The 230,686-nt window shown below is 49.2% G+C and carries 223 protein-coding genes, 16 tRNA genes, 1 other RNA gene and 1 other annotated feature (2 of these 241 only partly in view); of the genes, 102 read left to right on the top strand and 138 right to left on the bottom strand.

The genetic code is table 11. From position 1 onward, the window contains the following. The 7 genes in view from AB8S08_RS04850 to AB8S08_RS04820 are tightly spaced (at most 1 nt apart) and all read right to left on the bottom strand, a layout consistent with a single transcriptional unit that may run on beyond the window. Positions 1–1,297, bottom strand: partial view of a histidine kinase dimerization/phospho-acceptor domain-containing protein gene (locus tag AB8S08_RS04850; RefSeq protein WP_369743912.1) — the 5' portion only. 62 nt of this gene lie to the left of the window's left edge; only the first 1,297 of its 1,359 coding nucleotides appear in the window; the start codon lies at positions 1,295–1,297; its stop codon lies beyond the left edge, outside the window. Continuing rightward, positions 1,298–1,975, bottom strand: a complete 678-nt coding sequence (locus tag AB8S08_RS04845) for a response regulator (RefSeq protein ID WP_369743911.1) — start codon at positions 1,973–1,975, stop codon at positions 1,298–1,300. A gap of 1 nt (position 1,976) precedes the next feature. Continuing rightward, positions 1,977–2,660: a hypothetical protein gene (locus AB8S08_RS04840; protein ID WP_369743909.1), complete on the bottom strand. Its 684-nt coding sequence runs from the start codon at positions 2,658–2,660 to the stop codon at positions 1,977–1,979. Further along, positions 2,657–3,463 carry an SDR family oxidoreductase gene (locus AB8S08_RS04835; RefSeq protein ID WP_369743907.1) on the bottom strand — a complete coding sequence of 269 codons (807 nt, stop codon included), beginning with the start codon at positions 3,461–3,463 and terminating at the stop codon, positions 2,657–2,659. Before AB8S08_RS04835 ends, AB8S08_RS04840 begins: the two co-directional genes overlap by 4 nt. Beyond that, positions 3,464–4,129: a TenA family transcriptional regulator gene (locus tag AB8S08_RS04830; protein WP_369743906.1), complete on the bottom strand. Its 666-nt coding sequence runs from the start codon at positions 4,127–4,129 to the stop codon at positions 3,464–3,466. Next, positions 4,126–5,592, bottom strand: a complete 1,467-nt coding sequence (locus AB8S08_RS04825) for an AMP-binding protein (protein WP_369743904.1) — start codon at positions 5,590–5,592, stop codon at positions 4,126–4,128. The genes AB8S08_RS04830 and AB8S08_RS04825 overlap by 4 nt, the downstream gene beginning before the upstream one ends. Then, on the bottom strand, positions 5,586–6,185 hold the full coding sequence (locus AB8S08_RS04820) for a thermostable hemolysin (RefSeq protein ID WP_369743903.1): 600 nt from the start codon (positions 6,183–6,185) through the stop codon (positions 5,586–5,588). Before AB8S08_RS04820 ends, AB8S08_RS04825 begins: the two co-directional genes overlap by 7 nt. Positions 6,186–6,387: 202 nt before the next feature. Between AB8S08_RS04820 and AB8S08_RS04815 the strand changes: the two genes are divergently transcribed. Further along, positions 6,388–6,774, top strand: coding sequence for a thiol-disulfide oxidoreductase DCC family protein (locus AB8S08_RS04815; protein WP_369743901.1), 387 nt, complete (start codon positions 6,388–6,390; stop codon positions 6,772–6,774). A 126-nt stretch (positions 6,775–6,900) separates the two neighbouring features. After that, positions 6,901–8,364 (top strand): fibronectin type III domain-containing protein, encoded by a 1,464-nt coding sequence (locus tag AB8S08_RS04810; RefSeq protein WP_369743900.1) that lies wholly within the window; start codon positions 6,901–6,903, stop codon positions 8,362–8,364. Positions 8,365–8,453: 89 nt separating this feature from the next. Here AB8S08_RS04810 and AB8S08_RS04805 read toward each other — a convergent pair whose 3' ends face one another. Together AB8S08_RS04805 and AB8S08_RS04800 are read right to left on the bottom strand one after the other, a co-directional pair. Further along, positions 8,454–10,205, bottom strand: coding sequence for a phytase (locus tag AB8S08_RS04805; RefSeq protein ID WP_369743898.1), 1,752 nt, complete (start codon positions 10,203–10,205; stop codon positions 8,454–8,456). A 17-nt stretch (positions 10,206–10,222) separates the two neighbouring features. After that, a complete protein-coding gene (locus AB8S08_RS04800) occupies positions 10,223–12,778 on the bottom strand; it encodes a TonB-dependent receptor (protein WP_369743896.1) in 2,556 nt (851 codons plus the stop codon). 237 nt (positions 12,779–13,015) lie between these two features. Here AB8S08_RS04800 and AB8S08_RS04795 point away from each other — a divergent pair, with 237 nt between their 5' ends. Then, the gene (locus tag AB8S08_RS04795; protein WP_369743894.1) at positions 13,016–13,933 is read left to right on the top strand and encodes a GGDEF domain-containing protein; all 918 of its coding nucleotides are present in this window, start codon (positions 13,016–13,018) and stop codon (positions 13,931–13,933) included. Next, positions 13,914–14,966 carry a helix-turn-helix domain-containing protein gene (locus AB8S08_RS04790; RefSeq protein WP_369743893.1) on the top strand — a complete coding sequence of 351 codons (1,053 nt, stop codon included), beginning with the start codon at positions 13,914–13,916 and terminating at the stop codon, positions 14,964–14,966. The genes AB8S08_RS04795 and AB8S08_RS04790 overlap by 20 nt, the downstream gene beginning before the upstream one ends. A 3-nt stretch (positions 14,967–14,969) precedes the next feature. Here AB8S08_RS04790 and AB8S08_RS04785 read toward each other — a convergent pair whose 3' ends face one another. Then, a complete protein-coding gene (locus AB8S08_RS04785) occupies positions 14,970–16,520 on the bottom strand; it encodes a hypothetical protein (RefSeq protein WP_369743891.1) in 1,551 nt (516 codons plus the stop codon). 258 nt (positions 16,521–16,778) lie between these two features. Here AB8S08_RS04785 and AB8S08_RS04780 point away from each other — a divergent pair, with 258 nt between their 5' ends. The 3 genes from AB8S08_RS04780 to AB8S08_RS04770 all read left to right on the top strand — a co-directional run bounded on the left by AB8S08_RS04780 (position 16,779) and on the right by AB8S08_RS04770 (position 20,712). Continuing rightward, the gene (locus tag AB8S08_RS04780; RefSeq protein ID WP_369743889.1) at positions 16,779–17,009 is read left to right on the top strand and encodes a hypothetical protein; all 231 of its coding nucleotides are present in this window, start codon (positions 16,779–16,781) and stop codon (positions 17,007–17,009) included. 154 nt (positions 17,010–17,163) lie between these two features. Next, entirely contained in the window at positions 17,164–18,411 is a 1,248-nt protein-coding gene (locus AB8S08_RS04775) for a hypothetical protein (RefSeq protein ID WP_369743888.1), read from the top strand. Positions 18,412–18,534: 123 nt separating this feature from the next. Continuing rightward, complete coding sequence (locus AB8S08_RS04770; RefSeq protein WP_369743886.1) at positions 18,535–20,712, top strand: hypothetical protein; 2,178 nt, start codon at positions 18,535–18,537, stop codon at positions 20,710–20,712. Here AB8S08_RS04770 and AB8S08_RS04765 read toward each other — a convergent pair. From AB8S08_RS04765 to gpt, 5 genes are all read right to left on the bottom strand, one after another. Then, positions 20,698–21,384, bottom strand: coding sequence for a tellurite resistance TerB family protein (locus tag AB8S08_RS04765; RefSeq protein WP_369743884.1), 687 nt, complete (start codon positions 21,382–21,384; stop codon positions 20,698–20,700). The genes AB8S08_RS04770 and AB8S08_RS04765 overlap by 15 nt on opposite strands. Positions 21,385–21,449: 65 nt before the next feature. Continuing rightward, on the bottom strand, positions 21,450–22,364 hold the full coding sequence (locus AB8S08_RS04760) for a metallophosphoesterase (RefSeq protein WP_369743883.1): 915 nt from the start codon (positions 22,362–22,364) through the stop codon (positions 21,450–21,452). Between the two features lie 44 nt (positions 22,365–22,408). Beyond that, positions 22,409–23,455 carry a PepSY-associated TM helix domain-containing protein gene (locus AB8S08_RS04755; RefSeq protein ID WP_369743881.1) on the bottom strand — a complete coding sequence of 349 codons (1,047 nt, stop codon included), beginning with the start codon at positions 23,453–23,455 and terminating at the stop codon, positions 22,409–22,411. Then, positions 23,437–25,536: a TonB-dependent receptor gene (locus AB8S08_RS04750; protein ID WP_369743879.1), complete on the bottom strand. Its 2,100-nt coding sequence runs from the start codon at positions 25,534–25,536 to the stop codon at positions 23,437–23,439. Before AB8S08_RS04750 ends, AB8S08_RS04755 begins: the two co-directional genes overlap by 19 nt. A 76-nt stretch (positions 25,537–25,612) precedes the next feature. Further along, positions 25,613–26,098, bottom strand: coding sequence for a xanthine phosphoribosyltransferase (gene gpt / locus AB8S08_RS04745; RefSeq protein ID WP_110076310.1), 486 nt, complete (start codon positions 26,096–26,098; stop codon positions 25,613–25,615). A 129-nt stretch (positions 26,099–26,227) separates the two neighbouring features. Between gpt and AB8S08_RS04740 the strand changes: the two genes are divergently transcribed. Then, positions 26,228–26,548 (top strand): 2Fe-2S iron-sulfur cluster-binding protein, encoded by a 321-nt coding sequence (locus AB8S08_RS04740; RefSeq protein ID WP_369743878.1) that lies wholly within the window; start codon positions 26,228–26,230, stop codon positions 26,546–26,548. 6 nt (positions 26,549–26,554) lie between these two features. On the opposite strand, the gene AB8S08_RS04735 is transcribed toward AB8S08_RS04740, so the two are convergent. The 4 genes from AB8S08_RS04735 to prmB are packed head-to-tail and all read right to left on the bottom strand — an operon-like array spanning position 26,555 to position 30,320. Next, a complete protein-coding gene (locus AB8S08_RS04735; protein WP_369743876.1) occupies positions 26,555–27,697 on the bottom strand; it encodes an ATP-NAD kinase family protein in 1,143 nt (380 codons plus the stop codon). A 3-nt stretch (positions 27,698–27,700) separates the two neighbouring features. Further along, positions 27,701–28,288 carry an elongation factor P hydroxylase gene (locus AB8S08_RS04730; protein ID WP_369743874.1) on the bottom strand — a complete coding sequence of 196 codons (588 nt, stop codon included), beginning with the start codon at positions 28,286–28,288 and terminating at the stop codon, positions 27,701–27,703. A gap of 13 nt (positions 28,289–28,301) precedes the next feature. Then, positions 28,302–29,402 carry a chorismate synthase gene (gene aroC, locus AB8S08_RS04725; RefSeq protein ID WP_313932624.1) on the bottom strand — a complete coding sequence of 367 codons (1,101 nt, stop codon included), beginning with the start codon at positions 29,400–29,402 and terminating at the stop codon, positions 28,302–28,304. A gap of 45 nt (positions 29,403–29,447) precedes the next feature. Next, entirely contained in the window at positions 29,448–30,320 is an 873-nt protein-coding gene (gene prmB / locus AB8S08_RS04720) for a 50S ribosomal protein L3 N(5)-glutamine methyltransferase (protein WP_369744187.1), read from the bottom strand. A gap of 164 nt (positions 30,321–30,484) precedes the next feature. On the opposite strand from prmB, the gene smrB reads away from it, so the two are divergent. Further along, positions 30,485–31,048 (top strand): endonuclease SmrB, encoded by a 564-nt coding sequence (gene smrB, locus AB8S08_RS04715; RefSeq protein ID WP_369743873.1) that lies wholly within the window; start codon positions 30,485–30,487, stop codon positions 31,046–31,048. Here smrB and sixA read toward each other — a convergent pair. The 3 genes from sixA to AB8S08_RS04700 are packed head-to-tail and all read right to left on the bottom strand — an operon-like array spanning position 31,008 to position 32,364. Beyond that, the gene (gene sixA / locus AB8S08_RS04710) at positions 31,008–31,514 is read right to left on the bottom strand and encodes a phosphohistidine phosphatase SixA (protein ID WP_369743871.1); all 507 of its coding nucleotides are present in this window, start codon (positions 31,512–31,514) and stop codon (positions 31,008–31,010) included. The genes smrB and sixA overlap by 41 nt on opposite strands. Before the next feature lie 3 nt (positions 31,515–31,517). Beyond that, positions 31,518–31,901, bottom strand: coding sequence for an RnfH family protein (locus AB8S08_RS04705; protein ID WP_369744186.1), 384 nt, complete (start codon positions 31,899–31,901; stop codon positions 31,518–31,520). A gap of 19 nt (positions 31,902–31,920) precedes the next feature. Continuing rightward, complete coding sequence (locus AB8S08_RS04700; protein ID WP_110076303.1) at positions 31,921–32,364, bottom strand: type II toxin-antitoxin system RatA family toxin; 444 nt, start codon at positions 32,362–32,364, stop codon at positions 31,921–31,923. Between the two features lie 165 nt (positions 32,365–32,529). On the opposite strand from AB8S08_RS04700, the gene smpB reads away from it, so the two are divergent. From smpB to trpA, 7 genes are all read left to right on the top strand, one after another. Next, positions 32,530–33,009, top strand: coding sequence for an SsrA-binding protein SmpB (gene smpB / locus AB8S08_RS04695; RefSeq protein ID WP_110076302.1), 480 nt, complete (start codon positions 32,530–32,532; stop codon positions 33,007–33,009). Between the two features lie 113 nt (positions 33,010–33,122). After that, positions 33,123–33,225: a sequence feature (Trp leader region), on the top strand. Between the two features lie 63 nt (positions 33,226–33,288). Next, positions 33,289–34,908: an anthranilate synthase component 1 gene (locus AB8S08_RS04690; RefSeq protein WP_369743870.1), complete on the top strand. Its 1,620-nt coding sequence runs from the start codon at positions 33,289–33,291 to the stop codon at positions 34,906–34,908. Next, positions 34,905–35,552, top strand: a complete 648-nt coding sequence (locus AB8S08_RS04685) for an aminodeoxychorismate/anthranilate synthase component II (protein ID WP_369743869.1) — start codon at positions 34,905–34,907, stop codon at positions 35,550–35,552. Before AB8S08_RS04690 ends, AB8S08_RS04685 begins: the two co-directional genes overlap by 4 nt. Then, a complete protein-coding gene (trpD, locus tag AB8S08_RS04680) occupies positions 35,540–36,550 on the top strand; it encodes an anthranilate phosphoribosyltransferase (protein ID WP_369743868.1) in 1,011 nt (336 codons plus the stop codon). Before AB8S08_RS04685 ends, trpD begins: the two co-directional genes overlap by 13 nt. After that, positions 36,537–37,940 (top strand): bifunctional indole-3-glycerol-phosphate synthase TrpC/phosphoribosylanthranilate isomerase TrpF, encoded by a 1,404-nt coding sequence (gene trpCF / locus AB8S08_RS04675; protein ID WP_369743866.1) that lies wholly within the window; start codon positions 36,537–36,539, stop codon positions 37,938–37,940. The genes trpD and trpCF overlap by 14 nt, the downstream gene beginning before the upstream one ends. Next, positions 37,933–39,147: a tryptophan synthase subunit beta gene (gene trpB, locus AB8S08_RS04670; RefSeq protein WP_369743865.1), complete on the top strand. Its 1,215-nt coding sequence runs from the start codon at positions 37,933–37,935 to the stop codon at positions 39,145–39,147. Before trpCF ends, trpB begins: the two co-directional genes overlap by 8 nt. A 2-nt stretch (positions 39,148–39,149) precedes the next feature. Beyond that, positions 39,150–39,959, top strand: a complete 810-nt coding sequence (trpA, locus tag AB8S08_RS04665; RefSeq protein ID WP_369743863.1) for a tryptophan synthase subunit alpha — start codon at positions 39,150–39,152, stop codon at positions 39,957–39,959. On the opposite strand, the gene AB8S08_RS04660 is transcribed toward trpA, so the two are convergent. Beyond that, positions 39,922–40,839, bottom strand: a complete 918-nt coding sequence (locus tag AB8S08_RS04660; RefSeq protein WP_369743861.1) for a TIGR01777 family oxidoreductase — start codon at positions 40,837–40,839, stop codon at positions 39,922–39,924. The genes trpA and AB8S08_RS04660 overlap by 38 nt on opposite strands. Before the next feature lie 151 nt (positions 40,840–40,990). Between AB8S08_RS04660 and AB8S08_RS04655 the strand changes: the two genes are divergently transcribed. From AB8S08_RS04655 to AB8S08_RS04645, 3 genes are read left to right on the top strand one after another with little or no spacing between them, the layout of a single operon-like run. Next, positions 40,991–41,545, top strand: a complete 555-nt coding sequence (locus AB8S08_RS04655) for an inner membrane-spanning protein YciB (protein WP_369743859.1) — start codon at positions 40,991–40,993, stop codon at positions 41,543–41,545. After that, positions 41,545–41,844 carry a YciI family protein gene (locus AB8S08_RS04650; protein ID WP_369743857.1) on the top strand — a complete coding sequence of 100 codons (300 nt, stop codon included), beginning with the start codon at positions 41,545–41,547 and terminating at the stop codon, positions 41,842–41,844. Before AB8S08_RS04655 ends, AB8S08_RS04650 begins: the two co-directional genes overlap by 1 nt. After that, positions 41,844–42,722, top strand: a complete 879-nt coding sequence (locus AB8S08_RS04645; RefSeq protein WP_369743856.1) for an alpha/beta fold hydrolase — start codon at positions 41,844–41,846, stop codon at positions 42,720–42,722. The genes AB8S08_RS04650 and AB8S08_RS04645 overlap by 1 nt, the downstream gene beginning before the upstream one ends. Here AB8S08_RS04645 and AB8S08_RS04640 read toward each other — a convergent pair. Then, positions 42,714–45,236 carry an ABC transporter permease gene (locus tag AB8S08_RS04640; protein ID WP_369743854.1) on the bottom strand — a complete coding sequence of 841 codons (2,523 nt, stop codon included), beginning with the start codon at positions 45,234–45,236 and terminating at the stop codon, positions 42,714–42,716. The genes AB8S08_RS04645 and AB8S08_RS04640 overlap by 9 nt on opposite strands. Beyond that, positions 45,226–45,942 carry an ABC transporter ATP-binding protein gene (locus tag AB8S08_RS04635; RefSeq protein ID WP_369743852.1) on the bottom strand — a complete coding sequence of 239 codons (717 nt, stop codon included), beginning with the start codon at positions 45,940–45,942 and terminating at the stop codon, positions 45,226–45,228. The genes AB8S08_RS04640 and AB8S08_RS04635 overlap by 11 nt, the downstream gene beginning before the upstream one ends. Positions 45,943–45,944: 2 nt before the next feature. Between AB8S08_RS04635 and AB8S08_RS04630 the strand changes: the two genes are divergently transcribed. Then, on the top strand, positions 45,945–46,595 hold the full coding sequence (locus AB8S08_RS04630; RefSeq protein WP_369743851.1) for an arylesterase: 651 nt from the start codon (positions 45,945–45,947) through the stop codon (positions 46,593–46,595). Between the two features lie 23 nt (positions 46,596–46,618). Here the strand turns inward: AB8S08_RS04630 and AB8S08_RS04625 are convergent. The 7 genes from AB8S08_RS04625 to gltX form a co-directional block, all read right to left on the bottom strand. Continuing rightward, positions 46,619–46,694: transfer RNA gene (locus AB8S08_RS04625), tRNA-Glu, on the bottom strand. 26 nt (positions 46,695–46,720) lie between these two features. Beyond that, positions 46,721–46,796, bottom strand: a tRNA-Glu gene (locus AB8S08_RS04620). Between the two features lie 32 nt (positions 46,797–46,828). Next, positions 46,829–46,904: transfer RNA gene (locus AB8S08_RS04615), tRNA-Glu, on the bottom strand. Positions 46,905–46,959: 55 nt separating this feature from the next. After that, positions 46,960–47,035 (bottom strand) — tRNA-Ala (locus AB8S08_RS04610). Positions 47,036–47,171: 136 nt separating this feature from the next. Then, on the bottom strand, positions 47,172–47,450 hold the full coding sequence (locus tag AB8S08_RS04605; protein WP_369743849.1) for a diguanylate cyclase domain-containing protein: 279 nt from the start codon (positions 47,448–47,450) through the stop codon (positions 47,172–47,174). A gap of 51 nt (positions 47,451–47,501) precedes the next feature. Beyond that, positions 47,502–48,134 (bottom strand): carbonate dehydratase, encoded by a 633-nt coding sequence (can, locus tag AB8S08_RS04600; protein WP_369743847.1) that lies wholly within the window; start codon positions 48,132–48,134, stop codon positions 47,502–47,504. A gap of 54 nt (positions 48,135–48,188) precedes the next feature. After that, complete coding sequence (gene gltX, locus AB8S08_RS04595) at positions 48,189–49,598, bottom strand: glutamate--tRNA ligase (protein WP_110074668.1); 1,410 nt, start codon at positions 49,596–49,598, stop codon at positions 48,189–48,191. Positions 49,599–49,810: 212 nt separating this feature from the next. On the opposite strand from gltX, the gene AB8S08_RS04590 reads away from it, so the two are divergent. Both AB8S08_RS04590 and AB8S08_RS04585 read left to right on the top strand, forming a co-directional pair. Continuing rightward, positions 49,811–49,886: transfer RNA gene (locus AB8S08_RS04590), tRNA-Val, on the top strand. Positions 49,887–49,912: 26 nt separating this feature from the next. After that, positions 49,913–49,988: transfer RNA gene (locus AB8S08_RS04585), tRNA-Val, on the top strand. A 120-nt stretch (positions 49,989–50,108) separates the two neighbouring features. On the opposite strand, the gene AB8S08_RS04580 is transcribed toward AB8S08_RS04585, so the two are convergent. The 4 genes from AB8S08_RS04580 to AB8S08_RS04565 all read right to left on the bottom strand — a co-directional run bounded on the left by AB8S08_RS04580 (position 50,109) and on the right by AB8S08_RS04565 (position 54,265). Further along, positions 50,109–50,588 carry a DUF2919 family protein gene (locus AB8S08_RS04580; RefSeq protein ID WP_369743845.1) on the bottom strand — a complete coding sequence of 160 codons (480 nt, stop codon included), beginning with the start codon at positions 50,586–50,588 and terminating at the stop codon, positions 50,109–50,111. Further along, positions 50,569–50,757 carry a DUF2061 domain-containing protein gene (locus tag AB8S08_RS04575; RefSeq protein WP_110074670.1) on the bottom strand — a complete coding sequence of 63 codons (189 nt, stop codon included), beginning with the start codon at positions 50,755–50,757 and terminating at the stop codon, positions 50,569–50,571. The genes AB8S08_RS04580 and AB8S08_RS04575 overlap by 20 nt, the downstream gene beginning before the upstream one ends. A gap of 112 nt (positions 50,758–50,869) precedes the next feature. After that, positions 50,870–52,891 carry an excinuclease ABC subunit UvrB gene (gene uvrB / locus AB8S08_RS04570; RefSeq protein ID WP_369743843.1) on the bottom strand — a complete coding sequence of 674 codons (2,022 nt, stop codon included), beginning with the start codon at positions 52,889–52,891 and terminating at the stop codon, positions 50,870–50,872. Between the two features lie 3 nt (positions 52,892–52,894). After that, a complete protein-coding gene (locus tag AB8S08_RS04565) occupies positions 52,895–54,265 on the bottom strand; it encodes an MATE family efflux transporter (RefSeq protein ID WP_369743841.1) in 1,371 nt (456 codons plus the stop codon). 255 nt (positions 54,266–54,520) lie between these two features. Between AB8S08_RS04565 and AB8S08_RS04560 the strand changes: the two genes are divergently transcribed. The 3 genes from AB8S08_RS04560 to AB8S08_RS04550 all read left to right on the top strand — a co-directional run bounded on the left by AB8S08_RS04560 (position 54,521) and on the right by AB8S08_RS04550 (position 56,498). Next, entirely contained in the window at positions 54,521–55,705 is a 1,185-nt protein-coding gene (locus tag AB8S08_RS04560; RefSeq protein WP_110074673.1) for a pyridoxal phosphate-dependent aminotransferase, read from the top strand. A 609-nt stretch (positions 55,706–56,314) separates the two neighbouring features. After that, positions 56,315–56,391 (top strand) — tRNA-Asn (locus AB8S08_RS04555). Positions 56,392–56,421: 30 nt separating this feature from the next. Continuing rightward, positions 56,422–56,498: transfer RNA gene (locus tag AB8S08_RS04550), tRNA-Asn, on the top strand. A gap of 43 nt (positions 56,499–56,541) precedes the next feature. Here the strand turns inward: AB8S08_RS04550 and AB8S08_RS04545 are convergent. Next, complete coding sequence (locus tag AB8S08_RS04545; protein WP_369743840.1) at positions 56,542–57,600, bottom strand: glycosyltransferase family protein; 1,059 nt, start codon at positions 57,598–57,600, stop codon at positions 56,542–56,544. Then, a complete protein-coding gene (locus AB8S08_RS04540; protein ID WP_369743838.1) occupies positions 57,588–58,109 on the bottom strand; it encodes a phosphatase PAP2 family protein in 522 nt (173 codons plus the stop codon). The genes AB8S08_RS04545 and AB8S08_RS04540 overlap by 13 nt, the downstream gene beginning before the upstream one ends. A 175-nt stretch (positions 58,110–58,284) precedes the next feature. Here AB8S08_RS04540 and rsxA point away from each other — a divergent pair, with 175 nt between their 5' ends. The 10 genes from rsxA to AB8S08_RS04490 are packed head-to-tail and all read left to right on the top strand — an operon-like array spanning position 58,285 to position 65,807. Beyond that, entirely contained in the window at positions 58,285–58,869 is a 585-nt protein-coding gene (gene rsxA, locus AB8S08_RS04535; RefSeq protein WP_110074676.1) for an electron transport complex subunit RsxA, read from the top strand. Next, entirely contained in the window at positions 58,866–59,429 is a 564-nt protein-coding gene (gene rsxB, locus AB8S08_RS04530; RefSeq protein ID WP_110074677.1) for an electron transport complex subunit RsxB, read from the top strand. The genes rsxA and rsxB overlap by 4 nt, the downstream gene beginning before the upstream one ends. Beyond that, positions 59,429–61,057: an electron transport complex subunit RsxC gene (gene rsxC / locus AB8S08_RS04525; RefSeq protein ID WP_369743836.1), complete on the top strand. Its 1,629-nt coding sequence runs from the start codon at positions 59,429–59,431 to the stop codon at positions 61,055–61,057. Before rsxB ends, rsxC begins: the two co-directional genes overlap by 1 nt. Continuing rightward, positions 61,054–62,112, top strand: a complete 1,059-nt coding sequence (rsxD, locus tag AB8S08_RS04520) for an electron transport complex subunit RsxD (RefSeq protein ID WP_369743834.1) — start codon at positions 61,054–61,056, stop codon at positions 62,110–62,112. Before rsxC ends, rsxD begins: the two co-directional genes overlap by 4 nt. Beyond that, complete coding sequence (gene rsxG, locus AB8S08_RS04515; protein ID WP_369744185.1) at positions 62,112–62,744, top strand: electron transport complex subunit RsxG; 633 nt, start codon at positions 62,112–62,114, stop codon at positions 62,742–62,744. Before rsxD ends, rsxG begins: the two co-directional genes overlap by 1 nt. Beyond that, a complete protein-coding gene (locus AB8S08_RS04510) occupies positions 62,741–63,430 on the top strand; it encodes an electron transport complex subunit E (protein WP_110074681.1) in 690 nt (229 codons plus the stop codon). Before rsxG ends, AB8S08_RS04510 begins: the two co-directional genes overlap by 4 nt. 5 nt (positions 63,431–63,435) lie before the next feature. Further along, positions 63,436–64,077 (top strand): endonuclease III, encoded by a 642-nt coding sequence (gene nth / locus AB8S08_RS04505; RefSeq protein WP_369743833.1) that lies wholly within the window; start codon positions 63,436–63,438, stop codon positions 64,075–64,077. Between the two features lies 1 nt (position 64,078). After that, entirely contained in the window at positions 64,079–64,483 is a 405-nt protein-coding gene (gloA, locus tag AB8S08_RS04500; protein WP_110074682.1) for a lactoylglutathione lyase, read from the top strand. Then, the gene (rnt, locus tag AB8S08_RS04495) at positions 64,480–65,151 is read left to right on the top strand and encodes a ribonuclease T (protein ID WP_110074683.1); all 672 of its coding nucleotides are present in this window, start codon (positions 64,480–64,482) and stop codon (positions 65,149–65,151) included. Before gloA ends, rnt begins: the two co-directional genes overlap by 4 nt. Before the next feature lie 53 nt (positions 65,152–65,204). Further along, the gene (locus tag AB8S08_RS04490; protein WP_110074684.1) at positions 65,205–65,807 is read left to right on the top strand and encodes a DUF2238 domain-containing protein; all 603 of its coding nucleotides are present in this window, start codon (positions 65,205–65,207) and stop codon (positions 65,805–65,807) included. Here the strand turns inward: AB8S08_RS04490 and AB8S08_RS04485 are convergent. Further along, on the bottom strand, positions 65,804–66,241 hold the full coding sequence (locus AB8S08_RS04485; protein ID WP_110074685.1) for a nucleoside deaminase: 438 nt from the start codon (positions 66,239–66,241) through the stop codon (positions 65,804–65,806). The two genes, AB8S08_RS04490 and AB8S08_RS04485, sit on opposite strands and share 4 nt — an antisense overlap. A gap of 118 nt (positions 66,242–66,359) precedes the next feature. Here AB8S08_RS04485 and dbpA point away from each other — a divergent pair, with 118 nt between their 5' ends. Then, positions 66,360–67,763 carry an ATP-dependent RNA helicase DbpA gene (gene dbpA / locus AB8S08_RS04480; RefSeq protein ID WP_369743830.1) on the top strand — a complete coding sequence of 468 codons (1,404 nt, stop codon included), beginning with the start codon at positions 66,360–66,362 and terminating at the stop codon, positions 67,761–67,763. Positions 67,764–67,868: 105 nt separating this feature from the next. On the opposite strand, the gene AB8S08_RS04475 is transcribed toward dbpA, so the two are convergent. Together AB8S08_RS04475 and AB8S08_RS04470 are read right to left on the bottom strand one after the other, a co-directional pair. Continuing rightward, the gene (locus AB8S08_RS04475; RefSeq protein ID WP_110074687.1) at positions 67,869–68,474 is read right to left on the bottom strand and encodes a peroxiredoxin; all 606 of its coding nucleotides are present in this window, start codon (positions 68,472–68,474) and stop codon (positions 67,869–67,871) included. Between the two features lie 26 nt (positions 68,475–68,500). Beyond that, positions 68,501–68,836 (bottom strand): Grx4 family monothiol glutaredoxin, encoded by a 336-nt coding sequence (locus tag AB8S08_RS04470; protein WP_153826675.1) that lies wholly within the window; start codon positions 68,834–68,836, stop codon positions 68,501–68,503. A 242-nt stretch (positions 68,837–69,078) separates the two neighbouring features. Between AB8S08_RS04470 and sodB the strand changes: the two genes are divergently transcribed. Then, positions 69,079–69,660, top strand: a complete 582-nt coding sequence (sodB, locus tag AB8S08_RS04465) for a superoxide dismutase [Fe] (RefSeq protein WP_110074689.1) — start codon at positions 69,079–69,081, stop codon at positions 69,658–69,660. A gap of 117 nt (positions 69,661–69,777) precedes the next feature. Here sodB and fadR read toward each other — a convergent pair whose 3' ends face one another. Further along, positions 69,778–70,488 (bottom strand): fatty acid metabolism transcriptional regulator FadR, encoded by a 711-nt coding sequence (fadR, locus tag AB8S08_RS04460; protein ID WP_110074690.1) that lies wholly within the window; start codon positions 70,486–70,488, stop codon positions 69,778–69,780. Between the two features lie 212 nt (positions 70,489–70,700). Here fadR and dsbB point away from each other — a divergent pair, with 212 nt between their 5' ends. Continuing rightward, positions 70,701–71,222 carry a disulfide bond formation protein DsbB gene (dsbB, locus tag AB8S08_RS04455; RefSeq protein ID WP_369743828.1) on the top strand — a complete coding sequence of 174 codons (522 nt, stop codon included), beginning with the start codon at positions 70,701–70,703 and terminating at the stop codon, positions 71,220–71,222. Between the two features lie 23 nt (positions 71,223–71,245). Here the strand turns inward: dsbB and AB8S08_RS04450 are convergent, their stop codons facing one another. From AB8S08_RS04450 to AB8S08_RS04405, 10 genes are all read right to left on the bottom strand, one after another. Then, entirely contained in the window at positions 71,246–71,698 is a 453-nt protein-coding gene (locus AB8S08_RS04450) for a YcgN family cysteine cluster protein (RefSeq protein ID WP_162014539.1), read from the bottom strand. Continuing rightward, on the bottom strand, positions 71,691–72,365 hold the full coding sequence (locus AB8S08_RS04445) for a fumarylacetoacetate hydrolase family protein (RefSeq protein WP_369743827.1): 675 nt from the start codon (positions 72,363–72,365) through the stop codon (positions 71,691–71,693). Before AB8S08_RS04445 ends, AB8S08_RS04450 begins: the two co-directional genes overlap by 8 nt. Before the next feature lie 5 nt (positions 72,366–72,370). Continuing rightward, positions 72,371–73,366 carry a lytic transglycosylase domain-containing protein gene (locus AB8S08_RS04440; protein ID WP_369743825.1) on the bottom strand — a complete coding sequence of 332 codons (996 nt, stop codon included), beginning with the start codon at positions 73,364–73,366 and terminating at the stop codon, positions 72,371–72,373. Continuing rightward, positions 73,359–73,637, bottom strand: coding sequence for a YcgL domain-containing protein (locus AB8S08_RS04435; protein ID WP_110074695.1), 279 nt, complete (start codon positions 73,635–73,637; stop codon positions 73,359–73,361). The genes AB8S08_RS04440 and AB8S08_RS04435 overlap by 8 nt, the downstream gene beginning before the upstream one ends. 22 nt (positions 73,638–73,659) lie before the next feature. Further along, positions 73,660–74,793 carry a ribonuclease D gene (rnd, locus tag AB8S08_RS04430; protein WP_369743823.1) on the bottom strand — a complete coding sequence of 378 codons (1,134 nt, stop codon included), beginning with the start codon at positions 74,791–74,793 and terminating at the stop codon, positions 73,660–73,662. Between the two features lie 3 nt (positions 74,794–74,796). After that, positions 74,797–76,473 (bottom strand): long-chain-fatty-acid--CoA ligase FadD, encoded by a 1,677-nt coding sequence (gene fadD, locus AB8S08_RS04425; RefSeq protein WP_369743822.1) that lies wholly within the window; start codon positions 76,471–76,473, stop codon positions 74,797–74,799. Positions 76,474–76,546: 73 nt separating this feature from the next. After that, on the bottom strand, positions 76,547–77,476 hold the full coding sequence (locus AB8S08_RS04420) for an alpha/beta fold hydrolase (protein ID WP_369743820.1): 930 nt from the start codon (positions 77,474–77,476) through the stop codon (positions 76,547–76,549). Between the two features lie 2 nt (positions 77,477–77,478). Next, positions 77,479–78,066: a Slp family lipoprotein gene (locus AB8S08_RS04415; protein WP_369743818.1), complete on the bottom strand. Its 588-nt coding sequence runs from the start codon at positions 78,064–78,066 to the stop codon at positions 77,479–77,481. A gap of 120 nt (positions 78,067–78,186) precedes the next feature. Beyond that, positions 78,187–78,876 carry a tRNA (adenosine(37)-N6)-threonylcarbamoyltransferase complex dimerization subunit type 1 TsaB gene (gene tsaB / locus AB8S08_RS04410; protein ID WP_369743817.1) on the bottom strand — a complete coding sequence of 230 codons (690 nt, stop codon included), beginning with the start codon at positions 78,874–78,876 and terminating at the stop codon, positions 78,187–78,189. Next, positions 78,876–80,798, bottom strand: a complete 1,923-nt coding sequence (locus AB8S08_RS04405; RefSeq protein ID WP_153826682.1) for an ATP-dependent DNA helicase — start codon at positions 80,796–80,798, stop codon at positions 78,876–78,878. The genes tsaB and AB8S08_RS04405 overlap by 1 nt, the downstream gene beginning before the upstream one ends. A 539-nt stretch (positions 80,799–81,337) precedes the next feature. Here AB8S08_RS04405 and hisG point away from each other — a divergent pair. Genes hisG through hisIE form a run of 8 tightly spaced genes read left to right on the top strand, consistent with a single transcriptional unit; the run spans position 81,338 to position 88,487 of the window. Then, complete coding sequence (gene hisG / locus AB8S08_RS04400) at positions 81,338–82,246, top strand: ATP phosphoribosyltransferase (protein WP_153826683.1); 909 nt, start codon at positions 81,338–81,340, stop codon at positions 82,244–82,246. A gap of 3 nt (positions 82,247–82,249) precedes the next feature. Then, positions 82,250–83,557 (top strand): histidinol dehydrogenase, encoded by a 1,308-nt coding sequence (gene hisD / locus AB8S08_RS04395; protein ID WP_369743816.1) that lies wholly within the window; start codon positions 82,250–82,252, stop codon positions 83,555–83,557. Beyond that, positions 83,554–84,648 carry a histidinol-phosphate transaminase gene (hisC, locus tag AB8S08_RS04390; RefSeq protein ID WP_369743814.1) on the top strand — a complete coding sequence of 365 codons (1,095 nt, stop codon included), beginning with the start codon at positions 83,554–83,556 and terminating at the stop codon, positions 84,646–84,648. The genes hisD and hisC overlap by 4 nt, the downstream gene beginning before the upstream one ends. Continuing rightward, the gene (gene hisB, locus AB8S08_RS04385) at positions 84,645–85,727 is read left to right on the top strand and encodes a bifunctional histidinol-phosphatase/imidazoleglycerol-phosphate dehydratase HisB (protein WP_369743812.1); all 1,083 of its coding nucleotides are present in this window, start codon (positions 84,645–84,647) and stop codon (positions 85,725–85,727) included. The genes hisC and hisB overlap by 4 nt, the downstream gene beginning before the upstream one ends. Beyond that, positions 85,724–86,341, top strand: a complete 618-nt coding sequence (hisH, locus tag AB8S08_RS04380) for an imidazole glycerol phosphate synthase subunit HisH (RefSeq protein ID WP_369743810.1) — start codon at positions 85,724–85,726, stop codon at positions 86,339–86,341. The genes hisB and hisH overlap by 4 nt, the downstream gene beginning before the upstream one ends. Beyond that, positions 86,322–87,071: a 1-(5-phosphoribosyl)-5-[(5-phosphoribosylamino)methylideneamino]imidazole-4-carboxamide isomerase gene (hisA, locus tag AB8S08_RS04375; protein ID WP_110074706.1), complete on the top strand. Its 750-nt coding sequence runs from the start codon at positions 86,322–86,324 to the stop codon at positions 87,069–87,071. Before hisH ends, hisA begins: the two co-directional genes overlap by 20 nt. Beyond that, positions 87,041–87,814 carry an imidazole glycerol phosphate synthase subunit HisF gene (gene hisF / locus AB8S08_RS04370; RefSeq protein WP_110074707.1) on the top strand — a complete coding sequence of 258 codons (774 nt, stop codon included), beginning with the start codon at positions 87,041–87,043 and terminating at the stop codon, positions 87,812–87,814. The genes hisA and hisF overlap by 31 nt, the downstream gene beginning before the upstream one ends. Positions 87,815–87,854: 40 nt before the next feature. Further along, on the top strand, positions 87,855–88,487 hold the full coding sequence (gene hisIE, locus AB8S08_RS04365) for a bifunctional phosphoribosyl-AMP cyclohydrolase/phosphoribosyl-ATP diphosphatase HisIE (protein WP_369743808.1): 633 nt from the start codon (positions 87,855–87,857) through the stop codon (positions 88,485–88,487). Between the two features lie 61 nt (positions 88,488–88,548). Here the strand turns inward: hisIE and AB8S08_RS04360 are convergent, their stop codons facing one another. From AB8S08_RS04360 to AB8S08_RS04260, 21 genes are all read right to left on the bottom strand, one after another. Next, the gene (locus tag AB8S08_RS04360; protein ID WP_258306499.1) at positions 88,549–89,955 is read right to left on the bottom strand and encodes an MATE family efflux transporter; all 1,407 of its coding nucleotides are present in this window, start codon (positions 89,953–89,955) and stop codon (positions 88,549–88,551) included. A 66-nt stretch (positions 89,956–90,021) separates the two neighbouring features. Then, a complete protein-coding gene (locus tag AB8S08_RS04355) occupies positions 90,022–91,221 on the bottom strand; it encodes an aminotransferase class V-fold PLP-dependent enzyme (RefSeq protein WP_369743805.1) in 1,200 nt (399 codons plus the stop codon). Positions 91,222–91,227: 6 nt separating this feature from the next. Further along, positions 91,228–92,022 (bottom strand): alpha/beta fold hydrolase, encoded by a 795-nt coding sequence (locus tag AB8S08_RS04350; RefSeq protein ID WP_369743804.1) that lies wholly within the window; start codon positions 92,020–92,022, stop codon positions 91,228–91,230. Then, positions 92,019–92,417, bottom strand: a complete 399-nt coding sequence (locus AB8S08_RS04345; protein WP_369743803.1) for an MAPEG family protein — start codon at positions 92,415–92,417, stop codon at positions 92,019–92,021. The genes AB8S08_RS04350 and AB8S08_RS04345 overlap by 4 nt, the downstream gene beginning before the upstream one ends. A gap of 79 nt (positions 92,418–92,496) precedes the next feature. After that, complete coding sequence (gene adk, locus AB8S08_RS04340) at positions 92,497–93,141, bottom strand: adenylate kinase (protein ID WP_110074712.1); 645 nt, start codon at positions 93,139–93,141, stop codon at positions 92,497–92,499. A 125-nt stretch (positions 93,142–93,266) separates the two neighbouring features. Further along, the gene (gene htpG / locus AB8S08_RS04335) at positions 93,267–95,156 is read right to left on the bottom strand and encodes a molecular chaperone HtpG (RefSeq protein WP_313932670.1); all 1,890 of its coding nucleotides are present in this window, start codon (positions 95,154–95,156) and stop codon (positions 93,267–93,269) included. A gap of 77 nt (positions 95,157–95,233) precedes the next feature. Further along, a complete protein-coding gene (gene recR, locus AB8S08_RS04330) occupies positions 95,234–95,842 on the bottom strand; it encodes a recombination mediator RecR (protein WP_110074714.1) in 609 nt (202 codons plus the stop codon). A gap of 15 nt (positions 95,843–95,857) precedes the next feature. Then, the gene (locus AB8S08_RS04325) at positions 95,858–96,190 is read right to left on the bottom strand and encodes a YbaB/EbfC family nucleoid-associated protein (protein WP_153826693.1); all 333 of its coding nucleotides are present in this window, start codon (positions 96,188–96,190) and stop codon (positions 95,858–95,860) included. Positions 96,191–96,208: 18 nt separating this feature from the next. Further along, entirely contained in the window at positions 96,209–98,554 is a 2,346-nt protein-coding gene (gene dnaX, locus AB8S08_RS04320) for a DNA polymerase III subunit gamma/tau (RefSeq protein ID WP_369743802.1), read from the bottom strand. A gap of 57 nt (positions 98,555–98,611) precedes the next feature. Continuing rightward, on the bottom strand, positions 98,612–99,130 hold the full coding sequence (gene apt / locus AB8S08_RS04315) for an adenine phosphoribosyltransferase (protein ID WP_369743800.1): 519 nt from the start codon (positions 99,128–99,130) through the stop codon (positions 98,612–98,614). Positions 99,131–99,187: 57 nt separating this feature from the next. Beyond that, positions 99,188–99,583 (bottom strand): response regulator, encoded by a 396-nt coding sequence (locus AB8S08_RS04310; protein ID WP_369743798.1) that lies wholly within the window; start codon positions 99,581–99,583, stop codon positions 99,188–99,190. A 24-nt stretch (positions 99,584–99,607) separates the two neighbouring features. Further along, the gene (locus AB8S08_RS04305) at positions 99,608–99,733 is read right to left on the bottom strand and encodes a hypothetical protein (protein WP_313932674.1); all 126 of its coding nucleotides are present in this window, start codon (positions 99,731–99,733) and stop codon (positions 99,608–99,610) included. Positions 99,734–99,778: 45 nt separating this feature from the next. Continuing rightward, the gene (locus AB8S08_RS04300) at positions 99,779–100,582 is read right to left on the bottom strand and encodes a DUF2063 domain-containing protein (protein ID WP_369743796.1); all 804 of its coding nucleotides are present in this window, start codon (positions 100,580–100,582) and stop codon (positions 99,779–99,781) included. After that, positions 100,572–101,423: a DUF692 domain-containing protein gene (locus AB8S08_RS04295; protein ID WP_369743794.1), complete on the bottom strand. Its 852-nt coding sequence runs from the start codon at positions 101,421–101,423 to the stop codon at positions 100,572–100,574. Before AB8S08_RS04295 ends, AB8S08_RS04300 begins: the two co-directional genes overlap by 11 nt. After that, a complete protein-coding gene (locus AB8S08_RS04290; RefSeq protein WP_110074721.1) occupies positions 101,405–101,806 on the bottom strand; it encodes a hypothetical protein in 402 nt (133 codons plus the stop codon). Before AB8S08_RS04290 ends, AB8S08_RS04295 begins: the two co-directional genes overlap by 19 nt. A 158-nt stretch (positions 101,807–101,964) precedes the next feature. After that, positions 101,965–103,260 (bottom strand): hypothetical protein, encoded by a 1,296-nt coding sequence (locus AB8S08_RS04285; protein ID WP_258306500.1) that lies wholly within the window; start codon positions 103,258–103,260, stop codon positions 101,965–101,967. A 2-nt stretch (positions 103,261–103,262) separates the two neighbouring features. Beyond that, positions 103,263–103,877, bottom strand: coding sequence for an energy transducer TonB (locus AB8S08_RS04280; RefSeq protein WP_110074722.1), 615 nt, complete (start codon positions 103,875–103,877; stop codon positions 103,263–103,265). A gap of 2 nt (positions 103,878–103,879) precedes the next feature. Next, a complete protein-coding gene (locus tag AB8S08_RS04275) occupies positions 103,880–104,281 on the bottom strand; it encodes a biopolymer transporter ExbD (RefSeq protein ID WP_092855554.1) in 402 nt (133 codons plus the stop codon). A 12-nt stretch (positions 104,282–104,293) separates the two neighbouring features. Further along, positions 104,294–104,818 (bottom strand): MotA/TolQ/ExbB proton channel family protein, encoded by a 525-nt coding sequence (locus tag AB8S08_RS04270; protein ID WP_110074724.1) that lies wholly within the window; start codon positions 104,816–104,818, stop codon positions 104,294–104,296. A gap of 4 nt (positions 104,819–104,822) precedes the next feature. After that, on the bottom strand, positions 104,823–106,184 hold the full coding sequence (locus tag AB8S08_RS04265) for a MotA/TolQ/ExbB proton channel family protein (protein ID WP_110074725.1): 1,362 nt from the start codon (positions 106,182–106,184) through the stop codon (positions 104,823–104,825). Continuing rightward, positions 106,181–106,963: a DUF3450 domain-containing protein gene (locus tag AB8S08_RS04260; protein ID WP_110074726.1), complete on the bottom strand. Its 783-nt coding sequence runs from the start codon at positions 106,961–106,963 to the stop codon at positions 106,181–106,183. The genes AB8S08_RS04265 and AB8S08_RS04260 overlap by 4 nt, the downstream gene beginning before the upstream one ends. A 361-nt stretch (positions 106,964–107,324) precedes the next feature. Between AB8S08_RS04260 and priC the strand changes: the two genes are divergently transcribed. Beyond that, the gene (priC, locus tag AB8S08_RS04255) at positions 107,325–107,645 is read left to right on the top strand and encodes a primosomal replication protein PriC (protein WP_162014544.1); all 321 of its coding nucleotides are present in this window, start codon (positions 107,325–107,327) and stop codon (positions 107,643–107,645) included. On the opposite strand, the gene AB8S08_RS04250 is transcribed toward priC, so the two are convergent. The 4 genes from AB8S08_RS04250 to AB8S08_RS04235 form a co-directional block, all read right to left on the bottom strand. Next, positions 107,615–108,718, bottom strand: a complete 1,104-nt coding sequence (locus AB8S08_RS04250; RefSeq protein WP_110074946.1) for a tryptophan 2,3-dioxygenase family protein — start codon at positions 108,716–108,718, stop codon at positions 107,615–107,617. The two genes, priC and AB8S08_RS04250, sit on opposite strands and share 31 nt — an antisense overlap. 92 nt (positions 108,719–108,810) lie before the next feature. Next, an RNA gene (ffs, locus tag AB8S08_RS04245) (signal recognition particle sRNA small type) lies at positions 108,811–108,908 on the bottom strand. Positions 108,909–108,996: 88 nt separating this feature from the next. Continuing rightward, on the bottom strand, positions 108,997–109,755 hold the full coding sequence (locus tag AB8S08_RS04240) for an enoyl-CoA hydratase (RefSeq protein WP_110074728.1): 759 nt from the start codon (positions 109,753–109,755) through the stop codon (positions 108,997–108,999). After that, entirely contained in the window at positions 109,748–110,839 is a 1,092-nt protein-coding gene (locus AB8S08_RS04235; RefSeq protein WP_110074729.1) for a ketoacyl-ACP synthase III, read from the bottom strand. The genes AB8S08_RS04240 and AB8S08_RS04235 overlap by 8 nt, the downstream gene beginning before the upstream one ends. Positions 110,840–110,925: 86 nt before the next feature. Here AB8S08_RS04235 and AB8S08_RS04230 point away from each other — a divergent pair, with 86 nt between their 5' ends. The 4 genes from AB8S08_RS04230 to AB8S08_RS04215 are packed head-to-tail and all read left to right on the top strand — an operon-like array spanning position 110,926 to position 114,959. After that, a complete protein-coding gene (locus AB8S08_RS04230) occupies positions 110,926–112,113 on the top strand; it encodes a methyltransferase (RefSeq protein ID WP_110074730.1) in 1,188 nt (395 codons plus the stop codon). A gap of 2 nt (positions 112,114–112,115) precedes the next feature. Next, positions 112,116–112,718: a peptidylprolyl isomerase gene (locus tag AB8S08_RS04225; protein WP_369743789.1), complete on the top strand. Its 603-nt coding sequence runs from the start codon at positions 112,116–112,118 to the stop codon at positions 112,716–112,718. Then, positions 112,718–114,043, top strand: a complete 1,326-nt coding sequence (locus AB8S08_RS04220; RefSeq protein WP_369743787.1) for an MFS transporter — start codon at positions 112,718–112,720, stop codon at positions 114,041–114,043. Before AB8S08_RS04225 ends, AB8S08_RS04220 begins: the two co-directional genes overlap by 1 nt. A gap of 1 nt (position 114,044) precedes the next feature. Beyond that, positions 114,045–114,959, top strand: a complete 915-nt coding sequence (locus AB8S08_RS04215; RefSeq protein WP_369743785.1) for a ketopantoate reductase family protein — start codon at positions 114,045–114,047, stop codon at positions 114,957–114,959. On the opposite strand, the gene ribBA is transcribed toward AB8S08_RS04215, so the two are convergent. The 4 genes from ribBA to glyA form a co-directional block, all read right to left on the bottom strand. Then, the gene (ribBA, locus tag AB8S08_RS04210; RefSeq protein ID WP_369744184.1) at positions 114,931–116,004 is read right to left on the bottom strand and encodes a bifunctional 3,4-dihydroxy-2-butanone-4-phosphate synthase/GTP cyclohydrolase II; all 1,074 of its coding nucleotides are present in this window, start codon (positions 116,002–116,004) and stop codon (positions 114,931–114,933) included. The two genes, AB8S08_RS04215 and ribBA, sit on opposite strands and share 29 nt — an antisense overlap. Positions 116,005–116,075: 71 nt before the next feature. After that, a complete protein-coding gene (gene ribD, locus AB8S08_RS04205) occupies positions 116,076–117,209 on the bottom strand; it encodes a bifunctional diaminohydroxyphosphoribosylaminopyrimidine deaminase/5-amino-6-(5-phosphoribosylamino)uracil reductase RibD (protein WP_369743784.1) in 1,134 nt (377 codons plus the stop codon). After that, on the bottom strand, positions 117,202–117,651 hold the full coding sequence (nrdR, locus tag AB8S08_RS04200) for a transcriptional regulator NrdR (protein ID WP_110074736.1): 450 nt from the start codon (positions 117,649–117,651) through the stop codon (positions 117,202–117,204). Before nrdR ends, ribD begins: the two co-directional genes overlap by 8 nt. 60 nt (positions 117,652–117,711) lie before the next feature. Next, entirely contained in the window at positions 117,712–118,968 is a 1,257-nt protein-coding gene (gene glyA, locus AB8S08_RS04195; RefSeq protein ID WP_369743782.1) for a serine hydroxymethyltransferase, read from the bottom strand. Between the two features lie 148 nt (positions 118,969–119,116). On the opposite strand from glyA, the gene ettA reads away from it, so the two are divergent. Continuing rightward, positions 119,117–120,784 (top strand): energy-dependent translational throttle protein EttA, encoded by a 1,668-nt coding sequence (ettA, locus tag AB8S08_RS04190; RefSeq protein WP_110074738.1) that lies wholly within the window; start codon positions 119,117–119,119, stop codon positions 120,782–120,784. An 82-nt stretch (positions 120,785–120,866) separates the two neighbouring features. On the opposite strand, the gene rsuA is transcribed toward ettA, so the two are convergent. From rsuA to AB8S08_RS04175, 3 genes are all read right to left on the bottom strand, one after another. Continuing rightward, complete coding sequence (gene rsuA / locus AB8S08_RS04185) at positions 120,867–121,553, bottom strand: 16S rRNA pseudouridine(516) synthase RsuA (protein ID WP_110074739.1); 687 nt, start codon at positions 121,551–121,553, stop codon at positions 120,867–120,869. Between the two features lie 127 nt (positions 121,554–121,680). Next, the gene (locus AB8S08_RS04180; protein ID WP_369743780.1) at positions 121,681–123,981 is read right to left on the bottom strand and encodes an acyl-CoA dehydrogenase; all 2,301 of its coding nucleotides are present in this window, start codon (positions 123,979–123,981) and stop codon (positions 121,681–121,683) included. A 51-nt stretch (positions 123,982–124,032) separates the two neighbouring features. Further along, positions 124,033–124,665, bottom strand: coding sequence for a TetR/AcrR family transcriptional regulator (locus tag AB8S08_RS04175; RefSeq protein ID WP_110074741.1), 633 nt, complete (start codon positions 124,663–124,665; stop codon positions 124,033–124,035). A gap of 199 nt (positions 124,666–124,864) precedes the next feature. On the opposite strand from AB8S08_RS04175, the gene AB8S08_RS04170 reads away from it, so the two are divergent. Beyond that, complete coding sequence (locus tag AB8S08_RS04170; protein ID WP_369743778.1) at positions 124,865–125,578, top strand: hypothetical protein; 714 nt, start codon at positions 124,865–124,867, stop codon at positions 125,576–125,578. Positions 125,579–125,623: 45 nt separating this feature from the next. Here AB8S08_RS04170 and kdsA read toward each other — a convergent pair whose 3' ends face one another. The 8 genes from kdsA to hemA are packed head-to-tail and all read right to left on the bottom strand — an operon-like array spanning position 125,624 to position 132,914. Continuing rightward, the gene (kdsA, locus tag AB8S08_RS04165) at positions 125,624–126,472 is read right to left on the bottom strand and encodes a 3-deoxy-8-phosphooctulonate synthase (protein WP_369744183.1); all 849 of its coding nucleotides are present in this window, start codon (positions 126,470–126,472) and stop codon (positions 125,624–125,626) included. 54 nt (positions 126,473–126,526) lie between these two features. Beyond that, positions 126,527–127,777 (bottom strand): DUF819 domain-containing protein, encoded by a 1,251-nt coding sequence (locus AB8S08_RS04160; protein ID WP_110074743.1) that lies wholly within the window; start codon positions 127,775–127,777, stop codon positions 126,527–126,529. Between the two features lie 60 nt (positions 127,778–127,837). Further along, complete coding sequence (locus AB8S08_RS04155; protein ID WP_153825742.1) at positions 127,838–128,641, bottom strand: tetratricopeptide repeat protein; 804 nt, start codon at positions 128,639–128,641, stop codon at positions 127,838–127,840. Positions 128,642–128,661: 20 nt separating this feature from the next. After that, a complete protein-coding gene (locus AB8S08_RS04150; RefSeq protein WP_110074745.1) occupies positions 128,662–129,024 on the bottom strand; it encodes a SirB2 family protein in 363 nt (120 codons plus the stop codon). 35 nt (positions 129,025–129,059) lie between these two features. Continuing rightward, complete coding sequence (locus tag AB8S08_RS04145; protein ID WP_110074746.1) at positions 129,060–129,656, bottom strand: response regulator; 597 nt, start codon at positions 129,654–129,656, stop codon at positions 129,060–129,062. Continuing rightward, positions 129,649–130,533 carry a peptide chain release factor N(5)-glutamine methyltransferase gene (prmC, locus tag AB8S08_RS04140; protein ID WP_369743776.1) on the bottom strand — a complete coding sequence of 295 codons (885 nt, stop codon included), beginning with the start codon at positions 130,531–130,533 and terminating at the stop codon, positions 129,649–129,651. The genes AB8S08_RS04145 and prmC overlap by 8 nt, the downstream gene beginning before the upstream one ends. 26 nt (positions 130,534–130,559) lie before the next feature. After that, positions 130,560–131,648, bottom strand: a complete 1,089-nt coding sequence (gene prfA, locus AB8S08_RS04135; protein ID WP_110074948.1) for a peptide chain release factor 1 — start codon at positions 131,646–131,648, stop codon at positions 130,560–130,562. 15 nt (positions 131,649–131,663) lie between these two features. Further along, positions 131,664–132,914, bottom strand: coding sequence for a glutamyl-tRNA reductase (hemA, locus tag AB8S08_RS04130; RefSeq protein ID WP_369744182.1), 1,251 nt, complete (start codon positions 132,912–132,914; stop codon positions 131,664–131,666). Positions 132,915–133,014: 100 nt separating this feature from the next. Between hemA and lolB the strand changes: the two genes are divergently transcribed. The 6 genes from lolB to ychF all read left to right on the top strand — a co-directional run bounded on the left by lolB (position 133,015) and on the right by ychF (position 137,947). Continuing rightward, positions 133,015–133,647 carry a lipoprotein insertase outer membrane protein LolB gene (gene lolB, locus AB8S08_RS04125; RefSeq protein WP_181394866.1) on the top strand — a complete coding sequence of 211 codons (633 nt, stop codon included), beginning with the start codon at positions 133,015–133,017 and terminating at the stop codon, positions 133,645–133,647. Next, on the top strand, positions 133,635–134,492 hold the full coding sequence (ispE, locus tag AB8S08_RS04120) for a 4-(cytidine 5'-diphospho)-2-C-methyl-D-erythritol kinase (protein WP_369743775.1): 858 nt from the start codon (positions 133,635–133,637) through the stop codon (positions 134,490–134,492). Before lolB ends, ispE begins: the two co-directional genes overlap by 13 nt. Positions 134,493–134,514: 22 nt before the next feature. After that, the gene (locus AB8S08_RS04115) at positions 134,515–135,462 is read left to right on the top strand and encodes a ribose-phosphate pyrophosphokinase (protein WP_110074751.1); all 948 of its coding nucleotides are present in this window, start codon (positions 134,515–134,517) and stop codon (positions 135,460–135,462) included. A gap of 125 nt (positions 135,463–135,587) precedes the next feature. Then, positions 135,588–136,253, top strand: coding sequence for a 50S ribosomal protein L25/general stress protein Ctc (locus AB8S08_RS04110; RefSeq protein ID WP_110074752.1), 666 nt, complete (start codon positions 135,588–135,590; stop codon positions 136,251–136,253). A gap of 6 nt (positions 136,254–136,259) precedes the next feature. Further along, complete coding sequence (gene pth, locus AB8S08_RS04105; protein ID WP_219968221.1) at positions 136,260–136,853, top strand: aminoacyl-tRNA hydrolase; 594 nt, start codon at positions 136,260–136,262, stop codon at positions 136,851–136,853. Positions 136,854–136,855: 2 nt separating this feature from the next. Then, positions 136,856–137,947, top strand: coding sequence for a redox-regulated ATPase YchF (gene ychF, locus AB8S08_RS04100; RefSeq protein ID WP_110074754.1), 1,092 nt, complete (start codon positions 136,856–136,858; stop codon positions 137,945–137,947). A gap of 63 nt (positions 137,948–138,010) precedes the next feature. Here ychF and AB8S08_RS04095 read toward each other — a convergent pair whose 3' ends face one another. From AB8S08_RS04095 to AB8S08_RS04070, 6 genes are read right to left on the bottom strand one after another with little or no spacing between them, the layout of a single operon-like run. Further along, positions 138,011–138,856 carry a sulfurtransferase gene (locus AB8S08_RS04095; RefSeq protein ID WP_369743773.1) on the bottom strand — a complete coding sequence of 282 codons (846 nt, stop codon included), beginning with the start codon at positions 138,854–138,856 and terminating at the stop codon, positions 138,011–138,013. Positions 138,857–138,895: 39 nt separating this feature from the next. Next, positions 138,896–140,272 (bottom strand): YfcC family protein, encoded by a 1,377-nt coding sequence (locus AB8S08_RS04090; RefSeq protein WP_110074756.1) that lies wholly within the window; start codon positions 140,270–140,272, stop codon positions 138,896–138,898. A 12-nt stretch (positions 140,273–140,284) separates the two neighbouring features. Beyond that, positions 140,285–140,791, bottom strand: a complete 507-nt coding sequence (locus AB8S08_RS04085) for a group 1 truncated hemoglobin (RefSeq protein ID WP_369743771.1) — start codon at positions 140,789–140,791, stop codon at positions 140,285–140,287. Positions 140,792–140,801: 10 nt separating this feature from the next. Further along, positions 140,802–141,671: a DUF3034 family protein gene (locus AB8S08_RS04080; protein WP_369743769.1), complete on the bottom strand. Its 870-nt coding sequence runs from the start codon at positions 141,669–141,671 to the stop codon at positions 140,802–140,804. Positions 141,672–141,673: 2 nt separating this feature from the next. Continuing rightward, positions 141,674–143,965 (bottom strand): putative bifunctional diguanylate cyclase/phosphodiesterase, encoded by a 2,292-nt coding sequence (locus AB8S08_RS04075; RefSeq protein ID WP_369743768.1) that lies wholly within the window; start codon positions 143,963–143,965, stop codon positions 141,674–141,676. Continuing rightward, positions 143,966–144,691 carry a methylamine utilization protein gene (locus tag AB8S08_RS04070; protein WP_369743766.1) on the bottom strand — a complete coding sequence of 242 codons (726 nt, stop codon included), beginning with the start codon at positions 144,689–144,691 and terminating at the stop codon, positions 143,966–143,968. It abuts the gene before it with no gap. A 113-nt stretch (positions 144,692–144,804) separates the two neighbouring features. On the opposite strand from AB8S08_RS04070, the gene AB8S08_RS04065 reads away from it, so the two are divergent. From AB8S08_RS04065 to AB8S08_RS04030, 8 genes are all read left to right on the top strand, one after another. Continuing rightward, the gene (locus AB8S08_RS04065) at positions 144,805–146,169 is read left to right on the top strand and encodes a lyase family protein (protein WP_369743764.1); all 1,365 of its coding nucleotides are present in this window, start codon (positions 144,805–144,807) and stop codon (positions 146,167–146,169) included. Between the two features lie 25 nt (positions 146,170–146,194). Continuing rightward, positions 146,195–146,863, top strand: a complete 669-nt coding sequence (locus AB8S08_RS04060; RefSeq protein WP_110074761.1) for an SDR family oxidoreductase — start codon at positions 146,195–146,197, stop codon at positions 146,861–146,863. Positions 146,864–146,891: 28 nt separating this feature from the next. Further along, positions 146,892–147,617 (top strand): SIMPL domain-containing protein, encoded by a 726-nt coding sequence (locus tag AB8S08_RS04055; RefSeq protein ID WP_369743763.1) that lies wholly within the window; start codon positions 146,892–146,894, stop codon positions 147,615–147,617. Positions 147,618–147,776: 159 nt separating this feature from the next. Continuing rightward, positions 147,777–147,853: transfer RNA gene (locus AB8S08_RS04050), tRNA-Met, on the top strand. 18 nt (positions 147,854–147,871) lie between these two features. Next, a tRNA-Leu gene (locus tag AB8S08_RS04045) sits at positions 147,872–147,956 on the top strand. A 28-nt stretch (positions 147,957–147,984) separates the two neighbouring features. Beyond that, positions 147,985–148,059 (top strand) — tRNA-Gln (locus AB8S08_RS04040). A 31-nt stretch (positions 148,060–148,090) separates the two neighbouring features. Then, positions 148,091–148,165 (top strand) — tRNA-Gln (locus AB8S08_RS04035). Between the two features lie 23 nt (positions 148,166–148,188). Then, a tRNA-Leu gene (locus tag AB8S08_RS04030) sits at positions 148,189–148,275 on the top strand. A gap of 120 nt (positions 148,276–148,395) precedes the next feature. On the opposite strand, the gene AB8S08_RS04025 is transcribed toward AB8S08_RS04030, so the two are convergent. Then, complete coding sequence (locus AB8S08_RS04025; protein WP_369743762.1) at positions 148,396–149,520, bottom strand: FAD-dependent monooxygenase; 1,125 nt, start codon at positions 149,518–149,520, stop codon at positions 148,396–148,398. Between the two features lie 11 nt (positions 149,521–149,531). Further along, positions 149,532–149,885, bottom strand: a complete 354-nt coding sequence (locus AB8S08_RS04020) for a DMT family protein (protein ID WP_110074764.1) — start codon at positions 149,883–149,885, stop codon at positions 149,532–149,534. Positions 149,886–149,928: 43 nt separating this feature from the next. Here AB8S08_RS04020 and AB8S08_RS04015 point away from each other — a divergent pair, with 43 nt between their 5' ends. The 22 genes from AB8S08_RS04015 (at position 149,929) to AB8S08_RS03910 (ending at position 171,043) form a co-directional block, all read left to right on the top strand. Further along, positions 149,929–150,789: a DMT family transporter gene (locus AB8S08_RS04015; RefSeq protein ID WP_369743760.1), complete on the top strand. Its 861-nt coding sequence runs from the start codon at positions 149,929–149,931 to the stop codon at positions 150,787–150,789. Between the two features lie 150 nt (positions 150,790–150,939). Next, a complete protein-coding gene (miaB, locus tag AB8S08_RS04010; RefSeq protein WP_110074766.1) occupies positions 150,940–152,382 on the top strand; it encodes a tRNA (N6-isopentenyl adenosine(37)-C2)-methylthiotransferase MiaB in 1,443 nt (480 codons plus the stop codon). A 39-nt stretch (positions 152,383–152,421) separates the two neighbouring features. Next, positions 152,422–153,426: a PhoH family protein gene (locus tag AB8S08_RS04005; protein WP_369743758.1), complete on the top strand. Its 1,005-nt coding sequence runs from the start codon at positions 152,422–152,424 to the stop codon at positions 153,424–153,426. Next, complete coding sequence (gene ybeY / locus AB8S08_RS04000; RefSeq protein WP_369743756.1) at positions 153,423–153,893, top strand: rRNA maturation RNase YbeY; 471 nt, start codon at positions 153,423–153,425, stop codon at positions 153,891–153,893. The genes AB8S08_RS04005 and ybeY overlap by 4 nt, the downstream gene beginning before the upstream one ends. A 101-nt stretch (positions 153,894–153,994) precedes the next feature. Continuing rightward, positions 153,995–154,873 (top strand): CNNM family magnesium/cobalt transport protein CorC, encoded by an 879-nt coding sequence (gene corC, locus AB8S08_RS03995; protein WP_369743754.1) that lies wholly within the window; start codon positions 153,995–153,997, stop codon positions 154,871–154,873. After that, complete coding sequence (gene lnt, locus AB8S08_RS03990; protein ID WP_369743752.1) at positions 154,874–156,385, top strand: apolipoprotein N-acyltransferase; 1,512 nt, start codon at positions 154,874–154,876, stop codon at positions 156,383–156,385. It begins immediately after the preceding gene. A 71-nt stretch (positions 156,386–156,456) separates the two neighbouring features. Next, positions 156,457–156,651 (top strand): hypothetical protein, encoded by a 195-nt coding sequence (locus AB8S08_RS03985; RefSeq protein ID WP_110074771.1) that lies wholly within the window; start codon positions 156,457–156,459, stop codon positions 156,649–156,651. An 88-nt stretch (positions 156,652–156,739) separates the two neighbouring features. Then, complete coding sequence (leuS, locus tag AB8S08_RS03980) at positions 156,740–159,325, top strand: leucine--tRNA ligase (RefSeq protein WP_369744181.1); 2,586 nt, start codon at positions 156,740–156,742, stop codon at positions 159,323–159,325. Between the two features lie 2 nt (positions 159,326–159,327). Then, positions 159,328–159,816 (top strand): LPS assembly lipoprotein LptE, encoded by a 489-nt coding sequence (lptE, locus tag AB8S08_RS03975; protein WP_110074772.1) that lies wholly within the window; start codon positions 159,328–159,330, stop codon positions 159,814–159,816. Positions 159,817–159,818: 2 nt separating this feature from the next. After that, positions 159,819–160,850, top strand: coding sequence for a DNA polymerase III subunit delta (gene holA, locus AB8S08_RS03970; protein ID WP_369743750.1), 1,032 nt, complete (start codon positions 159,819–159,821; stop codon positions 160,848–160,850). After that, entirely contained in the window at positions 160,847–161,473 is a 627-nt protein-coding gene (gene nadD, locus AB8S08_RS03965; protein ID WP_369743748.1) for a nicotinate-nucleotide adenylyltransferase, read from the top strand. The genes holA and nadD overlap by 4 nt, the downstream gene beginning before the upstream one ends. Positions 161,474–161,579: 106 nt before the next feature. Continuing rightward, complete coding sequence (gene rsfS, locus AB8S08_RS03960; RefSeq protein WP_110074775.1) at positions 161,580–161,903, top strand: ribosome silencing factor; 324 nt, start codon at positions 161,580–161,582, stop codon at positions 161,901–161,903. Further along, entirely contained in the window at positions 161,903–162,373 is a 471-nt protein-coding gene (rlmH, locus tag AB8S08_RS03955; RefSeq protein ID WP_369743746.1) for a 23S rRNA (pseudouridine(1915)-N(3))-methyltransferase RlmH, read from the top strand. The genes rsfS and rlmH overlap by 1 nt, the downstream gene beginning before the upstream one ends. Positions 162,374–162,375: 2 nt before the next feature. Then, positions 162,376–164,289: a penicillin-binding protein 2 gene (gene mrdA, locus AB8S08_RS03950; protein ID WP_369743744.1), complete on the top strand. Its 1,914-nt coding sequence runs from the start codon at positions 162,376–162,378 to the stop codon at positions 164,287–164,289. Then, positions 164,279–165,394, top strand: coding sequence for a rod shape-determining protein RodA (rodA, locus tag AB8S08_RS03945; RefSeq protein WP_110074778.1), 1,116 nt, complete (start codon positions 164,279–164,281; stop codon positions 165,392–165,394). The genes mrdA and rodA overlap by 11 nt, the downstream gene beginning before the upstream one ends. 39 nt (positions 165,395–165,433) lie before the next feature. Then, positions 165,434–166,450 carry a lytic murein transglycosylase B gene (gene mltB / locus AB8S08_RS03940; protein WP_369743742.1) on the top strand — a complete coding sequence of 339 codons (1,017 nt, stop codon included), beginning with the start codon at positions 165,434–165,436 and terminating at the stop codon, positions 166,448–166,450. A 4-nt stretch (positions 166,451–166,454) separates the two neighbouring features. Next, positions 166,455–167,261: a septal ring lytic transglycosylase RlpA family protein gene (locus AB8S08_RS03935; protein WP_369743741.1), complete on the top strand. Its 807-nt coding sequence runs from the start codon at positions 166,455–166,457 to the stop codon at positions 167,259–167,261. A gap of 73 nt (positions 167,262–167,334) precedes the next feature. Beyond that, positions 167,335–168,498, top strand: coding sequence for a serine hydrolase (locus AB8S08_RS03930; protein WP_369743739.1), 1,164 nt, complete (start codon positions 167,335–167,337; stop codon positions 168,496–168,498). Between the two features lie 250 nt (positions 168,499–168,748). Further along, the gene (ybeD, locus tag AB8S08_RS03925; RefSeq protein WP_153825772.1) at positions 168,749–169,015 is read left to right on the top strand and encodes a DUF493 family protein YbeD; all 267 of its coding nucleotides are present in this window, start codon (positions 168,749–168,751) and stop codon (positions 169,013–169,015) included. Next, a complete protein-coding gene (gene lipB, locus AB8S08_RS03920; RefSeq protein ID WP_110074783.1) occupies positions 169,005–169,676 on the top strand; it encodes a lipoyl(octanoyl) transferase LipB in 672 nt (223 codons plus the stop codon). The genes ybeD and lipB overlap by 11 nt, the downstream gene beginning before the upstream one ends. A gap of 3 nt (positions 169,677–169,679) precedes the next feature. Beyond that, positions 169,680–170,645: a lipoyl synthase gene (lipA, locus tag AB8S08_RS03915; protein WP_110074784.1), complete on the top strand. Its 966-nt coding sequence runs from the start codon at positions 169,680–169,682 to the stop codon at positions 170,643–170,645. Next, a complete protein-coding gene (locus AB8S08_RS03910) occupies positions 170,642–171,043 on the top strand; it encodes an MAPEG family protein (RefSeq protein WP_369743737.1) in 402 nt (133 codons plus the stop codon). Before lipA ends, AB8S08_RS03910 begins: the two co-directional genes overlap by 4 nt. 47 nt (positions 171,044–171,090) lie before the next feature. On the opposite strand, the gene AB8S08_RS03905 is transcribed toward AB8S08_RS03910, so the two are convergent. From AB8S08_RS03905 to rlmE, 17 genes are all read right to left on the bottom strand, one after another. Further along, positions 171,091–172,167 carry a hypothetical protein gene (locus AB8S08_RS03905; protein ID WP_369743735.1) on the bottom strand — a complete coding sequence of 359 codons (1,077 nt, stop codon included), beginning with the start codon at positions 172,165–172,167 and terminating at the stop codon, positions 171,091–171,093. Continuing rightward, positions 172,154–173,062: a lipoprotein NlpI gene (nlpI, locus tag AB8S08_RS03900; protein WP_369743734.1), complete on the bottom strand. Its 909-nt coding sequence runs from the start codon at positions 173,060–173,062 to the stop codon at positions 172,154–172,156. Before nlpI ends, AB8S08_RS03905 begins: the two co-directional genes overlap by 14 nt. A 233-nt stretch (positions 173,063–173,295) precedes the next feature. Then, on the bottom strand, positions 173,296–175,425 hold the full coding sequence (pnp, locus tag AB8S08_RS03895) for a polyribonucleotide nucleotidyltransferase (protein ID WP_110074788.1): 2,130 nt from the start codon (positions 175,423–175,425) through the stop codon (positions 173,296–173,298). Between the two features lie 182 nt (positions 175,426–175,607). Further along, positions 175,608–175,877, bottom strand: a complete 270-nt coding sequence (gene rpsO / locus AB8S08_RS03890) for a 30S ribosomal protein S15 (protein ID WP_110074789.1) — start codon at positions 175,875–175,877, stop codon at positions 175,608–175,610. A 97-nt stretch (positions 175,878–175,974) separates the two neighbouring features. After that, positions 175,975–176,955, bottom strand: a complete 981-nt coding sequence (gene truB, locus AB8S08_RS03885) for a tRNA pseudouridine(55) synthase TruB (protein WP_369743731.1) — start codon at positions 176,953–176,955, stop codon at positions 175,975–175,977. Next, the gene (gene rbfA, locus AB8S08_RS03880) at positions 176,955–177,383 is read right to left on the bottom strand and encodes a 30S ribosome-binding factor RbfA (RefSeq protein ID WP_110074791.1); all 429 of its coding nucleotides are present in this window, start codon (positions 177,381–177,383) and stop codon (positions 176,955–176,957) included. The genes truB and rbfA overlap by 1 nt, the downstream gene beginning before the upstream one ends. A 6-nt stretch (positions 177,384–177,389) precedes the next feature. After that, positions 177,390–180,065 carry a translation initiation factor IF-2 gene (infB, locus tag AB8S08_RS03875; RefSeq protein ID WP_369743728.1) on the bottom strand — a complete coding sequence of 892 codons (2,676 nt, stop codon included), beginning with the start codon at positions 180,063–180,065 and terminating at the stop codon, positions 177,390–177,392. Between the two features lie 23 nt (positions 180,066–180,088). Continuing rightward, positions 180,089–181,588, bottom strand: coding sequence for a transcription termination factor NusA (gene nusA, locus AB8S08_RS03870; protein ID WP_369743726.1), 1,500 nt, complete (start codon positions 181,586–181,588; stop codon positions 180,089–180,091). Between the two features lie 24 nt (positions 181,589–181,612). Further along, the gene (rimP, locus tag AB8S08_RS03865) at positions 181,613–182,071 is read right to left on the bottom strand and encodes a ribosome maturation factor RimP (protein WP_369743724.1); all 459 of its coding nucleotides are present in this window, start codon (positions 182,069–182,071) and stop codon (positions 181,613–181,615) included. Positions 182,072–182,253: 182 nt separating this feature from the next. After that, a tRNA-Met gene (locus AB8S08_RS03860) sits at positions 182,254–182,330 on the bottom strand. Between the two features lie 63 nt (positions 182,331–182,393). Continuing rightward, a tRNA-Leu gene (locus tag AB8S08_RS03855) sits at positions 182,394–182,478 on the bottom strand. A gap of 47 nt (positions 182,479–182,525) precedes the next feature. Then, positions 182,526–182,852, bottom strand: coding sequence for a preprotein translocase subunit SecG (gene secG, locus AB8S08_RS03850; RefSeq protein ID WP_369743723.1), 327 nt, complete (start codon positions 182,850–182,852; stop codon positions 182,526–182,528). A gap of 3 nt (positions 182,853–182,855) precedes the next feature. Continuing rightward, positions 182,856–183,614: a triose-phosphate isomerase gene (tpiA, locus tag AB8S08_RS03845; protein WP_369744180.1), complete on the bottom strand. Its 759-nt coding sequence runs from the start codon at positions 183,612–183,614 to the stop codon at positions 182,856–182,858. A 90-nt stretch (positions 183,615–183,704) separates the two neighbouring features. Next, complete coding sequence (glmM, locus tag AB8S08_RS03840) at positions 183,705–185,045, bottom strand: phosphoglucosamine mutase (protein WP_369743721.1); 1,341 nt, start codon at positions 185,043–185,045, stop codon at positions 183,705–183,707. Beyond that, entirely contained in the window at positions 185,042–185,851 is an 810-nt protein-coding gene (folP, locus tag AB8S08_RS03835) for a dihydropteroate synthase (RefSeq protein WP_369743719.1), read from the bottom strand. Before folP ends, glmM begins: the two co-directional genes overlap by 4 nt. 75 nt (positions 185,852–185,926) lie before the next feature. Then, complete coding sequence (ftsH, locus tag AB8S08_RS03830; RefSeq protein WP_369743717.1) at positions 185,927–187,849, bottom strand: ATP-dependent zinc metalloprotease FtsH; 1,923 nt, start codon at positions 187,847–187,849, stop codon at positions 185,927–185,929. Positions 187,850–187,894: 45 nt separating this feature from the next. Continuing rightward, complete coding sequence (gene rlmE / locus AB8S08_RS03825; protein ID WP_110074799.1) at positions 187,895–188,521, bottom strand: 23S rRNA (uridine(2552)-2'-O)-methyltransferase RlmE; 627 nt, start codon at positions 188,519–188,521, stop codon at positions 187,895–187,897. A gap of 82 nt (positions 188,522–188,603) precedes the next feature. Here rlmE and yhbY point away from each other — a divergent pair, with 82 nt between their 5' ends. Next, positions 188,604–188,912 (top strand): ribosome assembly RNA-binding protein YhbY, encoded by a 309-nt coding sequence (gene yhbY / locus AB8S08_RS03820; protein WP_110074800.1) that lies wholly within the window; start codon positions 188,604–188,606, stop codon positions 188,910–188,912. On the opposite strand, the gene AB8S08_RS03815 is transcribed toward yhbY, so the two are convergent. Further along, on the bottom strand, positions 188,909–189,445 hold the full coding sequence (locus tag AB8S08_RS03815) for a hypothetical protein (protein WP_369743715.1): 537 nt from the start codon (positions 189,443–189,445) through the stop codon (positions 188,909–188,911). The genes yhbY and AB8S08_RS03815 overlap by 4 nt on opposite strands. Before the next feature lie 109 nt (positions 189,446–189,554). On the opposite strand from AB8S08_RS03815, the gene AB8S08_RS03810 reads away from it, so the two are divergent. Beyond that, positions 189,555–189,824, top strand: coding sequence for a helix-turn-helix domain-containing protein (locus AB8S08_RS03810; RefSeq protein WP_181394870.1), 270 nt, complete (start codon positions 189,555–189,557; stop codon positions 189,822–189,824). A gap of 82 nt (positions 189,825–189,906) precedes the next feature. On the opposite strand, the gene greA is transcribed toward AB8S08_RS03810, so the two are convergent. From greA to grpE, 9 genes are all read right to left on the bottom strand, one after another. Continuing rightward, positions 189,907–190,383 carry a transcription elongation factor GreA gene (gene greA / locus AB8S08_RS03805; protein ID WP_110074803.1) on the bottom strand — a complete coding sequence of 159 codons (477 nt, stop codon included), beginning with the start codon at positions 190,381–190,383 and terminating at the stop codon, positions 189,907–189,909. Continuing rightward, positions 190,380–193,604 (bottom strand): carbamoyl-phosphate synthase large subunit, encoded by a 3,225-nt coding sequence (carB, locus tag AB8S08_RS03800; protein WP_369743713.1) that lies wholly within the window; start codon positions 193,602–193,604, stop codon positions 190,380–190,382. The genes greA and carB overlap by 4 nt, the downstream gene beginning before the upstream one ends. A gap of 2 nt (positions 193,605–193,606) precedes the next feature. Further along, positions 193,607–194,746, bottom strand: coding sequence for a glutamine-hydrolyzing carbamoyl-phosphate synthase small subunit (carA, locus tag AB8S08_RS03795; protein ID WP_110074805.1), 1,140 nt, complete (start codon positions 194,744–194,746; stop codon positions 193,607–193,609). 209 nt (positions 194,747–194,955) lie between these two features. After that, a complete protein-coding gene (dapB, locus tag AB8S08_RS03790; RefSeq protein WP_369743711.1) occupies positions 194,956–195,765 on the bottom strand; it encodes a 4-hydroxy-tetrahydrodipicolinate reductase in 810 nt (269 codons plus the stop codon). A gap of 123 nt (positions 195,766–195,888) precedes the next feature. Further along, on the bottom strand, positions 195,889–197,115 hold the full coding sequence (locus tag AB8S08_RS03785) for a dicarboxylate/amino acid:cation symporter (protein WP_110074807.1): 1,227 nt from the start codon (positions 197,113–197,115) through the stop codon (positions 195,889–195,891). A gap of 200 nt (positions 197,116–197,315) precedes the next feature. Further along, a complete protein-coding gene (locus tag AB8S08_RS03780) occupies positions 197,316–198,113 on the bottom strand; it encodes a M48 family metallopeptidase (RefSeq protein ID WP_369743710.1) in 798 nt (265 codons plus the stop codon). 70 nt (positions 198,114–198,183) lie between these two features. Further along, the gene (dnaJ, locus tag AB8S08_RS03775) at positions 198,184–199,320 is read right to left on the bottom strand and encodes a molecular chaperone DnaJ (protein ID WP_369743708.1); all 1,137 of its coding nucleotides are present in this window, start codon (positions 199,318–199,320) and stop codon (positions 198,184–198,186) included. A gap of 111 nt (positions 199,321–199,431) precedes the next feature. Further along, the gene (gene dnaK, locus AB8S08_RS03770; protein ID WP_369743706.1) at positions 199,432–201,348 is read right to left on the bottom strand and encodes a molecular chaperone DnaK; all 1,917 of its coding nucleotides are present in this window, start codon (positions 201,346–201,348) and stop codon (positions 199,432–199,434) included. Positions 201,349–201,442: 94 nt separating this feature from the next. Further along, positions 201,443–202,054 (bottom strand): nucleotide exchange factor GrpE, encoded by a 612-nt coding sequence (gene grpE / locus AB8S08_RS03765; protein ID WP_369743704.1) that lies wholly within the window; start codon positions 202,052–202,054, stop codon positions 201,443–201,445. Positions 202,055–202,228: 174 nt separating this feature from the next. On the opposite strand from grpE, the gene nadK reads away from it, so the two are divergent. The 5 genes from nadK to AB8S08_RS03740 all read left to right on the top strand — a co-directional run bounded on the left by nadK (position 202,229) and on the right by AB8S08_RS03740 (position 210,887). Next, entirely contained in the window at positions 202,229–203,119 is an 891-nt protein-coding gene (nadK, locus tag AB8S08_RS03760; RefSeq protein WP_369743702.1) for an NAD(+) kinase, read from the top strand. Between the two features lie 102 nt (positions 203,120–203,221). After that, the gene (recN, locus tag AB8S08_RS03755) at positions 203,222–204,916 is read left to right on the top strand and encodes a DNA repair protein RecN (RefSeq protein WP_369743700.1); all 1,695 of its coding nucleotides are present in this window, start codon (positions 203,222–203,224) and stop codon (positions 204,914–204,916) included. Between the two features lie 45 nt (positions 204,917–204,961). Continuing rightward, on the top strand, positions 204,962–205,309 hold the full coding sequence (locus tag AB8S08_RS03750; RefSeq protein WP_110074814.1) for an outer membrane protein assembly factor BamE: 348 nt from the start codon (positions 204,962–204,964) through the stop codon (positions 205,307–205,309). Positions 205,310–205,366: 57 nt separating this feature from the next. Further along, positions 205,367–208,153 carry an insulinase family protein gene (locus AB8S08_RS03745; RefSeq protein WP_369743698.1) on the top strand — a complete coding sequence of 929 codons (2,787 nt, stop codon included), beginning with the start codon at positions 205,367–205,369 and terminating at the stop codon, positions 208,151–208,153. Positions 208,154–208,226: 73 nt separating this feature from the next. Then, a complete protein-coding gene (locus AB8S08_RS03740) occupies positions 208,227–210,887 on the top strand; it encodes an EAL domain-containing protein (protein WP_369743697.1) in 2,661 nt (886 codons plus the stop codon). Here AB8S08_RS03740 and AB8S08_RS03735 read toward each other — a convergent pair. The 3 genes from AB8S08_RS03735 to fadI are packed head-to-tail and all read right to left on the bottom strand — an operon-like array spanning position 210,862 to position 214,529. Further along, on the bottom strand, positions 210,862–211,059 hold the full coding sequence (locus AB8S08_RS03735; RefSeq protein ID WP_110074817.1) for a hypothetical protein: 198 nt from the start codon (positions 211,057–211,059) through the stop codon (positions 210,862–210,864). The genes AB8S08_RS03740 and AB8S08_RS03735 overlap by 26 nt on opposite strands. A gap of 30 nt (positions 211,060–211,089) precedes the next feature. Then, positions 211,090–213,219 carry a fatty acid oxidation complex subunit alpha FadJ gene (fadJ, locus tag AB8S08_RS03730; protein WP_369743695.1) on the bottom strand — a complete coding sequence of 710 codons (2,130 nt, stop codon included), beginning with the start codon at positions 213,217–213,219 and terminating at the stop codon, positions 211,090–211,092. Continuing rightward, on the bottom strand, positions 213,219–214,529 hold the full coding sequence (gene fadI / locus AB8S08_RS03725; RefSeq protein ID WP_369743693.1) for an acetyl-CoA C-acyltransferase FadI: 1,311 nt from the start codon (positions 214,527–214,529) through the stop codon (positions 213,219–213,221). The genes fadJ and fadI overlap by 1 nt, the downstream gene beginning before the upstream one ends. A 237-nt stretch (positions 214,530–214,766) precedes the next feature. Between fadI and AB8S08_RS03720 the strand changes: the two genes are divergently transcribed. The 6 genes from AB8S08_RS03720 to AB8S08_RS03695 are packed head-to-tail and all read left to right on the top strand — an operon-like array spanning position 214,767 to position 221,998. Continuing rightward, positions 214,767–215,723: a MoxR family ATPase gene (locus tag AB8S08_RS03720; RefSeq protein WP_110074820.1), complete on the top strand. Its 957-nt coding sequence runs from the start codon at positions 214,767–214,769 to the stop codon at positions 215,721–215,723. An 11-nt stretch (positions 215,724–215,734) separates the two neighbouring features. Beyond that, positions 215,735–216,742: a DUF58 domain-containing protein gene (locus tag AB8S08_RS03715; protein ID WP_369743691.1), complete on the top strand. Its 1,008-nt coding sequence runs from the start codon at positions 215,735–215,737 to the stop codon at positions 216,740–216,742. Continuing rightward, complete coding sequence (locus tag AB8S08_RS03710; protein ID WP_369743690.1) at positions 216,739–217,257, top strand: DUF4381 domain-containing protein; 519 nt, start codon at positions 216,739–216,741, stop codon at positions 217,255–217,257. Before AB8S08_RS03715 ends, AB8S08_RS03710 begins: the two co-directional genes overlap by 4 nt. Further along, positions 217,250–218,257 carry a VWA domain-containing protein gene (locus tag AB8S08_RS03705; RefSeq protein WP_369743688.1) on the top strand — a complete coding sequence of 336 codons (1,008 nt, stop codon included), beginning with the start codon at positions 217,250–217,252 and terminating at the stop codon, positions 218,255–218,257. Before AB8S08_RS03710 ends, AB8S08_RS03705 begins: the two co-directional genes overlap by 8 nt. Next, the gene (locus AB8S08_RS03700) at positions 218,250–220,202 is read left to right on the top strand and encodes a VWA domain-containing protein (RefSeq protein ID WP_369743686.1); all 1,953 of its coding nucleotides are present in this window, start codon (positions 218,250–218,252) and stop codon (positions 220,200–220,202) included. Before AB8S08_RS03705 ends, AB8S08_RS03700 begins: the two co-directional genes overlap by 8 nt. Beyond that, a complete protein-coding gene (locus AB8S08_RS03695) occupies positions 220,196–221,998 on the top strand; it encodes a BatD family protein (RefSeq protein WP_369743685.1) in 1,803 nt (600 codons plus the stop codon). The genes AB8S08_RS03700 and AB8S08_RS03695 overlap by 7 nt, the downstream gene beginning before the upstream one ends. 87 nt (positions 221,999–222,085) lie before the next feature. Here AB8S08_RS03695 and ppiD read toward each other — a convergent pair whose 3' ends face one another. The 8 genes from ppiD to AB8S08_RS03655 form a co-directional block, all read right to left on the bottom strand. Continuing rightward, entirely contained in the window at positions 222,086–223,963 is a 1,878-nt protein-coding gene (gene ppiD, locus AB8S08_RS03690; RefSeq protein WP_369743684.1) for a peptidylprolyl isomerase, read from the bottom strand. 106 nt (positions 223,964–224,069) lie between these two features. Further along, positions 224,070–224,146 (bottom strand) — tRNA-Asp (locus AB8S08_RS03685). Between the two features lie 7 nt (positions 224,147–224,153). Next, positions 224,154–224,426 carry a nucleoid-associated protein HU-beta gene (gene hupB / locus AB8S08_RS03680; RefSeq protein WP_110074826.1) on the bottom strand — a complete coding sequence of 91 codons (273 nt, stop codon included), beginning with the start codon at positions 224,424–224,426 and terminating at the stop codon, positions 224,154–224,156. Between the two features lie 339 nt (positions 224,427–224,765). Continuing rightward, on the bottom strand, positions 224,766–227,102 hold the full coding sequence (gene lon, locus AB8S08_RS03675) for an endopeptidase La (RefSeq protein WP_369743682.1): 2,337 nt from the start codon (positions 227,100–227,102) through the stop codon (positions 224,766–224,768). 142 nt (positions 227,103–227,244) lie between these two features. Then, the gene (gene clpX, locus AB8S08_RS03670; RefSeq protein ID WP_110074828.1) at positions 227,245–228,528 is read right to left on the bottom strand and encodes an ATP-dependent protease ATP-binding subunit ClpX; all 1,284 of its coding nucleotides are present in this window, start codon (positions 228,526–228,528) and stop codon (positions 227,245–227,247) included. Between the two features lies 1 nt (position 228,529). Then, a complete protein-coding gene (gene clpP, locus AB8S08_RS03665; protein ID WP_092855810.1) occupies positions 228,530–229,147 on the bottom strand; it encodes an ATP-dependent Clp endopeptidase proteolytic subunit ClpP in 618 nt (205 codons plus the stop codon). A gap of 110 nt (positions 229,148–229,257) precedes the next feature. Next, positions 229,258–230,556: a trigger factor gene (tig, locus tag AB8S08_RS03660; RefSeq protein WP_369743680.1), complete on the bottom strand. Its 1,299-nt coding sequence runs from the start codon at positions 230,554–230,556 to the stop codon at positions 229,258–229,260. A 112-nt stretch (positions 230,557–230,668) separates the two neighbouring features. Continuing rightward, positions 230,669–230,686, bottom strand: the 3' end of a protein-coding gene (locus tag AB8S08_RS03655; RefSeq protein WP_369743678.1) for a diguanylate cyclase. The gene runs 1,107 nt beyond the window's last position; 18 of the gene's 1,125 nt are visible here — the last part of the coding sequence; its start codon lies off the right edge, out of view; the stop codon is at positions 230,669–230,671.

Raw genomic sequence — 230,686 nt, 5'->3', positions numbered from 1 at the left:
GCAATTGCGTGGCTAAATGAGCCACGATACTTAAGCCTAAGCCAGCCCCTTGTACATGCAGTTGTTTGCCACGATAAAAACGTTCGGTTAATCGCGTTATATCAAGCTGGTGCTGGCTGTCTACTGGGTTACAAAGAAGCATCTGGTGCTGCTCTAGGGTTAACTGGATGCTGCTTTGGGCAGGTGCATACTTTATCGCGTTATCTAGCAGGTTGTTGCACAACAGGTACCAATAACTCGCCGCTCCGGCACGCTTGCAAGATGCCACTAAATTGAGCTCTGTGTTCAGCTGTTTTGCCTCAATACGGGCATAATTATCAGCCAAGACTTGGCGCCAAACTTTGGCCAGATCACAGGTGTCGGTGAGCTCCAACTGCCCTTCGACTTTGGCTAAGGTCAGCAAGCTTTCTACTAAATTAATGATGCGATTAGTGCTTTCTAGCAGCTCGGTGATCTCTTGTTGGAAATTGCTTGGCGGGCGCTCTTGTAGGCGTTGTAAGCGCACTTTGAGGGCCGCTAGCGGGGTTCTTAGTTCATGCGCTGCATCAGCAGAAAACCGCTTTTCGCGAGCAAAGCTTTGCTCAATGCGCGCTAAGTAATGGTTTAAAGAGCGCTTCACCAGATCCACTTCTTCGCCTTCATCGGCTAACGGAAATGGCGCATAATTATTATTACTACGGAGCCTGAGTTGCTGCGCTAAGCGGGCAAAGCTTTTAAAGCCCCGATGAATCGCAAGCCAACCCAGCCACAGCATGAGTGGTAACAGCAACAGCACCGGGAAAATCGTGTCGATGGCTAAATCACTGCGTAATTCGGCTCTGAACTCATCCTCTTGCAGTAGCAGAATTCGACTTTGGCCATCCGCGGTTAACATCCCAAACACATGCCAAAACTGCTCACCTTGATAGGTGGTAAAGCCGGTCTGAAATGGCACTGCGGCTGCATCGGGTACCCCTTCGGTTAGCACCTGCCAACTGCCATCAAGCGCCTCAATGCGATAAGCGATTCGGTCTTCATAACTGTGCTGCTGTAACGAAGGAACTACCAGGCTCTGCGCTTTGCTCGTGGTTAGTTGCAAGCGGGCTGGTTCGGCCACAATCACCGCAAGGGTTTTAGCTTGTTGAATCATTTCGGCGTCAAACAATTCGTCTACTTCGTGCCGTACTTCAAGGTAAATCCAGCTAACTGTGATGCCCGAGCAGAGCAAGTAAACGGCGGATACGGCAATGAGGATACGCCGCCGAATGGATGTTGATTTACCTAACAGGCTGGTCAAAGCATCGGTAAATGAACGCATTTATTGAGCCCCCTGGCCCGGCTGTTTTAGTCGGTATCCAATGCCGCGAATTGTTTCTATCCACTCTTTATTACCGAGCTTTTTGCGTAGATTTGACACATGAACCTCAAGCGCATTACTTTCGATATCTGTGTCTTGGTCAAACAGCGAGGCTTCTAGTTGGTCACGACTGTGAACCCGACCTGGCTGTAAAATCAGCGCTTTTAACAGCTCAAACTCGCGCCGCGATAAACTAATCGGTTGTTGCTGTAGCTGCACCACTCGGGTTTCGGTGTTGAGTTGCAGCTCGCCTAGGCTGAGTGTGGCCGACGTATGCCCTTGTTGGCGTCGGATCAAAGCACGTAAACGCGCTCCTAATTCATTGAGATCAAAGGGCTTGGTGAGATAATCATCAGCGCCGTTGTCCAGCTGCTGGACAATTTCATGACTGTTATCGCGTGCGGTTAAGATCAGAATCGGTAACCGTAGTCCACGTTTGCGACAATTGATCAGCACGCGCGAGCCTTCCAGATCAGGTAAACCTAAATCGAGAATCATCGCCTGATAGGCATGGTGTTGTAGCGCACTAATAGCGGCTGCTCCCGTTTGCACCCAAGCCACATTAAAGCCACGATCGTTAAGGCCAAGCGCTACCGCTTGGCCTAACATCGCATCATCTTCTACCAGTAGAATGTGCATCCTATCTCACTTTTTCTTGAATCCGCTGGCGTAATGCCTGCACCTCTTTACGGCGTTCGGCATCGGCTAAAGGACGTTCTGGGCGCGGTGCTGCCGCTAAAGCCAGCTCGGTGTACCTAAGCGCCTGTTGATAGTCCTCTTGGTCAAACAAATAATCAGCGTAAAAATAGTTAGGGTCAATCCCATCTGGGTTTAATTCTAACGCTTTTTCAAGTAATTGCTTGGCCTTATCGTCATCGCCAAAGCCTAGTGGCCAGCCCGGTACTTTAAAGTAGAGCGTGCCTAAACTAGCATAAGCCGAACCTTGCAGGGCATCGGGTTGTAGCGCTAACGCTTGCTCTAGGCTGTTGCGAGCGGCTTTGGCCAGGCTCAGAGCACCTAACCCACCTTTGGCTCCAGCATAAGTGCTTTGCACAATACCTTGCCAAATATGGGCTTCAGCGCTTTGTGGCTGAGCCGCTACCCAGGCTTGTACATCAGCTAGTAGTTGCTCAAAACCCTGCTGCTGGGCTTCGTCTGTAAGGCGGTAATTAACTTCGGCCCAGCGTTGTTGAATGTCACTTAAACGACTTTGTTGACTAGGCGCCACCATGGTCGACGCCGGTGTCTCCGTATTCGTGGCGATGGCTGCTGCTGGTAGTGCTAACAGGGTCAGGGCAACAACTGAGTAAGTAGATAGTTTCATTTCGATAACTCCTTCGTTAACCGATAAAGATGTTGTCTTGGTGAGCGCATGGATTTCGCCACCAAACTTGGGATAAAGCCATTAAGCCAGGCAAAAAATCGCTCGGGCCAGCCCAGCACCTGCTTCGATTTACCGCGGGCAATTTGTTGCAGGACTTTGCGAGCCACCCATTCCGGCGCATCCGCGGTGCTACCGCAGGCTTGGTTCATCGCCACCGTAAGCGGGCTGTTGAAGTTGGTATCGATAGCCCGTGGAGCGCAGTACATCACCGTTATTTGCTGCGTGGGTAGTTCGCGTTGCAGTGCTTCGGTGAAGCCACGCAAGCCAAACTTGCTCGCACAATAGAGGGTTTGCCCAGGAAAGCCGATGCTGCCAAACACCGAACCTAGGTTCATTAGCCAGCCCCGCTGATGGGGCAGATACGGCAGTATCAGCGCACTTAATTGCATGGGTGCCATCAGATTGGTTTGTATCACCTCAGCGATAGCTGTCGTCGATTGCTGGCTGAACAAGCCCGCGTGATTGATCCCGGCATTGTTGATCAGGCCAGTAACAGGCATCTGCGTGGTGCGCCAATGCAACACGTAATCAAGTAATGCTTGTTGTCCTGCCGAGGTGGTGATGTCTGCTTGCAAATAAGATTGCTGTAGCTGCTGCGCCAAGGCTTCGAGGCTGCTGCTATTGCGCCCCACCAACAATACCTTGGCTCCGGCCGCGGTAAGTTGTTGCGCGATACAACGCCCTAACCCACCGGCGGCACCAGTCAACAGCACATGCTGGTTAGTCCACGAAAACGTCGCCATCTACACACTCCTCTGCGCCAGCTCAGGCAGAGCACGGAACATATCGCCGTACAATCGATACACTTGCTTGGCGGTGGTGATAATGGCCGCTTGCGCTACAGGATCAGTCACTTTATCCATCAATTGGGCAAAGAACTGCACATGTTCGAGATCTAACGAACCATGTGAATTTAAGTAACTAAAAGCACGATCAGGTAAGGCCAATTGCTGTTGAATGGTACCTGCTGCTTGGCTTGCTAGTTTTACACTAGTGCCTTCAAGTACATGGGCCATGCCAAAAAAGGCAGTCGGATGGAGCAAATCAATATTGCCATGCACCACCGCCACCATAGCCGCAGTACTGGCATGAGGTTGGCTGTTCTGCACCGACTCTGGGTCGACACCGGTCGCTGCTAAGTCGTTGAGGATCCATTGCTCGTGACCGTATTCTTCGTTGATGTAATCGATCAGCGCTTGTCGCAGCCATTCTTGTTGATGGCTGATGGCGCTACCCGCCCGCATCAGCAGTGGCGTGGTGTATTTCACGTGATGGTAGGCTTGCTGCAAAAAGGCTTGATACAGCGGTAAGCTGATCTCACCCTGCAGTGCTTGTGTGATCACCGGGGCGCTGAGTAAATAGTTTTGCTCGTCTGCTGTAGCCGTTACTAAGGTATTGAAAAAACTCATACGAATAACCTCTCTGAGGATAAGTAGTGGGCGTAGACCTTGGCAATTTCAGCCCGGCGTAGACGTCCGGTACCGGTCAACTGCGCATTGTTGATTGAGAATGCTGAGTCTGCTCGGTGCCAAGCATGCAGCCGAGCATAGTCAGGTAAACTTTGATTCACTTTAGCGATGGCGGCATTGATGGCGCTATCACTGACCTCGGCTGCTGCCACGATAATGCCGGTTAGGGGTAAGGTTTCACTGCCAAACACGGCGGCTTGATAAATTTCCGGCTGCTCGGTCAGCTCTGCTTCTACCCATTCAGGGTCGAGATTTCGACCAAACTCGGTAACAATGATGTGCTTTTTGCGACCTTTTATCAGCAGCCGGCCGTGCTCATCAAACTCGCCCCAATCGCCGGTGCGAATGCTGGTTGGATACCAACTACTGGGATCATGGAGATACCCCAACATGGCGTTGCCAGAAACCACCACTTCGCCTTGCTCTAACCAGACTGTGGCATGATCTAAGGGCTTGCCCACGGTGCCGACTTGGTCCGTAGCTGTGCTTGTTGTGGGGTCGTTAAAACACACCACCGAACCAAATTCTGATAGCCCATAGCCTTGCACCAAGGGGATTTTCAGAGCTAACGCTTGCCGTTCTAACTCGGGTAGCAAGCGCGCTCCGCCCACCGCAACCAGTTGCAAGTTAGGCAATTTGAGGTACTGCTGCTGCACCCCATAAACCAGCGCTTTGACTAACCCCGGGGTGACGATCAGACTATGAGGTTGTAGCTGATTCAACGCTTGAAAAAATGAGCTAAGCTGCAGTTCATGTGCACCATGCAAACCAAGCTTTGCCCCGGGTTGTAACTGCACTTGATAGCCGCGCCATAAACTTAGATACACACCCGCAAGGTTTTCCAACAGCACCGCCAGTGGCATTAAACTTAGATGCTTACGCACAGCTAGCTCTCCTAAGCGCTGATCTAACGCCACCAACGTGGTCTGAATATTTTGGGCGCTCAAACAGACCCCTTTGGGGGTGCCTGTGCTACCTGAGGTATAGGTGACCTTGACGGTGCCTAGCGGTAACGGCGGTGCGGGCTGCGCTACCGGTAACTGCTGCATACCAGCAGCATCAATCAACAGGTTAGCGCCACTATCAAGCAAAACTTGTTGCTGCTGTTGGGCGCTGAAAAAGCTTGGGATAGGAATAGCCACGGTCGGCTGCACCGCATTGGCGGCCAAGATGGCCAGATCCGTCACCACCCATTGCACCGAGTTATCAAGCTGTATAGCAATCCGCGGTGATGTCATTTGACAGAATTGCAGACTAAGCTGGCTTACCTCATGATACAACTCAGCGTAGGTAAGACTGCGCTGGTGGTCTTGCAGGGCAAGCTGATGTGGCTGTTGTTGCGCATGCTGTTGCAAGCGTACCATCAAAGGTATCAGGTTCAGCAATTGCGGTTGCATTAGCATGATATTGCCTCGCTACTGTGCGGCGCGGTGGCCAGCACTTGAGTTGCTAGCGGCCAGCCTTGGTTTACAGCCACTAAAATCACCTGCGGTTGCTGTTGGTAATAGTTACCCCAGAGGCCCTGTAATGTGCTCGGCAGTTGCTGCTCATGAGCTAAACCTAGCGGCTGGGTTTGGATACCCAGGCGCTGTAACTTAAGCTGCAAAAACCGCGTTACGGTAAACAGTAGGTAGCTTTTGTTAAGCGCTGTAGCAGCTTGATAAACCGCAGAGAAAAGTGGCGTAAGATAACGGCCATCAGCCACTGCTAAAGAGCCTATCTCTGCGAGTTGTTGTCGCGAGACTGTGGCTGCAACCCTTGTCGTTACGCAATTTTGTGCGGCTGTTGGTAAATAATATTCAGAGAACATCGGGCCCTGTTCTGCTAACTGAATAGCACAGGCCGCAACCACCTCTTCGTCTTCAAACAAAGCTAGCAACAGGGGTGGTAGCCGTTCTAAACAGGCCTGAAAGTGAAGCCAATAGCGGTCGCAAATAAACCGTTCGACCTGGTTGCGTTTAGGGTGGTTAGGTAAAATAAATTGAGACAACATCATCGATCTCCATTGCTTGTAGCAGCTGATGGCTAGATTAGTTGGTGAAGCTTAAGAAAGGCTTAAGATGCTCAGCAGCAATGTGTCATAAAGGTGCGCAATAAAGTTCAGTGCAAGGCCCCAAAAAACGATCTTTTAACGCTTATTTACGTAACTTATTTAACGGACGTAACCTATAGCCCAATGATAAAGCGGAGTAGTCAGTATGGCTTTGATCTTATTTTATGATGGCGGTTGCCCACTGTGTGTGAACGAAATGCGCCACCTTAAACGCAAAGATAAACAGCAACGATTGCAGTTTGAAAATATTTGGGCCACAGATTTCGCCGAGCGCTTTCCTCATATCGAAGTAGCTGAAGCTAACCGCATTTTGCACGGTCAACAATCTGATGGCACCATGTTGTACGGTTTGGATGTGACTCATGCCGCGTGGTCGGCGGTGGGTCGTGGTTGGCTGACAGCCGCATTACGCTGGCCGTTGATCCGCTGGCTGGCAGATCGTGGCTACTTATTTTTTGCTCGTAATCGCAATGGTATTTCGCGTTTAATTACGGGACGTGAGCGCTGCTTGCAATGTTCTTTAGATGAATAAACCAAGAACTGCTAGTTAACCCACTCTTTTCAGCTCATTCATGAGGCTTTCTGTCAGCCGCTAGTAACCCATCGTTGTTATCTTGTAGTGATACACCTGTCACTAACATCACTACAAGGACCTCTTATGTTGCCATCTCAATTTCTGTTGTCGCCTGTGGCTTGGGCTAGCGGCTTAGTACTTGCTGGGAGTGCGCTACTTGGCTGCAGTGCTGGGCCAAATTCGGTTGCTGCCGAAGCATCGCCAGCGCAAGCAGTGACTGCAGCGAACACGCTGGTGTTAAGCGACCAGCCGCGTTACCAAGTGAGCCCTTATCCTGAGCGTATTACCTTATTGCCGGGCGCTGCTGCTAGTAGTTCAGCTCAAGTAACTTGGCGTACCAACAGTTCAGTTACCGAATCTTTGTTGCAACTCGCTGTGGCAACGCCGTCACCAGGATTGCATACGCAGGCCAAGCAACTGATAGGCCGCTCAATAAAGCTCAATAGCCCCAATGGCGAGGCCCATCATCATCGGGTGCAACTCAGCCAGTTGCAGCCTGATACCCTCTATGCTTATCGGGTTAAGGGACTGAACACTTGGAGTAGTTGGCATCAGTTTAAAACCCCAGCGGCAGACTTTAAGCCTTATACCGCACTCTATTTTGGTGATGCTCAAAATGCGGTGCTTTCCCATTACGCAAGAACCGTACGCGAAGCACTGTTAACCGCACCACGGGCTAAAGTGATGCTGTACGCAGGTGATTTGGTCAATTCGCGCGATGGAGTTCATGATGATGAATGGGCCGAATGGTTTGCTGCCACCAGTTGGATGGCGGGTTCGATTTATCAATTACCAGCGGCCGGTAATCATGAGTTCAGTAGTGACGATGATCAACCTATCCGTTATTTGCTGCCGCATTGGGTGGCGCATTATGAGGTTGCCGGAAATGGTCCAGAAGCTTTGTCCGACACCGTTTACTACAGTGATGTGCAGGGCGTTCGCTATATCGCGCTAGACTCTACCGAGGCGTTGCAATCAGAGCAATTGGCACAAGTGCAAGCACAATGGCTAGAGCAGGTGTTAGCCAATAACCCAAACCGCTGGACGGTGGTTTTTCATCATCATCCGATGCATTCAGTCTCGATGGGCCGTGACAATCCACCCCTGCGTAAGTATTGGCAGCCTCTTTATGATAAATACCAAGTTGATCTGGTCCTGCAAGGCCATGATCATACCTACGGCCGTGACCATCAAGCTGCCTCAGCTACCGCTACGGATAGCCAAGGGCCGGTTTATGCTGTGTCTGTAGCTGGGCCGAAAATGTATTTGGTGAGTGAGCAGGCGCAGGCCACAATGGACCGTCTAGGCGAAGATACCCAGCTATTTCAAACCTTAGAATTTCATCAAGACCGGGTGAAATATCAAGCCTTTACTGCTACTGGTGAGCTCTATGATGCGTTTGTCTTACATAAAACCGCTGCGGGTAAACAGGTTGAAGACCTTCAGCCAGCCACGGCTGAGCGTCGTTGTAGCAACCCAAACAAACCTAAACCTCATCGCTGTTGGAATGGCACAGATTTAATTCACGCCCCAGCAGCAGCTCAATAACCGTGAAATAAAAACCCCAGCCCTGCATGAAACGCAAAGCTGGGGTTTTCGGCGCCAGTAACTTAAGGACAGTAACTTAAGGACATACCTTAAGGTTGCGTCACTAATTTCAGGATCTCTTGAAGCGGCACTAACTTGAGGTTTTGTCCCGCTTCTGGCTGCCAATTACGCCCGTCTTGAACTAAAAAGGCGCCCTCTTTAAAGCCCTCGCCAAGGGATAACGAGGTCACTTCAATACCATCCGTTTCAGAGGCTCCATCGATACCGAGTTCTACGTTGGCGCGGATCCGAAATTGGCTTAACATGCGCCATGGCGCCTGCCCTTCAAATACCAGATAGCTATCATTGCCTTGGCTAGACACAAACAACAGCGGCTGCCCATCATGATAGGTGAAGGCGAGCCCCTCAATATCATCGACCAGCTCGGGATGTTGGTCTACTTGGATAATCCTTTGCCCCGTTGTGCCAGCTGTTGCAGCAGCGTCAAACAGCCATACGGCGTGGTCTTCTTCGCCGACAAAAAGACGCTGGGTTTGGTCATCCACCACACAGCCCTCTGGTTGGGTGGGCACCTGCATGGTTCGCACCAAGCTGGCACGCCAACCTTGCTGATGTGGCTGCACTTGGTAGTGCTGAATTCGGCCAGACTTGCTATTAACGTACACCGAAGTAGTGTTATCAGCCGCGTTATAGCCCATGCATAAACCATAAATCTCATTCAGATCGGTGGCGATGTTAGCTGCGACACTAAACTCACCGTCATCTGAGATATCAAACAGTTGAATGCTATTGTCGTTGCGTAACGAGGCGGCCGCGAGCTGCCCACGAAGGTCGACATTATTCAAACGCCCCACCAGTAACTCTTGCACCAGTTGCCCCTGCATATCGTACACCATCAAGCCGATCCGCTTATCTGTGGCCACAATTCGACTCAGTTGTGGCTGCAGCGGATGCACCCATACTGCTGGATCATCAATCGCATCGCCGCGGCGACTCGCTGGTGTGGTTTGTAACCCTGCCGCGACCTGGGCAATCTGCGCTTTAGTTGCTCGCGGTGGTTGCGCTTGGGCAGGCTTGGTCAAGCTCAGTTGGGTACTAGCACCCGTGTCTTCATTGCTTACCAACAGTTTACCGTTAGCTAGAACCCGAATATCCTGTAACTCCTCAAACTTATCTATGGGATAAGTTTGCGTGAGCTGATACCCGGTTTCTGTAACTCGGTATTCAAGCAATCGCGGTGGTGCTTCTTCTAGCGCTAGCAAGCGACCGTCGGCCAGTACTTCCAGTGCTTTTAGCTCGCCCTTAATAGCGCCAAAAGGATATTTGGCGGCAATTAAATCGCGTCCTTGATCCGCCTCTGGCTCTGCATGATAGGCCCAGATAGCTTGATCGCCTTCTGCTATTAAGAGCTGATTCTCATGCAAGGCGCACGCAGTGGCATCATAGGGCACACTAAATTCACGCAGCACCATGGGCGTTGATAACCAGTGTTGATCTTGCCGCAACAGCCATTGTTCAGCGCCACCACGCCCCCCTATCAAGAAAACTGAAAGTTGCCCATTTTGTTCGCTTTGATAGAAGCAGATATCCTCAACCACGCGGGTGGTCACCTCGCCTTGCCACACCAGTTGCGCGTCTGCTGGTGAGCGTGCCGCAGGGGTTTGTCGCCACAAGTGCAATTGTTGGGTATCGCCATCCATGGCGCCCCACAACTGTTGCTCTGAGCCTAGTGCATGGCTACGTTTTAAGGGTAATTGTGATACCTGCTCTGGCAAGGCTTGTGCCTGGAGTCCGCTGCTACCGGCCAGCCATAGGGTCAAAGCTAAGGTTAATTTGTTCATCGTATAAGACATCGTTATCACCAGTTTGTAATCTGCAGGCCAAGGGTAAAGCTACGTCCGTAGGTTTCGTATTGGGCGTTGTAACGGCGTTGTCCGGTGTACACGTAATAGCTTTCGTTGGTGATATTATTTGCCGCGAACGACAAACTCACATGCTCATTAACGAGATACTTAGCGGAGAAGTCGACGGTAACGTTGTCGTCTTCATAAATATCGTAGCGGCTGTCTTCGATGTCACCTAGCTCTAATAAGTACTTAGATTTGTAGTTGGCTGCTAAGCGTAAGCTAAGGTCCATGGTTTCATAGCCCAGCGCAATGTTGGCGGTGGTATCCGATTGGCTAGGTAGCGGGATATCGCGCGTCATCAAGCTGCCGTCAGCCAACCAATCTACGGTTGCTTCTGAGTCGGTGAAGGTTAAGTTGGTATTGATTAAAAAGTTATCAAGCCAGTTTTGATAGCCCGAGAACTGATGCACTAAGTTGAGTTCCAACCCGTAAACCCAGGCATCATCACCATTGATATAAGTGATCGCTTCGTCAAAGTTTTCAAATCCTGGGCGCCCCGCCACATCGGCCTCGTAGACGAAGTTTTTGATATCTTTGTAGAACAAAATAGCTGACATCACACCGAGATTTTCATCGTAATGCTCAATGCCTAAATCAAGGTTAGCCGAGGTTAAAGGCTCTAGATCTGGGTTACCAAATTCAGCTTTTAAGTCGCCATCATCATTTTCTAAGTAGTAGCTTGGGCGTATTTGCTCAAAGCTTGGGCGCACCATACCACTGCTGTAGGCAAACCGAGCAACGGTGGCATCACTTAGATCATAGCGAGTGACTAAGCTAGGTAGCCAGCGGGCATTGCTGTAGCTTGCGGTTAAGGCATCAAATTCACCCGACTCATCGTTGTAACTGTTGCCGCGTGCAACCCGCTCATCGTATTCATAGCGCGAACCGACAATCACTTGCCATGCATCGCCCTGAATATCTGCCATCAGGTAACCGGCGGAGATATCTTCATCAATGGCGTAGCTAGAAATCGCAGATTCTACGTCGTCTCTAAAGTCTTGCATGGCAAGTGGCTCTAGCATCTGCCACAGTGCTGCTGCACTAATGCCTGGGCCAAAATTATCTAGCCCGTAATCAACGTCAGCACCAGCATAGTCAGCTAGGCTTAGGCCGCTTACTCCTAAATCAGCAAAGTCTTCAAAGATAAAAATATCTTCACGCGCAGTTTTTTCGCGCTGACTCAGCTTAACTCCGCCCTTAAAGGTCACTTGATAGCTGGGTTGCAACCAGTTGTAAGCCACATCAAGTTTGACATTGTTTTCGGTTTCTTCGGTGTCAGCATCGCTTACTTCAACTTCATCTAACTCATAGCCGGCCGTTGCATTAATAGCTGCCGGGCCTTGTAGAGAGAGTCGTTCACTGCCTTGATAGCTGAGGCCATCGGCAAATTCTTGTTTGAACTGAGCGCCACCGATAGCAAAGGGTTGCACTTCGCTGGCTTTGCTGGTGCCGCCTTCAAGTTGCAGGGTCCAATCGCCAACACGTTGTTCCGTACCCACCACCACAGCAGTGATCTCTTGGGTTTCTTTACGATCTTTCAGCTCTCGTACTATTTCACCGGCGCCAGCAACACCCGCTTGCATTGGGTCTGCAAATTCAACGATACGTCCTTGGCGAATCTCGGTGTCAGCAAACTCGCTGTATAAACTACGCAAGTAATAGTCACCATCTGCTGTAGGCCGAAAATCTAAATTCAACGCTAAGCCGGTGCGCTCTCTATTGACCGCATAGGCACGTTGCTCAAACTCTTCTAAACCAGCTTCATCGAGGTCCCAGTTTCCGCCAGTTTCAACGTTATCGGTGGTAAATGAACGGTCATGGTAACTGGCCGCTAACGCAACCCCAAACACCTTGTCTTGTTGGCCTAAACCAAAGGTATTACTCCAAACACCAGAAACCTTCGGATTGGTCTCACTGGCTTGCTGGTTGTAGCCAAGATCTGTGGTGACAGAGTAGAAAGCACCGTCACGATCAAAAGCTGTCATACTTTTTAGCTCGATGTTACCGCCCAAACTGCCAGCAGCCATGTCGGGGGTGAGAGTTTTATTCACCTCAATCGATTCTAACAAGTCACTCGGTATAACATCGAGGGCAACGGCTCGACGTCCTGCTTCAGGTGCTGCTAGCTGGGTGCCGTTGTAAGAAACTGAGTTTAAATCTGGAGCTAAACCACGGATCCGAATAAAACGTCCCTCACCTTGGTCGCGCTCTACCGACAAACCAGGAATACGTTGCAAGGCATCACTAACGCTATCATCCTGCAGCTTACCCATATCGTCTTTTTTCACGACGTTGATGATACCGCCTGCATCGCGCTGCTGCTGCACAGCTTTTTGCAACGCCTCGCGACTACCTATCGTTAACACCTCTTCGATGTCGTCGGTAGCTTCAGGTGCGGTTTGTTCGGTGCTGGTGGTCGTGACCGGAGTTTGCTGTGCCAACACAGGTGCTGCGACTGGTAGACCGCAGGCTGCAGCGATCAGCCAAGCTAGATAAGATGGTTTCATAGCAGTAACTTTCCTTATGGTTAATTCCTAGGGTGAGTGACTGGTGAACAGTCGTAACTGCCGGTTACTATAAGTGGCTGCTATGACAAACTGATGCGCTTAGCAAGGATGGAATGAGCTGTTTGGATGGGGTCTTTTTGGGTCAGTAGCCGCAGCGCTTGTCACATCTATGTAAACAAGGCTGGTTAAGCTTGGCCACATTAGCTCACCGGCAAGCCAACCTTTAGGTTATCAACCATGCTGCAATTTATGTCGCAATCCTTGGCACCAACATCCATTCAATCCAGCCTACAACGCTATCGGCTGTTTGCTTGGTTAGCCTTGACCAATCTCCTCTGTTTGTTGTTGGCAAGCTCTTTAGGTGACTTAAAAGGGCTAGCTAGGGTCGACCTGATTGATTTACTCGGTGAGGGCTCAAGCCTGCTGATTATCCTGATGGTGCTTACCTTAGTGCTTAGCGCACGACCGTCTGGGCGAGTAACTCAATTGATTTTCATCGGCGGGTTATTACTCACGGCTTCCATGAGTTTAGATGTGCTAGACGAGTTCTTTGCTTATCCCGAAGAGCTACGATTAATGAGCTGGCTCGAGTCGTTGCCCATGCCGCTCGGCTTTGTAGTGATTGGCCTAGCCGCTATCAATTGGTTTCGCGAAAGTCAGATTATCCAACGCCAACTGCACTTGCGTGAACATCATTTACGCGAACATAACTGGCTCGACCCGCTCACCCTGCTTTATACCCGGCCTTATTTTCAGGTAGCTTTACAGCGTGAACTGGCATTAGCTGAGCTTCAGCGCCATCCTTTGTGTTTAGTTGAGTTAAATATTGTCGGATTTGCGCGCTTAAATCACCAATACGGAGCGGCACGCGGCGATCTCATTTTACGTGAGCTTGCTGACCTCTTATTATTGTTTAGTCGTCCGCAAGACACTGTGTGCCGGGACAATAATGACAGGTTTATGTTGATCTTACCTCACTTCAACACAACTGCGGCACGACGTTGGTTGGACACCACCCTGCCCCATTTACACCGTGAATTGAACAAAAGCCTGCCCCTACTTAAAGTGCAGTTAGCGGCCAAAGTGATACCGCAAGCCGCAGCTGCCAAATTAAGCGTCACCAACGAGTATTGTCATGGTATGGCACGCAGTTAATCAACCTCGATTATTAGTTAATCCGCTGCTGCACAGCTTGCTGCCATTAGCGCAACGACGTGGCGTTTTACCACCCCAGTTGGTACGCAAAACGTCGCTCGCTAAACAGACTCTACCGGCCAGTAATTTACGCGTAAGCCCACTAGATTGGTGGCAATTGTTACAGAACGCACAACACGCACTACCCAATTCAGAACTATGGCAGTTGTTAAGCGAAGACCTTATTCAACAAAGTTACAGCCCGCTGGTGACGGCCGTCACCAATGCTCCTACTTGGGGGCAGGCTTTATACTGGCTAAAACGTTATCAGAGTTTGCTGCTACCGCTTGAGTTTGCCTTAACCGAGCGCCATGGCGACTACCTCAAGCTAACGCTATTACCGCGACTAGGAGAGCGACTGTTACCGCGCCTAGGAGGGCTGGCGGCGCCGCAACTATTAGCTGTTGGGGTGTTGATTAATTTGGCCAGAGCCCACCAAGTGGCGGTGGCCGAATGGCACATGAGTTGGCCCTTGGCAGCCGAGGTGGCACTCCCCAGCGCTTGGCATAAATGGTTGGGATCGATTCATGCGGGGCCACTGCTAACGTTGCACCTACCCTGGCAGCAGCTATCCCAAGCTCAGCCCCGTGTAGCTGAGCTGCAGCCAGCACTAGCACAAGCCCTATCTTTCTGCCAGCTGCAACATCAGCACGCCCGTTACCAGTCGCTGTTAGAACAGGTGTTGCGCTGGCTGTTAGTTCGTATCAGTCAACAACAGGTGGTTTCTATTGAGCTGTTAGCGCAGCACTGCAATCTCAGTGTATCCTCGTTAAAACGAGCTTTAGCGCACCATGGTAGTCATTACCAAAGCTGCGTTGATAGTATCCGCCAATTACGCTTGTTGCAGTTGCTGCAGCAACACCCCTATAACAATACCGAGCTAGCCCAGTTGCTTGGCTACGCTAACCCCAATAATTTCAGGCGTGCTTGCAAGCGCTGGCTGGGCGTCTGTCCCGATCATATCCGGGCCAATTTACAGCCGCTTTTTACCTGACGACTAAGGCACCATCATCCAGCGCAGCATGTTAGCGCTTTGGTCGCTTGGTAACCGGGTTAAGATTGACTCATATAATTGGATGGTCGCCTGACAATGGTTGGCGTACCCCACTCTATCGCTACCTAAGTTCTGTAGGTACGGCAGCCAGTCGTCAAGGCCTTCGAGCACTAGCGGCAAATCGTTTTCGGCGCCTTCGTGGTTGATGGCCACGGGCTCTTGGTTTAAGCCGTGGCTGAGCAATGAGCTGACGGCTTGATATTGATTATTAAGAAATTGCTGATCAAAATGATTGGTAAAGACGATGTTGCCAAAGCTATCGGGATAAAGCACCTTCATACACAAAATCGGCTCTTGCTCAACCAAGGCGCGGTAAATATCCAATTCGGCTTGCATATATTCAATCACTACCTTATCAGGGACCGCCAGCAGAGCATTAAACTTCAGTTCATTCACGTAGTTGGCAACCTGCAGCTGAATCTCAGAAAAATCCGCGCCAACTTGGTACAAGCTCACAAACTCGTTTAAGATCTCTTGATACACCTCGGGAGCTTGCTCGGCGATGGTGATAAAGGGCGGCAATTGACTAAAAGCTTCATCGGCGAGCTGATAGGCATCCGTTACCTGACCGGCGTGTTGATTGCTGAGCTTCAGCACCAGTTGGCGTAGCGGCGCGACCGCGGTGACGACGCCATGCTCAATCAGTTCATCGATGGTGGGATACCAAAGATCGTCAGCAGCTACCAGAAACATCGACTGGACAAAGTTTTCACTGGCGCCGGCTAGCCGAAATAACTGCATGTCATCGTATTGTTGAAGCTTTAAATCAGCTTCTTGCGCCGCCGTAGGGTTTTCCATCGAGTATTGATGAAAAGCTAAGTTAGCACCGGGGGCAAGGTACCGAGCATAGCCGCCAATAAAAGCCAAGGTGCAAGCCGAAGCACAATACTCGCTAACATAGGTATTTAGACCGTAATTGCTGATAACTTCGCCTAACTTGCGCCCTTCTGCAACTAAACCACCCTCGCTATTTAAGGCTACCACTTGCACTAGCGGAGCTTGTGCTAATTGCTTATCCACGTAGTTGGCAAGCCCGCGGTCCAAATATCCGTTAACAAAGAGCACATGCCCAGCGTCATCCAAACGTACTTGTTCAGTATCAAACGACTCAAACCAATCGCCGTCTTCGGCCGTAAACGCCATCAGCACCGCGAGCAATACAAACAACAGCGAACACCAACCCAGAAAAACTAAAATTTTGGTGACTATGGCCCAGCCATAACGACCCGTTTGTTGAATATGCCGGCGAGCTGAGCGCCAAGTACCCACAAGTTGCCACACACTAAGTAGGATGTAGGCCAGCACCAACACCAACATCCCCACCATGATGGCGCTATCGCTTGGGAAATAACCTGCAACTTCTGCCAATGCAACCAGCACCACCAAGCCCACCGAGGACAGGATATTGAGCACAATATTAACCACCACCAGGTTAATCCAGAACGCGACTGCCAAGGATAATTCACCGCGCCAATGCTTTGCTATGTAGGTCATCAAGCTGCTCCGTGAGCCGTTATTAGAGGGTCGAATGCATCGATATTCTGTTAGCAGTTTGCTAACTATGCAATCTTTTTTAAACAAAAGTGTTAAAAAACCTAGGCTTGCGATTGTGTTTTTGAGCCTATAAAAATTCCCATCGATTATTTGCAAATGATAATAATTCGCATTAAGATCCGGCCAGTCTAATAATCACGTAACTCGAGCGTTCATCGCGAACGCTCTCCGGCCGCGCCTTTTGGTTTGGAGTAAACTATGCCTGGCACTAATTATCAATCTGAGCTAAAACAGCCGCCTCAACCCACCGCTCGGTTAGCCCTGTGGAGTCTTGTTTTATTACTCTGTTTACCTATTCTGATGCCGCTGCTACTGGCACTAGTGAGTGTCCTCATGAGTTTGGTATGGAGCACCGATGCGCATGCCCAAGCCTTAATTGCCATGGGTACAGCCCTACCCGGTAACCAGCGATTTGGTGATTCCATTTAGCTTATCTTCCGCAGAAGAAGATGCCATTATCGCCTTTTTACATATGTTATAAAGTTGATTTCTGTCTAGTTTTTTTAACAAATAGGCTGGCAAAACTAGTCTTGATGACGTACTATGCCCGCCCCTATAAAAACAAAAAACGAGATGTAACATCATGAAAAAGTTCACTATTGCAGCAGTTTCTGCGGTTATAGCTAGCACTCTTTTAGCTGGCTGCGGCAGCACCTCGAAGCCTTACCAACCTACCCCCGAGCAACAGGCGCAAGCCCTCAAAGCACAACAAGCCTTTAAAGAGCGCTTGATGGCCGGTATGTTGGGCATGAAACAAGCCGCTCAGGCAGCTCCTGAACCAGCACCAGCGGCACCAGCAGTAGCTTTAGCCGAACTCACGAACGAGCAGCTGTTAGCGGCGATTGCCGAGATTGATGCCGACGGCGGCCCGGCCACGTTTTCTCTGAATCAACAAGGCGAACTCTATATTAACGGGCAGGCCTATATTGATCTGGATGGCAGCATCAGCTTGGTTGGCAGCGATGATTTGAGTGGCTCTTTTGTGTACTCGGTGGTGCTTGATGACAATACCCTCTTATTAAAATATCACCGCGCTGGTAGTAGTGCCGCCCCGCTCCATTTTGCCACTATGACCATCAGTAACAGCGGCTACCGGCTCACGACTGTGACTGGTTTAAACGCCAGCGGCAGTACCTTCATGCCTACCTCTAAAGGGGTTATCTTAAAACGCTCAAATGCCTTGATAAGCTACGAATTTGGCCAAAACTTCAAAACTGTAAGTTTACCTAAAGACTTCAGCCCTACGCCGTTTCAGCGCGGCGATGTGGGTAGCACGCGCTTGGTCCTGTTAGAGCGTCATGAAGATTCTGCCGGCGCAGGCCAAGTTGGCCTCATGAGCGCGTTTCAGGTGCTTGGTGTAGGCCGCGATGACGATTACCTGCTGTTCAACATTGATGATGGTACCAAAGCCGTGTTGAACATGAACTCAGATCGTAAAAATCAGACCGCATACAGTCAGTGTCAACGACAAAACGACTTTGTTCGTAAATGTGCCAAATCACACAGTTATGAGAGCCTTTATACGCAGCTAGGCACCAAGAATCACTTGCACTATTTTTGGGCTGTGGATTGGTTTAATACCCCGGCAGGCCCGATGGGAGTGTATAACTCTGGCTCGAAAGTCAGCTTGGTTGACCTGCAAGGACGCAAAGAGTTTGTCCTGTTTGAGCGTATGTTAGGGGTGAACGAATTCACCGTGAAACGCGACCTTGAGCAGAATAAGATTGGCCTGAGTGTGAAGCTAGGTTTAAGCACTGAAGAGATTGATGATGTGGTTGAGCACTTAAGCACCCAAATGCTCGAAAGCACACCGATGCGTACCATGCTTTAACTCATGCTTTAAACCATGCGCTAAATTAAAAACCAGCTAAGCTGAAATAGCACTTGCGCTATTTCAGCTTCTGCTCAATGATTAAACATATCAATTAATATGTAACTCCATGGAGCAGTTATCGTGAGCATCTCTTCAACTTCATCTTCCCATACTTGGCGCTTTTTTCGTTCCGGCGGATTTGATCAAGTGGTGATTAGCCGTGGCGCTGATTTAGAACACCTCAGCGAGTTAGACCAAAAATTATGGACAGTGTTGAACTGTCCTACCTTAGGCTTAGAGTTTGATGCTGCCACAACTTCGTTATTAGATACCGATAACGATGGCCAGATTCGGGTACCTGAGTTACTTGCGGCGGTACGCTGGTGCTGTGCTCGGCTGGTGGATAGCAACTTGATGTTTGCTGAACCAGGTGTGCCGTTAACTGCATTAAAGACCGACGATACCGAGGGTGCTGCCTTGTATGCGGCAGCTCAGCGCGTGCTGACCTACTTAGATAAGCCCAGCGATGCTGCTCTGACGGTGCAAGATTTTCTTGATACCACCAAACTTTATGCTGCCGACCATTTTAATGGTGATGGTGTGGTGGCGCCTCAGTTGGCGCAAGATCCGCAACTACAGCAATTGATCCAAGACATCATCGATTGTTTAGGTGGCGTTGCCGATCGCAGTGGCAGCCAGGGCGTGAACCAAAGTTTGCTCGAGCAGTTTTTTCAGCAAGCAGCAGCTATTGTGGATTGGCAACAGGCGGGGAATACAGACGATACAACATTATGGCCGTTAGGAGCTGAAACACCAGCGGCAGTAGCAGCACTGGAACGGGTGCAAGCCAAAGTGGATGACTATTTTGTGCGCTGCCAGTTGGCCGCTTTTGATGAGCGCGCTGCTGCTTCGTTAAATCCTGATACCGGCGTGTACGGTAGTTTAAGTAACCGCGCTATTGCTACTTTAGATACAGAATTGGCTGCCCTGCCCTTGGCCACCATTGATGCTGCCGCAGCATTGCCATTGCAAACCGGAGTAAACCCAGCTTGGGCTGATGCCATGCAACAACTACTGACCCAAGTGGTCGAGCCACTGTTAGGTACTGAGCCCACTCGCACCCATCTTAGCCGGGCTGACTGGACTGCAGTGCAAGGTTTATTGGCACCATGGCAGGCGTGGCAAGCACAGCGCCCAGCAAGTGCGTTACATCAACTGTCCGCTGAACGCCTGGCTGAGCTGGCTCAAGGCCATGGCCAAGCCGACTTAGCAGCTCTTATTGCTGAAGATGCAGCCATTACCAGTTTTGCTGAAAACGTGCAGGCACTCGAAAAATTATGCCGTTATCAGCGCGATTTGGTACAACTCCTGCGTAACTTTGTTAGTTTAAGCGACTTTTATCAGCGCCGCCAAAAAGCTATCTTTCAGGCCGGTACCTTGTTTATTGATCAGCGCAGCTGCGAACTCGTATTGCGAGTAGCCGATGCTGCTAAACATGCCAGCATGGCCTCGTTCAGTGGTTGTTATCTGCTTTACTGCACCTGCACCCGTAAAGACCAAGCCCCGCTGCAGATCGTTGCCGCACTCACCGCAGGAGATGTCGATTATTCGATGGCTGCCGGCCGCAATGGGGTCTTTTATGATCGCCAAGGCCGCGATTGGAAGGCAACGGTTACCAAGGTAGTGTCACAACCGATCAGCGTGCGCCAGGCGTTCTGGTCACCCTACAAACGATTAGCTGCTTTTATTGAGACGCAAATCAATAAATTTGCGGCTGCGCGCGATAAAGACATTGATAGCAAAACCAGCGCCGGCATCACTCAAGCGAGTACTCAGGCAAGTGCTCAAGCTACTGCCAAAGCCCCAGCGCCAGCTGCTAAAAGCAGTTTTGATATTGCCAAGTTTGCCGGTATTTTTGCCGCCATTGGTTTGGCGTTGGGTGCCATTGGTACCGCTTTAGCCGCCCTCGCTGCTGGCTTTTTGGCGCTGCCGGTATGGCAAATGCCACTGGTATTGCTAGGGGTGATGTTATTGATCTCTGGCCCATCAATGTTGATGGCTGCCATGACCCTGCGCCGTCGCAATTTAGGCCCGCTGCTAGATGCCAATGGCTGGGCAGTGAATACTCGCGCTATCATTAATATCCCGTTCGGGGCGGCACTCACCGGGGTAGCTAAGTTACCAGAGCACTCTGAGCGGGCGTTAGCCGACCCCTACGCGCAACCACGCACGCGTTGGGGTTTTTGGCTATTACTGGTAGTGACTATCGTTTTTTGCGCCTACGTGTGGCACTTTGGTTGGCCGCTAGGATTGCTGTAATGCTTGTCGGGCTTGCTGGTCTAGTTCGGCCTGTAAGCCCGGCTCTAACCGTAACTGGCGCGCTAGTTCTTGTAAGTAGCTACGCTCCATAAAGTTTTGGGTATCTACCGCAAACACGCTAGCTAAATACATTTCTGCCGCAATTTCTGGTGAACTCGCTTGCCTCGCAACATCGCTAGGATCAAGCGGCTTAGCCAGTTCAGCCTGCAACCATTGTTGGGTATCAGCATCGGTTTGTAATTGGCCTATTTCTTGGTCAATCAGCTGCCGTTCGCGCTCGTCAATATGGCCATCAGCTTTAGCAGCACCAATAATCGCCGTTAAAATTGCCACACTGTGAGTTTCTACTTGTGCCGCTGGCACACGATCAATGGTCTGTGCAGAGAAACCTTGCGGGTTGCTGTTGGGGTTGCTGGTGGTATTGCTCTGTTTTTGCTGGTAATTGTTATAAGCTTTGTAGGCAAACACCCCAAGCGCCGCGAGGCCACCATAAGTGAGTACTTTACCGCCAAGTTTGCGGCCTTTTTTGCTACCTAAGAGTAAACCCAGTGCTCCGCCAGTAACCGCACCGCCACCAAAACTATCAAAGAAGCCACGGCCTTGACCTTTACTGGCCGAATTATTCGAACTACCAGACCCTAATAACTGCTCGAGCAAACCTTTTGTATTCATACGCTATCTCCTGATGATCTATACCTTTCGACCTTAGTTAGCGTAAAAAATTCAGCCGGCTAGGATCAAACCCAAACAAACTTGTCGTTACTTAATTGCTGCTCGCCGTCAAAGCGATAAGCCGCTAGTACCCCGTCACCACTAGGATCGGCAACGGACCAATCTACGCAGGCAATCTGTGGAGATTGTAATTGTGGCCGACCACGCATCCAATAATGCCCAATAAATAGTGGTTTGTGCTGGTCATAACCGGGTAGCTTACCTGCCTCTATGGGGCCGTCGGGCAAAGTCTCGAGTGGTTCAACCCCAAGTGCCAAATCACGGTAATGCTGAGTGTCCGTCCGCCACCATTGAGTACGAATAGCAAAGCGCCGATGATCACCTTTATCAACAAACGAATAGCCGGGTGGTAAGCTCACTTCCCAGCCTTTATTCATCACTTCGATGGCATCATACAAGGCGTGTCCCTTGCTGTTAGCTGCAATCCAAGCCGCTTCCGTCAATACCGCTTGGGCATCACTATGGGCATCAATGATAGCTTTAGATGGCGCATGCCAACAGGCATGAACCACTCTTAATGCCGGTAGGTCGAGGTAAACAGGTAAACTTCTAAACCAAGCTAAGGTACTGGCATACCAAGCTTTATCTTGTTCTGCTTCAGCTAAAAAAGCCGCATGTTGGCGGGTATGATTAGCATTGTGCGCACGTAAAAAGCCGCCGTTGCCGTCACTGAGAGTCCAGGCTACTGCATTTAATTCATGGTTGCCTAAAATCACCTGCGCCTGCCCTGCGTCTTGCATGGCACGAATAATATCAACGGTTTTGCGCTGTTGTGGGCCACGATCAATCAGATCACCAACCGAGATCAGGGTTCGCTCGGGATGCCGCCAGGCACCCTGACGCAGCTGATAGCCTAGCTTTTTTAGCAAGGCTTCAAGCCGGTCACCATGACCATGAATGTCACCGATCACATCAAACATCAATGCTATATCCTCAGGTTTATTAGGTTAAGCGAGCCAATGAATTATCTTCTAGCACGCTGCTTAAACTGCCGCCACCCCCAAAAATAGATACCCGTTAGCGGTAAAAGTACTAACGCTAAGCCGCCCATGAGCACGACTATAAACCAGCCTAAGCCACCCACTGCGGCAATATGCACAGGAAAGATCATCTGGCTTACCTGATAGCCTCGGCTATCATAGCGCAGATCGTAAACACTCGTCACTGCCCCTGTGTTCGCATCAAATTGCACGTGACTACGGCCGTTTGGATGCCATTCACCAGGAAATGTAAGCCTCATACTAAGATTCGATAAAGACACCAATTGCGGTTGATGCTCTGGCAGTAATTGTTGTGCACGCTCAAAGCGCTGTTGCCAGCTGTGCGCAGCTGCAACTGTGTGCCATTGCTCTGCTGTTATCGGTTGTTGCTGCTGGCTAGGCCACAAGGCTGTTAAACCAGAACTGACGTCAGCAGCATACATGATGGCCGTACCGGTCAGTATGCCTACCAACAAAGGCAAAAAAAGTAGACTACCAACCACCTTATGAAGCTGAAACAAGGTTGCGGCAAAGCCTCGTTGCCACGGCCATACCCAGCGCACACTTAATAATCGTCGGGACCAATGACGTGGCCACCAACGAATAAGTCCGGTTATGAGTAATATGAGCCCTGCTATTCCCAGGTAGCCGAGCAAATCTTTGCCCAGATCATGCAAGAGCAAATGGTGATGGAACTCTACCATCACGCTAATCCAATCACCTAAATAGGGGCGTGCTAAGATGTGCTCACCTTGATCATTGTAATAATGCCGAGCCCCACTTGGCATGACAATTTCAAGCCACGGATTGGCATCACGCGGCAGGTAAGCATACCCCTCTTGATAACGATCAAAGACCTCGGCTGCAGTCGCTTGTGTTGGTATTTGCTGTAGCTTGAGTTGTGGGTAAGTCCACTGCAGCAGCTCTACTTTGTACAACAGTAAGGTACCCGTCAGCGCGACGAGTACCAACCATAAACCAAAGAATAACCCAAGCCAGCGATGCAGCTTAATTAGAATTGATAGAACCAATTGACACTCACTGTACGGCCACGACCAGCAAAGTTGGTTGCATCTGCACCTGCTGTTTGTGCGTAATAAGTTAGATAGAATTCATCCAGTAAATTCTCAATACCTAACGTAAAGAGGCCATATTCTGGAGTATCATAATTCATTTGTAGATCAATCGTTTGGTAGCCATCAAAGTTATTGATTGCCTGAGCTCCTGAATAAATATCACGATCAAACAACGTATTTAACTGCAAACGGGTATTGATTAGATCGCTCCACTGGTGCTTCCAGCTTAGGTTTAAACGCCGAGGTGCGATATTACGTCCGCCTAACTTGGTATCAACGACATTGTCTGCATCACTGTCGTATTTACCATCGGTATCAGCGTAGTTCAAATCAAAGCTAGCGGCGTTTGATAATGCATAGCTTGCTGAGAACTCGATACCATCAATTTCAGTACGCTCGCGGGCCACAGAAAAAATACCATCCGCATTCGGTTGCAAACGTGCTCCTAAATCTGACTCAGAGGTAAAATAACTCAAACTTGCACGAAGATCTTGACCGCGATACTCAATCCCTACTTCACGGTTATCTGCAATAACCGGCTGCAAATCCAAAAAGCTATCAACACTTAAGTTGGGCGTATCAATACCGCGCAACACGCGACCCACGTCTGGCATGCTAAAGCCTTCAGAGTAACTCGCAAACACTCGTAGAGCGTCATTGAACTCATACACCATACCGAGGTTAGGAAGTAACTCGTTAAAAGATGGCTGCCCCCCTTTAACAAAACTGCTGTTGTAGGCATATAAGGTGGTGAAATCATCTACTTTTAGCTTGCCATATTCGTATCTCAAGCCACCACTTATCGTTAGCCCGTTTTGTTGATAGCGCAGCTGTGCAAAAGGTGCCCAGTTCACAAATGCAGTTTCTGGTACCCATTTACGCCCCGTCTGCGCGAGTTCCTGAAAGGTTTTATCGTTTAAATAATCAAGACCTGCACTTACATCTATGGGTACAACGGTACCGGCATTCCAGTTCATAGTTAAACGTGAACCAAACTTATTCGAATCATTACGTGACTGATCGAAAATATCATCACCATAGGCAGGATCTTGGAAGGTACCGTAGCGACCACCACCGTATAACGCAGAGAAGTCTTGTAGGAATACTTGCCAGTTTAAATCGGCACCTAACACAGATTTATTTTTGTAGGTTAACGTGGCTGTAGTGACCTTGTTCTCAGCTGGATCACCTTCACTGGGTTGCTTCACTGAGACAGCAGCTAGCCCTTCGGTACGATCACCGTTCACCGGCGAAAAGTCACCATTGCCTTGTAAATTAAAATGATTAACCATCAATTCTAAATGCTGCTGGTCATCGATGCGGTAACCTACTTTAGTGAACACATCAAAGCTTTCTGAGTCTTGCGTATCGCCTTGGGTTACATCAGTACCAATGAATTGTCCATTGCCGTCCACGTACATGCCGGTGCTACGCAACTGTACGCCTGCAACCACCTGCCAATCATCTGCGACATGGCGGGTTAGGTACCCGGCGCGATAACTTAGACCATCGCTAAATTCGTCGGGTGATGTGGTTAAACCAGCAACAAACTCTTGGTCCGAACCATTTGTTGCTGATTTAGTCACAATATTGATGATACCACCGCTAGCCCCCATCCCTTGGATAGCACTAGCACCATGGATAATCTCAACCCGTTCAATCATCAGCGGATCGATGGTGTAGCTTGCTCTTGAGCCATTTCGCAATGGATTTGATTGCGGTACACCGTCAATGAGGTAGAGTGGCTCACGCCCACGCAGTGTTTCTCCAGCACTTGTTAACTTTTGCCGTGATGGCGAAAAAGCAGGAACTAAGTTACCTAGTACATCTGATAATGAATCAGCAACTGCTAGTTGTTCGCGAATATCCTCGCCATCAATCACAGTAACCGTTGCAGCAATACTACTGGCGGGTTGTGCGGTACGAGTTGCAGAAACCTGTATCACTTCTTGAGCTGCAAGATCTTGTGCTTGTGTGGACGTGGTTGTCCCAGCTAAAACAGATGTGATTGCTAGAGTTACAAGTGCTAGTCGCATGAATTATCCTACCTCAAGTAAAAAATTTGAGGTAATGATAATGATTCGCATTTATTCCGTCAATATCATTGTGCGTCTAACTTTCTTTGCCGGCCAGCGGTTCAACGTAATGTAAATGCATATCCCAAGGAAAATGAATCCAGGTTTCTTGTTCAAGTTTTGCCACAAAGTCATCGACTAAATCCATACCCGCCGGCTTTGCATAAACGGTGATAAATTTCGCTTTCGGAAAGCGCGTTCGTAAGAACTTCAGGGTATTACCGGTATCCACTAAGTCATCGATGACAAGAAAGCCCTCGCCATCCGTGGTGGCGTTCACATCTTTGAGCAAACTAATGTCGCTGCGTTGACTGGTATGATCGTACGAGCTGACACAAACTGAATCTACCACACGGATATTCAGCTCGCGCGCCAGAATAGCTGCCGGCACTAAGCCGCCTCTAGATACTGCAATGATGCCTTGCCACTGCTCTGCCGGCAATTGGCGTCTGGCCAGTTCTTTGGTGGCGCGGTGGAGTTCTTCCCACGATACAAAAAATTCTCTATTGGTGTGGCCGACCATCGTTTTCATCCCTTTATTTGCAAATAATAACGCCCATTTTAGCGGATTTCTGTCCGCAAGCTACCTAAAACTATGGTAACCTTGCGCTCATTAGCAGCTAATTTTTAAGTTTATGGAGTCACTTGTTTTATGCCTCGTGTTATTTTTATTGATGCACAAGAGAACCAATTTGATGCAGATATTGCGGTGGGCGAAAACCTCATGCAAGGTGCTGTGGATAATATGATTGATGGAATTCTTGGTGAGTGTGGCGGCGTGATGAGCTGCGCAACTTGCCATTGTTACATAGAACCACAGTGGCAAGCACTTATTCCACCGCCATCAGAGCGAGAAGAAGATATGCTAGATATGGCCATCGAGCCTAACGAACATAGCCGCTTAAGCTGTCAGATTAAAATCACCGAAGAACTCGATGGCTTGGTTGTAAGATTACCTAAATCTCAGTATTAATTACGATTAAACCCCGGCGATACGTACCAACACTTGGTCATGATAGCCGCAGGTGACGGTTTGCAAACCGGTCAACTCTTGATCTAACTCCGGGTCGCCCGTATCTACTAACAGCGGGCGACCGTTTAATTGCTGCAATTTGCGTTTAGTTGCCACCACAATTATATTCTCAACCCCCACGTGACGAATCACAGCTGGGCTAAGTTGTTGATTACCGCGACCAAAAATATGCCCCTGCCCACCAATCACGGTAATGACTAGCTTCACGGGGCCAGCATGCTCGGAAACTAAAGCTTCTAGCTGTTTGGCCGTCACATCTTGTGCTAACAATTGACCAGCAGCAATCACATCCACGCCGAGCAAGGTATTTGCTAATCCTAACTCTTCCATCACTGCGGCTACAGTGGAGCCTGAGCCCATAATGTAGAGGGTGTCATCTTCCATGCTCTCAATGACATCAGCAGCAATATCAGCAAGCACCAATTCGTCGCTTTCTTTACCGCCCATTTTTACCGCTTGGATGTATTGTAACTCAGCTGGCACCATCATTTCGCCGTAACGCTTGGCTCGCACCGTACCAGCGCGAAAGGCTTCTTCATCAATATCCATGACATCGGCGCGAGTTACCGACGTTAACTCACCACTCACCAGCTTCTGTAGAACTTTACCTGCGGCCGCTGGGCTAATGGCATACACGCCGGAATGAATTTTTACCCCTGCTGGAATTCCTAACACGGGGCGATCATCAGGATACACTGCACAAATATCGCGAGCCGTGCCATCACCTCCGGCAAACAACAACAAATCTACCGGCTGTTCAGTCGCAAACATACGTGCCATAGCTTGCGTATCAGCGGCAGTAGAAGGCTGCGTACTCGGGTGGTAAACCACTTGATGAGGCAAGTCCAGTTGCTGCAAAACCTGTTCGCCGAGTTCGTCACTACCACAATAGAATTGCACTTGCTCAGAGCAAGCTCCTAATTGCTTCAATGCCTGCATGGTACGTTGCTGGGCTTGTGGCTGAGCCCCTAGGGCCAATGCTTGCGCAGCGGTTGCAGCACCATCACTGCCTTTGAGGGCGACACTGCCGCCTAAGCCTGCCAGTGGATTGATAATCAAGCCAATACGAATCACATTACTTGAAGTCATGAGTTACAACAGGTCTCCTTGGTTATGCTTAGCAACCACTGCAGGCTGAGCTTGAACCGGCCAAGGTTGGCCATAATGGTTAGCAAGGGCGGCCGCAAACTGTGCAGCTCGCTGCGGCCAGCCGTTTGCCACGTAGGCATTAAACTGAGCCCGAACGTTCTCGGTAAAAGCATTTCTATCTATCTCGGCGCCGCTTTCGAGTGCGTTTAAATTATCCACACTCACCTGAAATTTACGCCCCGAGCAGACACAGAACAGCCATTCAATGGCCTGCGGTTTTACTTCGACTTGCTCAAACAAGCGCTGCTGCTCTGGGGTGCGACCATCGGGTTCGTACCAATAGCCGTAATCAAATTGCTGGCGACGGGCTTCACCGGCAATGCACCAATGCGCTATCTCGTGCAGTGCCGAACTAAAGAAGCCATGAGCGAACACGATTTGATGCGGCTCACCGTCCGCGCCTGGCTGATAATATGGTTCGTCGGTACCTGCTACCAAGCGGGTTCGATAGCTGTCAAAAAAACACGCTTCAAAGACGTCAATAAGTGCTAGATAATCGGGCTCGTTGGCCCTTTGTGCTAGTGTCATCATCTACCACTCATGCTCAACCGATCGTTGGTAAACTGTGTTTTACATCAGCATTTTGAGCACGATGGCGTAACCAATGGTCCATGATCACCAAGGCGGCCATTGCTTCAACCACTGGCACCCCGCGAATACCAACGCAAGGGTCGTGGCGACCACGAGTGACTATCTCACAAGCGTTGCCGTTTTTATCTATGGTGCTACCCGGTTGGGTAATACTCGAGGTTGGCTTAAAAGCTACGTCGGCAATCAAGGGTTGACCGGTTGCAATACCACCTAGCACACCGCCCGCATGATTGCTGCTAAAGCCCGCGGGGGTTAACGCATCACGGTGTTCGCTACCGCGTTGTGCTGCCACAGCAAAGCCATCACCAATACTGACCGCTTTTACAGCATTAATACTCATCAATGCCTTGGCTAAATCAGCATCCAAGCGATCAAACACGGGCTCACCTAAGCCTACCGGAACGCCTAGTACTTCTAATCTAACCCGCGCCCCAACCGAATCGCCCTCTTTTAGCAATTGCTTGAGGTACTCAGCAGCGGCGGCTTCACAATCGCTATCACCGCAGAACAAGGGGCTATTGGGCACCCGCTGCCAATCGAAACTAGCCGCCGTTGGGTCGGCATGGTGAGGGCCTATTTGGGTTACCGCTGCTCGGAAAGTGATCCCTAATCGCTGGGCCAAATAAAGTTGCGCCACGGCACCAGCTGCAACGCGCATAGCCGTTTCACGCGCCGACGAACGGCCGCCACCGCGATAATCACGCTCACCGTATTTGTGTGCATAGGTATAATCTGCGTGGCCGGGGCGAAATTGGTCTTTAATAGAGCCATAATCCTGGCTACGCTGATCGGTATTATGAATCAGTAATCCGATCGGCGTACCTGTGGTTCGTCCCTCAAAGACCCCTGATAGAATTTGCACCTGATCCGCTTCTCGACGCGCGGTGGTATAACGACTTTGCCCAGGCCGGCGTTTATCCAAAAAAGGCTGGATATCGGCTTCGCTAAGGGCTAATCCTGGCGGACAGCCATCAATGATCGCACCAATTGCGGGCCCATGGCTTTCACCAAAGGTGGTGACTCGAAATAATTCGCCCCAAGTATTAGCAGCCATAAATCCTCTATTACCGAATGCTTCTGTTATTTACGCTAGGTAGTACTAAAAAAGGTCGCGACAAGCCACTAAATCAGCGTAGCGCAGCATAAAGACCCCATCGCCACCACGTTCAAATTCAATCCACTCAAATGGCACTTGTGGAAATTCATGGGCCAATGCCACCCATGAATTGCCAACCTCACATATCAACACGCCTTGCTCGGTAAGATGGTCTGGCGCTTCACGTAAAATCGTACGAACTAAATCGAGGCCATCCTCACCTGCTGCCAAGCCCAGCTCTGGTTCATGATGAAACTCGTCAGGGAGGTCTTCCATATCGTCCGCATCTACATAAGGTGGATTGGTGACGATAAGGTCATAGCGCTGCTTAGGAATAGCATCGTATAAATTGGATTGTATCGGAAACACCCGCTGCTCTAACTCATGCATGGCGATATTTTCTTCCGCTACCGCCAATGCCTCTAATGAGATATCTAACGCGTCTACTTCAGCGTCTGGAAAGGCATAGGCACAAGCGATGGCAATACAGCCACTGCCGGTACACAAATCTAAGATGCGTTGAGGTGGTTGCGTCAACCAAGTTGCAAATTGCTGTTCAATCAGCTCAGCAATGGGTGAACGTGGCACCAGCACCCGCTCGTCAACCACAAAGGGAAGCCCCGCAAACCATGCCTGCCCTACCAAGTAGGCCGCCGGCTTGCGAGTGCTGATACGCTCATTAACCAGGCCACTGAACTGCTCCCATTCTGCAGCTGTCAGATGAGCGGATAAAAAGCCATTGAGCTGTTGAAATTGTAAATGCGTGACATGAGCCAACATGAGTTGAGCTTCACTGTGGGCGTTATCGGTGCCATGACCAAAATAAACATCGGCCTGCTGCATCGCAGTCACAGCCCAACGCAAAGCGTCTAACATGGTCGTTGTAGTAAATGCGCTCAATCCATTCTCCAGATAATTGTTGGTTGTTCCCCAATACGCTATAAGATACCCTAAACTGGCCCATTTCGCACTAACCTATGCGGAACCTATGACGAACCTAAGCCCGAACCTAAGCCGGACATAAGCTGAACCTAAACCGCATGACTAAAGACCCAAACAAGCCAGCACCTGACCTTGCCGAGACTTCATCTTTTGCTGATTTAGTGAAGGTGGATAAACGTATTGTGGATGATTCGCATCAGCCTGCTAGCGTTACGCCTAAACGTTTACGTAGGCGGCGCCCGGAACTTTCTGCGGCACAACAAATGAAGCAACAACAGGCGGAATTCTTTTTCTCTGATACCTATCGCGCGCACTTTGCTGAAGGAGCCATACGCTATCTGGCACCGGGCACAGCTAGCCATGTATTAAAGCAATTACGGCGGGGAGATTTTGCGCCGGAACTGTTTCTTGATTTGCATGGCTTAACCCAAGCTGTAGCCAAACAGGAAATTGCTGCCTTGTTATACGCATGCCAAAAACAGCAGATAGACTGCTGTGCCATTATGAGTGGCCATGGCCAAGGTATTTTAAAAGAAAACCTGCCCCATTGGTTGGTTCAGCACCCTGCCGTCAAGGCCTTTCACCAAGCACCAAAGCAATGGGGTGGCGATGCTGCACTGCTTATTCTGCTGGAGTTGCCGCAATCATCCGCACAAAGCTGATCTTGCGTTTGGCAATATCCACTTGCAGCTCTGCTATGCCAGCAGTTGGGAAAATGAGTGGCGGTGTGGCTTGATCCAGGGCCGCCACCAAATAACTGATAAAGGGCATGTGAGACACCACCATCACCTGCGCCGAAGTGCTTGCAATGGCCGCTAACTTAAGCCACAACCACTCCGCGAACATATCGGCATCACCAGCTGGAGTAATGTCATGACTGATGTCACGTACTTTGGCGGTAGTTGTCTGCGCTACTATGGTGGCGGTTTGTTGGGCCCGAATATAAGGACTCACCAGCAGCCAATCTAGGCCTGACTGGCCTTGTTCAGCAAGGTACTGCTGCAGCCAAGTAGCTGCCGCTAGCACTTCTTCTTCGCCCAATGGGCTGAGCGGACGAATAGCATCCGCTTGCAAGGCTTGAGCTGGTACCGCATCACCATGACGCATCAAATATAAGGTTATTGTCACGCTTTATTCGCTCTCAGTTGCCGCACGTTCGCGCTTACGCCCGCCAGTAACAGGATCGGCACGCCCTTCATCTTTCGCTTGATCGGCACGGCGACGGCGCACGGCTTTCGGATCTGCGATGAGGGGTCGATAAATTTCGATGCGGTCGCCATCGCGCACCTGGTGGTCTAATTTAACCGCCTTACTCCAAATACCCACTTTTTGCTGACTAAGATCTATCTCAGGAAAGTATTGAAGGATACCCGACTGTTCAATGGCTTGCTGAACTGGGGTCTCAGCCGCCACTCTGAGCTTGATAATTTGTTGCTGAGCTGGCGTCGCGTAAGCCACTTCTATTTGTATCAGTTCTGGCTGCACAGGTTCGGCCTCGGCTGTTGCCGATTGCATTGCTTCAGCCTTTTTTACTTCAGCCACGATTCACTCCATACACTTGTTGCGCACGCTGTACAAAGGCGTCCACCATGCGGCTTTGTAGCTCATTGAAAATCTTGCCAAAGGCCATACCTAACAAGCGATTAGCAAATTCAAACTCTAACCGTAAAACTATTTTACAGGCGTGTTCATCTAACCGATGAAAGCTCCAACCACCGCGCAAATACTCAAACGGACCATCGACCAGTTCCATCCCGATTTGGCTGAACGGATGCAGGCTGTTACGCGTGGTAAAAGACTTACTGATACCCGCTTTGCTGATTTCTAACCGCGCCACTTTCATCTCGGCAGATTGCTCTAAAATAGCCGCAGCTCGACAACCCGGCACAAATTGCGGATAACTATCAATGTCGTCGACTAACGCATACATTTGTTCGTCACTATACGGCACTAATGCGCTGCGTTCGATTGTTGGCATAGGTTTTCTTATCCTCTGATTTACGCCTAAGCGTTACAGCTGTAAAATGCTGCGCATGATAGCGCAATTTAAGCCATGAATCATCTCCCCAATGACAATTGTTGATTCCTTCGACAAGACAATAAAAACGTATGATTTTACCAAGGCATGGGTATAATAACTGACATGAGCAAAGCTAAAAAACAAGTCAATTCAGGCACTATAGCCCTGAACAAAAAGGCCCGTCACGAATACTTCCTCGAAGATAAGTTTGAGGCAGGTATCGCCTTGCAAGGCTGGGAAATCAAAAGCATCCGCGAAGGTAAGGTGAATATTGCCGATACTTACGTGATCATCAAAAATGGTGAGGCCTATCTGTTAGGCGCCCAGATCCAACCGCTGATTTCAGCGTCTACGCATGTGGTGTGCGACCCCGAACGGACCCGCAAACTGCTGTTGAAAAAACGTGAGTTAGATAAATTGATTGGCGCTAGCGAGCGTGATGGTTACTCCATTGTGGCAACCGCCATGTATTGGAAGCGGCATTTAGTGAAGTTAGAGATTTACCTCGCTAAGGGTAAAAAATCACACGACAAACGCGACACCATTAAAGAACGTGATTGGCAGCGTCAAAAAGCACGTATCATGAAACATAATGTGCGTTGACATGTGATCTAAATCAAGGTAAGTTCCTGTATACAAGTTAACACTGTCAAATAGTTACACAGTAAAAAAAAGCGTAAGGCAAACACATGACAAACCCAATCGCAGTTCAAGCATTCAACTGGTGGTGGCATCTCCCGATATAGCGGGTGGTGTGTCTGTGCGTGTCTCTCACGTAGTTAGATTCAAAAAACCCGCTCCTGGAGCGGGTTTTTTTATGGCTGAAAATCAAACTAAAAACCATACAAAAAGTTATACAACTTAGCTAACAAGTAGGTCTTTGTGAACATTATCGAATCTTTTGGAACCCTCAGTAGTTTGCGCATCAAGCTACCCTATCAAGCGGATACGCTTGCTGTGTATCAGCGCGTGTGCGCCGATCAGCCGCATTCGTTATTGCTTGATTCTGCTGAAATTCAATCGCGCCAGCACCTCAAAAGTTTGCTGATGGTAAGCGCTTCGGTGCAATTTACCTGCGCTGGCAACCAAGTCACCATAACCGCACTCACAGCTAACGGCGAGTCGCTCTTACCTTGGTTAGAAGAACAACTGACACCTTTGTGCAGTTTAACCACTAAGCGCAATGCGCAAGGCCAACTCACCCAGTTGATATGCTTATTCGCTGAACTTGATAGCACCAGCGATGAAGACTCGCGCTTGCGTGCCGTTTCCAATATTGAACCACTGCGAATCGTCCAGCAACAATTGCAGCAAGCCGGTGATGCCCATCCACTCGCTATTTTCATCGGTGGCGTGTTTGGTTACGACTACGTGGCGAGTTTTGAGCAATTACCCGAGGTGCCGATGGCGGCCAACAGCTGCCCGGACTATCAGTTTTATCTCGCCGAAACCCTGTTGGTGATTGATCATCAGAGCCAAACCACGGAACTCATTGCGGGTTTGCTAAGCGGCCCGAACAGTGCTGAATATTATCAGCAGTTGGCTCATCAAGCCGGTCGTGTAGCGGCCCTGTGTCAGCTTCCTAGCCCAATGAAACCAGCGACCCCAGCTCCGGCTGCCAGCACTGCTGAAGTGCAAGCAGAGCCTAGCCGTGAGGTCTTTATGCAGATAGTGCAACAAATGCAAGAACGGATCTTGGCGGGAGATATTTTTCAGGTAGTACCCTCGCGGCAGTTTCGCATTGAATGTCGCGATAGTTTAGCTGCCTATCAGCAGCTAAAAGCGGCTAACCCCTCGCCTTACATGTTCTTTTTACGCACCCCAGAATTTGAATTATTCGGCGCTTCGCCAGAGTCAGCACTTAAATATACCGCTGCTACCAACCAAGTTGAGCTGTACCCAATCGCTGGCACTCGCCCCCGTGGCAAGCATGCTGATGGCAGCATCGCGGCAGATTTAGATAGTCGCCTCGAGCTAGAGTTGCGGCTGGATCAAAAAGAACTCGCCGAGCACATGATGCTGGTTGATTTAGCCCGCAACGATTTAGCTCGTATTGCTAAGCCTGGCACCCGTTATGTCGCTAACCTATTGCAGGTGGATCGTTATTCCCACGTGATGCACTTGGTCTCACGGGTGGTGGCGCAGTTGGCTGATGACCTTGATGCGCTGCATGCCTACCGTGCCTGTATGAATATGGGAACCTTAGTGGGTGCGCCAAAAATCAATGCCGCCACCATTATCCGCCAAGTAGAACAACAGCGCCGCGGCAGCTATGGCGGTGCCGTGGGCTACCTATCCGGCAATGGCGATATGGATACTTGTATTGTTATTCGTTCTGCCTTTGTTAGCCAAGGTTATGCCGTGGTACAAGCTGGGGCCGGTGTGGTTCATGATTCACAGCCCCTCGCCGAAGTGAATGAAACCGAAGGTAAAGCCCGAGCTGTATTAGAAGCTATTCAACAGGCCAACCAACAAGGTTTTGGCAGCGGAGGTTCTTTATGAGTGCGAACATGAACATTGATGCCGCTAACTCGGCCCCAGATAGAATCGTGTTATTAGATAACTTTGATTCTTTTACCTACAACTTGGTGGATGAACTGCGGCAATTAGGTTATCCGCTAATGATTTATCGTAATAATGTGCCCCTAGAGCAGTTCCTTGCAGCCTTAGCTGATTATCCCGGGCGCCAGTTGCTGTGCTTGTCGCCGGGCCCGGGCCATCCAGCCCAAGCAGGCCATCTGCTAGAGGTGATTGAAGCCTGTCGTGGGCAGTATCCGATGCTGGGTATTTGCCTTGGCTTTCAAGCCCTAATTCACGCAGCTGGCGGTGAGATTGACCGCTGCGGTGAAACGGTGCATGGCAAAAAGGCACTGATTGATTGCCAATCTCATCCTATTTTTGATGGCTTAGAAAGTCCTTTAGGAGTGGCTAGATATCACTCCTTGTGTGGCTTTAAGTTACCGCAAAGTATTGCGGTGCTTGCCACCACTGGAGCTATTCCGATGGCAGCCTACTTTAAGGATTACTATGCCTTGGGTTTTCAATTTCATCCAGAATCTATTTTAACTAGTCACGGAACTCGTTTACTGGCGCAGAGTGTGGCGTATTTATTTGCTCAATACGGGAGTCTACCATGCAAGCAATAACCGACTTATTGGCCGGTAAAGCCTTATCCGTTGATGCTGCCGAGCGGCTGTTCGACCACTTAGTAAAAGGTGAGCTGAACGATATTCAAATCACCGCAGCCTTAGTGGCGATGAAAATGCGCGGTGAGCAACCCAGCGAAATGGCAGGTGCTGCGCAAGCGCTACGGCGTGCTGCCAAACCTTTTCAACGCCCCCAGCGAGTGGTAATAGATAGCTGTGGTACCGGCGGCGACGGTAGTAACACCATGAACATTTCTACCACCGCCGCCCTAGTAGCCGCAAGCATGGGCCTAACTGTAGCCAAACATGGGAACCGCAGCGTGTCGTCTCGTTCAGGTTCTGCTGATGTGCTAGAAAGTTTAGGCTTATCCGTTACCCAAGACCCTGAAGTGGCAGCGGCGCAGCTGGATCGCTTTAATTTTTGTTTCTTGTTTGCGCCCCACTATCACCCTGGTATTCGCTATGCCATGCCGAGCCGACAAACTTTAAAAACTCGTACCTTGTTTAACCTTCTTGGGCCGCTGGTGAATCCAGCCCAACCCGATGCCCAGTTGCTCGGCGTTTATGATCCTAGTTGGTGTAAACCGATGGCCGAAACCTTGCGTATGTTAGGCTGTAAACGAGCTATGGTGGTGCATGGTTCAGGCTTAGATGAGATAGCAATTCATGCCAACACCCATGTGGTGGAGTTACGTGATGGCGAACTCACTGAGTATCAACTTACCCCCCAACAATTAGGCGTACAAACGGCCCCAATCAGTGCCTTACGCGGTGGCGATGCCGACTTCAACGCCCAGTTGTTGCAACGCGTGTTGCAAGGCCAAGCCAGCCAAGCCCAGCTTGATGCAGTGGCCGTAGCCGTAGCCGGGATGCTGTACCTCAGCGGCGTAACTGACACCATCGCCGCCGGCTGTGCCGCGGCACTCGAACATTTAGCTAGCGGCAAAGCCCTTGCCCATTTACACAAGCTACAGGAGTTTAATCGTGAGTATTCCTAGTGTGCTGCAAGAAATCGTGGCGAGCCGCCGAGCTGAACTAGAGCAATTAAGCCAGCACTATCAAGCCGAGCAACTGCAAGCGCAATTGCAGCCCAGTAGCCGCAGTTTGGCTGCCGCTTTAGCGCAACCGCGAGCCAGTTTTATTTTAGAATGTAAGCGCGCATCACCCAGCAAGGGGTTGATTCGACCTGATTTTAATCCGGTCAGCTTGGCCCAAACTTACGCTCGTTATGCGGACGCTATTTCGGTGTTAACTGAGCCGAACTATTTTCAAGGGAGCTATGCCTATTTGGCCGCAGTCAGCCAAGCTGTTGATAAACCCGTGCTATGCAAAGATTTCATTATTGATCCTTTGCAAGTGTTGCTAGCCCGATATTTTGGTGCTGATGCGATTTTGTTGATGCTGTCGATTTTAGACGATCAACAGTACCAAGCTTTGGCTGAGCTGGCCGCCAAATATCAGCTGGATGTGCTGACCGAGGTAGCTAACGAAGCAGAATTAACACGGGCAATAAACTTAAAAGCGAACATTATTGGTATCAATAACCGTGATTTGCACACCTTAAAGATTGATACCGATACCAGTTTGGAACTGAGCCAGCAGATTCCTGCAGGCGTATTGGTAGTCGCCGAGTCTGGTTATCATACGAATCAACAAGTGCGAGCAGCAGCTGGTGTGGTGGATGGCTTCTTAGTGGGCAGTGCATTGGCGGCACAAGCGAATGTCGACCAAGCCTGCCGTGAATTAGTCTATGGCGAACATAAAATATGTGGTTTGCAGCACCCCGAAGATAGCCTTTGTGTCCATGCCGCAGGAGCCGCATTTGGTGGCTTGATCTTTGTGAAACATTCGCCGCGTTGTGTTGATTTAGCTCAGGCACAAGCCGTGATCGCAGCAGCTCCATTGCTTGCCTACGTGGGCGTATTTGCCGACCAACCGCTGCACGAGGTGGCTGAGCTTACCCAGCAACTTAACTTGCATGCAGTACAACTGCATGGCCAAGAAGACTTCGATTACATTAGCCAATTACGTAAGGCGATTCCGCGCAACGTGCAGATCTGGAAGGCAGTTGCGGTAGACGAGCCCTTGTTACTGCCTGATTTAGAAGTAGATACGTTTTTACTGGATAACAGATACGGTGGTAGCGGCGAACCTTTTGATTGGTCGTTATTAGCTCACTTAACACCGGCTCAGCGCCAGCAGTGCATGATTGCCGGGGGGCTGAACGCAAGCAATGTAAGCGCTGCCTTAGCCACTGGGCTACCGCGCTGTGATATTAACTCTGGGGTTGAACTCTATAAAGCTCACAAAGACCCTGCCCTTATTAATCAAGTCATGACCCAATTACGGGGTTATGGTCGTATTCAGCAAGGAGTCAATCATGACTAGTCGTACCTCAGCGGAAACTTTGTCGCCTTATTTTGGTGATTTTGGGGGGCAATTTGTCCCCGAGATTTTATTGCCGGCGTTAGATCAGCTAGAGCAAGCCTTTTTAGAAGCACAACAAGATCCGGCTTTTCAAGCGGAATTTAGTGACCTCCTCAAGAACTATTTGGGGCGTCCTACGCCTTTATCTTTGTGCCGCAATCTGCCGCTAACATCGCCTAATGGCTGCAAAATCTATTTAAAACGAGAAGACCTATTGCATGGCGGCGCCCATAAAACCAACCAAGTACTTGGCCAAGCTCTGCTCGCCAAGCGCATGGGCAAAACTCGTATTATTGCCGAAACCGGCGCCGGCCAACATGGTACCGCCACCGCCCTCGCCTGCGCTCTGTTAGGGCTAGAATGTATTATTTACATGGGTGCCAAAGACGTAGCTCGACAGCAGCCGAATGTGTTCAGAATGGAACTGATGGGCGCCAAAGTAGTGGCTGTAGATAGCGGTAGTGGCACCCTCAAAGATGCGGTAAACGAAGCTATGCGCGACTGGACGGCTAGTTACCAAACCACCCACTATTTGTTGGGAACCGCCGCTGGCCCGCATCCATTCCCAACCATTGTGCGTGAATTTCATCGCATGATTGGCGCCGAAGCCAAAGCACAGATGATTGCCCAAGCCGGCCGCTTACCCGATGAAGTTATCGCCTGTGTGGGCGGTGGCTCTAACGCTATCGGCATGTTCGCTGAGTTTATTGATGAACCGGGCGTGGCCCTAGTAGGAGTCGAACCAGCCGGTAAAGGAATTGATACTCATCATCATGGTGCGACTTTAGCTGCCGGAGCGCCGGGCATCTTACACGGCTGTCGTAGCTTTATTATGCAAACCGACGAAGGCCAAATCGAAGAAAGCTACTCGGTCTCGGCTGGGCTTGATTATCCTGGCGTAGGCCCACAACATGCTTATCTAAAAAGTATTGGCCGGGCGCGGTATGAATCGGTAACCGACGATGAAGCGCTGCAAGCCTTTAAGTTGCTGGCAGAAAAAGAAGGAATTATTCCTGCACTAGAGTCAGCCCATGCGCTTGCTTATGCGCTGAAACGCGCTGCTGAACCCGATGCTCCAGAACTGTTGCTGGTTAACCTTTCAGGCCGCGGTGATAAAGACATCGATCACGTTCGTCGTATTTTTGCAGCTACCGCTCAAGGAGAATAATTATGAGTCGCTATCAAGCCATGTTTGCTGCTTTAGCTGAGCGCCAGCAAGGTGCTTTTGTACCCTTTGTAACCCTCGGCGATCCTAACCTTGAGCAATCTTTTGCGCTGATCCAGGCCCTCGTTGAAGGGGGTGCCGATGCCCTTGAGTTAGGGCTCCCTTTCTCAGACCCAGTCGCTGATGGCCCCACCATTCAGCGTGCTAATATCCGCGCCCTGCAAAGCGACGTTAGCGTGCAACAGTGTTTTGCGCTATTGGCAAAAATACGGGCGCTGTACCCTAACTTACCAATAGGCTTGTTGGTGTACGCCAACCTCGTAGAAAGCAACGGTGCTGCCAGCTTTTATCAGCGCTGTGCTGACGCCGGCGTAGATTCGGTACTGATTGCTGATGTGCCAAGCCGTGAAGGCGAGCGGTTTGCTGCGGTAGCTAAACACTATGGCATCGCGCCTATTTTTATTGCTCCGCCAGATGGCACCACTGCCCAGCTACAACGCATTGCTGCGCTTAGCGAAGGCTACGTGTATTTACTCAGCAGAGCCGGTGTTACTGGGGCTGAAACCTCCATGCAAACCCCTACCACGGCAGTCATCGAGGCGCTGCAGCAAGCCCACAGTGCGCCGCCGTTACTAGGCTTTGGGATTGCTAAACCCGAGCATGTACACGCGGCGTTAGCGGCAGGTGCTGCCGGTGCCATTAGCGGCTCAGCCGTGGTGCAAATCATCGAACAAAACCTGGCCGAGCCTGAGCTGATGCTCACCCAGTTACGCGACTTTAGTCGTCAGATGAAGGCGGCAACAAACAAGCCTTAAGGGCTGGCTCGACCGTCGCATACCGAAACTGATAACCGGCCTGTTGCAGGCGCTCAGGCAGCACGAACTGGCCGGTTAATAACATCCCCGACAGCTCACCTAAGGCGAGTTTCAGTACCCAGCCCGGCACCCGCATAAAATGTGATTTACGCAAGGTTTTGGCTATCGCAGCACTAAACTCTTGTTGGCTTACTGGAGTTGGCGCAGTGGCGTTATAGATGCCACGACAGTCGGCAGTTTCCAGCAGATGCAAAATAATGCCCACCATGTCATCAAGATGAATCCAAGAAAAGCCTTGCTGGCCGTGGCCAAGCGGTCCGCCCAAGCCTAACAAATAAGGCGGTAACATTTTCCGTAAAGCTCCACCAGCGGGAGCCAGCACGACGCCAGTGCGCAACACACAGACGCGCGTTTTATCTGAGTCCGCCGCTAACGCCAGTTGCTCCCACTCGGCACATAGATGATGCGCAAAATCATCTGCTTGCACCTTAGTTGCCTCAGTGACGGGGGTACGCCCCTGCGCACCATAATAGCCAATGGCCGAGCCGCTGATAAATACTTGCGGCGGATTAGCTGCGGCTAACATCCGCTCCGATAATTGCCGCGTAACGGCCCAACGGCTTTGCTCTAGGCGTAGTTTCTGTTTGGCGGTCCAGCGCTTATCGGCAATGCCTTCGCCTTGTAAGTTAATGACTGCATAGAAATCGCTGATGTCGCTCACTTCAGCCAAGCTTTTTAAGGCCTGTACCTGCTTACCAAAGCGCTCGATGGCACGCTGCGGCTGCCGCGTTAACAGGGTGACATGATACTTTTCTGTAAGCTGCGGAATCAGCGCAGAACCAATTAAGCCGGTACCGCCAGTGATTAGAATTTTCATCATCGTGTTACTCACCCTAGGTTATCTTACTGTTATTGCGCTGGTATCCCAACGCATAACCAAACTGCAACTGGTCTCAAGTGTAGCGACAGAATCTGGTGCTTGCCAAACTTTTCTGGCACACTTCAGCTAATTGTCTCGTTGGAAATCAACCATGTTGTTAGTACTTGAATACTTGCCTATTGTTATCTTTTTCATCGCTTATTTATTGGGCGACATTTTTCTTGCAACTGCCGCTCTCATGGTAGCCACCCTACTCCAAGTGGTGATCATGAAATTGCTACGCGAACCGGTAACCACCCGTCACTGGATTGTGATGTGGGCGGTATTATTGTTTGGTGGTGTTACTTTATTCTTAAACGATGACTGGTTTGTAAAGATCAAAGTCACCGTGATTTATATTGCTATTGCCCTGTTTTTACTGATTGGTACTTGGTGGAATAAGCGCAGTCCGTTACAGGCCATGCTCGGTAGCGAAATTCAATTGCCGCATTTTGCTTGGATACGATTAACTTATGCTTGGGTTATCTTTAGTTTAAGTTTAGCTGTGATTAATCTTTATATTATTGAAACCATGAGCTTAGACGCATGGGTTAACTTTAAAGTGTTTGGCATTTTGGGCGCTACCCTGGTGTTTAGTATTGGCTCTGGCGCTTATATGTTTAAACATCATACCGACCGAGATAAAGATACCAAGGAATTAGACTAATGTGGTTTGTTATTTGGGCTGAAGATAAGCCAAACTCGCTGGCAGCGCGCAAAGCCACACGCCCAGCGCATTTAGAACGATTACAACAACTACTACAAGAGGGCCGTCTGTTAGTGGCTGGGCCCTGCCCGGCAATTGCTAGTGCTGACCCAGGTGAGGCTGGTTTTACCGGCTCTATGGTGGTCGCTGAATTTGATGATTTAGCTGCTGCCGAAGCTTGGGCGCAGGCTGATCCTTATCTTGCCGCCGGCGTGTACCAGCAGGTAACCGTCAAACCTTATCTGAAAGTACTGCCCTAATGGCATCCATAACTGCGCAGCCGCTGCAACTGCAAGCTGCGCCCAATCGCTTTATCCAAGCGCACTGGTATCCAAGTAGCACGGCGGCACAGGCGGTTATTGTGATGGCCCCGGCGATGGCGGTACCACAAAGGTTCTACCAGCCATTTTGTACTTGGTTAGCTGCGCAAGGTTACCATGTGCTGAGTTTTGATTACTTCGGCATTGGTGCTTCTACCCCGCAGCCACTGCAGCAGTTGCACAGTAGCATTTCAGAATGGGCGGAACTTGATGCCGCGGCCGTAGTGCGCTATCTCGACAGTGAATTCTCGACTTACCCTAAGCTTTGGTTGGGGCACAGCATCAGTGGCCAGTTATTTGGCATGATCCCTAACCATCAAGTGATTCATCATATGATCAGCGTCAATACCGGTAGCGGCTACTGGCGCGCTATGAGCGGCAGTTTTAAATGGAAATCCATGCTGTTGTGGGGCCTAGTGACGCCATTAGCAGTGCCACTGGTGGGGTATTTCCCGGGCCGAAAATTAGGCATCATTGGTGATGTTCCAGCCGCTGCCATGCAGCAATGGCGGCGCTGGTGCTTACATCCTGATTACTTGGTGGGGGCTGAAAATCTGTATCAGAGTTACGCTAACGTCAGCACTCCTATCACATCGCTAGCCGTTAGCGATGATGAAATGATAGCCCCCAGCCGAGTGAACCATTTGCACGATTTTTATCGGCATGCACCGCAACAACGCATTCTCTACCACCCTCACCAATTTGAGGTGGAGCGCTTGGGCCACTTCGCTATTTTTCAGCAGCCACAACAAGCGTTGTGGCCACGTCTATTTGGCGAGCCCATCCAAGCTGCGTTAACCGCTCATAGCTTAGGCTAAGCGACGGATTAACTGGGCCGTATTGCGTTTAATCAGTCGGCCACAGGCTAAACGCCCCATTAATCCAACGACCACGGCACCGGCAACGGGACCAATCAACCAGAAGCGCCAATGAATACTGGCTTGCATATCGAACACCTGCGTTTGCAGTATCCACAGTGCGAGCTCCATCGCCAGCGTCGCTATTAACCCACTAATCGCCCCAAGGATAACAAACTCGTAGGTGACGCTTTGCCGCAATAACTTCGCAGACGCCCCCAAGGTGCGCAGAATCACCAGCTCTTTCTCGCGCTCTTCTAAACTTGCCTGTACCTGCGCTAACAGCACTAAAATCCCAGCAATAATCACCACCACCAAAACAAAGGCGATAGCTAGGCTGACTTGGTCAATCACTTCGCGCAATTGGCCAATGATGGCATCTAGGTCAATGAGTGAGACTTGCGGGAAAGGTCTAAACAACTCATACAATTCTGACTTACGCTCAGGCTCCAGATAAAAACTCGAGATAAAGGTTGCAGGAAAGTCCGTCAACGTAGCGGTGTTAAAGATCATAAAGAAATTGGGTTGCAAACTGCCCCAGTTAACCTCACGAATGCTGGTGACCGGCACGGTAAAGACGCTACCACCAATGTTAAATTCCAGCTCATCGCCAACTTGCAGGTTCATTCTGTCGGCGACGCCAGTTTCGATCGAAACCTGCGGCTGCGCATCGTCACCCCACCATTGCCCCGCAACCAAAGTATTATTAGGTGGCAACGTGTCACGCCATGTGAGCTGCAACTCGCGGCCAAAACCCTCGCGTTGTTCTGCATTATTGGTCGCAGTATCAGCCGCATCGCCATCCTCTTCTTTGGTAACTTCATCGCGTACCGGTACCCCATTTACTGCCGTCATCCGGCCCGGCACAATCGGATACATGTCGTTGGCAACGATCTCTCGTTCAGCAAATCGCTGTTGTAGGTTTTGCACATCGTCACGGGCCACGTTGATCACAAAGTAATTAGGGGCATCGTCTGGCAGCTGTGCTTGCCAATCGGCTAGTAGTTCGTTTCGCAAGGCTAACACCAATAACAACAACATGATGGCGGTCGAAAAACTCAGCATTTGTACACTGTTTGCTTGAGCTCGCCGCTGTAACCCTGCCATTGCTAGGCGCCAAGAACTACCCGCTTGCATCCCCGCTTGCCGGCTTACCCGAATAAACAAGCGGCTTACGGTGAGTAGAATAATCGCGGCTACGGCACCACCAACAAAGAGCGCACTCGAGAGCAGCCATTGTTGGCTGTAAATCAGCAAGAGCGCATAAATGGTGCCCCCTGAAGCTAACCAATGCAGCCAGCGCCCGGCATTGTTGCCAGTAAGGTCACGATTTAGCACTCGTAACGGCGGGATGCTAATCAAGCGCAATAGCGGATACAGGGTAAACATCACGGCACTAACGAGGCCGGTGGCCGCAGCTAGGGCAAACGGCTGCCAACCCGATTGCGGTAATGCTGTGCCCAGTTGCTGACTCACCCAATAAATCACTTGGCTTTGGATCAGCCAGCCTAACAACAAGCCAAGGGTGATACTGATGAAGGTAAGCAGCAGCAAGTGCAGCACAAAAATACGCTGAATGATGCGCTTATTCGCCCCTAGCGTTTTAAAGATAGCCACCACGTCGTAGTTACGTTGACAATAACGCTGTGCAGCAACGGCAACCGCTGTTGCTGCTAAGACCACGCCCAGTAAACTAGCCAACAACATAAACCGCTCGGCCCGCTGCAGACTGCGCGCCAAAGGCGAATCACCATCTTCAATGCTACGCCAGCTATGAGTATCTTCGTTCAGCTGTGGGGTTAGCCAAGCTTCGTATTGCTCTAACTGCTCTAAAGTACCAGCAAACAGCTGGTTGTAGCGCACCCGTGAGCCCGGTTGAATGAGTTCAGTTGCGGCCAGATCTTGATAACGAATTAGCACATTGGGGCTATCGGTAAACACAGAAAAACCGACATCTGGCTCGTAGGTTAATACTTTGCTCACAACAAACTGGCTGCGGCCCACCTCAATGGTATCGCCAATTGCCAGCTCAAGTTCTTGAAACAGCGCTGCGGCTACCCAAGCTTCGCCACTCTGTGGCAACCCTTGTGCCACTTGTTCTGCACCGTACGGTTGCTCAGCCACGCGTAATTCACCCCGCAAGGGATAGCCGTCGCCAACGGCTTTGATATCCACCAAGGCCAGTTGCTCACCGGCAAAAGCCATCGAGTTAAAGACCACTCGTTCGGCGGTACGTAGGCCATCTTGCTCGGCTTTAGCGATCCATTCTTGTGGGATATCGCGGCGTGAACTTAACACCCGATCGGCCGCTAAAAACTCTGCGCTACGGGCCATTAATCCGGCTTGCAAGCGCTCAGTAAACACCGACAGTGCCAACACCGCCGTTACCGACAGCACAATCGCAGCTGCCATGATGGTCAGTTCACCGCGCTTAAGCTCTTGCTTTAACAATCGCCAGCTGATTTTATGCCACATCAGTCGCACCCTCTTGCTGCGCTTGCTGCGTTGCTGCTGGTTTGGTTTGCACTAGGCTACCGGCGGTCATGGTCAACACGCGCTGGCAGCGTTGGGCCAAGTCATTATCATGAGTGACCATCACCAACGTGGTGCCTGACTCTTGATTCATTTCAAACAACAGATCTTCTACTTTTTGCCCGGTCACACTATCTAGGTTACCCGTCGGCTCGTCGGCAAAAAGTATTTTGGGAGTACCCACAAACGCGCGCGCAATGGCGACCCGTTGCTGTTCACCACCAGATAATTGGTTAGGATAATGATTGAGGCGATCGGCTAAGCCTACTTTACGTAGCAGCTCTTGCGCTTGCTGCTGGGCATTCTTAGCTCCTGCTAGTTCTGCTGGCAACATCACGTTCTCTAAAGCGGTTAGGCTTGGGATCAATAGAAACGATTGAAAGATAAAGCCAATCTTGTCGGCCCGCAGTTTTGCCCGCTGCTCTTCATCCAAATCGCTCATTTTTACGTTATCTATAAGAACATCGCCCTTACTTGCGAGGTCTAAACCCGCGAGCAAAGATAGCAAGGTAGATTTACCGGAGCCGGACGCACCCACAATAGCAACGGTCTCACCTGCGGCAATTTCTAAGTTAATTGGCTGCAAAATGTGTAAAATACCGTCACTGGTGGTGACTTCTTTTTCTAATTGAGTGGTTTGAATAAGCATCTATGAAAAACTTCCTTATAAAATTTGTACTAATACTCGCATTATTTATTGTTATACGTCCAGTTTCGGCAAATGTCTCACTTGTGGTTTTAGGGGACAGTTTAAGTGCCGGCTATGGGATGGCGCAAAGTGAATCTTGGGTGGGCATTTTACAGCAGCGCTGGCAGCAATCGCAGCCACAGGTCACCCTAGTCAACGCCAGTATTAGCGGGGATACCACCCAAGGTGCGCTGAATCGTTTGGATGGCGTTATTGAGCGGCATCAGCCTACGGTGGTGTTTGTTGAATTAGGTGGTAACGATGGCCTGCGTGGCTTTACCCCAAACACAATTAGTGACAATTTAACCCAGATTATTGAACGCCTGCAGCAGCAGGGTATCGTGGTGGCCTTAAGCCAAGTACGGATACCACCTAATTATGGCCCACGTTACAGCGAAATGTTTGCTGAGGTTTTCCCACAGCTAGCTGAGCAACACCAAATCACTTTAGTGCCGTTTTTTATGGAGCAAATTATTGGTGACGATAGTCTGATGCAAGGCGATGGCATTCACCCTAACCGTGCGGCACAGCCGATGATTGCAGATATTATGGAACCGCATTTGCTAGCTTTGTTAGAGCAAGTGACGATAGCTAAGATTGAGGGTAAGGAATAAAACATTAGGAAAGGTAAAACAAATGGCGTCCCCTAGGGGATTCGAACCCCTGTTACCGCCGTGAAAGGGCGGTGTCCTAGGCCTCTAGACGAAGGGGACCCCGGACTTGCTTGCTACGTTAGAATTGGCGTCCCCTAGGGGATTCGAACCCCTGTTACCGCCGTGAAAGGGCGGTGTCCTAGGCCTCTAGACGAAGGGGACGCTGTTCTAATGCAGCTGATTTATTCTGTTATTGGCGTCCCCTAGGGGATTCGAACCCCTGTTACCGCCGTGAAAGGGCGGTGTCCTAGGCCTCTAGACGAAGGGGACGCACCAGAACAAATCTCTATCAGGTTTTCACTTGTACTAAGCTTAACACAAAAGTTGGTGGAGCTAAGCGGGATCGAACCGCTGACCTCTTGCATGCCATGCAAGCGCTCTCCCAGCTGAGCTATAGCCCCACATTTTGTGGCTTGCTGTAGTACCCTGACAGCGGGGCGAATTCTAGGGTAATTTGCGCACCAGCGTCAACCTTTTTTTTAGAAAAGCGAATTGTTTGCTGAAAAATAAGCCAGTTCGCGCAATTCACCAGCAATATTAATTAAAACACACCTGATCACGCCCTGCTCGCTTGGCCGCGTACAAACGTTTATCTGCGGTATCTAAAGCCGCACTCAGTTGCATGCTGGTGGTCGGCGCTAACCATACCCCACCACTACTGATAGTCACCTTAATTGGCGAGGTTGCCGTTAACTTGGCGAGATCCTGTTGCTTCGCAGCTTGCACGGCTTGCAAATGACGACGCAGCTCTTCGGCAAAGCTATGCCCTCTGTTTATTGCTGCTGATGCTGCTAGTACTGCTTTGGACTCAGCCATACACAACTCCCTGAACTTCTAGGTTCTTGGCTAATAGTTCTTCGTTAATAGTTACTCATTAAAATGATAAATACGCTCTAACGATGCTCGGTCGCGGACCGTAACTTCCATATCTCGCACTAAACCATCTTCAATACTATACACCCAGCCATGAATAGCTAGCTCTTGGCCTCTATCCCAAGCTTGTTGAATGATGGTGGTTTTAGCAAGATTGCGAACCTGCTCGATTACATTCAGCTCACACAGACGGTCTAACCGAGCCCGGTCGTCACCGATGGCTTCAAGCTCCTGGTGATATTCACGGTAAATATCCTTGATACCAAACAACCAATGGTCAACCAAGCCATGGCTACAACTTTCGGTGGCAGCTTTAACCCCGCCACAGCCGTAGTGACCCACCACTAAGATATGCTTTACTTGTAAAGTTTCAACGGCATATTGCACCACCGACAAGCAGTTAAAATCCGTTTGAATCACCTGATTAGCCACGTTGCGGTGCACAAATAATTCACCCGGCGCCATCCCTACCACCTGATTAGCCGGCACTCGGCTGTCCGAACAGCCTATCCAGAGGTATTCTGGCGATTGCTGGGCTACAAGTTGGTTAAAAAAGTCCGGGTTAGCTTTTAACATGCGTTCAGCCCAAGCGGCATTGTTAGCCAGCAGCTGACGAATCTTAAGCATAAAAGTATCCTTATATTTGGTGAAAAAAAGGCGCCGCCTGGCGCCCTTTCTTCTTTATTGCGCTTGTTCGCGCTCCATAATATACGAAATTGCTCGGGCGATACGTCCTACCACTTGGGTTTGGCTTAACATGGCCAGAGTCACATCCAGCGATGGTGAGTTACCTGAGCCAGTCACTGCCACCCGCAGTGGCATGCCTACTTTACCCATACCAACTTGTAAATCATCGGCGGTTTGTTGAATCGCTTGCTGAATGCTTGCTGGGTTCCACTCAGTTAAACTTGCTAGTCTATCTTGCACCGCTTCTAGTGCTTCACGTGCCACCGGGCGTAAATGTTTTTTCGCTGCAGCCTCATCAAAAGCCTCGTACTCTTCATAAAAATACCGGCTTTGTGCAGCGAGCTCTTTCAAGGTTTTAACCCGGTCCGCCATCAGTGGCAGCAACTGCTCTAAGGCTGGGCCTTTGCTCACATCAATGGCTTGATCAGTAAAGTGCCATTGCAAATAGGGAACAACTCGCTCTACCGGCAGCGATTTCATGTAGTGCTGATTTAACCAGTTTAGTTTTTCAGTATTGAAAGCTGAGGCGGCCTTGTTTACGTCGTCTAAACGAAACAGTTCAGTCATCTCCGCCACACTAAAGATTTCTTGGTCGCCGTGCGACCAGCCCAGACGAACCAAGTAATTCAACACAGCTTCAGGTAAATAACCGTCATCGCGATATTGCATGACGCTCACGGCACCGTGACGCTTAGACAGCTTTTTACCATCATCACCTAAAATCATGGATACATGGGCATACTCAGGAATCGGCGCCCCGAGTGCTTGCAGGATATTAATTTGGCGTGGGGTGTTGTTGATATGGTCTTCACCACGTACTACGTGCGTAATTTGCATTTCCCAGTCATCAATCACCACACAGAAGTTGTAGGTGGGAGTACCGTCACTACGCGCAATGATTAAATCATCAAGTTCACTGTTGGCAAACTCAATCGGACCGCGAATGTGATCATGAAACTTAACGCTACCCGTTTGCGGGTTGCGGAAGCGGATCACGTAAGAATCACCACCAGCGGCTGGGTTATCACGACAATGACCATCGTAGCGAGGCTTTTCGCCGTTCGCCATTTGCTCTTCACGCATCTGCTCTAAACGTTCAGTTGAGCAATAGCACTTATAAGCTTTATCTTCTGCTAATAACTGCGCAATGTAATGCTCATAACGATCAAACCGCTTGGTTTGATAGTAAGGACCTTCATCCCAAGTTAAGCCAAGCCACTCCATCCCCTCTAAAATGGCATCAATCGCAGGTTGGGTAGAACGTTCGCGATCCGTATCTTCAATACGCAGCACAAACTTACCGCCAGCAGCTTTAGCTACGAGCCATGAATACAGTGCGGTACGGGCACCACCTACGTGTAAGAATCCAGTTGGGCTGGGGGCAAATCGAGTGACAACTGTCATAAGCAATTAAATCTCCGCTAACTATGGCGTTTTGAACGAGCAATAAGGGCTGTAGTTTAGCAAGAACAACCTAGCTACGCACCATACACAAGCTGATTCGCTGTAAACTTGTGCAAACTGACGAAAAAGCCAGCAGTCGAACAAAACATTTAATATTTCTTGTTGACAGTATCGCACAGCCCCCTATAATACGCCCCGCAACGCAGAGAAAAGGATGGTTAGCTCAGCTGGGAGAGCACCGCCCTTACAAGGCGGGGGTCACTGGTTCGAACCCAGTACCATCCACCACTTCTTCATTTTCTCTGTCTCCCTGTGGATGGTTAGCTCAGCTGGGAGAGCACCGCCCTTACAAGGCGGGGGTCACTGGTTCGAACCCAGTACCATCCACCATTTTTTTGCAGCTCTGCAAAACTCTAATCTAGAAGACTTCAATCATTAGTAATAAATTAGCACCTAAATAAGCATGTTAGCCACCTGTACTGTTGGGCTCATTGATTTTAGGCGCCGTGATTATTCTTCTTGCGCCGTGCGAATCAACTGGAAATAACGCTTCAAGTGCCGCGAAAATAGCAGCAGCCAACAGCCCATCAGCCAGCCAAACAATAGCATAGCCTTCACCCAAGAAAACGCCGGCCAGCGCGCCCCAATTAAACTCAGTAGTAAAATGCCATCCAGCACCCAGCTTAGCCATAATAACAGCGGCGCCCAGCGAAAGGCTTTACTGACCCAAGCTGCTATCTCGGTTTTAACTTGAGTGGTTAACACAAAGAGCAGCAACGCAGGCAGCCCTACGGCTAGAGCCAACGCAAACTGGTGGGTATTGGTATAGAAAAACTGCAGAATGAGCGAGCGGTCTTCAAAAAAAGAAAGGGATAAAATCCAAGCCACGTAACCACGCAAAAAGAACAGCAACAACACCGTTAAACTTAACGGTGTCTTCAGCTGTCCGTCTGCCGTAATGTAGCGCTCATCACCCAGTTGCAGTTGCACCTACTTGCCGCCTTGACCAAAATTTTTCATGAAAATAATAAGCAATGGTGTTCACTAAAGGTTCGATCATTGCCACTGCCCCACCCAACATCACATCGCCGGTCATGAGCCATACCAGCGTAAAGGCCACACTTACGTGCATTACGCCAAAAGATACTGTTTTTGCCATGCCTATCTCCTCATCTGTTTGAGCGCTTAGGTTAGCGCTTGATGAATAGATAATAGCAATCAGGTTGGTATTATCTAATTAATAATACCGATTAAAGATATCGACCGTCTCATTACAGGCGTTTGAGCTGTTCACGTAATTGAGTTAATTCATCCCTAATGCTTGCCGCTCGTTCAAATTCAAGATCTTTAGCCGCTTGATACATGGCTTTTTCTGCCGCTTCAATTTTCTGTACCAACAGTTTCGGATCGAACAAGCTCGCATCATAACTAGCTTGCGGCTCAGCTGCCGCGCGCTGCTGTTCTTTACGCGGCGCTCGAATACCCGTACCACCGAGGTCCATCACATCGGTGATGCGTTTGTTTAAGCCCTTTGGCGTGATGCCATGTTCTTCGTTATAGGCTTGCTGTTTTTGCCGGCGTCGATCGGTTTCGTCAATCGCCCGCTGCATCGAACCTGTGATTCTGTCCGCATACAAGATAGCGCGGCCATTGAGGTTTCGTGCGGCTCGGCCGATGGTCTGAATTAATGACCGGTCACTGCGCAAAAAGCCTTCTTTATCCGCATCGAGAATCGCCACTAAGCTTACTTCAGGCATATCTAAGCCTTCACGTAACAAGTTGATTCCCACCAGCACATCAAATTCACCTAAGCGTAGGTCGCGAATAATCTCCATACGCTCCACAGTATCAATATCTGAATGCAGATAGCGAACACGAATACCATGTTCATCTAGGTAATCCGATAAGTCTTCTGCCATCTTCTTGGTTAAGGTGGTAGCTAGCACGCGCTCATTGCGTTCCACGCGGATTCTAACTTCTGACATCAAATCATCCACTTGAGTCGCAACTGGGCGAATCTCTATGAGCGGATCCACGAGGCCCGTTGGACGTACCACCTGCTCTACCACTTCACCGGCTGATTTTTCTAGTTCGTATTTACCTGGTGTGGCCGAGACATAAATAAGCTGTGGCGCAATGGCTTCAAACTCATCGAACTTTAACGGCCGATTATCCAGTGCCGACGGCAATCTAAACCCATAATTCACGAGGTTTTCTTTGCGCGAACGGTCGCCTTTGTACATGGCACCGATTTGCGACACAGTCACGTGTGATTCATCAATGATCATCAGCGCATCATCGGGCAAATAATCCAGTAAGGTTGGTGGCGGTTCGCCGGGCGCTCGCCCAGACAAATAGCGCGAGTAGTTTTCGATACCAGAGCAATAACCCAGCTCTAGCATCATTTCTATGTCGTATTGAGTACGTTGACTCAGCCGCTGTTCTTCCACCAATTTATTGGCATCTAACAGTTGCTGTTTGCGATCTTTTAATTCTTCTTTGATGCGTTCCACCGCCGCTAAAATGGTTTCGCGCGGGGTAACGTAGTGGGTCTTCGGATACACAGTAGCCCGAGCCACATCAGCCTCGGTGACCTGCCCAGTTAAGGGTTCAAAAAAGCTAATGCGGTCGATTTCATCATCAAATAGCTCCACCCGAATAGCCAATTGTTCAGATTCAGCCGGAAAAATATCGATCACTTCGCCGCGCACCCGATAAGTGCCACGCTCAAAAGCCGCATCATTGCGTTTGTATTGCAGTTGCGCCAAGCGCCGCAAAATATCACGCTGATCGATCATATCGCCACGGCGTAAGTGCAGCATCATTTTCATGTAGGATTCAGGATCACCCAAACCATAAATACAGGATACCGAAGCCACTAGCACCACGTCGCGGCGCTCCATCAGGGCTTTGGTGGCAGACAGCCGCATTTGTTCGATATGCTCGTTTATCGAGGCATCTTTCTCAATAAAGGTATCCGTGGTCGGCACATAAGCTTCGGGCTGATAGTAATCGTAATAAGACACGAAATACTCAACGGCATTGTTAGGAAAGAATTCTTTCATCTCGCCATACAGTTGCGCCGCCAAGGTTTTGTTGTGGGCCAAAATCAATGTTGGTCGCTGCACCTTGGAAATAACATTAGCCATGGTGAAGGTTTTACCTGAACCAGTAACCCCAAGTAACGTTTGATGAGCCAGGCCCGCTTCCAGATTATCCACCAGAGCTTCGATAGCTTTGGGTTGGTCGCCTGCTGGTTGATAGTCTGAGATTAATTCAAAACGTTTCACCATGTTTTATCCTGTTACTGCGTGCTGCTGTTTGTCGCGTTCTTGCCCTAACGCCCGTTGAAACCAAATCCAAGCAATGAAGCCAGTGACGATATTAGCAACAACACCACCTACAAATAAGCCCGGTAGGTCGTACCAGAGTCCGCCCAGCCAGCTCAAGGGTACAAACATCACGAACAAACGGATCACACTTAAGCTCAACGCTGACATTGGCAAATGCAGAGCATTTAAACTTGAGTTGGTTAAAATAATCACCCCTTGCGCACCGTAGCCAAGCGGCATCACGTAGATAAATAAACGAATCAGTTCAGCCACTTCAGGGTCATCGGTAAAGACCGCTGCTATCACCGGAGCCAGAGCAATCAATAAGCCGTACATCAATAATTGAATGATCAATACGGCTCGTACCGCCACTTTGTATGCAGCACCGACCCGATCAAAAGCATGGGCGCCAAAGTTTTGACTAATGAGCGGCGGTAACGACATAGATAAAGCCAGAATGACCACACTGGCTAAGGATTCTAGCCGCGAGCCAACCCCAAATGCCGCGACCGCTTCAGCACCATAAACGGCCACCAAGGCAGTGAGTACCGCCATGGCCAGTGGCGTGAGCATGTTCGCGCCCGCTGCGGGTAAGCCAATGCTCAAAATTTGTCGGGCTGAATGCAGCCAAGTGGCGCCACTAGGTGCGCGCAAGCTCAACAGCTGCTTGTAGCGTAAATACCAGAGTACCAGCACACTACCAATAACCCAGGACAACACACTCGCAAGCGCCGCACCTTGCACTCCTAGTGCCGGCACCGGGCCCCAACCGAAAATCAGAATAGGATCAAACACGGCGTTCAGTAAGCCACCTGATGCCATGATCAAGCTGGGCGTACGAGTATCGCCAGCCGCGCGTAACACCGCATTACCCACCATCGGGATAACTAACCAGACGGCGCCTATAAACCACGGTGTCATGTAGGCATAAATATCGGGTAACAAACGTTCTTGAGCACCGAGTAGGGCAAAAATGGCTGGCATCAACAACCATCCGATCAGAGCTAAGACAGCGACCAATAAAGCAGCAACGGTCAGTGCCGTGGTACCATCAAAACGCGCATGCTCCTCGCGCCCCGAACCACGTTTACGAGCAATCACCGCCGAGGTACCAATGCCTAAGCCAATACTCAAGCTCACCACGGTAAAGGTAACCGGGAAGGTAAAACTAACCGCAGCGAGCGGATCCGTGCCTAGCATACCGACAAAAAAAGTATCAACCACGTTAAAGCTAATCAGCGTTAGTACGCCAATAATAACGGGCCAAGTCATCTGCCATAGGGTGCTAGGAATAGGCCGATGAAGCAACGATTTTGCCGACACTGCTGGGCTCATGAAGATACTCTTAGTTGTTACTGCTAGTTATTACTGCGGGACTGTAGTTTTGGCCCTGTCGCTACGACTGCGACTTAGCCATTGCTTGGGTATCGTAAAGGCTCCTAGTGTACCCAAATTTGCTGGTTACTACCATCCTCAATCTACCCCGACCAGAGCTTGCTTGCGTGGACAAAAATAGCCAATATCTATATAGTAAAGCATCTTTTTTCCCCTCAATATTTTATTAACGGCTCTGAAGCAAGGGATACCAGCGTGAAATATCAACTTTCTGATCGTGTAAATGCTATTCAACCTTCTCCTACCCTAGCAGTTTCGCAAAAAGCCGCTGAGCTTAAAGCTGCTGGCCATGATGTAATTGGCTTAGGCGTTGGTGAGCCTGATTTTGATACGCCCCAATTCGTGAAGGATGCTGCCAAGGCCGCGATTGATGCTGGCCATACCAAATACACAGCCGTCGACGGTATTCCGCAACTGAAACAAGCGGTCATTAACAAATTTCAGCGCGACAATGGACTCAGCTACGAACCTGCAGAGATTTTGATTTCAGCAGGCGGTAAACACAGTATTTTTAATCTACTTAGTGCTTGGCTTAACCCAGGTGACGAAGTGCTGATCCCGGCACCTTACTGGGTGTCGTATCCTGATATGAGCTTATTGGTGGGTGCGGTACCACGCTTTATTGAAGCTGGTATTGAGCAACGCTATAAAATCACCGCGGCACAATTAGCGGCGGCCATTACCCCAGCCACTCGGTTACTGTTCTTAAATAGTCCTTCTAACCCAACTGGTACCGCCTATAGCAAAGCTGAATTGACTGCCCTAGCCGAAGTGTTGCGCCAGCACCCGCAGGTTCTTATTGCTACGGATGATATGTACGAACATATCTTGTGGACAGAAGAGGCTTTTCATAACATTGCCATGGTGGCGCCAGACTTACGTGACCGCATTGTGATTCTTTCTGGGGTGTCTAAAGCATATGCCATGACCGGCTGGCGGATTGGCTACGCTGCGGGTCCTAAACCTTTGATTGCGGCGATGAAGAAGATTCAGTCGCAGAGCACCTCTAACCCAGCCAGCATCAGCCAATATGCGGCACTAGCTGCGTTAGAAGGTGACCAAACGTGCATTACCACCATGGTCACTGAATTTAAGAAACGCCATGATTATTTAGTTGCAGCACTCAATACGATTCCTGGTATGCAATGCATTGCTGGTGACGGCACTTTCTATACCTTTGCCAATATCACTGAACTCATGGCACAAAAAGGGGTGAGTACGGATATTGAGTTATGCGAACAACTCTTGAATCAAGCTAAAGTGGCGCTGGTACCTGGTTCAGCCTTTGGTGCACCTGGCCATTGTCGCTTCTCTTTCGCCACCAGTATGGCAACTTTAGAAGAAGCGGTGCGACGCATTGATGCCTACGCACGCAGTTAAACAGCTGGCAAGTTCAAGGTTCTTTAAAATCCCGGCCCCGAGCCGGGATTTTTTATGAATCTTTGGTGACAACGACAATCAAACAGCTGTTTAAATTTTAACCACGGCAAACTTTCTTAAAAACTCAAGCGATTAAAGCAAAAAGTCAAGCTATGATTGGCGATATTTGAAGCAAAGCTGACAAGAAATACACAGTAGCAGATCAAGAAAGAAGCGCTTCTTCAAGTTTTTCTTAAAGCCTGTAAAGTAACTCTAGGCATATATGTAAGCAGTTGTTTTTATTGTAAAATAATAAATAGAGTCAATTTTTAAGCAATCTCTAAATCGGCCTGTATAGCGCACCATTCATGACTACTCACAGATTTTCCCACAAGGTTATCCACAGATTTAGTGGATAAGATCCGCTAGCCTTTTGAAATCAAGAGCTGCGCCCATCTGTGGATAACATAGGACGGATCACAACTATATCTTTTGCTATAACCGCTGCCCTTGTTCACTCTTGACAAGGACTATTTTATCAAGTTTGCGCACAAAACGTGCAAACGAACTTTTTTAGTATTGACAGGCGCTGCAAGCCCCTTTAACATTCGCATCCGTTGCTTGAGGTGTTCCCCAGTAGCTCAGTTGGTTAGAGCGGTGGACTGTTAATCCATGTGTCGTTGGTTCGAATCCAACCTGGGGAGCCAACACCACCTTCCTTGCAACCTATTTGTAATTCCCCAGTAGCTCAGTTGGTTAGAGCGGTGGACTGTTAATCCATGTGTCGTTGGTTCGAATCCAACCTGGGGAGCCACAAATAACCTAGCCCCACGCGACTCCCGCTTGACTCAATCAAATCAATTACGCTTTACCAATTGAAAATAATCATGCAATTCGCTTTGTTGCCACAGTCTTTTGCTCAGTTTAGCCAGTGGCTCTTGAGCGCCTGCAGCTAACCAAGCAACCACCGCTTCTGCCACATTCGGCCATTTACAATAAACCGCACTGTCTTGCTCAATAAAGCGTTGTACGTGCTCTGTACTCAGTTCTTCCATCACCTGTGCAAGACCAGCAATGTCTAGACAACGCGCATTTGCTACTTGTTCAAATTGCCCTTGGAGCGGTCGTACTAACAACTTTTTGCCCATCGCTAAGGCTTCACAGCTGGTTTCAAAGCCGGCGTTACTGATCACCCCTGCCACACTCGCAAAGCAATCTGCAAACCCCTGCCGGGATGGCGGGAAGTAATGCACATGCCCCACTTGCTGATGCTCGGCTTGGGGATGAAAAACACTGAACCGGTAATCGCTGAGGGGCGCTAGCAACTGATGGATTGCAGCGAGGTTCTCAAACGGTAGGTAGACCAAATAATGTCGTTGCTGCAGATTCGTCACTTGCGCTCGTTGGTGAATAATAGGTGGCACCGTGTGCTGTCCATCCTCAAACCAATGCATGCCCAGCGCCTCACTTACCGGCGCAAACCAACGCAGCAACTGCCGTTGAGCGACATGAATAGAGAGTGTTTGCGTGGCTTTATAAAAGGCAAACTGGCGGCCAATACCAATCACTCGGCGCTGTTGTTTACGACCAGCCCAGGCGGTAATGGGTTCGTAGTCGCTAACGATGAGATCGTAAGGAGCTAGATCCAATTGATGTACATCCTGCCAGAACTTACCCCAGTTATTGCGTCGCATGGTTTCTCGTAGCGATACTCGACCTTGCTGCACGGCAAAGGTGAGGCCTTCGCACCATTGCCAATCACCAAACGCTTCCATATCGAACAAAGCCGCTTGCGGCCGTCCTGATACTAAAAAATCAAGCTCGATATCGCTGCGTTGACTAGCAGCCTCAGCTAATGCCGCGCACCGGCTTAAATGACCGTTACCTGTGCCCTGTACTCCTACTAAGATACGCATGCTATCACTCCTATAGCGATCATACTTCCTAGCCCTATCCCAGCCAAAATGTCGCCCGGATAATGCACTCCTAATAACACCCGCGACGATCCCACCGCCACTGCCCAGGCATAAAACAACCACGACCAACTTGGCCAGGTCCAAGTTAACAGCGCTGCCATTAAAAATGCTGCGGTGGTATGCCCGGATGGAAAACTAAAAGGATCGTGCGCAATAATCACCGCTTTTAACGCAGGTTTGGCTTGATATGGACGGGGTCTCTTATAGTAACGCTTGAGCAGGCAAAATAATGGTACTTCTAGCGCAAATCCCAACCATAATGCGTATTGCAACTGAGATTTGGTTTGTAATAATGCTAGCAGCAGGGCTAATCCAGCGTACAAATAACCATCACCTGAATGCGATATCCAGCGCACCAACTTGCGTTGAGCTAAGGCCTGGTAACGATGATTACACCAACTAAAACTGCGCTGATCGTAGTCGTTTAGCTGTTTAATCCACCCCGTCATAAGCTCTTCCTCTGCAGGTTAACTGGCGCAAATTTAACCAGTAGCCATGGCAGCTCTGTGACAACTCGATGAACAATCGATGACAAATGCTAATAACACTACATTTGATCGGTTGTTTATAGCGGCTAAACATTCGATAATGTGCAGTATCGATAAAGAGCGAACAGGTATCTTCATGAGTGACTACTTGCTGCTGTTGGTTGCAACAGTACTAGTCAACAATTTCGTGTTGGTTAAATTTCTTGGATTATGTCCCTTTATGGGCGTGTCTAATAAGCTAGAAACAGCCATTGGTATGTCGGCTGCGACCACCTTTGTGCTGACGTTAGCCTCGGTGTGTAGCTACCTTGTTAACCAATATATCTTGGCACCGCTAGATTTAATGGCACTGCAAACATTGAGCTTCATTTTAGTGATTGCCGTAGTGGTACAATTCACTGAAATGGTCGTACATAAAACTAGCCCCACGTTATACCGTTTGCTGGGCATCTTTTTACCGTTAATTACCACCAACTGTGCGGTGCTTGGTGTGGCTTTATTAAATATCAACGAACAACATAATTTTGTCGAGTCAATCATTTATGGCTTAGGTGCAGCGCTCGGCTTCTCGCTAGTCCTTATTTTGTTTTCAGCGTTGCGCGAACGCCTAGCTGCGGCCGATGTGCCGTTGCCGTTTAAAGGTGCGGCGGTGGCGATGATTACAGCCGGTCTGATGTCATTAGCCTTTATGGGATTTAGCGGCTTGGTGACCAACGCATGAGTATGTTGACTGCCATCATTGTGTTAGGTGTACTGGCGCTGGTGTTTGGGCTTATTCTCGGCTTCGCGGCGGTTCGCTTTAAAGTGGAAAGCGATCCTATTGTGGATCAAATTGATGCTATTTTGCCGCAAACCCAATGTGGTCAGTGCGGCTATCCCGGCTGTCGCCCCTATGCCGAAGCCATTGCCAACGGCGATGCCATCAATAAATGTCCTCCGGGCGGCGAAGCAACCATTAAGCAACTAGCTGAGTTGATGGGGGTAGAACCGCAACCTCTTGATGCCGCACATGGTACCGAGGATGTCAAAAAAGTAGCGGTGATCCGTGAAGATGAATGCATCGGCTGTACCAAGTGTATTCAGGCCTGTCCGGTAGATGCCATTTTAGGTGCCGCCAAGCAAATGCATACGGTTATAGCCCATGAATGTACGGGCTGTGATCTTTGCGTGGAACCATGCCCAGTGGATTGTATTGATATGGTGCCGGTACCGGTGCGCCCAGAAAATTGGCAATGGAACCTAGAACAGATTCCAGTGACTGTTGTGGAGTCAGCTAAATAATGTCCGCGATCAACATCAGTGCTATTGAGGCAGGTCAGTTGTGGAGCTTTCACGGCGGCATTCATCCGCCCGAGCGCAAACAGCTATCGAACCAAACGCCCATCCAAACCTTGCCGTTAAGCAAGACGTTTGTGGTGCCGGTTAAGCAACACAGTGGTAACAGTGGTGAAATACTGGTTGCTGTCGGCGACTACGTCCGTGCTGGCCAACCACTCACCCAACCGGGCTTACAACGTGGCTTACCCGTGCACGCTCCTACCTCGGGTACAGTGCTGGCGATCGACGAACAGCCGATCGCGCATCCGTCGGGCCTAACTGACCTCACCATTACCCTTGCTGCCGATGGCCAAGATGCATGGTATCCAACAACTCCCTGCCCTGATTATCAGCAATTAAGTCGGGCTGAGCTGTTAGAGCGCATTCAAGCAGCCGGGATTGCTGGTTTAGGCGGTGCGGGCTTTCCTAGTGCACAAAAATTAGCGTTACAACGTCCGCTTGAGTATCTCATTATCAATGGGGTGGAATGCGAACCCTATATTACTGCTGATGATCGCTTAATGCGTGAACATGCCGCTGAAATCATCAGTGGCACCGAGATCTTAATGCAGGTTAGCGGTTGCAACAAAGCCTTGATTGCAATTGAAGAGAACAAGCCTGAGGCGATTGCGATATTTACCCAGTTACTTAGTGAACGTGCTGCCGCAGCGAGCAGCATTGCGTTACGCCAAGTGCCGGTAAAATACCCCTCGGGCGGCGAGAAGCAACTGATTGAAATTTTAACCGGACGGCAAGTTCCCAGTCGCGGCCTACCGATTGATGTCGGCTTATTGATGCACAACGTAGGTACTGCGTTTGCTATTCATCAAGCGATCGTACTGGGCATACCGTTAATACAACGAGTGGTTACCGTCACCGGCGAACAAGTGGATAAACCGGGTAACTATTGGGTTCGTCTCGGTACCCCTGTCGCTGATCTGCTAGCTTATGCGGGCTTTCATGAAACTACCGGTAAGGCTGCACAACGAGTGATCATGGGCGGGCCTATGATGGGCTTTGCCTTGGCTAATTTACAAGTGCCGGTGGTGAAAATTACCAACTGCTTATTATTGCCCTCAACCACCGAGCTAGCCCCAGCCCAGCAAGAAATGAATTGCATTCGGTGTGGCGCCTGTGCTGACGTGTGCCCGGCGCAACTGTTGCCGCAGCAACTGCAATGGCTGGCCAAAGCCAAAGATTATGATGGCCTCGAGCAACAAAACCTGTTTGACTGTATTGAATGTGGTGCCTGCGCTTACGTCTGCCCAAGTGAAATTCCGTTGGTGCATTACTATCGTAAAGCCAAAGCTGAGATCCGCAATATTGCGCGCGAAAAAGCCAAGGCAGAAATTGCACGCGAACGCTTTGAAGCGCGCCAAGAGCGCCTTGAACGCGAAAAACAAGAACGATTAGAACGTCATCGGCAAGCTGCTGAAGCACGTAAAGCGGCCCAAGCTGAAGCCGTCGCCGCCGGCGCTGATAACCCGCAAGATGCGGTCCAAGCAGCTATTGCCCGGGCCAAAGCTCGCAAAGCCGCACAAGCCGCTGCTGCCGCCAAGGCCAACGACTCTGCCGAAGGTGAATCATCATGACATTTAAAATAGCCGCATCGCCCCACGCTCACCAACGGCGTACCACCACGCAAGTGATGCGTTGGGTTTACCTAGCAGTGATTCCTGGCATCTTGGTACACAGCTACTTTTTTGGCTTGGGGATTTTCTTACAACTGCTGTTAGCATTACTCACAGCATGGATCTGTGAAGCCGCCGTGATGCGTGTTCGTGGACGCCCAGTAGCAAGTGCTTGGCGGGATCATACCGCCATAGTGACTGCGGTGTTGTTAGCCATTAGCATACCCAGCTTGGCACCTTGGTGGATCATTGTGATTGGCACCGCCTTTGCCATCTTGGTGGTGAAGCATGTCTATGGTGGCGTTGGCCAAAATCTATTTAATCCTGCCATGGCTGGCTACGTGCTGTTACTGGTGTCCTTTCCGGTACAGATGACCAGTTGGCCGATCCCACAACAACTGGCACAGTTACAGTTATCACTAGCCGATACGTGGCAGTTAATCAGCAGCGGTTATAGCCAAGCAGGCTACAGTTTAGAGCAATTGCGTAGCGGTATTGATGGAGTCACTATGGCAACTCCTCTAGATAGCTTACGCACCGATCTTAGTCATCAACTTACCACCACAGAAGCGCTGCAAAAGCCTATTTTTGGGAGTTTTGCTGGGGTTGGCTGGGGTTACCTCAATCTCGCTTTTTTGCTTGGTGGCTTGGTGCTTATATATCAACGTATTATCAGTTGGCATATCCCGGCCGGGGTGCTGCTAGGCTTAACGGTGCCTGCCACTTTGTTGTGGTTGTTCAATCCGGATCAAAGCATCTCACCATGGTTACATCTGATGAGTGGTGCAACCATGTTGGGGGCCTTTTTTATTGCCACCGACCCGGTAACAGCGGCTACGTCTAACAAAGGCCGCTTCATTTTCGGCCTCATCATTGGCGCTTTAGTGATGGTCATTCGCACTTGGGGGGGCTACCCTGATGCTGTTGCCTTTGCGGTGTTGCTAGCTAACATGGCCGTGCCCGTGATTGATAAGTACAGCCAACCGCTAGCCTATGGCCATGGAGGTAGAACATGATCGGCAAAAGTATGCGCCATAATGGTATGGTTCTAGCCTTGTTCGCTATTGTTGCAACCCTGCTCATTGTGGCCACAGCTCAGTTTACCGAGGAGCCCATTAAGCGCCAACAAGAACAAGAATTGTTGCAAGTGCTGAACCAATTAATTCCACCTGAGCTGCATGATAACGACTTGTACCAGAGCTGTAGTTTAGTTGACCATGCTGAACTAGGGCCTGGCTCCCATCGTATTTATCGGGCTAGCCTGAACCAGCAAGCCACCGCCTTAGCGGTAGAAGTGACCGCACCGAATGGTTACAGTGGTGCGATTGAACTACTAGTAGCCTTCACCGTCGCCGGTGAGGTTAGTGGCGTGCGTACCCTACGCCATCAAGAAACCCCGGGCTTGGGTGATAAAATTGAGATCCGCAAAGATGATTGGATCACCAGTTTCAACGGTTTAACCGTGCAAGGAGCTGATGACAACCGCTGGGCGGTGACTCGCGATGGCGGTATGTTTGATCAATTTACTGGCGCTACTATCACCCCAAGAGCCGTAGTGCAGGCAGTAAAACGTGCCAACCTGTTATTTCAGCAGCAACAGCAACAGTGGTTCGCGGCCCCTAACAACTGTACCGGAGTAAGCTCATGAACGCCTACAAAGAGTTAACCCTACAGGGCTTGTGGACCAACAACCCAGCCTTAGTGCAACTGCTAGGCCTGTGCCCTCTGCTCGCAGTTACCTCAACGGTAACCAATGCGTTGGGGCTTGGTTTGGCAACCTTACTGGTGTTGGTGGGTTCTAACGTCACCGTATCACTAGTGCGCGACTGGGTTCCTAAAGAAATTCGTATTCCGGTGTTTGTGATGGTGATTGCAACCTTTGTTACCGTCATGCAATTATTGATGAACGCTTATGTGTATGGCTTGTATCAATCGCTGGGTATTTTCATTCCGCTGATCGTCACCAATTGTGCCATCATTGGTCGTGCCGAAGCTTATGCCTCCAAGAACCCCTGGCAAAAATCGGCGTTTGATGGCCTGATGATGGGCTTAGGGTTCACTTTAGTATTGGTGTTGTTAGGCGCCATTCGTGAGATTATCGGTAACGGCACCCTGTTTGATGGTGCCGATTTACTGCTAGGAGCATGGGCCAGTGAGCTACGTATCGAACTGGTTCAATTTGACTACCCGCTGCTGTTGGCGATTCTGCCGCCGGGGGCCTTTATTGTGATGGGCTTTATCATTGCGGGTAAAAACTGGTTCGATCAGCGCCAAGCCGAGCGCGCCAAAACACCAGAAAAACAAGTAACGCGGGCTCGGGTTACGGCCCAATAACTATCATGAATAAAGACAAACGTATTGCTATTTTAACGCGCTTACGCGAGCACAATCCGCACCCTACTACGGAACTTGAGTACAACTCGAGTTTTGAGTTACTGATTGCGGTGTTGTTATCGGCTCAGGCCACCGATGTTGGGGTAAATAAGGCGACTCGTAAACTCTTTGCCGCAGCCAATACCCCAGCAGCCATGTTAGCCTTGGGCGTGGACGGCGTTAAAGAGTACATTAAAACCATCGGCCTCTTTAATGCCAAGGCTGAGAACATCATCAAAACTTGTACTATCTTGGTGAATCAACATCAAGGCGCTGTACCAGAAAACCGCGAAGCTCTAGAAGCCTTGCCAGGGGTTGGACGCAAAACCGCTAACGTGGTGCTCAATACAGCGTTTGGCTGGCCCACTATTGCCGTCGATACCCATATTTTTCGGGTTGCGAATCGGACTAAATTTGCGCCAGGCAAAACCGTCCGAGCGGTAGAAGATAGATTAGAAAAAGTGATTCCGGCCGAATTTAAAGTAGATGCTCATCACTGGTTTATTTTACACGGGCGATACACCTGTATTGCGCGTAAACCAAGATGTGGCAGTTGCTTAATCGAAGATTTGTGCGAATTTAAACAGAAGACATCAGACGAGGTTTAACATGAGACTACTGCACACCATGCTACGTGTTGGCGACCTGCAACGCTCCATTCAATTTTACACCGAACTGTTGGGCATGAAGCTATTACGTACCGCTGATAACGAAGAGTACAAGTATTCTCTGGCGTTTGTTGGCTACGGTGATGAAGCTGACCATAGCGTGCTTGAGTTAACCTACAATTGGGGTGTTACTGAATACGAACACGGCGGTGCCTTTGGCCATATTGCTATTGGTGTTAGCGATATTTATCAAGTTTGTGAGCAATTAGAGCAAGCTGGTGCTGATGTTTATCGTAAGCCAGGGCCGGTTAAAGGTGGCAAAACCATCATTGCTTTTGTGCGTGATCCGGACGGTTATGCCATTGAGTTAATTGAGCGTAGCGCAGCCAATCCTGGAGATTTATGAGCCAGACGCCAACGCCAGCCAGCACTGCACCCGCTGCTGCGGTGACTATGCAAGAGCGCTTTCGCGGCTACATGCCGGTCGTTATTGACGTTGAAACCGCAGGTTTTAATGCCAAAACTGATGCCTTACTTGAAGTTGCCGCGGTTATTCTGGAATTCAATCAGGCTGGGCAACTGCAACCGGCCAAATCTTTGCACTATCACGTTGAGCCTTTCGAAGGTGCCAACATTGAGCAAGCTGCCATCGATTTTAACGGTATTGACCCGCACTCGCCCTTACGCGGCGCAGTAGCAGAGAGCGAAGCTCTCAAAGACATGTTCAAGCCGATTCGCAAAGCGCAAAAAGATGCAGGGTGCCAACGCTGTATTTTAGTCGGCCACAATGCGACTTTTGATCATAGCTTTGTTATGGCAGCAGCAGAGCGAGCACAACTCAAACGCAATCCGTTCCATCCGTTTGTTACTTTTGACACGGCCGCTTTAGCTGCGGTGTTTTTAGGTCAAACCGTGCTGATCAAAGCATGCCAAGCAGCTGGTATTGCCTTTGATAGTAAACAGGCGCATTCTGCCCTGTATGATACTGAACGTACCGCTGAGCTGTTTTGCTATATGGTTAATCGCTATCAAGATCTCGGTGGCTGGCCCTTGCAACCCGCAAGCAACAGCTAAGCCTCGCTGGCACTTAACTGGCGCATAACACAAACAATAACAAGGAAACGCATATGCCCACCCATCACCGTGTTCCATTATTCTTAGCCAGCCTGTTTGTGGTGGTCGTCTGTTGGTCAGCCATAGCGCCTGCTGATAATCGGGTTTGGTGGGCTGAAATGGTACCTATTTTTGCGATCTTTATCGGCTTGGCCGTCACCTACAAGCACTTTCAGTTTAGCAATACCAGCTACCTGTTGATGAGCGTGCTACTCATCATGCACACCATAGGTGCGCATTACACTTTTGCCAAAGTGCCATTTGATTGGGTCACCGAAACCTTTGCCTTTGAGCGCAACCACTACGACCGGGTGGCTCATTTTAGTGTGGGCTTTTATGCCTATGCGGCAGCTGAGTTATTGCTGCGTAAGCAATGGGCTCGCCCCGTGACGGCCATGTTATTCGGGCTGTTTTTAATCATGGCTGTAGCCGCCGCCTACGAGATCATTGAATGGCAATTTGCGGTGATTGAAGGCGGCAATGCCGGCATCGAATTTTTGGGCTCACAAGGTGACCCCTGGGATGCCCAAAAAGACATGCTGGCCGATACGCTCGGAGCTATTGCCGCGCTAGTGTTGTTCTATTTCTCGCGTTGGGTTAAGCCTGCTAAAGACTAAACCCCGATGTCTTCATGCCATAACTGCGGATGCTGCTGAATAAAGTTTTGCATTAAGTCGATGCAGCTAGCATCCTGCCTCACCTCCACCTCAATTCCGGCCTCACGCAAGCGCTGTTCAGCACCCATAAAGGTCTGATTTTCACCAATAACTACCTTTTTGATGCCATAGAGCTCAATTGCTCCTGCGCACATGCAGCAAGGGGATAAGGTGGTGTAAATGGTACATTCCCGATAAACTTTCGCCGGTTGCCTGCCGGCATTTTCAAGGGCATCCATTTCGCCATGCAAAATAGGGCTGCCACTTTGCACCCGTCGATTATGGCCACGGCCGATAATCTTGCCTTGGTGCACGAGCACCGAACCTATGGGCACTCCACCCTCAGCCAAGCCTTGTTTTGCTTCAGCGATAGCCGCTTGCATAAATTCATCCATTGTTTGCGCTCCTGATGTTTTGCAGATTCACCATAAAGACTTTCTCTGATATCCAGCATAGCCCAAATTCTGCTATTATGAACAGTCTATTCATCACGTATAAGTTAGCACATCTATCATGAGCACTGTCGCAATGCCAACCACCCAACCTCCTCTCAGCCAATTCGATCAGCTTCCGTTAGCAGCCAATTTGTTGCAACGCGTGGCCGAGCTTGGCTACAGCACCATGACCCCCGTTCAAGCAGGCAGTTTGCCGGTGATTTTGGCGGGCCTAGATGTGGTGGTACAGGCTCCAACCGGCTCCGGAAAAACCGCAGCCTTTGCGCTAGGCTTGTTAACCAAGCTGGTGCCGGCTCAGCAAGCGCCTCAAGCACTAGTGATGTGCCCGACGCGTGAGCTGGCCGAACAAGTAGCCGAAGTCATTCGTAGTCTTGCCAAAGCCATCGGCGATGTGAAAGTACTGACACTTTGTGGTGGGGTGCCAGCGCGAGGCCAGCGTGAGTCCTTGCAGCACGGTGCAAATATTCTGGTGGGTACGCCAGGGCGTATTCTAGATTTGCTGCAGCAGCAAGCTTTCAGCACAGCAGCCATCCACACGTTGGTATTGGATGAAGCGGATCGCATGCTAGAAATGGGTTTTATCGATGATCTCAAAGCCATTGTGAAGACGCTACCGGGCCAGCGCCAAACGTTATTGTTTAGTGCCACCTACCCAGCCACTATCGCCCAACTTGCGCAACAGGTAAGCCAGCAGGCAAAGCATATTCAAGCGGAAGATGCTGCAGTACCAGCGGCTATAACCCAACGCTTTTATGAGTTAACCGACACTGCCGCGAACGCAGTGGCGAATCTTCTACTTCAATTACAGCCACCCAGCTGTATGGTGTTCTGTAATACCAAAGCTGAGACGCAAAACATTGTGACCCACTTGCTCGGCCAAGGCATTAGCGCCACCGCCTTAAATGGTGATCTTGACCAAAAACAGCGCGATCAAGCGATGATTCAATTTCTCCATGGTAGTGTCCGCGTGTTAGTTGCAACGGATGTCGCCGCACGGGGCGTGGATGTGGATCAATTACCCCTGGTGATTAACGTGCATATGGCCCATGACCTTGATACCCACACCCACCGCATTGGCCGTACCGGGCGGGCTGGCAGTGCTGGCCTAGCTATTACGCTGCTAGGGGCACAGGATAACTATCAAAGGCATCTGCTAGAAGATCAACTCGATAAACCTATTCAGCTGTTAGCGCTACCAGCACCGGCTGCGGCTAATCTTAGCTTGCCCGCACTGTGGAGTACGTTGCAAATCACTGGGGGCAAGAAAGATAAACTGCGCCCAGGTGACATAGTTGGCGCCCTCACCAAAGATAATCAGCTTAAAGTAGACGCGATAGGCAAAATCAAAGTGCTTAGCCAGTGGTCTTTTGTGACGGTCCGCAAAGCTCAGGTGAAAGCGGCACTGGCCATTCTCAATAACGACAAAATCAAAGGTAAGCGCTTTCGCGCACGTGCGCTCTAACGTCTCTTGTCGCCATACCGCATGCCGTAAAAGGCCAAAAAAAGCCCCAGCACTGAAACCAGTAGCTGGGGCTTATTCTTTGAACTAGCCTAAAAGTTTAGGCTATTACAGTTTGCCAGCGTTTTTCGACAAGTAGTCTGCTACCCCTTTAGGGTCTGCTTTCATGCCTTCGTCGCCTTCTTTCCAGCCAGCTGGGCACACGTCGCCGTGTTTCTGGTGGAAGTTTAACGCGTCAACCAAACGAATCATTTCGTCGATGTTGCGGCCTAATGGCAAGTCGTTCACGATTTGATGACGTACCACGCCTTCTTCATCGATCAAGAATGACGCACGGAAAGCCACGCCGTCAGTTGGATGCTCAACATCGTAAGCACGGCAAATTGAATGCTTAACGTCGGCTACTAATGGATATTTAACCGCACCAATGCCGCCGTCTGCTTCAGCGGTGTTACGCCATGCGTTGTGCGTGAATTGTGAATCGATAGACACACCGATAACTTCTACACCACGTTTTTTGAATTCTTCTAAACGGTGGTCAAATGCGATCAACTCAGAAGGACATACGAAGGTGAAATCTAATGGGTAAAAGAAAACAACCGCTTTCTTACCTTTAATTTGCTCGTATAAGTTAAAGCTATCAACAATTTCACCGTTTCCTAATACCGCTGCAGCAGTGAAGTTAGGAGCCTTACGACCTACTAATACACCCATGTTATATCTCCGTTTTCTAGGTTTACTTATTCTGCTGGGGCCGGATGGCGCTCAGCAACTTCTGCAATTAAAGCCTGCAATTCACCTTTTTGGAACATTTCCAAAATGATGTCACAACCACCCACTAATTCGCCTTCAATCCACAATTGTGGAAAGGTAGGCCAATCAGCGTAAGCGGGTAATTCTGCACGAATATCTGGGTTTTGCAAAATATCAACATAAGCAAATGGCTGACCACAGCTCATTAATGCTTGCGATGCTTGCGCAGAAAATCCACAGCTTGGTAATTTAGGTGACCCTTTCATGTATAACAGAATAGGGTTTTCAGCAATTTGCTGTTTGATCTTTTCAACAGTTTCCATGCATACCTCAGATGTAGAGCGTTTTAAAATGGCCATTAGTTTAGCATATCGAGCCTGCCTTATCAGCACTCCCAAAGTAAGTAGTTAGGTTAAATAAACCCAGCCAGCCCCCTTGAAATAAACTTTTATGCCACAATATAACTATATAGTGACTGCAGGATCTTATTTCAATGCTAGAATGCATTGGCATGAGAAACTAGAATGTTTCAAAATCCATACGCAAATAATAACGGAGAGTCGACATGGCATTTGAATTACCAGCATTGCCTTATGCAAAAGATGCACTAGAGCCACACATTTCAGCTGAAACCATTGAATACCACTACGGTAAGCACCATCAGACTTATGTTACCAAATTAAATGATGCGGTAGCTGGTACTGACTTAGAAAGCCAATCGCTAGAAGACATCATCAAGTCTAGCAAAGGTGGCGTGTTCAATAACGCAGCACAAGTGTGGAACCACACTTTCTACTGGCACTGCTTAAGCCCAAATGGCGGCGGCGAGCCAACCGGTGCGGTAGCGGACGCAATTAATGCGGCGTTTGGTTCATTCGCTAAGTTCAAAGAAGAATTTAGTGCCCAAGCAGCTGGCAACTTCGGTTCTGGTTGGACTTGGCTAGTTAAAAAGGCGGATGGTTCGGTTGCTATCGTAAACACCAGCAACGCTGAAACCCCGTTAACTGATGCTTCAGTAACCCCTATTTTAACTGTTGATGTGTGGGAACACGCCTACTACATCGATTACCGTAATGCCCGTCCAAACTACTTGAATGCATTTTGGAACTTAGTGAACTGGGATTTCGTAGCGAAAAACTTCGCTTAATTCGTTTCGCTCATGGCCCGAGTGCATGCACTCGGTGCCCATAAAAAAAAACTCCAGTACTGTGCTTACAGTAACTGGAGTTTTTTTATATCCAACCCGTACTTACTTAACCAGTACTTACTCAACCAAGTTATCAGGGATCTCACTGCGCATGCTATGCCAGATACGGCCCGATTGATAACCGTATTCGCGTACTAATAATACCGCATCGTCACGGCGCGAATCTGCCGCCATGGTTTTTAAATCCGCGTAGTATTTGCGAGCTAATTGCCGAGCTTGTGGATTTGAGAAGTAAAAATTACCAATCCGTGAATACAAGCCTTTAAAGCCGTTCAGTACCAACACATAAATAGGATTGCCAGAGGCCATGGCTAAGTCATGATTCAATTGATAATCATATTGACTGAAGGCTTCGGCACTATCTTCTAGGGTAGCCGCAGCGGTAAGCAATTCGGCTACTCGTTCTGGTGCATTTCGAACCGCTTGGCGAATGTAAATAGCACTGATATTCGTACGTGCCGACAACAATTGATCCACCAATTCAGGCATACCATCTTCATCTAACCTAGCTAAGGTTTCGAGAATGTTAAGGCCTGAAGTTTCCCAGAAGTTATTCACCCGCGTCGGCTTACCATGTTGAATGGTTAACCAACCGTCACGGGCCAGCCGCTGCAAAACTTCACGTAAGGTGGTGCGGGTTACCCCAATCAACTCGGACAGCTCGCGTTCTGCGGGAAGAATGGTACCTGGCGCAAAATGCCCGTTCCATATAGATTTTACGATGTATTCCTCGGCAAAACCTGCTGGACTCTTAGCTTTGATGATCATGAAATGCCCTGTAGTTTGAATAACGGGTGCCTGCTTACTGCTGATATTTGTCATAGTGAGGGCTGATTCTACCAGCCTTTTCAATGGTCGGACAAGTTTTGCGAAAATATTTACCGAGATCTTGATTGCGCTGGTCAGTACATCATTATTATCGACAATTTTAAGCTGCTAAGGTAAGGTGCCGGCAGTACATCATTGTGAAGAGACTCAGTATGTTAAAACATCTAGCCAAGCTACCAACGCAACGTTTGCCGTGGTTGTTATTATTGTTGAGCGTTTTAGCTTTACTTAGCTTTGCGCTTTATGTCCAACATGGTTTGGGCATTGAACCTTGCGTTAAATGTATTTACCAACGAACCGCCATCATCGCCATTGGCTTGGCTGCTCTTGTTGGCCTCCTAAGACCACAACAGCTGCTGTTGCGCAGTTTAGCTTGGTTGGCTTGGCTGGTGGCAGCAGTTTGGGGCTATGTTATCGCGGCCGAACACGTGCAGCTACAGCAAGCAGAAAACTCCTTTTTTATTGTCTGCGAGGCCTTTCCTAACTTTCCTAGCTGGTTACCCTTGCACGAGTTGCTGCCTAATCTCTTTGGTGCACCCGGCCTATGTGGCGATATTGACTGGCAATTTGCCGGCTTAAGTATGCCGATGTGGATGCAAATCATTTTTGCTGGTTATGCCATCGTAGCCGTGGCGGTCATGCTGATTCGGTTGCTAGTGCAGCGTGCTCTTTAAAAGGGGTAAGGGTTAAAAAGCTATCAAGGGGTATCTTGCAGCGGCCAAGTCACGATGCGGTCTTCTAATTCGGCCGCAAAGTCGCGTTCATTGATAACTCGGCCCACCACGCTCATCCCCGCTGCCACCATGGCATCTTTACTACCTTGATGGCGTAACGGATGCCAACTTGGCAACGAACGCCCTTCGGCAAGGCGGCGATAAGCACAGCTGTTCGGTAAATAATACAACTGCTGCAAATTGTCTTGGCTTATCACTACACAATCAGGAACGATGTCGAAGCGCGTCGCATACTGCTTGCAGCTGCCGCTCTCAGCGCACAGTAGTTGGCAACTGACATCGGTAAAATAGAGCTCATCGGTGTCATCATCCACCAGCTTATGTAAGCAGCACTTGCCACAACCATCACAGAGTGACTCCCACTGCTCGGTCGTCATCTCAGCTAATGGCGTAGTTTGCCAAAATGGTTTAGCCACGTCCGGCCTCCACCTGGCCCTGCCATTGCCACGCGCTAGAGCCACTATCAGCCGGCTGCAACCACAGCTGTAACTCATCACCAACCGCTAACCCGGCCACACCGGCAGGAGTTCCGGTTAACACCACATCGCCAGGGACTAAGCTAAAAGACTGACTCACTTCAGCTAAGAGTTCTGCAATCGGAAAGATCATCAGCCGCGAATCACCCTGTTGCCGCGGTTGGCCATTTACCTCTAAGCCAAATCGTAAGGGTTGATCCAGCGCCAGTTCTGCGCTTGTAAGCCAACTAGATAGTACACAGGCGCCATCGAAGGCTTTGGCGCGCTCCCATGGTTGCCCTTGCGCTTTGAGTTTGCTTTGCACCTCACGCAGGGTTAAATCTAACGCCACCCCTACGGCCGCAATTGCCGTTTGTGCGCTGGCAGGGGTCGCTGCGGTCAAGGGCTGCCCAATCAGCACCGCGAGTTCAACTTCATGTTGGCATTCACCTTGCTGGGTTGGAATCATCACCTTGGGTAAATAGGTGATGCTCGAGGGGGGCTTCATAAACAGTAACGGTGCCGCCGGCACCTCATTACCTAACTCAGCTGCATGGGCCGCATAATTGCGACCCACACACACGATTTTCGACGGTTGCGGTAAAGCAAGTTGGTCCGCTTGATACATACCAATTACCGCGGAAACCGAATACGATCCGATAAGTAACCCACCGCAGCCACAAAATAGTGCGAACGGTTCCAACGCATCAAGGCATCGTAGTTGGCATAAGCGAGATAAACGCGGCCCTGCTGGTCATCAGGGATCACCACAGAGGCTTCAATATCGTCCCGTTGCGGTAAATCACTCCCGTCCATTCGACGCACGCCCAATTGTTGCCATTCAGCTAGAGTTTTCTTGGTTTTCAACGAAGCTAAACTGGCATCAAAAGAGTCTGGTAGTTGCACTTGGCGACCCCAAGTAACATCATCCCGCCAGCCCACAGATTTAAGGTAGTTGGCCGCCGAGGCAAAGACATCGCCCATCGAGCCCCAGATATCTTTACGACCATCGCCATCATAGTCCACTGCGTACTGCATGAATGAACTTGGCATAAACTGGGTTTGTCCCATAGCGCCTGCCCACGAGCCACGCATTTGTTCAATCGGAATATGCTGTTCTTCTACGATGGTGAGTGCGTGCCATAATTCTTTCTTAAAAAAGGCTTCACGACGCCCTTCGTAAGCCATGGTGGTGAGTGCTGAAATCACGTCTTGGCCGCCAGTAAAGCTACCAAAATTGGTTTCAATGCCCCACAGCGCCACGATAAACCGCGGTTGTACGCCATATTCAGCGCCAATTTGCTCTAATAAATCGCGGTGCTCCTGGTATTTCTCTACTGCCTTTTTGGCTTTCCACTCAGGGACCGCTCGCGGTAAGTAAGTATCCAGCGTGAGTTTGAATTCCGGTTGATTACGATCGGCTTTAACCGATCGTTGGTACAGTTTCACCTCAGCAAAAGCTGTGTCTAAGGTACTTTGGGCGTAACCATCGGCCAAGGCTTCTTGTTTAAGTTTGGCCACATAAGCAGCGAAACCATCAGCACTAATTTCGTTCTCATTGGCCTGAGCCACAGTAGCGCTTAGCCCCATTAACAGTGCTACGGCAACCGAACAACATGCTTTAATCATTGAAAGACTCCTTTGGTTTCAATGTTTTTAATAGGTTTTCCTGTGGCTCGGGTAGTTGTAAATAGAACCCAGGCTCAGTTAAGTGTTGCTTTAACTCTGCCACACTCAACCGCGCTAACGAGCGCGATTCAGTTAAAGCGAGCGTCATCACATGAATAGGTTGACCGAAACTTTGCTGCAAAGGTTCAGGAAGTTTTGTAAAGTCGGCAGGATGCGGCATATATAAATAGGTATCCGCGCGGCGCGGACTGCGATAAATCGCACACAACATAGTCAGGCGCTCTCTTTATTGGTTAGTGATGCTGAGATAACAAGGTTTCAGCGAATGCCTTAAGCTTAGCCCCGCGCCAACCCGTTAACAAGTCTGGTACCATCAATTCTGCTTGGGCAGCAGCTGGTACTTGCCAAAACCAATGAATCACATCGTTGATTTGACGCCGTGAGGCGACCAAGCTGGGCTGTAACTGCAGTTCAGCAGCAACCTCGTTAACGCGCTTCTTCAACTCATTGAAGACCACTTTATAGCCGCGCATATCCGTTAAGCGTTCTAAACTCGCTGGCTGGTCACTAGCATCTGCACCCCTGCTAACCGCTTGTAGCAAGGCTTCACCAGCGTAGCGTACTGTCACCGGAGATAAATCGGTCACCCCACGTAGATGATGAATACTGCTTGGCATGCGTCGTGCCAGCTCAAGTAAGGTATGATCTTTTGCGACAAAGCTCAGTGGAATATCAGATTTCTGTGCCCGCTCTAAACGCCATTGCAATAACTCACGCAATACCGCCAGTTGTTGACGATTGCACTGCCAAGCATTACCAAAACTCAAATAAAGCCAATGTGGTGGGTCTTGATGGGCACGCTTTTGTACTTGCAGCGCCGTTTCTTCTAACACAATAGCTAGCTGCTCAGGGCTTAACTCTGCCAACAGCTGCGGGTAAATTTGATGCAAATAAAACACATCAGCCGCCGCATAATCAAGCTGCTCAGTGGCCAAAGGCCGTTGCAGCCAATCGGTTCTTGATTGGGATTTGTCGAGCTCTACTTGGGTATAATGAGCCACTAGGGCAGCGTAGCCTAACGCATCGCCATGGCCAGCTACCGCTGCTGCGATTTGGGTATCAAACACGCCAGTCACCACCTGCCCCATGTGCTGGGACAAGATCTCATAGTCTTCGCCACCGGCATGAATCACGAGGGGTTGTTGTTGATTGGCGAACAACTGCCACAGTGGCGTTAAATCCGTCACTGCAAGTGGGTCAATCAACACCAGCAAGTCATCGGCGCGAACCTGGATTAAACCTAATTTGGCATAATAGGTGCGGGTACGGACAAATTCCGTGTCTACCGCTAAAAAACTTGCAGAATCAGCTTGTTGGCAAAACCCAGCAAGCTGCTCTGCAGTGGTGATCAGATTAAAAGGAAGCATTAATTATTTCGCTTTGGCCTCTTCTTCGTCACGTAACTCACGCCGTAAAATTTTCCCGACATTAGTTTTTGGTAGCTCCTCACGGAACTCCACTAATTTTGGCACTTTATAACCGGTCATATTTTCACGTGCATACGCAATCAATTCTTTTTCAGTGAGCGACTTATCCTTGCGTACCACAAAGATTTTGACTTGCTCACCCGAACTGTCGTGAGGTACCCCTACTGCGGCAACTTCAAGAACTTTCGGATGGTCAGCAATCACGTCTTCTATTTCGTTAGGATACACATTAAAGCCTGACACTAAGATCATGTCTTTTTTGCGATCCACAATTTTGAAGAAGCCTTGCTCATCCATCAAACCGATATCACCTGTAGCAAACCAGCCATCAATCATCACTTTGGCGGTTTCATCAGGACGATTCAGATAACCCACCATTACTTGCGGGCCGCGCACCTGTAATTCGCCGGCTTCGCCTTGCGGTAACTCCTCGCCAGTATCAACATCAACGATACGCACCTCAGTAGATGGCAAAGGCAACCCTATGGTACCGTTGTAATGCTCTATATCCGTAGGATTAACGGTCACTACCGGTGAACATTCAGTTAAGCCGTAGCCTTCTAGCAAGCGCGATTTAGTCACTCGCTCCCAGTGCTCGGCAACGGCGCGTTGCACTGCCATACCGCCACCTAAAGCGATCTTAAGATGAGAAAAATCTAAATCTTTAAAGCCGTCGGCATGTAATAACCCATTAAACAAGGTGTTCACACCAGAAATGATAGAGAACGGGTATTTACTTAATTCTTTTACGAAGCCTGGCATATCGCGCGGATTGGTAATCAGAATATTGCGTCCACCGTGCTTCATAAAGGTCAAGCAGTTGGCCGTAAGCGCAAAGATATGGTACAGCGGCAACGCCGTGATCACGGTTTCTTCGCCATCCACCACTAAAGGTGCGACCAACGCCGATACCATTTCTAAGTTGGCAACCATATTCCGATGCGACAACATGGCACCTTTAGCTAATCCGGTAGTGCCTCCGGTATATTGCAAGAAAGCTAGATCATCACCACTCATTTGCGGTCGTTGATACTTAGCTTTGGCGCCTTGCGCTAGTACTTGTTTGAACTGCGTCGTATGCTGCAACGAATAGGCTGGCACCATCTTTTTCACGTATTTAACTACGAAGTTAACAATCCAACGCTTCGGTGCTGGTAACATGTCACCAATACTGGTCAGGATCACTTTCTTGACCGGTACCTCAGTAATCACTTTCGCTAGGGTGTGCGCAAAGTTATCTAAAATAACAATGGCCTGCGCATTGGCATCACTTAACTGATGCTTTAATTCGCGGGCCGTGTATAGCGGGTTCACGTTAACCACGGTCATCCCAGCTCGCAATACACCAAACAGCGCAATAGGATATTGCAGTAAGTTTGGCATCATCAAAGCGACGGCATCGCCCTTTTGCAAACCTTGCTGTTGCAGGTAAGCAGCAAAATCTCTACTGAGCGTATCTAACTCATTAAACGTCAGCTCAGTGTCCATGTTTACAAACGCAACTTTATTGCCGTACGTTTTTACACTTTGCTCAAAAATATCAATTAACGAGTTAAAGTGATCCGGGTCAATGGTCTCCGGAACCCCTGCTGGATAGCGTTTTAGCCAAATTTTATCCACGCGCTTCATGCTCCTGAATACTTTTAATTAAAATTTACTAACACGCAATCATCGCATATCCGACCAGTATTGCCTAGCCGTTATGATGCCGAATTATCTGTGATAAATAACCAATAATCGCATCCGGGCGCTCCATATGAACATGATGACCGCCTTCAACTTCGTGTACCCGTAGGTGCGGAACTTGCTCACGCCAGTCTTGTAAGGCCGTTTTTAGACGCTGATGTCCGTGGCTACCCAACAGCACGGTAAAAGGACATTCAATGTGGGCTAGCACATCACCAATCTGAGCCGCAGTTAAGCGCACCGCAGAACTTACCCGAAGTTGCCCATCAGCGCGAAACTGATAATGTTCGGCGCCGAATTGTTCAATGCCGCGTTCAACTAAAAGCGCCGCTAATTCACGACTAAAATCACCAGCTTGAGCGCGGGCACTGATGGCTAAATCAAGATTGGGATAGCGTGGCGGTTGTTTTTGCTGTTGCTGCCAGCGACTACGAAAGCCTTGGCGGAGCTCGGCTGTGGTTTTATCCGCAGCGGTGGCAATCAAACCGAAGGCCTCTATTGCCAACAATTCGCTCACTAACTCTGGCGCAATGCCTGCCAACATATTGGCCGCATAGGCACCCATGGAATGGGCCACAATAGCCACCTGAGGCCATTGCTGTTGCTGGCACAAGCTCCAGATATCGTAGACATAATCGATAAAGGGATAATAATTGCCCGCCGGTCGATGGTCAGAATGCCCATGCCCAGCCCAATCCAGCGCGATCAAGCGATAGTCACCGGCTAGATCCGACTGCAAAAATTCTTCGGCAAGAGGCAAAAAGCTGTGACAATTATCCAGCCAGCCATGCAGAGCCAAGAGTGGGTAACCATCTGTAGGCCCCCATTGCAGACCACGCATGGTGCCCCAGGGTAAATCAAACGAAACAGGCTCAGCATGATGCCGAGCCTGTTGATAACGCAGTTGCGTAGACGGTGCTATTGCCGTTGTCGTCACAATCAATTATTTCCTTTATCTGACTGGCCCGAACCGCCCTCGCTAGCACCCTGGGTATTGCGAATAATCACCGGGCCTGGGTAGTGCGGACGGCTGAAGTAGTAATGACGATACCATAACGAACTATAATCTACTTCAACTTGGGTTTTTTCTTTTTGAATCGGCCACAAATATTTGCCACTGGCATTCAGTACCGGGAACAAATAGTTGTATTCGTCAATCATTCCCGTTTCAGCTGCGGCTATGGTCCCGGTAAAGGTAACATAGCGCCCTTCTTTGTAAACCATGGGGTCAACAAAGCCGGCCAGTTTGGCACGAAACCGCCCATCGCTTTGATCGCTTGGAACAGGACGCCCCCAACCTTGTAGTTCTAAGTGAACCACTTCGATTTCGGTACCTGCATCGGTGTTACGCACCGCTGCAATCATACCGCCCCAACGCGCTGGCTGGCCGATATATTGCTCCGGCTGCTCGAGCGCATTCTTATAACTTACCAAACTTGCTTCATCAACTACTTCAAGTTCATCAGGAACAGACGAACAAGCGCTTAAAAAAAGTGCCGCAAGACCCATCAACCATAACTGTTTCATTTGTCTACTCCTCTGCGTGCATGTATCTGTATAGCATAGTTTAGAAAAGCCTTGTTACCAGTTAGTTCCCGCAAATATCTTGTAAAATTATGTATCAAGCAGGCTGCTTAACGGCCGCCCTTATTCACGTCCCGGTAGCTTTTTCCAAGTCACTTCATTACGCACATAAAGCGGTTCAAGATCGGCCGCGTCAACGGCAGGTAAACCAGCATCAGCCAGACGAATCATGTCTTCTGCCAATGGTAAGGTGACATCATCTAGAATCTGCACGTTGGCGCCCGCCGCCAAGACCTCGCCATAAGCCTGCCAACCCGTGCCTACTGCCGTAACGGCCCCTGCTGGCCACCAAGGTTGTTGCGCTAAGGCCGTTAGACTGGCCATTTGTGGCGCGAGGGTCGGCTTCGCCAACCCTGCTTGATTGTGATAAACCGCAACGTAAACTTCATTCATGCGGGCATCAATGGCGCTCACTATAGTCTTCGCATCATGTAAGCGTATGGCTTGCTGTGCCAAGGCCGCCAAAGTACTTACGGCCACTACCGGTAGGTTCTGACTGAAAGCCAACCCTTGCGCCACTGAAACGCCAATGCGCACCCCAGTAAAACTACCCGGTCCGTGGCCTACCACCAGCTGTTCCACGTCTGCTAGACCAAGCTCAAACTCAGCTAGTACCTCATCAATTAAGGTTAGAATCTTCTGTGAATGTTCACGCGGTGCCAACATGCTGCGCTGGGCCCATTGGTTGCCCACGCGCAAAGCTACCGAGCACATCTCGGTAGAAGTATCTAAGGCTAAAACAGTGTGCTTCACTAACTGGTCTCCAAAGCTTTTAAAAATTCTAAGGCATCATTTAATTCGCGCGTTCTACGCATGGCTGGCAAGCTTTTCAAAAACAAGCCACCGTAAGGTTTAGTCACCAACCGTTGATCGCAGACAATCAACACACCTTGATCATGGGCATCACGAATGAGTCGGCCCGCACCCTGCTTGAGTGCGATAATCGCAGGTGGCAATTGTACTCGCATAAAGGGCTCAACTCCACGTAAACGACAATCCTCGACTCGCGCTTGCAGCAAGGGGTCGTCGGGCGATGCAAAGGGTAACTTATCGATAATCACGCAGCGTAACGCATCGCCGCGCACATCTACCCCCTCCCAAAAGGATGCTGTGCCTAGCAACACCGCCCGCCCGTTGGCGATAAATTGCTCCAACAACTCTCGTTTGCTGGTACTGCCTTGCACCAGTAATTCACGGTCAGTTAATGGGGCCAATAAGGTGGCCACCCGTTGCAACATGCGATGACTGGTAAACAGTACAAACGTACCGCCGCTGGTATTGACTTCAAGCACCTGTAGGACTATCTCAACCAGCTTGTCCGCCATGCTAAACTCATGGGGTTGCGGCAAGTATCGAGGCATACACAAGACCGCCTGCTCAGCAAAATTAAAGGGGCTTGGTAAGCATAAGGTTGCAGCTTTGTATAAACCCAACTGGTGGGTAAAGTGGGTAAAATCTTCGCCCACGGCTAGGGTTGCTGAGGTGAAAATCCACGCCATATCTGAGCGATTTAAATACCCCCCAAATTTATCAGCGACACTTAGGGGCGTCTGATGCAAGGTCACCTGCCGCACCGTGGTTTCGTACCAAAAACTGTAGCCAGTACGTTGGGTATCCATCAACAACTGCCATTTCGCCAAGCCATCGATACAGCGGTCGTAGGCATTATCTAAATCTTTGCTGCGCCCCAACGCTTGCTTTATTACCTGCACTAAAAACGTCAGGCTATCTTCTACCGCTTGCGCCGCTTGTTGTACTTCTGCTTGCGCCGCATGCTGTCGCCAGTTGCCGCGTTGTGGCTCGGTCGGAAACACCAAGCGCCAATCGCGCAAGCTTAACAAAAGTTTATCAGCGGCCTTTTCTAATTGGCGCAAATCTTTAAGTTCAGTTAAGTACAGCACCTTAATTTCGTGGGCCAATTCTTGCAGCTGACGACTAGACACAGCTTCGCCAAAATACTGACTAGCGATATCAGGCAACTGATGTGCCTCATCAAAAATCACGGCATCAGCAGCTGGTACCAATTCACCAAAACCAACATCCTTCAGTGCCATATCAGCAAAGAATAAGTGATGATTCACCACCACTAAATCAGCATCTAAGGCCTTTTTGCGGGCCAGCACCAGGTGGCAATCATCGTACAGAGGGCAATCACGGCCCAAGCAATTATCCACCGTACTGGTTACTACCGGCAAAATCTCAGCATCTTCTGGGAGCCCGCTGATCGCGCCAACATCGCCATCGCGGGTACGTTGCGCCCAAATCTGCACCTCACGTAACTGCTGTTGCTGTACTTTAGTGAGTTCACTGGCATGAGCTTGGGCTGCTTGCAACCTATGTATGCACAAGTAATTAGCGCGTCCTTTGAGGAGCGCCACCACTTTGCTCGGCGCCAACAGTTTACGCAAGGTGGGAAGATCGCGGTGAAACAACTGCTCTTGCAAGGCTTTCGTTCCGGTAGAAATAATGGCCTTGCCATCGCTTAACAGCGCCGGTACCAGATAAGCATAAGTCTTACCGGTGCCGGTTTCAGCCTCGACCACTAATTGCTGCCGCTTTTTTAAGGTGCTGGCAACAGCGGTGGCCATGGTGGTTTGCGCGGCGCGCGGTGCAAATCCCGGCAGCGCTTGTGCCAGCACACTGTCGGCTTCAAAATAGGAACTGATCTTGGCCATAAAGTCTATCGTATAGGAGAAAACTAAAGCCTACCATAAACTCGGCTGATGGTTGGCAAAAAGTCACTTGGGTAATAACACCATGATGCCTTTATCGAGGCGTCTGCCAAGCTGAATCATTTAGATTGGCGGTGGTGCCCAACAAGCCTATTTATAGTAACAAGACCGGCTCATTTAACCGCCACAACAAAGTTATACAACTTGCAGACAGGAAATTTAATAATCCAATAAATTTAGGCTTGATGGCGTCACATTTTTCTATACAATAAAGCCACGAATTGATGAGAAAGACGGTTTCATAGTAGGACGATAACATGCCTGCTTTTTAATCTTCAAACCTCTTTCATCAACATTATTGAGCACACACTGGTAATTTAATGGAGTACATTATGACCAAGCAAAACTGGCACCACCATCATCATAGATATCGTTAGCCCAGTTTTGTGTGCTGAAGGCTAACTCATTTCATTTGGGATTGCCTTCTCCGAACTAGAACCCCGCAAGGCAATCCTTCGCGGGGTTTTTATTTGGAGAATATTATGGTTGTAGATAAAAGTTCACAGCGATTAACCATCGCCATTCAAAAATCAGGTCGTTTAAGCACGGAATCCATTGCCCTACTGCAAGCCTGTGGCTTTCGCTTCAGTCTGCACGAGGCCCGTTTACTCGCGCACAGCAGTAACCAACCGGTTGATTTGTTGCGCGTACGTGATGACGATATCCCGGGCTTAGTGATGGATGGGGTGGTTGATCTTGGCTTGGTCGGCGAAAATGTGCTGGAAGAAGTTCGTTTAGAGCGTAAAGCTACCAACATCAGTTATGATTTTACTCGCCTGCGGGCACTAGAATTTGGCCAATGCCGATTATCCATTGCGGTTCCTAAAGAAGACAATTATCAAGGGTTAGCGGATTTACAGGGCAAACGCATTGCCACCACCTACCCCTATCTGTTGCAAAATTACTTACAGCAACAAGGTATCAGCGCCAGCAACGCTATTCTTACCGGTAGTGTTGAGGTCGCTCCACGTGCCGGATTAGCCGATGCAATTTGTGATTTAGTCTCTACCGGCGCCACCTTAGAAGCCAACGGCTTGATTGAAAAAGAAGTCATCTTCCGCTCGCAAGCACAGTTAATTCAACGCCCTGGTAGCCTGCCTGCAGCCAAGCAAGCTATCGTTGATCAATTGCTACCGCGCATCGATGGCGTGCAAATGGCGAAAGAAAGCAAGTACATCATGCTGCACGCTCCGGTTGCGCAACTCGAGCAAGTTGTTCAGTTACTGCCTGGTGCTGAGCGCCCTACCGTACTGCCGTTAAGCCACACCGAAGAACTCGTGGCAGTGCACGTGGTGAGCACCGAAACCTTATTCTGGGAAACCATGGAACAACTTAAAGCCATCGGCTGTAGTTCCATTTTAGTCTTACCAATTGAAAAAATGATGGGTTAAGTTATGGCACAACTTCAACAAGTTATTTGGCAACAGCTCACGGCCGACCAGCAACGTCAGTTGCTGGCGCGTCCTGCTCAAGCACAATCAGCCGAGCTACTTAGCCAGGTGCAAGCGATCATTGATGCGGTTGCCATTGACGGCGATGCGGCGGTGCTCAAGTACACCCAACAATTTGATTGCCCGAGCTTAACTGAGCTGCGTTACGACGAGGCGGCAATTGCTGCCCAAGCCGCCTTAGTAGAGCCACAAGTTAAAGCAGCCATTGATACGGCCTATCAGACCATTTATGCGTTTCACCAAGCGCAACAGCCGCAGGCGGTTACCGTAACAACTGCCCCGGGGGTGAGCTGCACCCAACAATATCACGCGTTAGAAGCAGTTGGCCTTTATATTCCTGGTGGCACGGCTGTACTGCCATCTACCGCATTAATGTTAGGCGTACCGGCGCAACTTGCAAATAATCCACGCCGGGTATTAGTTAGCCCACCGGATCGCAACGGTCAGCTGTCTCCAGCTCTGATGTACGTGGCGCAAAAATGTGGTATCACCGAGGTGTATCGCTGTGGCGGAGCACAAGCTATCGCAGCGCTAGCGCTGGGTACCGAAAGCATGGCGCCGGTGGCGAAAATTTTTGGCCCGGGCAACAGCTATGTTACCGCTGCCAAACAATTAGTTGCCCAGATTCCGGGGGGCCCAGCAATTGATATGCCAGCAGGGCCTTCTGAGCTGTTGGTGATTGCTGATGACAGCGCTAATCCGGCCTTTGTGGCGGCTGATTTATTATCTCAAGCCGAGCACGGTGCTGATTCGCAGGTGATTTTGCTAACTCCATCGGCACAGTTATTGGAGCAAGTCACGCTGGCTTTATCCGAACAATTAGAGCAGTTACCGCGCGCGGACATTGCCCGTCGAGCTCTTGCTGGTAGCGCCCTCATTCAAGTCAGCGACCTTGCTGAAGCCATCACCATTAGTCAGCAATATGCTCCCGAACACTTATCAGTGCAGTTAGATAGTGCTGACGACTATTTAGCACAGTTAACCCATGCCGGTTCGATTTTTGTCGGCCATTACACGCCAGAATCAGGCGGCGATTATGCCACCGGTACTAACCACGTGTTGCCTACTTACGGCTTTGCGCGCAATTACAGTAGCCTTGGTTTGTTAGATTTTTATCGGCGCTACACCTTACAACGGGTTAGCCAAGCCGGCTTAGCTGGTCTTGCTAACGCTATTATCGATCTTGCTGAAACCGAAGGGTTATCAGCCCATGCCCGAGCGGTTAGTATTCGGTTGGAGCAATCAGTATGAGTTTGGCCAGCAAATTACAGCGAGCTCACCTCGCCCAGTTAACGCCTTATGCCTCGGCACGCCGCAGCATGAGTGGTGGCAATGTGTGGCTGAATGCTAACGAAGCTCCCAGCACCCCATTAGCCACTGTAGCTGACAACGCCATGAGCGGTAGCGATCTCAATCGTTACCCGTCGTTTCAAAGCGCAGCTCTCAATCAGGCCTACGCCAGTTACGCGGGGGTTGACGCCGAGCAAGTACTCAGTTGTCGTGGCAGCGATGAAGCCATTGAATTGCTGATTCGTACCTTTTGCGAACCTGGACGCGATAGCATCGTCATTTGCCCCCCCACCTACGGTATGTATGCCATCAGTGCGCAAACGCACGGTGCTGGGGTAATTAGCGTGCCGCTGCAACAACAACAATTGGATGTTCCGGCCATCCTTGAGCAAATACAAACGGCAGCGCAAACCGTAAAACTTATTTTTGTCTGCAATCCTTCTAACCCGCTAGGCAATAACTTAACCCTAGACTCGTTGCAGCAGTTGCTACAGCAAGTAGGCGAACGTGCTATTGTAGTGGTTGACGAAGCCTACATTGAGTTTGCCGCAGCAAGCTCAGTGCAGGCCCTAAATGAAGTGAGCTCATGGTTGCAGCAGTACCCGCAATTGGTGGTGTTGCGAACGCTATCAAAGGCCTTTGGTCTGGCCGGTATTCGCTGCGGCTTTGCCTTAGCGCCAGCCGATATCATTGAAGCCTTACGCAAGGTGATTGCCCCTTATCCGTTGCCACAAACGACGGTAACTGTCGCCACACAAGCATTATCTGATGCTGCCATCAACGCCATGCAGCAACAGGTAGCAGCAACCAACGCCCAGCGCGAACGATTGCTTGTAGCGCTAGCAGATGCCAGCTGGGTGACTAAAATTTGGCCCAGCTGTACCAATTTTGTGTTGCTCACAGTAACAGATGCGGCCGCGATCGTAACGCACTTTGCCGCTGCGGGTATTTTAATTCGTAATCAGTCGCAGCAATTAGGACTAGCCAACAGCGTGCGCATCAGCATTGGTAGCGCCGCCGAAATGGACCAATTATTGAAGGTATTTCCATGAGTTCAGCAGCCCAGAAAATTTTATTTATCGACCGCGATGGCACTTTAGTAGAAGAGCCGCCGATTGATAAACAACTTGATAGTTTAGCCAAGCTTAAATTTGAACCTGGCGTGATCCCGGCCTTACTGCAATTACAGCAAGCTGGCAATCGTTTGGTGATGGTGTCTAATCAGGATGGCTTAGGCACCGACAGCTTTCCACAAGCGGATTTTGATGCGCCCCACAACTTAATGATGGACGTGTTTAGCTCACAAGGCATACGTTTTGACGACGTCTTGATTTGTCCACACTTTGCGGAGCAAGCCTGCAGTTGTCGTAAGCCGGCCTTGGGCTTGGTCAAAGACTATCTGCAACAAGGCCGTGTCGATTTTACTCAGTCTTATGTTATTGGAGACCGTGATACCGACTTACAACTGGCTGAAAATATGGGCATTCAAGGCATCAAATATGACCCAGCCACAACTTCATGGGCGACTATCGCCCACCAGTTATTGGCCAAGCCACGCCAAGCCAAGGTACAACGCACCACGCGCGAAACCGATATTTTGGTTGAGCTCGATTTAGATGCTAGCCAGCCTATTAGCATCAGCACCGGAATTGGCTTTTTTGACCACATGCTGGAGCAAATTGCCACCCACGCTGGTTTTGCCCTCAACCTGCAGGTACAAGGTGATTTGCACATTGATGAGCACCATACTGTCGAAGACACAGCTCTCGCTTTCGGCCAAGCGTTACGTCAAGCTCTAGGCGACAAGCGTGGTATCGGCCGATTTGGTTTTGCGTTGCCGATGGATGAGTGTCGGGCAGAATGTCTGATCGATCTTTCTGGGCGTCCTTACCTGCAGTTTGAGGCCGATTTTAGCCGTGACAAAGTAGGTGAATTATCCACTGAAATGGTCGGTCACTTCTTCCGCTCATTAAGCGATGCCATGGCGATATCACTCCACCTAAGCACCACCGAGGGTAACAGCCATCATCAGGTTGAAAGTCTGTTCAAAGTGTTTGGCCGCGCACTAAGAGCTGCTATCGCCCGCACGGGCGAACAAAGTTTACCTTCAAGCAAGGGGATGCTGGCATGAGTAAGCCAAGCCTAGTCATCGTAGATACCGCCTGTGCTAATATCAGTTCAGTGCGCTTTGCATTTGAACGCCTAGGTGTAAGCCCGCTGATAACCGCCGATGCGGCTCAGATTAATAGTGCTGACCGAGTAATTTTACCGGGGGTAGGCACCGCTGCTGCCGCCATGCGTAACCTACAGCGACTGGAACTCGTTGATACCCTGCGGCAGTTACAACAGCCGGTGTTGGGTATCTGCTTGGGGATGCAGCTGTTAACCACCGCATCAGCCGAAGGCAATGTTGATTGCCTCGGCATTATTCCAACTCGAACCGAGCGCCTACAAGCAGCAGATCTACCGCTACCGCACATGGGTTGGAACACCGTTAATGGCAGTGCTGACAATCCGCTCTTAGCTGGTTTGCCTGATGCCAGTTATTTTTATTTTGTACATAGTTTTGCGGTGGCCGTGAGTGCCCATACCATCGCAAGTTGTCACTACGGCCAAACCTTTGCTGCCATGGTCAGAAGCGGTAACTTTTTTGGTGCTCAATTTCACCCGGAACGATCGGGAGCTGCGGGCGCCACCATCCTTAAGAACTTTTTGGAGCTAACTGATGCTGATACCCGCACTTGATTTAATTAACGGCGAGGTCGTGCGTTTACAACAAGGTGACTTTGCTCGACAAACAACCTTTGCTAGTGATCCCCTACCGATCGTTGCTGATTACCAAGCAGCCGGTGCTCAATGGTTGCATTTAGTCGATTTAGATGGTGCCCGTGATCCCGCCCAACGGCAGTTGCAACTACTGCAAAAAATCACCGCTGCAACCAGCATGTCAGTGCAAGTAGGTGGGGGTATTCGTACCCAAGCCGACCTTGAACAACTGTTTGCTTGTGGTGTGCAACGAGTGGTGTTAGGTTCGGTGGCGGTAAAACAACCGGCCTTAGTGCAACACTGGTTCAGCCACTACGGCAGCGATGCCATTGTGCTGGCATTGGATGTGAACATTGACGCTGACGGCCAAGCTTGGGTCGCTACCCACGGTTGGCAGCAATCATCCGAGCTAACCTTGGAGCAAATGATTGAGCAGTATTTACCGGTAGGGTTGCGTCATGTGTTGTGCACCGACATCAGCCGTGATGGCATGTTAACGGGCACCAATGTCGAGCTGTACCAACGGCTCAAACAAGCCTACCCTAGCCTAGTGATTCAAGCTTCGGGGGGGATTGCTGATTTAACCGATTTAGAGCAGTTGCAAGCCAACCAATGCGATGCCGCGATTCTTGGTAAAGCGTTGCTCACCGGTCGATTTACTTTGAAGGAGGCACTCGCATGCTGGCCAAACGCATCATCCCCTGTTTAGACGTACGCAATGGCGAAGTCGTCAAAGGCGTGCAGTTTCGTAATCACGAAATTATTGGTGCTATCGAACCACTCGCTGAGCGTTATGCTGCAGCCGGAGCTGACGAGTTAGTCTTTTATGATATTACCGCCTCGGCTGATGCCCGCGTGATTGATAAATCCTGGGTGGAACGGGTAGCGCGTCTGATCGATATCCCCTTTACCGTAGCTGGCGGCATTAGCTCGATTGAGCAAGCGCAACAGCTGTTAGCTATGGGCGCTGATAAACTATCGATTAACTCACCAGCACTGCAAAATCCCGACTTAATCAATCAACTGGTCGATGAGTTTGGACAACAATGTATTGTGATTGGCATTGATAGTTTTTTTGACAGCGAAAGCCAAACCTATCAGGTTTATCAGTTTACTGGTGACGAGCAACGTACTCAGAAAACCCGGTGGCAAACGGCTGATTGGTTAGCGGAAGTGGTCGCACGAGGCGCTGGCGAAGTGGTGCTAAACTGCATGAACCAAGATGGCGTGCGCAAAGGTTACGATATTGCCCAATTGCAAACGTTACGCCGTAGTTGCCCTATTCCACTGATTGCATCGGGTGGCGCGGGTGCCAAAGAACACTTTGCTGAGGTGTTTCAGCAAGCTGCTGTCGATGGCGCTTTGGCGGCCTCGGTCTTTCACAAGAACATTATTGAAATTAGCGAGTTAAAAGATTATTTAGCTACGCAAGAGATTGTGGTACGACGCTAACGCAAGCGCCGCTTGTACCCATGCACAAGGATACTGAGTTATGCTTATTACTCCAGCCAATCAAGCTGTCGTAAATTTTAGTAAAGCTGCGGATGGGTTGTTACCAGCCATGGTGCAACATCCCCTAAGTGGCGAAGTGTTAATGCAAGGCTACATGAACAGTGAGGCTTTAGCGCACACGCTAAGCCACCAGCGAGTGACTTTTTTTAGCCGCAGCAAACAGCGGCTGTGGACCAAAGGCGAAAGCTCTGAACACTTTTTGCAAGTCGTTAGTGTGCATACCGATTGTGATCAGGATAGTTTGCTTATTCGGGCACTACCACTCGGTCCTACCTGTCATCTGGGTAGCCGCAGTTGTTTTAGCGATGAGCAGTCAACGCCGATGTTGCAAACCCTGATGGATACCATCAGTTCGCGCCGCAATGCAGACCCTAGTAGCAGCTATACCGCTAGCTTGTTTGCCGCTGGCATCAAACGTGCGGCACAAAAAGTCGGTGAAGAAGGGGTTGAAGTTGCTTTAGCGGCCACGGCCGGTGATGATCACGAATTGCTCAATGAAAGTGCCGATCTACTCTATCACCTGCTGGTGGTATTAGCCGCCCGCGATTTAAGCTTGAATGATGTGTTAGCGGTGTTGCAACAACGGCATCAGCCGACTTCTACTTCATCATAATAATGACTGGCATTAGCAGCGCGGCCTAATATTAGCCTTGCGCTGCTATGTCTATACTGAATTAAGCGTGCGGATGCTGAGTTAAACTCAGCCCGTGCTGCTCATTGTAGCGGCGGCTCACAACCCGCAAGCGCCACGTTAGCAATACCGCTGCCACCGATAAGCCCACAATAAAGCCAACCCACATACCAGCAGCACCAATAGAAGGCACTATGGTATCCGTTAATGACAATAAGATACCCACGGTTAAGCCTAGTGGCCAGTACGACACAAAGGTAATAAACATCACCACTTTGGTATCTTTGTAGCCACGCAAGGTGCCTATTGCAATCGCTTGAAAGGTGTCCGACAGGGTAAAAATAGCAGCCAGCCCCATCAAGGTTGCGGCTAACTGGATCACCGCTTGATCATCGGTATAGAGCCCTGCTAACCAGGCCCCGGTAATGTACATAATCAAGCCATTGACAGCGGCAAAGGTCATCCCATACAAGGTGGCTAACTTGTGGCTGAGCATCGCGTTAGCTGGATTACCAGCGCCCAACGCAAAGCCTACCCGCAAGGTAACAGCCATGGATAAACTCAGCGGCACCATATACACCAACGACGAAATATTTAATGCGATCTGATGACTGGCCACCACGGTTGCACCTAGGGGGGCTATCACTAAGGCTGCGGCGGCAAATAGACTCACCTCAAAAAACATCGAGGTCGCAATCGGAAAGCCAATTCGCACTATGTACCAAACATCATCCCAATTTGGCGCATGCCAGCGCTTGAACACCCCAATTTTCTTAAAACGTTTGGCTAAGCTGACATACAGCACCATGCTTAGTGCCATCACCCAAATCACGATGCTGGTAGCGACCCCACAACCGGCACCGCCAAGCTCAGGAAAACCGCCTACACCGTAAATAAAGACGTAGTTAACCGGAATATTCACGATTAAACCAATAATACCCACCACCAAACTGGGCATGGTATGCGACAAGCCTTCACAGAAATTTCGCAACACCATGTAGATCACCAAGGCAGGTATCGCTGTGGCTACATACATCAGATAATCTAAGGTGATATCGCGGAAATTATCTTCAACACTCATGGCATTGAGGATCAAAGGCGCACACATGATCACGATAAAGCACAAAGCACCACCCAACATGGCAGCGTAAATACCCTGCTGCACCATATTGGCAACTTTACGCTGCTTACCACCACCATCTAAATGCGAAATGATAGGAGCTAGCGCCAACGCCATGCCCATAATAATGAGGGTAGAAGGAACCCAAATGCTACCACCAACCGATACCGCGGCTAAATCGGTGGCACTCACCCGCCCCGCCATCAAGGTATCCACCACGCTCATTAACATTTGCGTTAATTGAGCGATCAGGATAGGGCCCGTTAACCGAGCTAATTTTTTCGATTCTGTCCACCAGTGTGACGCAACCGGGCTGGCTTGCTGGTTCAAGGTACTACTCTCCTAACAAAGAAAAAGGCAAAACATGCAGGCACTGGCAGGTTCGTCAGCGGCGGCTTATTCGGCAAATAATTGCCAACCAGCATCGAGTGCCGCTACTAACCGCTCAATTTGCGCGGGCGTATTGTACGCTGCTAAAGACACCCTGACTACCGCTGGTAACTGCCAATCTTGCAATAAGATTTGCGCGCAATGGTGCCCTGCACGTACCGCAATCTGGTGCTGATCTAACCAGGTGGCGATGTCGTGGGCCTGAAACTCATCGCTGTAAAAAGCAATCACTGGGGTATGCTGTTTACCCGTGGGTAATAAGGTTAACCAAACACGCTGCTGCAACTGTTGCCATAACTGCTGCCGTAGCTCTTGTAAATAATCATGCAAGCCCAATTGCTGCTGTTGCTGTAGCCAAGCTAACCCGCTAGCAGCAGCAACCGCTGCGCCCACGTTAGGGGTGCCAGCTTCAAATTTATGAATACCTGTGACCAGGTTGGCTTGGCTTTTAGTTACGCCAGTGACAATACCACCACCCACCGTAAAAGGTTCACTGGCAGCCAGCAAAGCTTGGCTTAACCACAACACCGCACAGCCGGCGACACCGTAGGCCTTATGGGCACTGAATACCACCGCATCGGCGCCCAACTGCGTTACAGCCAGCTGCTCATGAGCAACGGCTTGGGCCGCATCCACAATGGTCCAAGCCCCTTGCTGCTGGGCTGCCGCCAAAATTGGCTCGAGCGCAAATCGAGTTCCGGTAATATTGCTAGCTAAGGTAAGACTGACCACCTTGGTGCGCGGCCCCAATAAGTGTTGCCATTCACCCAACTCACCGCTTGCTCTATCAAGGCTAATAAATCGCAGTCGTAAATCATGTTGAGCAGCCAAACGCTGCCACGGCAGAATGTTGGCATGATGCTCAGCACTACTTAGCAAAATTTCATCGCCCGCCTGCCAAGCTACCGGTAGCTGCTGCGCCAAACCGTTCAAGGTACTGGTGGTGGAGGCCTGGAAGCTCACCTGTGCAGCCGTTGCCCCAATCGCTTGGGCGCAATCTCGTCGCGCTTGCTCATAGCACTGGGTAGCAGCCCGCCCCCGTGCATAACTAGCACGATGCACATTAGCATGCTGGTGTTGATAATAATCCAGTAGCTTGGTTAATACCGATTGCGGTACTTGGCAACTGGCAGCACTATCAAAATAGGCCAGCTCTGGTTGTTGCTGACAGAACTCAAATTGCTCTAAGGGCGGTTGATAGCTCACCTGACTCTAACTCGTCTGTTGTAAAAACTCGATGATTTGCTGGTTCACTAATGCAGCATGGGTTAGTGGCCCCATATGCCCGCAGGGCAAAGTCACCGTAGTGGCATGGGGTAACACATGCAAGAGTTGCTGCGCTACTTGCTTAGCACTAGCTTGAGTACTGGATCCTTGCAATAGTAGTAACGGCTGCTGCACGTGGCGGTAATCTTGTAATTTATGGGGCTCGCCCATCAACGCTGAAAAGTCCATGGCGACTTTACTTGCTTGAGCAATCATTAGGCGCTTAATTTTATCAGGTAACGCGTCAAAGTAGCCTGGCTCATTCCAATAATCGACAAAATTACGGGTAGCTGCCTGCGCATCATACTGGTCCATTTGTGCAGCAATGGCATCAATTTCAGCTCGCGCTGGGTCTTGATGGTCTAAGACATGAAATGCCACCGGCTCAAACAGCACCACACGGTCTACTACAAAGGGTTGTTCTAACGCTAACTTTAACGCCAAAGCACCCCCATAAGAATGACCAATTAAGGTTACCGGCTGGGTTATCTGATAGTGCTGTAAGGCTTCTATCACTCGCGGCATTTCGTCGCTAAAGCGAAAGGCTTCAGGCTCTACCCCAGTTGCAACCGCAGGCGCTTGCCCATAACCCAGCAAGTCGATAGCGATGATATCGTACTCTGCTTGTAATTGGGTTTGTAACGCCCGCCATTGGCCACTGTTGCTCTGTGAACTATGCAGTAGCACCAATACTGGCTGGCCAGCCGTGCCACTACGATAAACTCCAGCTAACTCGCTCATAGCACCTGCCCAACAAAATAACCAATCATGTAGCCGGCTTGCAGCATCAAGGTAATAAAGGTACCAAGCACACCCACAGTGCGCGCCCACGAGGTTCCAATACTCAATTTAAGCCCTAAGGCATGGCTAATTCGCGCCACGAATAACAAGGCTCCTAGCCCGTGTAATAAGCTCGCAGACGCACCGGTTAAGTCCATCAGTACTAACAACAGCAAGCCCAGTGGTACGTACTCAGAAAAATTACCATGAATACGCACCGCAACTTCTAAATCTTGTGCATTGCCAGTACCAATACCTACCCGATGACGCCAACGCAGGCGAATAATGTCGATGGCTAGCACGATATAAAGCAAGGTTAGCAAACCCGCATAAAGCAGACTTACAGATAAGTTCATGTCCATTGTGGCTCCTGATTTTTATTATAAAAAAAGCCCACACAAGGCGGGCTTTTTGATTATTATTGACCGGTTAAAGCTAACTTAACAGCTCACCTAACTCGGCACTGATAACCTCAACATCACGGGTTCCATCAATTTTGTGGAAGGCCGTTTTACCTTGTTCGGCTAGTTTACGATAATATGCTACCAAAGGCTCGGTTTGTTCATGATAAATTGCTAGGCGTTTGCGTACCGTTGCTTCTTTATCATCATCACGAATCACCAGATCTTCACCGGTTTCGTCATCTTTTCCGGCTACTTGCGGTGGATTGTACTGCACATGATAGACCCGACCAGAACCTGGATGTACTCGACGCCCGCCCATGCGTTCCACAATCACCTCATCTGGGACTGCAAACTCAAGTACCACATCCACATCAATACCAGCAGCATGCATGCCATCAGCTTGCGGAATGGTGCGCGGAAAACCGTCCAGTAAGAAGCCGTTAGCGCAATCAGCTTGGGCAACTCGCTCTTTCACTAAGCCAATCATAATATCATCAGATACCAGCTTGCCAGCATCCATAATAGCCTTGGCTTGTTGACCTAGTGGGGTACCTTCTTTAATTGCAGCTCGCAACATGTCTCCGGTTGAGATCTGTGGAATCCCAAACGTTTTCATCAGAAACTGCGCTTGAGTACCTTTCCCTGCGCCTGGAGCGCCCAACAAGATAATGCGCATGAACAACCTCTTTTAACTTGTGTGTGTTTTGCCAACGAATAAATGCGAACTTTACCTGCTGGCTCGCACCTTTACAAGTCCGAGCATTGCCGACTTTGGTCGGACAATGCTCGGTTGCACAGCTATTATTCGGTTAGTTCTAACATCAACCGATTTAAGCGGGTCACAAACTGCGCAGGATCTTTCAGACTGCCACGCTCAGCTAACGTTGCTTGATCAAGCAATAAATGTGCCCATTCAGCAAAGCGTTGCTCATCGGTGAGCGCAGTGATCCTTTGTACCAACGTATGTTCTGGATTAATTTCGAAAATATACTTGGTTTCTGGCACCGGTTGCCCTGCGGCTTCCATCAGCTTCGCCATTTGCGTGCTCATATCGTTGTCATCAGTGACAATACAAGCCGGTGATTGAGTTAACCGATGGGTCACCCGAACCGTTTTGATCTGGTCGCCAAGCGCCTTTTCAAAACGCTCTAATTGCGGTTTAAACGACTTTTCTGCAGCTTCATGTTTTTGCTTGGTCTCAGCGTCATCTAACTCACCTAAATCTAAATCACCGCGCGTTACTGATTGGAACGGTTTTTCTTTGTATTCGCTCAGGTGGCTCATTAACCACTCATCAATACGCTCTGATAACAACAACACCTCAATCCCTTTTTGACGGAAAATCTCAAGGGCTGGGTTATCTCGCGCAGCTTCGTAGCTATCGGCGACAATGTAGTAGATCTTGTCTTGCTTCTCTGGCATACGCTCAAGGTAAGCATCTAAGCTAACTCGAGCTTCGCGCTGATCTTCATGGGTCGAAGCAAAGCGCAATAAACTTGCGATTTTTTCTTGGTTAGCGCTATCTTCGGCCGGGCCTTCTTTGAGCACAGTACCAAAGGTATTCCAGAACTCTTGATAAGTGTCTGGCTCGTCTTTAGCTAACTTGCTCAGCATGCTCAAGATTTTCTTGGTGCTACCGTTACGCATTGAGCGCGTAATCTTATTGTCTTGTAAGATTTCACGCGACACGTTGAGAGGCAAATCAGCTGAATCCATCAAACCACGCACAAACCGCAAGTAAGTTGGCATCAACTGCTTGGCGTCGTCCATGATGAACACCCGCTTCACATATAGCTTTATGCCATGTTGCTGGTCGCGGTTCCATAAATCCCATGGCGCACGCTTAGGAATATAGAGTAAGCTGGTGTACTCGCTGGTACCCTCAACTTTGTTATGACTCCAGAGTAACGGCTCATCAAAGTCGTGGGCTACCGTTTTATAAAACTCTTTGTATTCGTCGTCAGTGATCTCGCTTTTATCGCGAGTCCATAAAGCTTGGCCCGAGTTGACACTATCCCAACCCGTGTGCTTATCGTCATCATCGCGCTTCGGCATTTGCACCGGAATACTCAAATGATCTGAATATTTGGTGATGATGCTCTTTAACCGCCATTCGTCTAAAAATTCCTTGGCATCATCGCGTACATGCAAAATGATATCGGTGCCGCGTTTTGCTTTTTGGATAACCGCAATATCAAATTCACCTTCACCACGTGAGGTCCATTCCACCCCTTCATCAGCGCTCGCGCCTGCTGCGCGGGTCCGTACGGTAACGCTATCAGCGACAATAAAAGCAGAGTAGAAACCTACCCCAAACTGCCCAATCAAGCGGCTATCTTTGGCTTGATCACCAGATAATTGGCTGAAGAAGTCTGCAGTACCAGATTTCGCAATTGTACCCAGATTGGTCATCACTTCTTCACGAGTCATGCCAATGCCGTTATCGCTGATAGTAATAGTTCCTGCGTCTTTATCGGCACTTACGCGCACCCATAACTCACCGTCATCGGCCAGTAGGCTGCCATCGCTAAGCGCCTTAAAGCGCAACTTATCCGCAGCATCCGATGCATTGGAAACGAGTTCCCGCAGAAAAATCTCTTTGTTGGAATATAATGAATGAATCATTAAGTGGAGCAACTGCTTCACTTCGGTTTGAAAACCGTGGGTTTCTGCTTGACGGGTCTCCGCCATAGTGGTCTCTCCTGCACTATTTGGTTAAACACTACAGCAGAGATGGGGATGGTGCTTGAGATTTCAAGCACCTTTGGCTAGTTTGCTTCGATAATTTTTCGCCCAGAAAAGGCATGACCTAAGGTAGCTTGGTCAACGTACTCAAGTTCACCACCCACGGGCACCCCATGAGCGATGCGCGACGTCTTAATGTGGGCTTGGCGCGCCAACTCAGCAATGTAGTGCGCTGTAGCTTCACCTTCGACAGTCGGATTGGTCGCCAGAATGATTTCTTGGATAGCTTCGCTACTTAGCCGTTGTGCCAACACATCTAAACCTATATCTTCCGGACCAATCCCATCGAGCGGCGACAAATGTCCCATCAATACAAAATAGCGTCCTTGATACTGCCCCGTTTGCTCAATCGCCAGCACATCGGCAGGGGTTTCAACAATGCATAACATGCCACTTTGTTGCCGTGCGGGATGGGCGCAAATCACGCACTGCGGCGACTCAGTTAACGTCCGACAATCGTTACAATGACCTACTTTTTCGACTGCCTGCGTTAGTGCTTGCGCCAACCGCTGGGCACCCTCGCGTTGACGTTCCAACAGCTGAAACGCCATCCGCTGGGCACTTTTCGGACCGACCCCAGGGAGCACCTTTAAAGCTTGAATGAGCTCTTGTATTGCCGGACTTAATTGCATCTGAATACCTGTGTCTTAAAACGGCATCTTAAAGCCAGGTGGCAAGTTCATACCGCCAGCTACTTCAGCCATCTTTTCTTTGCTGGTTTGCTCTACCCGGCGCACTGCGTCATTTACTGCCGCAGCAATCAGATCTTCCAACATTTCTTGGTCGTCATCGCTCATCAAGCTAGGATCGATGGCAACGCGGCGCACGTTATGATTGCCCAGCATGGTTACTTTAACCAGACCAGCGCCCGCTTCACCTACTACTTCCATACTCGCGATTTCAGCTTGCACTTGTTGCATGCGCTCTTGCATTTTCTGCGCCTGCTTCATCATGTTTCCTAAACCACCACCTTTAAACATAACTACCTCTTCGTTTGGTTATTCGGGTTGCACCGAGTCTTCTTGTAACTCTGCGCCAAAGACTTGCGCTAATTGTTGAGCTACAGGATCTTGCTGCAAGGTTTGTTTTGCACGCGCTAATCGCTGCGCATCTATGTACTGTTGAATTTCTGCTGGCGTAGCTTGCTGAGTATCGCCAATCACCACATCTAACAATTGAATATCAAATTGCGCCAACATCCCCTGTTTAATAGTATCGATGGCTGCGTCATTCAAGAGATAGGCCCAGTTTTTCTGGCAAACTAACACGTGCCCTTGGGCGGTCTTTTGTAAATTACCATTACGAGCTAACTGCCTGGTCAAACCATGTAATTCTAAATGATCTATCATCGCCGCCCAACCATCAATTTCAGCTGCCAAGCGCACCTGTGGCGCTAATTCCAGCTGATCTAATTGCAAGGTACTCACAGCCGGCGTCGCTAAACCAGCGTTCGCTGGTTGTGCTGGTGCCGCTGGTTGAGCTGGTGCAGCTGGTGTAGCTGGTTCGGTTGTCGCCGCTGGTTCTGGTGCTGGTGCTCCTGCTGCTAGCACTTCTGCTGCTGGTATTTCTGCTGCTGAACGAGCTGACTCTGTTGGCGTTGCTACAGGCGCCACTACTCGGGCTTGTTCTGCTGGTACTTCTGCTGCTGAACTAGCTGATTCTGCTGGCGCCGCTAGCTCTGGCGCGGCTGCACTGGCTGACGTTGGCTGTTTAGAGCTTTGCTGTTTTTCAACCAGTGCCGCACGAGTGGCCATCAACGCTGCTAAATCAGGTTTGCTACTTGCCGCCGGCGTCGTTGCCGCTGGGCCGGCAGCTGGCTGCGCTGTAGCGGCGTCATCGGATACTGACTTTGCTGCTACTGACGGCGCTGCTACTGGGGCTGTGCTTGTAGCCTTGGTTGCAGCTGTGTTTGCAGCTGTGTTTGCAGCATGAGTTGCACGTGGTGCTTCCGCAAAATCAGCAAAACGGTCGTCGTCATCATCGTCATCGTCCCCTAAATAAGCTGGGATCTCGTCATCGTCAGCCGCTTGAACTGATGTGACCGGCGCCGCTTGAGTTTGCTCAGACTGGAGCGCTGCTGCGACTGGTTTGCTATCGGGCGGCGCGGCGCTTTCAGTTACTTGATGCTGGGTATCGGCGGCACCATGAGGCGTTTGCTGATACACCGCATCAGCCTGCACTGACTCAGTTGCGCTGGCCGCTTGGGGCTTTTTTACAGTCGCGCTAGCCCCCGTCACAGCTGGGGTTTCATTCACTTCTAACGATTGCGGCCGAAAAGCTAGCAGCCGCAATAGGGTCATTTCAACACCACTGCGCACATCGGCAGCGAGAGCTAAATCGCGGCGCCCTTGTACGAGAATGTCATAAAAAACTTGCAGCAGTTCAGCAGCTAGCTGCCCAGCGAGCTGCTGTGCTTGTTCATCTAGTTGGGTGACCCAAGCACTATGAGGTACCACTTGGAACAGGGCCATTTGCTGCACGGTCTGCTGTAATTCGGGCAGTAAACCGGCTAAATCTGGAACTTGGCTGGCCACATTATCTAGCGTTTGCATCATCCCAGCAGCATCTCCCGCCACTATCTGTTGCAACAGCTGTGCCACCTCATAGCCAGGCACACTGCCCAGCATTTGTTGTACCCCAGCCACAGTAACAGCTTGTTCACCCTGGGCTATGGCTTGGTCAGTTAAACTAAGAGCATCACGCAAACTACCTTGAGCAGCCCGCGCTAATGCTTGAATGGCATCGGCATCAAACGGGATCTGTTCGGCGGTAAGCACCTGTTGTAGATGGTTGGCAATCTCATCGCGGCTCAAAGCTTTCAAGTTAAACTGCAGGCAACGTGACAGTACCGTAATGGGGAGTTTTTGCGGATCTGTGGTAGCAAGCAGAAACTTCACGTGCTCAGGCGGTTCTTCTAAGGTTTTAAGTAAGGCATTAAAGCTATGCCGAGAGAGCATGTGCACTTCATCTATCAGGTACACTTTAAAGCGCCCTTGAGTAGGCGCATATTGCACGTTATCGAGTAGTTCGCGGGTATCTTCAACTTTGGTACGTGAGGCCGCGTCTATTTCTAGAAGATCGACAAAACGCCCTTGTTCTATCGCCACACAAGCACTACAAGTGCCGCAGGGTTCAGCGGTAATACCTTGTTCGCAGTTAAGACTCTTGGCAAGAATTCGAGCTATGGTTGTTTTACCTACCCCACGGGTACCGGTTAACAACCAAGCATGGTGCAATCGCCCTGTTTTAAGGGCGTTAAACAAGGGTTTGAGTACATGCTGTTGCCCTACTACCTGAGCAAAATTACGCGGTCGCCATTTCCGTGCTAAAACCTGATAACTCATGTCTATTCGCTTGTCCGCTGGTTAAAAGAAGCCGATGACTAAAGCCCCTAAGTTACCCTAAAACTCGCACAGGGTATAGTATGGAATCTGCGCTTGGTTTAGCCGTTCAGCACCGGGTAAATCGTGCAGGGTGATCACGAAACTACATTCCACAATTTCGGCTCCCAAGGCCTGCACTAAGGCTACCGCGGCTAATACGGTACCACCCGTGGCGAGCAAATCATCAATAATCAGCACCTTGTCGGTAGCGGTAATGTCATCAGCGTGCAGTTGCAGCTCATCTTCACCGTATTCGAGTGCATAACGCTGACTCACTACTTGGCGTGGTAATTTGCCCGGCTTACGCAGTGGCACAAAGCCAACACCCAGCGCATAGGCAAGCGCTGTTGCAAAAATAAAGCCACGGGCCTCAATCCCAACAATCTTAGTGATACCTTGATCGCGATAACGTGCTAGCAAAGTATCTACGGTATGCTTGAATGCAGCCCCATCGGCCAATAACGGCGTGATGTCACGAAACACAATACCCGGCTTAGGGTAATCAGGGATGGCGCGAATGTGATCGGTTAATTGCATGGTGAATTACCCTCAATGCGCCTGCCCTCAGCTGATGCTGCCTTAGCAGGCGATAATTTATACGGTAAGCTGCTTCGGGTTATGAATGGTACTAGCTAAATCTTGCAGTAACCCCAATAAACGGTCGGCCGCGATCGGTTTAGCCAAGCACAAATTAGCCCCAGCTTTTTCAGCTAATCCGGCTACCTGATTCACGTCTTGCGTGGTCATCAAGATCACCGGGGTTTGCTTATAGGCAGGAAGTTGACGAATATTTTTAATCAACGCAATGCCATCCATGAGGGGCATTTTATGGTCAACTAAAATCACGTCAAAGTGCTTATTCTTTACTCGGTTAAGCCCATCAAGGCCATCATTGGCGCAACTCACCGAGAATGGGCTCTGTACAAGAATCTGTAGCAACTGAGCCTGGGTTGCTGGTTTATCCTCAACCAACAAAAGTTCAAGAGACATAACGTGCCTTTCAATCGTTACAGCTTACGCTGCAAAAAATTTATACCACGCCAATACCGCAGGTAAAACCGGTACGGCAACAAACGTAATTACCGCAAGCCAGCCCATTTTTACGCCCGATTCGTCTCGGAAATCTTCATTATGTGCCATAAAATACATCCTCACTGACTAAAATTTTGCGGGGCGGATCATACTTCATTCGGCCGCAAGGAACAACACACAACGCTGCATTAACCCGTCAACCACTGTCACTAAGGCTTGCTCTAGTTGCTCTGGTTGATAGCCGACGGCGTAGGGCTGTAGACTGGCCAAAGCAGCACGCAAAGTGCTGCCGTTAGCTTGCTGGAGGGTCTCCAGCAACACCATTGTAAGCGGCGTTAGTTGCATAAATTTGACAGCTTCCTGTTGCTGCCAATGAGGCTGCGAGGTCAACTCACGATAAACCACCAAGCACACAGGTTCAGCTGCGGCAGGCGGTTGTGGGTTAGCCGCACTCACTTGCTGCACAGGGTACTGAAAGACTCCCAATTGGGCACTTGGATTCACCCGGAATTGCACTCCATCGAGTAACTCGTTAGCAGTCAGTACAGGTTCGGCCGCGGCGTTAGTAGCGTGCAGCAACTGATAATCCACCTCGGCATACAAAGCGTCAACTTCCATCCGCTCGTATTGCGCCAACTGAGCCCACACCGCGGGTAACGTTTGCTGCGCAAACGCCACAAACTCACGTCCGATATCGGCAAACAGCGGCGACTGCGCGGCGTGTTGCTGCATAAATTGATAAATCAGTTGTTGCCATTGCTGCTCATTGTGCAACTGTCGCAATACCGGGAAGCCACGGCTGATAAAGCTATCTATGTTATTAAAAACCAAGCGCTGATACACAGCTAAACGCCGAGGTTCAACGCCTGCCAAGCTAACTTGGTTAGGATTGCGGATAGCGGCTGCCCACTGTTGCTGCAGCTCGCGCCAATCAGGACTCGGTTTGTTAGTTGCCATGCAGAGCCTCACCGAGGGGTTGCAGCTGTTGATCAAGCTCATACAGCTCGTTAAGAAGCTCTCCCAAGGGAGGAATATTGAAATCTCGTTCTAGTACCACCGCAAACGGCCCATGAACCTGCTGAGCTAACTGTAATAATTCCACCACTGCTGGTTTTACCCCAGCACCGTGGGTATCTATGAGTAAATCGGGAGCTTCTTCATGATGCCCCGCAATGTGGCCATAAGTGATGCGCGAGCTTGGTAATCCACGAATAAATTGGCGCGCATCGTAACCATGATTAATGCTATTAACGTAAACGTTGTTAACATCAAGCAAGAGCTCACAATCTGCGCCTTGCAAAATGCGCTTAATAAAACTCAATTCATCCAGTTCCGTAGCAGCACTCGCGTAATACGAAATATTCTCGAGTACCAACGGTCGCTCAATAATTTCTTGTACCCGCCGCACCCGTGCAATCACGTGTTCGGCAGCGCCTTCGGTAAAGGGGATCGGCAACAGATCATACAAATGGCCACCGACTGAGCAGTAACTCAGGTGTTCACTGTAGCGGTCGATACTAAACCTATCTAAGAACGCCTTGAGGCGCAGCAAAAAAGTCTCATCTAAAGGATCTTGGCTGCCAATGGATAGCGATAACCCATGGCTGCTGATGGGATAATGGTCGCGCAGATAATCTAACTGATATTCAGCCAAATTGCCCCGCCCCATCCAGTTCTCTGGTGCAATTTCCCATTGAGCCACGGCGGGTAGCTCCGTCAAAACCTGGTCTAAAAATTCCCGCCGTAAGCCTAATCCTAAGGAGGGTATGGGGTTAGGCGTTAACGTTGCTCGCCGCATTTACCTTCGCCGCACTTACCTTCACCGCATTTCATTTCTTGCTCAGCTTTGCCTTTCTTTTTGGCATCCATTTTTTCGCGCATTTTTTCACGCATGGCTTCGCCACATTTGCCCTCACCACACTTACCTTCGGCTTGATGTTTGGCACGCTTTTCTTGATAGGCTTCACCACATTTACCTTCGCCGCATTTCATTTCTTTGTCGGCTTTTTTATTAGCTTTGTCTTTACCACCGCAACGCATTTCTTGCTGCTGCTGAGCAGCTTGTTGGTAGCCACTAGGCAATTCGCTAAAGCCAAACGGATTAGCTTGTGCCGCGGGTGCAGCAGCACTTGCTAACAAGGCTCCTACAGCTAAAGTAACTGACGTTTGTAGTGCTTTCATAAGGATAACCCCAGGTGATTAATGAAGATTGAAAAAAAATCTTGTTACTGAGTATAGACTAGCATAGTGAGTTAAAGTTCGAACTAGATTGCCATAGCAAAAAAAAACCCCGCACCAGGCGGGGTTTTCATTATCTAACGAACCTGAAAACTTAAGCCTTACAGCTTAACGCCACGGTTACTGGCTTTAGAACGAATGTACTGTTCCCAACTACGTGCTGAGCGACGTTCGTTTTCAAACTTCTGTGCTTCTTTAACTGATGCCAAAGCTTGGCTGAACTTATTCTGATAGAAGTAAGCTTCAGTTAATGACATATACACAGCACCGCGTTCTTCAATGCCTAAGTCTAATGCTTTACTGTAAGCAGCAGCTGCTTGAGTGTACATTTCTGCACGCAAATACGAAGTACCTTGGCGACGATATTGGGTTGCTTTGTCAGCGTTAGTTTCTTCTAACTCTGCCGCTTTACCGTATAGGGCCGCAGCACGCTTATATTCACGCGCTTGGTCATAGTTTTGCGCAGCATTTTGCCACAAACGTGCAGTCGGCTCGAGATCACCATTGTTTAGGTGTTTTTCCATTAAGCTTGCTGCTTTATATGGAATCTCGTTGTTACCGTACAGTTGAATCAAGGCTTTGTACTGGCTTTCTTTGTCGAAATAACCGGCTAAGTAGGCAACCTCAAGAGTTTGCAGAGCTTTGTCGATTCTCTCTTCCAGCAAGTACATCATACCTAACTGATTCCACCAGTTTTTCTCGTCAGGAATAACTTTCAAACCGGCTTCTAGTACTTTAACTGCATCGCTGTACATTTTGCGTTCGTAATAAGAAGCTACTTTAAGAACATAAGGGTTCTTATTAGGCTCTTCGTAGTTACGAATAGCTAAATCAGCTGGTTGAATGATTTTGTCGAATTGCTTCATCTCGTAGTAAGCGTTAGCAATACGTAAAAATACATCCGGGTCTGCTTCGCCAGAGAATTGCAACCATTTGCCATAATACTGAATAGCTTGGTTGTATTGCTCTAATTGCAGGCTCAAATCAGCTGTTAGCTTTAATGCAGTGGCTTGGTCGTTCCAGCCTAAGATATCAGCATCGGCCGCGGCTTTCACCAAAGGCAGAGCTTCGTCTAACTGGTCGTTACCCGCATACAAGCTACCTAACAAGCGATTTACAAAGGCTTGATCAAGATCAGAACGAATCGATAAATCTTTAAGTTCTGCAATCGCACCATTGGCATCGCCTGCTTCGTACAACTCAACCGCCGCCATGACGCGACGACCGATACGCTCTGAAATCGCTTCGTTACGACGCGAGTCTTTGCGTTTCTGAATTTCTTCAGCGGTAGGCAAGTTGTAGTTAACGTCTTGCGCTGAAGCAGTAACTGGGGTTACCGCTAAAGCCGCAAACAATACACCAGCGCTAGCTAAGGCTACGAGCTTCTTGTGCATCATCGTTATCCCTCCTCACCCATATTGAAGTCTAGTTGTACAGTTTGGCCAGGCTGACGCACAGCTTTACCATCAACTACCTTCGGCTTGTACTTCCAGCGTAATAGTGCTCGGCGAGCTTCTTGGTCGAATACCCGACGCGGGTTCGAATCAATAATCTCCACATCAGTCACACCACCGGTTTCATCGATAGTGAAACTAAGCACTACGTAACCTTCAATGCCATCACGTTGCGCCGCTGGCGGATAACGTGGGTTGATTCGCACAATCGGCGTTGCTTCACCATCGCGAATCATCGCACCACTGGCATCAAAACCTGAATCCGTACCACCAACATCAACATCAAAACCTAAGTCTAAATTTAAGCCTTCTGAATCTGAAGTATCAGGTTCGTTAGGCGGCGTCTCAGGCGGCTGTTGTGGCGGCGGAGGCGGTGGTGGAGGCGTACGACGACGCTGATCCACATCCGAATCCGGTGGATTCGTCACAATTTCAATCGGTGCAGTCGGTGGTGGACCTTCGTTACGTCCCTCACCGCCGCTAATCAAAAAAGCCATGAAAGCGAACAGAAGGAACGTAGCTGCAGCACCTAATAGTATTGATACTATGAAGCGCACCATAATTAATCGTCCTCTGCGGCTATGGATATCTTGTCAATACCCGCTTCCTTGATTTGATCCATGACCTTAACGACAACGCCATGTTTGGCTTCTTTGTCCGCCTGAATCACTACGATATCAGTTGGCTGTTCGGCCAAAAGACGCTCGATGTTTGCGCCTACACGCTCAACATCAACCATACGCTTGTCCATCCATACTTCGCCGTTCGCACGAATAGCGATAAAGATGTTAGCAGAAGGTTTTTTCTCTGCTTGACTTGCTTCTGGCTTGTTCACGTCAATACCAGCTTCTTTAACGAAAGAGGTGGTTACGATGAAGAAGATCAACATGATGAATACGATGTCTAGCATCGGCGTCATATCGATCGCTGCATCTTCCTCTTCACGAAAACGTTTACGTGCCATAATTCTTCTCTCTTAATGATGTGGCAAACTGTCGATTAGCTTGTCTTTGGCCCGACGTACCCGCGCTTCTAAGCGTGATGCGAAGAACATACCAGACAATGCAGCAACCATTCCCGCCATAGTTGGGATGGTAGCCATCGAAATACCCGACGCCATCAGACGTGGGTTACCAGTACCTTGTACCGCCATGATTTCAAAGACTGCAATCATCCCGGTTACGGTGCCTAGTAGTCCGATCAACGGACAAATCGCTACGCAGGTTTTAATCAACAAAATGCGCGCGTTTAGCTTTTCGTCGGCTTCAGAAATCCATGCTTCACGGATTTTATGAGCGTACCACGAGGTGGTATCTTCTCGGGCGTTCCATTTATCAACAATTTCTTGTTTGATTTTAGGAAACACACCGGTCAGGAACCAGTAGCGCTCTATCATGAGTACCCACATGAGAAAGAGCGCTCCCATGACGACGTACAGGACGTCGCCACCGGTACCCAGAAAATCCCTGATAGATTCCCAGAGTTCCATCAGGTATACCATAGGATTACTCCTTCTTCTCCGCGTGAGCGGCGACGATACCTGCAGCTTGCTCGTCTAATACGTGAACAATAGACTTAGCACGCGCTGCCACAATGGCATGTACAAGAATCAGTGGCAATGCTGCAATCAGACCCAATGCGGTGGTAACCAACGCCATTGAGATGTCACCTGCCATGATTTTCGGATCACCGGTACCAAACAAGGTGATTGATTGGAACGTACCGATCATACCAACAACTGTACCTAATAGACCTAGCAATGGTGCAATCGCAGCCAAAATCTTGATGATGTTAACGCCGCTCTCAATGCTCGGAGTCTCGCGCAGAATAGCTTCATCAAGTTTCAATTCTAGGTTTTCGGTGTCAGCGTGTTTGTTCTCTTGATAAACCTTCAAGATACGGCCCAAGGCGTTTTTGCTTGATGGATTCTCAGTGTTTTTCAACTGTGAACGCATCTTCGCGCTTTCTAAGCCTAAGGTTACAAACTTATAGATAGCAATCAAGAAGCCCACGATTAACGCTACAGTAATAACGTAACCTACGGTGCCACCTTGGTGATAACGCTCTTCAAGAGTTGCTTTCTGAGTAGCTAGGTTCAAGATTTGACCACGAGCTGGGTCAATGTATAAACCTTCGTAGCCAGTAGTTGCACTTTCAAATGCGCTAACAGCAGACAACACGAAGCCTTCAGGCTGACGACCTAAGGGTTGAATTTCTTCAGCTGAGTCGTTGTAGTTGAAGTATTCACCGTTAGAGATCAGGTTGAATACACCAATCCGAGTAACGTCACGGTTTTCTGAAGAACCATCAAGCAAAGTAACGTCTGCGTTGAAGGTTACAACTTTACCTGACTGTTGCATCTCGGTTAACCATGCCAACCAAAGCTCTTCTAATTCAGCAATGGTAGGTACTTCTTTCGCTTCAGCGACAGACTCTAGGACGTCTTCACGACCAGGATACTGTGCACTTACGATTGAAGTGGCGATACGACCGATAGTTTCACTAGCTGCACCACGGGCAACACCCACGATTTCACCCAAAGTACCAAGGGCGTTTTGTAGCTCTTGCTCTTTGTTAGCTAATGAAATTTCGTTTTCAGCAAATTGTGTTTGTAAACTTTCGCCACGAGCTTTCTCGTCAGCTAATTGTTTCTTCGCACGGTTTAATAAAGCTTGCTTATCAGCACGAGCGTCAGTGAATTCAGCTTCACGCTCTTTATTGATCTGCTGTGAAGCAGCTCGGTTTTGTTTTACCAGCTCAAGCAACTGCTCAAGAGATTGTGCTTGCTCTTGCGCATAAGCAGAAGTTGCGCCAGCCGTTAATGAGAATGCTGCTGCGACCAGCAAAGATTTCACTAGTTTGTTCATTCTGCACGCTCCGCTGCATAAATTGGCAGTTTGATCAGATCTGGGGCGGTTTGCTTACGCGCCATACGAATAGCTTTGGTTAATGAGCTTAAGTAAGCATCATCAAGCTTTTCCCATGCGCCAGATTCGACGTTATAAATCCAACCGTTTTTCAAATCTAACGATTGTGCCATTAATGCTGCACGGCCTAAGTGGAAGAAGTCTACAGAGATTTCTTCACCTTCGAACTGCAACTTGCCTTCGTATGCAATCAGACCTGAACCGTAGTCCATTTCTGCTTGATAGGCTTCAGTGATTTGACGGAATTGCTCAGAGGTAGCAACGTTAGATGCACCCATGATTTCACGTAAACGTTCAACTCGAGCCAAACGGCGCTCTTTGTGAATTGGAATGTCCAGCTCCACAAACTGCTCCAAAGCGTCGATCATTTTGTACATCAAAGGAACAACGCCTTGCTTCGTTGCTTCGATGCCATCGATCTGGCGCTGTAGAGAAGCCAGTGATGCGTTTTGGTCATCAACCAAACGTTGCACGTGGTCGTTGTAGACTTTTAAGTTCTCATATTCGTCTACAATTCCGCGATATTCGTACAGCATATCTTGGCTTTGCTCAAACAAAGAATTGATCTTTTGCTGAGAGCGTTGATCTGCGGCGTGGATCTTAGCTTCTTCGTTTTGCAACGTAGAAACGTCTTGGGCAGCTACTGTCGCGCTACCTGCAATTGCAAACATACCGATAACGGCAGCAGCAACTTTGCTTTTATTGATTACTTTGGTCATAGTTCCCAACCAATTTGACTTAACTTTAAGCGTAACAGCCTTATGCTGTTAGCCTCCCAGTTATTTGAGTGACGAAAAGAGTTTAATCAACACTTGCAGCTATTACCATTAGGAGTACTAAGGTAATAATGACTCAATACTCCCACGATACAAGTAATCCTGTCAACTACCGATATCAGTTATAGCTTACAGCAAAACCTTATATAATGACGTTTACAGCATCTTAACAGATGCCTATGAAGCACTTTAGTAACTGCCTTCCACTGGCTCGCCAAACTACCCTATTTTAGAGTTTGGTTTGGCTTGCAGATGGAGTACAGTACCTCAATCTAGGTAGTAACCACCAGCGCAAGGAATGAGCATGGCCTCATCAGCATCCTCAGTACATACACTAAAGCATCAGTTAGCTCATTTGCAATCCCAAGTAGAGCAACAATTAGCAGCTTTAGCATTACGCATTGATCGTTTGCAAATTGATGAAGAACAATTCGTCGATTGGTTTGACGCCCAATTGTTTCGGGCCGATGCTACCTGCCCCGCCGACTACTTGGCGGAAGTACGGCTGCATTTGCATGCCTTAGTGCAACAGCGCCAACCACAGCGCACCGAGTGGCTCAGTGCGCGCATAGCCGACCAACTGCAAGCATTACATCAAGCGGTTGCATGGTTTGAGCGGAAATAAAAGCCAAGCGCTTGTTGCACGTGCGCTGGCAACTCTGGCAAGGCGGCTTTAGGAAGCAAATAAGTCGCCATCGCAAAGAAATCTTTGAACACCCGATTTTGTTCCGTGGTGCGGCGCAAATAATCATGCCCAGAAGAACCACCGGTACCAATTTTAGTCCCCAACATACGCTGCACCATCATCGCGTGCTTATAGCGCCAAATAGTCAGCTTCTCGTCCATTTCTGCTAACCCGGTAATCACCTGATGTGCTAAGTGAAAAGCTGGCTCTTCGCGGTACTGAGTAATAAATAAAGCGCTTAACATGGCCTGCTGCGATAGACGTACCTGGCCATTTTTTTGCAACTCAATATAACGATTGTTATCAAAAAGAGCGGCAAAATTATCCCGATTTGACTGTAATGACGCCAGTTCCGTCGCCAACTGCTCGGGTGTCGCCGCGGTTTCACGAATAATTTTTTCGTCATGATCTAGTGCGGCAGTCACAGCTTGTTGGTAAGTTTGCCAAAAACTAAAGTCGTTAAACTCTAAAAAAGGCATACGTGCCAACCAAGCATCCACTCGGTCAAATAGACTAGGTTGCTGTTCTAACGCTTCAAGATAAGCACGGTCAGTGTCATTCAGGCGGTTATAAAAGGATTGCTGATCAAAAGCGATACGATGGCCGCGCGTTAACCCGAGCAGAATTTCCAGTTCTTTGAACTGAATACTTTGGAACCCAGAAGCTGGCACCAAATAATCCCGAAACGCCAAAAACTCTTGCGGAGTCATGGTCTCGATAATCCCGACCTGATCATTCATTAAGTCTTGAATGGCCAGCACACGTCGCAGTCGATGGGCTAACGTATAGAGCGTGCGGTCATCTAATTGATCGGCTTGCAAAGCTTGATGAATAGAGCGCAACTCGTGCAGAACTTGTTTAAACCAAAGCTCATAAACTTGGTGCACAATAATAAAGAGGGTTTCGTCATGCGCTTCTGCACCGTATTTGCGGCTATGCGGAGCTTGCGCATCTAGGAGTTTATCGAGCTGTAAATACTCGCCGTAATAAACCGGTTCGATATTTTTAGGCATGGTCATCTCAATTCATTAACTGTAAGTGAATTAAGATAGTGAATTCTTCGTGCGGGAAACTCAAGTAGGATTTTGTTGTTATTGGGTGGCGGCCTCACCAGCCAGCACCCCGGCACACACATCCCTAACTACGGCTGCTCCCTTCCGGGCCTGACCGGGTTCGCCAGTTCGTGTTGCGGGGGGACCAATGAGGCCACCATAACGTCGCGCATTATTACGCAAAGGCAGTTGAGTAGCAAGGCTTGCCGTGTCAACTGCCTATTATTACAGCAACCTTACTATTTTTTGCGCTGTAAGCGCTCAGCAATGGCTTTACGAGCGGTTTCAGAACTCAGTGCTTTGATAAAGATATGGGCTTCGCGCTCAATTCTATCAGCTACCGGTTCATCCTGTTCTTTGATCAATCTTTTGGCAGCGCGTAAGCCAGCCCGAGGCTTACTCGCCAAAGCTGCAGCAACCTGCTCCAGTTCGGTCGCTAGTTGCTCTGGCGCTACGACTTTATTGACCAGCCCATAAGCTAGTGCCGCGTTGGCATCAAAGCTATCGCCTAATAACAGTAATTCAGACGCACGCAAGTGCCCAACTAACTTAGGCAGTAACAAACTCGATGCGGCCTCTGGTACCAAGCCCAAATTAATAAAAGGTAGGGCAAAGGTAGCGGTAGCGCTGGCATACACCAAATCACAATGCAGCAAAATGGTGGTTCCGATACCAATGGATAAACCATTAACCCCGGCTACCAAAGGCACGCTAAGCCGACTTAAGGTGTATAAAAACTCAAACGGTGGTGCGCTATCATCCAAATCTTCAATCGATAAGAAGTCATGCAAGTCATTGCCCGCAGTAAAACTGTCGCCCGAACCGGTTAAGATCACAGCTGAAATGCTGCTATCACGATCAGCATCTTGTAACGCTTTGCTGAGCTCAAGATACATGGTTTGCGTTAGCGCATTCTTCTTATCGGTTCGGGTTAGTGTTAACCACAACACCCCTTGCTTTACTTCTTGTTTAACAAACCCTGAGCTGTGCTTACTCATGTTCACGTTTTTCCCATGCTTTACGCGTGCCTTCGTACACTGGCAAAATTAAATCTAAAGCGGTTTGCCCATTACTTGGTAGCGTTTCGTTATTATCGCGAATTGGGGTCACTCGTTGGCCCCATTTAATGATGCCGGCGCCACAGGTTAGGCCACCACCGAAAACTGCTGACACAATAGTATCACCCGGTTTAACGATACCCTGCTCAACCGCTTCACAAAAAGCGATAGGTAAGGTGGCAGAAGAGGTATTGCCGTATTTTTGAATATTAATCACGGTTTTCTCTTCCGGCACATTACACATCTTGGCCAAGTAATCGATAAGGCGCTTATTCGCTTGATGCGGTATGAGTGAATCTATGTCATCGGTTGTCAAACCGGTTTCTGCAAACACCTTTTCAACGGCCATGTTCATGCCTTTCACTGCCCGCTTGAAAATCTCTTGGCCAACAAAATTAAAGGGCATGATGCCGTCAAAACCAAAGCGGTCAAAACTCATGCCAAACTCTAATGCCAGAACATCGCGGGCATCAGCATCGCAAGTGACGTGAGAGGCTAATAAGCCACATTCTTCGGTAGTTGCTTCCAGCACCATAGCGCCAGCGCCGTCACCAAAGAGCACTGCGCTTTCACGCTTGGTCCAATCCAAAATACGCGTTAAGCGCTCAGCCCCGATTATCAGTACTTTTTTATGGGCGCCGGTACGAATCGCTTGCGTTGCATAATGCATCCCATATAAAAAACTGCTACAGGCAGCATTAAGATCAAATGCCGCAGCATATTTGGCACCCAAATCACGCTGCACGGCTGAGGCGACATTGGGAATAATTTCGTCTGGGGTACAGGTACCAACAATGATTAAATCAAGATCATTGGCATCAAGGCCAGCTGCGGCCAAGGCATTGCGCGCCGCTACTGTGGCTAATTTGGAGGTGCCGACGTAGCTTACCCGACGTTCTTCAATACCCGTACGGGTGCGAATCCACTCATCCGAGGTATCTAAAAAAGTAGCTAAATCGTCGTTGGTCATAATAGCTGGCGGCAAGCATTTGCCCCAGCCGGTAATTTCTGCGTATATTTTCACGTTATATAAACCTATAGTCACCTGTCGTTTTTCGCTATCATAGCACGATTGTTAACAAGAGAAATGTCCGACCATATAATCAGCTTATGAACTCACGTCAATCAATACGTACGGGCACGCCTAGCGCTGCTACCACTTTCACTACCGAACTTGGTAGTTGGCACCTACAACGCTTTCCGGCGCGCAAGCAAGATCCTTTGCAGGCTTGGGATGCGGCTGATGAACTTATACATAGTTGGCTAGCGACGCAGCGTCCGCAATGGCAGGCACCGCTATTAATTAATGATAGTTTTGGTGCACTACTGATGGCTTGCCACTCTGAGTTACTCACTCCGCCACCGGTCGTTCATAGCTTAACCGACTCTTACGTAAGCCAGCGTGGCTTTCAACACAATAGCAAACTAAATCAGCTGAACCTACAACTATCGGCTTTAAACCTCTTGCAGCCGCTGCAAAGCTTGCCACCTAGTATTGATCTTGTGCTTTTGAAAATACCGAAAAGTATCAGCTTACTGGAGTTTCAATTAGCAACGCTAGCTACCACACTGAAACCAGGCACCCCCATAGTAGCAGCGGCGAAAAGTAAGTTATTTACTCCTAGCGTGCGGCAATTGTTTGAACGTTACTGCGATAATGTCTCGGTATCTCTTGCCAGTAAGAAGTCTCGCACCTTAGAGGCGCAGCTGAAGGCGGTGACCAATGCTGAACCAGCCAACTTTATTGACGCCTGGCAACTGCCTGAATACGGTCTAGAAATGCGTCACCATGCGGGTGTGTTTGCTCGTAATGCTCTTGATATTGGCGCTCGGTTTATGCTGCAGCACATGCCCGCTGCGGGCGCCAATCGGGTCATCGATTTAGGTTGCGGTAATGGCATCTTAGGGATTGTTTATGCACAGCAATCGCCTCACAGCCAAGTGACTTGGGTCGATGAATCCTATTTGGCTATGGCTTCTTGCCGCACCAATATCGACTTGAATTTGCCTCACTCTGAAGCTTATCAAACTCGGGTGGACGATTGTTTGAGTCAACAGCCAAGTGCGAGTGCTGACTTGATTCTATGTAATCCTCCATTCCATCAAGAACATGCTGTCACTGAACATATCGCCCGACAGATGTTCCGTGATGCTAAGCGTGTACTGCAACCCAACGGTGAATTATGGCTGGTCGCCAATCGTCACTTACCTTATTATGCTAGCCTTAAGCGTTTGTTTAAACAGGTAGATCAACACGCACAAAATGCCAAGTTTGTGATTTGGAGAGCTCGAGGTTAATCATGCTGAAACAGCTTTATTCTCATTTTATTTTAGGTACGTTCCTGCTGACCGCCTTGCTTGCGCCCGCAGCAGCAGAAATTCAACCGAACAACCAGTTTCCGCGAGTGAAGATGGTCACCAGTGCCGGTGATATCGTGGTTGAATTAAACCGTGCTAAAGCCCCACTCACTGTCAAAAACTTTCTTGAGTACGTTGAAATTGGGAGTTACAACAACACAATTTTTCACCGCATTGTGCCCGGTTTTGTGGTACAAGGTGGTGGCTACGATGCTGACTTTAAAGCCAAAGCAGAGCGCCCTGCTATTGTCAATGAATCTGGTAATGGGCTGAGTAACAGTTATGGCACCATCGCCATGGCCCGAGTGAGCGATCCGCACTCAGCAACCCGCCAGTTTTATTTTAACGTCGCCGACAATACTAAACTGGACCCGAGCAGCAGCCGTTGGGGCTACGCAGTGTTTGGCTGGGTTGTTGAAGGTGAAGAGGTGCTAGAGCAACTCGCAGCAACTGAGACCCATGTGTTTCATGAGCCTACCGGTTGGGGTGATGTGCCGCTTGAGCCGCCCATGCTGATTCGTATTGATGTGCTGCCGGCGCTCTAATGTCAGCTACCCCTTGGTTTAAAGATTTCGCTGTTTACCGAGAGCCAAGGATCTGGGTGATTTTTGGTTTTGGCATGATCAGTGGGTTTCCGTGGGTGCTGATTGGCTCCATGCTCTCCGCTTGGCTGCAAGAAGCCGGAGTAAATCGAGCCAATATCGGCTTATTTGGTATTGTCTTTATTGCTTACTCCATCAATGCACTTTGGTCGCCTCTCATCGATCGAGTACGCCTACCCTGGCTCGCCCGCCACTTGGGACAACGTCGTAGTTGGTTGCTGGTCTGTTTACTGGGTATTTTGGCGGCAACCGCAGGTTTGGGCTGGCTAGATGTTACTGTACAAACTTGGTGGATCGCACTGTTAGCTGTGGTTATCGCGTTTTTATCAGCAACCCAAGATATTGCTATTGATGCCTACCGCATTGAAAGCTTCGGTGCCCACGAAGCGCGCCTCCAATCCGCTGGAGCCGCCATGGCGACAGCTGGTTGGTGGACTGGTTACAGCGGCCTTGGCGCCATTCCATTTTTTCTGGTGGATGGCACCCATTGGAACTGGCAACAAGCCTACAGCCTGCTTACCCTCGTGGTGGTGGCGCAAATCTTTTGGGTTATTCTGGCGCCAAACTCCACTCGCTACTCAGCGGTCACCACCCAATTAAAGGCTGGCCAAAGTTGGTTTCACCATACTCTGGTTGCACCCATTGCAGAATTTTTTAAACGCAGCGGCTGGCGATTAGCCCTGAGCATGTTGGCTTTTATCTTTTTGTTTAAGATTGGCGAGGCCTTTTTAGGCCGAATGTCGATTGTGTTCTATAAAGAAATCGGTTTCACCAACGATGACATTGCCATTTACTCAAAATTAGTCACTTGGTGGGTCACCATCGTTTTCGCAATTTTGGGGAGCTTAGTTAATTTACGCCTTGGCATAGTGCGCGGCCTCCTTATTGGTGGTTTAGCCATGGCCGCTTCTAATCTGCTCTTTGCTTGGATAGCCGGGGTGGGGCCTAATACCAACCTACTGTTGGCTGCGGTGGTTATCGATGGCTTTACCGGAGCTTGGTCTACGGTCGCCTTTGTTGCCTTTATTAGCTTGTTGTGTAACCGCGCCTTCACCGCTACCCAATACGCCCTGCTTGCCTCGCTGGGTAACCTTGGCCGTACCTTACTCTCATCCTACAGTGGCTTCGTGGTAAATGCTCTTGACGGAGATTGGCTGCTATTTTTTGTGCTCACCGCCTTGATGGTGGTTCCTAGCCTATTGATTCTATTAGCACTCCGTAAGCCATTACTGCGTTTAGAAGCAGCTTACCAGCAGGATTCCAATTAACATGCGTTGGGCCGTCGTTGGGAACGGAGCCCTGGGTAGTTTGGTGGCCATCAAACTCCAACAACAAGGGCTACAAGTGAGCCTGTGCCCACGCCAGCAACCCGCCGTTGGGCATCTGCAACTGAGTTTTTCAAACCAGCACTATCAGTTAACGACCACTTCATTCGAGCAACTTGAGCCTGGAACCTGCATTTTTGCAGCAGTAAAAGCCTATCAAGTGCAGCCTCTACTCGTACAGTTAGCCCAAGCCAAGTTACTAGAGCGCTGCCCATTGATCTTAAGTTACAACGGTATGCTCACTCATGAACAGCAGTTGTTACCAGCGCATAGTCTCTTTTGGAGCACCACTCACGGCGCCTATCGGCAAGGATCATTACTAGTTCATGCAGGCGTGGGGCAAAGCTGGCTGGGCTACAGTGATCCGCTGGCGGCTACGGCTAATAATCCCCCCAGCCCTTGGCTAGTGCCGCAAATACAACAACAATTAGCGGCTGCTTTGCCGCCATTAGCCTGGAGTGACGAGATTAAATTAGTGCGTTGGCACAAGCTCGCCACCAACTGTTTAATTAATGCCTTGACCGTAGTGTATAACTGTCCAAATGGTGACCTGTTACGCCTACCCGTACAGCAATTGCAAATGCAGTTGGCGACTGAGATCGTTGCCTTAGCTAAGCATTATCAATTGTCTCTCAACGCTGATCAGCTACTCGAACAGGCGCGACTCGTGATGCAAAGAACAGCAGCAAATCGCTCGTCGATGCTCAGTGATGTGCGTCAGCAACGGCCAACTGAAATTGACTATTTAAATGGATTTGTAGCTCAGCAAAGTACGCAGTTTGGTCTTGCTGCCCCAGCCAATACTCAGCTGTGGCAGCAACTTACTGAGATCACGCAGGGTTATTTGGGTCTTCAATAAAATCAACCACTTCTAGGCCAAATCCTGACAGCGCAGAATAGCGTTTGGGAGAGCTCATCAACCGCATTTGATGAACGCCTAAATCAGCCAAGATTTGTGATCCGATACCGACGTTACGAGAGGCATTAGAGGCGGCTGCCGTTGGTTTTCTTTCGCCACGATCTTCTGCAGAAAAATGAGCAATTTGCTCAAGCATGCCGGCACTATCTTGATGCCGCCCAATCACCACTAAAACGCCGTTGTTGGCACCAATAAATTCCATTGCATGAGCTAACGGCCAGCTACGTTTAGCAGCGCGCTCAGTGGCAAATAGATCGTTAAAAGTATCTTGTAAGTGAACTCGTACGTTCACCGGATCAGAGCTATTAATGTCACCCTTAACTAAGGCATAGTGGACTTGTTTATCAATGGTGTCTTGATACGCAATCAACTCAAATTCACCGTAAGCTGTGGGCAATTTGCAGTGCGCCTGGCGCTGTACAGTTTTCTCAGTTAACGAGCGATGCTCAATAAGATCAGCAATAGTACCGATCTTGATACCATGCTCAGCGGCAAATTTTTCTAAGTCTGGCCGCCGCGCCATGCTGCCATCTTCGTTTAAGATTTCCACGATCACTGCCGCTGGCTCAAACCCAGCCAAACGCGCCAAGTCGCAGCCAGCTTCAGTATGGCCAGCCCGATTCAGCACACCACCGGGCTTGGCTTTCAATGGGAAAATATGGCCTGGCATCACCAAATCGCTTGGCTTAGCATCGGCTGCTACCGCCGCTTGCACCGTACGAGCTCGGTCTGCCGCTGAAATCCCGGTGGTAACCCCTTCTGCGGCTTCAATAGAGACCGTAAAATTAGTGGCGTAAGGGGCGTTGTTTTGATTCACCATGAGCGGCAAACGCAATTGCTCGCAGCGTTCTTCGGTCAGCGTTAAACAGATGAGCCCCCTGCCGTAACGTGCCATAAAATTGATTGCCGCTGGCGTAACACACTCAGCCGCCAGAATTAAATCCCCTTCGTTTTCACGGTCTTCATCATCCATGAGAATAACCATCTTACCCTGCTTAATATCAGCAATAATAGCGGCAGCGCTATGTAACGAGTTCGTTGTGGATGGCACACTGGTCACGATGAAAGGTCTCCTTGGTTCGTGTTGATGGTGGCGGTAATACGAAGATCAGCCCCCACCTGGCGAACATCTCGATAGGTTAAGGTGGGCGCTTGCGCGAGCTGCTGCCATACCGGCAAAGCGAATAAACCTTGCGCACTTGCACCTAATAATTTCGGGGCTAAATATAAAATGAGTTCATCAACCCAACCAGCCGCAATCAATGCGCCGGCTAAGTTTGTCCCACATTCGGTCCAAACCGAATTAATCTGATACGTCTGGGCTAGCTGGTGTAACAGCTCAGCTAAATCTATCTGGCCACTGCTAGTTACTGGCAACTGCAGAATTGTTACTTGCTCCGGCCAAGTTCTGGTCGTCGTCAGATCGGCACCCTGTACCAATAAAATAGGCGCAGCAGTTGCTGTACTTTCGGTAAAAAGCGGCTCATCACCCTTTAATTTGCCCTGACTATCGATGATCACGCGCAGCGGCTGTTGTTGTACCCATTCGCCGCGCGCCGTCAACCGGGCCTGATCAGCTAGCACCGTGGTCGCAGTACTCAAAATGGCGCTACTTTGGGCGCGAAACCGATGCACATCGGCTCTTGCTGCGCTGCTGGTTAGCCATTGGCTGGCCCCATTTGCTAAGGCTGTTTGGCCATCTAATGATGCTGCCATTTTCAGTCTAAGCCAGGGCCGTTGCCGTTGCATCCGAGCGATAAAACCGCAGTTTAAGGCACGCGCTTGGGTTTCTAACACGCCAACCAGCACCTCAATACCCGCTGCTCGTAAACGTGCGATACCTTGCCCACTAACCAACGGATTCGGATCTTGCATCGCCACCACAACTTGCGCCACTTGAGCTTTGATGAGTGCATCTGCGCATGGAGGAGTACGACCGAAATGGCTACAAGGTTCAAGGGTAACATAAGCAGTACCATGCTTGGCTGATGCGCCGGCGGCAGCTAAGGCATGTACTTCAGCATGAGGTTCACCGGCTCGTTGATGCCAGCCTTCGCCAACGATCTGGCCCTGCTGAACTATCACACATCCCACCATAGGATTTGGCGCAGCGCTGAACCGCCCTTGCGCAGCTAAATCAAGAGCGCGTTGCATATAGAATTGGTGGCACCTAACTGGGGTATTAGTCATTGAGACGAGCTATTTCTTCACCAAATTCACGAATATCATCAAAGGCGCGATACACCGAGGCAAACCGGATGTATGCGACTTTATCCAAGGCTTTGAGGTTTTCCATCACTAAGCCACCAATCATTTTGCTGGTGACTTCACGTTCGCCCGTTGCCCTTAATGACGATTTGACATTCTGCATGGCTTGCTCAATAGCTTCGAGACTAACCGGACGTTTTTCTAAAGCGCGTAACAAGCCACTACGCAATTTATCTTCGTTAAAAGGTTCGCGAGTGCCATCGGACTTTATAACTCGAGGCATAATCAACTCTGCCGTCTCAAACGTCGTAAAGCGCTCTTTACACTCGGTGCATTCGCGCCGACGGCGCACTGAGGCGCCGTCGGCAACTAACCGAGAATCGATGACTTTGGTATCTTGCGTGCCACAAAAAGGACAATGCATAATAACTTTCCTTGCCTAACCTAATGAACTCATCGCCCTAATTCTCGACCAAAGAGTTGCTTATCCGTATACCGGGAAGCGCTTACAAAGGGCTTTTACTTGGTCACGCACGGCACTGATGGCTGCTTCGTCGTTAATATTATCTAACACGTCACAAATCCAGTGTGCCACTTGCTCGGCTTCCGCTTGCTTAAAACCACGACGCGTAATAGCTGGGGTACCTAGCCGTAATCCTGATGTCACAAAAGGTGAGCGCGGGTCGTTGGGTACGGAGTTTTTGTTCACCGTAATGTAGGCCCGACCTAAAGCTGCATCAGCATCTTTACCCGTGATATCTTTATCAATTAAATCAACTAAGAACAAATGGTTTTGGGTGCCGCCAGAAACAATCTTGTAACCGCGTTCTTGCATCACCTTCACCATCGCATTGGCGTTGGTTAACACCTGCTGCTGGTAAGCTTTAAACTCTGGCTCCATCGCCTCTTTGAACGCTACCGCTTTGGCAGCAATCACATGCATTAGAGGGCCACCTTGGCTACCAGGGAACACGCCACCGTTAAGTTTTTTGTGCAATTCAGGGTCATCTTTACCTGATAAAATCAAACCACTACGCGGGCCAGCCAAGGTTTTGTGGGTGGTGGTGGTAACTACATCAGCAAAAGGTACCGGGTTCGGATAAAGGCCTGCTGCCACTAACCCAGCCACATGCGCCATATCCACTAACAAATAAGCGCCTACTTCGTCCGCAATTTCGCGGAACTTAGCCCAATCGACGATACCTGAATAAGCAGAAAAACCAGCCACGATCATTTTAGGCTGGTGCTGTAGGGCTAGCTCACGTACTTCGGCATAGTTAATTTCGCCAGTACTCTCATCTAAACCATACTGCACCGCATTGTAGAGCTTGCCCGAAAAATTCACATGAGAACCATGGGTTAGATGACCGCCATGTGCCAAACTCATCCCCAATACCGTATCACCAGCGTTTAAGAGCGCTAAAAATACTGCTGAGTTAGCTTGTGAACCAGCATGCGGTTGCACGTTAGCATAGCAAGCACCGAATAACTGCTTGGCGCGCTCAATGGCTAAATCTTCAACCACATCAACAAATTCACAACCACCGTAGTAACGTTTGTGCGGATAGCCTTCTGCGTACTTATTGGTTAACTGCGAACCCTGCGCTTGTAACACGCGTGGGCTGGTGTAATTTTCTGACGCAATAAGTTCGATATGCTCTTCTTGACGTTGTACTTCATCGGTCATCGCTTGCCACAACTCAGCATCATAGCTAGCAATGTTCATCTCATGTTTTAACATCAGGGCTCCTAACTGCAGCAGCTGCCAGAGTGACAGCGGGTTATTGGAAATATCTGTGCGCTAGTTTACCAATATACTTGGGTTAGCGCCAACTTAAGGGTTAAAATAGTCCATTAAGATTTCACCCTCACAAGGAACATGGGCAGTTATGGCACAATATATCTATTCGATGTCGCGGGTCAGTAAAGTCGTCCCGCCGAAAAAGACGATTTTAAAAGACATTTCGTTATCTTTCTTTCCTGGCGCAAAGATTGGGGTATTAGGTTTAAACGGCGCTGGTAAATCCACCCTGTTACGCATCATGGCAGGTATCGATAAAGAAATTGAAGGCGAAGCCCGCCCGCTCGCTGGTATTGAAATTGGCTATTTGCCACAAGAACCACAACTAGACGAAAATAAAACCGTACGTGAAACCGTAGAAGAAGCCGTGGCTGACGTAAAAAATGCGCTAGCTGAGCTCGATCAGGTTTATGCAGCCTACGCTGAAGAAGATGCTGACTTTGATGCTTTAGCGAAAAAACAAGGCCAGCTAGAGGCTATCTTGCAAGCTAAAGACGGTCACAACTTAGACAACATGCTAGAGCGTGCAGCTGACTCGCTTCGCTTACCGCCGTGGGATACCAAGATCAAAGTATTATCGGGTGGTGAACGTCGCCGCGTAGCCATTTGCCGTTTGCTACTGAGCAAACCTGATATGTTGCTATTAGATGAGCCAACTAACCACTTGGATGCTGAATCGGTCGCTTGGTTAGAACGTTTCTTACACGACTACGAAGGTACCGTGGTTGCCATTACCCACGACCGTTATTTCTTAGATAACGTGGCAGGCTGGATTTTAGAGCTTGACCGTGGCTATGGCATCCCTTGGGAAGGCAACTACTCGTCTTGGCTAGAACAAAAAGAACAACGTCTTGAGCAAGAAGAGAAACAAGAAAAAGCTCGGCAACGCAGTATTAAACAAGAACTTGAGTGGGTGCGGCAAAATCCTAAAGGGCGTCAAGCAAAAAGCAAGGCGCGGATGGCTCGGTTTGAAGAACTGCAAAGTGGTGATTACCAAAAACGCAACGAAACCAACGAGCTATTTATTCCACCAGGCCCACGCTTGGGCGATAAGGTGCTTGAAGTTCAGCACTTGCATAAGGCCTACGATGGCCGGGTACTGATCAATGACTTAAGCTTTAGCGTTCCTAAAGGGGCTATTGTTGGCATCATAGGTCCGAACGGTGCCGGTAAATCAACGCTATTCCGCATGATCACCGGTAAAGAGCAACCCGATTCTGGTACCCTTGAATTAGGTGACACCGTGCAGTTAGCCAGTGTCGATCAGTTCCGTGATGACATGAATGACAAAAATACCGTGTGGAAAGAAATCTCCGATGGCCAAGATATTCTCCGCATCGGTAATTTTGAAATTAATAGCCGCGCCTATGTGGGTCGCTTTAACTTCCGTGGTAACGACCAACAAAAACACATTGGTGAGTTATCAGGGGGTGAACGTAATCGGGTGCATTTAGCCAAGCTATTAAAAGCTGGTGGTAACCTGTTACTGTTAGACGAACCTACCAATGACCTCGATGTTGAAACCCTACGTGCGCTAGAAGAAGCTTTATTAGAGTTTCCTGGTTCAGCTATGGTGATCTCGCACGACCGTTGGTTCTTAGACCGGGTAGCTACCCACATTCTTGACTATCGTGATGAGGGCGTGGTGAACTTCTACGAAGGGAACTATTCTGATTACGAAGAGTATATGAAAAAGACCCATGGTGAACATGCTATGGAGCCGCATCGTACTCGCTATAAGCCGATTGGGGTTTAACTTATATCAGGTTAGTTTCAAGCAACACAACGCCCGCCATAACCACACTGGCGGGCGTTTTTTCAGAAGCGCCTAGCGCTAGCTAAAACAAAGCTACCTCGGCAGCAGTTAAGTGCCGATACTCACCGGGGCCTAAATCACCCAGTTTTAGCTCACCTATTTGTTCACGATGGAGGCTCTCTACCCTGTTACCGATTGCGGCAAACATCCGTCTTACCTGATGGTAGCGCCCTTCTGATAAGGTCACTAACGCTTGTTGCGGATGAATAATATCGAGTTGTGCAGGTTCGGTTAACTTTTTCTCACCATGTAATTGCAGCCCTTGTTTGAATAGCTCTACATGATGCGGCTCAAGCGGCTCGGCCAGCTCTGCTCGATACACTTTCGGACAGCTACGCTTAGGCGAGATAATCCGATGGGTCCATTGTCCATCATTAGTGATCAGCAAGAGTCCAGAGGTATCTATATCCAGTCGCCCTACCGTGTGAAATTTTTCCGGGTTAGGTAAATCTAAGTAAGCAAATACCGTCATATGACGGGGATCGTCATTGGCACAAACGCAATCTAACGGCTTATGCAACATGATATAAGTTGGGCCCAACAGCTTAAGCGTCACCCCATTAAAAATCACTTCCGCAGTCGCTGGCACCTGCATCGCGCCTTTCTTAGCGACCACACCATCAACACTGACCGCCCCGGCATGCAAAGTTCGCATCGCTTCTTTGCGGCTCATTCCGGTGGTTTCGGCTAAAAATTTATCTAATCGCATCTGCATCACCTACGTTTGCCATGGTTGCTCACCAACACCATGGGCTCGTTACCCAAAAAATAACCTCGCCTAAGCGAGGTTATTGTGCCCCAGAATCTGGGGCTATTATAGCTAGTATCACAGCGGCTTAATAAAAGTTTTTATCCTCAATCACGCCTGCTGCGAATTGGTCGACACCAATGGCATACAGACGGAGTCGCTCAGTACGGCTTAAAGCGCTGGCCTCTTCAGCGCTAATCACTTCTGCTGCCCGCGCTTGCTCTACCAAAGCATCACCGTTGAGATTACCATCAATATCGCCACGTTTAACCGCCTTGCGAATACGTTTGTAGACATCTGAATGCTCGCGCATCGCTAAGAATGCTAGTTCCATATGACCCATTGGATCTTTTTCATCATCCTTCCAATAGGTTAAGAAGGTATGGCGATCACGAGTAACACCCGGCTGCATCATGCTGGTAGAAATTCCCTGTAAAATACTATCGTCCGGTTGATGATAATGGTTACCTAATGGGAAGATTGCTAAGCGCAAGGTCCACGCAATAAATCGGTTCGGGAAGTTTGCGAAGAATCCTTTAAAGGCTTCACCAATAGCGTACAAATGATGCTGCAGTGCATAATCAACAAACACCAAATCACCACTTTGACGACCATCATCTTCATAACGCTTCAGCACTGCTGAGGCCATGTACAAATGACTCAACACATCGCCTAACCGCGCTGATAACATTTCTTTGCGTTTCAAATCGCCGCCCATCACCAGCATCGCCATATCTGCTGTCATAGCCAGTGCTCTGCTCATACGGGTTAATTGCTGATAATAACGTGCCGTTGGGCCGCTCACTGGGCTCTTATTAAAACGTGCTCCAGATAACCCCATCCACAAACTACCGAAGAAGTTACTCGCGGCAAACCCAATATGTTTGAGTAACAGTTCATCAAAATCATGTAAGCCTTGTTCTTCATCTGGGTTGCTCGCTGCTTCCATTTCTTTCAGTACGTAAGGGTGACAGCGGGTTGCGCCTTGTCCAAAGATCATCAAGTTACGGGTAAGAATATTCGCGCCTTCTACGGTAATAGAGACAGGTGTGGCCATAAAGCCATGGCCCAAATAGTTGCGGCTACCTAATTGAATTCCTTTACCCGCATGAATATCCATCGCCGCATCCATCACCTCGCGGCCCATTTCTGTCATGTGATACTTAGTCATGGCCGTGATAACCGACGGACTCTTACCTTCACACAAGGCGGTCACCGTTAACCGGCGCATGGATTCGAGGATGTAGTTGGTGCCACCAATTTTACCCATGGCAGCTTGCACCCCTTCGAACATCCCAATTGGCATGCCAAACTGTTGCCGTACGTAAGCATAGGCACCGGTCATACGCTGCGTAACGTGGCCCGTTGCTGCCGCCAATGCTGGGAGTGAAATACCACGGCCAGCTGATAAGCATTCCATCAGCATACGCCACCCTTTACCAGCAAACTCTTGCCCACCGATAATCCAATCTAGTGGGATAAAGACATCTTTGCCGTAGGTGGTACCATTCATGAAGGCTTGATTGAGTGGCAAATGACGCTCACCCGTCTCAACACCTTTGTGGCTGGTTGGAATTAGCGCACAGGTAATGCCAATATCTTCTTGCTCACCCAATAATTTTTCAGGATCGTAAAGCTTAAAGGCCAAACCTAAGACTGTCGCGACCGGAGCCAAGGTAATGTAGCGCTTGCTCCAGTTTAAACGAATACCTAAAACTTCTTTGCCTTCAAACTCGCCCTTACACACGATGCCCGTATCTGGAATAGCACCAGCATCAGAACCTGCTTCGGGGCCGGTTAAAGCAAAACATGGAATATCGGTGCCGTCAGCCAAGCGCGGCAGCCAATAATTCTTTTGTTCATCGGTACCGTAGTGAGTAAGTAACTCACCCGGTCCTAATGAGTTAGGTACCATCACGGTAACTGCGGCACTGATTGAGCGGGTCGCAATGCGCGATACAATGTATGAGTTTGCTGCTGGCGAAAATTCTAAACCTCCAAACTCCTTACCAATAATCATGGCAAAGAATTTTTCTTTACGGATGTAATCCCAAACATCTTTAGGTAAATCGCGATCTTGTTGCATGATTTTAAAATCATCCAACATCGCCAATAGCGTCTCTAACTGGTTGTCGATAAAGGCTTGTTCAGCATCAGTAAAGGTCGGAGCCTGGGTCTGGTGAAATTTTTCCCAATCCGGGCGTCCGCTAAACAAGTCAGCATCCCACCAGGTATCGCCAGCTTGCATGGCCTCGCGCTCGGTTGGCGAAAGCGGCGGCAACACCCGTTTAAAAAAACCAAAGGCTGGTCTGCTAATCAGGCTACGGCGAATGTCTTTAATGGCGAATAACAACACCACGGCGACAATCAGGATAATTAAAATTTCCATGCTACTACACCTTATTAAAAGAATGATTCAACTAGCTATAAGCATAGCTGATTATGCTGCCGAGGCGTCAACACCACCGGCAAGAAATGGAATAAGACGATCAATCATCTGGTCTGCTGCAATCGTTTCACCAAAATCCGCTGCGGCAATCTCTCGAAGTGCCGGCCCAGATACCTGTGCAAATACCGTTGCTCCAAGCACAAAGTGTAACCGCCAAAACATATCTATGGGGCTCAATTGCGGGTTAGCTTGATGTAACGCAGCTAATAGATGCTCGATAACATGGCCAAAATGATCCATGGTATAACGCCTTAGATGCCCTTGAATTTCTGCATAAGCAAATCCCAATAGGCTTAAAAACAACGTGGGACCATGCTTTCTAACCTCTCGCAACTGCGCTAATGGCTTACGAAAACAGTCGAATACATCGCGAGTTGATATCTTATTTCGTGCTTGCAGCGCCAGCAATTCTTGCTCTAATGCGGGCATTAACACCTCTAAATAACGCGCCATAACCGCTTGAATAAGCGCTTTTTTTGAACCAAAATGATAATTCACTGAAGCAAGGTTCACGTCAGCATCGGCGGTAATCTGCCGCAAGGACGTCTGCTCAAAGCCATGTTCCGCAAATAATGCTTCCGCTGCATTGAGTATTTTTTCTTTGGTTGTAACTCGTTTTGCCATCGTTAACTGGCCTCACCTCTATACTGTTCTTTTAAAAGCGTTTAGAACAGCCATTTTAAACATGCGTTTCAATTTAATCGAAATAGCATGAATGCGCAAGCGTCAGCCGCTCTCCGTTTCCTTGATCTGCCCATTGCTAGCTGATAGCTTATCAATCACCCAAATCTATCAACATTCTAATAACAGAGCAGCCTGAACCATGCATAAACTTACTCATATCATTTATTTAGCGATTATTGGGGTACTAGTTATTGCGCTAGTTGTTGGCCGATCCGCACCTAGCAGCCCTGTCGCCGGCACCAGTGCAGACCTTAATACTGCAGCTGAGAACACGTCTGCCGCAGCTTCTGCACCTAGCACGTCCTTAACTGCCACCAATGGTGCCACCAATGCTGCTGCAAATAACACGGATAGCGCGGCTGCTTTTGCCAGTGATAGCAGCACTCAACCACAAGCCGCTGCTTCTACCCAAGAGCAACAAGACGTAGCTCAAGAATTAGACCTTAGTGATGCGCAGCTGGCCCGATTGGCCGAGTTATTAAAGACCCGTAACCAACAAGAAATAGAGATGTTGCTAGATGTGCAATCAGAAATACTTGATTCTGAGAACATTAGTGAACGTCTTCATACCGAAGCTATTGACCAAGACTGGGCTTATGTCATGACTAGTGAAATAGAAAACCTGTACGCTCAGCAGGAAGATTTACAAGGCGCAGAAATTAGCGACATTCAATGCCGCACAACAGTGTGTGAAGTGAGTATTAGCGGTTCAGACTTGCCATTTGACTACATGATGAAATTTCATAAAGCCTTGGTGCAGTCACCCCAATTAGGCCCTGATTATAAGACCATGATGATTTCAAATTCTTTAGAGGGCTCCCATAAAATTCAAATCATCAGACCTCAGCCCTAACCATAACGACTGCGGTAACTGCTAACAGTTACCGCAGTTTGCTGGTTAAACGGTGCTGGTATCAAGTGGAGCAAAACTCTTAACCAACTGATCCACCGCTTGCATTTGCTGTAAATAAGCCTCGAGCTTATTCAATGGCAACGCACAAGGACCATCACATTTTGCTTGATCAGGATCTGGATGGGCTTCAATAAACAAGCCAGCTAAACCAAGAGCCATCCCCGACCTAGCTAACACAGCAGCTTGTGCACGACGTCCATCAGCAGAATCTGCGCGACCACCAGGACGCTGTAATGCATGAGTGGCATCAAACATCACCGGAGCTAGTTGCTTCATTTCGTCCATGCCGAGCATGTCTACCACCAGATTATTATAGCCAAAGCAACTACCGCGCTCGCACAAAATTACTTGGTGATTACCAGCTTCGCCAAACTTTTTCAAAATATGACGCATTTCGTGAGGCGCTAAAAATTGTGGCTTTTTGACATTAATCACAGCACCCGTTGCTGCCATCGCCACCACGAGGTCCGTTTGTCGAGCTAAAAATGCTGGAAGCTGAATAATATCAGCAACCTCTGCTACCGGCTGGGCTTGGTGAGGTTCATGCACGTCGGTGATAATAGGAACGTTAAAAGTCGCTTTTATCTCAGCAAAAATATCCAATCCTTTGTCTAGCCCAGGCCCCCGGTAAGAATGAATTGACGACCTATTAGCCTTATCAAAGCTTGCTTTAAAAACAAAAGGAATGCCCAATTTGCTGGTCACTTCAGCGTAATGCTCAGCAATGCGCATGGCTAAATCACGCGATTCAAGCACATTCATGCCACCAAACAGCACAAAAGGTAAGTGATTACCTACCTGTACCTGCCCTACTTTTATAACTTGAGTATTAATCACATTCGATCCTTACTGGGTCCATGATGGGTTAGTTTGCAGAGCAAACTAACCTTAACCAGCACTAATAACACGAAGAATTTGGCCACATATGTACGCCATATAAGTACCTAGCGCATAACCAAACACGGCTAGCAATACCCCCACCGGAGCCAACGATGGGTGAAACGCTGAAGCCACCACGGGCGCCGAAGCCGCACCACCTACGTTCGCTTGACTACCTACGGCCATGTAAAATACCGGCGCTTTCAGAAGCCGTGCAGTGATTAACATCAAGCTAGCATGAATCAGCATCCAGATAGCACCTATTAAAAAATACTTAGGTGAGTCCAGAATAGCCGTAACATCCATGTGTAGGCCGATAGTGGCGACCAAGATATAGACAAACAAAGAACCAAATTTGGATGCTCCTACCCCTTCTAATTTCCGTGCCGGAGTAAAAGAAAGGATAACCCCAACGGTGGTTGCGATGACGATTAACCAAAAGAATTTTTTATCCAAACTAAAATCTTTGAGGAGCGGCAGATGCTCGCCAATAAAAGGTGCCAGCACATCAGCGCCCCAGTGAGCAATACCTGTTACCCCAAATGCAACAGCAAGAATAAACATTAAATCAGGTAGTTTAGCCTCACGGTTATGTTGCGCTTGATAATGCTCCATACGCTCTTTAATGGTTTCAATGGCACTGGTGTCGGCGCCAATCCGCGCATCTATGGCTTTGCTATTAGCAGCCATATACAACAACACTGCCATCCATAAATTGGCGACAATGATATCCACGGTAACCATGGCTGAAAAAATCTCGCCGCCAACTTCGTAAACTTCTTTCATGGCCGCCTGATTAGCACCGCCGCCAATCCAGCTGCCGGCGATGGTAGTCATACCGCGCCACACCGCATCCGGTCCGGCGCCATTTAGCAATTCAGGAAAGACCAGACTTACCAGTAACAGTGCAATAGGCCCACCAATCACAATCCCCAAGGTGCCTACCAAAAATAAAATCACTAACTTAGGCCCCAGCCGCACAATGGCTTTTAAATCGAGACTTAAGGTAAGCAGTACCAAACAGGCTGGCAGTAAATAATCCATCACCAACGGATACACGCCAGTACTGGCGCCATCAACAATCCCAAAGGTGTTCAGCAAAGACGGGATAAAGTAACAGAGTAAAAGCGCTGGTACCCATTTATAGAGCTTTTGAAAAAATGGATGTGAGCTGGATTGGGTGTAAAAAATCGCACCCAAAATAACGGCCAGCAAGCCAAAAATAATACCATCGTTAGTTATGAGAGCGGTTGTTTCCACGTGGGCTCCTTAGTTATTCTTATTTTATTATCAGCATCCATGGCGCTACTCTCACTTGCCTTAATGCAAGATATGCTGTGGTGCCGCCCAAGTTTCTAATTGCAGACGCAACAATTGCGCACTTGGATCATCAGGACATTGTTCGACAAAATACAAATAATCGTCAACCGCGGCTTGCTGACAATCTAGCTCTTCTAACACATAGCCACGATCTCGAATTTCGTAGGGATCATCGGGATGGATGGTTAATAACATATGCACGGTTGTTAGCGCATTCGCAAAAGCCCGATCATGAATAAACGCATGTTTTAATTCCGTCAAATAACGAACTAAAACCGTTTTTTGATCGGCCGCTTCAAACATATCCCACCCAAAATCAACGACATTTTCAGTGAGATCTTCAAAGCGCTCTTGCACCTGATAGCCCTCTAGCAAGTCTCCGTTGATGGGGTCAACAAAATAACTTTGTTGTTGATAATCAAATCGCAATAATGGATAGCCAGGAAAATCGACCAGTTCTAATTGCAAGCCCGCATAAGCAGCGGCCTCTTGCAGCAACAAAGCTAAACTCATGGGTAGCCCAGTGCGATAGCTAATCACTCGATCCAGTAAAATCCTTTGGCTACCAACGATAGGTTCAGGCGCATCACTAAAACTTAGGTTAAAGAAGAATTGCTCAGTTAATCCTTGTAATTTCTCTACACCTTCAAGCTCATCAAGGTCTTCCGCCAAGTGCCGAATGCTTTGATAATAATCAGCTACGTACTGATCACTATCCGAATGAAAGGCACGACTTACTTCCCAGATGATTTCTATGGTAGGAAGAATTTCTTGAGCAATATGTTCTAAGTATGAAAAACGCATAAACTATTCTATTACTTTCCTTAGCCAATCAATGCTTGTTTGCTAATAGCTACATGCAATAAAAAGGCAATCCAGCCTAGGGCCACCGCAAAACCAAGCGTACGCACCAAGGTGGTGGTTGCTTTCATGGCAACTAAACCAGCTAAAATATAACCCACTAAACCAATCAATTTATTGGTCGCAAAAGCATCCCACGGGCGGTATATCATCAAGCCAACGATACTGAGTAACAACAAGGTATCGATGACATGAGGAACAATCTTTACCCACTTCTGCTGAGCCACCTTCGCATCGATGCTGACCCAGAAAAAACGTAACACGAATAATAACACACTCAAGGCTACAAAAGTGACGTGCATGTGTTTTAGCGCCATATAAGACATCTTAAATCTCCCGCTTTATATTTTAAAAGTTATTATTAATCAGCTAGTTGCCTATATGCCGTAGCTATCTTTACCGCTGTTTCTGGTTGATGCTCGGCTAACCAGTTACGATAAAACTCTAGTTCAAATTGCAATTGCTGCTGTTTGGCCACCACCTGCATGATGTCACGATAAGAACGCAGCGACGACATCACACAGGTAAAGAGTTTTTGTGCAGTAAGTTCTGTTTTAGCTTTGTAATCATTAATATCGTAGTTCATTACCACCGCGCGCTCAGGCGCTTGACCTGGTTGCCCCGTGCGTAAAATAATTCGTGATGACTGGTTTTTGGCTTGCTCGCGAATAAACCGCGCCACCATCAAACCCGCGTCATCAGTATCCATCACCACATCTAACAAGACAATGGCAAGGTCAGGATGCTGCAGCACTAACTGTTCAGCTTCATGACGCGAGTAGGCACTTAAAAATTGCAGCCCACGCCCTTCAAATTGCAGGTCCATCAAAGCGAGCCGTGTTACTGCATGGACTTCTCGTTCATCATCAACGATTAAGATTTTCCATGGCTCTTGATTCGCTTGGTTATGGTGTTCGTTATTATCAGGTTCGTTGGCAAAGATAAATTCGCTACTCATTGCTAGCCTCTTCGGTTGTCTGCCCCACACATTGACCATAAGTATAGCGTTCGTTACCGCCATAATCACAACCACTGGCCACTGCTGTAAACCCTTGTTGTACCATCAGTTGTCGTACCGCTGCAGCTTGTTGCCAGCCATGCTCTACCACCAACCAGCCCCGTGGCTTTAGGTAACTCGGTGCTTGCGCCACGATGGCGGCTAAATCAGCCAAACCAGCGTCTGCGGCAACCAAGGCTGAGCGCGGCTCAAATCGCAAATCACCTTGCTGCAAATGAACATCATTAGCATCGATATAAGGCGGGTTACTGACAATCAGATCAAAACCTTGGTTTGTGATGGCACTAAACCAATCACTACGACTAAAGCTCACCGGTAGCTGCAGCCTTGTCGCATTGGCAGAGGCAAGCGCTATGGCTGCCGCCTCTTTATCGATCCCTTGTATGTGCCAGTGCTTACGTTCACTTGCTAGGGCCAGCGCAATAGCCCCAGTCCCTGTACCTAAATCGAGCACGTGCGCGGTAGCCGGCAAGGTTAAGCTAAGCACAAACTCAACTAAACATTCGGTATCAGCCCGAGGGATTAAAGTACTAGGGTTGGTCGCTAAGGGTAACGACCAAAACTCGCGTTCGCCCAGCAGATAGGCCATGGGCTGCCCGGCTTGGCGTTGCATGACCCACGCGCTGAACTGCTGTTGCTGCGCCGCGGTTAACTCAGCTTCTGGCCAAGTAAACAAGTAACTACGCTGTTTAGCTAATACCTTAGCCAACAACACCTCGGCGTCCAGCTTCGGGCTGGAGGATTCACTTAACTGCGCTACGGCCCACTGCAATGCCTGTGCGACCGTGCCTACTGCGCTGTGTTGCTTATCCGCCATGAGGTGCCTTCATTGCCGCGGCCACCTTAATGTTGTTCTGACAAAGCCGCAAGTTGGTCTGCTTGGTGCTCTTGCACAATGGCATCCAAGAGCAAATCCAACGCACCTTCAAGCACTTCATCCAAACGGTACAAGGTTAAATTGATACGGTGATCACTCACTCGTCCTTGCGGATAATTGTAGGTACGAATACGCTCTGAACGGTCGCCACTACCAACCAAGCTACGCCGCGTTGATTGTTCTTCGCGTTGGCGCTTTTCGTCTTCTGCTGCTTGTAGTCTTGACTGCAACACCGACATGGCTTTCGCGCGGTTCTTATGCTGTGAGCGCTCGTCCTGACATTCCACCACAAACCCCGTTGGGATGTGGGTGATCCGAATGGCTGAATCGGTACGGTTGACGTGCTGTCCACCAGCACCGGAGGCACGAAAAGTATCCACTCGTAAGTCCGCAGGGTTGATCTCAATCGCCTCGGCTTCTGGAATCTCTGGCAATACCGCCACCGTACAAGCAGAGGTATGCACCCGACCTTGCGATTCAGTATCTGGTACCCGTTGCACACGATGGCCGCCGGACTCAAACTTCATCCGCCCGTAGGCACCATCACCTGATACGTGCGCAATCACTTCTTTAAAACCGCCATGTTCGCCTTCGTTACAACTCACCATGCTAACCCGCCAGCCATGATTCTCAGCATAGCGGCTGTACATTCTAAATAAGTCGCCGGCAAAGATAGCGGCTTCATCGCCACCGGCACCGGCACGAATCTCTAAGTAGCAAGGACGGTCGTCGTTAGGATCTTTAGGCAGCAACAAGATTTGTAGTTGTTGCTCTAACTGCTCTTGTTGCTGTTGCGCAGCTTCTAATTCGAGCTTGGCCATCTCGCGCATTTCTGCGTCATCTTCTTGCATCATCTCGCGCGCCCCCTGTTCATCCGATTGGGCGCGTTGATAGGCGGTAAAGCACTGAACCAGCTCTTCTAACTGAGAATATTCTCGTGATAAGGCTCTAAATTTGTCTTGATCCGAAATAATTTGCGGATCACTTAATAAATGCTGTACTTCTTCATAGCGCTCTAACAGCGCTTCTAGCTTTCGAATAATCGAAGGATTCATCATCGGGCGAAGACCTTACTCGTCATCTGCAATTAATTGTTGGAATAGTGCCAACGTGTGTTGATCACCCGTGGCTCCAGCGGCTCGCATTAACCGCGTGGGTTGGTGTAAAAACTGCCGGGTTAAGCGTTGACTAAACTCACTCAACACCGCATCCGCATCTTTACCTGCGGCCAGCTGTTTTTGTGCTCGTTGTAATTGTTCAGCGGCCATGGCTTCGATGCGTTGGCGATAATCACGAATCACATCAACATGGCTTAGTTGACGTAACCAAGCTAAAAAGGCATCACAGTGCTCTTGAATAATGCCTTGTGCTTCTGCAGCGGCTTCTTCACGGTTACGTAAATTCTCGGTGATGATACCTTGCAGATCATCAACAGTGTATAAATAAGCGTCAGCAAGCTCGTTTACTTGCGCTTCAATATCTCGCGGTACCGCTAAATCAATCAGCAACATAGGTTGGCGACGCCGCTGTTTTAAGGCATGTTCAATCAAGCCTTTGCCAATAATCGGCAACGGACTTGCGGTCGAGCTGATGACAATATCCGCCTTAGGTAACAAATCTTGCAGCTCACCTAAGGTGTGCGCATGACCACCAAACTGCTCAGCTACGGTCGCGGCCCGAGTTAGCGTACGGTTAGCTACCATCAAATGCTTCACGCCGTACTCAGTTAAATGTTGGGCAACCAACTCGGCAGTATCACCAGCCCCCACCAGTAACACATTAGATTCTGGTAACTCGGCAAAAATTTGGCGCGCCAGATTTACCGCAGCAAAAGCCACTGACACCGCGTTCTCGCCCACTTTAGTTTCCGTACGAACGGTTTTAGCAACGCGGAACGTTTGCTGAAATAAACGCTCTAACACGCTACCAACGCTGGTTTGATTGCGAGCAAATTGATAGGCTTGCTTTACTTGGCCTAAAATCTGCGGTTCACCCAGCACCAGCGAATCTAAACCACTGGCTACGGCCATTAAATGAGCGATGGCGGCACCATCTTGATAGCCATAGCTATGTTCTCTGAGCTGTTGCAAGGGGATGCCGTGATAACCGGCCAGCCAACCGGTGAGCAAATCTAACGAGGCTTCGCCATGACAGTACAATTCAGTTCTATTGCAAGTAGAGACAATCACCGCTTCTTGCACGCCGGTTTGCTCACGCAAAGCCGGCAGCGCGCTATGCAGCTGCTCAGGCGAGAAAGCAACCCGCTCTCGTAATTCTACGGAAGCGGTTTTGTGGTTAACACCCAGTGCGAAAATGGTCATAATAGGAAAAAATTGCAAGCCTCTGGCTACTGCGAAACGCTGGCAATTGTACGTGAAACCCCTCATTATTAAAAGCATGCGAACAGGGATAAACCTGCACATGAAACGTCTTCTATTAGTAGTACTCCTAAGTGGGTGGTTAAGCGCCTGCTCTACGGTACCAACCAGCACCACGACCACCATGGTGTCGGCCGGTGCCATTGCGGCCCAACAACAGCAGTTAGCTGAGCTAACCCAATGGCGTTTGCGCGGCCAAATGGCGATTTTTGACTTACGCGAAAATGACCGCCACGGCATTTACGTGGATTGGAACCAATCCCCCAATCTCGTCAGTATGCGCTTTTCACATCCACTCAAAGGTACTCTTGCCACACTCGAACAAACCTCTAACGGTGCTCTGTTAATTGATAATGATGGCAACGAATATCGTGACAACAGCGCCAGCGCCCTGCTTGAGCGCTATTTTGCGGTGCAATTACCGTTCGATTTATTGCAACAGCTGGTGTTGGGTGTGCAACCTGAGCAAATGTTTGAAGCGCACTACCAATTGCTCGATGATGACCCACAACAACGCGCGTTACTGGCCGATTATCAATTGCTGGCGGCCCGCCAAATGTGGACCGCGGAGCTGCGCCAATACCAGCCGGTAGCCACTTACTTATTACCTCACAGCATTGATTTAACCTCAGCGCACTGGCGCCTCAAACTAAAGGTATCGCAATGGCTACTCTGAGCCTTTCGGCTGTTGCCAAACTGAATTTATTTTTGCATATTACCGGCCAACGTCATGATGGCTATCATTTGCTCGAAACGCTATTTCAATTTATCGATTACGGTGATCGCTTAGATTTTACCCTTACCGCTACCGACACGCTTGATTTTAGCTGTTCCGTAGCAGAGCTCGCGGGCCCTGATAATTTAGTGCTGGGTGCAGTTAAACTGCTGCAACAGGAATTTCCAAAACATGCCCGTGGTGTGCGTATTCACCTCCACAAAGTACTGCCCTGCGGCGGTGGCCTTGGCGGTGGTTCGTCGGATGCAGCCACCACCTTACTCGCCTTACGCCAGTTATGGCAGTTACCCCTCAGCACCGCTGAGTTAGCCCAGCTAGGCTTACAACTAGGAGCCGACGTGCCGATTTTTGTTAGCGGCCATGCAGCTTTTGCCCAAGGTATCGGCGAGCAATTAACGCCGATGACGCCGGCTTGTCCTTGGTATTTAGTGGTGCACCCCGGCGTCCATGTCAGCACCCCAACTATTTTTCAGCATCCGCAACTGCCGCGCCAACATGCGCCCATAGATCCGCAGCAGTGGAACTGGCACAACACCCAAAACGATTGCCAACAACTGGTCTGCCAACTCTATCCAGAAGTTGCCAAGGCCCTGGCCTGGTTGGTAGAATACGCGCCGTCTCGGCTGACCGGCACCGGTGCCTGTATTTTTGCCCGGTTCGACCAGCAGCAACAGGCTCTTGCTGCGCTGCAACAGCTACCTGCGGCTTGGACAGGGTTTGTCGCCCGTGGCATCAACGAATCCCCGGTCTGCCAGCAATTGCGGCAGGCTTCAACTGTAACCTAACCATTGAAAACAGAGGTTTAGTGTGCCTGACATGAAGCTCTTCGCTGGCAATGCAACGCCAGAACTCGCCAAGAAAATTGCCGACCGTTTGTATATCAAATTAGGCGATGCTGAAGTGGGCCGTTTTAGTGACGGTGAAATCAGTATTCGTATCAACGAGAATGTGCGCGGTTCTGACGTTTTTATTATTCAATCAACCTGTGCCCCTACCAACGATAACCTGATGGAATTAATCGTGATGGTAGATGCTTTGCGCCGCGCTTCAGCCGGCCGTATCACTGCAGTTATTCCCTATTTTGGCTATGCGCGCCAAGATCGTCGCGTACGCTCGGCACGGGTTCCCATCACCTCCAAAGTAGTGGCTGACTTCCTCTCCAGTGTTGGGGTGGATCGAGTGCTGACCGTTGATTTGCATGCAGAGCAAATTCAAGGCTTCTTTGATGTGCCGGTAGACAACGTGTTTGGAACCCCTGTTCTGCTTGAGCACCTGCGCCAACAAGCGTTCCATAATCCAGTGGTGGTCTCTCCGGATATCGGTGGTGTGGTTCGCGCACGGGCACTAGCCAAATTACTAAATGATATTGACTTGGCCATCATTGATAAGCGTCGTCCACGAGCCAACGAATCACAAGTGATGCACATCATTGGTGATATTCAAGACCGTGACTGCATTATCGTTGATGACATGATTGATACTGGTGGTACGCTTTGTAAGGCCGCTGAAGCACTCAAGAAAAACGGTGCTAAACGAGTGTTTGCATACGCCACTCACCCGGTCTTCTCAGGCAATGCCGTGAGCAACATCCGCGATTCTCATATTGACCAAGTAGTAGTAACCGATAGCATCCCTTTGAGTGCTGAAATGAAAGCCTTAGATAAAGTGCATCAGCTGACTCTGAGCGGTATGCTCAGTGAAGCGCTACGCCGCGTGAGCAACGAAGAATCAATCTCAGCAATGTTTGAGTATTGATTGAGTTTTAAGGGCGCCAGTGGTAATATTTCGCGCCTTTAAAATTGGCGAGCCATTTTTAAGGAACTTGTCGGGTATTTGGTCGCGAATAGCCGACGTCATTTTATTTAACGGAGACACTCCATATGTCAACTATCGATTTTACTATTCAAGCAGAACTGCGTACTGATACAGGGAAAGGTGCGAGCCGCCGCCTGCGTCGTGCGGAAAAAGTACCTGCTATTTTGTACGGTGCAGATAAAGAAGCCATCTCAATCACTCTAGATCACAACAAAGTGAACAACATGGCTGATCATGAGGCTTTCTATTCGCACATTTTGACGTTAGTGATTGACGGCAAGAAGCACGAAGCTATCTTGAAAGACGTTCAACGTCACCCGTTCAAGCCTAAATTGACTCACTTGGATTTCCAACGTGTTGTTAAAGGTCAGAAGTTACACACGCACGTTCCAGTACACTTCATCAACGAAGCTACTGCAGTTGGCGTGAAGCAAGAAGGTGGCGTTGTTGTTCACCATGTTGCAGATTTAGAAATCACTTGTTTGCCAAAAGATCTTCCTGAATTCGTTGAAGTTGACATCGCCAACTTGAAACTGGGTGAAACCTTACACTTGAGCGACCTTAACCTACCTAACGGTGTGGAATTGGTTGAGCTTGCTAAAGGTGAAGATCATAACCAAGCGGTAGTATCTATCACTGCACCGCGAGTTGAGAAAGAAGCAGATGCTGAAGAAGTTTCTGCAGAAGTTCCAACTGCAAAAGAAGCAAAAGCAGATAAAGACGCTGAATAAGCTCTGATGTCTCGCATTCGCTTACTCGTGGGCCTGGGTAATCCAGGCCCCGAATACTCTCAAACACGTCACAATGCAGGCTTTTGGTTAGTAGAGCAGTTTGCTCGCAGCCATGGCCACCAACTGCAGCCCGATTCCAAGTTTTTTGGTAACACTACCCGCATTCAACAAGGTGCTCTCGATTTACGAGTGCTACAACCGATGCAATTTATGAATCGCAGTGGTAACGCCGTCGCCCTACTAGCTCATTTCTACAAAATTTTACCTGAAGAAATCTTAGTGGCTTACGACGAATTGGATCTTCCAGCTGGAGTCGCCAAGTTCAAAACCGGGGGTGGCACCGGTGGCCATAACGGCATTAAAGACATAGTGGCACGGTTAGGCAGTCAGAACTTTCATCGCTTACGTATTGGTATCGGTCATCCTGGTGATAAAAGCAAAGTAACCGGTTGGGTACTTGGCAAAGCACCCGCCCATGAGCAACAATTGATGGACGATACCATTACGGAAGCTTGCCGCAGCATTGATCTGTTATTACAGCAAGATATGCGCGCAGCACAACAGCACTTACACAGTTTCAAAGCACAGAGAGAGAAATAAGCATGGGATTCAAATGCGGTATCGTCGGTTTACCTAACGTGGGCAAATCAACCCTATTTAATGCCCTTACCAAAGCTGGCATTGAAGCGGCTAATTTTCCTTTTTGTACGATTGAACCAAACACAGGTGTGGTAGCGGTACCAGATCCACGCTTAGACCAGCTCAGTGAGATTGTGAATCCACAGCGGGTAGTACCTACCACCATGGAGTTCGTAGATATCGCCGGTTTAGTTAAAGGTGCGTCTAAAGGCGAAGGTCTAGGCAACCAGTTTTTAGCGAACATCCGTGAAACAGATGCGATTGGCCATGTTGTGCGCTGTTTTGAAAACGACAACATTGTGCATGTTGCAGGTAAAGTAGACCCTGCCGAAGACATCGAAGTGATCAACACTGAACTTGCTCTCGCTGATTTGGATAGCGTCGAAAAAGCTATCTTGCGCCAGGGTAAAAAAGCTAAAGGTGGTGATAAACAAGCGGCTGCTGAAGTTCAAGTTTTGCAAAAGCTACTACCAGCTTTAGAAAATGGCGATATGGCCCGTTCTGTTGCTTTGAGTGATGATGAGAAAGCCACCATTCGCAGCTATAACCTGTTAACCATGAAGCCTACCATGTACATTGCCAACGTGAATGACGATGGTTTTGAGAATAACCCTTACTTAGATAAAGTTCGCGAGATCGCTAGCAAAGAAAATGCCATTGTAGTGCCAGTTTGTGCTGAAATTGAGTCAGAAATCGCTGAACTAGACGATGCCGAGAAAGCTGAGTTTATGGCTGACTTAGGCCTCACCGAGCCAGGTCTTAACCGGGTCATTCGTGGTGGTTACCAATTACTAAACCTACAAACTTACTTTACCGCAGGGGTTAAAGAAGTGCGCGCTTGGACCATTCCAGTCGGTGCAACTGCCCCGCAAGCGGCTGGTAAAATCCATACCGACTTTGAAAAAGGCTTTATCCGCGCTGTTGTTGTTGGTTTTGATGACTACATTCAATATCGTGGCGAGCAAGGCGCAAAAGAGGCTGGTAAACGCCGCGAAGAAGGCAAAGAATACATAGTGAAAGATGGCGACGTTATTTTATTCCGCTTTAACGTCTAACCTCGCCTATAGCTGCTTTGAAACAAAAAACACGCCTGCCGGCGTGTTTTTTTATAGCGCTTTTTATTCTGAGCTGGGAAGCTGGCTCCATTCCGCCCAAGAACCGTCATACAATTGTAGCGAACGATTTAATCCTGCCTGAGCTGAATACTGCCAGGCGGCCAACAACAAAATACACGCCGTTATACCCGAACCACAAGTAAACATCAGATGTTTATCTGCAAACTCGCCAAAATATTCATCCAACTGTGCCACTGTTTTGTATGCATAGCCGTTCAGTAAATTGGCAAAAGGTAAGTTTATCGCGCCAGGGATATGCCCGCCATGGCTGCCGGCGCGGGGCTCCGCTGCCGTACCAGCAAATCGTGCCGCTGAACGAGCATCTAACAACACCCATTCCGCCGAACCTTGCCGCTGTTTGATTTGCTCAGCTGTCACCAGCCATTCAGGTTGCAGTTGCGCCATCACCTTACCCCGCCGCTTCGGCAAGGGCGCATAGCCCGTTAAGTATTGATAACCAGCGGCCAACCACTGGGGCAAACCGCCATTGAGAATAGCTACTCTATGTATCCCCATCGCTTTGAGAATAAACCAAGCACGTGGCGATGAGTAAACACCTTGGTTGTCATAAAGAATAATGGTGTCGCCGGCCTCGATACCCAAAGCTTGCAAACGCGCAGACACTTGCTCTGGCGTTGGCATAGCATTGGGTAAAGCACTATCGGTATCGGTCAGTTCAGTTTCTAGCGCAAGATCACGGGCGCCAGGAATCACTTGCAACTGCGGGTAGATAATGGGTTCTTTTCCCACGACCTTGGTCATACTTGCATCTAACACATGCAATTGCGGATCCCCTAAGCGACCTGCCAACCAATCACAATCAACCCAAGCAGTGGTGCTTGCAATCATGTTTTGCTAACTCCTAAATCTTGCCCCCAAAATACCCGCTTATTGATAACCTATGCTAACGGCCACTAACATAGCTACTGCGCAAGCTAAAATAAGCTTAATCATCAAGGGCGCAATAAATTTGAACCAACGTTCATAAGGAACACCAGCTAATCCCAGGATGCCCATGAGTACCGGATTCGTCGGTACTATCATATTCATTAAACCATCACCCATCTGAAATGCCAGTACGGCAATTTGGCGGCTGATGCCGGCCGTATCCGCAATGGGCACCATGATCGGCATAGTCACAAACGCCTGACCACTGCCAGAGGGAATGAATAAGTTAAGCATACTCTGAATAAATAACATACTCACGGCCCCGAAATGGGCACCAAAGGCTTCTACCGGCATGGCTAAATAATAGATCACTGTATCCAGTACTTGGCCCTGTTCCATAATCATGGCGATTGAGCGCGCAAAACCAATCAATAGGGCGGTCGCTGTTAACTCTGCCGCCCCTTCAATGAACTGATTAGCAGCTTGATTTGCGCCCATCTTAGCGACGATAACCGCAAATAAGCCAAAACCTAAAAACAGCGCACTTAGTTCAACCAAATACCATCCGTGAACTTTGATGCCCCAAATCAGTAGGCCTAAAACCGCCACAAATCCTAACAAAATGATTTTGTGGCGCCCCGTTAAGCGCGGATACTCGGTGGTTGCGTTACCTTGTTCCGGGGTCAGATCAGCGAGTAACGATTGGCTAGGATCAGCAGCAACCCGTTTGGCATATTTGTAAACATGGTGAAAACCAATCCCAAATAGTACCGGCCACAATACTAAGCGATACCACAATCCCGATGCCGGAGGAACCTCGGCCACCGCCTGCGCGATGAGCAGCGTAAAGGGGTTAAATAGCGATAAACCATAGCCGATGCCGTATCCGACAATCAATATCCCCATGGCGGTGATGCCATCGAGTTTTAATGCACGGCATAAAGCAACCAACATGGCCACAAAAATCAAATACTCTTCGGCGACGCCAATCAAGGCTGAAAAGATCCCAAAAGTCAGCATACCGCCCAGAATTAACCAACCGGTTTTGTTAGCGAATTTGGCCAACAATAAACCAATCAAAGCATCCAGCATGCCGGTGGCGCGCAAGATCCCCATCACCCCACCAATCAACAGCACAAAGAAAATAACGCCTTGGGCATCAGCGAGCGCTTGCGGAATCACGGTGAATAGGGTTAACGGTGACAGCCAAGGCTGTTCCGCCAGCGTGCTGTAAGTGCCTGGTTGCACCACCGTTTGACCGATATCATTAACGCTACGCTGAAATTCGCCAGCGGGGATCAGCCAAGTTAAAACTAACGCGGCTAGCATCATGTACATCATCAGCACCAGCGTGTGCGGGATTTTTATTTTAATCATGAAAGGAATAACCTATTTTTGTTCTTGTGGGTAGACAATCTCGTGTTGCATGGCGGCGAGTATAGCAAGTAAACGGTTTTGAGTACTAACCGAAAGGTGTTGTTGCTGCATGGCGGTGATCAGATTCTCAACGACGGCATTAAATTCAGCACTACTAATACGCATGCCTCGATGCACCTCAACCATATCGGCTCCTGTGTATTCACAAGGTCCCCCCGTTAACTCACAGAGGTGCAACGTTAACATCTGATGAAAACGTTCAATATCAACTCGTTCAAAATGATGGATAACCCGCTCATCAACCGCAATTGCAAGTACAAAAGCTTCCATCAATTGACTCAGCCCCTGGTATTCACCAAGCGCCAGATACAGCGAATTATCGCCCTGCTGCAGCCCAGTTGGCGCTATCGTGGCGCTCAAAGGAGCGGCACTGTGTGCTACTGCGCCACTATGAATACTGCCAGCTAGCACCGCAGCTAGTACCCACAACGGGCGCTTCACAATGTTGTAACTCCGCATGCCTGCCCCCTTAAAAACTAATCTGTAACGAGCCATACACACCCGTTTGGCCGGCCGCCCCGGCAATGGCATCTAAATCAGTGTAAGCAAGGGCCACAGCAACGCGCTTACTGGGAAACCAGCCCACAAAAACATCGTACCAATCTTGTTCTTTGGCGAAACTCAAATTATCTGGTTTTTGCCGATACTCCATGCCCACTACCCAATGACGGTTAACAAACATCGCCACTGACGCTTCTGCTACCCATTGGTAGTTGTTGTGCAAGTCGCCACCAAAGCCAAGCAACCCTAGCTCGTTCGCACGAGTGCCGCGTACGGTTAAGTTAGCCAGCCAAGTACGATGCCAAGGGCCATCTAACCAAGCCTTGGTCGCACTCACATAGAGATCGGTGCCATTGGCGGACGCTGCACCTAGTGCTTGCGGTAAGCTAAAATCACCCGAGCGTTTGTGCTGCAGGCCAATACTCACTTGTGGCATAGCTCCATAAATAACATCACCCGCAAGGCGGTATTTAAGCCCATAAATCGATTGCTTCAGTTCGCCACCTAATTGCTTCAACTCAAAGTTGTGCCGCGCATAACTGAACTCCCAGCGATTATCATAGGTGACAGTCGCGGCACCCACCTGCAACTGATAGTCATCAACGTCAGCTACATTGAAGGCTAGGGTTGCGCCCCATTGCTGTTGATCGGCGTAACTTGCTAAGGTTGCCCAAGGGACAATTCCCCCTCCCCCAGCACCTTCAATATTGGTCAAGCCTCCGGTTGCTAATAAGCGACCAAACTCGGCTTGGGCAGGGGCGCTCAGCAGACCTAGGGCCGCCGCCACTAACCAACCTAACTTAGCAGATCTTGCTCTGTTCATGCTTACTCTGCTCATGCTTATTGTCCTTGTTGATGTTGTTTGAGCCATACCTCAAACTCAGCCGCAGCTAACGGCCGGCTAAAGTAAAATCCTTGCACTGTGGTACAGCCTAAACGTTGTAAGACCTGCCACGTAGCTTGATCTTCAACCCCTTCAGCAACAGTCTGCAACTGCAATTGATGCGCCAGCGCTAAGGTGGATTGCACAATAGTTTGGTCGACCTCACTGTGCGCCAGTTCTTGGATAAAGGAGCGGTCTAACTTCAATTCATCTGCAGGGAGTTGCTTCAGCTGGGCCAAGGACGCATAACCGGTGCCGTAATCATCGATCGCTATTTTAAAGCCTAGCTCGCGTAAGGCTTGGAGTTTAGCTTTGGCACTGGTGGGGTCTTCCATCACTGCACTTTCAGTCACCTCAAGAGTGATCCAAGCCGGCGCTATGCCCTGTTGTTTTGCCTGTTGCTGTAATTCAGTCACTAAGCTCGGTGAGGATAAATCTAAAGCCGACAAATTCATCGCTAAACTTAGCTTATGCCCTTGCTCATGCCATAACGCCAGTTGGGCTAAGCCGGCACTAATCACCCATTGGGTGAGCCGATAAATTTCTCCCGTTTGCTCCGCCAGCGGAATAAATTCATCGGGCCGCACCACGCCAAGGTGTTCGTCGCGCCAGCGCAATAAAGCTTCAACCCCAACCACAGTGCCCGTAGCGGTCGCAAGCTTAGGTTGATAGTGCAACTGCAAGCGTTGTTCGCGCACCGCTTTAGGCAGCGCTTGCACTATCTGCAAGCGCCGTAAATACTGCTCGTCCATGCCAGCTTGATAAGCCACCGCAAAACGGTTCTGTAGTCGAGCTTGGCGGGCGCACAATTGAGCCTTACGCAGCAAATCATCGACGGCATCCGCGCCGCCAGTAAAAGCTAAGTAGCCACTATGAAAATGCAATAAATAGCTACTATCAGCTAACCACCAAGGTTGTTCTAGCTGCAGTTTTAATCGCTCGAGCAATTGCTCAACTTGCGGCAAGGTTTGTCCAACCCCAACCAACACAAATTCATCACCAGCTAACCGTGCTAGCCACCAAGGTTTGCTGAGTAAGGCGCTAAGCCGTTGTGCTATGGCCTGCAACAGACGGTCCGCCACTTGCTGGCCAAACTTGTCATTGACCTCGCCAAACCTAGCCACATTGAGCAAAATAATGTAGCCCTGCTGATGGCTTTCGATAGCTTCACGCAGATAACTTTGCAAACTCACCCGATTGGGCAGTTCGGTCAGTAAATCATGCTCCAACTGAAAGACAATTTGCTGTTCACGCATGGCAATATCATGGCGCATAGCCTCAAACGCCGTCCCTAACTTGCCAAATTCATCACCCCGATTGATGCCAATAGGTTTAGCATAGTCGCCTTGCCCAAGGCGTTGCGTGGCCTGGGTTAATTGCGCCAGTGGCTCGGTAATTTTGCGTGCCGTTAAGATCGCCAATAAGCTGGCTAAAATAAGTAGCAGCAAGGCCATCGCCGCATATTGTTGTTGCAGGATGACGAATTCTTGTTGCGCCTGCTGCCGTTGGCTAGAAAAAATCACCTGTAACCCCTGCGGGCCGGCTAATTGCGCCGTTTGACTCAGACTATTGATATGGGCGGCTAAGTCCAGCTGCTGTAACCGCTGGTCTAAGGGCTGTTTATTATCACCCAAAATAGTGCGCTCAGCCACACTCAAACTTGAGGCATAAATTTGCTCGGTGCCAACCTCCATGAAGCTAATATCAGCCAGAGTTAACTGTTGCAATAACTTGGCTAGCTCATCATCAACGCGAAAGCCAAGGGTTGCCCAGGCGATAAGATCCGGCGCCTGTACTGGCACAGTGACTATTTGAAAGATCTCATTTTGCACCAAAATCAAAGGTGCAGCCGCAACTGCAGTACGTGCCGCAATACTCGGTAAGGCACTAACCGCATGGGTTGCTGCAACCTCATCCCCGGCCGCATTTTGTAACACCATCAAGTTAGTGCCAATTCGCTCACCATGGTTAACCAGCGCCGAAATGATGGTTTCTTGGTCTTGGCTAGCTATCGCCTCCCGAAAACCAAAATCTGCCGTAAGTACCGCCGCTGCTTGTTGTAATTGCTCCGCTCGCACTTGCATTAATTCTGAAAAAACGCGCTCGCTCACCAGCAATTCGCGCTCTAGACTCCGTTCAGACTGAAGTGCCACCACCCAACGTAAAGTCACCAACGAGGTTGCCAAAATGCCTGCGGTAAGCAGCAAAAACAGCAGTAATAATCGAGTTCTGAAGCTGTTGATGCGCATTTAATGCTGCTCACTCATAAGGGTTTGTTGTTTACGTTGATTAAATTTTTGCTGTAACGGCGATAATGGAGGTGGTTGCTGCTGTTGTTTGCTCACTGGCAGTTGCACCACCAGTTCCGTTTGCCCGCTGCGCACAGTCACCAGCGTGTCGGTAACAGTGTTTTCCTGGCCCGGGTACCAGACCGCTAACTGGGTGCTCCCAGCCGGCACTGTCACTTGGCCTTGCGCATCCGTTTGGGCACTGTACTGATGCGGGCTGATATAGATGTAGGCTTTCATATGGTCGTGGATATTGCAGCCCAGCACCACTACCCCAGCTTGCTCAAAGCGCACCAGCGGCTGCTCACGATTGCTGTAAAGAGGTAACTCGAAAGGCTTGGTGGGCGAGAAAGAAAAGACCTGATGGCGAATGTTATCCCGATTGGGGAACACCACTTGGCGGCCCTTGGCGACTACTAAGATGAAGGGAACAAATAATTTATCCACCTGATCCATCACGTAGGTTTCAGCCGTTAACAAATTATCTGCGCTGTTCGTTGTCGTTGGCAGGTCTACTCCTGCCGGAATACTAACCACCGCCCCAGCTAAGGGTTGTTGCTGTGCGTCTAACACTTTAACTTGCAGGTTAGTTGCGGTTGCTGCGGCCGAGAAGATTAACGCAAGTACTGCTATGCTGCTTACAGCACCGAGTAAGAAAACCGTAAAAACGGTTTGAAATAACCGCATAGTAACCTCATGTATTCACTAGTAACATGGTTTTAGATGAGTGACTATAAAAGGTAACCCTTACCTTTTGCACGACTTTTTTCGCACTACTTTTTTCACATAAGGAGCAAAACATGGCAACCCGCACCGAAACCGATAGCATGGGCTCCGTCGAGGTACCAGTTGATGCCCTTTGGCGCGCCCAAACTGAGCGTGCGCGACAGAATTTTCAACTCAGCTCGTTGCGCTTTCCAGCCCGTTTTATTCATGCCTTGGCGCAGGTTAAAGCCGCTGCTGCGCAAGCTAATGCCAAAGCCGGCGTGCTAACCCAGCCCCAAGCGCAAGCCATTATCGCTGCGGCTGATGCCATTTTAGCGCAAGCTGAACCAGATAGTTTTCCGCTAGATATTTTTCAAACCGGCTCGGGCACCAGCACCAATATGAACATGAACGAGGTGCTCAGCAGCCTAGTCAAACAACAAAGCGGGCTCGAGCTGCATCCTAACGACCACATTAATGCCAGCCAAAGCAGTAACGATGTGATTCCTACCACGATTCTGGTGAGCTCAACCCTGGCTATCAGTCAACAGCTGCTGCCGGCCTTGCAACATTTACAGCAAGTGATCAAACAAAAAGCGACCAGCTTAAAGGATGTGGTTAAAACCGGCCGTACCCACCTGATGGATGCCATGCCGCTTACCTTCGCCCAAGAACTATCGGCCTGGGCAGCCCAAGTTAACCATACCCAGGTTACTTTAGAACAACATTTGCAATTACTACAACAATTGCCTCAAGGTGGTACCGCCATCGGCTCAGGCGTCAATGCTCCGGATGGGTTTGCGGCAGACTTTTGCCAAGCGTTGAATGAGCGCAGCGCCGCTCAGTTTTGCCCAGCTGCAAATCTGTTTGCTGGTATTGCTGGGCAAGAAGTCAACGCCATGGTGAGCGGCACCCTGAATGCGATCGGCACGGTACTGCTCAAAATCAGCAACGATTTACGTTGGATGAACAGCGGTCCACTGGCTGGCCTAGGTGAAATCAGCCTGACCACGTTACAGCCGGGCAGCAGCATCATGCCAGGTAAAGTGAATCCAGTAATTCCTGAAGCTGTAGCTATGGTTGCGGTGCAGGTGGCGGGTAACTACCACACGGTCAGTGCTGCAGCGCAGCAAGGCAATTTCCAATTAAATGTGATGTTGCCGGTAATTGCCTACAATCAACTGCAAAGTATTGAACTGCTCAGCCACGCGGCCCGTGCCCTAGCTGACCAAGCGATTGCTGATTTCAGCGTCAATCACCAACGCATCAACGCCGTGCTAGCTCGTAATCCGATTCTAGTAACCGCCTTAAATCGCGAGATTGGCTACAATCAAGCCGCCGCCATTGCCAAACAAGCCTATCAGCAACAGCGCGATATTCTTGACGTTGCTGCTGAGCAAACGGATTTAGATCGCGACACCTTAGCGCGCTTGCTCGATCCCAAACGACTAACCGAATAAATCGCAACTCAACACAGGAGTGATCATGTCAAAACATGTTGTTATTACCGGTGCCAACCGTGGTATTGGCCTAGCTTTAACTGCGCAGTATTTGGCCCAAGGCGACACTGTAACCGCTGTTTGTCGTAGCAGTAGCGAAGCCTTAGAACAGTTGCAGCCAAGCCGAATCATTACTGACATTGATGTGACGGATACCAATGCCGTGCGCGAACTAGCCCAACAGCTTGCCGATCAAACCATCGATATTTTGATCAATAACGCCGGCTTGTTAGAACGAGATAGCTTAGGTGCTATCCATGCCGACAGTTTACTGCGGCAGTTTCAGGTTAACGCAATGGGGCCATTACTCCTCACCGATGCGCTACGCTCACGCCTTCATAACGGCAGTAAAGTTGTGCTTATCACCAGCCGCATGGGCTCCATGACAGATAACGGCTCAGGCGGCTACTATGGTTACCGCATGAGTAAGGCAGCCTTGAATGCCGCTGGGGTTTCCTTAGCACGGGATCTCGAAGCCGCTGGGGTCGCGGTAGCCTTGTTGCATCCAGGCTTTGTGCAGACCGAGATGGTGAATAACGCCGGCGATATCAGTGCTGATCAAGCTGCAACTCGACTTATCGCTCGCATTAATGAACTAACCTTAAGTTCCAGTGGTCAATTTATCCATAGCAACGGCGAGTCACTCCCGTGGTAGCGACTCAATTTCCTCATAAGGATAAATCATGACTTCCAACAATAGTTTACGCCCGTTAACCGCGGGCATTTTAGCCGCTGGGTTGGTGCTTGCAGCGGGGGTGTTAAGCTATGCCCTGACTGCTAGCGTGCAAGAGTTTCGTAGTTTTGACCGGGTGGTCGAGGTCAAAGGCTTAGCTGAACGCGAAGTTGCCGCTGATACTGCGATTTGGCCGCTAAAAGTGGTTCGAGCTGGCAACAGTCAACAGACCATTTACGAAGAGCTTGATGCTGATATCAAGGCAATCCAAACCTTTTTGCTGACTAATGGTTTTAGTCAGGATGATATTTCTATCGCCGCACCAAATGTCCTCGATAAACTAGCTGAACGTTGGGCCACAGAAGACGTTGGCTTGCGCTATACCGGTGAACAAACCCTAACGGTTTATACCAACCAGGTCGACAATGTTCGAGCCCTACGGCAACGCTTATCCGAGTTAGGCAAGCAAGGCGTGAGCCTGAGTGGAAATGCCTACGAAACCCAAGTTGAATATCATTTTAATGGCTTAAATGCGATTAAACCTAGTATGATTGAGGAGTCGGCGCGCAATGCCCGTGAAGTCGCCTTACGTTTTGCCGAGCATTCTAATAGTGAATTAGGTAAAATTCGTAGTGCTAATCAAGGGCAGTTCAGTATTTACGATCGGGATTCCAATACCCCTCATTTGAAAATTGTGCGGGTGGTGTCGACGGTTGAATACCAACTTGTTGATTAACGACTGCGGATTCGTTGATTAATTAAACAAACTATCGCTTTTTTAAGCAATCGCGCAGAAATACGCGTTTTTTTGAGAAAAAGTGGTTGACGGTATCGTCCCTGATTTGCATAATACGCGCCGCACTCACCGAGCGCAGTTTGATAAAAAATTTGGTATGGCTACGTAGCTCAGCTGGTTAGAGCACAGCACTCATAATGCTGGGGTCGCAAGTTCGAATCTCGCCGTAGCCACCATCCAAATAGCCTTTTTGGGCGGACGTGGTGGAATTGGTAGACACGCTGGATTTAGGTTCCAGTGCCTCACGGCGTGAGAGTTCGAGTCTCTCCGTCCGCACCAACTCAAACTGTGAGGCGATAATAGCTGTTGGGGTATAGCCAAGCGGTAAGGCAGCGGGTTTTGATCCCGCCATTCCTAGGTTCAAATCCTAGTACCCCAGCCAATCGTCTTTATCTCGTTGATGCACCCTGTGTTGGGGTATAGCCAAGCGGTAAGGCAGCGGGTTTTGATCCCGCCATTCCTAGGTTCAAATCCTAGTACCCCAGCCATTTTTTTGATGCCCCTGATTATTGCGGGGGTGGCGGAATTGGTAGACGCGCTAGCTTCAGGTGCTAGTGAGCTAACGCTCGTGGGGGTTCAAGTCCCCCCCTCCGCACCATCAATATGGTGAAACCGCAATAAGCAGTTTAAATAAGCATTAAATAACAAAACGCTCGTGGATATTTGCTGAAGTTTAGCTAACATCCACGAGCGTTTTTTGTTGTCTGCCTCACCAGCCTCAAAAACCGATGGCCCGACGTACCAAGGCTCGTTTCAAAGGTTGTACTTTCGCCACTGCAAACAGCCCGGCAGCTACTAATCCCTGTGGCACCCAATGCGGCGAACGAAAACCAACATGGATGGCATCCATAGCACGCATCATCAGCTGGTTTTCGCGCATTCTAATACGTTCATACGCGGCCAAGGCTGGGGCTAAAGGTTGACTAGCTAATTGCGCTACTAGGGTTTGCACATCAGCAAAGCCTAAATTAACCCCCTGCCCGGCTAACGGATGAATACTGTGCGCGGCATCACCAATAAGCACCACCGATTGCTTCACTTGATAGCGCAACGCACGCTGACGACGCAGCGGAAAACTGGCAAAGTTGAGCAATTGATAAGCGCCAAGGTGCGGCGCAAAGGTTTGTTCAAGCTGTTGCGCCACGGCTTCAGGTTGTTGACTTAAATGCTGCCATTGTTGTTCGCTCCGATAATCAATTAAACAGGCCTGGCGCTCACCAAGAGGTAACAGCGCATAAGGCCCTTCCGGACGAAACACTTCCCATGTTGCCGGCGCAATAGGTTCGGCCAGTTCTGCCAGCGCCAGTATACAGCGCATGTCATAATCCCAGCCGCGCTGGCCAATCTTAGCCGCATTGGCGACCTGCGATTGGGCCCCGTCAGCGCCAATCAATAGATCGTAACTTAACAGCTCACCGCTACTTAACTGCACTTGTTGCTTGGTTAAATCAAACGCTTGTACCTGAACTTGAGTTCGTGCGTTAATTGGTAACTCGGCAAACTGCTGCCATAGCGCTTGCTGCAATGCATGATTCTCAACCATCGCCCCTAGCATCTCGGTGTCGCTATCGTGCTGATTAAATTCCAGCCGCTGCCCGTGCTGTGTTTGAACTGCAAGCTGGGTGTAGGGAAATTGCCGTTCGGCTCTAATTAGCGCCCAAGTATGTAACTGTTGTAGCCATTGCACATTGCGCAGATGGATTGATGAGATCCGTAAATCCCACGGGCCGCTGCTTACCACTGCGGGGCCTGCTTCAATCAGTTCTATCTGATGACCTTGTTGCGCCAGGGCAACTGCCGCTGCTGCGCCCACCATACCGCCACCCACAATAACTACCTGCATGATTTATCTCTTTACCCGGTAAACTTACTACGCATGATAAAAAATACTGCGCCAAGAATACATAAGCCAGCCCATAAATAATCCCAAGTTAGCTTTTCTTTCATGTAAAACAATGCAAAAGGCACAAATACCGACAGGGTAATCACCTCTTGCAGGATTTTCAGCTGCCCCAAGTTCATGACCTCATAACCGATACGGTTGGCGGGTACTTGTAACAGATATTCCAGCAAGGCAATGCCCCAACTGGCAAAAGCCGCCACCAGCCAAGGTTTTTCGGCGAGGTTTTTTAAATGAGCATACCAAGCAAAGGTCATAAAAACATTACTCAGCGTTAATAAAGTGATCGTGATAATATAGCGATTCATACAAGTCTCGTTGACTAGGCGGCTGACGCCGCACAAGGACATTATGGACACGCCGCAGCGCTCCGTGGTTATAGCTTCTCTATTGATTATTACGGCCGAGCTATGCTTTGCCGGGGTAAGTGCCCTAGTTAAATATTTGAGCACCTATTTACCGTCAGAACAATTGGTGTTTTTCAGAAATTTAATGGCTTTTTTAGTGTTGCTGCCGTGGCTGTGGCGCAAAGGCCCCAGCGCCTTTAAAACTAAAGCATGGAAATTTCACCTGAGCCGCGGCTTGGCGGGTTTGGCGGCGATGTATTTGTTCTTTTATGCGATCGCACATTTGCCCTTAGCGCAAGCCACCCTAGTTCTGTTGTTATCGCCTTTTATTATTCCTATCATTGGGCGGCTTTGGTTACACGAAAAAGTGCTACCCAAAACCTGGCTGGCGATTGGGATTGGCTTTATCGGCGTTTTTATTTTTCTTAATCCCACCACAGCGACCCTGTCGCCAGTGGTTGCAGTAGCTTTCATTGCTGCTTGTTTAGCAGCTTTTACTAAAACTTTGATCCGGCAGATGTCAGCTACTGAATCATCCAGTAAAATAGTGTTCTATTTTGCCAGCCTAGCGACGCTGTTATCGGCAGTGCCCCTATTATGGATGGGCCAGGCCGTTGCCCCTCAACATTGGTTGGCTATTGTCGTCATGGGAGCCCTAGCAGTCGCCGGGCAATTAACCATGACCAAAGCCTTTGCCATGGCACCAGCCGCTAGAGTCGGTGTTTTTACTTACAGTTCGGTTATTTTTGCCGCTCTTATGGGCTACTGGTTTTGGCAAGAGCCTATCACTTTGAGTATGTTGATAGGAGCCGGCGTTATTATGGTGGCCGGTTATTTAGCGATTCGCACCCGACGCAAAGCTTAAGCTTGGCGGTAAATCCGCCTGAAAGTTGGCAGTTGGATGCAGAACAAGCTAAAATAGCCGCCCATTTAGTCTATTGATAGCTTGGTTAAGACCAGTGTCACCGCTGCAGCTTAACCAACCAACGCGATACAGCAAGCGAGCCAGAGATTTATGAGTAAGAAGTTATATATTAAAACTTGGGGTTGTCAGATGAACGAGTACGATTCAGCGAAAATGGCTGATCTACTTAAGGCAACTCATGGCTACGAGGTGGCAGGCGAGCCTGAAGAAGCAGATTTGATTTTGCTGAACACCTGCTCTATTCGCGAAAAGGCCCAAGAAAAAGTCTTTCATCAGTTAGGCCGTTGGAAAACCCTAAAAGATAAAAATCCCGATCTCGTGATTGGGGTTGGCGGCTGTGTGGCCTCGCAAGAAGGCGATCATATTCGTGAACGTGCTCCGTACGTAGATATCGTGTTTGGCCCACAAACCCTGCATCGGTTACCAGAGATGGTGAAACAAGTACAAACCCATCACACGCCGATGGTCGATATCTCGTTTCCTGAAATCGAGAAATTCGACCGTCTACCAGAACCCAAAGCAGATGGCCCAAGCGCGTTCGTTTCTATTATGGAAGGTTGCAGCAAGTACTGTACCTTCTGTGTGGTGCCGTACACCCGCGGTGAAGAAGTCAGTCGTCCAGTCGACGACGTGTTATTCGAGATTGCCCAGCTAGCTGAGCAAGGCGTACGCGAAGTGAATTTACTGGGCCAAAACGTAAATGCCTACCGGGGTGAACATCATACCGGTGAGGTTTGCCGATTTGCCGAGCTATTACACTTAGTTGCTGCTATTGATGGTATCGATCGCATCCGTTACACCACCTCGCATCCAGTGGAGTTTACTGACGATATCATTGAAGCTTACGCCACCATTCCAGAATTAGTGAGTCATTTACACCTGCCGGTGCAAAGTGGTTCAGACCGTATTCTGACGTTAATGAAACGTGGACACACGGCATTAGAATATAAGTCACAGATCCGTAAGCTTAAAAAAGTACGCCCAGATATCGCCATGAGCTCAGATTTTATTATTGGCTTCCCAGGTGAGACTGATGCCGACTTTGAAGCCACCATGGATTTGATTCAAGCCGTTGATTACGATATGAGCTTTAGCTTCATCTACAGTGCGCGTCCTGGTACACCAGCCGCTGATTTGCCTGATGATGTCAGTGAAGCCACCAAGAAACAACGCCTGCAGCTGTTACAGCAACGCATTAATCAGCAAGCCCATGCCCATGCTCGACGGATGCTAGGCACCGAACAACGTATCTTGGTAATTGGCCCATCAAAGAAAGATCCGATGGAGCTAAGTGGGCGTACCGAAAACAACCGCGTGGTTAACTTTATCGGCGAGCCGTCCATGATAGGTAAATTTGTAGATGTCAAAATCACCGATGTGTTTGTTAACTCATTACGCGGCGACGTGTTACGGGTAGAATCAGACATGGGCTTGCGGGTTGATACCGCACCACAAACTATCTTGGCACGACAGGCAAAACACCAACCTAACGAGCTTGGCGTGGCCACTTTCGTTCCTCCAGCAGCCTCTTAGCCGGCTGCTGGATTTTATCTTCGCAACACCGAGGTTAGCTTGACTCAAACTGTAAGTACGTTAGACATAACTCTAGAGCCCGCAGATAACAACCGTATTGCCGATTTATGCGGGCCCGTTGACGACAACTTAAAACACATCGAGCGCCGCTTAGGCATAGAAATCAGTCATCGTCACAATGAATTTCGCCTGCTCGGCCCAGCTCATACAGTGCAGGCTGGTGCCAAAATCCTGCGCGATTTATACGTAGAAACCGCCACCGTCAAAGGTGATGCCGGTAGTGTTACCCCACAAATGGTGCACCTCGCGGTGCAGCAAGCGCAAGTGCTTGAACAGCAACACCATGATGATGACCCCGCGTTTGCGAAAATGACTCACATTAAAACCAAACGTGGGCTGATCAAACCCCGTAACCCGAATCAAGCCGAATACGTTCGCGCCATCTTAACTCACGATGTTAACTTTGGCGTAGGTCCTGCCGGTACCGGTAAAACCTACCTGGCCGTGGCCTGTGCCGTAGATGCACTCGAGCGCCAAGAAATTCGTCGCATTCTATTAACTCGCCCAGCGGTTGAAGCTGGCGAGAAACTAGGCTTTTTACCCGGTGATTTAGCACAAAAGGTCGATCCTTATTTACGTCCGCTTTACGATGCCTTGTTTGAAATGCTCGGGTTTGAAAAAGTAGAAAAGCTCATTGAGCGCAATGTGATTGAAGTAGCCCCGCTTGCCTACATGCGCGGCCGTACCCTCAACGATGCTTTTATTATTTTGGATGAAAGCCAAAATACCACCTGCGAACAAATGAAAATGTTCCTGACTCGGATTGGCTTTAATTCTCGTGCTGTTATCACCGGTGATATTACTCAGGTTGACTTACCGCGTGGCCAAAAGTCCGGGCTACGCCATGTTATTGAAGTACTCAAAGACATTGATGACATCAGTTTTACCTTCTTTCAGGCGTCTGATGTGGTCCGCCATCCCGTGGTGCAACGTATTGTGCAAGCTTACGAAAGCTTTGAACAAACTCCTCCGAGTAACTCATGACCGCTACTTTAGATATCCAAATTGCCAGTACTGCTAGCGACATTCCCAGTCAGCAGCAATTTAGCCAGTGGGTGACCAGCGTACTCAAGCACCTAGCCCAACCTGACAGCGAAATGACCATCAGAGTAGTTGACAGCGACGAAGGTTTGCAGCTTAATCACGATTATCGCGGTAAAGACTACGCCACTAATGTGCTGTCGTTTCCATTTGAATCGCCGGTGCCTTTGCCTTTGCAACTGCTCGGTGATTTGGTCATTTGTGCACCTGTGGTTAGCCGCGAAGCGGCTGAGCAAAACAAACCCTTGGTAGCTCATTGGGCTCATTTAGTGGTTCATGGTACCTTGCATTTGCTGGGCTATGACCATATAGAAGACCAACAAGCTGAGCAGATGGAACAACTTGAAAGAGACATCCTAGCCGGCTTGGGCTATGCTGATCCCTATGCGGAAGCGGATGCTATCACCTAGACATATCTCTAGGAAAATAGCATAGGTACAACTGACTTTTTCGATAACCAACGCTGCTTAGCAGCGATATTTTGAAGCACACATGGAGCACAACCGACATCATGAGCGATGATAATCCCCACTCTACGAGCGGTTCTGCGCGTAAAACTTGGGCTAGCAAATTGCTGCAACTGTTTACCGGAGAACCGAATAGTCGAGAAGAGTTAGTCGACCTCATCCAAGACGCCGAAGAACGAGACTTGATTGACAATGACACCAAAGAAATGATCGAAGGGGTGTTAGATGTCGCCGAGCTTAAAGTGCGCGATATTATGGTGCCACGTTCGCAAATGGTCACCATAGATATTCATCAAAGTGTCGAGTCGTTTCTACCTATCGTGATTGATTCGCAGCACAGCCGCTATCCGGTGGTGAGCGAAAACAAAGACCATATCGAAGGTATTCTACTTGCCAAAGATTTACTCGCCTATGGTTTTGGCATGACCAACGAAGAATTCTCTTTAGCTAAAGTGATTCGCCCAGCGGTCATTGTACCCGAAAGCAAACGCGTTGATGTGTTACTGAAAGAGTTTCGCGAGCAGCGTTATCATATGGCTATCGTCGTCGATGAATACGGTGGCGTATCAGGGTTGGTAACCATCGAAGACATTCTTGAAGAAATTGTTGGTGAAATTGAAGATGAAACCGACTTTAATGAAGATAGCAAAGCTGATATTCGGCGAATCAACAAGTCGCGTTATTCAGTAAAAGCTCTCACCACCATTGAAGACTTTAACGAGTATTTTAATCTCGAGTTAGACGATGAAGAATACGACACCATTGGTGGTATGGTAGCTCATGGTTTTGGCCACTTACCGCAAGTTGGTGAAGAAGTGACCTTGCATGGCATGATCTTCAAAGTGACTGGTGCCGATAAACGTCGGATTCAGCAGTTACAAGTGACTTTAGCTGAAGTGCCTCGCGTAACAGATGCAGACTAAATGAATCAAACCAAACTGATGACATTGCTGCTAGGTGGCAGTTTAGTCTTTAGCTACTCTCCTTTTGAACAGGCTTGGTTGCCCCTTGCAGTGCTGACGTTACTGTTGCTGCTATTACGCAACAGTAGCCCCAAGCAAGCTTTTGCGCATGGGTTTTGGTTTGGGCTGGGTTGGTTTGGTGCCGGCTTAAGCTGGATCTACGTCAGTATCGATCAGTTTGGTGGGCTGCATCCGCTCGCCTCCATAGCCATCTTACTGGTGCTCTATGCCTACTTGAGTTTGTTTCCCGCAGTGGCTTTGTGGCTGTGGAAATGGAGCGAACACAAGTTTGGCCCCAGCGCCATCTGGTTACTACCAGGCTTTTGGTTACTCACTGAAAGCTTGCGCGGCTGGCTGTTAACCGGATTCCCTTGGTTAGAGTTAGGATATAGCCAGACCGATGCCAGCCTTGGACAATACGCTGCTTGGGTGGGTGTTAGTGGCGTCAGTGTGATCGTCTGGCTGATTGCGATTAGCCTTTATCGTGGCTGGCAGCAGCGGTGTTTGTTGCCTACTGCGGTGGCCACAGCACTGCTACTAGTTAGCTTTGCTTTGCCACAATGGAGTCAATTAGAACGCACTGGCGAAACCAAACGAGTGCTGTTAGTACAAGGCAACATTTCCCAATCGATTAAGTGGAATCCGGATCAACATTGGCGCTCGCTTACAACCTATTTAGAACTCAGTAAGCCTTTCTATAGCAGTCATGACATCATTGTTTGGCCCGAATCTGCGGTGACTATGCCAGAACCCTATACCGATGATATTTTGGCGAACATCCATCAAGATTTAGTGGCTGCTGATACTAGTTTAATCACCGGCATTATTGATTACAGCAATCGCGAATATTTTAATAGTTTGATTACCCTCGGTATGGATGCGCCCTATCAACCGATGGAAGCCTATTATCATGGCCATAGTAACCGCTATGCGAAGCATCAATTATTACCCATTGGCGAGTTTGTTCCCTTTGAAAATTTACTGCGCCCGCTAGCCCCTTTGTTTGATCTACCTATGAGCTCATTTAGCCGGGGGGATTACGTACAGCCAGACTTACGCGCCAAAGGACAGCACTTAACTGCAGCGATTTGTTATGAAATCGCGTTTCCTAATCAAGTACGCGCCAATCTCAAGCCTAACTCAGATTTTTTAATCACGGTCAGCAATGATACTTGGTTTGGTGCCTCCCATGGCCCAGCTCAACACATGCAAATCGCTCGCATGCGCTCGATAGAACTTGGCCGTCCGTTATTGCGAGCTACCAACAATGGCATCACCGCAGTAGTTAACGAATACGGCCAAGAAGTCGCGCGTGCGCCGCAGTTTGTTGCCGCCACACTCAGTGCCCAAGTCCCGCTAGTTCAAGGCACCACGCCGTTTTATCGTAATGGCCTACTAAATGCATGGATAATTGCACTGATGATTGCGATATGTGGTATTTTCGGCATGGTCAAGCGCCGCCAAAATCAGTAATATAAGCGCAAGTTTAACTAACCTTCGGGTTATTCGTCTTTTTTACCCTACTTTTGAGAAGCGAGTTAATCATGGAAAACATCGTAGCGGCAATTATCTTTGCTATTCTTGTTGGCGCAGGTACCTTAGGTGTTACTAGCTTGGGTTTCTTTGCCTTTCATCGCAACCCAGAAAACGTTGATGCACAACAGCGCGAGCGGCTTGAGTATGCCTTCTTTGGCCTATTCGGCATCGTTATCATGCTGATGATGTGGTACGCACTGTAAGCGTATTTCTGCCTTTCCAGGCAGCCTCAGCTATTACTTTTAATTGCCACCAGTTAATCAATAAACGGAAGTCCAGATGTTAAAGCAGATGCCGGAGCAGTACGATCCAGCCCTTGTTGAACCCCAGGTACAACAGCGTTGGGAACGCGATAACGTGTTTCAAGTTAGCGAAGACCCTAGCAAAGAAAAATTCTATTGCTTGTCGATGTTTCCTTACCCAAGTGGCAAGCTCCATATGGGACACGTACGTAACTATACGCTCGGTGATGTGGTCGCTCGGTTTCAGCGGATGCAAGGCAAAAACGTCCTGCAACCTATGGGTTGGGATGCTTTTGGCTTGCCGGCCGAAAACGCCGCTATTCAGAACCAAACGGCACCAGCTAAATGGACCTATCAAAACATTGATTACATGCGTAACCAGCTCAAGTCTTTAGGCTTTGGTTACGATTGGTCGCGTGAATTAGCCACCTGTCAGCCGGACTATTATCGGTGGGAGCAATGGTTCTTCACCAAGCTTTATGAAAAGGGCTTAGTGTACAAAAAGAATGCCACGGTAAACTGGGATCCGGTCGACCAAACCGTACTTGCTAACGAGCAAGTTATCGACGGTCGTGGCTGGCGTTCTGGCGCGAAAGTTGAGCAAAAAGAAATTCCGCAGTGGTTTATAAAAATCACGGACTACGCGCAAGAACTGCTCGACGATTTAGACCAACTTGAAGATTGGCCTGAGCAAGTAAAAACCATGCAGCGCAACTGGATTGGTCGCTCTGAAGGGGTTGAAATTGATTTTGCTATTGCTGATAGTGATGCGCATTTAACCGTTTATACCACTCGCCCTGACACCCTATACGGGGTGACTTATATGGCAGTGGCGGCGCAACACCCGTTAGCGCAACAAGCAGCTGAGCAGAATCCTGAGCTTGCGGCCTTTATCGAAACCATTAAAAACGTCAAAATGGCTGAAGCTGATTTGGCTACCATTGACAAAAAAGGTATGGATACGGGGTTCCGTGGCGTTCATCCGCTAACGGGCGAGCTTATTCCAATCTGGGTCGCTAACTTTGTGTTGATGGATTACGGTTCAGGTGCAGTGATGGCTGTTCCGGCCCACGACCAACGTGACTGGGAATTCGCCACCACCTATCAATTGCCTATCACTGTGGTGATCGATCCGGCCAGCGGTGAGGCCGATATTAGCCAAGCTGCCATTACTGAAAAAGGCACCACCATTGCCTCTGGTCCCTACACAGGTTTAACCAGTGATGAAGCTTTCCAAGCCATTGCTGATACCCTCGAACAACGTGGCATTGGCCGCCGTCAGGTGAACTTCCGCCTGCGTGATTGGGGCGTATCGCGGCAACGCTACTGGGGTGCGCCTATTCCGATGCTGAATTTAGCGAATGGTGAATCGGTGCCGGTACCGGCAGATCAACTGCCAGTAAAACTCCCTGAAGATGTGGTGATGTCAGGTAACTCATCCCCTATCAAAGAAGATCCACAATGGCGCCAAACCACTTACCAAGGGCAGCCAGCCGAACACGAAACCGATACTTTTGATACCTTTATGGAATCATCTTGGTATTACGCGCGCTATTGTAGCGCCAACTACCAAGACGGTATGCTGAACCCTGAGCAGGCTAACTATTGGTTGCCAGTAGACCAATACATCGGCGGTATTGAACACGCGATCCTGCATTTGCTCTATGCGCGTTTCTTCCACAAATTGTTACGCGACACTGGGTTAGTGGAATCTGATGAGCCATTTAAGCGCCTGTTAACCCAAGGTATGGTGCTTGCGGATAGTTATTTCCGTGAGGATGCCTCAGGTAAAATCACCTGGTATTCGCCCCTAGAGGTGGATATTCGTCGTGATGACAAGGGCCGCATCATTGAAGCCATCTTGCGTAGCGATGGTAAGCCGGTAACTCATGGCGGCATGACCAAAATGTCGAAATCTAAGAATAACGGCATCGACCCGCAGGTGATGATTGATAAATACGGTGCCGATACCGTGCGCCTGTTTATGATGTTTGCCGCACCGCCAGAAGCCACGCTCGAGTGGTCTGACTCTGGTGTCGATGGCGCGCAACGTTTCTTGCGTCGAGTCTGGCGCTTGGCTGCGGACTTTGTCGCGGTAGCAGACCAGCCGCGTAGCCAAGACTGGCAGCAACTGTCTGAGTCACAACAGCAATTACGCCGTGAATTACATCGTGCTATTCAAAAAGTTACCGATGACATGGGCCGTCGCCAAAACTTCAATACAGCTATTGCAGCCATCATGGAGTTATTGAACCGGCTGCAAAAAGCTTCTTTAGATACAGCTCTTGATCGTGGCTTAATGGCCGAAGCCTTGGATGCCGTAGTGCTGATGTTAGCGCCGGTAACCCCGCATTTAGCAGAAGCCCTGTGGCAGGCCTTAGGCCATAGCAGTGATATCAACTTTGCCGCCTGGCCAAGCTTTGATGAGGCAGCCTTAGTCGAAACTTCGGTACTGATTGTGGTGCAAGTTAACGGTAAGGTACGGAGTAAATTGACCGTAGCCGCCGATGCCGATGAAGCAACCGTGACTGCCCTAGCTATGGCGGACGACAATGTGGCGCGCTTTGTGGATGGTAAAACCATTCGGAAGCAGATTTATGTGCCGGGTAAGTTATTCAATATAGTGGCTAACTAATCATGCGTAACGGCTTGCTCCAATGGATAGCAGTGCTGTTGGCCACAACCCTAATCGTGGGTTGTGGCTTTCAGTTACGTGATCAGTATCAATTGCCGCCGAGTTTGCAACAAGTGTATTTACAAGCACCCAAGTTTAGTGAATTTGCTAACGTATTTGAACAGCGCTTAAGCTTAGCCGGGGTTGAACTCGTAGATGCCGATCCTGGCTTGGTGATTGCTATTAACCGCGACGAGCTCAGTCGCCGTACCCTATCCCTATCGGGCTCTGGCCAAGTAGCGGAATACGAGTTGATCTATAGCGTGGACTACAGCATCAACGAAGCCAATAAAGATCCGGTCGACCTACGAATTGAGGTCTATCGTGATTATCAAGACGACCCCAACTTTGCGCTAGCCAAGACCCGTGAACGCGAACTGCTGGTGGCAGAAATGCGTGAAGAAGCAGCCCGCCGCATGCTCCGGCAGATTCTTGCCCAGTTAGCGGAGTAATCATGCAGCTTTATAGCAGCCAACTCACCCAGCATTTACAACAACATGGGCTAGCGCCTATCGTTTGTGTGTTTGGTGATGCGCCGCTATTAGTGGATGAAAGCGTCCAGCAATTACGCCGTTTTGCGCGCCAGCAAGGCATTGATGAGCGCCAACGGTTGCTCCAAGACGCTCAGCTTGATTGGAGCATCTTGCATACCGCCAGTGCTAATCTAAGCCTGTTTTCAAGTCAGCGTTTACTTGAGCTAGAATTACCCGAGGGTAAACCTGGGCGCGAAGGTGGCGAAGCCTTGCGCAGCTATGCCGAGCAGCCCAGCCAAGACCAAATTCTGGTCATTATTGGCCCTAAACTTAAACAAGAACAACAAAAGGCCAAGTGGTTTCAGCAACTCAGCAAAGTCGCCACCATGGTCAGCGCCAACAATCCTGAGCGCCAGCAGCTGCCACGCTTTATTCAGCAACGGGCGCAACGCTATCAGTTACAACTAGACCCCTCGGCTGTACAATTGCTGGCTGATTGGTACGAGGGTAACCTGTTAGCACTGGATCAAGAATTACAGAAACTAGCCTTAAGCGAGTTACCTCCCCCAGTCACTGCGGCCCTGATTACTTCGCATAGTGAAGATCAAAGCCGTTTCAATGTGTTTGCGTTACAAGAAGCTATTTTGGCGGCGGATCTCGACCAAGCGTTGCACAAGTTGCAACGCCTGTTTGAAGGGGATGTTGAGCCGGCTATTTTAAATTGGGCTCTGCAACGCGAATGGACCCTAGTATTCAGTCTGCAACAAGCTCTGGCGGCAGGACAAAGTTTTAGTGCGGCAGCCAAGCAACAACGTCTGTGGCGCTCGCAAGAGCCTGCTTATCGCCAGTTTATGCAGCGTATGGATGCCTCCGCGATGCAAGTCGCGGGACAATTGTTAAGCCGCTTAGAATACGCTTTTAAAGGTGATTCAGGTGACCACTATCCCACCTTAGTCACGCAATTAGTGGCCCTGTATTGCCGCCCACAACAGTTGCAGCAGTTGCCCTTATGATTCGTGCTATTCTTGGCGGTACTTTTGACCCTATCCATTGGGGCCACTTGCGTCCGGCGCAACAAGTGCAACAGCTACTGCAGGCGCAACTACATTTAATGCCCAGTGCGCAACCACCCCATCGTGACTATCCTGGTGCTACCGCTACCCAACGCCTAACCATGACGCAACTCGCAGCCACGGCCCTAGACCATTGCGTTGCCGAAGACTGGGAGCTCAACCAAGCTCGACCAAGTTATACCGCGCAAACGCTTGCCGAACTGAAGCAACGCTGGCCACAGGACACGTTGGTCTTCTTATGCGGCGCTGATGCCTTTGCATCACTGCATCGTTGGCATCAATGGCAGCATCTCTTTGATCATGCAAATTGGGTCGTGATGCAACGCCCCCATAGCCAAGTCACGTTCAACGCCACCGTTACAAAGGTGCTCGCCGAACGCCAAATCACTCAGCTAGATCAGTTCATACAACAACCCCAGGGGGCGATTTATCTGGCCCCAACCACGGCTATTGATATCTCTGCAACCGCCATTCGAACTGCTATCCAGCAACAACAAGCATGGCAACATTGGGTGCCGGCAAGTGTTGCTCACTACATCGAACAACAGCAGCTTTATCGTTAGCTGCTTTTTTGTGTTGCTTCATGCTAAACTAGCGCATCTTTTTTTGACATGTTAAACCTTGGCCGCCGTCATTCTTGAACGCGCCAAAAACTGGAGTAAGACCCTTTTGCAAGCTGAACAATTACGCGACTTTGTCGTAGCTAAAATTGATGATATGAAAGGCCGCGACGTTAAAGTATTAGACGTACACGAGCAAACCGATGTTGCTGAATATATGGTGATATGTTCAGGTAGCTCAAAAACCCACGTGCGCAGTATTGCGAACTATGTGGCCGCCGAAGCGAAACACCACGGCGTAGCCCCGTTAGGCGTTGAAGGTCATGAACATTCTGAATGGGTGCTAGTAGACCTAGGTGACGTAGTCGTGCATGTGATGCAAGAAGCCATCCGTGATTTCTACGAACTTGAAAAACTTTGGAGCCGCAAGTAATGCGGATTCAGCTGATAGCTGTTGGGCAAAAAATGCCTGATTGGATCAGCACTGGCTATCACACCTATGCCAAACGTTTTCCAGCCGACTGCCAATTACAATTGGTTGAGATTGCGGCTGGTAAACGTGGTAAAAATGCCGATATTGCCCGTATTCTTAAGCAAGAAGGCGAAGCCATGCTGGCGGCCGTTGGTAAAGGTGATCGGATTGTTACCTTAGAGGTGACCGGTAAACCTTGGACAACCCCCCAGTTAGCTGGACGCTTAGAGCACTGGCTGATGGACGGGCGTGACATTAGCTTATTGGTGGGTGGCCCCGAAGGGTTAGCCCCTGAATGTATTGCCGCCGCCGATGAACGCTGGTCGTTATCGGCCCTCACCTTACCGCATCCACTGGTACGGGTGATTGTCGCCGAAGCCTTGTATCGCGCTTGGAGTGTCACCAACAACCACCCCTACCACCGTGAGTAAGCATGAAGCACAAACGCATTACCATCCGAGACAATTACGCTGAAGCTGCGCTATTTGCCCGGCGCGTTTTTGTTAGTTTGCTGGTGGTAGTGGTCACCTTTGGGGTGCTGTTACTCAACATGTATCATTTACAAGTGGTTGAGCATCAACAGTTTCAAACCCGCTCCAACGATAACCGCATTAAAGTCGTCCCACTAGCCCCTAATCGTGGCATTATTTACGACCGTGATGGCCGCATACTAGCCGAAAACCGCCCGGTTCTGAGTCTAGAAATCACTCCTGAACAAGTCGAAGACTTGGATGCAACTCTGGCCAGATTACAACAGTTGCTTGAGTTTGATGCTAGCGTGATTGAGGATTTTCATGAGACCAGGCGGCGCGAACGACGTTTTAATCAGGTCATTTTATTAGACCGTTTAACCGAGCAACAAGCAGCTCGAGTAGCGGTACGTCAACATGACTTCCCGGGGGTAAGTATTGAGGCACGATTAGTGCGGCATTATCCCTACGGCGAGGCCATCACCCATGCGCTGGGCTATGTCGCTAAAATTAACCGTACGGATCTTAATAAACTGACCGAACAAGGTTTAGCGGCCAATTATGCAGCCACTCGAGTGATTGGCAAACTCGGTGTTGAACGTTTTTATGAAGAGCAACTGCATGGCAGTATTGGCTATCAACAAGTTGAAGTTGACATTCGTGGACGTAACATTCGCACGCTATCCGTTCAACCGCCGGTACCGGGCCAAGATCTACACTTAGAACTAGATGCAGAACTGCAACAATTTGCCTACGATCTACTCGGCCAAGATCGTGGCTCTATCATTCTCATGGACCCGCGTGATGGGGCTATTTTAGCTATGGTAAGTAAGCCTAGTTATGATCCTAACTGGTTTGCTCAGGGCATCAGCTACGCTCAATATCAAAGCTTACTCAACTCGACCCACTCGCCGCTCCTTAATCGTAGTACCCAAGGTGGCTATCCGCCGGCATCCACCATTAAAGCACATTTAGCCATCACCGCGTTAGAGCAGGATATTATCACGCCAAACAGCCGTATTTGGGATCCAGGTTGGTTCATGATTGAAGGTGTCGATCACCGTTATCGAGATTGGCTAGCTTGGGGACATGGCTGGGTTAATGTCACCGACGCCATAGTCGAAAGTTGTGATACCTTTTATTACGACATTGCCTTAAAAATGGGCATCAACGTCATTCATGATGATATGGCTCGCTATGGTTTTGGCGAGCGCACTGGCATCGATATCGCTGAAGAATCAGCCGCGGTGATGCCGTCGCCAGGCTGGAAGCGCGCGCGTTTTAACCAGCCTTGGTATGCTGGCGAAACGGTATCGATTGGCATAGGTCAAAGTTTCTGGACCACCACCCCAATGCAACTCGCGGTAGCCACATCAGTGCTAGCAAACCGTGGAGAGCGCCCGGTCCCGCGTCTCTTAGAGAGTATCGCTGAAGGCCCGGTGCGGATTCCTGCGGTGGTGGAACAACGAGAGCCGGTGGTATTAAAAAATGCCAACAACTGGGAAGTCGCCCACCAGGCCCTCACCAAAGTAATCACCTCGCCCAAAGGTACCGCACGGCGGGCGTTTCAAGGGGCCAGTTACACCTCCGCCGGTAAAACCGGAACCGCGCAAGTACGCAGTATCGGCCAAGACGAAGAATATAACGCTGAAGAAATTGCTGAAAAATACCGTGATAATGCGATGTACGTGGGTTACGCACCTGCTGAAAACCCAGAAGTTGTGGTGGTTATTGCCGTCGAAAACGCCGGCGGCGGTAGTAGTATTGCGGCGCCCATGGCGCGCCAATTACTCGATGCCTACTTTGCTGATCCGGCCCCGACGGGAGGCTTAGAGTCTGTGTTACCGATTTTAGAGGAGCCAGCCGATGCAAACTAGCCAAGAACGCCAACGTCATAGATGGCTCAGTAGATTTCATATTGATGGCCCACTCTTTTTAGCGCTGCTGGTACTAGCCCTGCTTAGTCTCGTCACGGTTTATTCAGCCAGTGGCCAAGACCTCGCCATGACCGAACGCCAAGTGGTGCGTATTGGCTTGGCCTTTGTGGCCATGTTGGTCGTAGCACAAGTTCCCTTAAGTTTAGTTGAGCGCTGGTCACTACCAATATTTGCCGTCGGCATCGTGTTGCTGTTAGGGGTGTTGCTCTTTGGTGAATCCAGTAAAGGGGCGCAACGTTGGCTAAATCTTGGCGTGGCAACCATTCAGCCATCGGAGATCATGAAGCTAGCGGTACCGATGGCCGTAGCTTGGTTCATAGCACAACAAGGCCTACCGCCCACCAAAACGCGTTTGGCTGGGGCCTTTTTGCTGCTGCTCATCCCTACTCTGATGATTGCCAAACAGCCTGATTTAGGTACCTCATTACTGATTGCTAGCGCCGGCATCTTTGTGCTGTTTTTAGCCGGTATGAGTTGGCGTCTCATTACCCTCTTTGGAGTTGCCATAGGCGCTTTTATCCCGGTGCTTTGGTTCTTTCTCATGCACGGCTATCAGCGGCAGCGTGTGTTGACCTTCCTTGACCCAGAGCGCGACCCCTTAGGATCAGGTTATCAAATCATTCAATCGAAAATCGCGATAGGTTCCGGCGGTATTGAAGGCAAAGGCTGGTTACAAGGCACCCAGTCGCAGCTGGAGTTTCTCCCTGAGCGCCACACGGATTTTATCTTCTCGGTATTTAGCGAAGAGTTTGGCTTAATTGGCGTGATTGGCTTATTTTTGCTTTATGGTTTCATTGTTTTTCGTGGCATGATTCTGGCCATGCGGGCGCAAAAGGTGTATCACAAATTGTTAGCTGGCAGCTTAACTCTTACCTTTTTTGTTTATGTTTTGGTAAATATTGGCATGGTCTCAGGACTCTTACCCGTGGTTGGTGTACCCTTGCCGCTAGTAAGTTATGGTGGCACATCTATGGTGACATTAATGACAGGATTTGGTTTACTGATGGCCATCGCTACGCATAAACGTTTAGTTATGCACGATTAGCGCCATCAGCACAATAATAACAAGCGGTAAGGAATAACCATGCGCAACTACGTTCGTCTGTTCAACCAACTTAGTACCAAGCTCTTAGTCACCGCGAGCTTAGCTGTGGTCCTCAGCCAGCCTGCTAGTGCCAAAGTAGAGCCAGCAGATGCTGCTACCGTAGCGCAATTACAGCAAGAATTTATTGAAACCATGGTCAACGAGCATGGTTTTAGTACCAGCCAAGTGCAACAGCTGTTGCAGCAAGCCAGTTTTAATCAAGACGTATTTGACGCCATTCAACGCCCGTGGGAAGCCAAGCCTTGGCATCAATACTATCCCATTTTTTTGACCGAAAAACGCCTGCAAGCCGGCCTTAAGTTTTGGCAAACCCATCAACAAACGCTCGCCAAAGCCGAACAAGAATATGGCGTACCGGCCGAAATTATTGTCGCCATCATTGGCGTAGAAACCTTTTACGGCGAGTACCTAGGTAACTATTCGGTATTAGATTCACTCTTTACCTTAGGCTTTCACTATCCGCCTCGAGCTAAATTCTTCCGCTCTGAGCTCGCCCAGTTTATGCTGTTGGCCAACGAAGAAGGTTTACCTGCTACTGAGCTGATGGGCTCCTATGCCGGAGCCATGGGCTATGGCCAATTCATCTCCTCTTCTTACCGTCATTACGCGGTAGATTTTGATGCCGATGGCGTACGTGACTTACTAGGTAATCCAGTCGATGCAATTGGCAGTGTCGCTCATTATTTTGCTCGCCACGGTTGGCAGGCCGATGCTCCCGTTGCGCAGCTGCTAGCGCCGAGCGATTCCGTAGCTAACCTCGTAGAAAAAGGCTTGAAGCCAAGTGCAACGGTGGCCGAACTCACTGAACGGGGCCTTAGCCTTACCAGCACCGTCAACGCTGATCTGAAAGCCAAAGTGTTTGCGTTTGAATTAGCTGAAGGCCATGAGTATTGGCTAGGGTTCAATAACTTTTATGTGATTACCCGCTACAATCACAGCCCGCTGTACGCCATGGCTGTGTATCAATTTAGCCAACAGTTGCGGCAAGCGAGGTAACACCATGCTAAGGCCACTCTACCTAGTCTGGTTAGCCCTGCTTACGTTACTGCTAGCAGCGTGCTCGAGTGCACCTGAAGCCCCATCTCGCTATAGCCAAAAGCATGACTCTATCCCCGCACGACTACCTAGTGCCGATGAACTGATAGAGCCCGAGCCCTCATTTGAGCCTTACAGCCGGCAAGGTAATCGAACTTATCAACTGTTTGGGCGTACTTGGCATATTTTAGATAATGTCGAGGGTTACACCCAAGAAGGAACCGCCTCGTGGTATGGCGAAAAATTTCATGGCCATTTAACCTCAAATGGCGAAACCTACGACATGTATGCCATGAGTGCCGCCCACAAAACCCTGCCATTACCCTCCTATGTGCGAGTAACCAATTTAAATAATCAGCAATCGGTGGTGGTGCGAGTTAATGACCGTGGGCCTTTTCACGGCAATAGAATCATCGATTTATCCTACGTTGCCGCCTATAAAATAGGCATGCTTAAAACCGGAACGGCGCCGGTTCGGATTGAAGTACTGCAACCGCCGGAGCCGAATACGGCAATCGCTGTGACCACCCCCATCGCACCTACCTCTGTGCCGCAGTTTTATATTCAAGTGCATGCTGGGGCAGATCCTCAGCGGTTAGCCCTTGAAGCTGAAAAACTTCAAAAAATCTACGCTGTCCCTGCAACTACTCAACCTAATAATGGTCTATACAAAGTCATGTTAGGTCCGTTTGCCGAACCACAGACCAATGAATTGTTAGAACAACTTCGGCAAGCTGGTTATCCCGACGCATTTCGGGTAGCCGTGCCCTAAAGCCTGCGTTTTCTGATAGAACGTGGTACTATTCGAACCCTTTTTAGAACTAGTAACATAGAGAATCATCCTTATGCCCAATGTGTTTCGTCACTTTGTTCGCAGCTTAACCATTGTTGCTGCCGCCTCCGTAACCTTAGCTCACGCTGCTATCGTTCCGCCAGCGCCCTCCATTAATGCCAAAGGGTACATTTTGATGGATTACACCACGGGCCATGTCATTGTCGGTGGCAATGAAGATGAGCAATTAGCGCCGGCTAGCTTAACCAAAATGATGACCAGCTATATTATTGGCCGTGAACTGCAAGCAGGCCGCATCAATAATGACGACATGGTCACCATCAGTGAGAACGCTTGGGCCAAGAACTTTCCTGAATCATCCAAGATGTTCATTGAAGTAGGTAAACAAGTATCGGTTGCTGAGCTCAACAAAGGCATCGTGATTTCTTCCGGTAATGATGCCTGTGTCGCTATGGCTGAACACATTGCCGGCAGTGAAGACGCCTTTGCTGATCTGATGAATACCTACGCCGCAGAGCTGCAATTAAGTAACTCTAACTTTGCTAACAGCCATGGTTTACCAGACCCAGATCAATACACCTCGCCGCGTGATATGGCTGTTTTAGCCCGTGCCTTGATTCGCGATGTGCCGGAAGAATATTCGTTGTACGCCGAAAAATCTTTCACTTACAACAATATCAAACAGTACAACCGTAACTCGCTGTTGTGGGATCGCAGCATGAATGTGGATGGGATTAAAACCGGCCACACCGAAGAAGCCGGTTATAGCTTAGTCTCATCAGCTACCGAAGGTGACACCCGCCTCATTGCTGTGGTGATGGGTACGGACAGCGAGCAAGCACGTAAAGTAGAAAGTAAAAAATTATTGAACTACGGCTTTCGTTATTACGAAACCGTCACTGCCTACAGCGCTGGCGAGAGCTTTGTCGATCACCGTATTTGGGGAGGTGAACAAGATACCGTGCAGCTTGGAGTCACTGAAGATGTGGTGATTACTTTACCTAAGGGCCAACGCGGCAACCTGAAAGCAAACTTTGAGTTAACGCAAAACTTGCAAGCGCCTATCGCTAAGGGCACTCAAGTAGGCACTGTGTATTTGCAACTTGACGGCGAAGATATTGCCAGCTACCCACTTGTTACCCTTCATAGTGTTGAACAAGGCGGTTGGTTTAAGCGTTTAAGTGACTGGGCTAAGCAATCTTTTAGCGAAGAATAGCCCGGCCTCGATGCTAGTTCCAGCAAGGCCGTTAAGTCCGCGGCCTTGCTCTCTCTCCCACAACCACAACCACGACTACAACCTCAGTCTAGTGCAAACGCGCAAAGCACATTCAAATTCCAACCTTGCCCTAAAATAATGATATAATCGGGCGCAACAGTTACGACACCTTGTTATCGTTATTTTTGCCCTCATCATGCAGTGGTATAAAGCAATGGTGTTAGTTAAGCCATTCATTTGGGAGTAAAGCATGCAAAAAACACGCTTTGATGAGTTGGTTGAGTTTCCTTGTCACTTCACCTTTAAAGTGATGGGCTTGGCTGTTCCACAGTTAGCAGATTTAGTTGTCGCCGTTGCTCAGCAACATGCGCCGGGCGATTATAACCCGACCCTAAAGCCTAGCAGCAAAGGAACCTACCACTCGGTATCTATTCAAATTAAAGTAGAAAGCCAGCAACACATAGAAACCCTCTATCGTGAGTTGGCGGCAATCGAAGAAGTGAAATATGTGCTCTAAGTTGGCCACTAAAGAGATCACTCAACAACTGCTGATTAGACAGCTTGGCAGGCAGCCCTACCAGCCGGTATGGCAGGCCATGCAAGACTTTACCGATAAGCGCGATGAACATACCCGTGACGAACTTTGGGTACTTGAACATGAGCCGGTGTTCACCCAAGGCCAAGCCGGTAAAGCAGAGCATATTTTGGCTCCGGGCGATATTCCAGTGGTCCAAGTAGACCGCGGGGGGCAAGTCACCTACCATGGTCCCGGCCAATTGGTTGTGTATTTTTTACTAGATATTAGGCGCCGCAAAGTCGGCGTACGACAACTAGTCAATACCATTGAAGACACCATAGTGGCGCTGATGGCCAATTATGGCGTGGTTGCTGCCGCCAAAGCCGATGCCCCTGGCGTTTATGTGCAAGGCGATAAACTTTGCTCGCTAGGGTTACGTATTAGAAAAGGCTGCTCGTTTCATGGTCTGGCACTGAACGTGGATATGGATTTAAGCCCGTTCGCAAGAATCAATCCTTGTGGCTATGCCGGCATGCAAATGGTACAAACAAAATCACTGAATGGGCCGCAGGATGTCACTGATGCGGCCACGCAGGTAACTCAAATCTTCGCTGAATTGATGGGTTATCAAGAAATCACCGAAACAACAGGATTCGCATAGGCTATGTCAAAACCGGTAAGAATTGAACCTGGCGTAAAACTTCGTGATGCCGATAAAATGGCATTGATCCCCGTAAAAATAATGCCAACTGAGCGTGAGCAGATGCTGCGCAAACCCGCGTGGCTAAAAGTGAAGCTACCTAGCTCTACTCAGCGTATTGACGAAATTAAGCAAGCCATGCGTAAGCATGGGCTGCACTCTGTCTGTGAAGAAGCCTCCTGCCCTAACTTGGCGGAATGCTTTAACCACGGTACCGCAACCTTCATGATTCTGGGTGCCATCTGTACCCGCCGCTGTCCATTTTGTGACGTTGCGCACGGTCGTCCGCTACCCGTTGACCCCGAAGAAGCCGTTAAATTAGGTGCCACTATTCGTGACATGAAAGTTAAGTATGTGGTGGTGACTTCCGTTGACCGCGATGATTTACGTGACGGTGGTGCACAACATTTTGCTGACTGTATTCGTGAAATCCGAGCGCAAAGCCCCGGCATTCAGGTAGAAGTGTTAGTGCCTGATTTTCGTGGGCGGATGCAAGTCGCGTTAGATATCCTAACCGATGAGGCTCCGGATGTGTTCAACCACAATCTTGAAACCGTGCCACGCATGTACAAAGCCGCGCGGCCTGGAGCGAATTACCAGTGGTCGTTAGACCTGCTCAAAAATTACAAAGCAGCTCGACCTGATGTCCGTACTAAGTCTGGTCTTATGGTTGGCTTAGGCGAGACCAATGAAGAGATTCTAGAGGTGATGCGCGATTTGCGTGCGCACGATGTTGATATGCTCACTATTGGTCAATATCTACAGCCGAGTCGCCATCATTTGCCCGTTACTCGTTATGTGACGCCAGATGAGTTTGATATGTTCCGCGCTGAGGGCGAAAAGATGGGCTTTACTCATATTGCCTCGGGTCCCCTAGTTCGCTCCTCGTATCATGCCGATATGCAAGCTGCCGGTAAGGAAGTGAAATGAGTATTCTGATCTGGTGTTTATTGATTGCTGGGTTGCTACCGATTGCGGCCAAAGCACCTGTGGTGTATTTCCAGAATCGCGATGCAGGTTACGATAACCGCCATCCGCGCGCTCAGCAGCAACGCTTAACGGGTGCTGGTGCTCGTGCTGTGGCGGGGCATTATAATGCCTACGAGGCGTTTCCACTGTATGCCACCGCTATCCTTGCTGTATTAGCCACCAATAGCGTTTCTGATACTAACATTACGTTAGCCGTGAGTTATCTTGGTTTACGCATTGCGTATCATATTTTGTATTTAGCTAATTACGACAAACTACGCAGCTTGGTCTGGTTTTTTGCAATCGCCTGCCCAGTGATTATGCTGGCACAAACGGCGTTGGCAGTGGCTGCCGCTTAGCACTGTAAGGCTATCATTGGGAGGAGTTTACCTAACCGTGACTCCTCTTAATGAGCATACTGTTGCTGAATAAGTTCTAGATACAGCGATGGCCAACGCGCACTATCGAAATATTGCATCGCCGTGATCTCAGCTAGTGGTCGCCAAGCAAAATAATCGCTGTGTCGACATGTATCCACCGCATGTAAGCCAACCTGCTCGGGTGCACTTCCCAACTCCCATAACAACTCTCCTTGGCTATTAGTTAGTGAGGTAGGCTGCGCTAGCAAGCGCCAATCCTTTACCGCAGTTCGCCATGGCAAGGTTTGCCACAGCTGTTGCAGTTGCTCAGCACTGAGTTGGCGACTGTCAGTCACCACAATATTTAAACTAGGATGCTGGTAATCACCGCGACAAAAAGCAGCAGCTAAAGGCGCGCTCATCGCGTATTCATCAGCTAGCCCCAACCAATGCCCAACTTCGTGAGCTAACAGCTCCACCGGCGCTGCTAAACTAAGTACCATGCTAAAATCTTGCTGTCGTTGCGCTGCCGAAGCTATGCCAGACTGCTCTACCATCAACACTCGATATCCCGGCTGATTAGCATCTGCATGGCTGTTGCCGCCACCTAACGGACCTTGGAGATGACATTGCAGCCGACCGCGTGGCGTCACTAGCTGACACTCGGTAACCGCTCTTGGATAGGTTTGTAACTGCCAACAAAAGCCAATTTCGTACATTGGCTTCGCTAATGGATGATGCTGCCACTGGTGTAATAACTGATACGCTTTGAGCTCACCACTGCCCTCAGGCACTTGTAACTGAATGGGATAACGACAAGCAGTAGTTGAAGGTGACTGCATGACAGGCACGGGTAATTGAGGGGAAAATTCAACGCGTGTAGGTCGTACAGGAACGGCTATTAGCCACCCGTTGGGCGGCATGGCTAATAGATCAGGCAAGGTCGTTAACTGTGCGGTGCTGACTGCCTCCGGATACTTGCCCTCGCTGCGATAGGAGAGCGGATTGGCGAATACTTGCTGACAACTGACCAACGCTATCAACAGGATCCCTAACTGCACCATCCGTTGCAAGCTATTGCTCCAGTATGGCGGTTTGTGCTGTCGCTCACTACTGTGCATCAAGCTTGGTTGAACTCGCTTGCTGCTCTAGTGCTTGCTGACTGCGTTGCAGCTCAATTCCAGCATAACGGTGTTCTAAAAATCGGTACACATTAGTCGTGAGCGCTAGTCGAAAATACACCGCTGCAGCTTGGTTGTCGCCTTCCAATTGCTTCAGCTTACCCAAATAAAAGTAACTCTCACACATGCGCTCGGCTAGGGTTTCATCTTCGCCTAAGTGTTTAGGTGCATAGTCATTTAAAAAGCTTTGCTCATCCACCACACCCAACAACAGATCATTCAGCACCCAGCCCCAAGCGCCATTGGCATACTTGATTCGGCGTTCGGCTAGATTACGACGGGCCGCCTCGGCATCTGTTTCTACTTCAGCTAAATACAGCCACAGCACCCGATACGGGTCGTCGGGTTGGCTTTCAAAATAGCGCTGATAATCTTTGCTGGCGAGGTCAATTCGGCCATCATAATAGGCTGTCATACCGCGATTAAGCAAGGCATAGGGGTGCTCAGGCTCAAGCTCTAAGGCCGAGTCGAACATCTCATAAGCATAATTGTACTGTTCGATTTCCGTGTACTGGATACCCAGAAAATTATAGGCGTCGGCTAAACGTGGATCGCGCTCTAAAGCACGATTTAAATCAATACGAGCTAGCCCACTCAAACCGAGCGCATCATAGAGACTGCCGCGTCGATACAGCAATTGCGCCATACTGGCATCATCCAATTGATTCTGGTGATTAGCGAGGTCAGTAAGTTTCGCGATTTCAATTTGATAACGCATGTCTGGCGCTTGCGGCGTTACTACAAATAAATTCATGACCGCCGATTCAGAGGGATCGGGTAATTGGGCACAAGCACCCAGCAACAGCACCGATGCCAGCACCGCGATACGACTTTTCATAAAGGACAACCTTTCGTTATGGTTCAACTCATCATACCTTAGTTGCAACAAAAATAAAGTTCTGAACAGGTGCTTGAGCAAGCTGATGAGGATTAACAAGGTAACACGGGGGAGCTGAAAACAGCTGATGAATTCACACCAAGGCTTTGGGTTTAACCAAAACCTTGGCATGAATGCTTTGCTCACCGCAGGTCAGATAATCGACCGGGTTTGCGGGTAGGACTTATTTTTGCTTATTCGCTATCGCTGCTGTCAGTGCTAGCTGGAGCTGCTGCTTCAGCTTTATCAGCGGCGTCTTTCATGCTCAAACGAACACGACCTTGACGGTCAATTTCAAGCACTTTAACTGGCACTAGATCACCAACTTTCAGGTATTCGTTTACATCATTCACACGCTCTTCAGCGATTTGTGAGATGTGCACTAAACCATCTTTACCTGGCAAAATTGTAACGAATGCACCGAAGTCTACAATGCGCGCCACTTTACCTTGGTAAATGCGACCAACTTCTACTTCTGCAGTCAGCTCTTCAATGCGAGCGATAGCTGCATCGGCTGATTCTTGGTCAGTTGCAGCGATACGCACGGTGCCATCATCATTGATTTCGATGTTGGTGTTAGTGCTTTCAGTTAACTCACGAATAACTGCGCCACCTTTACCAATCACGTCACGGATCTTATCAGGATTGATCTTGATGGTAGTGTAACGCGGAGCGTAGTTTGATAACTCAGTACGAGCACCGGCTAACGCCTGATCCATCACTTGCAAGATGTGCAAACGAGCTGCTTTAGCTTGAGCTAAGGCAATTTCCATGATTTCACGGGTGATACCGTCAATCTTGATATCCATTTGTAAGGCGGTTACGCCGTCAACGCTACCGGCAACTTTAAAGTCCATGTCGCCCAAGTGATCTTCATCACCTAAGATATCAGACAAGACGACAAATTTGTCACCTTCTTTCACCAAGCCCATGGCGATACCAGCGACTGATGACTTGATTGGTACGCCTGCGTCCATCAATGCTAATGATGCACCACATACTGATGCCATTGAGCTTGAACCGTTTGATTCAGTGATCTCAGATACCACACGGATGGTGTACGGGAATTCGTCTTGTGACGGCATCACCGCTTGTACACCGCGCTTAGCTAAACGGCCGTGGCCGATTTCGCGACGCTTAGGTGAACCTACCATGCCGGTCTCACCCACACAGTATGGAGGGAAGTTATAATGCAACATAAAGCGATTGTCGCTGCGACCAGTAAGGTCGTCGATCATTTGTGCATCGCGCTCAGTACCTAAGGTTGCAGTAACCAAGGCTTGCGTTTCACCACGGGTGAATACCGCTGAACCGTGCGTGCGTGGCAACACGCCAGTGGCCATATGCAGAGCGCGCACCATATCTGGTTCACGACCATCAATACGCTTCTCGCCGGCAATAATGCGGCTACGTACCACGTCACTTTCCAATGAATGGAACAAATCGCCGATTTCTTTAGCATCTAAAGTTTCATCTTCTGCCAGCAACTGCTCAGTAACTTGGGCTTTCAATGCCGCTACTTGCTCATAACGTGCCGCTTTTTCAGTGATACGGTACGCATCGCCAATGCCTTGCTCTGCTAATGCTTTGATTTTGTTTAGTAACTCAACATTTTTCGCAGGAGCTTGCCAATCCCAAGCTTCTTTACCTGCTTCAGCAGCAAATTCATTGATGGCGTTAATCACAGTTTGCATTTGCTCATGGCCATAGACCACCGCGCCTAACATGGCATCTTCTGATAATAGCTGAGCTTCTGACTCAACCATCAATACCGCACCCGCAGTACCAGCAACCACTAAATCTAGCTTAGAAGTGGTCAACTCTTCCATGGTTGGGTTTAATACGTACTCATCATTGATAACACCCACACGTGCTGCACCAATTGGGCCAGCAAAAGGCACGCCAGAAATAGCTAAAGCAGCTGAGGTACCGATCAAAGCAACGATATCTGGAGAAATTTGTGGGTTTACTGATACCACAGTCGCAATCACTTGCACTTCGTTATTAAACCCTTCTGGGAATAATGGACGAATCGGACGGTCGATTAAGCGTGAGGTTAAGGTTTCGTTTTCTGATGGACGTCCTTCACGCTTGAAGAAACCACCAGGGATTTTACCGGCAGCGTAAGTACGTTCTTGATAATTTACAGTTAATGGAAAGAAATCTTGGCCTTCTTTGGCATCTTTCTTAGCCACCACGGTCACCAACACGGTGGTGTCATCCATGCTTGCCAATACGGCTGCAGTTGCTTGGCGCGCCATTGCACCAGTTTCTAATGTGACAGTATGCTGACCATACTGGAATTTCTTAGTAATAGGATTCACGTTATTTTTCCTTTGTCTTTCTCTTTTAAATTCTTAAGCGCTATTAGTTACTAGATATTAGACACTAACTCAACCCAGTGTTCTTGATCTAATGAATATCTAATATCTAATACCCAATAACGCCTTTGTCCTTCGATAAATAAAAAAGGGGCCACAACAGGGCCCCTTCCAATGAACAATGCTTAGCGACGTAAACCTAAGCGCTCAATCAGGGTTGCATAACGCTGATTGTCTTTACGCTTTAAGTAGTCCAACAATTTACGACGTTGGCTAACCATCCGTAATAGACCACGACGTGAGTGGTGATCTTTTGCGTGTTCTTTGAAGTGGCTTTGCAGTTCGTTAATGTTTGCAGTCAATAGTGCTACTTGAACTTCGGTAGAACCGGTGTCATTTTCGCCTTGACCATATTCTTTAACGATTTCAGCTTTTTGTGCCGCAGTTAGTGACATATATTACTCCTGATAAGTGAAAAATGTCAGTGCCGATCACTAATTCAGCACCAACGAAATCGCTGCAAATTATACGCACTTTATGCCCGCAGCGCAATCAATCTCGCAAATTCAATACCCGCTTGGGTTTCACCCAAAGGCCTGCTTCCGCTGGCCCAGTTGCAAGCGCCGGTGCTTGCAGTAAACCCATCCCAATAAACACCCCATCAGAGCTACGCAGTACTCGATAATGATCTGCGACAACTTCAGGTGGCTGCGTTAACTGAGCCGGATTACCCAATAAAAACTTGCCAGCCTCGGCGGCCTCGACCGTTACCGTGGGCAGGTGCTGGATAACCGTATCATTGGCTAGCAATAAAGCGTCAATCGCGGCGTAATCCCCTTGTTCTGGATCCGTCTGCGCAGCTACCGCTGCCAACTCTTCAGCACTGTAAACAGGGCCAACCACGCCCTCTATCCAACTGCGGTGCAACTCCGCAACATGCGCTCCGCAACCTAGAGCTGCGCCCATGTCGTCGATAAGCGTACGAATGTAAGTGCCTTTTGAACAGGTCACGTCTAACACCAAGCGCGCTCCGTGCCACTCCACTAAGTTAATCTCGCGAATGCTAATAGCACGTGTTTTGCGCGGTACTTCTATGCCTAAACGGGCATAGTAATACAACGGCTTACCTTCGTGTTTTAACGCTGAATACATCGACGGAGATTGCTGTTGCGGGCCCGTGAATTGCTTAATAACTCGATCGATATCAGCTTGGGTTAAACGCTCAAGCAAAGCTGCATCAGCCTGCGCTACTATCTCACCTTCGCTGTCACTGGTGGTGGTGCGAATTCCTAAACAAGCTTCTACCCGATAGGCTTTATCCGCTTCTAAGGAGTAATGAGATACTTTCGTGGCTTCGCCAAAACACAACGGCAGTAGCCCGGTTGCAGCCGGATCTAAAGCGCCAGTGTGGCCTGCTTTGTTGGCATTTAAAAAACGCCGCACTTGTTGGAGTGCGGCGTTTGAACTGATATCACGGGGCTTATCAAGCAAAATCACGCCGCTGACATCGCGACCTGACTTTCTTCGTCCCATTAATCGTCTCCGTGGTCGTCGGTGGCTGCGGTATCGGCTGGCTTCGCAGTGGGGGCTGCATTGCCGCGACTTTCGTCACGTTTAATGGCCTCATCAACTAAGCGCGACATCCGAATACCTTCGTTCAAGGACGGGTCATGTACAAATCGTAGTTCGGGAATAATACGCGCCCGAATACGCTTGCCAAGTAATGAACGAATAAAGCCTGCGGCATCATTCAGTACTTTCAGCGCGGTTTTGATTTGCTCTGGCTCATCGTTGAAGAAAGTCACGAATACTTTGGTGTAAGCCAAATCCCGTGATACTTCTACTTCAGATACCGTCACCATACTCACCCGCGGATCTTTTATTTCGCGCTGCAGTATCATCGCTATCTCACGCTGATACTGCTGCCCTACTCTGTCGGTCCGACTATAATCTTTCGCCATAGGCGCTTATAAGCTCCGTTCTACTTGAACTGTTTCAAAGACTTCAATTTGGTCACCAACACGAACGTCGTTGTAGTTCTTCACGCCGATACCACATTCCATACCGTTGCGAACTTCTTGTACGTCGTCTTTAAAGCGGCGTAATGACTCTAACTCGCCTTCGTAGATAACTACGTTATCACGTAGTACCCGAATTGGAGCTGAACGTTTCACCACACCTTCGGTAACCATACAACCAGCAATAGCGCCAATCTTCGGTGATTTAAACACATCACGAACTTCAGCCAAGCCAATAATTTGCTGCTTGAACTCAGGCGCTAACATACCGCCCATAGCCGCTTTAACTTCGTCAATCAAATCATAGATAACACTGTAGTAGCGTAAATCTACCGCGTCTTGCTCAATCAAACGCTTGGCTGAAGCATCAGCACGCACGTTAAAACCAATCACAATCGCGTTTGATGCACTGGCCAAAGATGCGTCGGTTTCAGTAATACCACCTACGCCGCTACCAATGATGTTCACTTTTACTTCGTTTGTAGAAAGCTTCTGCAATGAATCAGAAATAGCTTCTAGTGAACCCTGTACATCCGATTTAAGCACGATGTTCAGTTCTTGCACTTCGCCTTCTTGCATGTTCGCGAACATGTTTTCTAGCTTAGCTTTCTGCTGCTTAGCTAATTTAACTTCACGATATTTGCCTTGACGATAGTTAGCTACTTCACGGGCCTTACGCTCGTCTTTAACTACGGTAGCTTCATCACCAGACTGTGGCACACCTGACAAGCCAAGAATCTCGACCGGAATTGATGGACCAGCTTCTTTCACTTCTTTACCTGTTTCATCGCGCATCGCACGAACTCGGCCATATTCTAGGCCACAAAGTACGATATCACCTTGGCGTAAGGTACCTTCTTGAACCAACACCGAGGCTACCGGACCGCGTCCTTTATCTAACCGTGATTCAATAACTATGCCTTTGGCCATGCCGGTCGCAACAGCTTTCAGATCCAGCACTTCAGCTTGTAACAAGACCGACTCTAGCAACTGTTCAATACCGTCACCGGTATGCGCCGATACTGGTACAAACATCACATCGCCACCCCAATCTTCAGGGATAACATCGCGTTGGGCTAGTTCGTTCTTAACTCGATCTGGGTCCGCCGTTGGTTTATCCATCTTGTTGATGGCAACCACGATTGGTACTTGGGCGGCGCGAGCATGCTGAATCGCTTCAAGCGTTTGTGGCATCACACCATCATCAGCAGCTACCACCAAGATGACGATATCAGTCGCACTTGCACCACGCGCACGCATCGACGTAAACGCAGCGTGGCCTGGGGTATCGAGGAAAGTGATCATGCCATGATCCGTTTCTACGTGATACGCACCAATATGCTGGGTAATACCGCCAGCTTCGCCTTTCGCTACTTTCGCTTTACGAATGTAGTCAAGTAACGAGGTTTTACCATGGTCAACGTGACCCATTACAGTCACTACCGGAGCACGTGTAGTGGCATCATCGGCTGTATCTGCACCACGATCCGCCAACACTTCTTGCTCTAGGGCGTTTTCACTAACCAACACCACTTTATGACCCATTTCTTCAACGACCAACGAGGCCGTTTCTTGGTCTAGTACTTGGTTAATGGTCACCATTTCGCCCATTTTCATCATGGTCTTGATAACTTCGCTAGCTTTGACCGCCATCCGGTTAGCTAACTCACCAACAGTAATGGTTTCGCCTAGCTTAACGTCACGCTCTACCGGCGCGGCAGGTTTATTAAAACCATGCTGCAAGGTTGAACGCTTAGCACCTTTACGGCGTTTTTCACGACGCGGGCTATCATCACGTTCGTCATCTTTATGACGGCGTTGCTTACTTACTTTACGACGGCTGCGACGCTCTTCATCCACGTCTTGCTCGTCTTCAGCAGCTTGCGCTGTAGATGAGGTGGTAAAGTGAACATCTTCTTGTTCAGCTTTTTTACGCTTGGCTTCTTCTTCTTGCCAACGAGCTTCATTTTCTTCAGCTAAACGACGCGCTTCTTCAGCTTGACGCGCAGCTTCTGCTTCGGCCTTTTTACGGGCTTCTTCTTCTTGCGCCTTACGTAACCGCTCTGCTTCCGCTTTCGCTTCGTCAGCTTTCTGACGTTCTTCTGGCGTCATTGCTGCGCGCTTATCAGCTTCTGCTTTCGCTTTCGCTTTTTCTTTCTCTTTGCGAGCTGCTTCTTGTTTAGCTTTTTCTTCAGCTGCTTTTGCTTCCGCTTGAGCTTTGGCTGCCGCCGCTGCTTGCGCTTCGTCTTCTAAACGTTTCGCTTCAGCTGCTGCACGTTCTTGTTCAAGACGTTCTTGCTCAGCTTTTTGCTGCTCTTCTAAGGCCGAACGCTTCACGTACGTACGTTTCTTCCGCACTTCAACTTGCACCGACTTACTACGACCTGGGCCGCCGCCGATACTTAAGGTGCTTTTTTCTTTCCGCTTCAACGTCATTTTAGCCGGCTCAGCAGGACCGTTGCCACCATGGGCCTTGTTCAAATGCGTTAGTAATGCTTGTTTCTCGTCTTCGGTAACAGCGTCGCCAGGCTGTTTTTTCATACCAGCCTCGGCAAACTGTTGCACCAAACGATCAACTGTCGTACCGACATCTTTGGCTAGCTTATCCAGCGTTACTTCTTCCATAGTCAGTTGTACCCCCGTTGATCTTATTCTTCGTCACCGAACCAGCAAATATTACGCGCTTGCATAATCAATTCTCCGGCTCGTTGTTCGCTTAACTCTTCAATTCCTGCCAAATCATCAATGCCCTGCTCGGCTAATAGCTCGAGACTAGTCACACCTTTGCTTGCTAACACAAAGGCTAAATGACGATCTAAGCCCTCTAAGTTAAGCAATGATTCATCTGGCTCTGCACTCTCTAACGACTCTTCTGTGGCTAATGCACGAGTTGTTAGTACCGCTTTCGCGCGGCTGCGTAGCTCTTCAACAATATCTTCGTCCATCCCCTCAATTTCCAGTAATTCATCTACTGGAACATAAGCGATTTCTTCTAACGAGGAGAAGCCTTCGTCAACTAATACGTTGGCAAAATCTTCGTCAATGCCAAGGTTCTTAGTGAACAAATCAAGTACTTTCTGTGCTTCAGCTTCGTTCTTCTCAGTAAAGTCAGCAACTGACATCACGTTCAACTGCCAACCAGTTAGCTGACTGGCTAAACGCACGTTTTGCCCAGCTTTACCAATGGCTTGGGCAAGATTGCCTTCTTCTACCGCGATATCCATGGTGTGTGCTTCTTCATCAACCACAATCGCTGCGACTTCGGCCGGTGCCATTGCGTTGATAACGAACTGGGCTGGATTATCATCCCACAACACGATATCAACGCGTTCGCCACCTAACTCACCGGAAACTGCTTGAACCCGCGCGCCACGCATACCAACACAAGCGCCAACAGGGTCAATCCGACGGTCATTGCTCTTCACGGCGATTTTTGCGCGTGAACCAGGGTCACGAGCGGCACCACGAATCTCAATCATTTCTTCGCCAATTTCTGGCACTTCAATGCGGAAAAGTTCGATCAAGAAGTCCGGATGGGTACGGCTAACAAATAATTGCGCACCGCGTGCTTCAGGACGCACATCAAACAGCACGCCACGAACTCGGTCGCCGGCGCGAACGGATTCGCGTGGCAACATGTCTTCACGATAAATAATCGCTTCAGCGTTGTTACCAAGATCCAAAATCACATGCTCGCGGTTGGCGCGTTTGACCGTACCTGTCACCAGCTCACCCACTTGATCTTGATATTCTTCAACTACTTTAGCGCGCTCAGCTTCGCGTACTTTCTGTACAATCACCTGCTTGGCGGTTTGAGTGGTAATGCGATCAAACTCAATCGAGTCGATTTGCTCTTCAACATAATCGCCGGCTTGTACTGAGTCGTCCTCGTACTGGGCCGCAGCTAAGCTGATTTCGCGATAAGGGTGCTCTAGCGGTTGTTCGCTATCATCCACCACTAACCAGCGGCGAAACGTATCAAATTCGCCAGTTTGGCGATTAATGCTGACGCGTACTTCGATATCGCCTTCGTATTTTTTCTTTGTTGCGTGCGCAAGTGCTGATTCTAATGCTTCGAAAATCTTTTCTTTCGATACATCTTTTTCGTTAGAAACTGCTTCTGCAACCAATAAAATTTCTTTTGCCATTGTTCTGCCTCGCCTACGCAATCCTTAGTTAAACTGAGGAACTAAATGAGCTTTCTTAATGGATGACTGCGCTACTTTCAGGGCTTCACCATCAACGTTAAATTCTACGTAATCGCCATCAACAGCAGCAATTACACCTTTAAATTTGCGTTTACCTTGCTGTGCTACAGTTAATTCTACCGCAGCGGTCTCGCCAAGGTAACCTGCATACTGACTCGCGTTGAAAAACGGACGTTCCATACCTGGCGAGGATACTTCTAAAAAGTACTCCGTGCTGATAGGGTCTTCTACGTCTAAAATTGCGCTTACCTGATGGCTTACCGCCGCACAGTTATCAACGCTCACGCCATCGGCATGATCAATATAAACACGTAAGGTTGAATGTTTACCTGCCCGCACAAATTCCACGCCCCAAAGGGTGAAATCTAAAGCTGCTACTGCAGGTTCTAACATCTCAAATAAACGATCTTCAACTCGAGCCAAGTTTGCCAACTCCTAAAAACAAAAAAAGGGCGTCATCGCCCAGTGTTATTGACTGCCAATTCATTGTATTAAGGGCGTTTATTACTAACGTCTTACGCTTAACACAGATGCTGCAGCAGAGGTCACATAGTAAAAAGCCCCGAACTGCTGCGGGGCTTTTAGAACACTGGACCCTTTGTAATTGGTTGCGGGGGCAGGATTTGAACCTACGACCTTCGGGTTATGAGCCCGACGAGCTACCAGACTGCTCCACCCCGCGTCCGAAAACGAATCCATATTATAAAGATTTTGGCTACAAACGCAACCGTAGCCGTTGTAAATTTGGTGCGGATGGCGGGACTTGAACCCGCACGCCCTAAAGCACTACCCCCTCAAGATAGCGTGTCTACCAATTCCACCACATCCGCAAATCTGTTACTAACTCAGCACCACTAACGAACCCAACTCAGAGGTCTTAGTTTGACCCTGGCACGTCGCTATCGTTGCTTGGTACTGTCGGCACTTCTTCTTGCATCATGTCTAAGTTATCAAACTGGCTGCCTGCATCGCCATTACCGGCGGCTAGGTTACCAAGAACCAGACTCAACACAAAAAAGATAACCGCTAAAATAGCTGTGGTACGAGTTAAAAAGTTACCCGAACCGCTTGAGCCAAACACAGTATTTGATGCGCCTGCACCAAAAGAAGCACCCATATCGGCACCTTTACCATGTTGAATCATCACAAAGCCGATCAACATCAAGGCTACGATGAGATAAACGATTAGAAAAATCTCGTACATAATTTAATTACTCCGGGCCTGAGCTGCAGTACAAATCGCCACGAATTGTTCGGGCTGTAAACTTGCACCGCCAATCAAACCACCATCAATATCAGCTTCAGCAAACAGTTCTGAAGCATTATCAGCCTTCACGCTGCCACCGTACAAAAGCTGTACTGCGGCGCCTGCCGACCCAAATTTTTCTTGCAGCCAGTGCCGTATAAAACCATGCACTTCTTGCGCTTGCGCTGGCGACGCTGTTAATCCCGTGCCAATCGCCCAAACTGGCTCATAAGCTACCACGAGGCGTTCGCATGCAGACACTTGCGCTAAGGCTTCACTAAGCTGCGCCTCGACCACGGCAAAGGTTGCCCCTTGTTCACGTTGTTCGGCACTTTCACCTACACACAGCACAGCGGTAAAACGTGAATCAGCTAGCACTTGACCTAGTTTCTGAGCGATTCGAGCTTCCGAATCACCGTAACACTGGCGGCGTTCAGAATGACCAATCAGTACCCATTGCGCGCCAGCTTCATGCACTAGCGCTAAACTATGCTCACCAGTGTGCGCACCATCAGCATGTTCATTCACATCCTGCGCACCTAACGCAACCCCACCCGGTTGCGCTTGCCACACCGGCAATAATACCGCAGGTGGACAGACGACCACAGTCACGTCCGCGTAGTGCGCCTGCTGTTGTTGCAGGGCCTCACTTAATTCAGCAACTAATGCGCGGTTGCCGTTCATTTTCCAGTTAGCTATCACTAACGGTTGGCGTTGCATCGGAACCTCTGACTTCATTGAGAGCGGCGAGATATTACATAACCTCGCCGAAACTTACAAGCGGTGAATGACGATTTGTTAACGAACTGATTAATTACTAGCCGCTTCTACTTCGCTAGCAATTTCTTCAGCATACGCGCGCACTTTATTGCCATCCTGACCTTCGACCATGACTCGAATGAGCGGCTCGGTACCAGACTTACGCAATAACACCCGGCCGTTATTACCCAGCGCTTGCTCTACTTCATTTACTACCGCTTGCACATTAGCCGCAGCTAACGGATCGGTACCGGCGGTAAAGCGTACGTTGATTAAAGCTTGCGGCGCTTTTACCAAGGGTGCCAGCAACTCGTCCAAGCTGCGTTGCTCACGCTGCATCGCCGTCAGCACCTGTAATCCAGCAATAATACCGTCACCGGTACTATGAAATTGGCGATTAATAATATGGCCAGAATTTTCTCCGCCAATGCGCCAATCACGTTTGACCAACTCTTCCATCACGTAGCGGTCGCCTACTTTGGCACGCACAAACGGAATCCGTCGGTCAGTAAAGAATTTTTCTAGGGCGAAATTACTCATCAAGGTTCCGACAATACCGCCTTGCAACAAACCATCTTGCTGCGCCGCTCGGGCCAGAATAAATAACACATCATCGCCGTCAACAATGCGCCCAGTAGCCGTCACCATCATGATCCGATCACCGTCGCCATCAAGCGCAAAGCCCAAGTCAGCTTTACGCGCTAACACTTCGTCGCGTAGTGCATCTAAATGAGTGGCGCCACATTTTTCATTAATATTGATGCCGTTCGGTTCAGTGCCAATTTCCCAAATATCGGCACCTAGCTCACGCAACACATCGGGCGCTATGTGATAGGTTGCGCCATGGGCACAGTCCACCACAATCCGCATCCCTTTGAGCGATAAATCAGAAGGAAACACGCTCTTGCAAAACTCAATATAACGCCCAGGCGCATCATCAATGCGGCTAGCTCGTCCCATGTGCTCAGACGGCACACAAACGAGCGGCTCATCTAACAGACGCTCAATTTCTGCTTCGACATGGTCTGGCAGTTTACTACCTGAGTCGGAGAAAAATTTTATCCCGTTATCGTAATAAGGATTATGTGAGGCACTGATAACAATGCCCGCAGCAGCACGGAAATTACGCGTGAGATAGGCTACCGCTGGCGTTGGCATCGGCCCCAAAAATTCAACACTGACGCCGGCTGATAACAACCCCGCCTCTAGGGCTGATTCCAGCATATACCCAGATAAACGGGTATCTTTACCTACCAATACGCGTTGATTACCACTGGCCGACAGCACGGTACCAGCCGCCCAACCCAGTTTTACCGCGAAATCCGGAGTAATAGGAAAATCGCCTACTCGACCACGCACCCCGTCGGTGCCAAAATATTTACGCTGACTCAACAGTTTTCTCCTGCCAAGGTTGCTGCAACTATCTGCATCGCATCAACCGTTTCCTTGACATCATGTACACGGATAATCCGTGCGCCCTTCATTGCTGCTATCGTCGCCCCAGCGATACTGGCTGCTAGGCGCTCTGCTACCGCTCGTCCGGTCACCTGACCTAACATGGATTTACGCGATAAACCGATTAGTAACGGCAATTGCAATTCATGCAGCGCTTCAAGCCGCTGCAACAGTTGGTAATTATGCCCTAGGCTCTTGCCAAAACCAAAGCCTGGATCCAAATAAATGTTTTGTTTTTGTATTCCAGCTTGTGTGCAAAGGTTAACACGCTGCTGTAAGAACTCACTCACCTCAGCTACCACGTCATCGTATTGGGGTTGCTGCTGCATCGTTCGTGGCTGCCCTTGCATGTGCATTAAACACACCAGCACCGCAGGATGTTGTGCTAACAGTTCCACTGCCCCCTCTTCGCGTAGGGCATTGACATCGTTGACCATGGTCACGCCAGCAGCGATGGCTTCGCGCATCACCGCCGGTTTAGTAGTGTCTACGGATAACTTCACGTCAAACCGTTGGCGCAGCGCTGTCACTACCGGAATCACTCGCTCTAGTTCGGCCTCCACCGCCACTGCAGCGCTGCCAGGACGGGTCGATTCGCCGCCAATATCTAACCAACTAGCGCCAGCCGCAAGCATCTGCTCAGCCTGGCGTAAAGCCGCATCTAAATTGTTAAAACGACCACCATCAGAAAACGAGTCAGGCGTGACATTTAAAATGCCCATTACCTCTATTGGCGCACTCATCAATTGAATTCCTTATCGCTGTTCGTTCAAATCAAGCTGGATAAAAAAAGCCCCGACTTGCGGGGCTCTATCTACTTAGCTCGCCGATGAATTATCTGCTGGTTCGGCACCAGGGGAGACATCATCTACTTTGGCTGAACTGTCACCACCTTTGTTGCTGTTAGAGCGTTGCTGCCAATCACGTGGCTCACGCACATCACGGCGATTCATCAAATCATCGATTTGATCCGCATCAATGGTTTCATATTTCATTAATGCGTCTTTCATGGTGTGTAGAATATCTACGTTTTCTTCCAAAATGCGTTTAGCTCGATCGTAGTTACGATCAATAAGCAGCTTCACTTCTTGGTCGATGGCACGTGCGGTATCGTCAGACATATGCTTGTGCTGAGTGACCGAGCGGCCCAAAAAGACTTCGTTTTCATCATCAGCATAGAGCAACGGCCCCATTTTTTCTGACAAGCCCCACTGAGTCACCATCTTACGTGCAATTTGTGTAGCCCGCTCAATGTCGTTCGACGCACCGGTAGTCACTTTTTCAAAACCATAGATGATTTCTTCTGCCAAGCGGCCCCCAAACAAACTAGAAATCATGCTTTCTAGGTACTGCTTAGAGTGACTTACGCGATCTTGTTCGGGCAAGTACATGGTTACCCCAAGCGCTCGTCCGCGCGGGATAATCGACACCTTGTAAACAGGATCATGCTCTGGCACCAAACGTCCGACAATCGCGTGACCCGCTTCATGATAAGCTGTCATAGCTTTCTCATCTTCGGTCATCACCATCGAGCGGCGCTCTGCCCCCATCATGATCTTGTCTTTAGCCTTTTCAAACTCTTCCATAGCAACAACTTTCTTGTTGGTACGGGCAGCAAATAACGCTGCTTCGTTCACTAAGTTAGCTAAATCTGCACCAGAAAATCCTGGCGTACCGCGCGCAATTAACGAGGCATCTACATCTTTGCCCAGTGGCACTTTACGCATGTGTACTTTCAAAATCTGCTCGCGCCCGCGCACATCCGGTAAACCAACCACTACTTGGCGGTCGAACCGACCTGGACGTAACAGCGCCGGGTCCAAGACATCAGGGCGGTTGGTTGCGGCAATCACGATAATACCTTCGTTGCCTTCAAAACCGTCCATCTCTACTAGCATTTGGTTAAGAGTCTGTTCACGCTCGTCATGACCGCCACCTAAGCCAGCGCCACGTTGGCGACCTACCGCATCAATCTCATCGATAAAGATGATGCAAGGTGCCGACTTCTTCGCTTGTTCGAACATGTCACGTACCCGCGAGGCACCCACACCAACAAACATTTCTACGAAATCAGAACCTGAGATAGAGAAGAATGGCACTCGTGCTTCACCGGCGATAGCTTTGGCTAACAAGGTTTTACCTGTACCTGGCGGTCCCACCATCAACACACCTTTAGGAATTTTACCACCTAGGTGTTGGAACCGAGTCGGATCTTTCAAATAATCTACCAGCTCGCTGACTTCTTCTTTGGCTTCGTCACAACCGGCAACATCAGCAAAGGTCGTTTTAATCTGGTCTTCACTCATCAAGCGCGCTTTGCTTTTGCCAAACGACATAGCGCCCTTACCACCGCCACCTTGCATTTGTCGCATGAAGAAAATCCATACGCCAATCAGCAGTAACATCGGGAACCATGAAATGAAGATCGAGGCCAAAATGCTTGGCTCTTCAGGTAACTTGCCGTTAACTTCTACGTTGTTATCCAACAAGTCATTCAATAAGTCAGGATCCGATGCCGTGGGGATGACCGTGGTGAAATTCTCACCCGTGCGCGACTGCGCTTTGATAACGCGACCGTCGATGTCAACTTTGCGTACCCCACCGTTATGCACTTGCGTGATAAATTCGCTGTAAGCAACATTCGAGTTACTTGCGCCACCGGGACTAAAACTGTTAAATACCGTCATAAGTACGACGGCGATTACCAGCCATAAAATCAGATTTTTTGCCATATCGCTCAAAGCCGACTACCTCTTGTTTGCATTTGTAGCACGCCCTACAGGGTACTACAGTTTATAACCTGTCGCTACCAGATACACTTCTCTAGAACGTGCCCGAGAAGAATCTGGTTTACGCGTGCGCACAACTTTAAATGCTGCTCTAACTGCTTTTAGATATTCTTCAAAGCCTTGCCCATGAAAAACTTTGACCACAAAGCTACCATTTGGTTTGAGTACTTGATGGCACATTTCTAAGGCCAACTCAACCAAATACATGGCTCGCGGCTGGTCCACGTTGTCGTTACCGCTCATATTAGGCGCCATATCCGACAATACTACATCTACGTTCTTACCGCCGATTCGGTCCAATAGCGCATTTAAAACTGCTTCTTCACGAAAGTCACCTTCTAAAAAATCGACACCGGCGATTGCGTCCATCGGTAAAATATCACAAGCAATAACTTGACAGTTACCCTGCAGGGCGTCCACGACATATTGTGACCAGCCCCCTGGGGCCGCTCCTAAGTCTACTACCGTCATACCTTGGCGCAATAAGTTATCGCGTTTTTGTATTTCGTCTATTTTAAACACAGCACGCGAGCGCAAACCCTGCTTTTGCGCTTTTTGTACATAATGATCACTAAAGTGCTCTTGCAGCCAACGCGTACTACTGGCCGAACGTTTTTTACCCATTTCTTTTCCACCAAACTGGCTTATTCTACCCAGATGGCGGTAGAATAGCGTAAATTCAAGTCATACGTAGGATATATATTACATGGCAACGGCTTTAACCTTAAGCAATAAGCAAAAACAACACCTGAAAAGTTTAGCTCATTCACTCAAACCTGTCGTTTTATTAGGTGGTAATGGCCTTACCGAAGGCGTGATGGCAGAGATCGAACTGGCCCTTGAACACCACGAGTTGATTAAAATTAAAGTGCCAGAAGAAGAACGCGAAGTGCGTGAACAAATTTACACCACCATTGTAGCCCACACCAATGCTTATCGGGTACAGGTGGTTGGTAAAATATTAACCCTATACAAACCAAGCCAAGCCAAAAAGATCAGTTTACCTAAAGCTTAATCCGCTTGACTTGCCTCGTTCGGCTGCGCCGTTGCTAGTGCTTTTGCTACCTGGTTCAGCGCAGCCGACAAAATTAATGCCTCTCCCCGCTTCTTAAAATAAGTTTCTGACATCAATTGCCGATTGGTTTCTGTCTTGGGTAGATTGTAGCGTTCGAGCACTGGGTCAATGCGATTAATAGCTTCTATCGCTAGATTCATGGCCTGATTCTGTTGATACAGCGGGGTTGACTCATTCAGTTCCCCCAATTGTCCCACGGTTGGGTAAAATAAATCTTCATAAGGTGCGAATAACCAATCTAGCGACACACGGTGTCGTAACAAACCTGCAATGATAGGATCAAAGTTAACCGATCCACGCCGCTTCCAGTTAGCTATGGAACTTGGCTTGATCCCCAGCCAGCGCATGATGCCACTAGCTGAACGCTCACCAGAAATCAGCGCCAGACGTTCCATCACGGTATCCACATCAGGTAATTCAAAGTTGCTTTTGACAGGGTTCTGTGGTCTATTTTCATTTAAGTCATTTGGCATTTATTTACACTTAACCATGTCATTTGACACGGTAAGACCTTCTTATGAATTATTTTTGAACTCGCGGCGCACACCAAATGCATCGCCCAGGAAAAGACTCAATATACTGATGGATAGCGCAAAAATCAAAAAGGAATTAAGACATCGCGGCTTCGATTATTCGATGCTGGCCGAAGCTCTTAATAAAAGTCCTTCTCTTATTTCAAAAGTGGTTGCACGTAAGGCCAAGTCACAGCCTGTGGCACTGGCCATCGCTAAAGCTTTAGAACTTGAGATAGAGGAAGTATTTCCCGATGTTGAGGCTTATCACCATAAGCCACTGACGCCCGCTGAGCGCGAACAAAAACAACAAGAGTTAAAAGCCTTACTAAGTAAATAGTAAGGATGAGCCAGCCTGTTACCCTTGACCAAACAAAAAAACCTAGCTCGCGCTAGGTTTTTTTGTAAGTCTTAATCAGCTATTAAAGATATTTCACATCAACAACTTCGTATTCAACATCACCGCTTGGCGTAGTGACCATCACCGCATCATCAACTTGCTTGCCGATCAAAGCGCGAGCAATCGGCGAGTTCACTGAAATCAAATTCTGCTTAATATCAGCTTCATCATCCCCGACGATGCGATAGGTAACTTCTTTATCAGTGCTGGTGTTATAAATGGTCACAGTAGCCCCGAAAATCACCTTACCTTGGTTAGGAACCTTGGTCACATCAATCACTTGAGCATTGGAAAGTTTTGCTTCAATTTCTTGAATGCGTCCCTCACAGAAGCCCTGCTGCTCTCGCGCTGCGTGATATTCAGCGTTTTCCTTCAAATCACCATGTTCACGAGCATCGGCAATCGCCTGAATGATCCGTGGCCGATCTTCTGATTTTAAACGCTGTAGTTCCTCCCGCAGCATCTCTGCGCCGCGGGTGGTCATTGGTATTTGACTCATTGTGCTAAAACCCTTTTATGCAATGCTTGTAACGAATTAACGCGAGCGCGGTCGTCCGCGGTATTAGCCTTAACTGTGGCAAACGCTGCATTTAATGTGGTGGTATAAATAACTTTATTCAAGAGGGCTTCGCGACGAATATAAACCGAGTCTTGAATCGCTTGGCGACCTTCGACGGTATTAATAATGTAACTGTACTCACCGTTCTTGATAGCATCGACAATATTCGGCCGGCCCTCTTGTAGCTTGTTCACAACGGAGCAAGCCAAGCCCTCGTCGTTGAGTAGTTTTGCGGTGCCGCGGGTGGCTTCCAGAGAAAACCCAAGCCCAATAAGGCCGCGCGCCAACTCGAACAAACGACTTTTATCACTATCTCGCACTGAAAGTAAAGCTTTACCCGCTTTAGCTAAGGCTTCGCCAGCACCTAAGTTAGCTTTGGCATAGGCTTCTTCAAAGCTTTCGCCAACCCCCATAACCTCGCCGGTAGAGCGCATTTCTGGCCCACGAATGGGGTCTACCCCTTGGAACTTAGCAAAAGGTATCACCACTTCCTTAACCGAGTAATAGGGGGGAATCACTTCTTTGGTAAACCCTTGGCTAGCCAAAGACTGGCCAACCATCACCCGCGCTGCAATTTTTGCTAACTGCAAACCAGTCGCTTTAGATACAAACGGCACCGTGCGGGCGGCACGCGGGTTAACTTCAATCAAATAAACTTCGTCATCTTTAATCGCAAACTGGGCATTCATAAGGCCATTTACGCCTAATTCAAACGCCAACTTGCGCATTTGCTCACGCAGCTCGTCTTGGATCTTGTCACTTAACGAATAAGGCGGTAATGAACAGGCCGAGTCACCCGAGTGAACACCCGCTTGTTCAATGTGCTGCATGATGCCGCCGATTAACACATCTTGGCCGTCACAAATGGCATCAACGTCCACTTCAATAGCATTATCAAGGAAGCGATCCAGCAACACCGGCGCCGAGTTAGAGACTTTCACCGCGTCAGTTAAATAGCGTAGTAAGTCGCTTTCATCATAAACGATTTCCATCGCCCGTCCGCCTAACACGTATGACGGCCGCACTACCAACGGATAACCAATCCGATCCGCTTCGCGAAGGGCTTCGTCTACCTTGGTGACGGTTGAGTTTTCTGGCTGCTGCAAACCTAATCGACGTACCGCGTTTTGGAACCGTTCCCGGTCTTCCGCACGGTCAATAGCATCAGGTGACGTACCAATAATAGGCACACCGTTAGCCTCAAGCTCACGCGCTAATTTTAACGGAGTTTGGCCGCCATACTGCACAATCACGCCTTCTGGTTGTTCTACCCGAACAATCTCAAGGACGTCTTCTAGGGTGATAGATTCAAAATACAAGCGATCTGAGGTGTCATAATCCGTCGATACGGTTTCTGGATTACAGTTGACCATAATGGTTTCGTAACCATCTTCACGCAAGGCTAGCGCTGCGTGCACACAACAGTAATCAAACTCGATGCCTTGGCCGATACGGTTAGGGCCGCCACCAATCACCATGATTTTCTTGTTATTGGTAGGCGCTGCCTCGCATTCCTCGTCGTAGCTAGAGTACATGTAGGCAGTATCAGATTTGAATTCTGCCGCACAAGTATCCACCCGTTTGTACACTGGGTGCACCGCTAAATCCCAACGTCGGCGACGGATTTCAGCTTCAGCAACATCCAATAAATCTGCAATACGCTTATCGGCAAAGCCTTTGCGCTTGAGCAAACGTAACGTGCGTTCATCTAAGCCAGCCATACCTAGCGTTTGAATCTCAGCTTCCAGCAGCACTAACTCTTCAATCTGAATCAGATACCATTCGTCAATGCGGGTCAGCTCAAACACTTCGCGCACTGTCATACCTAAACGGAACGCATCGGCAATGTAGAAAATCCGCTCGGCGCCTGGCTCTTTAAGTTCACGAATCACTTTACCGCGGGCCGCAGGGTCGTTGACATCCACCATAGGATCAAAGCCAGACACACCAATTTCGAGTCCGCGCAACGCCTTCTGTAGAGATTCTTGCTGGTTACGACCAATCGCCATCACTTCGCCCACCGATTTCATCTGGGTGGTGAGACGGTCGTTACAACCGGCAAATTTCTCAAAGTTAAAGCGTGGGATCTTAGTCACGACGTAATCCAACGCTGGCTCAAACGAGGCTGGCGTCACGCCGCCGGTGATTTCGTTTTCTAATTCATCCAGGGTATAACCTACCGCCAATTTAGCGGCTACTTTAGCAATCGGGAACCCTGTTGCTTTCGAGGCTAATGCAGATGAGCGCGATACCCGTGGGTTCATTTCGATAATGACCATACGTCCGGTATCTGGATCGATCCCAAACTGCACGTTTGAGCCCCCGGTTTCCACGCCAATTTCACGCAATACCGCCATCGCCGCATCACGCATCAACTGATATTCTTTGTCGGTCAGGGTTTGCGCTGGGGCAACGGTAATAGAGTCACCAGTGTGGATGCCCATCGGGTCGAAGTTTTCGATGGCGCAGACAATAATGCAATTGTCATTTTTGTCGCGCACCACTTCCATTTCATATTCTTTCCAACCAATCAATGACTCATCAATGAGCAATTCTTTAGTCGGTGATAAATCTAAGCCGCGCCGACAAATTTCTTCAAACTCATCGCGGTTATAAGCGATACCACCACCGCTGCCGCCCATAGTAAAGCTTGGCCGAATAATCACCGGAAAACCTAACCGTTCTTGAATTTCAAAGGCTTCTTGGAGGCTATGCGCAATTTCAGCATTTGGCGTTGCTAGGCCGATTTTTTTCATCGCTTTATCAAAACGATCACGGTCTTCCGCTTTGTCGATGGCATCTGCGTTAGCGCCAATCATTTCTACGTTATAACGCTCTAACACGCCGTGCTTGTCTAAATCTAGCGCACAATTGAGCGCAGTTTGTCCGCCCATGGTTGGCAAGATGGCATCTGGCCGTTCTACTTCGATGATTTTGGCAACCACTTCCCAATGAATCGGCTCGATGTAAGTGACATCAGCCATTTCTGGATCGGTCATGATAGTCGCTGGATTAGAGTTGACCAGGATAACTCGGTAACCCTCTTCACGCAGCGCCTTACAGGCTTGCGCGCCAGAATAATCAAACTCGCAGGCCTGGCCAATAACAATCGGCCCAGCGCCTAAAATCAGAATACTTTTGAGGTCGGTACGTTTTGGCATAATTATTGGCTCATCAATTCGATAAAGTGATCAAACAAGGGTGCGGCGTCATTCGGGCCCGGACTTGCCTCGGGATGCCCCTGAAAACTGAAGGCTTTCACATCGGTGCGCGCAATACCTTGTAAGGTGCCATCAAACAACGATTTGTGCGTCGCTTTAAGATGCGCAGGCAAGGTTGCCTCATCTACCGCAAACCCATGGTTCTGGCTGGTTATCATCACTCGACCAGTCGCTAAATCTTGTACCGGATGGTTGGCACCATGATGGCCTAACTTCATTTTAATGGTGGTAGCACCGCTGGCTAACGCTAACAATTGATGGCCCAAACAGATGCCAAAAATCGGCACTTGTGCCGCAATAATTTCCTGAATCGCCTTAATGGCGTAATCACACGGCTCAGGGTCGCCTGGGCCATTTGATAAAAATACACCGTCCGGTTGCAGCGCTAACACGTCTGCCGCCGGAGTTTGCGCAGGTACCAAAGTCACTTTACAGCCACGATCCACTAACAAGCGCAAAATATTGCGTTTGCAGCCATAGTCGTAGGCGACCACATGAAACCGTTGCTCAGTTAATTCTTTAAAACCTTCACCTAAGCGCCAGCTACCGCTGGTCCACTCCACTGGCGTACGAATGGTCACTTCTTTGGCTAAATCTAAGCCTTTTAATCCAGCAAAACCTTGTGCTAGTTCTAACGCCTTGGCTACGTTGATATCGCCGGCCATGATGCAGCCATTTTGCGCACCTTTCTCACGGAGGATACGAGTTAGTTTGCGCGTATCGATATCAGCAATACCCACCACATTGCGTTGCCGTAGATAATCAGCCAACGATTGCTCGCGACGGAAATTACTGGCTTTAAGCGATAAATCTCGGATAACTAGGCCTTTAGCCCAAACTCGATTGGATTCTTCGTCTTCGTGATTAGTGCCGTAATTGCCGATGTGGGGATAAGTGAGGGTAACAATTTGTTCAGAATAAGAGGGGTCAGTAAGGATTTCTTGATAACCGGTCATGGCGGTATTAAAAACAACTTCACCAACCGCGGTTCCGCCGGCTCCTATTGCCGTGCCGTGAAAAACAGTTCCATCGGCAAGTACCAAAATGGCTTTACTTGCTGAGTGGCTCGCTAGAATACTCAAGGTTAACCTCCGTACATAAAAAAACGGGTGAATCAAAAATTTGACTTCCCCGTTGATTACCTTGCACCAGCGTCTGGTATTTGGATTTTTAACCAGCCAAACACCTCTGGAGTGCGCGTTTCAGCTTGCCCGAAAACTTACTGGCAAATTGGCGGTATTCTACAGAAATATTAGCTTAACGTAAACCAGAAATTACTCTTTCAACAAGCCTACAGAAGGTCTTGTAACAAGGTTCTTAATTGCAACATATCCGCCATGCTATAACGGCCGGCTGGCTGCTGCTGCAGCCACTGTGCTGCTTGTACTGCACCTTGTGCAAAAATATGCCGGTCACCAACGCGATGCGTTAGCTCTAAACGCTCGCCCGACTGAGCAAATAAAACAGTGTGCTCACCTATGATATCGGCCGCTCGTACCACCGCAAAACCAATCGACCCAGGTTGACGTAAGCCATCGCCACGCACCCCAGCACTAACATCAGCTAACTCCACCCCGCGCCCTGCAGCTGCACTAGCACCTAAGGCCAGTGCGGTACCCGATGGGCCATCGCGCTTGGCACTATGATGCGCTTCAATGATTTCAATATCCGTGTGCGGCCATGCTGCCGCAGTGAGTTTTACCAACTGCCGTAGTAACGTGATACCGACACTGGTATTAGCTGCATATAACACCGGAATACTTGTCGCTGCTTGATCGAGCGCCTGCTGATGGGATTCGCCTAAACCCGTCGTACACACCACAATGGGAACTTGTAATCGCTGCGCTAACGCTAAATTAGCCGACAGCGCTTGCGGTAAAGAGAAGTCAATAAGCACCTCAACTTGGCCGGCTTGCAGTTCATCGGCGTGCTGAAAGCAGACACCGCCATCAGCATCATTAGCGCGAATAGGTTGTCCATAACGGGGCGACTGCTGACTTACCACAGCGGCGGTTACGGCTACATCGAGACGTTTTGCCGCCACGATCACCGCCTGCCCCATGCGCCCACTGGCACCCAAAATACCTACTTTCAAACTCATCCGAGAATCCTTCATGCGCTGTCGCCACAGCCTTAACTTGCCGAGCTTAACTTGCCGAGCTTAATTTGCCGAGCTTAATTTGCCGAGCTTAATTTGCCGAGCTCAGACTAAATGCCATCAATACTAGCCTAGTTGGGCCTTAGCGTCATCATCTGCGCTCTGTTGCTTGCGCCCCAACACCACTGCCACCGCCATATCACCGGTCACATTGGTTGCGGTACGCGCCATATCTATGATTCTGTCGATAGCAGCGATAAATGCAATCCCCTCTAACGGCAACCCAATCGCATTGAGGGTGACGGTTAGCATCACCATCGCCGTACCTGGTACACCTGCGGTCCCTACCGAGGCGAGCGTGGCCGTTAAGGTGATCAGCATATAGTCTGCCCAATCCAACGGAATGCCATAAATCTGTGCGATAAAGACCGCAGCAATGGCCGGATAAATCCCGCCACAACCGTCCATGTTAATGGTGGCACCAAGAGGTAACACAAAACTTGCATACTCTTTTTGGACACCTAGTTTTTCAGTGATAGCTTGGTGTGCGGCCGGAATCGTGCCAAAACTACTACAGGTTGTGAAGGCCACCAATTGCGCCGAAAACACCGACTTAAAAAAGAACCAAGGCGACATCCCAGCTAACCGTACCATGGTGCCGTACACCAACAGTATATGCAGTAAACAGGCGAGATAAATGGCCCCAATAAAAGCGGCCAGAGGGGTTAAGCTGGCTAAACCGTAGTGACCGACCACCCACGCCATTAACCCTAAGACACCGAACGGGGTCAGTTCCAATACCATTTTGGTGATCCGATACATCACCTGTGCGCCGGCACTCATCACCGCTGCTACGGGCTTAGCGACCTCACCCAACTGATTGATGGCTACCCCCACCAACGCGGCAAACACCACAATTTGAATCACGTTACCTTCAGCCAAAGCAGCAAACGGATTGGTCGGAATAAAACTCAACAGTACCTCAATGGGCCCAGGCACTACTTTCGGTTCATAGTTACTATCGGCGACTAAATCAGGTGACGGAGTAATATCCAATAACTGTGCTACCGATAGCCCAATGACACTGGCAATAACGGCTGTAAGTAAGAACAAACCTATGGTTTGCATCCCAATTTTACCAGCCTTTTCGCCGCTACCTAACTGTAAAATAGCACTCACAATGGCAAAGAAGATCAGTGGCGCCACCAACATCTTTAATGCATTGATAAAGAGTGTTCCCAACGGCCGTAACGCTTGCGCAATGTCAGGGTGAATTACACCAATCAGCACGCCCAGTGCAAAAGCACCCAGCACGCGTTGCCAGAAGGGAATTGCAAACCAAGCCTTAATCATAACACCTCATTCGTTTATCGCAGCTACCAGCAACTAGCCAGCCGCCGCCGCCGCCAAAAAGTACTTTGCATGCTGATATTCTACTAACGCTATTAGCAAAGCTTTAGTTCAATCTCGACTTACATATAACCAAAATGAGATGTACCGGGATAAGGTTCAGAGAACCCAGTTAGATGATGAGCCTTCCGTGGCTAAGAGAATTAGAGTTTGCAGTTGGCTTTAGGGGCACTTTGATAGACGCCCATCACCTCAGGAGCATAGGCTTCAATAGCATCAATACGAGATTGAGGTGAAGGGTGTGTTGATAAAAATTCAGGCCCGCCAGCGCCGCTTACACGCGCCATGTTACGCCACAAGTCTGCCGCCGCTGCAGGATTGTAGCCAGCCGCAGCCATGTAATCTAGGCCCAGCTGGTCGGCTTCGCTTTCATGTACCCGTGAATAGGGCAACAGCACTCCTAGCTGGGTGCCAATACCTAAGGCAGCCATCACTAAGGCAGCATCTTTGTCTTCTAGCTTAGTTGCAGCTACCACGGAACCTATTTGCAAGCCTAGCCCCACGGCAAACTGATTCGACATACGCTCGTTACCATGGTCGGCAATCACGTGCGCAATTTCGTGCCCGATCACCGCCGCCAATTGATCTGGGGTTTCGGCAACTTTCAATAAGCCCGTGTACACGCCAATGTTTTCGCCCGGCAGGGCAAACGCATTCACATCATCACTGGCAAATAGATTCACTTCCCAGGTTTTACTGCGCCAAGGTTCAGGCAGCACGGCCAACAAGTCATTAGCCACACAGCTTACGTAATTAACCTCACGAGTGTTGGTACTCAGTGGTTGCTGTTGTTTCAGCTCGGCATAACTTTGGTCGCCTAACGAGGCAATTTCGCCGCTCGAGAACATAATCAATTGCTTACGTCCGGTCGGCGATTGCGTGCAGGCAACCAACAAACCAATCACTGCGGTTAAGCTTAGTGCTATTTTCATCCAGCGCATAAAAGGTGCTCCCTGACTCTTCTCAATGGCTCAGAAATCTGCCGCTAGCATCAGCTTAACCGTAGTTGTATTAGCCGCGCAAGTCATCAAAGAATTTACGCACGCCGTCAAAAAAGCCTTTTTCTTTGGGACGATACTTAGCAGCTTCGTCGCCACTGCCCATCGACTCTTCTAACTCGGCTAGTAACTCACGTTGACGCTCTGACAAATTCACTGGGGTTTCGATAACCACCTTACAAATCAAATCGCCAACAGCACCGGTACGCACGGATTTAACACCCTTACCACGCAGGCGCAATAACTTACCTGTTTGGGTTTCGGCCGGTACTTTCAGTTTTACTTTGCCTTCTAGCGTCGGCACCTCGATGTCGCCACCTAAGGCAGCTCTAGTAAAGCTAATCGGCACTTCACAGTAGAGGTTATTACCGTCACGCGCAAAAATCTTGTGTTCGCGCACATGCACTTGCACGTACAAATCACCCGCCGGAGCGCCCATTTCGCCGGCTTCACCCTCACCACTTAAGCGGATCCGGTCACCGGTATCAACACCAGCTGGAATTTTCACCGACAAGGTCTTGGTGCGTTCCACTCGGCCTTCACCATGACAGGTGCGGCATGGATCTTTAATCACCTTACCGCGGCCGCGACAATGGGGACAAGGTTGTTGCACGGCAAAAAAGCCTTGGCGCATTTGAATATGGCCACTGCCATGACAATGACCACAGGTTTCAGCGCTAGAGCCAGCTCGGGCGCCGCTACCATGACAGTCGTCACAGGTGCTTAATTTAGGAATTTTCAGCTCAACTTCTTTACCGCGTACGGCCTCTTCTAAGCTCAGCTCTAGGTTGTAGCGTAAGTCGGCTCCCCGTTGCGGTTGCGCATGGCCACGTCGACCACCACCGCCAAAAATGTCACCGAACACATCACCAAAAATATCCCCAAAATCAGCACCGCCACCGCCGCCAAAGCCACCTTGACCTTGTTCAAAAGCTGCATGACCATACTGATCGTAAGCCGCGCGCTTTTGCGGATCACTGAGAATTTCGTAGGCCGCTTTAACTTCTTTAAACTTGGTTTCGAGGTCTTTATCACCTTTGGTACGATCCGGGTGATACTTCATCGCTAACCGCTTATAGGCCTTTTTGATGTCGCGTTCGCTGGCATCTTTACTTACTTCCAGCACTTCATATAAATCTATTTTCGACATAATGGTGTGATTTCCACGTTCCTTTTATATCCTGCCTGATACAAGTACACGGAGGCCACCTAGCGGCAACCCCCGTGTGCTTACTATCACCAACACCCGGTGGGCGGGTTATTATTTCTTGTCGTCTTTCACTTCTTCAAATTCAGCGTCGACAACATCATCCGCATCTTTCTGGCTGTTACCAGCGTCAGCATCGCCACCCTGCTGTTGAGCTTTCGCTTGGGCTGCTTCCATCAACTTGCCAGAAGCTTCAATCAAGGCTTGCTGCTTGGCTTCAATCTCAGCTTTGTCGGTACCTTTGATGGCTGTTTCCAGCTCGCTCAAGGCAGTTTCAACCGCTTCTTTATCTGCCGCAGCCAACTCCGCACCTACTTCTTCTAGCTGCTTGCGGGTAGCATGTACCAGCGCGTCAGCTTGGTTACGAACCTGCACCATTTCTTCAAATTTACGATCTTCTTCAGCGTTAGCTTCAGCGTCACGTACCATTTTTTCTACTTCTTCATCGCTTAAGCCAGAAGAAGCTTTGATGGTGATTTTCTGCTCTTTACCTGTGTCTTTATCTTTCGCTGACACATGCAGGATACCGTCCGCATCAATATCAAAGGTGACTTCAATCTGTGGCTGGCCGCGCATCGCTGCACGAATACCTTCAAGATTAAATTGACCCAACGATTTGTTGTCAGCCGCACGCTTACGCTCACCCTGCAACACATGAATCGTTACTGCCTGCTGATTATCCTCGGCCGTTGAGAAGGTTTGTGATTGCTTAGTCGGAATCGTGGTGTTCTTCTCAATCAGCTTAGTCATCACACCACCCATGGTTTCAATACCCAGTGATAATGGCGTTACGTCTAGCAGCAACACATCTTTCACATCGCCTTGCAATACACCCGCTTGTACCGCAGCACCTACTGCTACCGCTTCGTCAGGGTTGACATCACGACGCGGCTCTTTACCAAAGAAGTCGGTCACTGCTTGCTGTACTTTTGGCATCCGGGTTTGACCGCCCACCAAAATAATGTCGTTGATGTCGCTTACTGACAAATCAGCATCTTTTAGTGCTTGTTTCACTGGCTCTAGCGACTTGGCAATCATGTCTTCAACCAAAGATTCCAATTTAGCGCGAGTTACTTTAATAGCTAAGTGCTTAGGCCCAGTGGCATCAGCAGTAATATACGGCAAGTTAACTTCCGTTTGTTGTGCTGATGACAACTCAATCTTAGCTTTTTCAGCAGCTTCTTTAAGACGCTGCATCGCCAGCGGATCTTTACGTAAATCAATGCCTTGATCTTTGTTGAACTGCTCAACCAAGTAGTTGATCAAACGGTTATCAAAGTCTTCACCACCGAGGTGGGTATCACCATTGGTCGCTAATACTTCAAAGGTCATTTCGCCTTCTACTTGGTCAATCTCAATGATCGAAATATCGAAAGTACCGCCACCTAAGTCGTACACTGCGATAATGTTATCGCCTTGCTTCTTGTCCATACCGTAAGCTAGTGCTGCTGCGGTTGGCTCGTTGATAATACGCTTCACTTCTAAGCCCGCGATACGACCAGCATCTTTGGTTGCTTGACGCTGTGCATCGTTGAAGTAAGCCGGCACGGTAATAACCGCTTCGGTTACTTTCTCACCCAAGAAATCTTCGGCAGTTTTCTTCATCTTCTTCAGAATTTCTGCTGAGATTTGTGGTGGCGCTTTTTTGTCGTCGTTAATTTGTACCCACGCATCGCCGTTTTCTGCTTCAACGATTTTGAATGGCATGATGCCGATATCACGTTGTACTTCTTCGTCTTTAAAACGACGCCCAATCAGGCGCTTAATTGCGAATAAGGTTTTGTTCGCGTTAGTGACCGCTTGGCGTTTTGCCGGCGCACCTACTAACACTTCACCATCATCAGTAAAAGCTACTACCGATGGCGTGGTACGATCGCCTTCCGCGTTTTCAATGACGCGTGCTTTGTCACCATCAAGTACTGCAACACAAGAGTTGGTAGTACCTAAATCGATGCCGATAATTTTACCCATAATTTTCTTCTCCAACTAAATCTTAAAAAACAGGTTTGATAACTTTAATATGGGGTGGCTTTAAGCCTTTTCAATACCCCTAAAAAGCTTATTGTTAATTTTTTACCACCATCACCATGGCTGGACGCAGTAAGCGGCCACTTAGGGTGTAGCCTTTTTGCATCACCGCCAAAATAGTGTTGTTGTCGTGTTCTGCCGATGGCTGCATCGCCATGGCCTGGTGCAGTTCAGGGTTAAAAGCTTCGCCAATCACCCCCACCGCTTCTACCCCAAATTTATTTAAGGTATTGAGTAGCCCTTTGTGGGTTAACTCAATCCCTTCTAAAAAGTTTTGATTAATGCTGTCGGCCTGGGCCGCAATCTCGAGGGCCCGCTCTAAGTTGTCTACCGTGGTAATGATTTCGTTGGCAAACTTTTCCAGAGCGAACTTATGCGCCTTCTCAACATCTTGGGCTGCCCGGCGCCGAATATTTTCCATCTCAGCTACCGCACGCACGGCACGATCATTGGCATCAGTCACACGTTGCTCAGCTTGGCTCAAGGCCAGCTCCAACTCACCGAGCCGATCGCTAGCGTTGCTCTTAGCATCTGCGGCTTGCTCTTGCTCTTGCTCCACGTCCTGCTCCTGTTCAGCCGCTTGCTCTAGCTCTTGCTCTAGCTCTTGCTCTGGCTGCTGTGGGTTCTGTGCTGCATCATTTTTAGTCATGTTTGGCTACTCTCACTGTCATGGCACTTGCGTGACACTTACGTGGCACTATCATCAATTCACAACCAAAATGTTAGTTGGTGTGATATAACTTAACTTGCAGCTGTTAATGGGGGCATCTAACCTCGATTCAAGAGTTGCGCTACAAAAAACCGCAGAATTACAGGGAAATTTATGTCGCAGCGTGAACATCAACCATTTCAAACCATCGCCTTGCTGGGCAAAGTTAATCACGAAGCTACTCGTACCACCTTATTCACTCTAGAACAAAGCCTACTCAAGCTGGGTTATCAAGTGATTATTGAGAGTCGCACTGCCGAGCAGCTAAGTGGTACTCAAGCGCGCGTGATGTCGCTGTTAGAGCTGGGCCAACACGCTGATTTAGCAATTGTTGTGGGGGGTGATGGCAACATGCTTGGTGCGGCACGGATTCTTTGTGATTTCGATATCGGGGTGATTGGCGTAAATCGCGGCAACTTAGGTTTTCTAACGGACCTTGATCCTGACCACGTGATTGAGCAACTCAAAGCAGTATTAGCTGGCGACTACCAAACTGAACAGCGCTTTTTACTACAAACCGAAGTCATCCACCATGGCCAAACTAAGGCCGTAGGACGCGCTATTAACGAAGTAGTACTGCACTCAGACAAAGTTGCTCACATGATCGAATTTGAAGTGTACGTGGATAATCAGTTTGTCTATTCACAACGCTCGGATGGCTTAATTATTAGCACCCCCACCGGCTCTACTGCCTATTCGTTATCTGGCGGCGGCCCTATCGTCGTTCCTAACCTCCATGCCATTAGCTTAGTACCGATGTTTCCACATACCTTAAGCAGTCGCCCGATTGTGGTCGATGCTACCAGTACCATCAAGCTGCGGGCAGCGACAGATAATGATGATCTACAATTATCCTGCGATGGCCATGTGCGCATGAAAGTTGCTGCCGGCGACGAAGTCATTATTCAGCAGCACCCCCATAAATTATGCTTAGTGCACCCGCACGACCACAGTTATTTTAGAGTATTGCGCAACAAGCTAGGCTGGGGTAGCCGACTGTTCTAGTGGCTTGGCTTAGGCGCTGCTGCAGAATTTTTAGGCAGCACTTGCATTACTGTATAAATACTGTATAACTACTGTATATTATCACAGTATCTGAGGTGACCTATGTTGCTCCATTTGCATATTCGTAATTTAGCTGTTGTTCGTCATTTAGACATAGACTTTGCTGCTGGCATGTCTGCCATTACTGGCGAAACTGGCGCCGGAAAATCCATTGCCCTCGATGCCTTAGGTTTATGTTTGGGCGACCGTGCTGACGTTGAACTCATTCGCGCAAGCGCTGATAAAGCTGAAGTAAGTGCAAGCTTTCAACTCGGTGCCAGCGCTAGCCCTGCCATCCAGTGGCTAGCAGAACAAGAGCTAAACGAAGAAGCTGATGCCGATTCCAGCCACATCAGTTGTGTCATTCGCCGCGTGATTACCCGCGAGGGCCGCTCCAAAGCTTGGATCAACGGCCGCCCTGCTACCGTGGGCCAACTCAAGCAACTGGCGCCACTGTTAGTCAACATTCATGGTCAGCACGAACACCAATTATTGACCCGACCGGAGCATCAGTTGCAATTGCTTGATGCTTACGCCCGTCACCAACAACATCTAGATGCGGTGCAGCAGGCCTATCAGCAGTGGTACCAACTGCGCAAACAACAAAAGCAGCTACAACAGCAGCAACAAGATATTGCCGCACGCAGTCAGCTGTTGCGCTACCAAGTCAGTGAGCTGAACGAGTTTGCTCTAGGCGAAGACGAATACGAAGAATTAGAGGCGCAACATAAGCGCTTGGCCAATAGTGCCAGCCTCATTGAAGACTCTGGCTTTGCGCTTAATGCCATCTTTGATGGTGAACATAATAACGCCTACAGTTTGTTGCAAAACGCCCTAACCCGGTTAGAGCAACAACTAGAGACCGATGCTAATTTGCAACAAGCGGTACGTTTGCTCCGCGATGCCAGTGTGCAAGTGGAAGAAGCAGCACGTGAACTGCGTGATTATCAAGACCACATTGAACTTGACGATGAGCAATTAGCTAACGCTGAACAACGGGTTACCCAAACGCTACAGTTGGCTCGCAAGCATCAGCTCGACCCAACTCAACTTTATCAGCACCATCAACAATTAGCGCAAGAATTAGCCGATCTCGAGTCCATGCAGAGCGCATCTGAACACATCGATGAGCAAGTGGAGCAAGCTGCTAAAAGCTACCGACAAGCGGCTGCCACTTTGTCGGCCAGCCGTGAGCAAGCCGCCACTGAACTTAGTCAGCGTATCGCCACCAGCATGCAGCAACTTAATATGCCCCATGGTCGATTCGTCATTCAAGTAACTCATCAGGCGCAAGCGCCAGCAACAAAACTAGGTACCGATGAGGTTTGCTTTATGGTGACCACGAACCCAGGCCAACCGTTACAAGCCCTAGCAAAAATTGCTTCAGGCGGTGAATTATCACGAATTAGCTTAGCTATTCAGGTAATTACTGCCAGCCAACTAACCACCCCGACCTTGATGTTCGACGAAGTGGATGTAGGTGTTAGCGGCGCTACCGCAGCCACGGTAGGTAAATTATTACGCCAGTTAGGGGAATCAAATCAGGTTATCTGTGTCACACATTTACCTCAGGTGGCCGCAAAAGCCCACCAACAATTACGGGTAGATAAGGTAACAGATGGTGCCAGTACCGAGACACACATGGTACGATTAGACTCTGAAGCGCGTGTCATTGAACTAGCACGCTTACTTGGTGGTGATGAAATAACCGCAGCAACGAAAGCTAATGCAGCTGAATTACTTGCGGTTGGCAGCTAGCTTTGTTTATTATCGCCCTAGACTAAAATTTTAATAGCAGGTGTTATGAAAGCATTAATTATTGCAGGGACTATAATCTTTTTAAGTGGCTGTTCAGTATTAGATAAATTGGTTTATCGGATTGACATTCCACAGGGTAATTACTTAGAACAACGAGACATTGACCAGCTTCGCGTGGGGATGTCGAAAGAACAAGTGGTTTACGTGGTTGGCAAACCAGTAGCAGATAACCCCTACAATAACGATGTGTGGTTTTACGTCTTTGACATGAATGCAGGTAACGGAACCAGTTATCAACAAAAAATGATTTTACGCTTCGAAGATAACCTGTTGGTATCTTACGAAGGCGATTATGACCGCCCGAAAGACTTCGATACGCCGCTGGAACAATAGACCCTCTGTGGGCCCAGGGTTATCAAGCAACACTGGGCCGACAATTTAAGGTGAGGGATGACAACACCATTGCAGCCTACAACCACTGAGACACGCCTTATTTTAGATGATAGTGCTATCATCAAAAGTCCGGCAGATACTCGTAGCTATCAGATCATTGAACTACCCAACCAATTACGTTGTGTGTTGGTGCATGATCAGACAGCCAACCAAAGCAGTGCAGCACTAGCTGTAGGGGTAGGTCATTTTCACGATCCTCAGGCCACGCAAGGCCTAGCCCATTTACTTGAGCACATGTTATTTTTAGGGACTGAGGGCTATCCTGATGCCCAAGGTTTTCAGTCGTATATCAGCGCCCACGGCGGTAGCCATAATGCTTGGACTGGCACCGAATACAGCAATTATTACTTCAGCGTCAATCAGCAGTATTTTGCCCCCGCGTTAGATCGTTTCATGCGCTTTTTCTATGAGCCCTTGTTGCAGCAAGATTGGGTCGAAAAAGAACTGCAATCGATTGAAGCTGAATTTCACCTAAAGCGAAACGATGAATTGCGCCGTTTGTATCAAGTGCACAAGGCCACGGCCAACCCTAAGCATCCTTTTACCAAGTTTTCAGTAGGCAACCTAAGTACCCTTACCAATACCAAAGAGCAACCGCTCAGCGCTGCTTTGCAGCAATTCTTTAAGCGCTGGTATTGTGCCAAGCGTATGACCCTAGTGCTGTGTGGGCCACAATCCTTAGCTGAATTACAACAGCTTGCTGAGCTTCACGGTAGCCGTATTCCAACTGGGTGCGCCGATGCGTTACTGCTAGACGAGCCGCTTTATGAAGCAGAACAGCTGGGGCTGATGGTTCAAGTGAAGCCACTTAAAGAAGCCCAACGGCTGATTTTAACCTTTGCCCTGCCCGGTATCGATGACGATTATGCTAATAAAACCACCAGCTTTTTGGCTCATCTACTGGGCTATGAAGGGCAACAAAGTCTGCTGAGCTATTTGCGCGAACATAATTGGGTGAACTCGTTAGCCGCCGGCGGTGGGATTAGCGGCGGTAATTTCAAAGATTTTAATATCAACATGCAGCTAACCAACCAAGGGTTAACCCACATTGATGATATTATTGCAGCTGTGTTCAGTTATCTGCAGCTGATTGCCAACGACGGATTACAAGCTTGGCGCTACAACGAACGCCGAGTGAGCGTCATGAACGCCTTCAATTACCAAGAGCCAGCGAAGTTAAGCGATATTGCACCTCAGCTAGCCATTAATTTACATCACTACTGCGCTGAAGATATTATTTTTGGTGACTACCGCATGGATGGTTTGTTTTTACCGAAAATCCGCAGCTTTTTGGCCTTGATGAACTCGCACAACATGCGAGTAACCTTGATTCATCAGCAGCTTGAGACCGATCAGGTTGAACCTATTTACGGAACTCATTACCGCGTCGCTGCGTTGACACCTGCACAACATCAACGCTTTGCTCAGCCGGCGCCGATAACGGCGCAATTACCGCAAGCGAATCCCTATTTGAGCACGCCTTGGCAGTTACAACATCCTCCAACTGAGACCGACTCTAAGCGGCCGTTGCAGCCTGATTGTCAGCAAGTTACGTCGGCATTGCAGCATTGGCATTTAACCGATACCAGTTTTAAGCAACCCAAAGCTCATGTTTATTGTGGCTTTTATCTGCCCCAAGTGATCCAGTCTGCGCAGCATTTTGCGAACGCCCGCTTATGGTGTGAGCTGATGCTCGATGTGCTCAATGAAGAATGCTACGATGCGGAAATTGCTGGGCTTAATTTTAATTTATACCCGCAACAGCAAGGGCTAACCTTGCATGTATCTGGGCCCGCACAGTACGTGCCGCAATTACTGCAGGATATTTTGGGTTATTTGCACCAAGCAACCAGCAGCTCGAATGCACAATTACTCGTGTCGCAACGCTGGGCTAATTTGCGCCAACGCCTGATCACTAACTGGCGCCAAGCCTTGCTGCATAAACCACTGAATTTACTCTTCACCCATCTGAACGTGCAGTTACAGCCCCATACTTTTTCGGTGCAAGATTTAGCCAAACAATTAGAAGCTAGCGATTTTCCGACCTTCATTGATGCAGCCCAGCAAATGTTTAGCCAAGCCAGCGTCGAACTCTTTAGTCATGGTGATCTGCGTCCTGAACAGTTGCAATCGGTGCTGCAACAATTGCAACAGCTGCCCCTAGCAACACAAATGCAGCGCGCAAATTTAACGCCTTACAAGTTTGCCCAACTAGACCCCACGCCAGCGCTAGTTACTCAGCATCAAGATCATGCACTGCTGGCGGTGCTGCAAAATAGCTCAAACACCACTCAGGCCCAGGCCAGCTTTATGCTGTTGCAATATTTTCTGAACCCGCGCTTGTTTAGTGCTTTACGCACTGAGCAACAGCTAGGTTATCTGGTGGGTAGCAGTTACATGCCACTGCAACAGGTGCCGCATCTGATGCTCTACGTACAATCCACCAAGTATCCGTATCAGCACTTACAACAAGCCATGAATGATTATTTACAAGTGTTTGCTGAGCAATTAACACACATTGATAGCACTGAATTCAGCAAGGCGCAGCGGGCTATAACCCAACAACTCACTGAGAATGACGCATCTCTGCGTGCGCGAAGTCAAAGGTTGTGGAGCTCTATAACTCAACAAGATGAAAATTTCTCAAGATTACAAGTCATAGCAACGAATTTAGCGAGCTTAACCTTGAGGGACATTCAAGCGGAATACCAACGGTTAATTAACAACCCAACACAACAGATGTTTCTAGTTAGCCATCCACAGAGCTTTGACAGCTCGGCATAAATTGTTTAATTTGTTTATCTCTTAAGAACAAGAAGAGCTGCTTTATAAAACAGCCAACCCATTGGGGAATAACGTGCATTTTCGGAGTCAAGGTGGTGCTACTGGTGGCAATGCTCTGTTAGCGTTTGTTATAACGTTAACCTGTGCGGCTACGCTGCTAATGCTACCGTCATTATTTGCCAAAACTCATGCAACAACTTATATAGCAACTTATGCAGCCCAGTCACCGACCAGCAGTGATTGGCAAGTTGAGCTCATCAGCCTGCGCATTGCCAATCAACCCATTCAAGCTGAACAATTAGATAGTCGTAACCGCGCTCAACTTTACAATACCCAAACGCTATTCCTACCTGTGCTCGAGAGCCCCATCAGCATTGAGTTTGGGGCGCCCTATGCACCTAATGCTCGGCAACTGTATTACCGCTATAAAATGCAAGGAGCCGACCTTGACTGGATTTACACCGACCATCAATATCGTCGTGCCACCTACACCAATCTAGCCTTTGGTCATTATCTATTTATGATTGAAGCTTCCTACGACGGCACCACCTGGCTGGGGCAGCGCCAGTTAGCGGTAGAAGTTGCCGCCCCGGCTTGGCTTTCACCCTGGGCCTTAAGCATGTATGCGCTATTAGGTGGCGCCGGTATCATCGCCCTATTCTTCATCGTACGGGCGCGCCACCGTGCCATGCGCCAACTGCAACAAAGCGAAGAGCGGCTGAAGTTAAGCTTGTGGGGGAGCGGTGATCAATTATGGGACTGGGATATTGCAGCTGGAGTGATTCATCGACATAACACCTGGCGCCAAGTCAGTGCGTTTCCGATTGATTATATTCGTACCGGTGAACCGGGCAGCCCCAGCAATGTTCATCCACAAGACCTCGCGAATTTACAGCAGGCGTTGAATCAGCACTTAGATGGACACACCCAGTTTTTTGAAGTCACTTACCGAGTTCAGGCTGAAGATGGCTGGGTGTCCGTACTAGATCGAGGTAAAGTGGTGGAACGCAATGAGCAGCAGCAGGCTCTGCGGATGACCGGTACCATGAAAGATATCACCCCGTTAGTTCTAGCTGAAGAACGCTTAAAAATGCTAGCCACCTCCATCACCAATATTTCCGATGGTGTGTGCATTTATGACCATACTTTTGCCGTCGTTGAGGCCAACCAATCGGTGACCAAGATCACCGGCTTTAGTCGCCAACAAATGCTCGGGCGACCACTTCAACTGCAGCTCTATAGCGACGATTACGTCAACCAAATAAAACGCACCTTGCAACAGTATGGTAGTTGGCACGGTGAAGTTGAAGATCTGCGCAGTGACGGCAGTTTGTATCAGATTGAATTAACCATTGATGCCATCTACGACGATAGCAGTCAGATTTCCCATTACGTGGCGACCTTTGCAGACATCAGCGAACGCAAACAAACCGAGCGCGAGTTGCGCCGGCTGTCTAACACCGATACCCTCACCGGGCTACCTAACCGCTCCTATTTTCAAGTCAGCCATGCCAATTTAGTGCGTAAGCGTATTGGTCACGCTTTAGTGCTTTTCGATCTCGATGATTTTAAGAAGATTAACGATTCGCTAGGTCACGATCTAGGTGACGAGCTGCTGCTACAAGTAGCTGAGCGCATTGCGCAAGTAGGACGCCCGCAAGATACTTTCTATCGCCTCGGTGGCGACGAATTTGTGCTATTGCTAGAAGACACCTGGAACATGAGCACCACCACCGATATCGCTAATCAGATCCTGCATGCCATGAGCCAGCCCTTTCATATTCAACAGCAAGATATCGTGGTGGGCACATCCATAGGAATTGTGGTTTACCCAAGCGATGGTAACTCCTCGCAAGAGTTACTACAGAATGCCGATACCGCCATGTACCATGCCAAGAGTCGCGGCGGCCATAACTATCAGTTCTTTAACGAATCCATGAACAAAACTGCGGTACGGCGTCTGCAAGTAGAAAACCAACTGCGTTTTGCGCTACGCCATAAGCATTTGCAAGTACTGTACCAGCCTAAAGTGTCGTTAGTGGATTATCAATTTGTAGGATTAGAAGCCTTAGTCCGCATGAACATCCCTGGCCATGGTCCCCTTAGCCCTAGCGAGTTCATTCCGTTAGCCGAAGAAACCGGCCTTATCATTGAGATGGGTGAGCAAGTGCTGCGACAAACCTGTCGTGATATGCGACTCTGGGTAGAACAAGGCTTGGTGCAAGGCCGAGTAGCGGTGAATTTATCTGCCAAGCAATTTGTGCAACCCAATCTTACCGAGACCATCATGACCATTCTCAAAGAAGAAGGTTTAGCACCACAGCATCTGGAGTTAGAAATTACCGAAGGGGTGGTGATGGAAGATCCCGAGCGTGCCATTGCTATCATGACCGAGTTACATCAACAGGGGATTCATCTCGCCCTCGATGATTTTGGCACCGGCTATTCGTCGTTGGCCTATTTGAAGCGTTTCCCGATTCAAACATTAAAGATTGATAAAGCCTTTGTGGATGACATCAATGGTGCTGAGCGCGACCGCAATATGGTCGCCTCCATTGTCGCTATGGCTCACAATTTAGGTTTAGATGTGGTTGCCGAAGGCGTTGTAGACGCAGCTCAAGCAGCCACGTTAAGCCACTTAAGCTGCGAATATGCACAGGGGTTTTTATTTGCCGAGCCGCTTAGCAGTGATGCCTTTGCCGCACATATTAGCGTACCTGCATCAATACATTAGCATCGCCACGTGCTTGGCGCAGACGCAGCCGCTTGTGAGTGATAAACATCGGCACTATCAAGGGCCCGAACAGCAACCCTAGCAGGCCCCAACGTTTCGCTCCCATCGCGTGTGTTAATGCTTGCACATACAAAGTTAACGCCGACCCTAAACAACACAGCGCCACTAACATAACAACCCCCTACTACAAGTCTACGAGCGCTTAATAAAAGCGCTCGTTATTTGTTGCCATTTTAACCAATAATGGCGCTGGTTGATAGCGTTCGCCATGTTGCTGTTGGTAAGCTTGCAAACGACTCACCACCTCAGCAATGCCTAGCGCGTCCATATAACGGAACGGGCCGCCACGGAAAGGCGGGAAACCGATACCAAAAATGGCACCAATATCACCATCACGAGCACAGCTTATGATGCCTTCGTCTAAACAGTACGCGGCCTCATTGAGCATCAGCAACACTGTACGCTGGGCAATCTCGTCAGCACTCATTTGGCTTGCTGCGGTTACGCCTAACAAGCTATACACCGAGCTATCCACCTGCTTGCCCGCTTGCTTACCTTGGTAGTCGTAAAAGCCCTTTTTGTTTTTCTTACCCTTGCGTTCATCATCCAGCAATTTGCTAAAAGCCTCTGGGGCTTGGAATCGATCGCCAAGCTCATTCGCCAAAATAGGTGCGACTTTGGCAGCCACATCAATCCCTACTTCATCCATCAGTTTCATCGGCCCGACCGGGAAGCCAAACTTAACCAGCGCTTTATCTACCACGTCGATCGGCTCACCCGCTAACACCAGGCGCGCAGCTTCGTTCATGTACGGGGCTAAAATACGATTGACGTAAAAACCAGCACCGTCTTTGACCACAATCGGGGTTTTACCTTGCTTTTTAGCCAAGGCAACGGTGGTCGCAATGGTTTCTGCTGAGGTACGCTCATGGGTAATAATTTCTGCCAACGGCATCTTATCTACCGGCGAGAAATAATGCAGACCAATCACATTTTCTGGGCGCTCTGCTTTTGCAGCAATTTGCGTAATAGGTAAGCTTGACGTATTGGTTGCAAAAATGGTGTGCGGATTGCCAGCGGCTTCTACATCGGCCACCATCTGTTGCTTTAAGCCAAGATCTTCAAAGACCGCCTCAATCACCACATCAACCTTGTCAAAGCCGCTGTAATCAAGGGTACCGCTCAGGCTCAGCATGGTCGCTTCTAATTCTGTCCGGGTCATGTGCTTGCGCTTTACTTTACTATTAAGCAGGTCGTAGCTGTACTTCAACGCATGCACAATCCCTTGTTCGTTGATGTCTTTAATGCGTGCCGGTAGTTTCGCTTTAGCGGCCGTGACATAAGCAATACCACCGCCCATTAACCCACCACCAAGCACGCCAACTCGCTGAATAGCACGTGGCTTGGTATCGCCCGCACCGGTTTCTTTCTTCATCGCCGTGGTGGCGAAAAAAATCTGCCGTAGCTCTTTGGATTCCGGCGTCATTGCCAGTTCACCAAATTGCTTGGCCTCATAGGCTAAGCCTGCTTGAAAGCCCTTGCTGGCACCACAGGCTAAGGTATCAATGATTTTATCGAGCGCCGGGTAGTTACCTTTTGCTTTTGCTTGAGCTTGTTCGCGCGCCTTTTTAAACATGAAATTACGCCCGAACGAGGTGCCTTCCAGCACTTTGCTGACACCTTTTAGCTTAACTTTGCGCACTTTTGCCTTGCTCGCCAGTGCCTTCTCGACCGCTGCATCCAATAAGATACTCGCAGGTACGACATCATCAACAATCCCGAGTTTACGGGCTTGTTTGGCACGTAATTGCTTGCCAGCCAAAATTAATGGTAGGGCTTTTTGAATACCAATCAGACGTGGTAACCGTTGGGTCCCACCTGAGCCTGGCAACAGCCCTAACTGCACTTCAGGTAAGCCAATCACAGTGCGGTTATTGTCCGTCGCAATCCGATAATGACAGGCTAACGCAAGTTCTAACCCACCACCTAAACAAGCACCATCAATGGCTGCCACCACCGGCACCGCTAACTGCTCAATTCGGTCAAACATAGCCTGCCCTTGGCGCGCTAAACTTTCCGCATCGGCAGCATTGGTGCAGGCATCAATCATGCTTATATCAGCACCGGCCACAAAGGAGCCTGGCTTATCACTGATCAGCACCACCCCGCGTAAATCTTGGTGCTGCTCCAACTGATTCAGTACATGAGCTACCTCATCAGCAAAAGAAGCTTTTAAGGTGTTCATCGATTCGCCAGGAACATCGATATGGATAACCGCCACATGGTCGTCGCGTAGCTCTAAAGTAAAAGCTCGGTTGTTATCTGTTGTCATTATTCGGTCTCCACAATCATCGCAGCACCCAAGCCACCAGCAGCACATGCGGTGGTTAAACCAACCCCGCCACCACGACGTTTTAATTCATTTAAAGTTTGCGTAATCAAGCGCGTGCCCGTTGCCGCAAACGGATGGCCATAAGCTAGGGAGCCACCCAACACATTAAACTTATCCATATCAATCTCGCCGATGGCTTCACTACGGCCCAGCTTTTCTTGGGCAAACTTGGTGCTGGCAAACATCTTCATGTTTGCCAAGGTCTGTGCCGCAAAAGCTTCATGCATTTCAATCAAAGTAAGATCCGATAACTTCATGCCCGCTCTATCTAGCGCGATAGGAGTAGCGTAAGAGGGTCCCATCAGCATGTCTTGCCAAACATCAATGGCGCTAAAGGCATAACTACGAATGTAACCAAGGATGTCGTAGCCCAACGCCTTAGCTTTGCTTTCTGTCATCATTAAAATAGCACTGGCACCATCAGTTAAGGCAGTGCTGTTGGCCGCAGTAACTGACCCGTGCTTTTTATCAAACACTGGCCGCAACTTAGCGTAGCTCTCTAATTTAGAGTCTGAGCGAATGGTGTTATCACGCTTTAAGAAATCTTTGTATGGCTCAGCATAAGCGGTCATCACTTCGTTATCTAACACACCTGACTGCCACGCTTGATGCGCCAAGGTATGCGAACGGTGAGCTAGCGCGTCTTGATCAGCACGACTGATGCCATGGGTCTTGGCCATCTGCTCGGCAGTATCACCCATACTTAGGTTAGTACTGTACTCGGCAATAGCTGGCGGCACTGGGAGTAAATCCTTCAACCGCAGCTTGCGCAAAATGGCGAGGCGCTGACCAAGACTGCGCGCTTTGTTTAAATCAACCAGCGCATGGGCTAACGCCCGTGAGGCGCCAATCGGCAGTACTGATGACGAATCCGCGCCACCGGCGATGCCTACGGTGGTATTGCCGGCCATCATACTTTCTAAAACATTAACGGTGGTTTGGAAACTGGTCGCACAAGCCCGTGACACGCTGTAGGCATCGGTGGTTACCGGCAAACTTGTGCCTAACACTATTTCGCGTGCGATGTTAGGCGCCTTAGGCATTTGCACCACTTGACCGTACACTAAAAGTTCAACTTCACGCGGGTCTAAGCTGTATTTATTAAGTAACTCTTGTACCACCATTTTGCCCATATCCAGCGCCGGAACGCCATGAAAATAGGTGGCTTGCTTAGCAAATGGCGTCCGTAGGCCTGCTACGATAGCAATCCGTTCGCCCTGTGCCGTGGTCAGATTCTGACGTGCGACCATGTGTTATTCCTCTGTTGCTGTATCATGGTCACAACCTAAGCTGGTCTGACCTCATAGATGGTTACAAATTTTAGCGGGTCTTGCTCGAGATTTAAACCGTTGTTTTAGGTAAAGTCTCAACTTACACTAGTAACTGATAGTATCATGCACAGTAGCTATCAATCGTCACCGCGGTATCACAGCGACCATACAGCCCAGTTCTTGCTACAACAGCTCGAGTAACAGAAGAGGATCAGAATGGCAGCCGAACAGTTCCAAGCCTTGCACGCCTATCTTAATAGTCAAGTTATCGGCCAGCCCGAATTTACTGAGGGCCTACTCATTGCCATTTTAGCCGATGGCCACCTATTGGTTGAAGGCCCACCAGGGTTGGCCAAGACCCGTGCGGTTAATGCCTTAGCCACCGGGATTGAAGGTAGCTTTCACCGGGTGCAGTTCACTCCTGACTTATTGCCTGCGGATTTAACTGGCACCGACATCTATCGCGCCGAAACCGGTAGCTTTGAGTTTCAGCAGGGACCGCTGTTTCATAACATCATTCTAGCAGATGAAATTAACCGCGCCCCAGCGAAAGTACAATCAGCTTTATTAGAGGCTATGGCCGAGCGGCAAATTACCGTGGGGCAAACCACTTACAAGCTGCCGCCGCTGTTTATGGTGCTGGCTACCCAGAACCCGCTTGAACAAGAAGGCACCTACCCGCTGCCAGAGGCACAGCTGGATCGCTTTTTAATGCAACTCAACTTGGATTATCCCAATGCTGCGGTCGAGCGTGATATTTTGCGCCTGACGCGCGGCGAAGAACTCGAGGGGCAAGCAAGTATGCCAAGCCCCGTCACGCAAGCGGATATTTTTGCGGCCCGTCGTGAAGTCCTAGAAATTTATATGGACGACAGCGTTGAAGAATATTTAGTACAACTGATTATTGCCACCCGCACCCCAGATTTTTATTCAGCGGATTTAGCCCGCTGGCTGAGTTACGGCGCTAGTCCTCGTGCCACCATTGCCCTCGACCGTTGTGCAAGAGCTAGAGCTTGGTTAAACCAACGTGACTTTGTGACCCCTGATGATATTCATTATGTGTTTGCTCATGTGTTAAGGCACCGTATCATTTTGAGTTATCAAGCGGAAGCTGATGGTATCGATGCTGATACTGTATTGAGCAAAATTATTGAGCTAGTCCCAGCACCTTAATGGCTAACAGCATGCATGAAACGGCCGCTACTTGGTTAGCACAATGGCACAGCGACGGGGTTAAGGTAGCAGCCCACGAGCTGATGTACTACCGCAGTAAAGCTGCAGCTCTAGCGCGCTTGCGGCCACGGTTGAAGCCAGGTCGCAGTGGTGCCTTGCTGAGCAAAGTCAAAGGGCGCGGGATGGAGTTCGACGAATTTCGTCATTACCAAGCTGGCGATGATATTCGAGCCATTGATTGGCGCGTCACCGCTCGCACTGGTACGCCACACACCAAGTTGTTTCGTGAGGAACGTGAACGCCCGGTGTTGCTGGTGGTCGATTTTAGTGACAGCATGCAGTTTGGCTCACAATTGTTACTCAAATCGGTACAAGCTTGCCATCTAGCCAGTGCCTTAGCATGGCTAGCCGTTGCCCGTGGCGATCGTATCGGCGCCTTACTGGCAAGTACGCCTTCGGCACAGAACCAACCCCAGCATATTGAGTTGCGGCCACAAGCCCGCGAGCATGCAGTGACCCGCATCATCCAGCAGCTCGTAACCGCACAAAATCAGGCGCTACAGAACTGGCAGCAACCCCATCAAGAGCGCGCCAGTGTATTACCCTATTTACTACAACGTACCCTGCAGGTCGCTAAACCCGGCACCTTAGTGTACGTAATCAGCGACTGGCGGGGCTTGCTAACGAATAGTCAGCAGCCGGCAGATACTGCGGCTGTGCAAGCTTTGTTGGCACTACAACGCCACTGTCAGTTAGTTCCGATGCAGTTAGTCGACCCCCTTGAGCTTAGTCTCGAAGCCGTGGCACAAGCGCAAATTTCCGAACAGCTAGCGCTCACTGATGGTCAGGTGGAATGGCAGTTTGACCCACACCAAGCCCATCAGCAGCAACAGTACGCTAACGCTGCCGCCGCATGGCAGCAACAGTTGGTCCAACAGTTTCAACAACAAGCGCTAGAGCTGTGGCAGTTTTCTGCCGCCACACCGCTGGAGTCCCAATGGCCAGGAGTACGCCTATGATCTGGCTTGATAATGGCAACCCATTAGAGACCATGCACGACATCGTGGCCGCACCTGCTGCGCATTGGTGGCCTTTAGCTCCGGGTTGGTGGGTACTAACTCTATTGGTTCTAGTTGTGTTTATCAGTGTGAGCTGGCTGAGCTGGCGGGCGTGGCAGCGCCGCCGGCCGCAACGAGCCGCTTTAAAACAATTAAAACAATCCCCAGCAGACAGTTTAGGGCAACTTAATTTGCAGCTAAAACAAGCCGCCTTGGGTTATTTCCCGCGTTCGCAAATCGGTGCTCTACAGGGCCCTTTGTGGTGGCAATTTCTAGCCCAGCAATTACCGCCACGGCACCAGCAACAACTGGCTGAGTTGCTGCAACAGGGTCCACAGTTAAGCTACCAAAAGGCTCCCTTAACGCCTCGGCAATTGGCAGACTATCAGCGTTTTGCCCTGCTCTGGGTGCAGCATGCACTGCCACCGAAGCCGAAACGCTCAGCGGCACCCGTGCAAGGAGGCCAGCATGATTGAGTTTGCTTGGTGGTGGGCTGCGCTACTGTGGCCGCTGCCGTGGTTGGTGTGGCGGTTGCTACCAGCTGCCCATCCACCGTTGGTGGCATTGCGGCTGCCGGTGCTACCCGTTACAGCAACCACAAGGATTGAACGCCACTCGCGGCTGGGCTGGCGTAAATGGTTGGCCGGGTTAATTTGGACCCTGCTGGTACTGGCGTTAATGCAACCCCAGTGGTTAGGTGAACCGGTGAGCGCGCGCAACGAAGGGCGAGAAATGATTTTGGCTATCGACTTATCCGGCAGTATGGAAATTGCCGACATGGAAATAGCAGGTGAACAAGTCGATCGATTGACCATGGTTAAGTATGTGATGGGCGATTTTATTGCCCGCCGCGTGGGGGACCGTCTTGGCTTGATCCTATTTGCTGATACTGCTTACGTGCAAGCTCCCATGAGCTACGATAGAGACAGCATCAAACAGCTATTAGATGAAGCCGAACTACGTTTAATTGGTGAACGTACCGCTATTGGTGATGCCATTGCGTTGAGCGTGAAACGCTTTATTGCCCGCGAGCAGTCGAACAAAATCATCATTTTGCTCACCGACGGCCAAAATACCGCGGGTAATGTCTCACCAGAGCAAGCGCTACAATTGGCGCAGTATCATGGGGTGAAAATTTATGCCATTGGGGTGGGTGCTGAAGAGGTGATTGTGGAAGGTTATTTTGGTCAACGCCGCGTTAATCCTAGCCGCGACCTAGATGAGGATATGCTACGCAACTTAGCGAATAGCACCGGTGGGGAATATTTCCGCGCCCGCTCTACCAGCGAGCTGGAGCAAATCTACCAACGCTTAGATGAGTTCGAGCCCATTCAAGCAGAGAGTCAGCAACGGCGCCCACAGACAGCACTTTTCTTTTGGCCGCTAGGGCTTGCCTGGGCAATGATGCTGCTCGCTGGCCTACTCCCTTGGCTGCTACGTAGTTTCAGACCAGCAGCAGGAGCTCGCCATGAGTGAATTTCAGCTTCTGCGCCCTTGGTGGTTACTAGGACTGCTTCCGCTGGCACTACTGGCTTGGACTTGGCTGCGCCAGCGTAGCGCAAGTGGTGGCTGGCACCAGTTACTGCCAGCCCATTTACAACCGGTGCTGTTACCCAAAGCCGCGGCACAGCGCCAGGTGTGGCCGCTGTATTGCGCGTTACTCGCCCTCCTCTGCATCAACTTGGCACTCGCTGGCCCTACCTGGCAACGGCTGCCACAACCGGTTTACCAGTTGAATGCTGGCAGTGTGGTGGTGGTAGATATGTCGCTATCTATGTACAGCACGGATTTGCCGCCCAATCGGCTCACTCAGTTGCGCTTTAAAGTCACTGATTTAGTGCGCGAACGGCTGGATGGCGAAGTGGGCTTAGTGGCGTATGCTGGTGACGCCTTTACAATTAGTCCGTTAACCAATGACGGCGGTAACCTAGTGAACTTAATTCGCGCCTTAAGCCCAGATATCATGCCAGAACTTGGCAGTAATCCGCTGGCCGGCTTGCGTCAAGCCGATGAGTTGTTGCGTGCAGCGGGCTACCCGCAAGGTGACATTTATTGGGTCACCGACGGTATTCAAACGGCCGACCAACAGGATATCTATAACTTCATTAGTAGCAGTGGCCATCGCGTAAGCATTTTAGCGGTCGCCACCGAAGCTGGCGCCCCCATTCAATTACCTTCCGGCCAGCTTTACCGCGATAGTAGCGGCTCGGTGGTTGTGCCCACGGTGCAATTCAGCCGTTTGGAGAGTCTGGCCAAACGTGCTGGGGGACGCTTCAGTATCATCCGCAGTGACCAACAGGATCTTGATTACCTAGGTAGTCAGCCGCCCTTGAGCCGTGACGGTGAGCTCACCGAAGGTCAAGCCGGCGACCAGTGGCAAGAAGCCGGCCCCTGGCTCTTAGTTGTGGCAGCGTTGCTGCTACTGCCGCTCGCTCGAGCTGGAGCTTTAACTCAGGTTCTACAAGCCTTACCTGGCAAAAATTTATCCAGCAGCTGGTTAGCGCTGGTGAGCCAAACACTGATGCTAGCTGGCAGTCTAGTGCTGCTCAGCGGCTTAACCAGTAGCCCGGCGCTGGCCCAAACCCCGTCAGGCCAGAACTCGTCAAACCAAAGTTCATCGAACCAGAGCTCGTCCAACCAAAACTCGGCTGTACCAGCAGCTTCGACACAGCAATGGCTGCAACAGTGGCAACAGCTGTGGCAAACGCCCTATCAACAGGCGGACCAAGCCCTACAACAACAAGATTATGAACAAGCGGCGGCGACTGCGACCGACCCTTGGCAACGGGGTACAGCAAATTACCGCGCCGGCAATTATGACCAAGCCTTGGTTGATTTCTCCCAAGTTGATAGCGCTGAAGGCTTTTACAATCAAGGCAATAGTCTGATGCAGTTAGGCCGCTATCAAGAAGCAGCCAACAGCTATGCTGCGGCTTTGACACGCCGCCCAGACTGGCCAGAGGCACAGGAAAATAAAGCGCTAGCCGAGGCCCTGCAACAGCAACAAGAACAACAGCAAGACAACCAGTCCAGCGATAATAACACCGGCCAGCAACAGCAAAAGGATGGTGAGGGCAGCAGCAGCGATACTGATGCCGAGGGCCAACAAGCTGAGCAAAATGATAGCACGGACGCTGAGGACCAAGCTCCAGCCGACGCCGACGAGCAAGCCCAAGAAGAAGACGCGGCGACGCCCGAACAGACCGAACCGCAGGCTGAGCAAGAAGGCGAGGAGCAATCCCAAGCCTTATCTGCAGCGGAACAACAGCAAAACGTCAGCGACGAACAGCGGCAGCAAATGGAGCAATGGCTGAATCGCATTGAGGATGATCCAGCCGTGCTACTGCGCAATAAAATGCTACGCGAAGCGCAACAGCGCCGCGGCAATAGAAAACCCAAAGGAGTACAGCAAGAGTGGTAACATCTCGTCAACTTTTAATGCTAGCTAGCATCGTGGTCGTAGGCTTACTAAGCTTACCCCAGGCCCTTGCCGAACCTACTGAGGTGATTGCCAGTGTGGATAGAAATCCGGTGTTGGCAGGCCAGCTATTTAACTTAACAGTTACGGTAAATGATGATATCGACCAAGATGAAATAAATGTCGAGCAACAGTTAAATCAGTTCCGGATTGTTAATTCGCGTTCTTCTCGTAGTACCCGAGTGATTAATGGTGACATGAGTCGCACTACTACCTTCGTGTTTAGTTTACAGGCACCACAACAGGTCGGCACCGTGACCATTCCAGCCTTGAGTGTTGGCGATGTTAGCAGCCAACCCATAGAACTGACGCTATTAGCTAGTGATCAAGCGGATGCTCTAAGCGAATCCCAGCCAGCCTTTATTCGCACCAGCGTTGAATCCACTCAGGTTTATGTGCAGCAACAATTTAAACTGGTATCGCGACTGTACTTAGCGGCTAATTTGCATAGCGGTAATCTCATTGCCCCCGAGCTGACCGATGCTGAAATCACTCAATTTGGGCAAGACCAAGAAAATTATGAAATTATTGATGGCAAACGCTATCAGGTGTACCAGCGAACCTATTTGATCACGCCACAGCGCTCCGGCCAATTTACCCTTAATGGGCCGATGTTTGAGGGTTTGATCAGCAAGGATAGTGGTCGTTCTATTTTTTCTTCCATGAGCACCACCGAGCCGGTAACTGCCAGCGCGGAACCGATTGAACTACTGGTACAGCAGATCCCGAGTAGTTGGCAAGGCGACTGGCTACCGGCTGATTTGGTCACCTTAACTCTAGAAACAGATATAGACCCAGCACAGCAGTTACAGCAAGGCCAGCCGCTTACCTTAACGCTACGTACTACAGCGATGGGAGTAAGCCCCGACCAATTGCCGGCGTTGCAGTTACCCGACATCGCTGGGGTGAGCATCTATCCAGAAACGCCCCAACTCAACCAAGCGGTGCGTAACGGCAATCTAATCGCTCAGCGTAGCCAAACCATTGCCATTATTCCTCGCCAAGGCGGTACCCTAGAGCTGCCCTCTTTTACGCTGCCTTGGTTTAACACGCGCACTCAGCAACAGCAGGTCGCTAGTACCGACCAACTCACTTTTAGCGTAGCCATGAATGATTCAGCCACAGTAAATGAATATTCAAGCAATCCTACTGATGTCAGTTCGGCCCCCAGCCAAACCTCAAGCGCTACCGAGATGAATCAGCAAGGGCCAGCAGCGTCTGCCCAGAGTAGTTCGCCAAACAACCGCCTGTGGTATTGGTTAGCAGCTTTATTTGCCGGTCTTTGGGTGATAACCCTTAGCCTTTTTGCTAGCTATTGGCGACGCCAGCAGCGTCAATCACGCCAGCCGCAAACTAACGCCACCAGCGCTACCAGCGATTCTGATCGCCACGCTCTAAGTGGTGCTTTATGGCAACAACTGCAGCAAGCCTGCCAAGCAAATCAAGCCGCGGCCACAGACCAAGCTCTGCGTGCATGGGCAAACTCGATACTGGGCCAGCCTATCCATGATTTGACCGAGCTTAGCCGGCATTTTGCTCACCCGCCGCTAACCAGCCAAATTAACCATTTGTTAAGCTGTCGATTTGGCCACCGTAGCGTTGCCTCGGCTCCTAACCAAGCAACTTGGCAAGAAGGCAAGGCCCTGCTGAGAAGCTTGCAAGCGGCTTATAAAAACTACGTGAAATCCAGCAAAACCAAGCAACAGCAGAACGTCTTACCAGCGCTTTATCCGCAGTAAGCACTAACCTTAGTAATGCTATAATTTCCTCATAAAAAAAGCCTTGAAGTGATGAACTTCAAGGCTTTTTATTGGGGAACGCACCGTTTAGTTGTTGCTACTACTGGTTAAGGTAATTTCTACATCACCTTGGTCGCGTAACGCACTCAAGAAAGCCTCATAACTTTGCTGCGCAAAGCTATTTTCTAGCTGTTCTTGCATCTGTTGCTGAGTCGCCTCATCTACATCACCAGCACTTACACTGGTCAACTGAACTAGAGCTAAACCACCGTTATTCATTTCTACCACGTCAGCTTGCACAGCACCTGCTGCTGGTGCAGCTTGCTCGAATAAGCTCTGCACAACAGCACGTGGCAAATCGGCATTACGACGATCGATAGCAGTTAGCTCAGTAAGGCCGCTAACGGCTTCGCCAGCACGGAGGGCGGCAATCACAGCTTCAGCATCTGCGCGCGCTAGTTGCTGGGCTTTCTCTTGCTGCAAGTTACTCACCACTTGCTCACGAACCTCATCCAGACTCTTAATTGAAGCAGCACGATAATCAGTTACTCGAACCACTACCGATTGCGTATCATTCACTTCAATCAAGTCGCTGTTCAGGCGCTCTTGCAGCAAAGTATCACCAAACACTTGCTGTAATACCGCCGGATGGTTCAGTGCTGATGGCGCCGTTTGGCGGTTAAACCAATCACTGTTACGCACCTGTAAGCCAACTTCATCAGCGACGGGCTGCAACGTATCAGGCATTTCAAAGGCCAGCTCTGCTACTTTTTGCTGCTGCTCATAATAAGCTTGTTTTACTCGCTCATCTTGCATGTCAGCGATGATCTCGTCGCGTACTTCAGCAAATGGCGTGACGCTACCTTCTTGCTTGTCGGTTAACTTGATCACATGGAAGCCAAAACTGGTTTCGACCACGCCACTCACGTCACCCACTTCAGCAAGAGCAAATGCTGCTTCTTCAAAGTCGGGATCCATAGTGCCAGGCTGAATGAAGTCCAAATCGCCGCCATTTTCAGCCGAGAAAGTATCATCTGAATACTCTGCAGCTAGTGCGGCAAAATCAGCCCCCTCAGATAGCTTATCGACCACTTCTTGGGCTTTATTGCGCGCTGCGGCATCATCACCCTCAATCAGAATATGCGAGAAGCGATACTGAGCCGCTGACTCGTAAGCACTGCGATTGCCTTCATACCATTCACGCACCATCTGCTCATCGATAGTGATAGATTCGGCAATGGCGCCGGCATCTAGCGCAACAAATTCAACTTGCACGCTTTCTGGCACCGCAAATAAATTAGAGTTATTGTCATACCACTGCTGAATTTCGTCGTCTGAAACGTCAACTTGAGCTAAATAGCTATCAAGTGCAAAGGTACGATAAGCACCACTACGCTGCTGATTCACTAACTTTTGAATCGCCACAGCTTCTGCTGCTAGTGCAAATTCGGTGTTCACAACCGCCTCTAGCACTTGCGAGCGCGCTAAATCTTTGCGTAACGCTTCGGCAAAGCCTTCTGGCGTATAACCTAGGCTGTTTAGGGTGATTCGATAAGTGTCGTTATCAAACTGACCGGCGACGTTAAACGCAGGAATAGCACGAATAGCTTCACGCACCTGCTCGTCTGATGCCCGTAACCCATTGTCTCGCGCATATTGCTCAACCAGTTTTTGATTGACCAAATCGTTGACCACTTGGTTACGTAAGCGCTGATTAAAGCTCGGATCAGTGGCTAACGTATCGTAGAAATCGCCCAACTGTTGCTGTTGGCGCGCACGTTCATTTTCTAAAGCACGGTCAAACTCAACCCGAGTAATATCCTCACCATTAACCGTCGCTACGCTTGGCTCTGGCGCATTACTGATATAACCGCCAATACCTGCAAGTGCAAACGTTAAGGCTATCAGCACTAAGACGGCTTTCACTACAAAACTTTGCGAGCCTTCTCTAATCCTATCCAACATAATCCACTTAACCTCAAATTTTCCCAGTATCTGGGCGGGTATTATATCTGCTCTTGCACAAAAAAAATAACCCGAAGACAGGCTTCGGGTTACTTTCAGCTAAAGCTGGCGGAGCGGACGGGACTCGAACCCGCGACCCCCGGCGTGACAGGCCGGTATTCTAACCAGCTGAACTACCGCTCCACTTTTATTAGTTTACTGAATCTTTCAGTGCTTTACCGGCTTTGAAAGAAGGTACTTTAGCAGCAGCGATCTGAATGGTGTCGCCAGTTTGTGGGTTACGACCAGTGCGAGCTGAGCGCTCACGAACACTGAAAGTACCAAAACCAACTAGAGCTACTTGCTCGCCACCTTTCAAAGCTTCAGTAACTGCTTCGATGAAAGAATCGAGAGCACGTCCAGCTGCCGCTTTTGAAATATCTGCTCCGTCTGCAATTTTATCAACTAACTGAGACTTGTTCACAGTATCATCCCCTTAGATTGTTATTATCAAATTTGTTAGCGTCCCATGCGTTGTATGTGCATTTTTGTTGGGGGCTACACAAGGTTATAACAAGCTAGAACAAAATGTTCAAGCTATTGCGATAGGTTAGCAGACTGCTTCCATATTAACCCACCGCCAAGTGGCATGTCAGAGTCCTATGGTTGTGAGCGTCTGACCAATCACTTTGACTCTAGGCTACCACAAGATTTTAGATTGAGAACCCTTTTTCACGTTTTTTTTAACGAAAGAATGCGGGCTGCTGGCATATTTTCTGCGTCTAGCCCGCATCTTTACGTAAATCGGCTATAAATTCGCCAATTATGACGGTTGTGGTACTCGCTCCAAAGCTACTGACAAGACCTCATCAATCCACTGTACCGGTTGAATCAGCAAGTCGCCTTTCACCGCATCACTAATTTCTTTTAAATCACGCTCATTGTCTTTAGGAATTAGCACATGCTTGATACCACCACGGTGTGCAGCCAACAGCTTCTCTTTTAAGCCGCCAATAGCTAACACTTCACCGCGCAACGTGATTTCACCCGTCATGGCCACATCAGCGCGTACCGGAATCTCTGTTAACGAGCTCACCAACGCGGTCACCATGGCGATACCAGCACTGGGGCCGTCCTTCGGCGTAGCGCCTTCAGGAACGTGCACGTGGATGTCCCGTTTCTCGTGAAAATCTTCCGGAATCCCTAATTTGTTAGCACGGCTGCGCACCACAGTTAAAGCGGTCTGGATAGATTCTTGCATCACGTCACCCAAAGAGCCGGTTGAGGTAATTTTGCCTTTACCAGCAACATTGGTAGCTTCAATGGTCAATAAGTCTCCACCTACTTCGGTCCAAGCCAAACCAGTCACCTGCCCCACTTGGTTGTTCTCTTCGGCGCGACCAAAGTCAAAGCGCTGTACGCCCAAGTAATCAGCAAGATTATCACCGGTGATAGCCACATGTTTAATGCTGCTATCTAGCACCAGTTGCTTCACTGCTTTGCGACACAACCGCGAAATTTCACGCTCTAAGTTACGAACCCCAGCTTCACGGGTGTAGTACCGAATAATGCCGGTAATAGCAGCATCGGTGATCTCAATTTCTTTAGCTTTTAGGCCAGCCCGTTCAATTTGCTTCGGCAACAAATGCCGCTTAGCAATGTTGAGCTTTTCATCTTCGGTGTAACCCGACAGGCGAATCACTTCCATCCGGTCTAACAGCGGGCCGGGGATATTCATGCTATTTGAGGTGGCCACGAACATCACATCCGATAGATCGTAATCTACTTCTAAATAGTGATCGTTAAAATTAACGTTCTGCTCTGGGTCTAACACTTCGAGCAACGCAGATGCTGGATCACCGCGCATATCCGAGGCCATCTTGTCGATTTCATCCAACAAGAACAGCGGGTTACGCACTCCTACTTTCGCCATTTTCTGAATCAGCTTACCTGGCATAGAGCCAATGTAAGTGCGGCGATGGCCACGAATCTCAGCCTCATCACGCACGCCACCTAACGCCATCCGAATGTATTTACGCCCGGTTGCTTTGGCGATGGACTGCCCTAACGAGGTTTTACCTACACCTGGCGGCCCTACTAAGCATAAAATCGCGCCGCGAACCTTGTTGGTACGCTGCTGCACCGCGAGGTATTCAAGAATACGTTCTTTCACCTTTTCTAGGCCGTAATGGTCGGCATCCAGGATCTTCTCTGCATTAGCGAGATCTTTTTTGATCCGCGAACGTTTTTTCCATGGCACCGATACCATCCAGTCAATATAGCCGCGCACCACGGTGGCTTCGGCAGACATGGGTGACATCATTTTTAATTTTTGCAGTTCAGCGCGAGTTTTCTTCTCGGCTTCTTCTGGCATTTGCGCCTCTTCAATTTTGCGCTGCAAGGCTTCAAATTCATCAGGGCCATCTTCCATTTCGCCCAATTCTTTTTGAATGGCTTTCATTTGCTCATTCAAATAATACTCGCGTTGGCTCTTCTCCATTTGTTTTTTCACCCGCGTACGGATGCGTTTTTCAACTTGGAGTAAATCAATCTCGCCTTCCATCAACGCCATCAAAAATTCTAGGCGCTCGCGCACATCGGTAATCTCGAGTACTTTTTGTTTGTCGTTGAGCTTCAACGGCATGTGTGCCGCCATGGTATCGGCTAGCCGGTCGGCCTCTTCAATACCAGACAATGAGGTCAAGACTTCTGGCGGGATCTTCTTATTGAGCTTAACGTAGCCCTCAAACTGATTCACCGCCGAGCGGATCATCACTTCTTCTTCTTTGTCGTCCATTGCCTCAGAATCAAGGTAATGAACCTGCGCACGGAAGAAGTCCTGCTCACCCTCAAAATTTTCAATTTCAGCCCGCTGGCTACCTTCAACCAACACTTTAACGGTACCATCAGGCAGCTTTAACAACTGCAAAATAGTCGCTACCGTACCAATGCGGTGGATATCGCCTTGCTCTGGCTCATCTACTGCTGCATCTTTTTGGGCCGCAAGAAAGATCTGCTTGTTTTGCTCCATGGCCGCTTCTAAACAACGAATTGATTTTTCGCGCCCCACGAACAAAGGAATCACCATGTGCGGATACACGACCACATCGCGCAGCGGCAGCACAGGAATACTTAAACGTTCCACCCGTTCTTCACTCATAAACTTCTCCAGGTAACCGGTTCGTGATAGTTCACTCTATCTTACCCCTTTATATGTGGTGCTCCAGCGAAAGTTCAATGGTTTGCAGAAAAAAAGGGCCTAAATGGCCCTTTTTGCATATTTTTCAGACTAAATGTTAACTTTATTCACCAGCAGCCTGTTTTTCATCGGCTTTGTTCGCATAGATAAAAATAGGATCGGACTCGCCTTTAATCACCGACTCATCAATCACTACTTTTTCGACGTTATCTACTGATGGTAAATCGTACATAGTATCTAACAGCACCGCCTCGACGATCGAGCGCAAACCACGTGCACCGGTTTTTCGCTGCATGGCTTTACGTGCAATGGAGCGTAACGCATCTTCACGAAACTCTAGGTCAACGCCTTCCATATTGAATAACGCTGAATATTGCTTGGTTAGCGCATTCTTCGGCTCGCTCAGAATTTTCACCAACGCATCTTCATCCAGTTCAGTCAGCGTTGCTAGTACCGGTAAGCGGCCAATAAATTCAGGGATCAAACCAAATTTCACCAAATCTTCTGGTTCAACTTTAGCCATCACCGCGCCTTCCGCTTTGGGCTTCTTACTTTTTACTTCCGCCCCAAAACCAATCCCAGAATGCTCGTTAATACGCTGTTCAATCACTTTGTCTAAGCCGGCAAAAGCACCGCCACAGATAAATAGGATCTTTGAAGTATCAACCTGCACAAACTCTTGCTGCGGATGCTTACGCCCACCTTGTGGCGGCACCGCTGCAACCGTACCTTCAATCAGTTTCAGTAAAGCCTGCTGAACCCCTTCACCGGACACGTCACGGGTAATTGACGGGTTATCTGACTTACGCGAAATCTTATCGATTTCATCTATGTAGACGATGCCACGTTGAGCCTTTTCGACATCGTAATCACACTTCTGCAGTAATTTTTGGATGATGTTTTCAACATCTTCACCAACATAGCCAGCTTCGGTAAGAGTGGTTGCATCAGCCATCGTAAAGGGCACATCTAAAAACCGCGCCAAGGTTTCCGCCAAGTAGGTTTTGCCCGAACCCGTTGGGCCAATCAGCAAAATATTACTTTTACCTAGCTCAACCGCATCCTTGTCTTTACCCACAGCAGCACTTTGTAAGCGCTTGTAGTGGTTGTAAACAGCTACTGCTAAGACCTTTTTCGCTAATTCTTGGCCAATCACATATTCATCTAAGTGGGCGCGAATTTCATGGGGCTTAGGCAACTGCTTAGGTGCATCCTTAGGCGCAATGTTCTGAATTTCTTCATCCAGAATATCGTTACACAGCTCCACACACTCATCACAGATGAATACCGATGGTCCCGCAATAAGCTTACGAACTTCGTGCTGACTTTTACCGCAGAAGGTACAAAACAAAGGCTTTTCGCCTTTACCTTCAGTTTTATCCGTCATCTTATTCTCCGCCTCGTTGGGTCAGTACTTTATCAACTAAGCCGTAGTTAACAGCTTCTTCAGCCGACATAAAGTAGTCACGGTCGGTATCTTTAGCGACCTGCTCTAAGTCTTTGCCAGTGTTTTCTGCCAACATCCGGTTCAGCTTATCTTTGATATCCAAGATTTGCCGCGCGTGAATTTCAAAATCCGACGCCTGCCCTTGGAACCCACCTAACGGCTGGTGAATCATCACCCGTGAATTAGGCAAGCAGAACCGTTTACCTTTGGCACCACCAGCAAGTAGGAATGCGCCCATGCTGGCCGCTTGGCCCATACACACGGTACTTACGTCTGGCTTAATAAAACGCATGGTGTCATAAATCGCCATACCTGCGGTAACGGCACCACCAGGTGAGTTGATGTACAGATAAATATCTTTGTCTGGGTTATCTGACTCCAAGAACAGCAACTGAGCCACAATTAAGTTGGCCATATGGTCTTCAACTTGACCGCAGCAAAAAATCACGCGCTCTTTAAGTAAGCGCGAATAGATATCGTAAGAGCGCTCTCCCTTTGCTGTTTGTTCTACTACCATGGGCACCAATTGGGCCATTGGATCTAGCGCCATATCCGACATAATTTTACGACTCCTGAAATAAAAATGGCTCGTATAAGCATATACGAGCCATTAAACCAAGTTGTTAGGGATGCCGTCAATGATGTTCTAACGGTATTCCTCTCACTTACTTATTTTTTTGGGTTCATCAACTCGTCAAAGCTGGCCTTTTTCGCCGTTACTTTGGCTTGACCAAGGATGAACTCAATTGCTTGCTCTTCAAGGGCAACATTGCGCACTTGCTGCATCAATTCTTCGTTACCTTTGTAGTAAGCTACAACTTCAGCTGGGTCTTCGTAAGCTGAGGCGTTGTTATCGATGATTTCTTCAACTTTTTGCTCGTCAACTTTCAATTCGTTGCCACGAATAACTTCACCTAACAACAAACCAACTTTCACCCGCTCTTTTGCTTGTTCTTCAAACAATTCGGCTGGCAATTGTGGTAATTGAGCTTGGTTACCACCAAAGCGCTGCATGGCCTGACGACGTAATACGTCAACTTCTTGGCTCAACATAGCTTTTGGAACGTCCACTTCGTTGCTTTCAACTAAGCCTTTCAATACCTGTTCTTTCACTTTCGCTTGAACGGTATTTTTCAATTCACGCTGCATGTTTTTACGCACTTCAGCTTTCAATGCGTCAACACCACCTTCTTTCACACCGAACAGAGCTACGAACTCGTCGTTCAGTTCAGGCAATTCACGCGTCTCAACTTTCTTGGCAACGATCACAAAAGATGCTTTTTTGCCTTTCAAGTTTTCTGCGTGATAATCCTCAGGGAAAGTCACTTCGATGGTTTTTTCTTCACCGGCTTTCATACCAATGATGTCATCTTCAAACCCAGGAATCATCCGGCCTTGGCCTAATTCCAAAGCAAAATCAGATGCTTTGCCACCTTCAAATTCTTCACCGTCAATCGAGCCAGTGAAATCGATGGTGATTTGATCATCTTTCTTCGATTTACGCTTCACTTCTTTCCAAGTAGCGTGCTGCTTACGCAACGTTTCCATCATGGTGTCAACGTCAGCGTCAGTCACTTCTACTTCTGGCTTTTCGATGGTTAATTTATCTAAATCCGCAACCTTAACTTCTGGATACACTTCAAACGTAGCCACGAATTCGAAGTCTTTACCTTCTTCGTTAACTTTTGGCTCGATTGCAGGCGCACCCACTGGGTTTAATTTTTCTTGCATCATTGCTTCGAAGTATTTGCTTTGCATCAAGTTAGATGCAGCACGTGCACGGGCTTCTTTGCCGAACAGTTTTTGCAATACATTCGGTGGTACCTTTCCTTTCCGGAAACCGTTGATACGGCGGTTACGGTACTCGTCTTTAAGCAGACGCTTTACTTCTTTTTCGATGGTTTCAGCCGGCACGGTGATAGTGGCACGGCGTTCTAATCCTTGGGTTGTCTCTACAGAAACCTGCATTGCTTTTTTACCTCGGCTTCACTATTGGCCTGAGCCCACTACGATTCGGGACCCTTCAAAATGACGCCGCATTATAGCGAAGCGATCTACTCAAGTCGAGAATAAATGGTTACTAATTGGCAACAAACAC

This window comes from Pseudidiomarina sp. PP-1MA, assembly GCF_041200125.1.
GTDB lineage: Bacteria > Pseudomonadota > Gammaproteobacteria > Enterobacterales > Alteromonadaceae > Pseudidiomarina > Pseudidiomarina fusca.
The sequence above is the reverse complement of the archived record's forward strand: the minus strand, read 5'-3'. Positions and strand labels throughout refer to the sequence as shown.

What these genes read in the sequence shown, in the direction of transcription:
- AB8S08_RS04440 (WP_369743825.1), bottom strand. Translation starts at nt 73,366, where the DNA reads ATGATTAAAGCATGTTGTTCGGTTGCCGTAGCACTGTTAATGGGGCTA.
- AB8S08_RS03810 (WP_181394870.1), top strand. Translation starts at nt 189,555, where the DNA reads ATGGATAGCGCAAAAATCAAAAAGGAATTAAGACATCGCGGCTTCGAT.
- fadR (WP_110074690.1), bottom strand. Translation starts at nt 70,488, where the DNA reads ATGATCATCAAAGCTAAGAGTCCAGCAGGTTTTGCCGAGGAATACATC.
- AB8S08_RS04015 (WP_369743760.1), top strand. Translation starts at nt 149,929, where the DNA reads ATGGACACGCCGCAGCGCTCCGTGGTTATAGCTTCTCTATTGATTATT.
- AB8S08_RS04075 (WP_369743768.1), bottom strand. Translation starts at nt 143,965, where the DNA reads ATGCGCATCAACAGCTTCAGAACTCGATTATTACTGCTGTTTTTGCTG.
- infB (WP_369743728.1), bottom strand. Translation starts at nt 180,065, where the DNA reads ATGGAAGAAGTAACGCTGGATAAGCTAGCCAAAGATGTCGGTACGACA.
- AB8S08_RS04305 (WP_313932674.1), bottom strand. Translation starts at nt 99,733, where the DNA reads ATGGCACATAATGAAGATTTCCGAGACGAATCGGGCGTAAAAATGGGC.
- AB8S08_RS03715 (WP_369743691.1), top strand. Translation starts at nt 215,735, where the DNA reads ATGCATGAAACGGCCGCTACTTGGTTAGCACAATGGCACAGCGACGGG.
- AB8S08_RS03910 (WP_369743737.1), top strand. Translation starts at nt 170,642, where the DNA reads ATGAGTATTCTGATCTGGTGTTTATTGATTGCTGGGTTGCTACCGATT.
- AB8S08_RS04740 (WP_369743878.1), top strand. Translation starts at nt 26,228, where the DNA reads ATGCCTCGTGTTATTTTTATTGATGCACAAGAGAACCAATTTGATGCA.
- nadD (WP_369743748.1), top strand. Translation starts at nt 160,847, where the DNA reads ATGATTCGTGCTATTCTTGGCGGTACTTTTGACCCTATCCATTGGGGC.
- rbfA (WP_110074791.1), bottom strand. Translation starts at nt 177,383, where the DNA reads ATGGCGAAAGATTATAGTCGGACCGACAGAGTAGGGCAGCAGTATCAG.
- ychF (WP_110074754.1), top strand. Translation starts at nt 136,856, where the DNA reads ATGGGATTCAAATGCGGTATCGTCGGTTTACCTAACGTGGGCAAATCA.
- nusA (WP_369743726.1), bottom strand. Translation starts at nt 181,588, where the DNA reads ATGGCAAAAGAAATTTTATTGGTTGCAGAAGCAGTTTCTAACGAAAAA.
- tig (WP_369743680.1), bottom strand. Translation starts at nt 230,556, where the DNA reads ATGCAGGTTTCTGTAGAGACAACCCAAGGATTAGAACGCCGTGCCACT.
- ribBA (WP_369744184.1), bottom strand. Translation starts at nt 116,004, where the DNA reads ATGGTTATTCTCATGGATGATGAAGACCGTGAAAACGAAGGGGATTTA.
- AB8S08_RS04685 (WP_369743869.1), top strand. Translation starts at nt 34,905, where the DNA reads ATGAGTGCGAACATGAACATTGATGCCGCTAACTCGGCCCCAGATAGA.
- hisA (WP_110074706.1), top strand. Translation starts at nt 86,322, where the DNA reads ATGCTGATACCCGCACTTGATTTAATTAACGGCGAGGTCGTGCGTTTA.
- rlmH (WP_369743746.1), top strand. Translation starts at nt 161,903, where the DNA reads ATGCGGATTCAGCTGATAGCTGTTGGGCAAAAAATGCCTGATTGGATC.
- AB8S08_RS04820 (WP_369743903.1), bottom strand. Translation starts at nt 6,185, where the DNA reads ATGATGTTGTCTCAATTTATTTTACCTAACCACCCTAAACGCAACCAG.
- recR (WP_110074714.1), bottom strand. Translation starts at nt 95,842, where the DNA reads ATGCAATTAAGTCCGGCAATACAAGAGCTCATTCAAGCTTTAAAGGTG.
- AB8S08_RS04060 (WP_110074761.1), top strand. Translation starts at nt 146,195, where the DNA reads ATGTCAAAACATGTTGTTATTACCGGTGCCAACCGTGGTATTGGCCTA.
- AB8S08_RS04645 (WP_369743856.1), top strand. Translation starts at nt 41,844, where the DNA reads ATGGCATCCATAACTGCGCAGCCGCTGCAACTGCAAGCTGCGCCCAAT.
- AB8S08_RS03710 (WP_369743690.1), top strand. Translation starts at nt 216,739, where the DNA reads ATGATCTGGCTTGATAATGGCAACCCATTAGAGACCATGCACGACATC.
- can (WP_369743847.1), bottom strand. Translation starts at nt 48,134, where the DNA reads ATGCTTAAGATTCGTCAGCTGCTGGCTAACAATGCCGCTTGGGCTGAA.
- hisD (WP_369743816.1), top strand. Translation starts at nt 82,250, where the DNA reads ATGGCACAACTTCAACAAGTTATTTGGCAACAGCTCACGGCCGACCAG.
- clpX (WP_110074828.1), bottom strand. Translation starts at nt 228,528, where the DNA reads ATGACGGATAAAACTGAAGGTAAAGGCGAAAAGCCTTTGTTTTGTACC.
- dnaJ (WP_369743708.1), bottom strand. Translation starts at nt 199,320, where the DNA reads ATGTCGAAAATAGATTTATATGAAGTGCTGGAAGTAAGTAAAGATGCC.
- AB8S08_RS04020 (WP_110074764.1), bottom strand. Translation starts at nt 149,885, where the DNA reads ATGAATCGCTATATTATCACGATCACTTTATTAACGCTGAGTAATGTT.
- AB8S08_RS04325 (WP_153826693.1), bottom strand. Translation starts at nt 96,190, where the DNA reads ATGTTTAAAGGTGGTGGTTTAGGAAACATGATGAAGCAGGCGCAGAAA.
- AB8S08_RS04650 (WP_369743857.1), top strand. Translation starts at nt 41,545, where the DNA reads ATGTGGTTTGTTATTTGGGCTGAAGATAAGCCAAACTCGCTGGCAGCG.
- secG (WP_369743723.1), bottom strand. Translation starts at nt 182,852, where the DNA reads ATGTACGAGATTTTTCTAATCGTTTATCTCATCGTAGCCTTGATGTTG.
- AB8S08_RS04265 (WP_110074725.1), bottom strand. Translation starts at nt 106,184, where the DNA reads ATGAACAAACTAGTGAAATCTTTGCTGGTCGCAGCAGCATTCTCATTA.
- AB8S08_RS04290 (WP_110074721.1), bottom strand. Translation starts at nt 101,806, where the DNA reads ATGAAAGCACTACAAACGTCAGTTACTTTAGCTGTAGGAGCCTTGTTA.
- holA (WP_369743750.1), top strand. Translation starts at nt 159,819, where the DNA reads ATGCAGCTTTATAGCAGCCAACTCACCCAGCATTTACAACAACATGGG.
- priC (WP_162014544.1), top strand. Translation starts at nt 107,325, where the DNA reads ATGGCCTCATCAGCATCCTCAGTACATACACTAAAGCATCAGTTAGCT.
- AB8S08_RS04470 (WP_153826675.1), bottom strand. Translation starts at nt 68,836, where the DNA reads ATGGAAACTGTTGAAAAGATCAAACAGCAAATTGCTGAAAACCCTATT.
- prmB (WP_369744187.1), bottom strand. Translation starts at nt 30,320, where the DNA reads ATGTTAGACGCTTTGCGTTGGGCTGTGACTGCGATGCAGCAGGCCGAT.
- AB8S08_RS04735 (WP_369743876.1), bottom strand. Translation starts at nt 27,697, where the DNA reads ATGACTTCAAGTAATGTGATTCGTATTGGCTTGATTATCAATCCACTG.
- AB8S08_RS04785 (WP_369743891.1), bottom strand. Translation starts at nt 16,520, where the DNA reads ATGACCTACATAGCAAAGCATTGGCGCGGTGAATTATCCTTGGCAGTC.
- dapB (WP_369743711.1), bottom strand. Translation starts at nt 195,765, where the DNA reads ATGAGTTTGAAAGTAGGTATTTTGGGTGCCAGTGGGCGCATGGGGCAG.
- AB8S08_RS04260 (WP_110074726.1), bottom strand. Translation starts at nt 106,963, where the DNA reads ATGACCAAAGTAATCAATAAAAGCAAAGTTGCTGCTGCCGTTATCGGT.
- AB8S08_RS03700 (WP_369743686.1), top strand. Translation starts at nt 218,250, where the DNA reads ATGAGTGAATTTCAGCTTCTGCGCCCTTGGTGGTTACTAGGACTGCTT.
- AB8S08_RS04175 (WP_110074741.1), bottom strand. Translation starts at nt 124,665, where the DNA reads ATGGCAAAACGAGTTACAACCAAAGAAAAAATACTCAATGCAGCGGAA.
- lipB (WP_110074783.1), top strand. Translation starts at nt 169,005, where the DNA reads ATGTGCTCTAAGTTGGCCACTAAAGAGATCACTCAACAACTGCTGATT.
- rsuA (WP_110074739.1), bottom strand. Translation starts at nt 121,553, where the DNA reads ATGCGATTAGATAAATTTTTAGCCGAAACCACCGGAATGAGCCGCAAA.
- rsxD (WP_369743834.1), top strand. Translation starts at nt 61,054, where the DNA reads ATGACATTTAAAATAGCCGCATCGCCCCACGCTCACCAACGGCGTACC.
- lon (WP_369743682.1), bottom strand. Translation starts at nt 227,102, where the DNA reads ATGAGTGAAGAACGGGTGGAACGTTTAAGTATTCCTGTGCTGCCGCTG.
- AB8S08_RS04445 (WP_369743827.1), bottom strand. Translation starts at nt 72,365, where the DNA reads ATGTATCAAGCGGACCAACTTGCTTTACCGCAACCGTCGAAAATCGTG.
- AB8S08_RS04835 (WP_369743907.1), bottom strand. Translation starts at nt 3,463, where the DNA reads ATGGCGACGTTTTCGTGGACTAACCAGCATGTGCTGTTGACTGGTGCC.
- AB8S08_RS03750 (WP_110074814.1), top strand. Translation starts at nt 204,962, where the DNA reads ATGAAAGCATTAATTATTGCAGGGACTATAATCTTTTTAAGTGGCTGT.
- smpB (WP_110076302.1), top strand. Translation starts at nt 32,530, where the DNA reads ATGAGCAAAGCTAAAAAACAAGTCAATTCAGGCACTATAGCCCTGAAC.
- AB8S08_RS04220 (WP_369743787.1), top strand. Translation starts at nt 112,718, where the DNA reads ATGTCAGCTACCCCTTGGTTTAAAGATTTCGCTGTTTACCGAGAGCCA.
- AB8S08_RS04510 (WP_110074681.1), top strand. Translation starts at nt 62,741, where the DNA reads ATGAACGCCTACAAAGAGTTAACCCTACAGGGCTTGTGGACCAACAAC.
- trpA (WP_369743863.1), top strand. Translation starts at nt 39,150, where the DNA reads ATGAGTCGCTATCAAGCCATGTTTGCTGCTTTAGCTGAGCGCCAGCAA.
- AB8S08_RS04795 (WP_369743894.1), top strand. Translation starts at nt 13,016, where the DNA reads ATGCTGCAATTTATGTCGCAATCCTTGGCACCAACATCCATTCAATCC.
- AB8S08_RS04545 (WP_369743840.1), bottom strand. Translation starts at nt 57,600, where the DNA reads ATGCGTATCTTAGTAGGAGTACAGGGCACAGGTAACGGTCATTTAAGC.
- AB8S08_RS04845 (WP_369743911.1), bottom strand. Translation starts at nt 1,975, where the DNA reads ATGCACATTCTACTGGTAGAAGATGATGCGATGTTAGGCCAAGCGGTA.
- mltB (WP_369743742.1), top strand. Translation starts at nt 165,434, where the DNA reads ATGCGCAACTACGTTCGTCTGTTCAACCAACTTAGTACCAAGCTCTTA.
- AB8S08_RS04660 (WP_369743861.1), bottom strand. Translation starts at nt 40,839, where the DNA reads ATGATGAAAATTCTAATCACTGGCGGTACCGGCTTAATTGGTTCTGCG.
- AB8S08_RS04800 (WP_369743896.1), bottom strand. Translation starts at nt 12,778, where the DNA reads ATGAAACCATCTTATCTAGCTTGGCTGATCGCTGCAGCCTGCGGTCTA.
- rodA (WP_110074778.1), top strand. Translation starts at nt 164,279, where the DNA reads ATGCAAACTAGCCAAGAACGCCAACGTCATAGATGGCTCAGTAGATTT.
- hisH (WP_369743810.1), top strand. Translation starts at nt 85,724, where the DNA reads ATGAGTAAGCCAAGCCTAGTCATCGTAGATACCGCCTGTGCTAATATC.
- sodB (WP_110074689.1), top strand. Translation starts at nt 69,079, where the DNA reads ATGGCATTTGAATTACCAGCATTGCCTTATGCAAAAGATGCACTAGAG.
- uvrB (WP_369743843.1), bottom strand. Translation starts at nt 52,891, where the DNA reads ATGGTGAAACGTTTTGAATTAATCTCAGACTATCAACCAGCAGGCGAC.
- dsbB (WP_369743828.1), top strand. Translation starts at nt 70,701, where the DNA reads ATGTTAAAACATCTAGCCAAGCTACCAACGCAACGTTTGCCGTGGTTG.
- leuS (WP_369744181.1), top strand. Translation starts at nt 156,740, where the DNA reads ATGCCGGAGCAGTACGATCCAGCCCTTGTTGAACCCCAGGTACAACAG.
- AB8S08_RS04825 (WP_369743904.1), bottom strand. Translation starts at nt 5,592, where the DNA reads ATGCTAATGCAACCGCAATTGCTGAACCTGATACCTTTGATGGTACGC.
- aroC (WP_313932624.1), bottom strand. Translation starts at nt 29,402, where the DNA reads ATGGCTGCTAATACTTGGGGCGAATTATTTCGAGTCACCACCTTTGGT.
- rsxC (WP_369743836.1), top strand. Translation starts at nt 59,429, where the DNA reads ATGTCCGCGATCAACATCAGTGCTATTGAGGCAGGTCAGTTGTGGAGC.
- hisB (WP_369743812.1), top strand. Translation starts at nt 84,645, where the DNA reads ATGAGTTCAGCAGCCCAGAAAATTTTATTTATCGACCGCGATGGCACT.
- hemA (WP_369744182.1), bottom strand. Translation starts at nt 132,914, where the DNA reads ATGACCATTTTCGCACTGGGTGTTAACCACAAAACCGCTTCCGTAGAA.
- apt (WP_369743800.1), bottom strand. Translation starts at nt 99,130, where the DNA reads ATGCAATTAACCGATCACATTCGCGCCATCCCTGATTACCCTAAGCCG.
- nadK (WP_369743702.1), top strand. Translation starts at nt 202,229, where the DNA reads ATGTCGCAGCGTGAACATCAACCATTTCAAACCATCGCCTTGCTGGGC.
- AB8S08_RS04780 (WP_369743889.1), top strand. Translation starts at nt 16,779, where the DNA reads ATGCCTGGCACTAATTATCAATCTGAGCTAAAACAGCCGCCTCAACCC.
- AB8S08_RS04090 (WP_110074756.1), bottom strand. Translation starts at nt 140,272, where the DNA reads ATGATTAAAATAAAAATCCCGCACACGCTGGTGCTGATGATGTACATG.
- AB8S08_RS04025 (WP_369743762.1), bottom strand. Translation starts at nt 149,520, where the DNA reads ATGCAGGTAGTTATTGTGGGTGGCGGTATGGTGGGCGCAGCAGCGGCA.
- lipA (WP_110074784.1), top strand. Translation starts at nt 169,680, where the DNA reads ATGTCAAAACCGGTAAGAATTGAACCTGGCGTAAAACTTCGTGATGCC.
- lolB (WP_181394866.1), top strand. Translation starts at nt 133,015, where the DNA reads ATGAAACGTCTTCTATTAGTAGTACTCCTAAGTGGGTGGTTAAGCGCC.
- AB8S08_RS04485 (WP_110074685.1), bottom strand. Translation starts at nt 66,241, where the DNA reads ATGGATGAATTTATGCAAGCGGCTATCGCTGAAGCAAAACAAGGCTTG.
- AB8S08_RS04095 (WP_369743773.1), bottom strand. Translation starts at nt 138,856, where the DNA reads ATGATTGCAAGCACCACTGCTTGGGTTGATTGTGATTGGTTGGCAGGT.
- greA (WP_110074803.1), bottom strand. Translation starts at nt 190,383, where the DNA reads ATGAGTCAAATACCAATGACCACCCGCGGCGCAGAGATGCTGCGGGAG.
- tpiA (WP_369744180.1), bottom strand. Translation starts at nt 183,614, where the DNA reads ATGCAACGCCAACCGTTAGTGATAGCTAACTGGAAAATGAACGGCAAC.
- prfA (WP_110074948.1), bottom strand. Translation starts at nt 131,648, where the DNA reads ATGAATCCTTCGATTATTCGAAAGCTAGAAGCGCTGTTAGAGCGCTAT.
- corC (WP_369743754.1), top strand. Translation starts at nt 153,995, where the DNA reads ATGAGCGATGATAATCCCCACTCTACGAGCGGTTCTGCGCGTAAAACT.
- fadI (WP_369743693.1), bottom strand. Translation starts at nt 214,529, where the DNA reads ATGGTCGCACGTCAGAATCTGACCACGGCACAGGGCGAACGGATTGCT.
- AB8S08_RS04145 (WP_110074746.1), bottom strand. Translation starts at nt 129,656, where the DNA reads ATGAGTAGCGAATTTATCTTTGCCAACGAACCTGATAATAACGAACAC.
- AB8S08_RS04730 (WP_369743874.1), bottom strand. Translation starts at nt 28,288, where the DNA reads ATGATGACACTAGCACAAAGGGCCAACGAGCCCGATTATCTAGCACTT.
- lptE (WP_110074772.1), top strand. Translation starts at nt 159,328, where the DNA reads ATGCGTAACGGCTTGCTCCAATGGATAGCAGTGCTGTTGGCCACAACC.
- AB8S08_RS03720 (WP_110074820.1), top strand. Translation starts at nt 214,767, where the DNA reads ATGGCAGCCGAACAGTTCCAAGCCTTGCACGCCTATCTTAATAGTCAA.
- recN (WP_369743700.1), top strand. Translation starts at nt 203,222, where the DNA reads ATGTTGCTCCATTTGCATATTCGTAATTTAGCTGTTGTTCGTCATTTA.
- nlpI (WP_369743734.1), bottom strand. Translation starts at nt 173,062, where the DNA reads ATGAAAAGTCGTATCGCGGTGCTGGCATCGGTGCTGTTGCTGGGTGCT.
- AB8S08_RS04240 (WP_110074728.1), bottom strand. Translation starts at nt 109,755, where the DNA reads ATGAGTAAGCACAGCTCAGGGTTTGTTAAACAAGAAGTAAAGCAAGGG.
- AB8S08_RS04435 (WP_110074695.1), bottom strand. Translation starts at nt 73,637, where the DNA reads ATGTTGTGTGCGATTTATCGCAGTCCGCGCCGCGCGGATACCTATTTA.
- AB8S08_RS04300 (WP_369743796.1), bottom strand. Translation starts at nt 100,582, where the DNA reads ATGGCAACTAACAAACCGAGTCCTGATTGGCGCGAGCTGCAGCAACAG.
- AB8S08_RS03785 (WP_110074807.1), bottom strand. Translation starts at nt 197,115, where the DNA reads ATGATTAAGGCTTGGTTTGCAATTCCCTTCTGGCAACGCGTGCTGGGT.
- AB8S08_RS04270 (WP_110074724.1), bottom strand. Translation starts at nt 104,818, where the DNA reads ATGGTATACCTGATGGAACTCTGGGAATCTATCAGGGATTTTCTGGGT.
- AB8S08_RS04635 (WP_369743852.1), bottom strand. Translation starts at nt 45,942, where the DNA reads ATGCTTATTCAAACCACTCAATTAGAAAAAGAAGTCACCACCAGTGAC.
- rnd (WP_369743823.1), bottom strand. Translation starts at nt 74,793, where the DNA reads ATGCTTCCTTTTAATCTGATCACCACTGCAGAGCAGCTTGCTGGGTTT.
- prmC (WP_369743776.1), bottom strand. Translation starts at nt 130,533, where the DNA reads ATGGCGGATAAGCAACACAGCGCAGTAGGCACGGTCGCACAGGCATTG.
- AB8S08_RS04180 (WP_369743780.1), bottom strand. Translation starts at nt 123,981, where the DNA reads ATGGAAATTTTAATTATCCTGATTGTCGCCGTGGTGTTGTTATTCGCC.
- AB8S08_RS04155 (WP_153825742.1), bottom strand. Translation starts at nt 128,641, where the DNA reads ATGCGTTTTTCATACTTAGAACATATTGCTCAAGAAATTCTTCCTACC.
- AB8S08_RS04700 (WP_110076303.1), bottom strand. Translation starts at nt 32,364, where the DNA reads ATGCCAACAATCGAACGCAGCGCATTAGTGCCGTATAGTGACGAACAA.
- clpP (WP_092855810.1), bottom strand. Translation starts at nt 229,147, where the DNA reads ATGTCGGATATGGCGCTAGATCCAATGGCCCAATTGGTGCCCATGGTA.
- truB (WP_369743731.1), bottom strand. Translation starts at nt 176,955, where the DNA reads ATGGGACGAAGAAAGTCAGGTCGCGATGTCAGCGGCGTGATTTTGCTT.
- pth (WP_219968221.1), top strand. Translation starts at nt 136,260, where the DNA reads ATGTCTCGCATTCGCTTACTCGTGGGCCTGGGTAATCCAGGCCCCGAA.
- carB (WP_369743713.1), bottom strand. Translation starts at nt 193,604, where the DNA reads ATGCCAAAACGTACCGACCTCAAAAGTATTCTGATTTTAGGCGCTGGG.
- yhbY (WP_110074800.1), top strand. Translation starts at nt 188,604, where the DNA reads ATGGCAACGGCTTTAACCTTAAGCAATAAGCAAAAACAACACCTGAAA.
- AB8S08_RS04225 (WP_369743789.1), top strand. Translation starts at nt 112,116, where the DNA reads ATGCTGAAACAGCTTTATTCTCATTTTATTTTAGGTACGTTCCTGCTG.
- AB8S08_RS04150 (WP_110074745.1), bottom strand. Translation starts at nt 129,024, where the DNA reads ATGTCTTATATGGCGCTAAAACACATGCACGTCACTTTTGTAGCCTTG.
- AB8S08_RS04765 (WP_369743884.1), bottom strand. Translation starts at nt 21,384, where the DNA reads ATGAATACAAAAGGTTTGCTCGAGCAGTTATTAGGGTCTGGTAGTTCG.
- ettA (WP_110074738.1), top strand. Translation starts at nt 119,117, where the DNA reads ATGGCACAATATATCTATTCGATGTCGCGGGTCAGTAAAGTCGTCCCG.
- ybeY (WP_369743756.1), top strand. Translation starts at nt 153,423, where the DNA reads ATGACCGCTACTTTAGATATCCAAATTGCCAGTACTGCTAGCGACATT.
- hisIE (WP_369743808.1), top strand. Translation starts at nt 87,855, where the DNA reads ATGCTTATTACTCCAGCCAATCAAGCTGTCGTAAATTTTAGTAAAGCT.
- hisC (WP_369743814.1), top strand. Translation starts at nt 83,554, where the DNA reads ATGAGTTTGGCCAGCAAATTACAGCGAGCTCACCTCGCCCAGTTAACG.
- dbpA (WP_369743830.1), top strand. Translation starts at nt 66,360, where the DNA reads ATGAGCACTGTCGCAATGCCAACCACCCAACCTCCTCTCAGCCAATTC.
- hisF (WP_110074707.1), top strand. Translation starts at nt 87,041, where the DNA reads ATGCTGGCCAAACGCATCATCCCCTGTTTAGACGTACGCAATGGCGAA.
- AB8S08_RS04565 (WP_369743841.1), bottom strand. Translation starts at nt 54,265, where the DNA reads ATGAGCCCAGCAGTGTCGGCAAAATCGTTGCTTCATCGGCCTATTCCT.
- AB8S08_RS04070 (WP_369743766.1), bottom strand. Translation starts at nt 144,691, where the DNA reads ATGCGGTTATTTCAAACCGTTTTTACGGTTTTCTTACTCGGTGCTGTA.
- ppiD (WP_369743684.1), bottom strand. Translation starts at nt 223,963, where the DNA reads ATGTTGGATAGGATTAGAGAAGGCTCGCAAAGTTTTGTAGTGAAAGCC.
- rlmE (WP_110074799.1), bottom strand. Translation starts at nt 188,521, where the DNA reads ATGGGTAAAAAACGTTCGGCCAGTAGTACGCGTTGGCTGCAAGAGCAC.
- hisG (WP_153826683.1), top strand. Translation starts at nt 81,338, where the DNA reads ATGGTTGTAGATAAAAGTTCACAGCGATTAACCATCGCCATTCAAAAA.
- AB8S08_RS04760 (WP_369743883.1), bottom strand. Translation starts at nt 22,364, where the DNA reads ATGTTTGATGTGATCGGTGACATTCATGGTCATGGTGACCGGCTTGAA.
- AB8S08_RS04250 (WP_110074946.1), bottom strand. Translation starts at nt 108,718, where the DNA reads ATGCCTAAAAATATCGAACCGGTTTATTACGGCGAGTATTTACAGCTC.
- trpD (WP_369743868.1), top strand. Translation starts at nt 35,540, where the DNA reads ATGCAAGCAATAACCGACTTATTGGCCGGTAAAGCCTTATCCGTTGAT.
- AB8S08_RS04750 (WP_369743879.1), bottom strand. Translation starts at nt 25,536, where the DNA reads ATGCGACTAGCACTTGTAACTCTAGCAATCACATCTGTTTTAGCTGGG.
- AB8S08_RS04110 (WP_110074752.1), top strand. Translation starts at nt 135,588, where the DNA reads ATGTCAACTATCGATTTTACTATTCAAGCAGAACTGCGTACTGATACA.
- ybeD (WP_153825772.1), top strand. Translation starts at nt 168,749, where the DNA reads ATGCAAAAAACACGCTTTGATGAGTTGGTTGAGTTTCCTTGTCACTTC.
- AB8S08_RS04840 (WP_369743909.1), bottom strand. Translation starts at nt 2,660, where the DNA reads ATGAAACTATCTACTTACTCAGTTGTTGCCCTGACCCTGTTAGCACTA.
- AB8S08_RS03935 (WP_369743741.1), top strand. Translation starts at nt 166,455, where the DNA reads ATGCTAAGGCCACTCTACCTAGTCTGGTTAGCCCTGCTTACGTTACTG.
- smrB (WP_369743873.1), top strand. Translation starts at nt 30,485, where the DNA reads ATGACTAAAGACCCAAACAAGCCAGCACCTGACCTTGCCGAGACTTCA.
- AB8S08_RS04605 (WP_369743849.1), bottom strand. Translation starts at nt 47,450, where the DNA reads ATGGCTGAGTCCAAAGCAGTACTAGCAGCATCAGCAGCAATAAACAGA.
- nth (WP_369743833.1), top strand. Translation starts at nt 63,436, where the DNA reads ATGAATAAAGACAAACGTATTGCTATTTTAACGCGCTTACGCGAGCAC.
- AB8S08_RS03815 (WP_369743715.1), bottom strand. Translation starts at nt 189,445, where the DNA reads ATGCCAAATGACTTAAATGAAAATAGACCACAGAACCCTGTCAAAAGC.
- AB8S08_RS04810 (WP_369743900.1), top strand. Translation starts at nt 6,901, where the DNA reads ATGTTGCCATCTCAATTTCTGTTGTCGCCTGTGGCTTGGGCTAGCGGC.
- AB8S08_RS04630 (WP_369743851.1), top strand. Translation starts at nt 45,945, where the DNA reads ATGAAAAACTTCCTTATAAAATTTGTACTAATACTCGCATTATTTATT.
- fadJ (WP_369743695.1), bottom strand. Translation starts at nt 213,219, where the DNA reads ATGACAACAGATAACAACCGAGCTTTTACTTTAGAGCTACGCGACGAC.
- grpE (WP_369743704.1), bottom strand. Translation starts at nt 202,054, where the DNA reads ATGACTAAAAATGATGCAGCACAGAACCCACAGCAGCCAGAGCAAGAG.
- AB8S08_RS04405 (WP_153826682.1), bottom strand. Translation starts at nt 80,798, where the DNA reads ATGGCCAAGATCAGTTCCTATTTTGAAGCCGACAGTGTGCTGGCACAA.
- AB8S08_RS04655 (WP_369743859.1), top strand. Translation starts at nt 40,991, where the DNA reads ATGTTGTTAGTACTTGAATACTTGCCTATTGTTATCTTTTTCATCGCT.
- ribD (WP_369743784.1), bottom strand. Translation starts at nt 117,209, where the DNA reads ATGACTAATACCCCAGTTAGGTGCCACCAATTCTATATGCAACGCGCT.
- gpt (WP_110076310.1), bottom strand. Translation starts at nt 26,098, where the DNA reads ATGGTCGGCCACACCAATAGAGAATTTTTTGTATCGTGGGAAGAACTC.
- AB8S08_RS04815 (WP_369743901.1), top strand. Translation starts at nt 6,388, where the DNA reads ATGGCTTTGATCTTATTTTATGATGGCGGTTGCCCACTGTGTGTGAAC.
- folP (WP_369743719.1), bottom strand. Translation starts at nt 185,851, where the DNA reads ATGAGTGCGCCAATAGAGGTAATGGGCATTTTAAATGTCACGCCTGAC.
- AB8S08_RS04230 (WP_110074730.1), top strand. Translation starts at nt 110,926, where the DNA reads ATGAACTCACGTCAATCAATACGTACGGGCACGCCTAGCGCTGCTACC.
- adk (WP_110074712.1), bottom strand. Translation starts at nt 93,141, where the DNA reads ATGCGCATTATCTTGTTGGGCGCTCCAGGCGCAGGGAAAGGTACTCAA.
- AB8S08_RS04215 (WP_369743785.1), top strand. Translation starts at nt 114,045, where the DNA reads ATGCGTTGGGCCGTCGTTGGGAACGGAGCCCTGGGTAGTTTGGTGGCC.
- AB8S08_RS04415 (WP_369743818.1), bottom strand. Translation starts at nt 78,066, where the DNA reads ATGAAACAGTTATGGTTGATGGGTCTTGCGGCACTTTTTTTAAGCGCT.
- rnt (WP_110074683.1), top strand. Translation starts at nt 64,480, where the DNA reads ATGAGCCAGACGCCAACGCCAGCCAGCACTGCACCCGCTGCTGCGGTG.
- trpB (WP_369743865.1), top strand. Translation starts at nt 37,933, where the DNA reads ATGACTAGTCGTACCTCAGCGGAAACTTTGTCGCCTTATTTTGGTGAT.
- AB8S08_RS03780 (WP_369743710.1), bottom strand. Translation starts at nt 198,113, where the DNA reads ATGCGCTGGATGAAAATAGCACTAAGCTTAACCGCAGTGATTGGTTTG.
- AB8S08_RS03985 (WP_110074771.1), top strand. Translation starts at nt 156,457, where the DNA reads ATGGAAAACATCGTAGCGGCAATTATCTTTGCTATTCTTGTTGGCGCA.
- AB8S08_RS04790 (WP_369743893.1), top strand. Translation starts at nt 13,914, where the DNA reads ATGGTATGGCACGCAGTTAATCAACCTCGATTATTAGTTAATCCGCTG.
- lnt (WP_369743752.1), top strand. Translation starts at nt 154,874, where the DNA reads ATGAATCAAACCAAACTGATGACATTGCTGCTAGGTGGCAGTTTAGTC.
- ispE (WP_369743775.1), top strand. Translation starts at nt 133,635, where the DNA reads ATGGCTACTCTGAGCCTTTCGGCTGTTGCCAAACTGAATTTATTTTTG.
- glyA (WP_369743782.1), bottom strand. Translation starts at nt 118,968, where the DNA reads ATGTTAAAACATGAGATGAACATTGCTAGCTATGATGCTGAGTTGTGG.
- dnaK (WP_369743706.1), bottom strand. Translation starts at nt 201,348, where the DNA reads ATGGGTAAAATTATCGGCATCGATTTAGGTACTACCAACTCTTGTGTT.
- AB8S08_RS04345 (WP_369743803.1), bottom strand. Translation starts at nt 92,417, where the DNA reads ATGAACTTATCTGTAAGTCTGCTTTATGCGGGTTTGCTAACCTTGCTT.
- AB8S08_RS03745 (WP_369743698.1), top strand. Translation starts at nt 205,367, where the DNA reads ATGACAACACCATTGCAGCCTACAACCACTGAGACACGCCTTATTTTA.
- AB8S08_RS03705 (WP_369743688.1), top strand. Translation starts at nt 217,250, where the DNA reads ATGATTGAGTTTGCTTGGTGGTGGGCTGCGCTACTGTGGCCGCTGCCG.
- AB8S08_RS04490 (WP_110074684.1), top strand. Translation starts at nt 65,205, where the DNA reads ATGCCCACCCATCACCGTGTTCCATTATTCTTAGCCAGCCTGTTTGTG.
- AB8S08_RS04085 (WP_369743771.1), bottom strand. Translation starts at nt 140,791, where the DNA reads ATGCGGAGTTACAACATTGTGAAGCGCCCGTTGTGGGTACTAGCTGCG.
- AB8S08_RS04540 (WP_369743838.1), bottom strand. Translation starts at nt 58,109, where the DNA reads ATGACGGGGTGGATTAAACAGCTAAACGACTACGATCAGCGCAGTTTT.
- AB8S08_RS04705 (WP_369744186.1), bottom strand. Translation starts at nt 31,901, where the DNA reads ATGCAATCGGCAACAGCCGAGGCCGAACCTGTGCAGCCAGAACTGATA.
- AB8S08_RS04575 (WP_110074670.1), bottom strand. Translation starts at nt 50,757, where the DNA reads ATGGCAAAAACAGTATCTTTTGGCGTAATGCACGTAAGTGTGGCCTTT.
- AB8S08_RS04170 (WP_369743778.1), top strand. Translation starts at nt 124,865, where the DNA reads ATGCATAAACTTACTCATATCATTTATTTAGCGATTATTGGGGTACTA.
- AB8S08_RS04775 (WP_369743888.1), top strand. Translation starts at nt 17,164, where the DNA reads ATGAAAAAGTTCACTATTGCAGCAGTTTCTGCGGTTATAGCTAGCACT.
- AB8S08_RS04280 (WP_110074722.1), bottom strand. Translation starts at nt 103,877, where the DNA reads ATGGTGCGCTTCATAGTATCAATACTATTAGGTGCTGCAGCTACGTTC.
- rsxB (WP_110074677.1), top strand. Translation starts at nt 58,866, where the DNA reads ATGAGTATGTTGACTGCCATCATTGTGTTAGGTGTACTGGCGCTGGTG.
- gloA (WP_110074682.1), top strand. Translation starts at nt 64,079, where the DNA reads ATGAGACTACTGCACACCATGCTACGTGTTGGCGACCTGCAACGCTCC.
- AB8S08_RS04805 (WP_369743898.1), bottom strand. Translation starts at nt 10,205, where the DNA reads ATGAACAAATTAACCTTAGCTTTGACCCTATGGCTGGCCGGTAGCAGC.
- AB8S08_RS04830 (WP_369743906.1), bottom strand. Translation starts at nt 4,129, where the DNA reads ATGAGTTTTTTCAATACCTTAGTAACGGCTACAGCAGACGAGCAAAAC.
- miaB (WP_110074766.1), top strand. Translation starts at nt 150,940, where the DNA reads ATGAGTAAGAAGTTATATATTAAAACTTGGGGTTGTCAGATGAACGAG.
- gltX (WP_110074668.1), bottom strand. Translation starts at nt 49,598, where the DNA reads ATGACAGTTGTCACTCGATTTGCCCCCAGCCCAACTGGATTCTTACAC.
- AB8S08_RS04310 (WP_369743798.1), bottom strand. Translation starts at nt 99,583, where the DNA reads ATGTCTCTTGAACTTTTGTTGGTTGAGGATAAACCAGCAACCCAGGCT.
- mrdA (WP_369743744.1), top strand. Translation starts at nt 162,376, where the DNA reads ATGAAGCACAAACGCATTACCATCCGAGACAATTACGCTGAAGCTGCG.
- rsxA (WP_110074676.1), top strand. Translation starts at nt 58,285, where the DNA reads ATGAGTGACTACTTGCTGCTGTTGGTTGCAACAGTACTAGTCAACAAT.
- AB8S08_RS04080 (WP_369743769.1), bottom strand. Translation starts at nt 141,671, where the DNA reads ATGAGCAGAGTAAGCATGAACAGAGCAAGATCTGCTAAGTTAGGTTGG.
- AB8S08_RS04065 (WP_369743764.1), top strand. Translation starts at nt 144,805, where the DNA reads ATGGCAACCCGCACCGAAACCGATAGCATGGGCTCCGTCGAGGTACCA.
- AB8S08_RS04055 (WP_369743763.1), top strand. Translation starts at nt 146,892, where the DNA reads ATGACTTCCAACAATAGTTTACGCCCGTTAACCGCGGGCATTTTAGCC.
- AB8S08_RS04475 (WP_110074687.1), bottom strand. Translation starts at nt 68,474, where the DNA reads ATGGGTGTATTAGTAGGTCGTAAGGCTCCTAACTTCACTGCTGCAGCG.
- AB8S08_RS04275 (WP_092855554.1), bottom strand. Translation starts at nt 104,281, where the DNA reads ATGGCACGTAAACGTTTTCGTGAAGAGGAAGATGCAGCGATCGATATG.
- dnaX (WP_369743802.1), bottom strand. Translation starts at nt 98,554, where the DNA reads ATGAGTTATCAGGTTTTAGCACGGAAATGGCGACCGCGTAATTTTGCT.
- rpsO (WP_110074789.1), bottom strand. Translation starts at nt 175,877, where the DNA reads ATGTCACTAACTGCGGCACAAAAAGCTGAAATCGTTAAAGAATATGGT.
- htpG (WP_313932670.1), bottom strand. Translation starts at nt 95,156, where the DNA reads ATGGCGGAGACCCGTCAAGCAGAAACCCACGGTTTTCAAACCGAAGTG.
- AB8S08_RS04285 (WP_258306500.1), bottom strand. Translation starts at nt 103,260, where the DNA reads ATGATGCACAAGAAGCTCGTAGCCTTAGCTAGCGCTGGTGTATTGTTT.
- AB8S08_RS03735 (WP_110074817.1), bottom strand. Translation starts at nt 211,059, where the DNA reads ATGTTAGTGGCGCTGTGTTGTTTAGGGTCGGCGTTAACTTTGTATGTG.
- AB8S08_RS04295 (WP_369743794.1), bottom strand. Translation starts at nt 101,423, where the DNA reads ATGCGGCGAGCAACGTTAACGCCTAACCCCATACCCTCCTTAGGATTA.
- AB8S08_RS04350 (WP_369743804.1), bottom strand. Translation starts at nt 92,022, where the DNA reads ATGAGCGAGTTAGCTGGAGTTTATCGTAGTGGCACGGCTGGCCAGCCA.
- AB8S08_RS03930 (WP_369743739.1), top strand. Translation starts at nt 167,335, where the DNA reads ATGCCCAATGTGTTTCGTCACTTTGTTCGCAGCTTAACCATTGTTGCT.
- AB8S08_RS04640 (WP_369743854.1), bottom strand. Translation starts at nt 45,236, where the DNA reads ATGTGGCATAAAATCAGCTGGCGATTGTTAAAGCAAGAGCTTAAGCGC.
- nrdR (WP_110074736.1), bottom strand. Translation starts at nt 117,651, where the DNA reads ATGCATTGTCCTTTTTGTGGCACGCAAGATACCAAAGTCATCGATTCT.